The organism is Exiguobacterium sp. Leaf196 (genome assembly GCF_001423965.1).
GTDB lineage: Bacteria > Bacillota > Bacilli > Exiguobacteriales > Exiguobacteriaceae > Exiguobacterium_A.
Genome location: NZ_LMPV01000008.1, coordinates 57,672 through 222,914, shown reverse-complemented (window position 1 = coordinate 222,914; position 165,243 = coordinate 57,672). Strand labels below are relative to the sequence as shown.

The 165,243-nt window shown below is 45.3% G+C and carries 161 protein-coding genes, 3 tRNA genes, 1 rRNA gene, 3 pseudogenes, 1 riboswitch and 1 other annotated feature (1 of these 170 cut by a window edge); of the genes and pseudogenes, 70 read left to right on the top strand and 98 right to left on the bottom strand.

The window, feature by feature from the left end:
* Both ASG02_RS11875 and ASG02_RS11870 read right to left on the bottom strand, forming a co-directional pair.
* Positions 1-229: ribosomal RNA gene (locus ASG02_RS11875) — 16S ribosomal RNA — on the bottom strand; the annotation flags it as partial.
* Between the two features lie 313 nt (positions 230-542).
* Entirely contained in the window at positions 543-1,412 is an 870-nt protein-coding gene (locus tag ASG02_RS11870) for a nucleotidyltransferase-like protein (RefSeq protein ID WP_035412741.1), read from the bottom strand.
* Between the two features lie 114 nt (positions 1,413-1,526).
* Here ASG02_RS11870 and ASG02_RS11865 point away from each other — a divergent pair, with 114 nt between their 5' ends.
* On the top strand, positions 1,527-1,889 hold the full coding sequence (locus tag ASG02_RS11865) for a DUF2614 family zinc ribbon-containing protein (RefSeq protein WP_029340912.1): 363 nt from the start codon (positions 1,527-1,529) through the stop codon (positions 1,887-1,889).
* A 15-nt stretch (positions 1,890-1,904) separates the two neighbouring features.
* Here ASG02_RS11865 and perR read toward each other — a convergent pair whose 3' ends face one another.
* Entirely contained in the window at positions 1,905-2,327 is a 423-nt protein-coding gene (gene perR / locus ASG02_RS11860) for a peroxide-responsive transcriptional repressor PerR (protein ID WP_369792039.1), read from the bottom strand.
* Between the two features lie 175 nt (positions 2,328-2,502).
* On the opposite strand from perR, the gene ASG02_RS11855 reads away from it, so the two are divergent.
* Positions 2,503-3,801 carry a glutamate-1-semialdehyde 2,1-aminomutase gene (locus ASG02_RS11855; RefSeq protein WP_056063679.1) on the top strand — a complete coding sequence of 433 codons (1,299 nt, stop codon included), beginning with the start codon at positions 2,503-2,505 and terminating at the stop codon, positions 3,799-3,801.
* Positions 3,802-3,849: 48 nt separating this feature from the next.
* Here the strand turns inward: ASG02_RS11855 and ASG02_RS11850 are convergent, their stop codons facing one another.
* The 4 genes from ASG02_RS11850 to mutY all read right to left on the bottom strand — a co-directional run bounded on the left by ASG02_RS11850 (position 3,850) and on the right by mutY (position 7,774).
* Entirely contained in the window at positions 3,850-5,583 is a 1,734-nt protein-coding gene (locus ASG02_RS11850; protein ID WP_035412790.1) for an ABC transporter ATP-binding protein, read from the bottom strand.
* 90 nt (positions 5,584-5,673) lie between these two features.
* Entirely contained in the window at positions 5,674-6,216 is a 543-nt protein-coding gene (locus ASG02_RS11845) for a DUF402 domain-containing protein (protein WP_023467311.1), read from the bottom strand.
* 116 nt (positions 6,217-6,332) lie between these two features.
* Positions 6,333-6,758 carry a hypothetical protein gene (locus ASG02_RS11840; protein ID WP_035412732.1) on the bottom strand — a complete coding sequence of 142 codons (426 nt, stop codon included), beginning with the start codon at positions 6,756-6,758 and terminating at the stop codon, positions 6,333-6,335.
* The gene (gene mutY / locus ASG02_RS11835; RefSeq protein ID WP_056063677.1) at positions 6,758-7,774 is read right to left on the bottom strand and encodes an A/G-specific adenine glycosylase; all 1,017 of its coding nucleotides are present in this window, start codon (positions 7,772-7,774) and stop codon (positions 6,758-6,760) included. The genes ASG02_RS11840 and mutY overlap by 1 nt, the downstream gene beginning before the upstream one ends.
* A 103-nt stretch (positions 7,775-7,877) precedes the next feature.
* Here mutY and ASG02_RS11830 point away from each other — a divergent pair, with 103 nt between their 5' ends.
* Positions 7,878-8,861: a metal-dependent hydrolase gene (locus ASG02_RS11830; protein ID WP_056063674.1), complete on the top strand. Its 984-nt coding sequence runs from the start codon at positions 7,878-7,880 to the stop codon at positions 8,859-8,861.
* Positions 8,862-8,906: 45 nt separating this feature from the next.
* Here ASG02_RS11830 and ASG02_RS11825 read toward each other — a convergent pair whose 3' ends face one another.
* The 5 genes from ASG02_RS11825 to ASG02_RS11805 form a co-directional block, all read right to left on the bottom strand.
* Positions 8,907-9,179 carry a YfhJ family protein gene (locus ASG02_RS11825; protein WP_056063671.1) on the bottom strand — a complete coding sequence of 91 codons (273 nt, stop codon included), beginning with the start codon at positions 9,177-9,179 and terminating at the stop codon, positions 8,907-8,909.
* Positions 9,176-9,496 carry a DUF1811 family protein gene (locus tag ASG02_RS11820; protein ID WP_056063669.1) on the bottom strand — a complete coding sequence of 107 codons (321 nt, stop codon included), beginning with the start codon at positions 9,494-9,496 and terminating at the stop codon, positions 9,176-9,178. The genes ASG02_RS11825 and ASG02_RS11820 overlap by 4 nt, the downstream gene beginning before the upstream one ends.
* 60 nt (positions 9,497-9,556) lie before the next feature.
* On the bottom strand, positions 9,557-11,617 hold the full coding sequence (locus ASG02_RS11815) for an ABC transporter ATP-binding protein (protein ID WP_056063666.1): 2,061 nt from the start codon (positions 11,615-11,617) through the stop codon (positions 9,557-9,559).
* 14 nt (positions 11,618-11,631) lie between these two features.
* Positions 11,632-13,359: an ABC transporter ATP-binding protein gene (locus ASG02_RS11810; RefSeq protein ID WP_056063665.1), complete on the bottom strand. Its 1,728-nt coding sequence runs from the start codon at positions 13,357-13,359 to the stop codon at positions 11,632-11,634.
* A 321-nt stretch (positions 13,360-13,680) separates the two neighbouring features.
* Positions 13,681-14,496 carry a RecX family transcriptional regulator gene (locus ASG02_RS11805; RefSeq protein ID WP_056063661.1) on the bottom strand — a complete coding sequence of 272 codons (816 nt, stop codon included), beginning with the start codon at positions 14,494-14,496 and terminating at the stop codon, positions 13,681-13,683.
* A gap of 133 nt (positions 14,497-14,629) precedes the next feature.
* On the opposite strand from ASG02_RS11805, the gene ASG02_RS11800 reads away from it, so the two are divergent.
* The 7 genes from ASG02_RS11800 (at position 14,630) to ASG02_RS11770 (ending at position 21,163) form a co-directional block, all read left to right on the top strand.
* Entirely contained in the window at positions 14,630-15,538 is a 909-nt protein-coding gene (locus ASG02_RS11800) for a TIGR01777 family oxidoreductase (protein ID WP_056063658.1), read from the top strand.
* Positions 15,539-15,556: 18 nt separating this feature from the next.
* Entirely contained in the window at positions 15,557-16,696 is a 1,140-nt protein-coding gene (locus ASG02_RS11795) for an amidohydrolase (RefSeq protein WP_035412712.1), read from the top strand.
* A gap of 230 nt (positions 16,697-16,926) precedes the next feature.
* Positions 16,927-17,487: a GNAT family N-acetyltransferase gene (locus ASG02_RS11790; protein ID WP_023467300.1), complete on the top strand. Its 561-nt coding sequence runs from the start codon at positions 16,927-16,929 to the stop codon at positions 17,485-17,487.
* A gap of 127 nt (positions 17,488-17,614) precedes the next feature.
* Positions 17,615-18,298, top strand: a complete 684-nt coding sequence (locus tag ASG02_RS11785; protein ID WP_023467299.1) for a response regulator transcription factor — start codon at positions 17,615-17,617, stop codon at positions 18,296-18,298.
* Positions 18,295-19,689, top strand: a complete 1,395-nt coding sequence (locus ASG02_RS11780; RefSeq protein WP_056063655.1) for a cell wall metabolism sensor histidine kinase WalK — start codon at positions 18,295-18,297, stop codon at positions 19,687-19,689. Before ASG02_RS11785 ends, ASG02_RS11780 begins: the two co-directional genes overlap by 4 nt.
* Positions 19,689-20,252 carry a TVP38/TMEM64 family protein gene (locus tag ASG02_RS11775; RefSeq protein ID WP_056063653.1) on the top strand — a complete coding sequence of 188 codons (564 nt, stop codon included), beginning with the start codon at positions 19,689-19,691 and terminating at the stop codon, positions 20,250-20,252. The genes ASG02_RS11780 and ASG02_RS11775 overlap by 1 nt, the downstream gene beginning before the upstream one ends.
* 32 nt (positions 20,253-20,284) lie before the next feature.
* On the top strand, positions 20,285-21,163 hold the full coding sequence (locus tag ASG02_RS11770) for an aldo/keto reductase (RefSeq protein WP_056063650.1): 879 nt from the start codon (positions 20,285-20,287) through the stop codon (positions 21,161-21,163).
* 69 nt (positions 21,164-21,232) lie between these two features.
* Here the strand turns inward: ASG02_RS11770 and rlmD are convergent, their stop codons facing one another.
* Positions 21,233-22,618, bottom strand: coding sequence for a 23S rRNA (uracil(1939)-C(5))-methyltransferase RlmD (gene rlmD, locus ASG02_RS11765; RefSeq protein ID WP_056063648.1), 1,386 nt, complete (start codon positions 22,616-22,618; stop codon positions 21,233-21,235).
* Positions 22,619-22,658: 40 nt separating this feature from the next.
* Entirely contained in the window at positions 22,659-22,871 is a 213-nt protein-coding gene (locus ASG02_RS11760) for an SE1561 family protein (protein ID WP_023467294.1), read from the bottom strand.
* Positions 22,872-22,955: 84 nt separating this feature from the next.
* Here ASG02_RS11760 and yfkAB point away from each other — a divergent pair, with 84 nt between their 5' ends.
* The 3 genes and pseudogenes from yfkAB to ASG02_RS11745 form a co-directional block, all read left to right on the top strand.
* Positions 22,956-24,068 carry a radical SAM/CxCxxxxC motif protein YfkAB gene (yfkAB, locus tag ASG02_RS11755; protein ID WP_056063645.1) on the top strand — a complete coding sequence of 371 codons (1,113 nt, stop codon included), beginning with the start codon at positions 22,956-22,958 and terminating at the stop codon, positions 24,066-24,068.
* 87 nt (positions 24,069-24,155) lie between these two features.
* Positions 24,156-24,338 (top strand): hypothetical protein, encoded by a 183-nt coding sequence (locus tag ASG02_RS11750; protein WP_023467292.1) that lies wholly within the window; start codon positions 24,156-24,158, stop codon positions 24,336-24,338.
* 71 nt (positions 24,339-24,409) lie between these two features.
* Positions 24,410-25,561: pseudogene (locus tag ASG02_RS11745) on the top strand (MFS transporter); the annotation flags it as partial.
* Positions 25,562-25,602: 41 nt separating this feature from the next.
* Here ASG02_RS11745 and ASG02_RS11740 read toward each other — a convergent pair.
* Both ASG02_RS11740 and ASG02_RS11735 read right to left on the bottom strand, forming a co-directional pair.
* Positions 25,603-25,890, bottom strand: a complete 288-nt coding sequence (locus ASG02_RS11740; protein WP_023467290.1) for a hypothetical protein — start codon at positions 25,888-25,890, stop codon at positions 25,603-25,605.
* Positions 25,891-26,052: 162 nt separating this feature from the next.
* Positions 26,053-26,982 carry a DMT family transporter gene (locus ASG02_RS11735; protein WP_056063639.1) on the bottom strand — a complete coding sequence of 310 codons (930 nt, stop codon included), beginning with the start codon at positions 26,980-26,982 and terminating at the stop codon, positions 26,053-26,055.
* Between the two features lie 188 nt (positions 26,983-27,170).
* Here ASG02_RS11735 and ASG02_RS11730 point away from each other — a divergent pair, with 188 nt between their 5' ends.
* Positions 27,171-29,117, top strand: coding sequence for a heavy metal translocating P-type ATPase (locus tag ASG02_RS11730; protein WP_369814212.1), 1,947 nt, complete (start codon positions 27,171-27,173; stop codon positions 29,115-29,117).
* 53 nt (positions 29,118-29,170) lie between these two features.
* Here ASG02_RS11730 and ASG02_RS11725 read toward each other — a convergent pair whose 3' ends face one another.
* The 4 genes from ASG02_RS11725 to ASG02_RS11710 all read right to left on the bottom strand — a co-directional run bounded on the left by ASG02_RS11725 (position 29,171) and on the right by ASG02_RS11710 (position 32,603).
* Positions 29,171-30,079: a YihY/virulence factor BrkB family protein gene (locus ASG02_RS11725; protein WP_035412690.1), complete on the bottom strand. Its 909-nt coding sequence runs from the start codon at positions 30,077-30,079 to the stop codon at positions 29,171-29,173.
* Between the two features lie 86 nt (positions 30,080-30,165).
* Positions 30,166-30,594, bottom strand: a complete 429-nt coding sequence (locus tag ASG02_RS11720; RefSeq protein ID WP_056063633.1) for an NUDIX domain-containing protein — start codon at positions 30,592-30,594, stop codon at positions 30,166-30,168.
* 25 nt (positions 30,595-30,619) lie between these two features.
* The gene (locus tag ASG02_RS11715) at positions 30,620-31,531 is read right to left on the bottom strand and encodes a PfkB family carbohydrate kinase (RefSeq protein WP_035412684.1); all 912 of its coding nucleotides are present in this window, start codon (positions 31,529-31,531) and stop codon (positions 30,620-30,622) included.
* Positions 31,532-31,709: 178 nt separating this feature from the next.
* The gene (locus ASG02_RS11710) at positions 31,710-32,603 is read right to left on the bottom strand and encodes a 1,4-dihydroxy-2-naphthoate polyprenyltransferase (protein WP_056063630.1); all 894 of its coding nucleotides are present in this window, start codon (positions 32,601-32,603) and stop codon (positions 31,710-31,712) included.
* 159 nt (positions 32,604-32,762) lie between these two features.
* Here ASG02_RS11710 and ASG02_RS11705 point away from each other — a divergent pair, with 159 nt between their 5' ends.
* The 6 genes from ASG02_RS11705 (at position 32,763) to menC (ending at position 39,909) form a co-directional block, all read left to right on the top strand.
* The gene (locus tag ASG02_RS11705) at positions 32,763-34,148 is read left to right on the top strand and encodes an isochorismate synthase MenF (RefSeq protein ID WP_035412678.1); all 1,386 of its coding nucleotides are present in this window, start codon (positions 32,763-32,765) and stop codon (positions 34,146-34,148) included.
* Complete coding sequence (menD, locus tag ASG02_RS11700) at positions 34,138-35,781, top strand: 2-succinyl-5-enolpyruvyl-6-hydroxy-3-cyclohexene-1-carboxylic-acid synthase (protein ID WP_056063627.1); 1,644 nt, start codon at positions 34,138-34,140, stop codon at positions 35,779-35,781. Before ASG02_RS11705 ends, menD begins: the two co-directional genes overlap by 11 nt.
* Positions 35,778-36,554, top strand: coding sequence for a 2-succinyl-6-hydroxy-2,4-cyclohexadiene-1-carboxylate synthase (menH, locus tag ASG02_RS11695; RefSeq protein ID WP_056063624.1), 777 nt, complete (start codon positions 35,778-35,780; stop codon positions 36,552-36,554). Before menD ends, menH begins: the two co-directional genes overlap by 4 nt.
* Positions 36,555-36,572: 18 nt before the next feature.
* The gene (gene menB / locus ASG02_RS11690) at positions 36,573-37,397 is read left to right on the top strand and encodes a 1,4-dihydroxy-2-naphthoyl-CoA synthase (RefSeq protein ID WP_023469886.1); all 825 of its coding nucleotides are present in this window, start codon (positions 36,573-36,575) and stop codon (positions 37,395-37,397) included.
* A 62-nt stretch (positions 37,398-37,459) separates the two neighbouring features.
* Positions 37,460-38,842: an o-succinylbenzoate--CoA ligase gene (gene menE / locus ASG02_RS11685; RefSeq protein WP_369814211.1), complete on the top strand. Its 1,383-nt coding sequence runs from the start codon at positions 37,460-37,462 to the stop codon at positions 38,840-38,842.
* The gene (menC, locus tag ASG02_RS11680; RefSeq protein ID WP_056063618.1) at positions 38,839-39,909 is read left to right on the top strand and encodes an o-succinylbenzoate synthase; all 1,071 of its coding nucleotides are present in this window, start codon (positions 38,839-38,841) and stop codon (positions 39,907-39,909) included. The genes menE and menC overlap by 4 nt, the downstream gene beginning before the upstream one ends.
* A 76-nt stretch (positions 39,910-39,985) precedes the next feature.
* Here menC and map read toward each other — a convergent pair whose 3' ends face one another.
* The 5 genes from map to ASG02_RS11655 all read right to left on the bottom strand — a co-directional run bounded on the left by map (position 39,986) and on the right by ASG02_RS11655 (position 45,143).
* Positions 39,986-40,747 (bottom strand): type I methionyl aminopeptidase, encoded by a 762-nt coding sequence (map, locus tag ASG02_RS11675; protein ID WP_023467279.1) that lies wholly within the window; start codon positions 40,745-40,747, stop codon positions 39,986-39,988.
* A gap of 13 nt (positions 40,748-40,760) precedes the next feature.
* Positions 40,761-41,951 (bottom strand): EAL-associated domain-containing protein, encoded by a 1,191-nt coding sequence (locus ASG02_RS11670; protein WP_056063615.1) that lies wholly within the window; start codon positions 41,949-41,951, stop codon positions 40,761-40,763.
* A 72-nt stretch (positions 41,952-42,023) separates the two neighbouring features.
* Positions 42,024-42,290, bottom strand: a complete 267-nt coding sequence (locus tag ASG02_RS11665; RefSeq protein WP_035412663.1) for a hypothetical protein — start codon at positions 42,288-42,290, stop codon at positions 42,024-42,026.
* A 106-nt stretch (positions 42,291-42,396) separates the two neighbouring features.
* Entirely contained in the window at positions 42,397-43,956 is a 1,560-nt protein-coding gene (locus ASG02_RS11660; protein WP_035412660.1) for a DEAD/DEAH box helicase, read from the bottom strand.
* Positions 43,957-44,288: 332 nt separating this feature from the next.
* On the bottom strand, positions 44,289-45,143 hold the full coding sequence (locus ASG02_RS11655) for a S1 RNA-binding domain-containing protein (protein ID WP_035412657.1): 855 nt from the start codon (positions 45,141-45,143) through the stop codon (positions 44,289-44,291).
* Positions 45,144-45,376: 233 nt separating this feature from the next.
* On the opposite strand from ASG02_RS11655, the gene ASG02_RS15725 reads away from it, so the two are divergent.
* The 7 genes from ASG02_RS15725 to ASG02_RS11625 all read left to right on the top strand — a co-directional run bounded on the left by ASG02_RS15725 (position 45,377) and on the right by ASG02_RS11625 (position 52,762).
* Entirely contained in the window at positions 45,377-45,544 is a 168-nt protein-coding gene (locus ASG02_RS15725) for a hypothetical protein (RefSeq protein ID WP_023467274.1), read from the top strand.
* A 125-nt stretch (positions 45,545-45,669) separates the two neighbouring features.
* Positions 45,670-45,975 (top strand): hypothetical protein, encoded by a 306-nt coding sequence (locus ASG02_RS11650; RefSeq protein WP_035412654.1) that lies wholly within the window; start codon positions 45,670-45,672, stop codon positions 45,973-45,975.
* A 38-nt stretch (positions 45,976-46,013) separates the two neighbouring features.
* A complete protein-coding gene (locus tag ASG02_RS11645; RefSeq protein WP_023467272.1) occupies positions 46,014-46,271 on the top strand; it encodes a hypothetical protein in 258 nt (85 codons plus the stop codon).
* 78 nt (positions 46,272-46,349) lie between these two features.
* Positions 46,350-47,048, top strand: a complete 699-nt coding sequence (locus ASG02_RS11640) for a 1-acyl-sn-glycerol-3-phosphate acyltransferase (RefSeq protein ID WP_035412648.1) — start codon at positions 46,350-46,352, stop codon at positions 47,046-47,048.
* Between the two features lies 1 nt (position 47,049).
* Complete coding sequence (locus ASG02_RS11635) at positions 47,050-48,951, top strand: ABC-F family ATP-binding cassette domain-containing protein (RefSeq protein ID WP_056063612.1); 1,902 nt, start codon at positions 47,050-47,052, stop codon at positions 48,949-48,951.
* A 180-nt stretch (positions 48,952-49,131) separates the two neighbouring features.
* Positions 49,132-50,964 carry a GGDEF domain-containing protein gene (locus tag ASG02_RS11630; RefSeq protein ID WP_235514034.1) on the top strand — a complete coding sequence of 611 codons (1,833 nt, stop codon included), beginning with the start codon at positions 49,132-49,134 and terminating at the stop codon, positions 50,962-50,964.
* Between the two features lie 10 nt (positions 50,965-50,974).
* Positions 50,975-52,762, top strand: coding sequence for a GGDEF domain-containing protein (locus tag ASG02_RS11625; RefSeq protein ID WP_056063607.1), 1,788 nt, complete (start codon positions 50,975-50,977; stop codon positions 52,760-52,762).
* A 54-nt stretch (positions 52,763-52,816) separates the two neighbouring features.
* Here the strand turns inward: ASG02_RS11625 and ASG02_RS11620 are convergent, their stop codons facing one another.
* The 3 genes from ASG02_RS11620 to ASG02_RS11610 are packed head-to-tail and all read right to left on the bottom strand — an operon-like array spanning position 52,817 to position 55,087.
* Entirely contained in the window at positions 52,817-53,461 is a 645-nt protein-coding gene (locus ASG02_RS11620; protein WP_035412639.1) for a hypothetical protein, read from the bottom strand.
* The gene (locus tag ASG02_RS11615; RefSeq protein ID WP_035412637.1) at positions 53,458-54,630 is read right to left on the bottom strand and encodes a DEAD/DEAH box helicase; all 1,173 of its coding nucleotides are present in this window, start codon (positions 54,628-54,630) and stop codon (positions 53,458-53,460) included. The genes ASG02_RS11620 and ASG02_RS11615 overlap by 4 nt, the downstream gene beginning before the upstream one ends.
* 28 nt (positions 54,631-54,658) lie before the next feature.
* Positions 54,659-55,087: a hypothetical protein gene (locus ASG02_RS11610; protein WP_056063604.1), complete on the bottom strand. Its 429-nt coding sequence runs from the start codon at positions 55,085-55,087 to the stop codon at positions 54,659-54,661.
* A gap of 339 nt (positions 55,088-55,426) precedes the next feature.
* On the opposite strand from ASG02_RS11610, the gene pflB reads away from it, so the two are divergent.
* From pflB to abc-f, 3 genes are all read left to right on the top strand, one after another.
* Positions 55,427-57,676 carry a formate C-acetyltransferase gene (gene pflB, locus ASG02_RS11605; RefSeq protein ID WP_056063601.1) on the top strand — a complete coding sequence of 750 codons (2,250 nt, stop codon included), beginning with the start codon at positions 55,427-55,429 and terminating at the stop codon, positions 57,674-57,676.
* Positions 57,677-57,710: 34 nt separating this feature from the next.
* A complete protein-coding gene (gene pflA, locus ASG02_RS11600; RefSeq protein ID WP_056063597.1) occupies positions 57,711-58,430 on the top strand; it encodes a pyruvate formate-lyase-activating protein in 720 nt (239 codons plus the stop codon).
* A 274-nt stretch (positions 58,431-58,704) separates the two neighbouring features.
* Complete coding sequence (gene abc-f, locus ASG02_RS11595; protein WP_056063594.1) at positions 58,705-60,405, top strand: ribosomal protection-like ABC-F family protein; 1,701 nt, start codon at positions 58,705-58,707, stop codon at positions 60,403-60,405.
* Positions 60,406-60,477: 72 nt separating this feature from the next.
* On the opposite strand, the gene rsgA is transcribed toward abc-f, so the two are convergent.
* Positions 60,478-61,527 (bottom strand): ribosome small subunit-dependent GTPase A, encoded by a 1,050-nt coding sequence (gene rsgA / locus ASG02_RS11590; protein ID WP_056063591.1) that lies wholly within the window; start codon positions 61,525-61,527, stop codon positions 60,478-60,480.
* Positions 61,528-61,800: 273 nt separating this feature from the next.
* Between rsgA and ASG02_RS11585 the strand changes: the two genes are divergently transcribed.
* The 5 genes from ASG02_RS11585 to ASG02_RS11565 are packed head-to-tail and all read left to right on the top strand — an operon-like array spanning position 61,801 to position 65,273.
* The gene (locus ASG02_RS11585; protein WP_023467260.1) at positions 61,801-62,178 is read left to right on the top strand and encodes a hypothetical protein; all 378 of its coding nucleotides are present in this window, start codon (positions 61,801-61,803) and stop codon (positions 62,176-62,178) included.
* A 50-nt stretch (positions 62,179-62,228) separates the two neighbouring features.
* On the top strand, positions 62,229-62,846 hold the full coding sequence (locus ASG02_RS11580; protein ID WP_023467259.1) for a hypothetical protein: 618 nt from the start codon (positions 62,229-62,231) through the stop codon (positions 62,844-62,846).
* Positions 62,847-62,905: 59 nt separating this feature from the next.
* On the top strand, positions 62,906-63,625 hold the full coding sequence (gene liaF, locus ASG02_RS11575) for a cell wall-active antibiotics response protein LiaF (protein ID WP_029340864.1): 720 nt from the start codon (positions 62,906-62,908) through the stop codon (positions 63,623-63,625).
* On the top strand, positions 63,622-64,647 hold the full coding sequence (locus ASG02_RS11570; protein WP_056063588.1) for a sensor histidine kinase: 1,026 nt from the start codon (positions 63,622-63,624) through the stop codon (positions 64,645-64,647). Before liaF ends, ASG02_RS11570 begins: the two co-directional genes overlap by 4 nt.
* The gene (locus tag ASG02_RS11565; RefSeq protein WP_056063585.1) at positions 64,644-65,273 is read left to right on the top strand and encodes a response regulator transcription factor; all 630 of its coding nucleotides are present in this window, start codon (positions 64,644-64,646) and stop codon (positions 65,271-65,273) included. Before ASG02_RS11570 ends, ASG02_RS11565 begins: the two co-directional genes overlap by 4 nt.
* Before the next feature lie 100 nt (positions 65,274-65,373).
* Here ASG02_RS11565 and ASG02_RS11560 read toward each other — a convergent pair whose 3' ends face one another.
* The 11 genes from ASG02_RS11560 to ASG02_RS11515 all read right to left on the bottom strand — a co-directional run bounded on the left by ASG02_RS11560 (position 65,374) and on the right by ASG02_RS11515 (position 76,291).
* Complete coding sequence (locus ASG02_RS11560) at positions 65,374-67,065, bottom strand: b(o/a)3-type cytochrome-c oxidase subunit 1 (RefSeq protein WP_056063582.1); 1,692 nt, start codon at positions 67,063-67,065, stop codon at positions 65,374-65,376.
* Between the two features lies 1 nt (position 67,066).
* Positions 67,067-67,537 carry a cytochrome c oxidase subunit II gene (locus tag ASG02_RS11555; protein ID WP_035412613.1) on the bottom strand — a complete coding sequence of 157 codons (471 nt, stop codon included), beginning with the start codon at positions 67,535-67,537 and terminating at the stop codon, positions 67,067-67,069.
* A 12-nt stretch (positions 67,538-67,549) separates the two neighbouring features.
* The gene (locus ASG02_RS15615; protein WP_155960209.1) at positions 67,550-67,663 is read right to left on the bottom strand and encodes a cytochrome C oxidase subunit II; all 114 of its coding nucleotides are present in this window, start codon (positions 67,661-67,663) and stop codon (positions 67,550-67,552) included.
* Positions 67,664-67,895: 232 nt separating this feature from the next.
* Positions 67,896-68,603: a Crp/Fnr family transcriptional regulator gene (locus tag ASG02_RS11550; protein ID WP_056063687.1), complete on the bottom strand. Its 708-nt coding sequence runs from the start codon at positions 68,601-68,603 to the stop codon at positions 67,896-67,898.
* Between the two features lie 163 nt (positions 68,604-68,766).
* Positions 68,767-69,921 (bottom strand): CDP-glycerol glycerophosphotransferase family protein, encoded by a 1,155-nt coding sequence (locus ASG02_RS11545; protein WP_056063580.1) that lies wholly within the window; start codon positions 69,919-69,921, stop codon positions 68,767-68,769.
* 52 nt (positions 69,922-69,973) lie between these two features.
* The gene (gene tagD / locus ASG02_RS11540) at positions 69,974-70,363 is read right to left on the bottom strand and encodes a glycerol-3-phosphate cytidylyltransferase (RefSeq protein ID WP_035412608.1); all 390 of its coding nucleotides are present in this window, start codon (positions 70,361-70,363) and stop codon (positions 69,974-69,976) included.
* Positions 70,364-70,379: 16 nt separating this feature from the next.
* Complete coding sequence (locus tag ASG02_RS11535; RefSeq protein WP_056063684.1) at positions 70,380-71,549, bottom strand: CDP-glycerol glycerophosphotransferase family protein; 1,170 nt, start codon at positions 71,547-71,549, stop codon at positions 70,380-70,382.
* 62 nt (positions 71,550-71,611) lie between these two features.
* Complete coding sequence (locus ASG02_RS11530) at positions 71,612-72,994, bottom strand: aldehyde dehydrogenase (RefSeq protein ID WP_056063576.1); 1,383 nt, start codon at positions 72,992-72,994, stop codon at positions 71,612-71,614.
* Between the two features lie 100 nt (positions 72,995-73,094).
* Positions 73,095-73,802: a purine-nucleoside phosphorylase gene (gene deoD, locus ASG02_RS11525; RefSeq protein ID WP_056063570.1), complete on the bottom strand. Its 708-nt coding sequence runs from the start codon at positions 73,800-73,802 to the stop codon at positions 73,095-73,097.
* A gap of 24 nt (positions 73,803-73,826) precedes the next feature.
* Complete coding sequence (locus ASG02_RS11520; RefSeq protein WP_035412600.1) at positions 73,827-74,531, bottom strand: helix-turn-helix domain-containing protein; 705 nt, start codon at positions 74,529-74,531, stop codon at positions 73,827-73,829.
* Positions 74,528-76,291, bottom strand: a complete 1,764-nt coding sequence (locus tag ASG02_RS11515) for a sensor histidine kinase (RefSeq protein WP_035412597.1) — start codon at positions 76,289-76,291, stop codon at positions 74,528-74,530. Before ASG02_RS11515 ends, ASG02_RS11520 begins: the two co-directional genes overlap by 4 nt.
* 197 nt (positions 76,292-76,488) lie before the next feature.
* Here ASG02_RS11515 and ASG02_RS11510 point away from each other — a divergent pair, with 197 nt between their 5' ends.
* Positions 76,489-77,778, top strand: coding sequence for an NCS2 family permease (locus ASG02_RS11510; protein ID WP_056063567.1), 1,290 nt, complete (start codon positions 76,489-76,491; stop codon positions 77,776-77,778).
* Between the two features lie 59 nt (positions 77,779-77,837).
* Here ASG02_RS11510 and ASG02_RS11505 read toward each other — a convergent pair whose 3' ends face one another.
* Positions 77,838-79,118, bottom strand: coding sequence for an ABC transporter substrate-binding protein (locus ASG02_RS11505; protein ID WP_056063563.1), 1,281 nt, complete (start codon positions 79,116-79,118; stop codon positions 77,838-77,840).
* A gap of 190 nt (positions 79,119-79,308) precedes the next feature.
* On the opposite strand from ASG02_RS11505, the gene ASG02_RS11500 reads away from it, so the two are divergent.
* Positions 79,309-80,769 (top strand): potassium/proton antiporter, encoded by a 1,461-nt coding sequence (locus tag ASG02_RS11500; RefSeq protein ID WP_056063560.1) that lies wholly within the window; start codon positions 79,309-79,311, stop codon positions 80,767-80,769.
* Between the two features lie 154 nt (positions 80,770-80,923).
* Here the strand turns inward: ASG02_RS11500 and ASG02_RS11495 are convergent, their stop codons facing one another.
* From ASG02_RS11495 to ASG02_RS11475, 5 genes are all read right to left on the bottom strand, one after another.
* The gene (locus ASG02_RS11495) at positions 80,924-81,559 is read right to left on the bottom strand and encodes a DedA family protein (RefSeq protein ID WP_056063558.1); all 636 of its coding nucleotides are present in this window, start codon (positions 81,557-81,559) and stop codon (positions 80,924-80,926) included.
* Positions 81,560-81,575: 16 nt separating this feature from the next.
* On the bottom strand, positions 81,576-81,797 hold the full coding sequence (locus ASG02_RS11490) for a hypothetical protein (RefSeq protein WP_035412585.1): 222 nt from the start codon (positions 81,795-81,797) through the stop codon (positions 81,576-81,578).
* Between the two features lie 173 nt (positions 81,798-81,970).
* Positions 81,971-82,945 carry an aspartate--ammonia ligase gene (gene asnA / locus ASG02_RS11485; protein ID WP_035412582.1) on the bottom strand — a complete coding sequence of 325 codons (975 nt, stop codon included), beginning with the start codon at positions 82,943-82,945 and terminating at the stop codon, positions 81,971-81,973.
* Between the two features lie 66 nt (positions 82,946-83,011).
* Positions 83,012-83,259 (bottom strand) — a binding site (T-box leader).
* A gap of 144 nt (positions 83,260-83,403) precedes the next feature.
* Complete coding sequence (locus tag ASG02_RS11480; RefSeq protein ID WP_035412579.1) at positions 83,404-84,291, bottom strand: carbohydrate ABC transporter permease; 888 nt, start codon at positions 84,289-84,291, stop codon at positions 83,404-83,406.
* Entirely contained in the window at positions 84,288-85,175 is an 888-nt protein-coding gene (locus ASG02_RS11475; RefSeq protein WP_052019165.1) for a carbohydrate ABC transporter permease, read from the bottom strand. The genes ASG02_RS11480 and ASG02_RS11475 overlap by 4 nt, the downstream gene beginning before the upstream one ends.
* A gap of 166 nt (positions 85,176-85,341) precedes the next feature.
* Between ASG02_RS11475 and ASG02_RS11470 the strand changes: the two genes are divergently transcribed.
* Together ASG02_RS11470 and ASG02_RS11465 are read left to right on the top strand one after the other, a co-directional pair.
* On the top strand, positions 85,342-87,021 hold the full coding sequence (locus ASG02_RS11470; RefSeq protein WP_035412576.1) for a formate--tetrahydrofolate ligase: 1,680 nt from the start codon (positions 85,342-85,344) through the stop codon (positions 87,019-87,021).
* Between the two features lie 16 nt (positions 87,022-87,037).
* Complete coding sequence (locus ASG02_RS11465; RefSeq protein ID WP_235514033.1) at positions 87,038-87,994, top strand: alpha/beta fold hydrolase; 957 nt, start codon at positions 87,038-87,040, stop codon at positions 87,992-87,994.
* A 71-nt stretch (positions 87,995-88,065) separates the two neighbouring features.
* Here ASG02_RS11465 and ASG02_RS11460 read toward each other — a convergent pair whose 3' ends face one another.
* Positions 88,066-88,485: a hypothetical protein gene (locus ASG02_RS11460; protein ID WP_023467229.1), complete on the bottom strand. Its 420-nt coding sequence runs from the start codon at positions 88,483-88,485 to the stop codon at positions 88,066-88,068.
* Positions 88,482-89,027, bottom strand: a complete 546-nt coding sequence (locus ASG02_RS11455; protein WP_231496925.1) for a hypothetical protein — start codon at positions 89,025-89,027, stop codon at positions 88,482-88,484. The genes ASG02_RS11460 and ASG02_RS11455 overlap by 4 nt, the downstream gene beginning before the upstream one ends.
* A 169-nt stretch (positions 89,028-89,196) precedes the next feature.
* Between ASG02_RS11455 and ASG02_RS11450 the strand changes: the two genes are divergently transcribed.
* Together ASG02_RS11450 and ASG02_RS11445 are read left to right on the top strand one after the other, a co-directional pair.
* Positions 89,197-89,270 (top strand) — tRNA-Gly (locus ASG02_RS11450).
* 152 nt (positions 89,271-89,422) lie between these two features.
* Positions 89,423-90,232 carry an MBL fold metallo-hydrolase gene (locus tag ASG02_RS11445; protein ID WP_056063552.1) on the top strand — a complete coding sequence of 270 codons (810 nt, stop codon included), beginning with the start codon at positions 89,423-89,425 and terminating at the stop codon, positions 90,230-90,232.
* Between the two features lie 53 nt (positions 90,233-90,285).
* Here ASG02_RS11445 and argF read toward each other — a convergent pair whose 3' ends face one another.
* From argF to argC, 7 genes are read right to left on the bottom strand one after another with little or no spacing between them, the layout of a single operon-like run.
* Positions 90,286-91,215: an ornithine carbamoyltransferase gene (gene argF / locus ASG02_RS11440; protein WP_056063549.1), complete on the bottom strand. Its 930-nt coding sequence runs from the start codon at positions 91,213-91,215 to the stop codon at positions 90,286-90,288.
* Positions 91,212-94,244 (bottom strand): carbamoyl-phosphate synthase (glutamine-hydrolyzing) large subunit, encoded by a 3,033-nt coding sequence (carB, locus tag ASG02_RS11435; RefSeq protein ID WP_056063546.1) that lies wholly within the window; start codon positions 94,242-94,244, stop codon positions 91,212-91,214. The genes argF and carB overlap by 4 nt, the downstream gene beginning before the upstream one ends.
* Positions 94,234-95,292: a carbamoyl phosphate synthase small subunit gene (locus ASG02_RS11430; protein ID WP_056063544.1), complete on the bottom strand. Its 1,059-nt coding sequence runs from the start codon at positions 95,290-95,292 to the stop codon at positions 94,234-94,236. Before ASG02_RS11430 ends, carB begins: the two co-directional genes overlap by 11 nt.
* A complete protein-coding gene (locus ASG02_RS11425; RefSeq protein WP_056063541.1) occupies positions 95,289-96,434 on the bottom strand; it encodes an acetylornithine transaminase in 1,146 nt (381 codons plus the stop codon). Before ASG02_RS11425 ends, ASG02_RS11430 begins: the two co-directional genes overlap by 4 nt.
* Positions 96,400-97,173, bottom strand: a complete 774-nt coding sequence (gene argB / locus ASG02_RS11420; RefSeq protein WP_056063537.1) for an acetylglutamate kinase — start codon at positions 97,171-97,173, stop codon at positions 96,400-96,402. The genes ASG02_RS11425 and argB overlap by 35 nt, the downstream gene beginning before the upstream one ends.
* Positions 97,170-98,387 carry a bifunctional glutamate N-acetyltransferase/amino-acid acetyltransferase ArgJ gene (gene argJ, locus ASG02_RS11415; protein ID WP_035412548.1) on the bottom strand — a complete coding sequence of 406 codons (1,218 nt, stop codon included), beginning with the start codon at positions 98,385-98,387 and terminating at the stop codon, positions 97,170-97,172. The genes argB and argJ overlap by 4 nt, the downstream gene beginning before the upstream one ends.
* A 30-nt stretch (positions 98,388-98,417) precedes the next feature.
* Positions 98,418-99,449 (bottom strand): N-acetyl-gamma-glutamyl-phosphate reductase, encoded by a 1,032-nt coding sequence (argC, locus tag ASG02_RS11410; RefSeq protein WP_035412545.1) that lies wholly within the window; start codon positions 99,447-99,449, stop codon positions 98,418-98,420.
* 507 nt (positions 99,450-99,956) lie between these two features.
* Between argC and nhaC the strand changes: the two genes are divergently transcribed.
* Together nhaC and ASG02_RS11400 are read left to right on the top strand one after the other, a co-directional pair.
* Positions 99,957-101,333 (top strand): Na+/H+ antiporter NhaC, encoded by a 1,377-nt coding sequence (gene nhaC, locus ASG02_RS11405; protein WP_035412543.1) that lies wholly within the window; start codon positions 99,957-99,959, stop codon positions 101,331-101,333.
* A gap of 257 nt (positions 101,334-101,590) precedes the next feature.
* Positions 101,591-101,800 carry a DUF3006 domain-containing protein gene (locus tag ASG02_RS11400; RefSeq protein WP_023467214.1) on the top strand — a complete coding sequence of 70 codons (210 nt, stop codon included), beginning with the start codon at positions 101,591-101,593 and terminating at the stop codon, positions 101,798-101,800.
* A gap of 90 nt (positions 101,801-101,890) precedes the next feature.
* On the opposite strand, the gene ASG02_RS11395 is transcribed toward ASG02_RS11400, so the two are convergent.
* From ASG02_RS11395 to nfsA, 5 genes are all read right to left on the bottom strand, one after another.
* Complete coding sequence (locus tag ASG02_RS11395; protein ID WP_035412539.1) at positions 101,891-102,343, bottom strand: hypothetical protein; 453 nt, start codon at positions 102,341-102,343, stop codon at positions 101,891-101,893.
* 2 nt (positions 102,344-102,345) lie between these two features.
* Entirely contained in the window at positions 102,346-102,882 is a 537-nt protein-coding gene (locus ASG02_RS11390) for a TlpA disulfide reductase family protein (RefSeq protein WP_231496927.1), read from the bottom strand.
* 150 nt (positions 102,883-103,032) lie between these two features.
* A complete protein-coding gene (locus tag ASG02_RS11385; protein WP_035412533.1) occupies positions 103,033-103,743 on the bottom strand; it encodes an NAD(P)H-binding protein in 711 nt (236 codons plus the stop codon).
* A gap of 156 nt (positions 103,744-103,899) precedes the next feature.
* Positions 103,900-105,105, bottom strand: coding sequence for an LCP family protein (locus ASG02_RS11380; protein WP_056063534.1), 1,206 nt, complete (start codon positions 105,103-105,105; stop codon positions 103,900-103,902).
* A 15-nt stretch (positions 105,106-105,120) separates the two neighbouring features.
* Positions 105,121-105,867, bottom strand: coding sequence for an oxygen-insensitive NADPH nitroreductase (gene nfsA / locus ASG02_RS11375; RefSeq protein ID WP_035412527.1), 747 nt, complete (start codon positions 105,865-105,867; stop codon positions 105,121-105,123).
* Between the two features lie 143 nt (positions 105,868-106,010).
* Here nfsA and ASG02_RS11370 point away from each other — a divergent pair, with 143 nt between their 5' ends.
* On the top strand, positions 106,011-106,922 hold the full coding sequence (locus tag ASG02_RS11370) for a hypothetical protein (RefSeq protein ID WP_035412525.1): 912 nt from the start codon (positions 106,011-106,013) through the stop codon (positions 106,920-106,922).
* A 99-nt stretch (positions 106,923-107,021) separates the two neighbouring features.
* Here the strand turns inward: ASG02_RS11370 and ASG02_RS11365 are convergent, their stop codons facing one another.
* Positions 107,022-107,285, bottom strand: coding sequence for a hypothetical protein (locus ASG02_RS11365; protein WP_035412522.1), 264 nt, complete (start codon positions 107,283-107,285; stop codon positions 107,022-107,024).
* A gap of 149 nt (positions 107,286-107,434) precedes the next feature.
* On the opposite strand from ASG02_RS11365, the gene ASG02_RS11360 reads away from it, so the two are divergent.
* On the top strand, positions 107,435-108,265 hold the full coding sequence (locus ASG02_RS11360) for a GNAT family N-acetyltransferase (protein WP_369814214.1): 831 nt from the start codon (positions 107,435-107,437) through the stop codon (positions 108,263-108,265).
* Here ASG02_RS11360 and ASG02_RS11355 read toward each other — a convergent pair.
* The 4 genes from ASG02_RS11355 to ASG02_RS11340 all read right to left on the bottom strand — a co-directional run bounded on the left by ASG02_RS11355 (position 108,254) and on the right by ASG02_RS11340 (position 110,707).
* Positions 108,254-109,189 carry a hypothetical protein gene (locus ASG02_RS11355; RefSeq protein ID WP_056063527.1) on the bottom strand — a complete coding sequence of 312 codons (936 nt, stop codon included), beginning with the start codon at positions 109,187-109,189 and terminating at the stop codon, positions 108,254-108,256. The genes ASG02_RS11360 and ASG02_RS11355 overlap by 12 nt on opposite strands.
* 113 nt (positions 109,190-109,302) lie before the next feature.
* Positions 109,303-109,662, bottom strand: coding sequence for a hypothetical protein (locus tag ASG02_RS11350; protein ID WP_035412515.1), 360 nt, complete (start codon positions 109,660-109,662; stop codon positions 109,303-109,305).
* A 29-nt stretch (positions 109,663-109,691) separates the two neighbouring features.
* The gene (locus tag ASG02_RS11345; protein ID WP_052019161.1) at positions 109,692-110,177 is read right to left on the bottom strand and encodes a GNAT family N-acetyltransferase; all 486 of its coding nucleotides are present in this window, start codon (positions 110,175-110,177) and stop codon (positions 109,692-109,694) included.
* Between the two features lie 14 nt (positions 110,178-110,191).
* Positions 110,192-110,707 carry a GNAT family N-acetyltransferase gene (locus tag ASG02_RS11340; RefSeq protein ID WP_035412512.1) on the bottom strand — a complete coding sequence of 172 codons (516 nt, stop codon included), beginning with the start codon at positions 110,705-110,707 and terminating at the stop codon, positions 110,192-110,194.
* 245 nt (positions 110,708-110,952) lie between these two features.
* Between ASG02_RS11340 and murB the strand changes: the two genes are divergently transcribed.
* The gene (gene murB / locus ASG02_RS11335) at positions 110,953-111,867 is read left to right on the top strand and encodes a UDP-N-acetylmuramate dehydrogenase (RefSeq protein WP_035412510.1); all 915 of its coding nucleotides are present in this window, start codon (positions 110,953-110,955) and stop codon (positions 111,865-111,867) included.
* A gap of 55 nt (positions 111,868-111,922) precedes the next feature.
* Here the strand turns inward: murB and ASG02_RS11330 are convergent, their stop codons facing one another.
* Positions 111,923-113,146, bottom strand: coding sequence for an aminopeptidase (locus ASG02_RS11330; RefSeq protein WP_035412507.1), 1,224 nt, complete (start codon positions 113,144-113,146; stop codon positions 111,923-111,925).
* Positions 113,147-113,244: 98 nt separating this feature from the next.
* On the opposite strand from ASG02_RS11330, the gene ASG02_RS11325 reads away from it, so the two are divergent.
* Entirely contained in the window at positions 113,245-113,664 is a 420-nt protein-coding gene (locus tag ASG02_RS11325) for a YkvA family protein (protein ID WP_035412504.1), read from the top strand.
* Positions 113,665-113,699: 35 nt separating this feature from the next.
* On the opposite strand, the gene ASG02_RS11320 is transcribed toward ASG02_RS11325, so the two are convergent.
* Together ASG02_RS11320 and ASG02_RS11315 are read right to left on the bottom strand one after the other, a co-directional pair.
* Complete coding sequence (locus ASG02_RS11320; RefSeq protein WP_056063524.1) at positions 113,700-114,536, bottom strand: formate/nitrite transporter family protein; 837 nt, start codon at positions 114,534-114,536, stop codon at positions 113,700-113,702.
* A gap of 183 nt (positions 114,537-114,719) precedes the next feature.
* Positions 114,720-115,322: a hypothetical protein gene (locus tag ASG02_RS11315; RefSeq protein ID WP_056063522.1), complete on the bottom strand. Its 603-nt coding sequence runs from the start codon at positions 115,320-115,322 to the stop codon at positions 114,720-114,722.
* A 136-nt stretch (positions 115,323-115,458) separates the two neighbouring features.
* Between ASG02_RS11315 and ASG02_RS11310 the strand changes: the two genes are divergently transcribed.
* Both ASG02_RS11310 and ASG02_RS11305 read left to right on the top strand, forming a co-directional pair.
* Positions 115,459-116,325 carry a YitT family protein gene (locus ASG02_RS11310; RefSeq protein ID WP_035412496.1) on the top strand — a complete coding sequence of 289 codons (867 nt, stop codon included), beginning with the start codon at positions 115,459-115,461 and terminating at the stop codon, positions 116,323-116,325.
* A gap of 201 nt (positions 116,326-116,526) precedes the next feature.
* The gene (locus ASG02_RS11305) at positions 116,527-117,165 is read left to right on the top strand and encodes a hypothetical protein (RefSeq protein WP_035412493.1); all 639 of its coding nucleotides are present in this window, start codon (positions 116,527-116,529) and stop codon (positions 117,163-117,165) included.
* A 44-nt stretch (positions 117,166-117,209) separates the two neighbouring features.
* Here ASG02_RS11305 and ASG02_RS11300 read toward each other — a convergent pair whose 3' ends face one another.
* The 7 genes from ASG02_RS11300 to ASG02_RS11270 all read right to left on the bottom strand — a co-directional run bounded on the left by ASG02_RS11300 (position 117,210) and on the right by ASG02_RS11270 (position 123,517).
* Positions 117,210-117,578: a metalloregulator ArsR/SmtB family transcription factor gene (locus ASG02_RS11300; RefSeq protein ID WP_035412491.1), complete on the bottom strand. Its 369-nt coding sequence runs from the start codon at positions 117,576-117,578 to the stop codon at positions 117,210-117,212.
* A gap of 58 nt (positions 117,579-117,636) precedes the next feature.
* A complete protein-coding gene (locus ASG02_RS11295) occupies positions 117,637-117,978 on the bottom strand; it encodes a hypothetical protein (protein ID WP_235514032.1) in 342 nt (113 codons plus the stop codon).
* A 113-nt stretch (positions 117,979-118,091) separates the two neighbouring features.
* A complete protein-coding gene (gene thiE, locus ASG02_RS11290) occupies positions 118,092-118,730 on the bottom strand; it encodes a thiamine phosphate synthase (RefSeq protein ID WP_035412485.1) in 639 nt (212 codons plus the stop codon).
* Entirely contained in the window at positions 118,720-119,487 is a 768-nt protein-coding gene (gene thiM / locus ASG02_RS11285; RefSeq protein ID WP_035412483.1) for a hydroxyethylthiazole kinase, read from the bottom strand. The genes thiE and thiM overlap by 11 nt, the downstream gene beginning before the upstream one ends.
* Positions 119,468-120,271 (bottom strand): bifunctional hydroxymethylpyrimidine kinase/phosphomethylpyrimidine kinase, encoded by an 804-nt coding sequence (gene thiD / locus ASG02_RS11280; protein WP_056063516.1) that lies wholly within the window; start codon positions 120,269-120,271, stop codon positions 119,468-119,470. Before thiD ends, thiM begins: the two co-directional genes overlap by 20 nt.
* A 115-nt stretch (positions 120,272-120,386) precedes the next feature.
* Positions 120,387-120,497, bottom strand: a riboswitch (TPP riboswitch).
* Positions 120,498-120,561: 64 nt separating this feature from the next.
* Positions 120,562-121,839 carry a murein hydrolase activator EnvC gene (locus tag ASG02_RS11275; RefSeq protein WP_056063514.1) on the bottom strand — a complete coding sequence of 426 codons (1,278 nt, stop codon included), beginning with the start codon at positions 121,837-121,839 and terminating at the stop codon, positions 120,562-120,564.
* A 202-nt stretch (positions 121,840-122,041) separates the two neighbouring features.
* Entirely contained in the window at positions 122,042-123,517 is a 1,476-nt protein-coding gene (locus ASG02_RS11270; protein ID WP_056063512.1) for a murein hydrolase activator EnvC, read from the bottom strand.
* Between the two features lie 264 nt (positions 123,518-123,781).
* Between ASG02_RS11270 and mce the strand changes: the two genes are divergently transcribed.
* Entirely contained in the window at positions 123,782-124,192 is a 411-nt protein-coding gene (mce, locus tag ASG02_RS11265; protein WP_035412473.1) for a methylmalonyl-CoA epimerase, read from the top strand.
* A gap of 47 nt (positions 124,193-124,239) precedes the next feature.
* On the opposite strand, the gene ASG02_RS11260 is transcribed toward mce, so the two are convergent.
* The 5 genes from ASG02_RS11260 to ASG02_RS11245 form a co-directional block, all read right to left on the bottom strand.
* Positions 124,240-124,752, bottom strand: a complete 513-nt coding sequence (locus ASG02_RS11260) for a type 1 glutamine amidotransferase domain-containing protein (RefSeq protein WP_035412470.1) — start codon at positions 124,750-124,752, stop codon at positions 124,240-124,242.
* Positions 124,753-124,779: 27 nt separating this feature from the next.
* Positions 124,780-124,953: a hypothetical protein gene (locus ASG02_RS15720; RefSeq protein ID WP_197026247.1), complete on the bottom strand. Its 174-nt coding sequence runs from the start codon at positions 124,951-124,953 to the stop codon at positions 124,780-124,782.
* Positions 124,954-124,979: 26 nt separating this feature from the next.
* Positions 124,980-125,414, bottom strand: coding sequence for an organic hydroperoxide resistance protein (locus ASG02_RS11255; protein ID WP_035412467.1), 435 nt, complete (start codon positions 125,412-125,414; stop codon positions 124,980-124,982).
* 176 nt (positions 125,415-125,590) lie between these two features.
* Positions 125,591-126,928, bottom strand: a complete 1,338-nt coding sequence (locus tag ASG02_RS11250; protein ID WP_056063508.1) for a hemolysin family protein — start codon at positions 126,926-126,928, stop codon at positions 125,591-125,593.
* 192 nt (positions 126,929-127,120) lie between these two features.
* Positions 127,121-127,609 (bottom strand): DUF456 domain-containing protein, encoded by a 489-nt coding sequence (locus ASG02_RS11245; protein WP_231496923.1) that lies wholly within the window; start codon positions 127,607-127,609, stop codon positions 127,121-127,123.
* Positions 127,610-127,882: 273 nt separating this feature from the next.
* Between ASG02_RS11245 and ASG02_RS11240 the strand changes: the two genes are divergently transcribed.
* Together ASG02_RS11240 and ASG02_RS11235 are read left to right on the top strand one after the other, a co-directional pair.
* A complete protein-coding gene (locus ASG02_RS11240; RefSeq protein WP_081780441.1) occupies positions 127,883-129,367 on the top strand; it encodes an aldehyde dehydrogenase family protein in 1,485 nt (494 codons plus the stop codon).
* A gap of 60 nt (positions 129,368-129,427) precedes the next feature.
* Entirely contained in the window at positions 129,428-129,817 is a 390-nt protein-coding gene (locus ASG02_RS11235; RefSeq protein ID WP_056063504.1) for a tautomerase family protein, read from the top strand.
* A 112-nt stretch (positions 129,818-129,929) separates the two neighbouring features.
* Here the strand turns inward: ASG02_RS11235 and yidD are convergent, their stop codons facing one another.
* Positions 129,930-130,214 carry a membrane protein insertion efficiency factor YidD gene (gene yidD, locus ASG02_RS11230; RefSeq protein ID WP_035412458.1) on the bottom strand — a complete coding sequence of 95 codons (285 nt, stop codon included), beginning with the start codon at positions 130,212-130,214 and terminating at the stop codon, positions 129,930-129,932.
* Between the two features lie 104 nt (positions 130,215-130,318).
* On the opposite strand from yidD, the gene ASG02_RS11225 reads away from it, so the two are divergent.
* The 3 genes from ASG02_RS11225 (at position 130,319) to ASG02_RS11215 (ending at position 134,293) form a co-directional block, all read left to right on the top strand.
* Positions 130,319-131,284: a quinone oxidoreductase gene (locus ASG02_RS11225; RefSeq protein ID WP_035412456.1), complete on the top strand. Its 966-nt coding sequence runs from the start codon at positions 130,319-130,321 to the stop codon at positions 131,282-131,284.
* Positions 131,285-131,433: 149 nt separating this feature from the next.
* Entirely contained in the window at positions 131,434-133,752 is a 2,319-nt protein-coding gene (locus tag ASG02_RS11220; protein ID WP_056063501.1) for a YhgE/Pip domain-containing protein, read from the top strand.
* A complete protein-coding gene (locus ASG02_RS11215) occupies positions 133,739-134,293 on the top strand; it encodes a TetR/AcrR family transcriptional regulator (RefSeq protein ID WP_035412451.1) in 555 nt (184 codons plus the stop codon). Before ASG02_RS11220 ends, ASG02_RS11215 begins: the two co-directional genes overlap by 14 nt.
* 65 nt (positions 134,294-134,358) lie before the next feature.
* On the opposite strand, the gene ASG02_RS15950 is transcribed toward ASG02_RS11215, so the two are convergent.
* From ASG02_RS15950 to ASG02_RS15940, 3 genes and pseudogenes are all read right to left on the bottom strand, one after another.
* Positions 134,359-134,748 (bottom strand): DDE-type integrase/transposase/recombinase, encoded by a 390-nt coding sequence (locus tag ASG02_RS15950; protein WP_369814213.1) that lies wholly within the window; start codon positions 134,746-134,748, stop codon positions 134,359-134,361.
* A gap of 180 nt (positions 134,749-134,928) precedes the next feature.
* A pseudogene (locus ASG02_RS15945) lies at positions 134,929-135,084 on the bottom strand (transposase); the annotation flags it as partial.
* A 119-nt stretch (positions 135,085-135,203) separates the two neighbouring features.
* Positions 135,204-135,473: pseudogene (locus ASG02_RS15940) on the bottom strand (transposase); the annotation flags it as partial.
* A 576-nt stretch (positions 135,474-136,049) separates the two neighbouring features.
* Between ASG02_RS15940 and ASG02_RS11195 the strand changes: the two are divergent.
* Positions 136,050-136,328: a hypothetical protein gene (locus tag ASG02_RS11195; protein WP_056063494.1), complete on the top strand. Its 279-nt coding sequence runs from the start codon at positions 136,050-136,052 to the stop codon at positions 136,326-136,328.
* A 36-nt stretch (positions 136,329-136,364) separates the two neighbouring features.
* Here ASG02_RS11195 and ASG02_RS11190 read toward each other — a convergent pair whose 3' ends face one another.
* Positions 136,365-137,099, bottom strand: a complete 735-nt coding sequence (locus ASG02_RS11190) for a metallophosphoesterase (RefSeq protein ID WP_056063491.1) — start codon at positions 137,097-137,099, stop codon at positions 136,365-136,367.
* A 362-nt stretch (positions 137,100-137,461) separates the two neighbouring features.
* Between ASG02_RS11190 and ASG02_RS11185 the strand changes: the two genes are divergently transcribed.
* Positions 137,462-138,484 (top strand): PTS transporter subunit IIC, encoded by a 1,023-nt coding sequence (locus ASG02_RS11185; protein WP_035412440.1) that lies wholly within the window; start codon positions 137,462-137,464, stop codon positions 138,482-138,484.
* 97 nt (positions 138,485-138,581) lie between these two features.
* On the opposite strand, the gene ASG02_RS11180 is transcribed toward ASG02_RS11185, so the two are convergent.
* Positions 138,582-138,654 (bottom strand) — tRNA-Val (locus ASG02_RS11180).
* A 184-nt stretch (positions 138,655-138,838) separates the two neighbouring features.
* Here ASG02_RS11180 and ASG02_RS11175 point away from each other — a divergent pair.
* Positions 138,839-141,979, top strand: a complete 3,141-nt coding sequence (locus tag ASG02_RS11175; RefSeq protein WP_056063489.1) for an efflux RND transporter permease subunit — start codon at positions 138,839-138,841, stop codon at positions 141,977-141,979.
* Between the two features lie 200 nt (positions 141,980-142,179).
* Here the strand turns inward: ASG02_RS11175 and ASG02_RS11170 are convergent, their stop codons facing one another.
* Positions 142,180-143,007: a D-alanyl-D-alanine carboxypeptidase family protein gene (locus ASG02_RS11170; protein ID WP_035412436.1), complete on the bottom strand. Its 828-nt coding sequence runs from the start codon at positions 143,005-143,007 to the stop codon at positions 142,180-142,182.
* A 213-nt stretch (positions 143,008-143,220) separates the two neighbouring features.
* Here ASG02_RS11170 and ASG02_RS11165 point away from each other — a divergent pair, with 213 nt between their 5' ends.
* Positions 143,221-143,766, top strand: coding sequence for an isoprenylcysteine carboxylmethyltransferase family protein (locus ASG02_RS11165; RefSeq protein WP_035412434.1), 546 nt, complete (start codon positions 143,221-143,223; stop codon positions 143,764-143,766).
* 17 nt (positions 143,767-143,783) lie between these two features.
* Complete coding sequence (locus ASG02_RS11160) at positions 143,784-145,271, top strand: NAD(P)/FAD-dependent oxidoreductase (protein ID WP_035412432.1); 1,488 nt, start codon at positions 143,784-143,786, stop codon at positions 145,269-145,271.
* A 59-nt stretch (positions 145,272-145,330) separates the two neighbouring features.
* Here the strand turns inward: ASG02_RS11160 and ASG02_RS11155 are convergent, their stop codons facing one another.
* Genes ASG02_RS11155 through ASG02_RS11145 form a run of 3 tightly spaced genes read right to left on the bottom strand, consistent with a single transcriptional unit; the run spans position 145,331 to position 147,914 of the window.
* Entirely contained in the window at positions 145,331-145,897 is a 567-nt protein-coding gene (locus tag ASG02_RS11155; protein ID WP_035412430.1) for a histidine phosphatase family protein, read from the bottom strand.
* An 18-nt stretch (positions 145,898-145,915) separates the two neighbouring features.
* Entirely contained in the window at positions 145,916-146,563 is a 648-nt protein-coding gene (locus tag ASG02_RS11150; RefSeq protein WP_035412428.1) for a response regulator transcription factor, read from the bottom strand.
* A 1-nt stretch (position 146,564) separates the two neighbouring features.
* Positions 146,565-147,914, bottom strand: coding sequence for a cell wall metabolism sensor histidine kinase WalK (locus ASG02_RS11145; RefSeq protein ID WP_056063486.1), 1,350 nt, complete (start codon positions 147,912-147,914; stop codon positions 146,565-146,567).
* 149 nt (positions 147,915-148,063) lie between these two features.
* On the opposite strand from ASG02_RS11145, the gene ASG02_RS11140 reads away from it, so the two are divergent.
* Positions 148,064-148,615, top strand: coding sequence for a YdhK family protein (locus ASG02_RS11140; protein ID WP_035412424.1), 552 nt, complete (start codon positions 148,064-148,066; stop codon positions 148,613-148,615).
* A 45-nt stretch (positions 148,616-148,660) separates the two neighbouring features.
* Here ASG02_RS11140 and ASG02_RS11135 read toward each other — a convergent pair.
* A tRNA-Val gene (locus ASG02_RS11135) sits at positions 148,661-148,733 on the bottom strand.
* A gap of 139 nt (positions 148,734-148,872) precedes the next feature.
* Entirely contained in the window at positions 148,873-149,499 is a 627-nt protein-coding gene (locus ASG02_RS11130) for a nitroreductase family protein (protein ID WP_056063483.1), read from the bottom strand.
* Positions 149,500-149,683: 184 nt separating this feature from the next.
* Here ASG02_RS11130 and yhfH point away from each other — a divergent pair, with 184 nt between their 5' ends.
* From yhfH to ASG02_RS11115, 4 genes are all read left to right on the top strand, one after another.
* The gene (gene yhfH / locus ASG02_RS15440) at positions 149,684-149,830 is read left to right on the top strand and encodes a protein YhfH (RefSeq protein ID WP_064505459.1); all 147 of its coding nucleotides are present in this window, start codon (positions 149,684-149,686) and stop codon (positions 149,828-149,830) included.
* A 191-nt stretch (positions 149,831-150,021) separates the two neighbouring features.
* Positions 150,022-150,867 carry a polysaccharide deacetylase family protein gene (locus tag ASG02_RS11125; protein ID WP_035412419.1) on the top strand — a complete coding sequence of 282 codons (846 nt, stop codon included), beginning with the start codon at positions 150,022-150,024 and terminating at the stop codon, positions 150,865-150,867.
* Positions 150,868-150,882: 15 nt separating this feature from the next.
* Complete coding sequence (locus tag ASG02_RS11120) at positions 150,883-151,524, top strand: YkyA family protein (protein ID WP_052019158.1); 642 nt, start codon at positions 150,883-150,885, stop codon at positions 151,522-151,524.
* 100 nt (positions 151,525-151,624) lie between these two features.
* Complete coding sequence (locus ASG02_RS11115) at positions 151,625-152,527, top strand: DMT family transporter (RefSeq protein ID WP_035412417.1); 903 nt, start codon at positions 151,625-151,627, stop codon at positions 152,525-152,527.
* Between the two features lie 20 nt (positions 152,528-152,547).
* Here the strand turns inward: ASG02_RS11115 and nagE are convergent, their stop codons facing one another.
* The 3 genes from nagE to ASG02_RS11100 all read right to left on the bottom strand — a co-directional run bounded on the left by nagE (position 152,548) and on the right by ASG02_RS11100 (position 155,833).
* A complete protein-coding gene (gene nagE / locus ASG02_RS11110; protein WP_035412415.1) occupies positions 152,548-154,056 on the bottom strand; it encodes an N-acetylglucosamine-specific PTS transporter subunit IIBC in 1,509 nt (502 codons plus the stop codon).
* A 222-nt stretch (positions 154,057-154,278) separates the two neighbouring features.
* Entirely contained in the window at positions 154,279-154,476 is a 198-nt protein-coding gene (locus tag ASG02_RS11105; protein ID WP_035412412.1) for a CsbD family protein, read from the bottom strand.
* A gap of 154 nt (positions 154,477-154,630) precedes the next feature.
* Positions 154,631-155,833, bottom strand: a complete 1,203-nt coding sequence (locus tag ASG02_RS11100; RefSeq protein WP_023467138.1) for an ornithine--oxo-acid transaminase — start codon at positions 155,831-155,833, stop codon at positions 154,631-154,633.
* A gap of 186 nt (positions 155,834-156,019) precedes the next feature.
* On the opposite strand from ASG02_RS11100, the gene ASG02_RS11095 reads away from it, so the two are divergent.
* Complete coding sequence (locus ASG02_RS11095; RefSeq protein WP_056063480.1) at positions 156,020-158,047, top strand: EAL domain-containing protein; 2,028 nt, start codon at positions 156,020-156,022, stop codon at positions 158,045-158,047.
* Between the two features lie 57 nt (positions 158,048-158,104).
* Here the strand turns inward: ASG02_RS11095 and ASG02_RS11090 are convergent, their stop codons facing one another.
* Positions 158,105-159,502 (bottom strand): basic amino acid/polyamine antiporter, encoded by a 1,398-nt coding sequence (locus tag ASG02_RS11090; RefSeq protein ID WP_200934383.1) that lies wholly within the window; start codon positions 159,500-159,502, stop codon positions 158,105-158,107.
* A 111-nt stretch (positions 159,503-159,613) separates the two neighbouring features.
* Here ASG02_RS11090 and ASG02_RS11085 point away from each other — a divergent pair, with 111 nt between their 5' ends.
* Complete coding sequence (locus ASG02_RS11085) at positions 159,614-160,297, top strand: MgtC/SapB family protein (RefSeq protein ID WP_035412404.1); 684 nt, start codon at positions 159,614-159,616, stop codon at positions 160,295-160,297.
* Between the two features lie 109 nt (positions 160,298-160,406).
* Entirely contained in the window at positions 160,407-162,041 is a 1,635-nt protein-coding gene (locus tag ASG02_RS11080; RefSeq protein ID WP_056063473.1) for an ABC transporter substrate-binding protein, read from the top strand.
* A gap of 131 nt (positions 162,042-162,172) precedes the next feature.
* Here ASG02_RS11080 and ASG02_RS11075 read toward each other — a convergent pair whose 3' ends face one another.
* Both ASG02_RS11075 and ade read right to left on the bottom strand, forming a co-directional pair.
* Complete coding sequence (locus tag ASG02_RS11075; RefSeq protein WP_035412398.1) at positions 162,173-162,430, bottom strand: hypothetical protein; 258 nt, start codon at positions 162,428-162,430, stop codon at positions 162,173-162,175.
* Between the two features lie 263 nt (positions 162,431-162,693).
* Complete coding sequence (ade, locus tag ASG02_RS11070) at positions 162,694-164,427, bottom strand: adenine deaminase (protein WP_056063470.1); 1,734 nt, start codon at positions 164,425-164,427, stop codon at positions 162,694-162,696.
* Positions 164,428-164,552: 125 nt separating this feature from the next.
* On the opposite strand from ade, the gene ASG02_RS11065 reads away from it, so the two are divergent.
* Together ASG02_RS11065 and ASG02_RS11060 are read left to right on the top strand one after the other, a co-directional pair.
* Complete coding sequence (locus ASG02_RS11065; protein WP_047395039.1) at positions 164,553-165,092, top strand: gamma carbonic anhydrase family protein; 540 nt, start codon at positions 164,553-164,555, stop codon at positions 165,090-165,092.
* Positions 165,093-165,204: 112 nt separating this feature from the next.
* Positions 165,205-165,243, top strand: partial view of a hypothetical protein gene (locus ASG02_RS11060; protein ID WP_035412391.1) — the 5' end (the start) only. The gene runs 147 nt beyond the window's last position; the window shows 39 of its 186 coding nt (coding positions 1-39); it begins with the start codon at positions 165,205-165,207; the stop codon falls past the right edge of the window.

Here is a 165,243-nt window from a genome sequence, read left to right as displayed (position 1 = left end):
AGCGCCTTTCATCAGCGGACCATGCGGTCCGTTGAACTATCCGGTATTAGCTCCGATTTCTCGGAGTTATCCCAATCCTTGAGGCAGGTTCCTTACGTGTTACTCACCCGTCCGCCGCTCATTCCACTGCCTTCCCTCCGAAGAGTTCCGTCAGYTTCCTGCGCTCGACTTGCATGTATTAGGCACGCCGCCAGCGTTCGTCCTGAGCCAGGATCAAACTCTCCATACACGATTGACGAAGCTTGCGCTTCATTCGTTTTTGTATTCCGTAGAATACGATTTTTGCCTCATCGTTCAGTTTTCAAAGTTCGTCGTGTCGTTTTCAGCGACTTTAATAAGATATCACGGAATAACTTAAGCGTCAATCCTTTTTTGAAATCTTTTTTCTTTCCTGTCACCATCCAGCGCGTGTTGCCCTGTCGACATGTATTAATATACTATCTCGGTATAATACCGTCAATAGTTTTTTTAAAAAAACTTTTAAAATCTTTTTTTCTTCTATATATAGCAAAAACAATTCTAAGAAAAAGTAAAGCCGATCGTCATACGACCGGCTCATACGTCACGAGTTCGACTCCCGCCCCTTTAGTCGTTTGATATGAGATACGAATCAAACCTTTTCGCATGAAGAAATCGATTAAGCTGCTCAAATCCACTTTAACTTCTTGCAATCGTTCTTCTTCCATCAATTCATACATCGTCCAAGGATCCGTCCGTTCACGCATAATTTCGAATAAATAGCGTCCTCCCGATAAAACCTTGGACTGCAAAAGGTGCTCAAGCCCAATCAAAGCAAGATGAATACGTTGATCTAGTGTCTCTTCACTCATCAATAATTGCTCGTATAGTTTATAGACATCCGGGTCATCGAGTCGCGCCTGTTCCCAAACGACCGTTTCAGGATGTTTTCCTTTTTCGAGGACGGATAACCGTGCCAGGTGATGCAACGCATGATGGACATGTGTATAGGCATCATAATGATGTCCGCGACTAAACAAGTTTCTTCCATCTTGGAAACGACGCAACAATTTAGCAAAGGAAATCGTCATCTGTAAATGTCGTTCCTCATCAGGAAAATCGAGTAGTTGTCTTTTTAAGTCAACTAAGTAATCGTTTCGTTCGAATACGATCGTCCCTTCAGCAATCCAATGAATTGCTCGTCGATTAGCGTTCAATAAAATCCAACGCGATAACACATCCTCGTGTACAAGATGTAAAGATACTTTCAACGTATTCAATCGGTAATGTTTAATCGTCCATTCGACTTCCGGATCTCTTGTGATGACAACAAGAAGTGTATCAAATTGATCTGTCAGAGAATCCCGTGGTTGTCGTTTTTCGACCGCAATGATTCCTTGAGTTTCACGATAAGCCGCGTATTCCGAATAAATCGTTCGTGTTGCTTGTTCCATTTACTTCTCACCCTTCTATACGAACTCGTCGTTACCATTTTCGACAAAAAAACAAGCTTTCCTTCTTCAGGCAATCCCGCATCTTATGCTAGACTGACAACAGGGGGAATTCACTTGAAAAAACAACGTAAAAATAAAATAAACCGCGCGCGAAACTTAGCAATGTTTCTCGTATTCGGCGGTATGCTCGTCATGTACGGCGGTCTATTACTCAAACAATTCGAGATCATCATGGTCTTACTCATGCTTCTCGGTTTCGTTATGGTTCTCGCCAGTACGGCACTCTACTTCTTGATTGGTCTAACATCAACGAAGGCAGCTGTCGTTACTTGTCCGAATTGCGGAAAAGAGACAAAAGTCCTTGGTCGCGTTGACTTATGTATGCATTGTGACGAACCACTGACGATGGATCCTTCTCTCGAAGGAAAAGAATTTGACGAAAAGTACAATAAACACAATAAACGAGCTCCCCGCTAAGGGCAGCTCGTTTTTTTATTGGACATTCGATTGACAGTCCGGGCAAGTTCCGTACACTTCTAATCGGTGACGATCGACTTTAAAGCCTGTTAAGTGCGCCGCAACCGTTTCGACATCATCGAGCACAGGATAGTTGAAGTCAACGATCTTTCCGCAATTTTCACAGATCATGTGGTAATGGCGTGTCGTAACGAAGTCGAAGCGACTTGAAGCGTCTCCGTAATTCATTTCCTCAACGATTCCTTTTTCTCGAAACACGCGTAAGTTATTATATACAGTCGCCACACTCATATTTGGAAATCGATGTTCGAGTGCACGATAAATCTCATCCGCTGTCGGATGTGTGTGTCCCGTCGTCAGATATTCTAAAATCGCGTGACGTTGTGGTGTCATTCGAACGCCTGATTCCCGAAGTGACTTCACGGCGTCATCCAGCATTTCGTTAGCCACGTCCATCCCCTCATTTCTATCTTTCATTGACTATCAGATTATAATCTTTATAATTAGTCTACCTACAAAAAGTCATTCCGTCAACGGCTCTGCACCGGATTTGACGTCCATGATACAATCATATCGTGATATTTTTCACGAATCATCGATTGGAGGAATCCTCATGTCTACCCACACTACTCGCCCTACTTCAGAGGCGTTATATGAAATCGCACAAGAGTGTATCGTTGGTGGCGTCAACAGCCCATCCCGTTCATTCAAAGCCGTCGGCGGCGGTGCACCTGTCTATATGGAAAGCGGAAAAGGTGCTTACTTTTATGATGTCGATGGCAATCGCTACATTGATTACTTAGCGGCCTACGGTCCGATCATCACAGGACACGGTCACCCCCACATTACGGAAGCGATCACACACGCTGCCCAGAACGGTCTTCTTTATGGCACGCCCCACCGTCTAGAAATCGACTTTGCACATAAACTACAAAAAGCGATTCCTTCGCTTGAAAAAGTACGTTTTACGAACTCCGGAACGGAAGCCGTCATGACGACGATTCGCGTCGCACGAGCATATACAGGTCGTGAGCTTGTCGTGAAGTTCAGTGGCTGTTACCACGGTCACTCGGATTTGATGCTGATCGCAGCAGGAAGTGGTCCAGCGACACTTGGTTCTCCCGATTCAGCAGGTGTCACGAAAGCGACGGCAAAAGAAGTCATCACGACACCGTTCAATGATATTGAATCGTACCGTCAAATCATGGAACAATGGGGCGATCAAGTCGCTTGTGTACTCGTTGAACCGATCGTCGGAAACTTCGGTATCGTCGAACCGCAACCTGGATTCCTTGCTGCAGTCAACGAAATTACGCATGCTCACGATGCACTTGTTATTTACGATGAAGTCATCACTGCATTCCGTTTCACGTACGGCAGTGCACAAGAGTTACTCGATATCCGCCCCGATATGACGGCGCTCGGCAAAATCATCGGTGGTGGTTTACCGATTGGTGCTTATGGCGGTCGCAAGGAAATCATGGAACACGTCGCGCCACTCGGTCCGGCTTATCAAGCGGGAACGATGGCAGGTAACCCAGCATCCATGGCTGCCGGTATCGCTTGTCTTGAATTACTTGAGCAGCCTGGTGTCTATGAAAAACTTGATCACCTCGGTGCCTTACTCGAACAAGGTGTACTGGAAGCAGCAAAACGTCATGACGTCACGATTACGATCAACCGTCTAAAAGGTGCCATGACGGTCTACTTCACGGATGAAACAGTCATCGATTACGATGGTGCAGAACGTGCAGATAGCGAGATGTTCGGACGTTTCTTCAAATTGATGCTAGAAGAAGGCGTCAACCTCGCTCCTTCGAAATACGAAGCGTGGTTCCTGACGACGGAACATACGGAAGCCGACATCAAGGAGACGATCGCAGCAGTCAATCGTGCCTTTGCTCGACTTTAAGTCTCTTCACTAAAAAAGCAGCGCCCTCGCAAGGGGCGCTGTTTTTTGTTATTCGACGAGTTCCAGATTTTGAATGGCATACAGTTCAAAATAAGCGCCTCGTTTTTGCATGAGAACTTCGTGTGTGCCAATTTCCGTAATCTGACCATTTTCAATGACGACGATCTTATCGGCATCGGTAATCGTTGATAAACGGTGCGCGACAGTAAACGTTGTCCGCCCTTTTGCAAGACGCGCTAACGAATCTTGAATCATCGCTTCGCTCTCTAAATCGAGCGCACTCGTCGCCTCATCCAAGATTAGAATCGGCGGATTCTTCAAGAAGACCCGCGCAATCGCAAGACGTTGTTTTTGACCACCCGATAACTTGACGCCTCGTTCACCGACCGGCGTATGATAACCGTTCGGTAATCGTTCGATGAATTCGTGGGCATTCGCTGCTTTTGCTGCTGCGATGACTTCCTCGTCCGTCGCGTCCGGATTCCCCATCTTGATGTTCATTTGGACCGACTCACTAAATAGAATCGATTCCTGCATGACCATCCCGATCTGATCGCGAAGACCTCGCAACTTCAAGTCACGAATATCAACACCGTCAAGCGTGATCCGACCGGCAGACACATCATAAAAACGCGGAATCAAACTGACGAGCGTTGATTTCCCGCCACCTGACATCCCGACGAAAGCAATCCGTTCGCCTGCCTGAACGTCAAGCGTCAAGCGATCGATCGCCAGCTCGCCGCCTTCTTCATAAGCGAAACTGATGTTTTCAAATTGAACGTTTCCGCGGACATCTTTCGGTTCACGCGCATTCGGTTTTTCCGTAATGTCGTACGGCTCATCTAAAAACTCGAACATCCGGTCCATCGAGGCAATCGACTGTGTCAACGTCGTTGAGGAGTTGACGAGACGACCGAGCGGTGCATACAGACGGTCGATATAACCAATGAACGCGACCATCGTCCCGAGTGTCACTTGATTGTTCAAGACGAAGAACGCCGCCGTTCCGAAGATCAGGATTGGTGCGAAGTCCGTAATCGTCGATACGACGACGTATGTCCGCGCATTCCAGTTCGTTTGACGAAGCGCTGCTTTTAAGAACCCATCATTTTGATGTTTGAACGCTTTGTTCTCGTGTGGTTCCAGTGCAAAACTACGGATAACCGCCATGCCGTTGACCCGCTCCGTCAAATGACCTTGTAGCTCCGCAAGTGCTGCCGAGCGTTCCCGTGTCAATCCACGTAAGCGACCGTAAAAGAACTTAACGGCGAGGGCGTAGAAGGGTAAAGGAATGATGGCGATAAGCGTCAACTTCGGATCAATCGTCCACATGATGGCAATGGCAATAAAAATCGTGATCATATCAAGCCATAGATTCATTAATCCTGTGACGACGAAGTCTTTCGTCTGCTCGACATCATTGATGATCCGCGAAATGACTTCTCCGGTTTTCGTATTCGAATAAAAACGAAGCGACAATTTCTGAACATGATCAAACAATCGGTTCCGTACGTCAAATAGAATCTTCGACGCTGACCATTGTGCGAGATATTGGCGAACGTATTCAAGCGGCGGCTTGACGATCAAGAAGATGAAGACACCTGCTCCGATCAAATATGCCAATTGCTTACTTTTTTCAGCCATCGGCATCGTGTTCCCAGTTAGGATATGGTCGATGATGTACTTATACAACAATGGAAGTCCGAGTGGGATCGAGAACTTGATGATCCCGACGAAGACCGTCAAGAGGATCTGTTTTTGATACGGCTTGACGAACGCCATATACCGACGAATCGAGCCTTGTTTCTTACGTTTTGCTTGTGTTGCCACATGTTTCACTTCCTTCAACTAAAAAAAGACGATGGCGAACCATCATCTCCGATATCTTGTTTCATATTCACGATACCACATATCCACAAAAGCCGGGTTAAATGGACCCTTGCGACTACGAATCCACTGGATCAGGATTTGGACATTGTCTTTCAAAATACGATCGATCGCCTTCGGATAATTCATCTCGCGGCGATGTTTCTCATATTCGTCCTCATCGAGGATCATGTAGGACATATCCGGATATACTTTGATATCTAAATCATAATCAATGTACTTGACTGCTCGATCTTTCTCATCGAACGTAGAAGGGGATCCGAGGTTACAGTAGTAATAAATGCCATCCTCCCGAATCATGCAAATGACATTGAACCAGAGTTCTGTTGAAAAATAACAGATTGCAGGCTCTCGCGTTCGCCACTGACGACCATCCGATTCACTGACCATGATGCGATCATTGAACCCAATCAATTCTTCTTCCGTCGATTTCAGCACGAGCGTTTCTTCCCAAACTCTGTGTAAGCTCCCGTTATGTTTGAAACTTTGAATCTCAATCTTGCTACTTTCTTTTGGGAATCGACTCATGTGCTACTCCTTTCTAAAGCGTTTTTCTTCCATTCTGTTATACTCTCGTGCTTATTATACCCATTTTCAGAACACATGAAAAACGAAAGGGTATTTTTTCAGAAAAATGACGGAATTCAGCCTTGAAAGTGATTCAAAATCGCATTTTTTCGCTGTTTGAACATCGGTTTCAAGATGAATGCTTCAATGACGAAGGCTGGTAAGAAGGAGGCATACGTCACTTCATCCATGAAATAGACGCCAGATTCACGTTCTTCGACTCGGTGCACGTGGCACCAGGCACGAAACGGATACGGCACTTTTGTACCAACATCGACGAAGACATATTCTTCTACGAAAGGAATCCAAGACGTCCACGAGACAAATAGTGGTGAAACTCCGACACGTAGACGAATCGTATTCCCGGCTCGCGTCCGTGTATCACCCGACGTCTTCACTTGCGGAAATACCGTCAATCGACTCAATGCCTTGGCATCACTTAAAAAATCCCACGCTTGCTTCTTTGATGTATCGACACGCGTCTCAAATCGAAAAGTATGCATTAAATCTCCCCCTTTAATAGTCGATCAATCTTCATTTGGGCGACAGATATCGGATGCGTCGCATACGTTTCCTGATCAACTAGTATCGTCTGGTCCGGCTGTTCCGTCACGCGATAGACAGCAATCTCCCAAATCCGGTGTGAGAAGATGTGTCGAACATGTCCGATAAGCGTTCCGTCACGCTCTTCTTCTGCTTCTCGAAGTGGGTATTGCCACATGCCAGCAAGCAAACCGGTCTCCGCCCGTTGTTCAATTGCGATTTTTCCGTCTGCTTCATAAACAAGAGCATCATATGGAATAATTTGCGTCTTTCCTTTCTTCGTCTTCACAGGCAATTCTTCCTGTGCATTTCGGTCATATGCGAAACAAACGTCTTGAACAGGACAGAGTCCACACATTGGTGACTTCGGCGTACAGACCATCGCGCCAAGTTCCATCAACCCCTGATTGAAGCTTGACGGATCAGCTGGATCAATCAATTGACGCACGGCCGCTTCAAACAATTTTCGCGTCTTCGGTGCAGCGATATCTTCATAAATTCCAAGTACACGCGATAGGACGCGCATCACGTTCCCGTCCACTGCCGGTTCTGCTTGCCCATAAGCAATCGATAGAACTGCTCCTGTCGTATACGGACCGACACCCTTCAGTTGACTGAACAATTCCTTCTCATCGGGCACGATTCCATCATATTTTTCAACAACTTCCTGAACCGCGATTTGAAGATTCTTGACACGGGAATAGTACCCTAAGCCTTCCCAATGCTTCAGGACTTCACTTTGATCCGCCGCTGCTAAATCATGCGGTGTCGGAAAACGTTTCGTGAAGCGCTCATAATACGGAATAACTGTGTCGACGCGCGTTTGTTGGAGCATGATTTCACTAATCCAGATATGGTAAGGATTTTTGGTTTTTCGCCATGGGAGATCTCGCTGTTCACGAAGGAACCAGGCAATTAGTTCTGTGGTAAATTGTGTTTTGTTAAAGTTTGTGAAATATTCTTGAACGACAGTCAAAAGGTTACCTCTTTTCTCTTGGATACGATATATTAATTAAAAATTACTCGGCAGAACCACGATGGATTCACCATCACGATTTTATAGAAGGAGCGAATTCGCATTGGATACTGGTACGCATATCGGCATGGGACTTTGTCTCGCCGCCATCTCGACGCTACACCCTGACGTCGCAGCGAGCACGACGATGTTTGCTGCCGTGACGACGACGGCGCTCGTCGGCTCACACGCCCCGGACTTCGACACTGTCTTCAAGTTTAAAGGAAACAGCGCCTATTTGCGCCAACACCGCGGAAAATCACACGGATTGATCGCCTTACTCGCCTGGCCGTTATTACTTTCGATCGTCATCGGCACGTTATTCGGTGTACCTCCGACTTCATTATGGCTGATGGCACAGATCGCTGTCGCTCTTCATGTCTTCGTCGATCTGTTTAACGCTTACGGAACACAAGCCTTACACCCGTTCAAAAAATCCTGGATTGGTTGGGGTGTCATCAACACATTTGATCCGTATCTGTTCACGATGTATTATGCCGCGTTCGGGATTTGGTTATTGACGAAAGCGACGATCGTCATCTTCCCGATTTTGATTGCCATCGTCATCATTTACTACGCTGTTCAATTCAAGTTGCGAAATGACGCGCTTGCGACCGCAGCGCGCTATTATCGCGGCGCACACAAGCTTTTCATCTCACCTGGCATGAAATGGGATGAGTGGCATGTCGCAGCACGTTTACGCGATGAGTATTCTGTCGTTAAGATCAACAGTGGAACCGTCATCGAATGCGGAAACTTCCGAATCAAGGACGAACCGCATGGTGACGCCTTGTATGAAATTGTTAAACAAAACGCGGACTTGCAAGCATTTCTTGAGTTCTCGAAGATTCATACGTATACGGTCTCACGAAAAGATGGCATTGTCGAATACCGCTTCACCAACCTGCGTTATTTCACGAAGGAAGTCTATCCATTCGTTGCCGTCGTCAGAATCGACGCTGCTACACAAGAAATCGTCAGCTCCTATACCGGCTGGGTGTTCAGCGAACGGACTTTGCAGAAAAAACTGTTCATCCCTGCTTTATAAAGACAAAGCTCCGCGCAACGGAAATCCCGATGTGCGGAGCTTTTTTCATTCGACGTTTCGACCTGTCATCAAATGTTTGAATTTTTCGTTCGTCGTATTAAACCGGTGTAACATCGCCCCATGCTGTTTAATCTGTTGCTCGACGAAATGAACCGCAACGGCTTCACCTTGATACTTCTCACCTGCGCGCGCAAGTGTTGCTTCGAAATCTTCCCATAAGACTTCGACCCATGTTAATGCCTCGTCGGGCGTCAGTACGTCGTTTACTTGTAATAATTCTTCAGCCAGTTGCTTTAGTGCTTGTTCTCGATTCGTCATGCCTGCTCCCCCTCTCCTGTGAATAATGCGAGCGGAATCGCGACTTCTTGAGCAGTTCCTTCAAAATGTCCCCAGCCCATGACGCCATTGACGAAGTGTAACTCAAATCGCGCCTCTTCTCCTTCAATTCGGTAAAAGGCTCCCCGTTCGAATCGTTTCGGATCGATCAAATAACTTTTCGCAATGGCGATTTTTCGCGTTACGACCTCCACTTCACTGACATTCCCGTGTTGCTCCGCTTTTCGTTTTTGTTCACTTAATTTCGTGATCAACATCTCAAGCTCGTATTTCGATAATTGACTCATCCGTGTCTCCATTACAAAAACTCCCCCTCTTCGTTTTTCAGTATAAACGAAAAGGAGGAGAAACTGGATGGATTAGCTTGATTTCAATTCTAGATTCCGCTTACTTTGTAACGCATACATTTTCGCATAAATCCCGGACATCGCGAGGAGTACATCATGTGGTCCTCGCTCGACGATCTGACCATGATCGAGAACAAGAATTTCATCAGCATCCTTGATCGTCGATAAACGGTGGGCGATGATGAAAGTCGTCCGTCCTTTCGTCAACGTCAATAAAGCATCCTGAATGACCGCTTCGGTTTCCGAGTCAACACTCGCTGTTGCTTCGTCAAGAACTAGGATCGCAGGGTCGAACGCCAGTGCACGAGCAAAGCTGATCAACTGTCGTTCACCCGCTGATAACGTAGCACCTTTTTCGATGACCGGTTCATCGAGTCCGTTTGGTAAACGATTAATGAATCGATCCGCGCCGACGGCTTCGATCGCTTGTCGTACCCGTTCTTCGGAAATATCAGGATTACCGAGTGTGATGTTCGACCGAATCGTTCCCGTAAAGAGGAACGGATCCTGTAAGACGATGCCCATATGTTCACGGACCGCTTGTTTCGGTAAAGTCGTCACGTCCTGTCCATCAATCAATAACTGCCCTTTTGAAGGATCATAGAAACGCATCAGTAGGTTCATGATGGAGCTTTTCCCGCTACCCGTGTGACCGACGAGGGCGATCGTCGCCCCCGGTGCTGCGTCGATTTGAATCTCACGCAATACGGGATTCCCCGCCTCATAACTGAATTCGACGTCTTTGAAGGACACCGCACCTTTAAACCGAGGCACGCGACCTTGTTCGACCGCTTCTCCCTTTTCGTCGAGCAACTGGAACATCCGGTCCGCTGAGACGAGTGCTTGTTGCAGTGGCGATAGCTGATTCATGATTTGAGTGACCGGTTCGAACAAGCGGGACACGTAATCGATGTACGCATATAAAATCCCGAGCGATAAAAACGATCCGTTCATCAGACTTTTCCCACCGACGATCCAAATCAATAGGGCGAGCGTCAGGTTTTTCAAAAAGTAGGATAAGTTGTGTGACATCAAGGCATCAAGTCGTAACAACTTTGCCCGTGTCTGATAGTTTTCTTCGTTCTTTTGTTCGAATTCGGCAAGGACTTCCTTCTCACGTGCATATGCCTGAATGATTGGCATCGTCTGGATGTTCTCATTCAGTTGACCATTCATGTCGGCAACGAGTGAGCGGACCTTGAAGTTATTCTTCGTCGCGAGTTTCTGGAACAGTTGGATCCAGAAATAGACGATCGGAATGATGATCAGCGAAACAAGTCCTAATCGATAATCGAGGAAGAACATCGCGACGAGAATTCCCGCCATCGTGATGATCCCCGAGAAGACCCGGGCGAGCACACCGAGATAAAGATCGCGAATCGTCTCCGTATCATTCGTGACTCGACTAACGATTTTCCCGATTGGCGTCTGATCGAAATAACGGACCGGTAACCGTTGCAGATGCGTAAAGACATCAAGACGCATCCGTTTAATGATTTTATGGGCAGAGCGTTGGAGCAAAATTTGTTGAATCCAGTTCAAACCAGCTGCTGCAAGCAGCAAAATGACGTAGATCAACGATAACCAGCCAATCGCTTTTAAGTCCTTTGAATAAAAATCATAGACCTGCCCTTGTGTCAGCTTTTGAATACCGTCATACGTGTATACATCGTTTCCACGCGTGACCGTCAGCGTATTCCCACTAATTTTCCGTTCTCCTCCACTGACGACTTGTTTCGGTACGAACAAGTATCCCTTAGCCGTTTGGACGATCGAGACGGATCGAACGATTTCACTTTTAGATACGTCTTGTGCTTTGGCGAACTGACGACCGTCATACGTGACCGCACCGTCCGCTTTAACTTCAACCCAGTCCTTTTCAATCGCAACGATATGTTCATCAATGATGACTTTGGCGATATACGGACCTGTCAATTCCGCTCCGACTGCTAATACGAGTAGAAACAATCCTAAGAAAATTGCTTTTTTCTCATGCATCGCATAGCGGATTAACGAACGGATCGTCGTCTTCCGACGTGTCGGATCGAGTTGATATAATTCCAATTCATTCATGCAGAGGCACCTCCTTACATTTCTTCACTTTGTCGCTCGAATTGTTGAGCGTACCAGCCATTTTGTGCCATCAGGCTGTCATGTGTTCCTCGTTCAGAAATCATTCCGTCTTGTAAGACGATGATTTCATCCGCATGTGCCACTGCCGATAAACGATGGGCAACAATCAATGTCGTCGATTGGTGGCGATTCGATCGAATCGAATCAATGATATGTGATTCCGTTTTCGCGTCTACCGCTGATAGTGAATCATCAAGCAATAGCAATTCTGGTTTTTTTAACATCGCCCGCGCGATCGACAGACGTTGCTTTTGACCTCCTGATAACGTGACACCACGTTCTCCGACCATCGTCTCAAGTCCTTGTTCAAGCGTCTCGATATCTTTTTCGAACGATGCGAGACGAATCGCTTCCTGCAATTCTTCTTCTGTCGCTTCACCTGCACCAAACAAAATGTTATCCCGAACAGATTTTGAAAATAGTAAATGTTCTTGTGACACATAGCCCGTCCAACCGCGAACCGTCTCTAGCGCAATATCTTCATACGGTACGCCGTTGACTGTCAGCATATCCCGTCCAATCGGATACTCACGTAAGAGTTGACGCAAGAACGTCGTTTTCCCGGATCCCGTTGGTCCGACGATCCCGATCGTCGTTCCTTGTTCGATCAAAATATTCAAATCTCGTAAGACTGGATGGGCTGTCTCTGGATACGTAAACGTCAAATCGTTCATCTCGATTCGCTCGGGATGTTCGACGTGTTTCCGCGGTGTCGAAGCAATCAACGGTTTGACTCGCATCGTTGCTTCTAAGCGATCAAGACTTGCTGTTCCGCGCTGGATGACATTGATCAATTCACCAAAGGCGTACATCGGCCAGATCAGCATCCCGAGATAGATGTTAAAGGCGACCAATTGTCCGAGCGTGATGTCGTTCGTAAAGACGAGATATGTCCCGAACGATAAGCCGATCAAGTAACTAAACCCGACGAGCAACTTGATGATCGGTTCAAATAAGACATCGATTTTTGCGACATGCATGTTTTTCTCAAAAACATCCGTCGTGACATCGTCGAACCGTTTAACGTCGACTGGTTCTTGGACGAACGAGCGAATGACACGCAGTCCGGAAATCGACTCGACGACCTGATCATTCATCGTTCCGAACGAATCCTGGGCCGTGATGAAACGCCCGTGAATCTGACTTCCGAGCTTATTCATCGCGTAGGCGAGAAGCGGCATCGGTAACAAGGCAGCAAGCGTCAGCTTCCAATCGATCGCGACACCCATGACAACAAGCGTGATCGCTGTCATGTTCAACGAGTCGACAAGCGTCAAGACACCAAATCCGGCTGTCCGCTCGACCGCCTTTAAGTCGTTCGTCGCGAGCGCCATCAAGTCTCCCGTCCGATTCTTTTGATAGAATGTCGGCGTCAGTTTTAATAAGTGCGTAAAGAAACGGCTCCGCAGCGTCCGTTCTAATAAAAAGGCCGTTCCGAATAATTTCGCTAACCATTGATACGTCAAGAGGAAGGAAACGATAGAAATGGCTGTTAATCCGATGACATACTGCAAAAGTGTCGTCCGGTCCATCGACCCTGATCGTAAACCGTCGATGACCTTACCGATCAGCCACGGTGGCGTTAAATCGATGAAGCCGGTGATGATTAACAAGACGACTGCTACGAGGTACGATGATTTGTGTTCTTTAAGAAACCAACTCAATTGCTTAAATAAACGCATGAGGGTCCCCCCTTTACTGTAAAATGAAGTACTTTTTCCGAGCACGCAAAAAGGCATACGGATTTCCGGATGCAGTCCGAGAATCCGTATGCCTTGAAATGGGCATGATCCATTCTTGTTCGTCTGCGCGCTCGGGAGACGAATCCCCTTGCTCGCACATGAAATGAATTACTTATACGTGCTCAAGAGTCTCCGTCGTATTCAGCTGTTGGATATGAGTGAAACCAATTGGCTTTTTCATAGGACGGTTCCTCCTTTTCTTAGTCTGTGCGTAGAATAGCACAATTGTCGGATAATTGTCAATTTTTCGTCTTGCTTTTATTATTCCACCTCTTCTTCTTTGACTTGTTCAAGGACTTGAGCCGCTAGTCCGTATGGAAATCCTTTTCGGACGAGCGCTTGCTTCACTTTCTGTTCGCGTTCGAACGGTTCAAGTTGCCGGTATTTCGGATAATACTTGCGTGCTTGATAAAGGGCCGCTTGTTCTTCTTCGTCCCCTTCTTCAGCTCGGAACACCTCTTCGATACCCGCCTTGATCAAGTCGGACGAGAAACCGCGTTGCATGAGTGTCATCTGTAGCTTTTGCGTCAGTTCCCGCACGGAACGCCGTTGCAGCTCTTTTTGCTTTTGCCGCAAAAACTTCAGGACTTTTTCGTATTCTTCTTCATCCGTAAACGTCACGATCGCTTCATCAATCGCTATCTTCGGTATCTTCAATGCCTCAAGGTCGCGGCGAATCCGTCCAGGTCCTTGTGGTGTCGTCGCTTTTTTCGTTGCCGTATAAGCAAGTGCGAACTGTTGATCATCTAGATAGCGTTGCTCTGTCAATCGCTCGATTGCATGTTTGATCGCATGCTCCGGTGTCTCTTTCTCTGTTAAATACGCGACGACTTCACTCGTCGCCCGCATGCGGTACGATAAATGATTCAATGAGAGACGATATGCTTTCTGCTGTTCTTCAGCCGTCAATACTTCCTTGACGAAGTCATCATCGAGTTCTTTATCGCGTTGCAGATTGTATTTGATTAAAATATCGACGTCTACGGCAAAGGCATACTCTTCTTTGCCATCACGCTCGACATAGATATTAAATCGTTCGCTGTTCTTTTTCTGTGTCGAGATCCGTTTGATCTTCATTACATTCCCTCCTCTAACCTGACTCGGTAGTTCTACGATATCATGAACAGGCAGGTCTATGTTTGAGTGAAACCATGGAACGGGAACAAATGGAAAGAAGCTACTTTTACTTATTTCAGGGAGGATGAATTACATGAACATTGCGATTACCGGTGGAACCGGTATGATTGGTCAAGCCTTGACGAAGCGTTTATTAGAGCAAGGACATCACATATTTATCTTGACGCGTCATCCGAAAGCGAACGATGCGCATGTCACATATATCAAGTGGATGACAGAAGACGCAAAACCGGAACAGCACTTAGAGGGCGTCGATGCATTCATTCATCTGGCTGGTGCTTCGATCAACGACGGACGTTGGACGGATGAACGTAAACGCGTCATTCTCGACAGCCGCGCCAGTACAACGAAGGAGCTCGTGCGAATCGTTGAAGCACTCGATCAAAAACCAAATGTCGTTTTGTCTGCTTCTGCGGTTGGCATTTACGGACAAGATCGGCATCAAACCTTCTCTGAAGATCAATCCCTTCCACCGACCGCTGACTTCTTAAGTCATGTCTGTGTTGCGTGGGAAGATCTTGCTCGTCCGATTGCTGACGCTGGCATTCGACTCGTCCATCCACGAATCGGTGTCGTCTTGACGAAAGCCGGTGGCGCTTATCCGTTAATGCGTCTGCCTTATGTTTTGTTTGGTGGTGGGACGATGGGCGACGGTAAACAGTGGGTCTCCTGGGTCCATATCGATGATTTAGTCGATTTATTCCTATTCGCGCTTGAAACTCCGACAGTCGAAGGACCGCTGAACATCACTGCGCCTCACCCGGAGACGATGCGCCGTTTCGGACAGACGATCGGAAAAGTCTTACATCGCCCACACTGGCTCCCGGCACCACGCTTCGCATTAGAACTCGCACTCGGTGAAAAGAGTACGATTGTACTAGAAGGAGCTCGTGTCGTCCCGAAAAAAGCGCTCGAAAACGGATACAAGTTTCGGTATGCTGAACTAAAGGATGCATTACGAGCAATCGAGCATTCAAACTAGTACAAGGGTGGACGATACTTGGATATCTTAATTCGAAATGCACATATCTATCCGATTACTTCGGACAGTTTTTACGGGGACATCCGCATTCGTGATGGGAAAATCATTGAAATCGGTGAATTACTGGATCATTTAGAAGACGATCAAGTCATTGAAGCAGAAGGTCACTTTTTATTGCCCGGTTTCATCGATGCCCATACACATCTCGGATTATATGACGAAGGTACCGGAACCGTCGGAAATGATGCGAATGAGACGATTTTCGCGATGACTCCTCATCTGCGTGCCATTGATGGCGTTTATCCGCTGGATGAAGGCTTTAAGGAAGCTGTCGAACACGGAATCACGACCGTTCAAGTCATGCCGGGTAGCATGAACATCATCGGTGGCGTCACGAGTGTCATCAAAACGCACGGACGATTCATCGATGATATGATTCTTCGAAAGTATGCGGGTCTGAAGGTGGCGCTCGGTGAAAACCCGAAGCGTGTCCATAGTGCTGGTCGTGCCGGTGAACTGACACGGATGGGCATCATGGGGATGTTGCGCGAAGCCTTTCTTGAAGTTCGAACGCAACCGGTTTCCGAAACCTTCGCCCATCAAATGATCAAACGGGTCCTCGATCACAAGATGCCGCTTCGTGTACATGCACATCGAGCAGATGATATCCTTTCCGCCATTCGTTTCGCGGAAGAGTTTGATCTTGATTTACGCATCGAACATTGCACGGAAGGTCATCTCGTCGCAAAAGAGATGGAACAATTACCGATCGAAAAAGTGACGGTTGGACCAACCTTTACGCGAAAGTCTAAAATCGAACTGAAGAATAAGACATGGGAAACGTACCGGATTCTTCACGAACATGGTCTTGAAATTTCGATTACGACCGATCATCCATACACGCCTGTCCAATACTTGAACCTCTGTGCTGGTCTTGCCGCACGAGAAGGTCTACCGGTCGATGTCGCCTTACGCGCGATCACGATTCATCCAGCCCGTTCGCTCGGTGTGGACGATCGTGTCGGATCGATCGAGGTCGGAAAAGACGCGGATCTCGTCTTGTGGAGTCACTTCCCACTCGACTATTTAGCGAAGCCGCTCATGACGATGATTGATGGAAAAATCATTTTTGAACACGCTCAACTGAACTTGACTTAATCCCACCCCCGCCAGGTGTTTTTTGCACCTTTCGGGGGTTTTAGACGCTTACGGAAAACATCTTGTTTTTGTATCTTTTTTCACAAAAATTATTTTCTTGCAATTTTAAAAAAAGAAGGTAATATTATCTTATCCGACAACTGAAGAAGGCATACCATGCGCGGTTCAAACGAGTCAGACAGGTAGCTTTCGACAATCATTCTTGCGGTCCTAAAAGGAGGAATGGAAGTATGCTCAAGCAACGGGAGCTGAGCGACTGCGCTGATTTGTTCGAACTGATGCAGCATCAAGACGTATATCCGTACGTCCGCCAAAAAACACGGTACTTTGATGAATTTCTGTTTACTACAAAGCAGGCAATCGAAGAGGAAGAACGTGGTGAAATCGTATCACGTACCATCCTAGATGAATTCGATCAACCGATTGGTACGATTAGTTTACTCGATATCGAAGGACAATATGGGTTTCTCGGTACATGGTTAGGTAAACCGTATCATGGTAAAGGATACAATCATTTAGCGAAAGAAGCCTTCTTCTCTGAGCTGTTCTTCGAGCTCGGATATGAGAGTGTCTTCATGAAAATTCGCAAAAGCAATATTCGGTCACAAAAAGCAGCTGAAAAATTGCCGTATGCGTTCTGTGCGGATGAGTTGCGCCCTGCGCTTCTTGAGCAATTGAATGCTGGCGAAACACAGTTCACGCTGTATGAAGTCTCAAAATCTAGTTTCCACATGTACATTCATGGTCGGGAACTCGAAACACTATACGATCACCAACAACTCGAAGCATGAGGGCCTTGTCTCTCATGCTTTTTTGTGTCCACGCATGCGTTTCTAAAGTTTGAAATGGTATGATAAATAAGAAAACTCATCTTTATGGAAGAAACCTTTTCTTCTACAGGAAATGGAGCGAAGACTAATGCCAGAATCGTTTAACATTCTCGTAGTAGATGACGAAGCACAAATGCGTGACCTTCTCGTCTCGAATCTCGAAAAAGAACACTACACGACGATGACAGCTTCTAACGGACAAGAAGCCATCCATCTCATTCAACAAAATACATTCCATCTCGTTCTACTCGATGTCATGATGCCGGAAATGGACGGCTTGACAGCCTGTATGCGCATCCGTGAGTTCTCAAATGTTCCGATCATCATGCTGACGGCACGTTCGGACGAACTCGACCGCATCCACGGTCTGAAAATCGGAGCTGATGACTATATTACAAAACCATTCAGCCCCCGAGAACTACTTGCTCGTATCGAAGCGACTCTTCGTCGTTCTCACCGCTTTACAGTTGATCAATCGGCTACTTTAACGCTCGGTATGCTTGAACTCGACACTGAAAGTCGGAGTGTCCATGTCAATGGCAAACCGGTCAGTCTGACGCGCAAGGAATTTGATTTGCTGCATCTGTTCGCTCAAAACAATGATAAGGTCTTTTCTCGCGAACAGTTACTCGATCAAATTTGGGGTGCGGATTATATCGGGAACTTACGGACGGTCGATACGCATATCAAAACACTTCGTTTAAAGCTCGGGGAAGCTGGTGGCTCGATTCAAACCGTCTGGGGCATCGGTTATAAATTCGAGGAAGTATGATTAAGCGCTATACGATCCGGCGCCGGATTTGGATCACGATTTGGTTCACGAGCGTTTTTTCTGCCATTCTGTTCGTCCTGCTGACGTTTTATCTCTACGACCGGTTCTATCTTCAGACGCAAGAAGATATCTTATTGAACCGAGGGGAAAAGCTAATCAACATTTACAAGTCCGAAGGCTTATCTGGTGCTTTTTACGATGGGATGACTTATACGAATGAATTGACGGAATCGAAAGTCTTCTTCATCGATTTTCTGAAGAAAAATCCGGCAGGACTCCGTTTTTTGACGAATGCGGACATCGAACAGCTTCGTAATGGCGAGACGGTCGTCTCGAGCCGGACCCATCCGATAGAAGGAACGGACATTCTAATGACTGGATTTCCGATCATCGAAAACAATCGACTGGTCGGTACATTGATTTTATATCTAGAACTCGGTCAAATCAGTGAACCATTCCGCCCACTCCGCCTGATGATCTTCTTCATGATCGGACTGATCGTCTTGAATCTCGTCATCTTCGGACGACAAATCATCGATACGATCATCCGTCCGTTGATCGACATGAAGCGCGCCTCGACTGTTTATGCACAAGGTGACTTTGATTACCGGATTCCGATTCAATCGGACGATGAAATCGGAGAACTCGCAGAAACATTGAACAAGATGGCGGAATCGCTCGGTGAGGTCGACGAGCAGCGGAAGGAGTTCCTCGCAAACGTCAGTCATGAATTGCGGACACCTCTCTCCTACATTCGTGGCTATACGGAGATGATGCAGGATGATTCGCTCGAGGAAGAAAAGCGTGCGCAGTATTACCAAATCATTGAGCGGGAAACGGAGCGTCTGCAACGTCTCGTCAATGATCTGCTCGATCTCGCTCAACTTGAACGCGATTCCTATCCGATGTCGAAACAACCACTTGTCTTCAGTCAAGTACTTGAAGATGTCATTTACCGGATGGAACCGATCGCCCAGTCAAAAGGAGTCACGTTCGTGATGAATCTCGATCCGGATCAAATTGTCTTAGGCGATACAGACCGTCTCGAGCAAGTCTTCGGCAATTTACTCGATAACGCTTTACGATACACACCGCCCGGCAAACAGATCTTCTTATCGACTGAAACGATCGGCGATCGGACGCATTGTCTTATCCGGGACGAAGGAGAAGGCATTCCGGAAGAACATCTCGATCGACTGACGAAACGTTTTTATCGCGTCGATAAATCACGGACGCGGAAAGATGGCGGAACCGGTCTTGGTCTTGCGATCACAAAACACATCATCGATCGTCATGATGGGACGATTCGGTTCGACTCCGTTCTTGGAGAAGGAACGACCGTCCACATCGAGTTACCGCTTCTTCCGGATGAAGAGGATGAATTCGAATAATGGAACAACATGTCATCCAAACCTTTGAACTCTTCGGACCGTTCGCTCCGTTCGTTAGTGTCTTGGTTGGCGTCGTCATCAGTGTTCTTGGTGTCCTACCGAGTACGTTCGTCACCGCTGCGAATCTTGTCTATTTCGGGCTATGGACGGGCACATTGCTCTCCTTCACTGGTGAAGTCCTAGGTGCGGTTTGTGCGTTTCTACTTTACCGGAAAGGACTACGATATGCCCTTCGTCGCCCGCTTCCAGATCGAGTCAATCGTTTGCAACAAAAGCTCCAAACACAACAAGGACATGAAGCTTTTTGGACGATCATTTTGTTACGGCTGTTACCATTTGTCCCGTCAGGCATCGTCAACATTGTCAGTGCTGCTAGTGGTATTTCCATCTTACTCTTCCTAACTGCGAGTACGATTGGAAAAATTCCAGCGATGTTAGTCGAAGTGCTCGCTGTCCATCAATTCATGCAATTCTCGTCCATCGTCCAATGGTCGATTGCAGGCGTGGCACTCGTTGGTTATCTGATCTATCGTAATCGCCAAAAACGAGCATCATCGATATAAAACTACAGGTTGTCTGAAAGGAAGTATCGTTCATGGAGTTAAGACGTTTTGGAACATCCGATCTATTTGTGTCCCCGCTTGGGTTCGGAGCCGGTCACATCGGTGCAGAACAGATGACGGGCCGCGAAGCAATCTATTTGCTCGAACAAGCACGTGATCTTGGCATCAATCTGATCGATACAGCACGCGGCTATGGCTTATCGGAGCAACGCGTCGGACAATTTCTAAAGAATCGTCGGCACGACGTCATTTTGTCGACGAAAGTCGGCTATGATGTTCCCGGTACACAGGATTGGACGTTTGAAGCGGTTCAAGGTGGCATCGATCAAGCCTTACAGACGATGCAAACGAATCATCTCGACATCGTACACTTACATTCTTGTAGTCGAGAAATCCTCGCTCAAAGTGACGTCATCGAAGCGCTTGAACAAGCAAAACAAGCTGGGAAAGTCCGAGTCATCGCTTATTCTGGTGACCGAGAAGATTTGCAGTATGCCATCGAAACGAAACGCTTCGATAGTTTCCAGACATCCTTCAATCTGTTTGATCAACGCGTCGATCAAGTCTTACCTACACTTTTGAATCACGGGGTCATCGCCAAACGTCCAATCGGTAATGCACCGTGGCGCTTCACGGATCGTCCGGTCGGACAATATGTTGAACCATACTGGGAGCGAGCGCAACAACTGGCTTATCCACTCGAGGAATCTAGCTGGCTTGAGACCGCGTTACGTTTTACAGTTTTCGAACCTGGAATCACGACGGCCATCATCGGAACGTCTCGACCAGAACACCTCGCTTTGAACCAGCAATTGATTGAACGTGGTCCACTCCCAGCTGACCGCGTCAGTCAATTGAAGGAACGTTTTTCCGAATGTGATGCCACGTTCGATTATGTTTCGCAAACGTAAGTGAGCAGTCACAGAAAAAAAGCCCGTATGTTCACTCGTTCAAGGAGTGCATACGGGCTTATTTCGCGCTTAGAACTTTTTCTTTTTCTTCTTTTCGAGCACGACGATCGCTTCAACGTGCGCCGTTTGTGGGAACATATCATACGGTTGAATGTACGATACCTTATATCCCGCTTTCATCAAATGATCGCAATCACGTGCAAGCGTCTGCGGGTTACACGAGACATAGATGATTTTTTTCGCCTTAGACGAAATCATTGCGTTCAATAACTGCGTATCACAACCTGAACGGGGGGGATCGACGATGAAGACGTCTGGAATCCAGCCTTCCTTCACCCAACGTGGAATCCATGCTTCTGCCTTACCGACGACATAATGCGCATGGTCAAAGCCATATTGCTTCATATGCGCATTCGCATCTTCAACTGCTTCTTCGATGATTTCCATACCACGGACTTCTTTTGCACCCTTAGCAATCCAAAGTCCGATTGAACCGACACCTGCGTAAGCATCAACGACACGTTCTTCGCCTGTCAAAGCAGCAGCACGGGCAATTTCCTCATACATCCGTTCTGCCTGTTCCGGGTTCAACTGGAAGAAGGCGCGTGGCGACAGTTGATACGTGAACTCGCCCATCTCTTCTTCAATCCGTTCGACACCGCGCAAGACTTCCGTCTCTTCTCCAAAAACACGTGACGTCAACTTATCATTGATGTTCAGCGCGACCGAGACGACACCTGGAATGTCCATGATATCGCGCGACAAACCCTCTAGATCACGGAAGCCGTCTTTAAAGGCAACGAGCACGACTTGAATTTCACCCGTTTTGATTCCTGTCCGGACGACGATATGGCGCATGACACCGTCTTGTTTTGCTGCATGGTAAACAGGTACTTTATAATCGTTGAGTAATTTCGTGACAGCTTGGTTGACACGAAGCGTATCCTTATTTTGGACGACACAATCATCGATTGCGACCAGACGATTCGAATTCGCAGAATAGAGACCACTAACGATTTCATTGCCTTGTTTCCCGACGACGAATTGTGATTTATTGCGGTAACCCCACTCCTTCGAACCAATCGTCGGACGGATATCGGCCTTTTCGACATTCAATTTCGTTGATTTTAAGAACGCATTGCGAAGCATCTCTTCCTTATAACGCAATTGCCCATCGTAACTCATATGTTGTAATTGACAGCCACCACAGACACTATAGACTGGGCAAAGTGGTGTCACGCGGTCTGGTGAACGATCGTCACGCTTTAAGATCTTTGCATTCGCATAGTTCGCATGGATTTCCGTGATCTCGATTTGCGCCGTCTCACCTACAAGCAATCCTGGGATGAAGACGATTTGTCGCTCGAGCGTCGCGATCCCTTCACCGTTGATGCCCATCCGTAGACAAGTGACCGAACGGACCTCACCTGTCTGTAATTTGATTTTTGTTGCCATTGATTTCATCCTTTCTCTTTACGCAAATGAAAAAGCGGTCTCAATCTACCGCTTTTTTCGTTTCTTCTTGTTCTTTCATATCCTTCGCATACCGAACGACTTTCGCCTTGAGTTGATCTAGTGATACGATCAGTCGTTCCAAATCTTCGATATCTGATGATTCATCGAGTGAATCGATTGTATGACAGAGAAGCTGCATTCTTGATTTTAGCACATTCATTTGACCAAGTTTATCAGTTCTTGCTTTTCCCATTATTCAGACTTCCTTTCTTCCGCTGGATTCCGACGTTATTTTAGCATACGATACGAAGTGGAGCACTAAAAAGGAGGAGTATCTATGTCACATTCATCACCCATCACGATCGCGAACGATCCGTGGGAAGCTTATCGCGACATTGAACAATACGGCACGGTCCGTTTGACGAACATTGAAGTCACGACGACAAAACTGTGTAACATGCGCTGCGAACATTGTGCCGTCGGTTACATGTTATCCAGTAGCGAGTCACCTGAAATCCCTGTCGAACTGCTTATTCAACGTCTGGATGAAATCGAACACCTACGCGCCTTTTCCATTACAGGCGGCGAACCGATGCTTTCAATGAAGTCCGTCAAGGAGTACGTCGTCCCTTTACTTAAGTATGCCCACGAACGTGGCGCTAAAACCCAAATCAACTCAAATTTAACACTTCCATTATCTCGTTATGAATTAATTATCCCTTATCTCGATGTCTTGCATATCTCACATAACTGGGGAACAGCCGATGATTTCATCGATGGTGGCTTTGCGATGATGGAGCGAAAACCGTCACGTGAAGCACGAACGAAACTATTTGAAACGATGAAAGAGAATGCTCGTGTCTTGAATGCACGTGGTGTCATCGTGTCTGCCGAAACGATGATCAATAAACGGACGTTGCCACATCTTGAAGCGATCCATAAAGAAATCGTCGATATGGGCTGTGTCCGTCACGAAGTGCATCCAATGTACCCAGCTGACTTCGCGTCGATGATCGAAGCCGCTAGCTTATCCGAAATTCGCAATGGAATCCATCGTTTGCTTGACGTCCGGGATCCGAACGTCTGGATGTTGTTCGGAACACTCCCCTTCTATGCTTGTTCAATGGAGGAGGCAGATTTAGAACTGCATCGTCGCTTGCGTCAGGAGAAAAACGTATCGGTCCGAAATGACCCAGATGGTCGTTCCCGTCTCAACGTCAACATCTTCGACGGTGAAATCATCGTAACCGATTTCGGTGACGAACTCGCTTCGCTCGGTACGATTCACGAGACATCTTTCAATGATGCGTATGCTCAGTGGCAAGAGACAGAACTGAATAAAAGCTTGTCATGTCACTGTCCTGCGGTACAGTGCCTTGGACCGAACGCACTTGTGAAGAACGCATATTACCCTGAGATTGATTTCACAAAACAATCGAGTCGGCTTTAAGAATGAAAAATAGGTTTTGAACGATGGCGTCCCGGGAAAAATGTCACAAAGTAGACACATTCTGTTTTTTAAAAAGGGGTGACCGGGATGGAATGGCTCGTAGGTATTGTCGCAATCATCGGTACGTTCAGTATGGTCTTGTTCGTCATGATGGTTGGTATTCGTGCTTCACACAGTATCGAACATGATGAAGTGTTCGATCAGACAGATTGGGATGAACATCTGCTGCACATGCCGCGTCCGACACGTTTTGAACAAGAAAATAAATGAAGCACGCCCCAGTCTCCCGTTTTAGAGACTGGGGCGTGTTATGCTAAAAGAAAAAAGAAAGGTCGTCGTTACTTGTGTCACGCCGTTTTGCTCTCATTTTATCAATCGTCTTCATTTCCGGTTTCACCCAAGGATTGCTGATTCCATTGCTATCCATTTTACTTGAACGCCAAGGGACACCCGCCTTCATCAACGGTCTCAGTGCTGCCGTTCTATACATTGGTGTCATCGTCGCTGCCCCGCTCATGGAAGGTCCACTGCGACGACGTGGTTATATTCCCGTCATTTCGTTCGGACTCGCTCTTGTTGCAGTGGCGGTCTTCTTGTTCCCACTCCTTCCGAGTGTCATTGCTTGGATGATCTTACGATTTCTCGTCGGATTCGGTGATCAGACGTTACACTATGGATCACAGGTTTGGGTGACGTCCATTACCCCAAATGAACGGTTAGGGCGAACGATGTCGTTATACGGGATGGCATTCGGTCTCGGTTTTGCCTTAGGTCCTCTTGCTGCACCGCTCGTCGATGTGATCGATTGGTTACCGTTCGTGTTAACAGGGACTTTAACTGTCATCGTTCTAATTTTACTATTCCGTATACCGAACGAAAAACCATCGTCCGTCATGCCAGAGGAACTACAAAGTGCTGCTTCACGGTATCGACTCGTCCTATCGACTGCTTGGTTTACATTACTTCCTGGTTTTACATACGGTTTTCTCGAAGCCACACTGAATGCCAGTTTTCCCGTTTTTGCGACGCGTAACGGATATGGTTTATCCGAGACAAGTACCTTAATCACGACATTTGTCGTCAGCTCATTGATCATGCAGCTACCACTCGGGCGACTTGCCGATCACTTCGGAAAACGTCGGACGTTAGTCACTGTACTGTCGATTGGTTCCATCGCTTTTCTCACTGCTTGCTTCGTCTTCGAACGTTACGGTTGGTTGTTCGCGATTTTTGCCGTCAGTGGGATGGCACTCGGCTCGACCTATTCGCTCGGTGTTGCCTATATGACAGAACAGTTACCACGTCATCTTTTACCAACCGGTAACTTACTTGCAGGGATTGCCTTCAGTCTTGGTTCGATTCTCGGACCGATCGCTGGTAGTCTGTTCGTTACACTTCCTTCCATGCTGTATTTCAGTTTATTTGTTCTTGTCTTAACGACGCTTGCGCTTCTACTGCGGTATGCAAAACGTCACGAGACACCCGAAATCTAAAAAAAACGGATCTTGCGCCATCAATGCGCAAGATCCGTTTTTTATTTTACGATTCCTTCTTGTCGAAAACTCCGCCAGAGCTTATCGTCGATTGCATACGGTTGCTCCTTTGCACGCTTCAGCTCTTCTGTCTCGAGCAACACGACGACCTCTCGACCGTTGATTGACCACACTGAATCGTAACCTCTCTCCGCCTCGATGATCTCCACATCGACATCTCCGTGGGTTTCCTTTAACTGCTGACTGACGCACGTCACGACGAACCGAGCAAACTCATCACGTGGACGACGAGTGGCAATGATCTTTCGAACGATCTCATTCCGTTCCATTCGTTTTCATCTCCTTCCGTTTTATAGTCGCACTAGCCTTTCAGACAAGGCCGAATCGGTCTTTTGATGACCGTACAGAAAAAAGCCGAACAGGTCGGCTTGAGCAACGAACGATTGGAGTTACATTAATTGAAACTATTTTTACACGATTCTGAATCTTCGTCAACCTCGCTTTTGAAACCACACTGGTAAGTATGTCGAGACTAAGATACCTCCGATGACGAAGAGTAAACCGAGCAACGCTTGAGGTGGAATCGTCTCACCCAGAATCAAAGCAGATAAACTGACACCATAGATTGGTACGAAGAACATAAACAACGATACTTTACTGACTGGATTATATTTCATCAGTAGATTCCAAAGCGTAAATCCAGTCGCGGATAAAAAAGCAAGATACACAAGCATCCAGGCACTCGTAGTCGAAAAAGTAAACGGTGCAACGTGACCATCGAGAACGACGCCCGCGATGAAGAGACCGATTGATCCAATGACCATCGCCCATCCTGTCATCGGTGCCACCGGATAACGTGCTGAGTATTCTTTCGCGATCAAGTTACCGAATGCTCCGGAAACCATTGCCGCAATCAATAATCCTTCTCCAAGACCGAATGAGACACCTTGCCCACCTTGCGGCCAGTTGGCCAAGATGACACCTGTAAACCCAAGGAATAAGGCAAGTCCTTTGAATCGATTCAATCGATCGTCCTCGTACCGGAAATGAGCCAGTAACATTTGGAAGAACGAAGTCGAGCCGGCAATGATTGATCCTTGCACACCGGTTGATAAAGAGAGACCAATATAGAAAAAGACATACTGCAAGAACGTCAAAAAGAAACCAAGACGGCTATAGGCATAGGTCCGATTCTTCAGTGTAATCGTTTGTTTAAAGACGAATACACTGACGACAAGTAGCAACACCCCTGCTAAAAAGAAGCGATAGCTCGCAAACAATAGTTGCTCCCCGTATTCAGAAGACGTGATCTGTAATAATTCATAACTTTTCTTAATGAAGGGAAACGCACTTCCCCACAAAAAGGTCGTCAATAATGCAAAGACGACGAGACCAATCCGATGGGTTAAAATTTTTTGCATCTTTCTGGTTCCTTTCCTGTTCCTTTTCACTGAAGCATGGTATAGTAATTCTACAGATAATAATAATTATAATCTAGAGACAATGAAACTCATTATCAATCAGTTAAACTCATTGATATATCACATTCTCATTCTCTTTCTATAATGATTTCATTTCTCATTTACATTTTGAAAGGAGTTTTAATATGATGACTTCCACTACTACCGATGTTCAACAGCGTTCCGTATTCCGTCATGCTTGGGATGAGCATCACGAATTGATTCTAGCATTGTTTAGCGGAATATTGATTTTAGTTGCTTATGGACTCGAAAAATTCAATACGGCGTCTGCCGTTTATGTCACGTTGTACTTATCAGCATATGTGATTGGAGGATATGCGAAAGCAAAGGAAGGCTTGACGGAGACGTATCAAGAAAAAACGTTGAACGTCGAATTGTTGATGATTTTAGCTGCCATCGGTGCCGCTGCCATCGGCTACTGGATGGAAGGTGCGATCCTTATCTTCATCTTCGCGTTATCCGGTGCTCTTGAAACCTATACGATGAATAAAAATGAACGGGCGTTACAAAGTTTAATGTCCTTACAGCCAGAGGAAGCAACGCGTCTGAATGCAAACGGACAACTTGAAGTCGTTGGAATCGAGCAACTAGTAATCGGTAACCTCGTCTATGTTCGTCCCGGGGAACGCATTCCGGTCGATGGTGTCATCGTTCGTGGTCAAGCAGCAATCGAAGAAGCATCGATTACAGGCGAATCGATTCCTGTTGAAAAACAAACGGGCGATACCATCTATAACTCGACCGTCAACATGAATGGCGTCTTGACGATTGAAATGACGAAAGCCGCTGATGAATCATTGTTCCAAAAAATCATTCATATGGTCCAAAACGCACAAAGTGAGCAGTCTCCCTCTGCTCAGTTCATCGAACGATTTGAAAGTCGTTATGTCAAAATCGTCCTCCTCGTCGTTGCCCTGATGATGGTCCTTCCTCATTACGTCGTCGGCTGGACATTCGAGACAAGCATTTATCGGGCGATGATTTTACTCGTTGTTGCTTCGCCTTGTGCGCTTGTCGCGTCGATTACCCCTGCTGCCTTGTCCGCAATCGCCGCATCTGCGAAAAATGGCGTTCTCTTCAAAGGTGGAGCACATATCGAGACACTCGGACAAGTCGACACGATCGTCTTCGATAAAACAGGGACTCTGACAACAGGTAAACCCGTCGTTACTGAAAGTCGGTACGCGGAAGGTATCGATATCCGAGCCGTCGAACAAGCGGTTGCTTCCATTGAAGCCCAGTCGAATCACCCGCTCGCACAAGCGATCGTTGATCACTTAAAAACCGATGTTCGCGAACCGTCAACGTTCAAAGATGTGACGGGATACGGGATTGAAGCAACTGTCGATGGCGTCACGTATCGCATTGGCAAGCGAGCATTCCACGAAGGTCTAGACGATCCATTCGTCACGATTGAACAGTCACTGAAAGAACAAGGGCATACAATCGTTTATGTCAGCAATGGATCACAAATCGTAGCACTTTATGCATTACGTGATACGATTCGTCCGGAAGCTAAAACAGCAATCGCTGCTTTAAACGATCTCGGCATCGCGACGATCATGTTGACAGGTGATAATCCGGTCACGGCAGCAGCCATCTCGCGTGAAGCGGGTTTAACGGACTTCGTCGCTGAATGCTTACCGGAAGATAAAGTGCGCTATATTAAGCAATACCAAACAGAAGGTCGGACCGTTGCGATGGTCGGTGATGGTATCAATGATGCTCCGGCGCTCGCACTGGCACATGTCGGGATTGCAATGGGTGAAGGAACGGATGCTGCGCTTGAGACTGCTGACGTTGTCTTGATGAAAAACGATTTAGGTCGTCTTGCCTACGCCGTGCATAAAGCCCGGAAGATGAACCGGATCGTCAAACAAAACATCACGCTTGCGATCGGTGTCATCCTTCTATTGATCGCATCCAACTTGTCACAGTTCCTAATCATGCCGTTCGCTGTCGTCGGACACGAAGGATCGACGATTCTTGTCATCCTGAATGGCTTACGTCTTCTTCAACAGGATGCTTTACCAATTCTCCCACAGCGTGTATCCGAAAAACGATTAGCCGCTTAATCATTAAAAAAAACGTCTGACTGCCGCATGGCAATCAGACGTTTTTCGTCTCTTCATCCGAACGTATTCGTCGGAATCGAATCGAGTTCTGCTTGTTCCTTCAAGCGCTTTTCTTCCATCTTCTTCGGATCCGCTTTTTTCATGAATCGTTCCCATGACGCGTTCAATTCAGAACCAAGTAAGATGATCAATCCTGTGAAATAAAGCCATAATAACAAGATAACGACACTACCGAGTGAACCGTACGTCTGATTGTAGTTTGAGAAGTTCGAGACGTAGAATCCAAATCCGACCGATAGTAATTGCCAGACGATGACACCAAAGACGGCTCCTGGGATCGCTTCCTTAAAGGTAATCGGGCGCTTTGGTGCGACGCGGTAAAAGATCGACAGTATACCAATCAATAGAATCGTTGAAACGACGTAACGCAAGACCGTTAATAAGATTTTTTGCCCCATATCGATCGGGAGAACGAAATTCGCAAGATACGTGATGATTGGACCACCAAGAACGTTCAAGACAATCAATAATAACATCCCGATTCCGAGAACAATCGTGAGTAGTAAAGCAATCCCGCGTGCTGCGACAAAACCACGTGGCGAGAAATCACCATAGGCATGGTTCGCTGTCGTGATCAAGCGATCGACACCTTTTGAAGCGGACCAGATGGCAAGAATCGCACCAATCGATAACAATCCCCCCTGCGGATCCTTGATGGCTTGAAAAATCGTATCCGTGAATGTATTGACGGCTCCACCCGGTGCTAAGTCCCGGATTTGCGACTCAAGTGTCTGACGATCAATATCAAAGAACGACAAGACGGAAATGACGAAAATGATACCTGGGAAAATGGATAAAAACCAGTAATAGGCGAGTGTTCCTGCATAATCCGTAATGTTGTGATCGGACATTCGCTGCTTTAAGTTCAAGGCAAGCCCTTTAGGATCGCGTGAATGCGCCATCGTCATCTCTCCTTCATGAAAAAGAGGCAGTCAAAGACCACCTCATTGTTTTAATATACTTTTCCCATTTTATTTCAACTAAAACCTCATTCGTTTTCAGAAAGAATCAATTTATAGAACGGTTCTGTCATTTCTGCCAATTGTTTGGCAAGAGACGGTGGACGAATCGGCAATGACGGCAACTCGGATCGTTTAATCCAGACTGGTGTATAACCAGACCCTTCCTCTTCGAATTCTTCACCCATACCTGTTCCAAAGCGACCGCCAATTGCTTTCGCCCAAAAATAAGGGTTATCGAATCCGTTAAAACGGACGATGGCAGCAATGCCATTCAACTCCACGTCGACACCAAGTTCTTCATGTGCTTCACGAATCGCTGTCTCTTCTAGTGATTCTCCATCATCTTTTCCACCGCCTGGAAAGACATAATACGTTTCGTTCGGTTTTTCCCGTCGAATCAACGCAATTTCATCCTGTTCATTTCGTAAAATGATCGCACTTCGTTGAATCGGCATGACGCCACCCCTTTTCAAAATTAATTCATTGAATGGCATCCAGCATTTCTGGAACCAATCCGTTTTCTGTCGAAGCGATGACTTCTGCCGCGATTTTCATGCCAAGCTTCAATGCCTCTTCTGCTGGTTTTTCTTTTGTCAATTCAGATAAGACAGCAGAGAAGAAGGAATCGCCTGCTCCCGTTGAGTCGACGACTTTTACTTTTTTCGTTCCAACATGACCTGACGTCGCCGTACGACGATCGACGTAGACCGCCCCTAGTTCACTCATCGTCACGACCGTGAATGGAGCACCTTTTTTCGCTAGCTCATTTGCTACATGAATCGCATCTTCTACCGTCACGATTGACAGATCAGACAAAATTTCTGCTTCTTCGCGACTGCAAATGAATCCAGTGAATCCTTGTAACAGATGACGATTCCGTTCAATGACGCTCAAGTGACCACAAACACCAAACAATGGCAACTCCATTTTGCGACATAGATGAATCAAACGTTCCAAGACTGTAACAGACAAATCAAGATCGATGGCAACGGCATCGACTCCATCGAGCGCATAGATTGATTGACGTAAAATCGCCTCTTCGAGCAACTTCGCATCCGGTTGTTTCGAGATTGAGGTTTGCAAGTCACCTTCGTTATCCATGACCGCTAGCCACATACCCATTCCATGATCTTCTAACATTTCGACATGATCCACATTCGCACCGTAAGATTTCAGCTCATCGAGCACTCCCACGCCAATCTGATCATTCGTAACCGTCGAGATAAAGCGAACTTCATTCCCGAGGACGGCTAAGTTTTGTGCTACGTTGCGTCCTGTTCCTCCATTCGAAAACGTGATGTCTCCTACGTTTTTCGCATCCTTGTGCAAAGGAGCGAACGAAGTTCCTTTTATGTCGACGAATACTTTTCCGATTACCGCGATTTTATTCATTCCAGTTCCACCTCTAACCATATTTCCTGATTCCCGATCCTTGAATTGATCTTTCAGGCACATTGCTTCAATTATAGTAAAATTTTAAATCAGTGACAACCGAAGCACTTTTTTTCTAACTGTTCGCTATCTTCTCATAAAAAAACAGCAAGCGAATCGCCTGCTGCTTTGTTTGAATTTAGATGTTCGCAATCACGAGACTGATTGCGAGTAATAATCCGAAAATCGTATTTACTTTGCCAGTCTGCGCCATACCAGGCATCAGTTGTTCTGGTGGCAAGTCCTCCCAGAAGAGACGGACCGTTTTAATCATGAGCGGAATACTTAACAACGCAAGTAAGGCAAACCAAGAGACTTCGAATGCCAGTACAGCAATGATGAGTGACAGGACAGCTGCCGCAAAAAATCCGATCAAAACGTACACGGCACGGCGATGCCCTACAAGACAGGCAATCGTTTTTCGTCCGTTGACCTTGTCATTATCCAAGTCCCGAATGTTATTTGCAAGCAGGATTGAACCGATCAAGATGGCAACAGGTATCGAAATCGCAATGGCTTCCGTTGGTACATAACCAATTTGCAAGTAGGCGGAGATCGCAATGATGATATATCCCATGAAAAAGCCAGCAACCACTTCCCCAAACGGTGTATACGCGATCGGTAGTGGTCCTCCGGTGTAAATATATCCGACGAACATCGAAATGAGTCCTACGACAAGCAACCACCACGAAGTCTCGATGCATAGATACACACCGAGTAGCGCGGAAATGCCATACAACGTAAGTGCAAATGCAAGAATCGTACCTGGCTTGAATCCATCACGTACGATTGATCCACCGATTCCGACCGATTCCTCTGTATCTAAACCACGTTTGTAATCGTAGTATTCATTGAACAGATTCGTTGCGATTTGAATCAACATCGATGCGATTAACATCGCTACGAACAAATCCAAGCGTATCGATTCCACACGTGGTGCGACAACTGCCGTACCGACGACGACCGGAACAAAACTTGCTGTCAGTGTATGCGGCCGTGTCATTCGCCAATAGACAGCGATTGATTTATTCATATAATAACCCCTTTCCTGTCTAAGTGTAGCGGGTTTCGTTTTTTGATGTCAATGTTCAATCCAAGATAGCTTATTCCTTCTTTTTTGTCCGCAAAAAGTTTACACTTAGAATAAGTGAAACATATCACAGTATCTACAGACTAGGGGGCAATGAGCGGTATGGCTTACGCTCAACAAGAGCTAAAACAGTGTATCGAACAGGCCGTCAGTCAGGCGAATGCCTCACAACGACCTATACTTGCTTCGTATTCATGGGAAATCGAAGCAACTGACATGCGTTCTCTCGAACAGGGTATCGAGGAACGATTTTATTTCGCGACACCTGATCGCTCGATGCGGGCCATTGGGTTTGGTATCGTACAACAACTTCAGGCTTCAGGAACGGATCGTTTTTTACGAATTCAATCGCAATGGACAAATGTGAATCGCGACCATGTAGGTCATGATTTGTTTGCGTTCAGCGGATTCTCTTTCACTGAACTTAACCAACCGGATTATCGCTGGTCTTCCTTTGGAGACGCTTCGATGACGATTCCGAAGTTTTTATTCTTAGAGCAAGATGGTAAGACACGCGTGACGATCTTTGCCCGTGTTGAACCGATGGATCAAGTCGATTCAATCTTAAATCAGCTCGCACTTGATTTCGCCAAAGTTAATCAACCGCAAACACCGACTTCGACAGGCGTCACGCGTTTACGTCTATCTCGGGATGGAAATGAAGCCTTTGAAGCCTCGTTTCAACAAGCGATGCATTACTTGGAGACAACACTTGAAAAAATCGTTTTGGCGCGGGAAGTCGTCTACGAACTGGACCGCCCACTTGATGTAGCCGCCGTCGTTGCTGAACTCGAAGATACGCAGCCCGGTAGCTATGTCTTCTGCTTCCAGCCGAATCCGGAAGAGGCCTTTATCGGAGCCACACCGGAACGACTCGTCCAAAAACGTGGACGTCGCCTTGAGACAGCAGCCGTCGCCGGTTCTGCACCGCGCCACGCGACGGATGAGATGGATGAGGCACTCGGTCAATCGTTATTACAAGATCAAAAGAACCGAATGGAGCACGGGATTGTCGCTGATTCGATCGAACGGACGTTATCTGCTTTTTCAGAGCAACTGGATTGTCCGGATACCCCGATTCTCTTAAAAAATCGTCATATCCAACATCTCTATACACCGATCACAGCGCGTTTAAAAGCAGATGTCACGTTATTCCAACTGATTGAGAAACTTCATCCGACACCTGCACTTGGTGGCGAGCCAAAGCAATTAGCGGTCGATGCGATCCAAGAGATTGAAACGTTCGAACGGGGTTGGTACGGTTCACCCGTCGGTTGGATGAACGGACAGGATGATGGGGAATTCATTGTTGCCATTCGCTCTGGATTATTTACGGAACGGGCTGTCATTCTTTATGCCGGTTGCGGTCTTGTTGAAGGTTCTCATTTCGACAGCGAGCTAGCAGAGACGGAAACTAAACTATCACCGATGTTACAAGCTCTTTCACACATTGGTTCGATTGAAAAGGATGATATTTATGTTGACTAAGTGGATGCACACGTTAATTGATACGCTCGTTGCGTCTGGTGTCCGGGACTTCGTCATCAGTCCCGGTTCCCGCTCGACACCACTTGCTATTGCAGCTTTTCTGCATCCGTCTAGCCGTACCCACGTCCTTGTTGACGAACGGTCGGCTAGTTTTTTTGCTTTAGGTTTAACACGGACGGAAGAGCGTGTTCGTCCCGTTGCGCTAATTTGTACAAGCGGTACCGCTGCGACGAACTATTATTCAGCAGTAACCGAAGCTAATATTTTTGAACTTCCATTGATCGTTTTGACTGCCGATCGACCTCATGAATTACGTAATGTCGGGGCACCTCAAGCCATCGATCAGGTCGGACTATACGGCAAGCAGGTTCGTCATGCATTTGATCTTCCCTTAGCGGAAGAAGCGAGTCTTCCTTACGTCGCTCATGTCGCACAACGTGCAACCCTGCTCTCCCTGACGGAACCGGCGGGACCAGTTCAAATCAACGTTCCATTACGTGAACCACTCGTGCCTGAACTCGATCTTTTACGAACAGGTCGTTCTGTCGGCGTTTTACCTGAACCGACATCGGGAGTAAATAACGCCTTAGCGATCGTGCTTCAGAAAGAGCGCCTTCTTTTTGTACTTGGACCACAACTTGCTGCCGCGGACAGTCAGATTGTCATCTCGTATGCAAAACAAGCAGGGATTCCGGTCTTAGCAGATCCACTCAGTCAAGGGCGGCAATCGCATGATGATCACGTCTTTGCCTACTACGATACATGGCTAAAACATCCGTCCACCGCTCAGCACGTCCGACCGGATCGAATCATTCGTTTCGGCGCCATGCCGACGTCAAAACCTTATCTGCTTTGGTCTCGGGATATTCCGACGACAGTCGTTGGTCATCCAGGGAATTGGCGCGATCCCCAACTCCATTCGGATTTCGTGATTGGTCACGCGCGACAACTCGAACATCATGAGCCCGTTCCGCATGACCCTACGTACCTCAATCTGTTACAACAGGCAGAGCGACGCGTCACCGATGCCTTTACGACGATCGATCAAGAGGAGATGACGGAGTATAACGTCGTCCGCGCGTTAACGACGTTACAAGAAGGAAGCCTATTCGTTTCGAACAGTATGCCAATCCGAGATATTGATACGTTCTTGCCTACAGGAACACCCCTTCGTCTACTCGCGAACCGTGGAGCAAATGGGATTGACGGCATCCTCTCGAGTGCTCTCGGGGCAACGTTTGATGCCAAACACCGCTATTTACTCGTTGGTGACCTGGCATTCATTCATGATATCAACGGGCTGATGACAGCGCGCACGCTTCCGTTAACGATCATTCTCGTCAACAATGCGGGTGGCGGCATCTTTAGCTTCTTACCGCAACAGCAACTCGAGCAAGCGGTGTTCGAGCCACTATTCGGTACACCGCAGCATCTCGACTTCGCCTCCCTCGCCTCCGGCTACGGTGTGACCTATCAGGCGATTGATTCGATTGCTGCGTTACGTCAAGCACTTGCGGAAGAGACGAATGTCACTCGGATACTTGAAGTCAAGACAACACGAATCGAAAACGTACAGATGCATCGTTCGATTTGGGACGTGACGAATCAAGCGTTAGCCGAGGTATTCCGATGATTTTACGCGGTCATCCCTATCATGTGAAAATCGAGGGAGCTGGTCCACCGCTCTTATTACTCCACGGTTTTACAGGCTCCCTCTCGACGTGGGACATGCTAAGTGAGCATTTATCGACTCACTTCACCGTCTACCGCCTCGATTTGATGGGACATGGAGAAACGATACCAGCGTCTAATCAACGAATGCGTTTGACACAACAAGTCAAGGATCTTGAGGTGCTGCTCGCTACACGATCCGAGCCATGGATTGTCCTCGGTTATTCGATGGGCGGACGAATCGCCTTAATGTTGAGCGTCGTCTCTGAGCAAATCGCTCGAACAATCGCTGTTAGTACAACACCAGGTATCAAGACGGCAGTGGAGCGAAAAGTACGTCGTGCATCCGATCGTATGTTAGCGGAGCGACTCGAAAAGGATGGACTCGAAGCTTTCATTGATCATTGGGAGACACTTGGATTATTTAAACCTCAAGCGCTTCTCAAAGAACAACAACGCACGCGACTGCGTCAGGAGCGTATGTCTCAAACGGTTGAAGGTCTGAGTGCTTCGCTTCGAGCACAAGGTACAGGAAGCATGCCCTCTCTTTGGTCATGCCTTCCGAAAGAGATTGATTGGATCGTCGGGGAAGAGGATGAAAAATTCCGCACCATCGCCTTACGAGCGGCATCACCTGAAAAAATTCACGTGATTTTGCATGCTTCGCATGCCCCACATATCGACCAACCGCAAAAGTTTGTTACAATGGTAAAGAATCTACTTATTCATCACTAACATATTGGGGGAATTCAAATGAAATACGCTCCGGAATGGGTATCAGCCCGTAGCTATGAAGACATCAAATATGAACAATGGAACGGGATCGCAAAAATCACGATCAACCGTCCAGAAGTTCGCAATGCGTTCCGACCACACACGGTCCATGAACTCATCGACGCATTTTCACGTGCACGTGACGATCAAAACGTCGGCGTCATCATCTTAACAGGTGAAGGCGATCTCGCATTCTGCTCTGGTGGAGACCAAAAGGTACGCGGACATGGTGGATATGTCGGCGACGATGAAATCCCACGTTTAAACGTCCTTGATCTTCAACGTTTGATTCGTGTCATCCCGAAACCAGTCATCGCTATGGTCGCAGGTTATGCGATTGGTGGCGGACACGTCCTTCACCTCGTGTGTGACTTGACGATCGCTGCAGACAACGCCCGCTTCGGACAAACAGGTCCAAAAGTCGGTTCATTCGATGCTGGATATGGCTCTGGTTACCTCGCACGCGTCGTTGGACACAAGAAAGCGCGTGAAATCTGGTACCTCTGCCGTCAATATGACGCACAGCAAGCACTTGATATGGGACTCGTCAACACGGTCGTTCCACTCGCGGATCTCGAGCAAGAAACGATTCAATGGTGTGCTGAAATTCTTCAACATTCACCAACGGCTCTTCGTTTCCTCAAAGCGGCATTCAACGCCGATTCAGATGGTCTCGCAGGGATTCAGCAACTCGCAGGAGATGCAACATTACTGTACTACACGACTGACGAAGCAAAAGAAGGACGCGATGCGTTCAAAGAAAAACGCAATCCTGACTTCGGACAGTTTCCGCGTTTCCCATAATGAAAAAAAGGTTCAATCGTCTTATGACATTGAACCTTTTTCGTATATTCATCAAAAAGGAAGTGACTATTTTGTATCCTTGGATCTATACACGGGCAAAAGAGCAACCGGATGACATCGCGCTCATTACGGAAACGGAGCGTTGGACGTGGTCTGAACTATATGCACGCGCGCATCGTTTGGCGAGTACGTGGGCGACGATCGTGACACGCGGAGACCGGATTGCTCTTTACGGTCCATCCAGTGCACAGTATATCGTCGCTCTTCACGCTGCTCAATTGCTTGAATTAACCGTCGTCCCGATCAACACTCGACTAACTCAAACGGAAGTGCTGCGCCAATTCAAACAGGCAGATGTGCGGCTCGTCGTAACAGACCGGATACTCGATACAGCGATTCCGTGTCGAGCTTTTTCTTATGAAAAAGAAGTGCCCGATCTGTTAATACGCCATATGCCTAAACAATACGTCCAATCAATGCTCTTTACGAGTGGTACGACCGGACATCCGAAAGCTGTGGAACAAACGATGTTGAATCATTTCTCGAGTGCGACGAATGCCGCTCGTCATATCGGATCACTGCCAGAGGATCGTTTTTTGATTGTCACACCACTGTTTCATATGAGTGGGTTAGCCGTCGTCTATCGAGCGGTCATCTATGGAGTACCGATCATTCTCGAGCCACATTTTTCACCAGAACGCGCCTTACACTGGATTACGACGGAAAAAATTACACATGTCTCACTCGTCTCAGTCATGCTTGATCGGTTGCTCGACGCCGGACTACGTCGTCACGCGCTTCGCGTCGTACTGACAGGGGGTGGTCCTGTTCCATTACCGATTCTGACGCGTGCACTCGACCGCAATATTCCCGTCATGCAGACATATGGGATGACGGAAACAGCTTCTCAAATCGCGACTCTTCTGCCTGAGGATGCCTTACGAAAAATCGGATCAGCTGGACAAGCCATTTATCCGACGCAAATCCGCATCACGCGCCACCAAGAAATCGAAGTCAAAGGACCGACAATCATGAAAGGCTATTTTCATGATGAAGAGAAAACGGCAGACGCCTTTACAGCAGACGGTTTTTTCAAGACTGGTGACTTAGGACGTTTGGACGCCGATGGATACCTATATGTCCTCGATCGTCGAAGTGATCTCATCATCTCAGGTGGGGAAAATATTTACCCGGCTGAGGTCGAATCAGCACTTCTCTCGATCGATGGGATTCAAGAAGCAGGTGTCGTCGGACGATTTGATGCTAAATGGGGACAAGTTCCGGTTGCCTTCATCGTTAGTTCACTCGATGAAGCCATCATCCGAACGGAAATCAGTCAATTGCTCGCCAAATATAAATGTCCGGTTGATTACATCTATCATAGCGTTTTGCCACGCAATGCGAACGGTAAACTATTGCGGAAACAACTGAAGGAGTCATTATGAGCATCACCCTCCGGTCTGCCGAATTGTTCGATGTACCGCTCGTCTTTCGTCGTCCGATGCAAACAGCACTCTCGACGTTAACGATACGCAGGACGACGATTTTGCGCCTGACCGATTCGGAAGGACGAATGGGTTACGGGGAAGGAGTCGCGTTTGATACACCGTGGTATACGTCCGAAACACAACATTCTTTGCAAGGAATCGCTTCACTGCTGTACCAGTTACTTGACCAACCGCTCCATCATCCAGCAGATGTCACGTACCGCTTCCGCATCGTGCAAGGCAATCCGATGGCAAAAGCGATGTTTGAAGGAGCGATTTATGAATTATTCGCAGCAGCTGCCGGACAATCGCTCGCTACGTATCTCGGAGGTGATGAATCATCCCTCGTACCTTGCGGGAAAGCACTCGGACGGGCTTCTGCAGCGCAGACCGTCGAAGCCGTCGGACAAGCGATCGCCTCCGGATATGGACGGATCAAGCTGAAGCTCGCTCCGACGGATACCGTCGTTCTTGAGCAAGTACGTGCCGCTTTCCCTGATGCGCCCTTGATGTTTGACGCTAACGGCAGCTTCACAGAAGCAGACTTTCCTTTATTACAGCATTGGGATTCATTCGGTCTCGTTATGATGGAACAACCTCTCGTAGCGTCGGATTGGTCCGGACATCAACGTCTCGCTAAACTCTTGCAGACACCGATTTGTCTAGATGAATCCATCGTCGCTCCAGCGGATGCCGATTTGATGAAGACGCTTCACGCTGGTCAGATTCTGAATATCAAGCCGGCACGTGTCGGTGGGCTGACGAACGCTTTGTCCCTTCGAACAAAAGCGCCCTACTGGCTCGGAGGGATGTTTGAGAGCGGCATCGGACGTCGTCAGACCCTTGCTTTCGCGACACTTCCAGGGCTCGCTTATCCGATCGATATGGCAAGTACTGCGGATTATTTTGAAGAAGATTTGCTCGAGACCCCGTATCATGTCGAACACGGACACATTCGCTATTTTGCTCCAGCCGTATCCGAGTCCCAATTAAACAAATTGGCAACCTCCCGGATCTCTTTGTAACAAGAACACCACGACAAAAAAGAGGCAATGGATTGACTTCCATTGCCTCTTTTTGTGTTTTATTATGCGAACTTTTTTAGAACGATTCTTTGCCTTCGACTTTCGTCAAAATCTCATACCCGTCCTTTAAGACGACGACAGTGTGCTCAAACTGTGAGACAAGGCTCCGATTTGGTGTGTATAACGTCCAGCCATCCCGCTCATCTTCGATACAGAACTCGTCTCCTGTTGAAATGAACGTCTCGACAGCAATGACTTGCCCTTCCTTCAGCAGATCGTTTTCTTCACGATTGAAGTAGTTCGAGATGGATTCCGGCTCACCATGAAGTGTCTTCCCGAGACCATGCCCCGCTAAGTTACGGATGACGGTGAAACCACTCTTACGCGTTTCAGCATAGATCGCTTTTCCGATCTGATTGACCTTCGTTCCGGCTTTGACCTTCTCGAGTCCTTTTTCAAGCGCCGTCAATGATACTTCAACGAGTCGGACATCTTCCGGACGTTTTGCTTCTCCTGCGATGACTGTTTTCCCCGTATCCGAATAGTAGCCATTCTTCACAGCTGAGACATCGACATTAACAATATCGCCTTCTTGAATGACATATTTACCGGGAATACCGTGTGCTGCGATATCGTTGACACTGATACATGTCGCTCCCGGAAAATCATACATGACGATCGGGGCAGATTCTGCTCCCTGCTCCTTCAGAATACGTGCTCCGATGTCATCAAGTTCCTTTGTCGTGATTCCTGGTTTGACGGCATCCGCCATCTCGTCGCGCGCCATCGCGACGATGCGTCCAATTTCTCGTAATGCTTCATAATCATAATCTAACACTTTCATTTCCTCCTCATTCACTCAATCGTTCTTGATATAGATAATCTGCGGAGATATCCGCAAATAAGAACATGCCATTGCTGAGCGGCATACTAAACGTCCGCGTTTGTTCACTCGAGCTGAAGTCGACGTACCGTTCCGACAGATATCCGCTATGCCGTCTCTCCATTGCTACCGTCGTCCGGATAAAGTAAGGACGAAAACTCCAGTTGTATCCCTTGTAGAAGGAATACAGTTTCCACTCGCCACTCTTTTTACTGACATTCGAAGACTGTTGGAAGCCATTCGCGTCCGTGATGTAAAACCGGATGAATTCCGGCTCCATCTTCCGGGCGAGCATTAGCAGCCATTGATCGAGATCTTGCTCCGACTTCAAGGACTGACAATACTCATTAAATCGGACTGTCCAGTCTTGCTCCAGTTGGAACAGGCGATTCATCTGTTCCCGATCATATTTATAGAACATCGGGACTTCATGGATCAAGACCTCCATTCCAGGACAAGTCATGACCCATTCCGGCGCAGCCTCTCCTAAAAGATTCCCCATGTAATAGCGTCCACCATGCTGCCACGCATATCGAAGTTGACCAAGATGACTGATGTTTTTATACAAAAGTGGCGCTCCAAGCTGATCACAAAGGTGCTCCATCGTCTGTAAGAGATGCGGATACGATGCTGAGACGGTCTTTTTCTCAATCATTGAAGATAGATCGACGATTAACATATCCGGCGACATCGAAAAGACGCGTTCGAGACTCGTTGCTTCCGCGCGATCCAGCGCTACCTTCAGTCCAGAATTCTGATAGTAAGCGACGATCCGGCCCAGACGATCAAAATCATCGACTTGAACATCCGTCAAAGTAACATACATCCGTTCTTTTGGAAACGACGAGTCGACCGTACGTAAAACATGCAAGAAATCTTCCCCACCGTTCTCAAACAACCAAGCCGGACGACAACGGATCAGGATGAACGCTTGTGTATCGGAGGGTACTTTTTGGAATGCTTGACGGACGACATGTCCCATGACTTCGAGCTGATACTCGATCGGAACATCATCTTCCTGAAAAAATGGTTTTAACGGTTCTCCACGAAAATGGGACTGGATTTCATACCCTTCCACCTTAAAAGGGGCAGCGCCTACGATCGGTTGAAACCACGCCTCTATCTCTTCGGGATGAACGATGACATCTAATGCGTCCATTCTATTCCCCCCTTGTACTCTTGTTCTATCTTAACAAAAAAGGAGCCTCTCTGTAACGAGAGAGCCCCTGTTTTACGATAACGTCGTATCTTTCCGCATAGCGATATACAAATACACACCGAATGTCGCCGTCAAGTAGATGATACTCAGGACACCGTATTGAATCCCAACAGCTCCGCCCTTACCAATGGCCAGCACAAGAAAGATGATGCCACCAAATAATAAGGTCGCTAACGGAATATAACGAAAATGTCCTTTTGTCGTCCGCTCACAAATCTTTTTCGTCGCGACGATCAGTGCAACGAGACAGACGGATGCTGCTACATAAATGGTATACACGAATGATTCAGCCCTCTCCCTATCGTTCATGGCTCATTTTATCATGACCGCTTAGATAAATCATAAAAAAGAACCGACTTGTCTGTGACAAATCGGTTCGAATCGTTTACTTTTCAAAACGTGGTTTGCGTCCACCACGGTTACGATCGCTTTCGCTACGGTTGCTACGTCCAGCATAACCGCCTTCACGACGATCTGATGAAGAAGATGAACGACCACCTTCACGACGATCGCCACCACGCGGGTTGTTTCCACGGTATCCGCCACTGCGGTTGCCGCTTCCACTTCCACCTTTGTTTCCGTAAGGACGACGGTTTCCACCACCGTTGCTACCGAAACGTTTCACGCGGATTGGTTCGATTGAAGAGATTTGGACTGGTGTTGCATCCGGCTCTTTCGTCAATCCTTTAAGTGCTGCTGAAAGAAGTTCCACTGCTTCGTACTCTTCTAAGAGTTCTTGTGCAAGTGTCGTATATTCTTTTGAGTCTTTTGCTTCAACACGTTTAATGAGTTCTTGTGCAGCAAGCTTCAAGTTGCCTTCTAAGATTTCATCAAGCGTTGGTGCATGACGACGTGACATTTTTTTGTTCGTGACACGTTCGATTGTTTTAATTTGACCGAATTCACGTGGTGTAACAAATGTGACAGCCGATCCTGTTTTACCAGCACGACCTGTACGACCGATCCGGTGAACGTAGCTTTCTGGATCTTGTGGGACGTCGAAGTTGTAGACGTGTGTGACACCAGAGATGTCAAGACCACGTGCTGCAACGTCTGTCGCTACGAGGATATCGATCGTTCCTTTTTTGAAACGACGGATGACTTGGTCACGTTTCGCTTGTGTTAAGTCACCATGTAAACCGTCAGCTGTGTATCCGCGTTGGATCAAGCCTTCTGTCATCTCGTCAACACGTTTTTTCGTACGACCGAAGATGATTGAAAGTTCTGGAGAATCCGTGTCGATCAAACGGCAAAGAACGTCGAATTTTTGGCTTTCTTTCAATTCGATGAATGACTGGTCGATGTTTTCAACTGTCATTTCTTTTGCTTTGACTTTGATGTGCGTCGGAGTCGTCATGAAACGATCTGCGATTTTACGAATTTGTGGTGGCATCGTTGCTGAGAACAAGAGTGTTTGACGTGTTTCAGGAAGTGCACCGAGGATTTTCTCGATATCTTCGACGAATCCCATGTTCAACATCTCATCTGCCTCGTCAAGGATGACCGTTTGAACGTGATCGAGGTTCAACGTCTTACGGTTCATGTGGTCCATCAAACGTCCTGGTGTCGCAACGACGATTTGTGGATTTTTGCGAAGTGCACGGATTTGACGATCGATTTGCTGACCGCCGTAAACAGGAAGTGCATGAACGCGTTTTACTTCACCGATCCGGTTCAATTCTTCAGCTACTTGGATTGCAAGCTCACGTGTCGGAGCAAGGATCAACGCTTGGATGTTGCGTGATTTTGCGTCAAGACGCTCGATTGTTGGGATACCGAATGCTGCAGTTTTACCAGTACCTGTTTGTGCTTGACCAATTAAGTCAACGCCGCTGAGTCCGACTGGAATTGTTTCTGCTTGGATTGGTGTTGCTTCTTCAAAGCCCATTTTTAGGACACCTTTGATAAGTGCCTCACTAAGATTTAATTCACGAAATGTTGTCAATGCTAAATACTCTCCTTTGTCATATGAAAAGCGTCTGCCACTAAACAGACGCTACCGTAACGAATACAATCGACTACCTATTATAACAGAATCTATCCCATAAAGATAGAGTGGTTTCTCTCATAATAATGTTTAGGGAAGTCACCATCATAATCGTTGCCATAAGGGCGAGGGAAAGGCGAAGTGCCCGGACCGTGCGATGAACGTCATCGCGTGCCCCCACTAGTGATGGGGTATATTCAGTAAATGGTCGCCGGTAATCAAACCAGCCGCAACCACCAAAATGATGAATTCCTTACTATCTATTCGAAACGCAGGCTTACTCGGTTTGATTATTGCGTCAACCGAATACCCGTTTCATTTTTTTCTATTTTTTTATCTTTCAACAGGCGACCGAGCGCTCGTTTGAATGCTGCCTTACTGAGACCGAATACTTCATCGATCTTCTCGGGAGCTGTCTTATCACCATACGGCATCTGACCATCATGTTCAAGTAGATGGTTCAGAATCAACTCCGCGTCTGTATCAATGGCTTCAAAGGCACGTGGTCGTGCTGAAAGTAATACTGTACCATCTGGTTTTACATTTGTCACTCGTAATTTCAAGACTTCTCCAAGACGCGGCCAACGTTCCATCTCGCGTTCATGCAAGAATCCGATTGACTGATCGTTGACCCAGACATTGACGCCTGGTTCGCGTTGTGAGAAGACGAGACCTTCGACGTCCATGTTGTTCCATTCTTCTGGAGCTGGCTTCGCTCGTAAGTTGAAGTAAGCATATGGTGCAGGGTCTCCGAGTAAACGAAGCTTTTGATCATGTTTTAGACGAATGAAAAGTTGATCGCCTTCTTCCGGCCAGAACATCCGACGTTGCGGCAAATCGTCAAGTGAGACAAGAACATCTTTTTGAATCCCGATATTCGCGAACACTCCTGTGTTATAGCGTGTCCCATTGATCGTCGTCTTGACGTAGTCTTCAAATGAAGCTTCTGGAATCGTCATCGATGATGCCAAACGTCCTTCATTATCTTGATACAAGAAGACTTCTACTTCATCATCAAGAGCTACTTTTTGTGTCTGTTCATTGTTATGCAACAACACATCTTCATTTCCATCTGTCAAAAACACTCCGAACTCTGCTTCACGTTCTACTTTTAATGTGACAACCTGTCCTGCGCGTAATCCCATTTCGGGTCATCTCCTCTCTCTATTTGAATTGGTTCAAGTTCATTCTTACCATCCTGCTGTTCTTTCCCTACCATACTATACTCTTTTTCTGTTCACCTCTGAAATCGACCCCACGATGACAGTTGTGACATATTTGTGAACGAAACACATTTGCGTGATTTTTTTGAAAAAAAGATATATGATTAAATAACAGGAAAAAGAAGGTTTAGTTTAGGTAAATATGGGGGATAAAAATGTTTCATAATATTCAATCGCGTTCGTTCGCTCGACGCTTCACGAAAACATTGGTTTTTGCATTTTTTGCTTTCCTTGCTACGATTGGAATCGTTTTTGCAGAAGGATCAAACAGTACAGATATGACTCCGAAGACACCAGCGCTTCAGCAAATCGATCGCCCTTAAAATCTACACCTTCCGTGTGGATTTTTTTATTTTTTCCGGACATTTACAGGACGATAAAGGAAAATCAAGTTCAACCTCGAATTAGATGAACACACCTATATTTTAATTTTGAGGAGGAAACGGACGTGCTCTTCTACTTATTCACGACGATTGCGGGTCTCATCACTACATACTTAAGTTTTGTTACCGGTTATTATACAAGTTCGATTGGTGTTTTCGTCTTTACGTTAGCGATTTGCCTATCGTTATCATCGATTCGACAGTTACTCCGTACGTCCTATCTGACTTACATTGAATACATTCAATACCGTCGCGTCAAAAAACAGTACGAACGCATGAAAAAACGAGAACAGTCTTATCAAATTGCCTATCCTAATCGAGATTCGAGTACACCACTTGCATTCTCTGGGACAGACCAGCATGATAAATAAAGAACACGATTTCATCACCTAGGAGGAACAGATTCATTATGAACGAAATCCCTTTATCAAACGGTTGGACACTCCGCTACTCACCTGTCATCGATTTATGGTTGAAGGAAGATGGCGTACTGCTCGTAGATCACGAAGATAAGGTCCGCTTGACTCTCATCTTGGATGAAGAGACGATGGAAATCAAACAGATCGACAACACGAACGCTACGTTCTCCGTTGATCCGACGACACGTCGCCTCACTTTCGAACTTGGAGAAAGCGAAGAGGAATCTGAGCCTCGTTACTGGGAATAATCATGGAGACCGGGTGCGACACCTGGTCTTTTTTTGTACAATAACATCAGCAATGAAAAAAGGAGTTGTCACTTTACCATGATCCGTACTGTCATTTGGTTCATTTATTTTGGACTTGTCTTACCCTGTACCTTACCGTTTTTACCAACCGCAAAACGTCGAACGCATCTCGCGCGCTATGCATTCGTTCAGCGTGTAGCGAGCGCCTGGGCGAACTCTCTCCTCCGACTCGCTGGCGTTCGTGTCCATGTGACGGGGCATGAACATATCCCGGCAAATGAACCTGTCGTGTTCATCTCGAATCACCAAGGAAACTTCGATGTTCCGATTCTACTTGGAAAAATTGATAAACCAAAAGCATTCATCTCAAAAATCGAAGTGAATAAAATTCCAATCGTTAATGTCTGGATGAATCTGATGGGGTGTGTCATGATTGACCGAAAAGACCGACGCCAATCACTAAAAGCGATCCGCTCTGGTGTCGACACGATCAAGGACGGACAATCAATGATCATCTTCCCAGAAGGAACACGTTCAAAAGGCGGACCGATGGCGGAATTCAAAGCAGGAAGTTTTACCCTTGCGACATCAAGTGGCGCACGCGTCGTACCAGTCGCGATTTCAGGTAGTTATCGTGTCATGGAGGAAACGGGTAAGATCCGTCCGGCTACAGTCGAAGTCACGATTTTGCCGTCGATTGACCCGAGCACGATGACACAGAAAGAACTCGTCCAGACGGTCGAACATCAAATCAAACAGATTGTAGAAGGTGTCTAATATGTTAATGAAAGTAGAAAATCTCAAAAAAGAATTTGCCGATAAAATTGTCTTTGAAGATGTCACGTTTTCTGTCTCTCCTGGTGACCGGATCGGTATCATTGGCGTCAACGGTACCGGTAAATCGACCCTCCTGCACATTCTAGCAGGCAAAGAAACAGCAGATGCTGGTACGATCCATCATCCAAATGATTATCGGATCCGTTTGCTATCGCAAACGACCGATTATCCGGAAGATCGGACTGTCATGGAAGTACTCCTTTCGGGTGACACACCAACGATCAACGCGTTGCGCCACTACGAAACGGCACGACTAGCGCTCGAACAGGATTCGACAAGTGAGACGTTACTCAACCGCTTCATCACAGCGCAAACCGAGGTTGATGCCGCGCAAGCGTGGGACACGGAATCGCGTTTAAAAATGATCTTAAACAAACTCGGCATCCTCGACTTGAACGCGTTGATCGGCTCTCTTTCCGGAGGACAACGTAAGCGCGTCGGACTCGCTGAAGCCTTACTCGATGAAGCCGATCTCCTCCTGCTTGATGAGCCGACGAACGAACTTGATGCCGAGACGATCAGCTGGCTTGAGACTCAAATCAAGGAATACCGTGGTGCGATTCTACTAATCACTCATGATCGCTATTTCTTGAATCGTGTCACGAATCATATGATGGAGATCGCAAATGGAACAGCTTATTTCTATGTCGGAAACTATGAATCGTTTCTTGAAAAACGTGCCGAACGTCGTGAACGGACGGCTTCTATGGAGGAAAAACGTCAAAACATCCTCCGTCGCGAACTCGCTTGGTTGCGTCGCGGAGCAAAAGCACGGACGACGAAACAAAAAGCCCGGATCCAGCGCGTGGATGCTTTACAAGACCTTTCGTATGAGGAAGAAGAAGCGACACTTGAAGTACAGGTCGGTTCGACCCGCCTCGGCAAGAAAGTCATTGAAGCATATGACGTCTCGCACCGATTTGGTGAACGGACACTTTTTGAATCGTTTGACGCTCTGATCGGACGCAAAGAGCGGTATGGCATCGTTGGTCGAAACGGTAGTGGAAAATCGACACTTCTTTCAATCCTCGCGAAACGCTTAGAGCCAACAACGGGTGAGATCATTCACGGCGAAACGGTGAAGATTGGTTTTTACGGTCAATTCGCCGAATTTACGCATCCCGAACGCCGCGTCATCGATGAGGTCGAACGGATCGCAAAAGTCATTACGACACTCGCCGGTGAGGAGATCACAGCAAGTCAGATGCTCGAACAATTTCTCTTTAAACCGGAAGCACAATATAAACAAATCGGCAAGCTTTCTGGTGGCGAAAAGCGACGTCTGAAATTGTTAACGATTTTGATGGAAGAACCGAACGTCCTCTTCCTTGATGAGCCGACGAACGACTTGGATACCGAGACCTTATCCGTACTAGAAGATTATTTAGAATCATTCCCAGGTACTGTCATCACAGTCAGTCATGATCGCTACTTCCTCGACCGGGTCGTCGATCGCCTGATTGCATTTGAAGATGGAAACATCATTTTTTATTACGGACAATATACAGACTATCTTGAGCAAATGGCAGCACCCGTTCCCTCAATCGTCGTTGAAAAAACGGCAGAGGTTGCTACAGCACCAAAAACAGAGACGCCAAAGAAACTAAGTTATCAGGAACAACAAGATTGGGCTATCATTGAGCAACAAATTGAAGAGAGTGAAGTTGAACTAGAGCAATTAGAGGCTGATCTCGCTTCAGCAGGAAGTGATCTCGGAAAGGTCAATGAATTGTATCAAGCCATCGAAAAGACCAAAGCGACGCTTGACGAGCGAATGGAATATTGGACATATCTTTCTGAAAAAATCGAGGCATTTGAAAACCATCGCCAATCTCATCAATAAATCCGATAAGCGGAGTTCTTCACTTAGAAGAGTTCCGCTTTTTTTATGAAATAGAAAACATCTCTTACTTTTATTTTTAATTATGAAAATAAATGTGAATTCATATTAGATATCGGGTAATGTTATAGCATATTTCGTTTTGGAGGAAGGCTTGCGAAAGGAGGAGTTCTAGTGAAACGGATGGTTCAAAACATCTACCCTATCGTCGCATTCTACTTAGTCATTACTTACATACTGCTCTGGCTATTGCCACAAGACCTTTCGTTACAACTCTCGGCACTTATTAGTTTAAGCGGTTCTTTCATGATTTTCTTATTTAGTCGATCGACGGCTTTCAAACAACCTTCCCTTCCGTACAAGTGGTTATCCATCGCTTTCTTCTCTTATTTTTTAGGCGATTTCCTGAATATGATTGGACGTTTCTTTCAATGGAACGATGTCAATTTGAACGTCTTGCTGGATTTACCTTATACGATTCATTTGACAATGATGGTCCTTTTCTTTTTCCGACAATTAGATTTGACATTATTCAAAAAACAAAAGTTATTGATTCTTGATTCCTTGACTTTATTCGCTGTTTCAATGATTGCTGGATATATCGCTATTTTCCGCTTTGTTCCCTCTTATACGCGAACGACACTCGAGCAAATCAGTTGGACATTTTATGCCTTTTTGACAATTTTGTTGACGCTTTTCTTTTTTTTACTCTATGCGTCTGGGTTAAGACGGAACGTATCACGATCAGGATTTATCTTTCTTGTCCTCGGAACATTCATTCTCGGCATGACAAACTTCGTGTTTTATACCTTGTTATTAAACGGTGAACCGCAAATATCGGGTCTATTGCTTCCGCTATATCCACTTAGCGGTCTGTTCCTCATCGCCTTTCTGAACACACGTACACTTCCCATGAGTCGTGAGGAGCAAGCAAATCTCATTCGAGTCGAGACACTTACGCGTTCACTGTTGGTTTACATCTTATTATCTGCGCTGATTCTTTATATTACGTTTTATCCTGTCTCTCGAACCTTCTTCTTGTTGTCTATTGGTATTACGTTTTTATTATTTTTAACACGGCAGCTTTTTTCATACCGGGAAAATCTTCGGTTGTTACAGGAAACAACGGCATTACAAACGAATCTAGAAGACATCGTTCATCAAAAAACAGAGTTGCTACAGTTGCGTGAAAAAGAACTGACGTCACTTTTTTTGTCTTATCCAGAAATCGTTTTTGAAATCGATGACATGTATCAAATTCGATCCGTCAATCCAGCCGCTGCAGAAGCAGGATGGAATGATTTACCGCTCGGACCGAGTCAACGCCGTCAACTTGATCGGCTCATCCCGTTGCTTCAACAAAAGCAGTCGACCTATCCTGCTCACCTCCTACATGTACCTGCTACGGAGGAACATCCAGAAACCTTTTTGAATACGACAATCATCGATATCCCACATCAGCAACGCTATTTCGTCGTCTTAGCGGATGTCACAGAAGACTATCAACAGGAAGTATGGCTAGAACGTATGGGATACCATGACTCACTCACTCGTTTACCAAACCGGCGTTACTTCGAGGAGCAACTCTATCTAACTCTGCCAACGCTAGATTATGGCTCCTTATTATTCATAGATTTGGACGGATTCAAACAAATCAATGACACCTATGGACATGATGTCGGTGATTTACTGCTACAAGAAACAGCAACGCGTCTTCAATCAATGACGACGCCAACTGATCTCGTCGCACGCCTTGGTGGAGATGAATTCTTGATCTTCATTCAGGCATCTGCCTCGGAAACTCGACAGTTTGCCGAACACGTTCTCGAAATCCTAAATTATCCATTCTATATCAACACGTATATGCTTCATATCACACCATCTATCGGAATTTCCTTATACCCTGAAGACGGTAAGAGTTCAGAACAGTTATTGATTCGGGCAGACGAAGCCATGTACCAGATCAAGAAGAACGAGAAAAATAACTATATGTTCGCTGTCCACATCAAACGTTAGGAGGGATCCCGTGCTTAAATCAAACTACTTCATCCGTTGGTTCCCTGCCATGCTCGTAATCTCTTTTATTCTAATGATCCTTACTACATGGACTCCTTCCATCTCTAATGGGATTGTCGAACAGGTACTTCAGTATGTATCACTTGGGTTGATCGCTTACTTCATTCTTACGGCTTATCGTAAGGAACAAATATTAGTCGTACCCAGACGAAATTTCTGGCTGATTGCTTTAGGATCACTGGTTTTATCCTATATCGGTTCCATTTTTGAGACGTTACGTTTTGTCTATTCAGACTTTCCAATTCCATCTATTTATAGCCTGATTTTATTTTCAATATCCCATTACGTATTCTTATACGCGATTTTTTACCGAATCATCACAAAACGAACACTCGGACAACATGTACTTGCTTTCGTTGATGCCGCGATTATCGTCATTTTCATTGGACTTGTCGCATTCCATGTCCTCAATGAACTGACGAACCCTGGGCTTCAGACTGTTCCTTATGCCATCATCGTCATTACGAACACATCACTCGGTTTGTTCGTTTTTTTCTATTTTACGTTCATCCAAGAAACACATTGGGTATCACGGATGGCCTTATTTCTATTATTCTTATCCATTTTCATTCGTGGTATCTATGAAGTCTCTAGTGTCTACTTCCCTGATTTTTCAGCGAATTATCTGGTGTTCTTCCCGATATTGATTCGTTTGGCGCAAAGCGCAGCTATTCTATGGCATGTTGATCATATTGAAGAAGGAACTGCTCGAACGACGGTCATTCCCCGTTCGTGGCTTCCTTTACTGGCCATCCCTTTGTTCATCCACTACATGGTGGAACAAGAAGGTGGAAAACTCGACATCTTTATCATCTTATTCCTACTAATCGTTCGACAAATCTTGATTGCCCGTCAACATGGGTTGATTGTCGCACAATTACACGAACGAAATGAACAACTCGCTTCACGCATTGAACATCGAAAACAACAAATCCAAGATAGTGAACAACAGGTCATTCCACTCTTCCTCGGTCATCCTGATCCGATGATTCGACTCGATCAGTCCGGCACTGCGCTGTACGCGAATTTAGCTGCCCAACGTCTGTTTCATTTGCCAGATATGACGATTGAACATGTTCCTCGTACGATGCGTCATTTGTTAGAAATGCTCGAAACGAACGTTGATGAGTATGAGGATGAACAAAGTCGACGCTATGAAATCATTGATATTCCGATTCAAATTGCCGCTACCTCGATGGGACGATTCACGATTTTACATGATGTCACGGAAAGCAAAATTCGTCAAAAGAGAATCGAATACCATGCCTATCATGATGCTTTGACTAATATCGGAAACCGTCGTTCCTTAGAACGAGATTTCTCAAATCGACTCTCCGATAAGAATTATCTTGCCTTAGTCGATTTAGATGGATTTAAGCAAGTCAATGATACGTATGGTCACGAGGCAGGAGATTATGTATTAATTGAAGTTGCGAAGCGATTGAGCGAACATACAAGTTCTTCGGAATCCGTGTATCGCCTCGGTGGAGATGAATTCGCGATCCTTTTACAAGCCGATGATGAACTCTCCTTACGCCGAAAATGTAAATCCTTTTTACAATTTTTAAGACGTCCCTATGTCTACAAAGGACAATCTTTATTCGTTTCCGCAAGCATCGGAGTGACAGCGTGTCATGAGGCCGATCTTGAAACATGTTTAAAGCAAGCCGATCTTGCCATGTATCGCGTGAAACATCGGGATAAGAATGATGTCGCTTTATATCGAGCGGACCCATGAAAAAAACCTAGGACATATGACTTTTTGTAGTCAACGTGTCCTAGGTTTTTTGAGTTATTCTTCTGGTCTTGGTGCAATGTTACCTTCTTCGATATCGAGGAGCAAGTCGATTAATTCCGCACAAAACTCTGGATATTGACGAAGTAACGCGTCTTCTCCCACTTCATCCACGAAGTCCGTCAACAAAGCGAGGACTTCTGGTACTAATGCGCGCGCTACCTTCATGTAGGCAATCGCAAAGCGCCACTTCCCAGAAATATAGAGCAGTTTCCCAATCAACAGATCCCCCGGTTCGACTTCGATCTCAGCCAAATCCGTTTGATACGTCTGTTTCGACATTAAATCAACAACACCATCTGCATCGACTTGAAACAGCGAAGGCATCGGGTCAGCTAATCCACGCAAGGCGCGATAGAGACTAGGTGATAGCTCGTCTTTTATCTGCTCGAGAAAACGACCGTGCGGTGTTTTTCCTTGATCATCCGTTTCATAGAAGATCGCCCAGTCAACGAATAAGTCCCGGAACAATTCAGCATCTTTTAAATACCAACGTCCTTCTGTCGCAATCTCTTCAATGAAAGCGACCCAGTCCGTACTGCGTGCTGTTGCTGCTTCCTGATACATTTTCTTCAAGGCTGCATTCATTTCCGCTTCAGAAACCGTCGTCGGAAATGGAATTACTTTTCGATCGTTCTTCATTTCGATCGCCCTTTCCGGTGAGGAGTAGCCGGTCGCTTAATCGTCTGAGGAGCTGTGAATTCACGTTTCGGAATGACTTCTCCGCGGTAAATTTCCATTGGCTCCATCTCGACGCCCATTTGCTTTGCAAGTGTTTTTAAGTGTTTTAAATCTTGATCCGTGACAAGTGCAAGTACCATCCCGTTTGCGTTTCCGCGTCCCGTCCGACCTGAACGGTGTACGAAATCGTCAAGCGACTCCGGTAAATCGTAATGGACGACGTGTGTGACCGCTTCGATATCAAGCCCACGCGCCGCAAGACCTGTCGTGACGAGTAAAGGAAACTCTCCCTTTTTATAAGAACGCAAGGTCTCCATCCGCTCTCGTTTTCCTTTTTCAGCATCTAAAATCCGGTATTTCAGTGAGAATTTACTCAACTCGCCATTCAATGGTCCAAGGAATGAGCGATTGTTGATGAATGTCAGCACTTTTGATCCTTGCATGTTCGCCAGACGACGTAACAATTCCGGTTTCTGACGACGTGAAGTCTCCAAATAACCGAATGTCACTTGTGTGCTGACGGCACGCTCAACACGAATCGTCTCAGGATCATTCGCAAGCGTCCGTCCCCATTCTGCTGTCCGTTCCGGCAATGTCGCTGAGACAAATGCCAGTTGTCGATCGCGTAGCGCACTATTTGCGATTCGCGTCGCCGAGTCACTCATGCCACTTTCATAAATTTGATCCGCTTCATCTAAAACGATCAATTTCACCTTATGCATCTTCAGCTTCTTCGAATCAATCAACTCGACGAGACGTCCCGGTGTTCCGACGATGATTTGCGGCTTTTTCTTCAATCGTTCATATTGTCGCTTTAATTCAACACCACCAATGAATGCACCGGATTTGATACCACTTCCTTGAGCAAATAATTGAATGACTTGATGAATTTGCATGACGAGTTCCCGTGTTGGTGCCGTGATGACGACTTGCACGTGTGGCTCTTCCACTTCAATCTTTTCTAAAGCTGGAATGACATAAGCAAGCGTCTTCCCTGTTCCTGTCGGCGCTTCAGCTAGGACATCTTTTCCTTCGCGCAACAACGGAATCGCTTGTTCTTGAACAGGCATCAACTCTGTAAAGCGCGCCCGTTCCCATGCTTCCTGTAAAAATGGTTTTGTAAAGTTCATAACGATTTCTCCTACTCTCTTAATTCCATCATGCCGTTACGTATTCGACATGATCTCCTGATGCATCACGGTATCCCCGTAATGTCTGTGTATATTCATTTCCTGCGTCGAGCAATCGGATGTGGAACCGGACTTCTCCTTCACCAGCTTCTTCCTCTAAAATCTCGAAGCCTTGGATGACACGATCCTGTAATTCTGCAGCGAGTGCCGGATACACGGCAAGACTGGCATACGTCGCTTTTACGTCCACGGGACGGCGAACAAGCGCAATCCAGTACGATTCATCATAGCCGATAAAGTCTTCATAATCAAAATCATCTTCAAACCGAATCCAGAATCCATCACCTTCAAATTCTGTGATCATCCCAGTTCGCGTCGAACCTTCCGATCCGATTTTCAGTGAGACCCAGTCTCCCGACTGATAATCTCCTTGTTGTGTTAATGACACATACTCCATTTGGCACACCTCCACGTTCTATATTCCCTTTTTCATTGTCAACGATACGTCGTAAAAACACAAGATACCGTAACGTGACATTCCTCACAGTTTCAACTGTGCTAGTGGATCTTTTTCAAATCAGCTCATACAGTTTCGTGAAAATCTTGATTTACCAGGCTTCACCTGTTTTTTAATCTTCACTCTTTCATAAGTACAGAAATAAAGAAAGCCCGTCATATCAACGTTTGGTCACTTGTTAAAATATTCACATGAACGTAAAGGGAATCTCCTTCTCCTTTTGTTACACTATTCACATAAGGAACTGATCATTAGCTCAATTTTAAAGGAGTGGTATCCATGTTATTAGAAAAAACGAGTTCCTGGGCAAACTTTACGTCTGGCGAATGGATCAAGACAATCGATGTTGCAGATTTCATTCGACTCAATCGCACGGAATATACAGGAGATGATCACTTTTTAGTCGGTCCGACGCAAGCGACGGAACGGCTCTGGCAACAAATTCTACAGCTGACAAATGAAGAACGACAACGTGGTGGTGTGTATGCCGTCGATGCCAAGACACCATCAACGATTCTCTCGCATGATGCAGGGTATCTTGATCCCTCTCTTGAAAAAATCGTCGGCTTACAGACGGATGAACCGTTCAAACGTTCAATTCATCCGAACGGCGGGATTCGGATGGTGAATGATGCCTTAGCTGCGTATGGTTTTGAAGCAGACGAGACCGTCACGAAAACCTTCAGCGAGTACCGAAAGACACATAACCAGGGCGTTTTCGATGCCTATACCCCAGAGATGCGTGCCGCACGTAAAGCCGGTATCATCACAGGATTACCGGACGCCTATGGACGCGGACGGATCATCGGCGACTATCGTCGCGTCGCCTTGTACGGAACGGCACGCTTGATAGAAGAACGTAAGCAGGATTTAAAGGCACGTGGTGGATTCTTATCTGAATCAATGATTCGTGATCGCGAAGAGATGAATGAACAGTTGCGTGCATTAACGGAACTGACCGAGCTTGGAACTCGCTATGGTTTCGATCTCTCCCGCCCTGCAGAAACAGCACAAGAAGCATTCCAGTGGGTCTATCTTGCTTATCTTGCTGCGATCAAAGAACAAAATGGGGCAGCCATGTCACTTGGTCGCGTCTCGACGTTCCTCGATATTTATGTCGAACGTGATCTTGCGACTGGTCGCTTGACGGAAGAGACAGCACAAGAGCTCGTCGATCATTTTGTCATGAAACTTCGGATCGTCAAATTCTTACGGACACCAGACTACAACGATCTCTTCTCAGGTGATCCGACGTGGGTAACGGAATCAATCGGTGGAATGAGTGAAGATGGACGATCAAACGTCACGAAAAGTTCATTCCGCTTCTTACACACGCTCTCGACACTCGGTCCGGCACCGGAACCGAATCTAACCGTTCTCTGGTCTACTCAGCTTCCACGCGGATTCAAGGAATTTTGCGCGAAGATGTCGATCGTTTCAAGCTCGATTCAGTATGAGAACGATGATTTGATGTTACCGGTTTATGGAGATGATTACGGCATCGCTTGTTGTGTCTCCGCGATGCGGATCGGGAAACAGATGCAGTTCTTCGGTGCTCGAGCAAACCTGGCAAAAGCATTACTCTATACGATCAATGGCGGAATGGACGAGAAGCTCAAAATCCAAGTCGCCCCAGCTACACCATTGATGCTCGATGAAGTACTCGATTACGAGACGGTCATGGCGGCTTATGATCGTCAACTCGATTGGCTCGCGGAACTGTACGTCAACACACTGAATGTCATCCACTACATGCATGATAAGTACAGCTACGAACGGATTGAAATGGCTTTACATGATCCGGAAATCTTACGGACGATGGCATGCGGTATCGCTGGTTTATCAGTCGTCGCTGATAGTCTATCCGCCATCCGTTATGCGACAGTTCGTCCAATCCGAGATGCGGATGGGGTTGCAGTTGATTTCAAGATCGAAGGCGAGTTTCCAAAGTTCGGGAATAACGATGAACGGGTCGATCAGATGGCGGTTGATCTCGTGACGCTGTTCATGGAGAAAATCCGTAAACATCCAACGTATCGCAATGCGCTCCCGACACAGTCTGTCCTGACGATCACTTCAAACGTTGTCTACGGTAAAAAGACAGGAAATACACCCGACGGACGCCGTGCGGGTGAACCATTCGCACCGGGTGCTAACCCGATGCATGGACGTGATACCCGTGGTGCTGTCGCCGCCTTGACGTCTGTCGGAAAATTACCATATGAACATGCGCTCGATGGTATCTCCTACACGTTCTCGATCGTGCCAAAAGCACTTGGTAAGGATGAAGCCACACGTATTCGAAATACGGTCGGATTACTTGACGGATATATGGGCGGTACGACTTCAAAAGGACATCATTTGAATGTCAACGTCTTTGACCGTGAGACGTTACTTGATGCCATGGAGCATCCGGAACAATATCCGCAGTTAACGATTCGGGTATCCGGTTATGCCGTCAACTTCATTAAACTGACGCGTGAACAACAGATTGATGTCATCAATCGTACGTTCCACGGTTCTCTCTAAAATGATGTGTAGTATGTGAAAGGAAGTGAGCAGGATGACCTATGGTATGATCCATTCCGTTGAATCATGTGGAACAGTCGATGGTCCTGGCATTCGATTCATCGTCTTTACGCAAGGGTGTCCACTACGGTGTCAATACTGTCATAACGTGGATACATGGGAGTTCGGTTGCGGACGGCGTGTCTCAGCAGACGAAGTAGTAAAAGAAGCGATCAGCTATCGATCCTTTTTCGAAGCAACGGGTGGCGGAATCACCTTCTCTGGAGGTGAACCGCTCGCTCAGCCAGAATTCTTGGAGGCTGCTTTAACAGAGGCAAAACGCCATGGACTGCACACGGTCATCGATACCGCGGGATCCGTCGTCCCGAAAAACATCGACGCGATCCTCGATGCGACGGATCTGGTTCTGCTCGATATCAAGCATATCGACGATGCTGCTTGTCGCGTCTTGACTGGACGGAGTAACGCCAATACACTCGCCTTTGCAAAACGCCTAGCCGAGCGAAACATTCCCGTCTGGATTCGCCACGTCCTAGTTCCAGGTATCACGATGTCGGAACATTTCCTCCGTCAGACCGGCGAGTTCATCCGGACGCTCGGAAACGTCGAGCGCGTCGAGGTACTGCCGTATCATCAACTTGGAGTCTATAAGTGGGAAAACCTTGGTCTTGCTTATCCGTTAACTGATGTGCTTCCCCCTTCACGAGAAGAAACGGATGCTGCGCAAACCCTACTTGAATCGTACTTGTGTTAACGTTTCCAATTTGTTACAATGACATCATAGATTATGAACAGGAGGTACAACACCGAAATGAAGCAATCACTCGTACACGTCGCTTGATGAATGAAATCATCTCTTTCGCAATGCAGTTGCGGATGTCTGACGCTACGAGTCTACTCTTTTTCGGTGTGACCATCCTCTGGTCATCGCCTTCTTTGAGTTACACTCCGGCACACCATCCGCTCGCTTCGGATGGTGTGTTTTTCATTTCATCTTATCGGAAATGAACACTAAAGGAGCTGCTTTTATGCCTACTGAAACACTTACGATCCAACACCTATCAATGGATTACGACGAACGACGTCTTTTCTCGGACGTCTCCTTTCATATTCATACTGGCGAACACGTCGCTTTGATTGGTCCGAACGGCATCGGAAAAACGACATTGTTACACTTAATCACTGACCAACTTCAGCCGACTGACGGTTCGATCAAGCGTCATTTCAAAAAACTCGGTCTACTATCACAACACTTTGTGGCGGGCGATCACACCGTTCTTGATGTCGTCGAACGAGCGGATGAGGTTCGTTATCAACTTCGCGCTAATGCCATGAATGGTGACTTGACGATTTATCAACAAGCAATCGATCAGGACGCCTTCTCGCTGGAAGCAGATGCAGCACGCGTCTTAAAAGAAGTCAAATTAGAGGAAGCACTCTGGACACACAAAGCATCCAGTTTAAGCGGTGGTGAACAGACGCGCCTCCAACTTGCCTGTCTGCTTCTATCACGACCTGATTTCATCATTCTCGATGAACCGACGAATCATCTGGATCAAGAGACACTCGAGTGGCTCACGGAATGGGTCAACATGTCACGGACCTCGATTCTCTATGTCTCACACGAACGATTCTTCATCGACGCAACGGCTGATGCCGTCATTGAATTATCCGAATCAGGGGCAACGCGATACAGCGGAAACTATCAGTCCTATAAAGAACAAAAGGAACATCAAGCTCTGTCGCAACAACGAGCGTACGAAAAACAAGAACGCACCCGTAAAGAGCTGACACGCATAATTCAAGGATACCGGCAATGGCATCAAAAAGCCTCGAATCAAGCGAGTGAACGCGATCCGTATGCGAAAAAGAAGGCTGCTAAACATGCGACGAAGGTCAAGGCAAAAGAGCAGCAACTCGAGCGTCTACTCGAGGATCGTGTACAAAAACCACAAGTTGCACCGACTGTTCACGTCGCATTCGAACATGAAGCGATTCGTGCGAAACGACTGATTTCGTTCGAACGTGTCTCATTCATGCATGAGACGAAACCGATCCTAAACGACGTTTCGTTTACGGTAGAACGTGGTGACCGAATTGCTGTCATCGGACCGAATGGAAGCGGGAAAACGACCTTACTGCGTCTCATCGAGGGCGAATATGCTCCTCATCAAGGGAACGTAATCCGTCATCCTCGATTGAAGACCGGCTATTTTTCACAAGCCCTCTCCCACTTACCGACATCCGGTACGTTGTTAGAGGCGTTACTTGAGTACGGCACGATGAGTGAAACGGACGCCCGGACGTTGCTCGCCTGCTTTTTATTCCGTCGCGATGATGTTTACCGGTCGATTTCCGACGCCAGTATGGGTGAGAAATGTCGGATCGCTTTCTTACGTCTGTATTTTTCTGGTGCTCACTTGCTTATTCTCGATGAACCAACGAACTATTTGGACCTTGCGACTCGTGAACAAATCGAAGCCGCCCTCGATGTTTTCCCTGGTGAGCTCCTCTTCGTCTCTCACGATCGTTATTTTACCGATCGGCTGTCGAATCGGACGTTTGATTTAACGACTGGATTCAACGATCATCCGGTCGGAACGGCCACGGTACGAAACGCGCGCCGAAGTGACCCTGAAGCGATTCAATCCGATCTACATCGTCTTGATGCTTTGACGGGTAACGTGCCGTTCAATACAGAAACAAATGAATCACTTTCAAAAGAATAACGAGAAAAAAGCATCTGCATAGAAAAAGAGACTCCTTTTTCCGTTGCAGATGCTTTTCATATATCAATCGTATTATCGCTTTTGATACTTCACTTTCGTATGCGCTTGGGCCTGCTTGTGGATTTTTTTCCACTTTTCTTTCTCCGCCGCCTGCAACGCCACGTTTTGCTTGCGTTCCGCATAGGCGATTTCTCGTTTTAGCTTGACGAAGCTGTTCCAGCGCTCAGCAGTTAGTGTGCCATCTTCTAAAGCTATCCGAACGGCACATCCCGGTTCCTTATCATGTTCACAGTCTCGGAAACGACAGTTTTCAGCAAGCTCCTCAATATCGGAAAACGTCGACGATAAACCGTCACTGCCATCCCATAAGGCCAATTCTCGCATCCCCGGTGTATCAACAAGCAATAGACCGTTCGCCAGTCGTTTCAGTTCGCGATGTGTCGTCGTGTGACGTCCACGTTCATCGTCTTCCCGTACGCCACCCGTCTCCATTAACTGTTCTCCAGCTAAAGCATTGACGAGCGTCGACTTCCCAACGCCGGACGATCCGACTAACACGATCGTTTGCTTGACTTGTAACTGGGCACGTAGTTCCTCTAATCCGTCACCCGTCAAAGAATCAACGGCAAGGATTGGTGTTCCGAACGCAATCGCTTCGACAGCCTGTATTTCCGTTTCAATCGACGGCATCAAACTTTTTTTCGTCAGGACGATGATTGGTATCACCCCTGCATCCCAAGCAACCGTTAAATAACGTTCCAGTCGACGGACGTTGAAGTCATGTCCAAAAGCCATGACGAGCAAGGCAACGTCGACATTCGCGCAGATAATTTGTTCCTCGGTCTCCGTCCCTGCCGCTTTTCGGGAAAATTGAGACGACCGTGGCAAGACCCGTTCGATTCGTCCTTTGCCTGGCTCTCGCTCTGTTTGAATGATCCAGTCTCCAACCGCTGGCAATTCAGCTTTCGTTCCTGATTGAAAACGCAGCTTACCAGACAGTTCGCTAAGTGATTCTCCTGTGTCCGTCATGACACGATAATGCGTTTGGTAGACGGCCGTGATTCGTCCCAGTTGTTCTGTTCCTGTCGTTTCGTAGACAGGTGGTGTACCCCATTCGTTCAAATGGTTTCCTCCTCTGATTTAAGGGAGGGAAACCCCTCCCTGGTTTTCGACACATGTTACTTTTTTAGCGTTGATTGTTGCACTCATCAACATCACTCCTCTCGATTCGATTCCTTTATAGAATATCATATCAATCAATGTTTCTGGTAGCGCTTCCCTCAAAGTCAGACCTTCTCTCCGCCTTAAGCCCGAGAGCAAATACGGTCCAAAGAGCGTCGTACGAACAGAAGGACTTCCGTATTATAAAGGTATCAACACAAGGGAGGCTTCCTCATGAAGCAATCGAAAGGAAAACAATTGGTGATGATTCTTGCCGGACTCGCATTACTCGCCGTTGTCATCGGAACATTACCACATATGATCGGACTTGGTTTAGGGGCATTACTTGCGTTCTATTCGATCAGTAAGTTCATGCAATCGAACAAATGGCCAGCGAAACTCGGTTTCGGATTTCTAGCAGCCATCGGAATCGGACTTGCCCTCTCAAACATCTGGGCAGTCATCGGAATCGCAGCAGCCATCGCATTGTACGTCGGTTACATGCGTATGAAACTACAGCGTGTCAATGTTCAAGATCTCTTTAACCGCCGCCGTACGTCAACAACACATTTTGAAGCTGACTGGAAAGACTTAGACGAAAAACGATTCTAAATTTAAAGATAATACCCATACTGTTTACCACTTTCAAGGAGGAATTTTTCATGAAAAACGTGTTTGATCAACTCAATGATTTTGCGACACAAATGATGACAGAAGTCAAAAAAGCCGCTGAACAGGGCGAAGTACCTGCTAAAAAGCTCGTTCGTCATATTCGATCTACAGAAGCTGATTTAAAAGAGATTGATCGACTACTTGAGCGTCAACGGACATTATTGCTGGAACTGACTCAAAAGCAGGAAGAAGCGAAGGATTTAGCCGATAAACGCTTCAAACAAGTTGAAATCGCAAATGAAGCCGGTGAACAGCAACTCGCCGAACGTGCTGCCATCGAATCGAAACATTACGGAGAGCAATACCGGTTCTTCGAAGAACTCGTCGCTGAAACGAAACGTGAGTTAAATGAGCTTGAACGTGAAGCCCTCGAATTGAAGTTGAAGCTCGAAGACCTACAGAACAAACGGTACGAATGGATGATGCGCGAAAACGTTTCGAACTTAAAAAACAAGATGAACCAGGTGCTAGATCGCGAACCAAATGCTACTATAAAAGAAGAAGCACATCCGTTCACGGCGGAAGAACCTGAAGCAAAACAACCAGCCGTTGATGAAGATGATATCGATGCGCGTATCGCTGAACTCGAACGCCGCATTCACCAATAAGCAGTTCATGACGAAGGAGGCGTATGCCTCCCTTTGTCATGTTAGAAAGGAGATTGATCGTGCGACGATTAAGTACGAAACAACTGGTCGGTTACGTATCGATCCTGTTCGCCCTTGGTCTATTCTATGACCTATTATCCGGTGCAGGAAATGTATTGTTCGGTGTCTTATTCCCTTTCCTGCTGTATTACGTCGGGATTCATTTCCGGCGGCGCAATCATGAAAAACTAGCGATCCTCTTTTATATCGTCGGTACGATCATTCTTGCTGGCGTCGTCCTCAGTTCGGCTGCCATCGGTTTTGTCATTGCCGGAATTTTGCTCTATCTTGGGATCATTCTTGTGACACGGCATTCTGTCCGTGAATTTTTGTTTTCACGGATTGCCCCCCATCAATATGAAGAGGAAGGCATCAAGATTCAACCAGCTTACTCCTTCTCGACCCAGGCCGATGCACCGTATGTCTTACAGGACTTAAGTGAACAGTTCATCGTCAAGGATTTAGAAATCGATTTGACGCATGCCTATGTCCCGGAAGGTGAAACATTGATCGTCGTCAGTGGCGTCGTCGGGGACGTCCGGATTCTTTTACCGTCCGGTTATGATTATACGCTCGACACGTCGATCGGCTTCGGAAGCGTCAAGACGGACATCCGCCGTATTCCGACCTTCTTCAATCGACGCATTCAATTCCGAGCACCAGAATATGGTGAAGCGACGCGGAAGGTTCGTATTCATGTCATGCTCGGTATTGGCAACGTGGAGGTGTCTTCGATATGAAGCGTGATCAATTTCCGCTTGGTGTCATCGCTCTGCAAGTCATGACGGGCTTCTTGACAGCCGTCATGACGACGTTGTTATTCTTAAGTACACGCCAAGTCGATTGGCATGTTCTCTTCGTCCGTCAGCAAGACTTTCCTGTCCTTTTACTCGTCATCGGACTCTCATTACTACTGCCGCTTGCTATCGGTAGCATGCATTATTTTTTCTTGCGTCGTGACTTCAAGCGTGTCACGACTGCCATTATCGAACTGGAGCAAGGAAAAGATGTCACAATTGTTCCCGGTCCCTATTTTCATACGTTGACACGCCTGTCACGAATTGGAAAACGTATTGACGAGCAAGTCGAGACCGTTCAAAAGATCAGCACGCGTCCGCAGCACGTCGAACAGGTACGGATTCAAGCTGTCACCGAAGAACGCAAGCGACTCGCACGTGATTTACACGACTCCGTTTCACAACAACTTTATGCCATCTCGATGATGACAACAGCAGCCAAACAGACGATTTTGTCTCAACCTGAAGCTGCTGCCAAACAAATCGAAATGGTCGAGACGATGGCACAAACGGCACAGTCTGAAATGCGTTCGCTCTTACTTCAACTTCGCCCCGTCGAACTCGAAGGGATGACGTTACAACAAGGACTTTCTCAACTGCTCGAAGAATTATCTAGAAAGCAGTCCACACAATTGAGTTGGAAGTTAGAAGAGATGTCACTCCCACGACAAATCGAAAACGAGTTGTTCCGGATCGTTCAAGAAGGATTAACGAATGCCTTACGTCACGCGAAAGCGTCCCATATGGATATTGAGCTCCGAGAATTCAACGAAACAATTATCCTGAGCATGAATGATGATGGTGTTGGATTTGTTGTGGATGAAAAAAAACTTGCCTCTTATGGCATCAATTCGATGCGAGAACGAACGGCTGAGATGGGTGGAACGATTCGTCTCGTCAGTGTTCCTGGACAAGGAACCCAAATCGAAGTAAAACTTAGAAAAGATCGGATGGTGCAAGTATGATACGCGTATTATTAGTAGATGACCACGAGATGGTCCGGGCCGGTGTGTCTGCTTTCCTTTCCACACAACCAGACATCGAGGTCGTCGCTGAAGCTTCGGATGGTCAAGTGGGAGCCTTGCTAGCGCTCGAACACCGACCGGATGTTATCTTGATGGATTTAGTGATGGAGCCAGTTGATGGCGTCGAAGGAACCCGGTTGATCCGCAAAGACTGGCCGGAAGCAAAAATTCTCGTCGTGACGAGTTTTCTTGATGACGAGAAAGTCTATCCTGTCATTGAAGCGGGTGCGATGAGTTACGTTTTAAAGACAGCTAGCGCCTTTGACATCGCAGAAGCGATTCGCAAGACAGCAAACGGTCAATCCGTCATGGCAGCACAAGTGACCGGTAAAATGATGGAACGTCTTCGTCGTCCTACGACACACTTACATGATGATTTAACGGAACGTGAGCAGGAAGTTCTTCAATTGATGGCTCGTGGTATGGCGAACCAAGAGATTGCGGACGAATTATTCATTTCCTTAAAAACCGTCAAAACACATGTCTCGAACATCTTATCAAAACTAGATGTCGTAGACCGTACACAAGCTGTCGTCTATGCCTTCAAGCATAATCTCGTCAAATAAGATTTAGCCCTTCATTACTTATTCTTTTAAGCGCATGCCAAAAACCCCGAATCGTCTCTTAGTCAGAGACCGTTCGGGGTTTTGATGTTGTACGAAACGATTACCAAAGCTTCCATCCCGGAGCGCCTGGAGGGGCGTTTTCAATCATATGCCAAATCGGTACTGTGTACGCAAACGCAATCAAAGCGAACGTTACAAAAATCCATAGCTTCCAATTTTCAAAGAAGAGTGGCGTTGCCATCGCCTCTTCTTCCGTTTCAGCAATCGGAAATTCTTCCGTTCCTTTTGGTGTACGAAATGCAAGTTGGAACATCGCATACAAGAACAATAGAATCGAGATGAATAAAATCGTCCCACCAATTGCCATGGCGACATGATATGGAATCCAGTCAGCGACGATCGAATCTTTGAAGTAGGCGGCAGGACCCGTCCGTCGTGGATTACCGAGTAGACCTGAGATATGCATTGCTGTCGACATGAAGAGCATTCCGATCGTCCAGGCAACCGTTTGAATAAGCCCAAGACGATTCATTGCCGCTGTTAACGTTCGACCACGTAAGAGCGGGACAAGCCAGTAAGCCGTTCCAAAGAACGTCAATGCCACAGCGGCACCGACCGTGATATGAAAGTGTCCTGTGACCCATAACGTATTGTGAACGATGATGTTTAGTTGATGGGATGCGTTGATGACACCACCTGCACCTGCAGGAATGAAGAACAACATCCCGATGAACGGTGCAAGAAAACGTACATCGCGATACGGCATTTTTTTCACCCAACCAAATACCCCGGTCGCCCCTTTCCGACGACCCGCCAACTCAAAAGTCGCAAACATCGAGAAGGCTGTCATCAATGATGGAATGATGACGAGGAACGTTAAGACGACTTGGACATACTTCCAAAAAGCAGAAATCCCCGGCTCTAACAATTGATGGTGAAAACCAACCGGGAACGAAAAGAGGAGGAACAATAAAAATGACATACGTGCTAACGCGTCAGAAAAAACCTTTCCACCAACGATTTTCGGGATGACTGTATACCAGACGATGTAGGCAGGTAACAACCAGAAATAGACGAGTGGATGACCAAAGTACCAAAATAGCGTCCGGGATAGCTCGATTCCGACCTTATCCGTCCAACCAAGGGATAAGGGAAGGAGCTGAAAGAGAATCGTCGCTGCTACTCCGAGTGTCGCAACCACCCATAATAAGGCAGTCATAATACTCATGTATGCTTGAAGTGGTGGATGAACGCCAGGGTGTTCCCGTTTATAATCAGCATACATACGGAACATGGCACCAGAAGCAATCCACGTTCCGACGACGAAGATGACGAGTCCAATATAAAATACTGGATGTGCCTTGAGTGGTGCATAGAATGTATAGAGGACGGAAGCTTCTCCTGCAAGTACCATCCATGTGACGAGGATGACACCAAGGATCATGAACCAGAATCCAACCCACCCGAGACGTCGAGGAAAGTCTTCGAAACGTCCAAAGGATTGACCTAAAAATGAAAACAGTAATCCAAATATGAATAATGTCGTAAAGACGATCGCAAGCATTAACCCGTGGGCAGTGAGAAGCTCATAGTAGCCGACTCCAGCAATTTCTGGAATGACACCTGTCCGCACCATCGTTTGCAACAATCCACATAAACCACCAATCAATAAGGCAACGAGTGAAAAACTAACATGTGCGAAAGCGAGCTTCGCTTCCTTAATTCCGATGACGGTAGCAGGCAGACCACGCTCCATCTCGAACTGTCTTAATTTTTTTGAAATGGCATTCATCTTATTCCACCACCTTGATTTTGGTTGCCATCATATGATGACCCGATCCACAGTATTCATTACAGACGACCAAATACTCGCCAGCTTCCTTGAATGTATATTCAATGGAATTGATATGACCAGGAACGACCATCATATTGACATTCGTCTTGACAATTTCAAAGCCATGGACGACATCTTTTGATGTCACCAAAAAATCAACCGTTGCCCCTTTGGGAATGACCATATCTTTTGGTGTGAATTGGAACGCTTGTGCGACGATGATCGCTTCGTATCGGTCGTCATCGATTTTTTTTAGTCCTGGCTTGTCGAATGGTTTCGTTTGATCAACTTTCGTCGGATCAATCAATGTTGCATCGGATGGCGGTTGATTTCCGGATGCAAAAGCGGATACGCCTATGATGGTTAAAAAGACGCCAAGCATCACTGCTCCAAAAATCAGCCAGATTTTTTCTAGACGATGAATATGCATTGTGACTCCCCCTTACCGTGATAAGAATAATAGAAAGATTGAGCTCCACATCCCAATGATGATACCTGCTACGATCAGGACGGCAATAAATGTTCCTTTGAGGTTTGATTCTGATTTTTGGTCCATGGTGATTACTCCTCTCCTGCTTTGAACTTGTCTTTATTGTAAGAATTCAGCAAGTTCGGAAACTGTGATATATATCACTTCAAATGTGAAGAATCCGCACTTTTCTTTCTAAAAACACACAAAAAGTTCACATCTGAACAAGAGAAGGAGGCACGACTCATCTACAAAAAAAACAATCCATACATGAGACAGAAAATTCTGCTTCACGTTTGAATTGTTTGTACACTATCTATTAAATTCGACAAACACCTGCTGGGCATCCTTCACAATGACACAGATCACGCAGATATTGTGCATCATGAATGATGATTTCTTTTGGCGTCATCGAAATGACACCTTCTTTTTTCCACTGGGAGAACATCCGATTGACCGTTTCACGCGGTGCGCCAATCAATTGACCAAACTCCCCATCGGATGGACGTTTTGCAAGACGGTAGGTTTCTCCTACTTGTTCCCCTTCCATCGCGATGAGACGAAGTAACGTCGAAGCTAACGCACCCGGTTTTCCGAACAATAGCAAGTCGCGCAATTTAGTCTCCGTCTGTTTCCGCATCAATGCTTGCCACCGCATGATTTCAAGCGCAAAAGTACCATCCTTTCTCATGAGTTCCTCTAATTTTTCTTTTGAGAGGAAACCGATGATACTATCCTCCATCGTCTCGATACTGTATGAACTCGGAAAAGCTTCTCCTACATCAAATTCACCAAATAGATCCCCTTTGAAATATAAGAACATGAGTAATGGACTGCCTTTTTTCGTCAACTTCGATAGTTTGACGCCTCCTTGTTTCACATAAAACAACTTGTCGTTCATTTCCCCTTCCCAACAGACGATGGAATCCTTTTTGAACGTCGTTTCCGTCATGAAGCTCTCTAGTAACGTTCTTGTCTCAGGTGATAAGATGAATGTATTCGCTTCAGTCGTTCCACAAGTCAGCATATCCATTTCTCCTCTCCTTTTCTTCTGCTCTTAGTATAGAACATCACAGTTCAAAAGAATGGATTTTCAAAAGATTGTCAAAATTTGTTCAATGTTTCACATTATTTTTGAAAAAGTATCTGACGACCGCTTTCTAAAACTAAAGCAATCGTCAGATATAGTATTACATACCTGTTCCGTAATAATGATGAACGATTCGTTCAACTGCTTGACCTGGTGGGTGATCATACCAACTTGTTTGGAATTCTTGCATGTGCTGACGGCACTCTTCAAGTATCGCGTCAGACACGATCCACTCCATCAATTGCGCAATCTGCTCCGTCTGTCGCACCGGTAATGGTTTTGGATACTGATCGACAAGTCCTGGTAGTTGTCGATATGTATCGATGTCCGGTGTGTATAAGAACGTTGGAACCTCAAGAAGACAGCTTTCAAATGGAATCGACGAATAGTCGGTCACCAGAACATCCGTGATGAGCAAATAATCATTTATCTGATACGTGTCATCCACAAGATGTATATGGGCGGAACGATAGGTCGAAAGCGCTCGAATCGTCGGATGTAACTTAACAAGAATCGTCCAGCCTGTTTTAGCCAGTTGTTCAAATTGTTGAATCGTGTGATCTTCCGTTCCTTTATATTCGCGGTAAGTCGGGGCATACAATAGAATCCGGCGGTCGGGTTTTACATAACGTTCTTTTAAATCAAGCGCCCGATGTTCCCGCTGAACCTCATCATACCAATAATCCGTCCGCGGCATGCCGAACGGTTTAAAATGAGATCGTTTTAAATCATGCGGTGCCATGAATTGTGTCGCACAACGCATCCCCGGCACGATGAAATCACCATATTCCTGATAGACACGTCGGAACCGATTTCGTATCCGTTCCGATACGAACAGGCTTTTCGAAGAAGTTAGTCCAAACTGCTTTAACGTTCCGCCGGCATGCCATAGCTGGATACGTCGTGTTCCACGTCGCGTTTTAGCAACACTGAATTCCGCAACATAATTATCGACGAAAACCGTCCGGGAGGTCGCAAGTAAATATGCGAGTCTGACGAACCGTAATCGACGAAAGCGAAGCATTCGGTCTGACTTCCATAAATCCGGCTGCTTCATGAAATGGTGATCATATACAAGATACCGTTTCTCATTTGGCAATTCCTGCGCCAAGCGATCATTAACAGGTTTTGCGTTATCCCCGTATGTCATCCAAAATAAAGTGACGGGGCGAAGCGGTAACAACCGAAAGACACCATAACAAATACGAAACAACAATAAATAGACCCATACGATTCCTTCTCTAACCACTTTCATCCTGCCCTTCTACGAAGAAAGACCGCACGTCGTCGTGTGGTCTCCTCTTCAATCACTTCGAAGCTAATTCCGTTTTAATCTGACTCGTAGAAATACCCTCAGTTCGGCTAAGGTAAACGACTTCACAATGCTCTTTTAAGAAATCGAACTCGCCTTTCCAATCATCACCCATGACGAAGAGGTCGACGTTATGCTTCTTCACATCTTCTACTTTTTGATCCCAGCTGTTTTCCGGAATGACTTCATCCACATAACGGATGGCTTCAAGAATCATCTTTCGATTCTCGAAATTATGGTAGGACTGCTTATGTTTCAAACGATTGAATTCGTCCGTTGAAATCGCAACGATAAGATAGTCTCCCATCGCTTTTGCGCGTTTTAAGATGTTGATGTGACCCCAGTGTAATAAATCAAATGTTCCGTACGTAATAACCTTCTTCATGATTCTGCTCTCCCTTTTATCCGTGAATTCTCTTTATAATCGTCTTCATCGCCCGTTCTGAAGCCTGTCCATCATCCCATTGACAATACGTCTCTTGGAACGCTCGAAATGCTGACGCATACCGTGTGTGCCAATCATCTAACTGGTTCAGCTCTTCAAACAGTGCTGTTTCAGTCGACAACAATGGTCCCGGTGCCTCCTGCTCAAAATCGAAGTAAAATCCACGCAACTGATCTCGATAATGTTCTAAATCATACGTATAGAATAAAATCGGACGAGATAAGTGCGCAAAATCAAACATGACAGAAGAATAATCCGTGATCAAGGCGTCCGACGCCAGATAGAGCTCCGCGATATCCGGGTAGTCCGATGTATTTCGAACGGATGGATAAACAGTGACGTCGAGACGACTTCCGACTAAATAGTGCATTCGGACAAGCAGAACGTATTCATCCCCAAATCGCTTTTCAAATTCATTTAGCGAAAAAGGTAGCTCAAATGAATATTTCCCTTGACCTTCGAATGCATTATCTCGCCAAGTTGGTGCATACAACAAGACTTTTTTTGAATGATCAATATCATAGTGGCGATATACTGCTTCTTTGATTTTAGCATGTCGCGCCTCTTGATAAAATATATCATTTCGAGGATACCCAATTTCTAGCATCTCACCTTCAAATGCAAATGCCCGTCTAAATATTGAACTGGAATAGGTATTGGGTGAAACTAAGCTAGACCATTTTGCTGCTTCCTGCTTAAATCCTTGTTTATATCGTTCGGTTGTCGTATTCGCCATTTGGACATCATCCATATCAAGCGCTAGTTTCTTGAGCGGTGTGCCATGCCAAGTTTGGAGATAAAACGTTTTTTCCGGTTTGATCAACCAACCCGGTAACCGACTGTTTGATACCCAGACCCGTGACGTCGCAAGTAAATAAATCCAGCGGAACGTCAACCGATCTACTGTCTTGACATTTGGTGGAAATGCAACACCACGTTGCTTGCTGAAAATCAACTCACACTCCGGATGCATCGCGCGCATCAATTCGTAAATGGCACGCGGACTGTCACTATATTGTTTTCCGAGAAAACTCTCGAAAAGAATTCGCTTACGTTTTTGTGGCAACCATGTAAAGACTCTCATGACGGTACGAAGACCGCGTTCAATCAAGCCTGTTCGTTTCATCCACTGTTTTACTTGATCTTTCAAGTGAAGAGCTCCTTCTTAAGTCAATTAATCACAGCTCATCATAACAAAAAGCGCATCCATTTGGAATTGCTATTTGTTCGCATGTAGCGGAACGGTAAATCAAATGCCGTCGTATTTTTGACGATTCCTTTCCGATGACTGAACGTCTCGAAACTATATTTGCCATGATATCCACCCATTCCACTCGCTCCGACTCCACCAAATGGTAAGTGGTGCTGTGCGACATGCATCAATGTGTCATTGACGCATCCACCACCAAACGAAATTCGCTCAAGGACGCGATGCTCGACGGCTTTATTTTCAGTAAACAGATAAAGTGCAAGTGGTTTATCGCGATCGTTGACGAATGTGATGACTTCTTCGATTTCACGGTATGTCAACACTGGTAGGATCGGTCCGAAGATTTCGTCTTGCATCAATGGGGCATCCGTTACTACACCAGTCATGACGGTCGGCGCCATCTTGCGTGTTTCCGGATCCACTTGTCCACCGAATTCGATCGTTCCTTGCGTTAAATAATTGCTTAAACGATTCAAATGATCGTCCGATACGATTTTAACGTATGAAGAGACGCCTACGCCGTTTCCGTACTGTTTGAAGGCTTCTTCTTCTATCAGTTGTAAGAAGCGTTCTTTGACGTCTTCATGAATCAATACATAATCCGGAGCGATACATGTCTGTCCCGCATTCAACCATTTTCCCCATGCGATCCGCTTCGCTGCTAGACGAAGGTCTGCATCCTTGTGCACGATCGTCGGAGATTTTCCACCTAGTTCAAGCGTGACAGGCGTCAGGTGCTTCGCCGCAGCCTGATGTACGATTTTTCCGACGCGTGTGGAACCCGTAAAGAAGATATAGTCAAAACGCTCGTTTAATAAGGCACTGCTGACTTCAGCATCCCCTTCTATGACGATTCCGAATCGTTCATGGAATGCCGTTTCAAAGACTTCTCGTAATACGCGAGAGACATTCGGTGTCAACTCGGATGGTTTAAGGACGACCGTATTCCCGGCTGCAATCGCACCAATGACAGGAGCAAGTGCGAGCTGGAAGGGATAGTTCCATGGTGCAATCACAAGCACATTGCCATAAGGTTCGTATTGGATTTCACTTTTCGACCCGATATGCAGAAGCGGTGTTGCGACACGTTTTGGTCTTGCCAGTCGACGGAGTTGTCTCTCCATCCGTTGAATCTCTCCGTAAACGAATCCGATTTCCGTCGTGAACGCATCATGCTGTCCTTTATTGAGATCTTGTTTTAATGCCTCATAAATCGCCGCTTCATGTGTTTCGATTGCTTGGCGTAAGAACGTTAACATACTTAAGCGGAAGGCTAGACTGCGTGTTGCCCCTGTCCGGAAAAAGTGCCGTTGTAATTGCAAGCGTTCTGAAAGAACTGTCTCTGTCATCGTTGTTTCCATCCGAGAATCTCTCCTTTAACTGGTCTATAACACTGCCTTCATCTTACCATATCTCTTTTTCGATATGAAAAAAGACGGAGAGGATTCTCCGTCTTGCTCTTTATAATTGAATCGCTGTCTCGAGCGCGACTTTCATCATGTCGTTGAATGTCGTTTGACGCTCTTCCGATGTCGTTTCTTCCCCTGTCAACAGATGATCCGAAATCGTCAAAATCGTCAATGCATTTACCTTATGTTTCGCAGCGAGCGTATACAGTCCTGCTGCTTCCATCTCGATTGCGAGGCATCCGAAATCTGCCCATTTTTTGAAATGATGAAAATCATCTTGATAGAACTGATCCGTCGTGAAGATTTGACCGACTTTTGCATCGATGCCTTGTTCTTTTGCGGCTGTATAGGCTTTATGCAACAGATCAAAAGACGCTGTCGGTGCGTAGTCTAATCCGTTAAAACGAGCGCGGTTTTGTGCCATGTCATGTGAAGCACTCATTGCGATAACGACATCGCGGACTTTAACGTCTGGAGTAATGCCACCAGCAGTACCGACACGAATCAAGTTTTTCGTACCATACGACTGAACGAGTTCGTTCGCATAGATTGACATCGATGGTACACCCATACCTGTTCCTTGAACAGAAACTTTTTTACCCTTATAAGTACCTGTAAAACCATACATTCCTCGAACTTCATTGTAGAGAACAACATCCTCTAAAAACGTCTCGGCGATGTATTTAGCCCGTAACGGATCTCCTGGAAGTAAGACCGTTTCGGCGATTTGTCCTTCAGCTGCGTTAATGTGTACACTCATGTACGATTCCTCCTCGATAGTCGTTTAAATCGACAACAATTCACGAAACTCGTTCGGTGTGACACCGAATTGTTTTTTGAACACTTTCCGAAAATACTTATCGTCCTGATATCCGACTTCAAGCGCAATTTCATAAATACGCGCTTCCGTCTCGCTCAACAATTCCTTCGCCCGATTCAAACGAATTGTTTGAATGTAATCAGATAAGTTAACAGAAAAACGCTGTTTGAAGCGTCGTGATATATACTCTCGGCTCAAGTAAAACCGTTCGCTCATGAATTGTAGTGTCAATTCTTCCGCATAATGCGTTTCGATGTATTTTGCGATTTGATCAATCGCTTCCCCTGATTCCACTACCGGATGGATACATTCCATCGCGCGGGACAAGGCATCATTGAGTACATCTGGATCAACTGGCTTCAATAAATAATCAAAGGATTGATGCAAAATGGCACGCCGCATATACGTATAATCATCATACCCTGTCAGCACGATCGTGACGACCTTTGGATGATGATTTTTTGTCCATTCCAGTAACGTTAATCCGTCCAGTCCAGGCATTTCGACGTCGGTCAGCATTAAATCGATCGTTCCGGTATCCAGTAAACGTTTTGCCTCTTCCCCATGTTCCGCCTCGTATAGGTTTGAAACACGCCATCTGTCCCATTCTCCGAGCAGTTTGACCGCTTCTCGTACATGTCGTTCATCATCTACGATCAATACGTTCATGCCAAATCCCCCTTTTCATATGGAATCCGAATCACGATTTTGAATCCTCCCTCCGTCACTGGAGAAGAGAGGGTCATACTTGCTTCCTCCCCGTAAAATATCAAGAGACGTTCGTAGATATTGTGGAGACCGATCCCGCTCGTCTCGAGATCCTCTGGACTACGATGCATACGCATTTTTCGATCAATTTCTTCAAGTCGTCCTGTTTCAAGGACGGCACCGCTATTCTCGATTTGAATGATGAGACGTCCACCATCCGTCCGTACTTTGTAGGCAAGATAGTTTTCTGTCGCCGCTAATTGTTGACGGAAGCCGTGTTTGAAATAGTTTTCAGCAAACGGTTGTAAGATCATCTTTGGTACTTCAATGTCATTGAGGTGCCAAGGGACGTCGACGATATAACGGAATCGCTCAGGAAAACGTTGCTGTTGCAGACGGATGTATGCTTGAAGATGATCGACTTCTTGTTTTAACGTTACGATCGTTTGTTCATTGTTCATCGAGTAACGCATCATTTGCGATAATCCGGTGATGGAGCGGTACGCGATCTTCCGGTCCCCTTGTAACGTCGTCGTTCCGATCGATTGCAAGGCGTTGAATAAAAAGTGAGGATTGAGTTGAGATTGTAAGGCTCGAAGCTCATTCGTCCGATTTTCGAGCGCCAATCGATATTCCCGTTTAATCAAACGATCGATCCGTTGAATCATGCGTTGGAACTGACGATTGAGTAATCCAATCTCGTCATTCGTCGTGGCAACGAACGGTGCCGATAAATCACCCTGTTCGACTCGCCAGACGTTTGCCGTCAACTGTTTAATCGGTTTCGTGATTTGCATGGCAACCAGACTCGCGGCAATAATCATGACGATAAGAGAAGCGAGACCAATCAGTACGAGAATCAATGCCGTCTCGTTTGCCCCTTGGATGACGGATGCATAAGGAATCCGTTTGATCAGTGTCAACGGGATTCCGTTCGTCATCGTTTTCGAGTAGACGATGAACGATTTTCCGACACGTAGACTTCCGCTCTGTCCAGTGAATTGGTCGGTAGGTAGGTCCATCTTTGCTCCAGTCTGTGCCAGAACACGTTGATCGGTCATCAGCCACAGCGACTCATCCGGATCATTCTCGAACAATTTTAATTGCTGTTCAAATACCCGAACCGGAATATCGACTGAGAGGAACCCAAGCGGCTCATCCGTCTCGACACGATCAATCCGATAACGAAAACTGACGACTTGTTTCTCATCGAGAATCATCGTATGCACATTGTACGGTTCGATCGGGTGAGCTCCGTCAATCAACCAACTGTTTTTTTGTTTCATTAATCGAAAATAATCCGTTTCTTGCATCCAATCAAATGTTCCTCGACTCGTCGTTTTCATATTGTAGACCGAATACTCTGAATAGCCATTCAAGATGACGAAATGTAACTGTTCAATATCCTGTCGGGATAAAAATAGACCTAACATCGCCCGCGAGACGACTCCATCGGATTCGTCTAGTTCCTGATCCGCTCCGACACGCATGATGTTCATCAACGAGCGATTCGCATATAAACTCGTTGATAGACGTCGAATATCCTCTATATAATGAGTCACCTGTGTATTTCCCCGAGTCAACACGTTCAGGCTAGAATGTTCTGCCTGTTCGATGTTCTGGTGTCGTACATAAAGATAGGAAATCGAAGTCGCGAGGGCTGTCGGAATTAAGATCGCTAAGACAACGAGACGAATCAAACGTGTCCGGATACTTTTCATAAAAGGCGCCCCCATCCTTTTTCTTGTAATCAATCGTATCATAACCTTGAATTCGCTTACATCATTTCCTGATATTCTCTTTCAGGATTGCAATAATAAATTATTTTTTCTTTCGACTTGATTCCGAATGAATTTTACTATAATATCATCAATGTTCGTCTTTTAATCAATTTGTTATGAAGGTGGTTCTTTTATCCATGTTTAAACTTGCCGCACACCAAACAACCGTAAAACGTGAAATTCAAGCCGGATTTGTAACGTTTATTACGATGGCATACATTTTGCTCGTCAATCCGACGATTTTAGCAGATGCCGGTATCCCTCAAGCCCAAGCTTTTTCTGCGACGATCATCGCTACATTGATCGGTACACTTTTAATGGGGTTCTATGCGAATCTACCGATCGCAGTCGCACCCGGAATGGGACTCAACGCGTACTTCACATATACACTTGTCGTCGGTGAAAAAATTCCATATCAAACAGCACTTTCAGTCGTGTTCGTCGCTGGTGTCATCTTCTTATTGTTGTCACTCTCGCCGATCCGTACGAAACTGATCGAAATCATTCCGATGACCTTAAAGCTTGCCATCACGGGTGGAATCGGTCTCTTCATCGCTTCACTTGGTCTCAAGATGTCAGGAATTCTCATTGGTAGTGAAGATACACTGGTCACGATTGGTGCCTTGACGTCACCAGAAGCGCTGATCACACTCATCGGGTTATTAGTTGCTGCGATCTTGACGATCAAACGGGTACCAGGAGCTATCCTTTACGCCATGATCCTTTCTGGTGTGATCGCATTTTTGACAGGTGAATTAAAGTTCTCAGATTCCTTCGTCGCGTTACCAACGTTTCCGGAAGGATTGATCATCACTAATCCGTTCAACGCCATTCAGGACGTATTTCAGTACGGGCTATTCAGCGGCGTCCTCTCCTTCGTGCTCGTAACGATGTTTGACACGACAGGTACGATGGTCGCTGTCGGTGAACAAGCTGGATTGATTGAAGAAGATGGATCATTGAAAAATAGTGAACGCGCACTATTATCTGATTCGACTGCGATGGTTGCCGGTTCCTTGTTCGGAACAAGTCCAACAACTGCTTATGTAGAATCTGCAGCAGGTGTTGCTGCGGGTGGTCGGACTGGACTCACGTCCGTGACGGTCGGGATACTCTTCGCATTATCTGCCATCTTTGGACCGTTCGTTCAATCGATTTCAAGTGTTCCCGCGATTACCGCACCCGCGTTGATTCTAGTCGGTGCCTTTATGATTCAAAACATCAAACAGATTCCATGGGATGATTTCAGTGAAGCTTTCACAGCTTTCCTTGTCATCTTGATCATGCCGTTATCCGGTAGCATCGCAACCGGTATCGCATTCGGCTTCATCGTTTATCCGATCATGAAAGCCATCCAAAAAGAGCGCGTCCATCCACTCATCTATGTATTTGCGCTTCTCTTCTTCATCCAATTATTTTTCCTATAATAAAAAACATGCCTGTTCCGTCAGTTGATCGGAACAGGCATGTTTTTTTGAATCACTTCTTATTTCTTCATTTTGTCCCATGTTTTCGTGAAATCTTGTAGCATCTCGTCAGCTGTTTTTTGCTTACCGACGTATGCCTGCATGATCGCACCAAACTCGTTTACTGCACCATCCGGATACTTGAACCAGTTCCATGAGATCGTTTTATCAGCTTTCGAGTACGCTTGGATATCATCCGCAAGCGGTCCTAAATCTTTTGCTTCGATTGATTTGAAGGCCGGAATAAACTTGAATTTGTTGACCATGTAGTCTTTTCCTGTATCAGATGTCGCCATCCACTCGAGGAATTTTTTCGCTTCTGCTTTATTCTTCGAGTTTTTATTGACGACCCAGTTATTTGGTACGCCAACAGGGAGACGATCCATTTTTTCTTTATCGTCATTGATTGGCATCGGGATGAAGCCCATATTGATATCCGGATTCACATCTGTGATCAATTGCTGTGCCCAGTTCCCTTGTTGAATCATCGCTGTCTTACCTTCAGCGAACTGAGAAACTTGTGTGTTGTAATCCGTCGTTAACGGATTTTTATTCCCGTACTTAATCGTCAAATCAAACAGATTCATGAATTCCTTGAACTGTTTGTTATCTTCGAATTTAGCTTTTCCAGCATTCAAGTCCGCGATGAACTGATCTGGATCATCCTGCTGTGCGACCGGAATGTTCATTAGGTGGTTTCCAAGAATCCACCACTCTCCATATCCGATCGAAAACGGCGTCACACCATCTGCTTTCAACTTTTTAGATGCATCCGTTAATTCCGTTAATGTTTTTGGAAGCTCTGTGATGCCTGCTTTTTTGAAGATATCTTTGTTGTAGATGAAGCCGTATCCTTCAAGGTTCATCGGCATGCCGTATAACTTTCCATCAATCGTCATCGGCTCTTTTGATAGGTCCGTTAGATCACCGACCCATTTTTCGTCTGACAAATCTTCTAATTTATCCTGCCATGTTTTTGCTTCCGTAAAGCCACCGTTGTTAAAGACATCCGGTTCATTCCCAGAGGCAAACTGCGACTTCAAGGCAGCACCATAATCCGATCCACCACCAACTGTTTGTACGACGACTTTCGTCCCCGTCTCCTTCTCATACGCTTTTGCCATTTTTTCCATGTCTTTTGCGATTTCAGCCTTGAATTGGAATACGTTGAGCGTCTTACCATCTTTTGAACCACTATCTTTCGAGTCATCGCTATTCAATGTACCGCCACCACATGCTGCCAAAGCGACGACCATCGCCGTTGTGACGACAGGTAATGCTGCCCATCTTCTTTTACGCATTCGGATTCCCTCCCTGATTTCGTTTCATTTACGTGCTACACCTTCACAATAAATGAAAACGTTTGCAATGAAGAGAGAGAAAGTTGTCCGGTGTGGTGGAAAATATTGAACAATCGTTATCCGAGTCTTTTCATCGGGATTGTTGTATCATGAAACTAGAAGATTCTTTATTGAATAGGAGCTTGATGCCATGTCCTTACAATTCACGATTTTATTGATTGGTATACTATTGTTCGCCGCTGTGTGGACGACGAAGTTATCAAGTCGTCTGAATATTCCTGCTCTATTGATTTTTATCGCTCTTGGTATGATTGCCGGAAGTGATATTACGGGTTTCATTCGCTTTGACGATGCGGAACTTGCCCAGCTTCTTGGAACTGTCGCTCTGATCATCATTCTGTTTGAAGGTGGTCTGCAAACAGCGTGGAAAGAAGTGCGACACGAGCTCGCACCTTCGCTTTCTCTTGCAACGTTCGGAGTCTTCATTGCTACTTCCATCGTTGCAGTTGCCTCCCATTACATTCTTGGCTTCAGTTGGGCGAATGCCTTTTTACTTGGCGCAATCGTAGGATCGACGGATGCTGCTGCCATCTTTTCTGTCTTAAGTGGACAACCGATCCGACGTAAGGTAGGGTCAACACTCGAAGTTGAATCTGGAACGAATGACCCCATGGCTGTCTTTTTGACCGTCTTATTCCTTGAATTCGTGACGAATCCTGAAGAAGCATCACTCTTGATGGGACTCAGTTCACTCGTTTGGGAAATGTCGATGGGGCTTTTAATCGGTCTATTCATTGGATGGACAGCTTCAACCTTGATCAATCGGATTGACTTATCTTCCTCGAGCTTTTATCCGATTTTACTCATGTCGTTTGCTTTCTTGTCTTTCGGGTTAGCTGATACATTTCATGCTAGTGGATTTCTCGCCGTTTATGTGACAGCAATCTATATCAGTAATCATGAACTCGTCTACCGTCAGACGCTCGTCCGCTTTACGATGAGTATGGCACACCTAGCTCAAATCGGAATGTTCATTGTTCTCGGGTTGCTCGTCTTCCCGAAACAATTGCTCGATATCCGGGTTATCCTGTCTTCCGTTGCCCTTGCGTTGATTTTGATTTTCATTGCTCGACCGCTGTCCGTTTGGATTAGCTTATTGCCGTTTCGTTATTCGTGGCAAGAGAAGGTCTTTATTTCTTTTGCTGGTCTAAAAGGAGCGGTACCGATCATTCTTGCGACATACCCACTCGTTGCCGACATCGAGAATGCATCGATGATTTTCAATATCGTGTTCTTTACAGTTCTACTATCGACACTGATTCAAGGGAGTATGTTGACATTCCTTTCCGAACGGTTACGTCTCAACGAGACACAGACTTCTGCTATCCATACGGTCATTGAGTTCATGTCGATCGGTAAACCGAACGCAGAAATCATTGAATTGACGTTACCGATGTCCCATCCGTTCATCGGAACGACGATATCAGAAATCGATCTACCGCAAGAGTTTTTGATTACCGCCATCATTCGCGATGATCATATCATTACTCCCCGTGGCGACACTGCTCTTGAAGGCAATGATCAACTGTTACTGCTGACGCCTAAACATCGTATTAAGTCGCTGAAGCGATTCTTGTTTCCTCCTGCTTGAATCCCGGGCTTACTCAAAAAAAAGAAGGACTCGTCTTTTCACGCCCTTTCCTGTAGGTGTCGCGTGTGACGAGTCCTTTTTTTATGAGATAAGGATGGCAGATCATCATTCTGCCACCCTTATCTTTGTAGAGACTGACTTTTTGTCGACCCCTTCATTTATTCTGTTGCTTCGTTTTTACGTCTTGCGTCTGTCCGTGTTGTTTCGCTTTAGAGCGACGATACAGGATGTACCCGCCGAGGATTACGACGATTCCGCCTAAAATCCACCATAACTCCTGCTCTAGCCCTTTAAGCATTGACTCCGCTCGCTTTACTCCGAATCGCTCCCCGACCCAGATGTAAAAGAAAGAGACCGGAAATAATCCAATACTTGAAGCGAGTAGATAGCGCTTGAATGAAAGACCAAACAGACCACAGGGAATCGAGACGACTGAACGAACGACAGGGAAGAATCGTCCAAATAACGCGGACCATGTTCCATACTTTCCGACGATTCGCTCACCCTGCTCAATTTCTTTTTCTTTGATCAGTAACCATTTTCCGTATCGTACAAGGATTGGACGACCTGCGTAACGCCCTAAGAGATAAAAGACTGTCGCCCCCATCAAACTCCCTAGAAAGCCGACGAGAACAGCAATTGTCCAACTGACTGTTCCGTTCGATACATATAAACCGAGTAGCGGTAATCCGACTTCTGCTGGAATCAATTCTGTTCCAAGACCAATGATCATGATTCCTAAAAACAGCCAGAGATTGGATTCTCCGGCCGAAAATAACCATTCCAACATACGAGTAACCCTCCGTTCATCCTCTCGCTGGACGGAGGAGATAATAAATGATGACGACTAGAGTTGTCCAGACACCTGTGAAAATTCCGATGACCCCGACAATGAAAAAGCCGAGTGCAACGATTGAGCCTGTCCGTTTATAATCCCGCCACATTGTTCGTAAACCTTTAATGTTGAACCAAAGAAACGCAATGAACAAAATGGGGATGAGTATTCCGACGATTAATAGAGAAGACATGCTTTCACCTCTTTCTTATTTATTGTTATCCCCATTCTATCAAGAATTGACACGCTTTTCCTCCGCCTGAGGTCTTATGACCTTTAAAAAAAGAGCACACTTCCGAATGGAAGTGTGCTCTTCGTTACTTAAAATATCATTCCTTTGACGCTTTCTACTATATATAATATATGTTAGAGCAAGTGAATACCTTCAGCTTGAAGACTTTTACGAGTCTCTTCCGACCAGACAGAAGCTTGGACTTCGCCGATATGACGTTTCTTCAATAAGAACATCGCCATACGTGATTGACCAATCCCTCCACCCATCGTTAACGGCAGACGCTCTTCGAGCACACCTTGATGGAACGGGAAAGCCAATTTATCCTCTTCTTGAGCGATGGACGTCTGTTTTAATAGCGCTTCACGGTCAACACGAATTCCCATTGAAGACAATTCAAATGCTCCGATTTCTGGGTGATGTACTAAGATGTCACCGTTGAGTGTCCAATCGTCGTAATCTGCCGCTCGACCATCATGCTTCTCTCCCGAAGCAAGCGCGCCACCAATCTGCATCAAGAAAACAGCACCGTATGCCTTCGTGACCTCTGTTTCACGTTCTTTTGTTGAAAGCGTTGGATAGGCATCCTCTAGTTCCTGTGTTGTCATGAAATGAATCGTTTCCGGTAAGATCGCTGAAATGCCATACTCTGCTTCCACTTCTTGCTCGACTTGACGAATCGTTGCATAAATCGCTTGTACCGTTTCTTTTAGATAGGCACTCGTCCGTTGTTCTTTCGTAATGACCCGTTCCCAATCCCACTGGTCGACGTGGATGGAATGTGTCGCATCAAGTATCTCATCACGACGAATCGCATGCATCAATGTGTATAATCCTTCTCCAGCTTCGAATCCGTATGTGTGAAGCGCTTGACGTTTCCATTTCGCAAGGGATTGGACGATTTCAAGATCTGTCGTGTGATCTAGTGCATCAAAGCGGATGATGCGCTCTACGCCGTTGAGATGGTCGTTGACGCCGAGTGTGCTCTCTACGAACAATGGTGCTTCAACACGTGTTAATCCGAGTGTCGTCGAAAAGCGTTCCTCAAAGCGTTTCTTTACGAGTGTGATTGCTTCCTGTGTGTGTTTCATCGATACGAGTGTTGTCATGGTGATGTTCCTCCTCAATTGTGTTTTGAAAAAGAAGCCATAAAAAAGAGCCCTTCTTTCCCAAGAATATGGGACGAAAGACTCGGTTCCGCGGTACCACCCATGTTAGCAACGATGTTGCTCACTCAAAAGACGAATCACTTCATCTTCGGCCATATGATAACGGACAGGCAACTCCGGCTACGCCTACTGACATTCGGGTTCGGGTAGCGACTCCGGGAGGTTCTTCGCATCTTGCTTCCGACTGGGCTCTCACCATCCCCAGCTCGCTATACGGTCGTACAAGGTGTTACTCTTCCCTTCAACGTCGTTGTTACAATTGAATTGAGAACATCGTACAACAGGTCGCAAGTATTTGAAAAGCCTTTTTTTCAAAAAAAATAAAAGTTATCAGATTAATCTGATGCATGAAACATAAAAAAAGCGTTCTCCTAGAATCGAGAACGCGCTTACAAAAATTATTTGATTGATCCACTTGTAATCCCTTGAATGATCTGTTTTTGCAGGGCGAAGAAGAATAGCAACAACGGAATGATCCCAAGCACGAGTCCGGCAAGAGCCAAGTCCCATTGTTTTGTATACTGTCCGAAGAAGTAAAACGTCGCGAGAGGAATCGTCCGTAAATCGACATCTCGTAACATGAGCGAGGGTAATAAGAAATCGTTCCAAATCCACAGCGTGTTCAAGATGATGATCGTCACTGTAATCGGCTTGAGCAATGGGAAGACGATGCGCCAGAACACACCCCATTGTGAACAACCATCAATGATTGCTGCCTCCTCGATTTCTTCAGGAATCGACTTCATGAAACCATGATACAGGAAGATCGATAGTCCAGAACCAAAACCAAGGTACATCAAAATCAGTCCCCAATAACTATTCTGTAATCCAAGATCCCCAGACAGTTTCGATAAAGGAATCATGATTGATTGGAATGGAATGATCATCGCGGCAACGAACAAGAAGAAGATGATCGTCGACAAACGTGTTTTCGTACGGACAAGCTTCCAGGCTGCCATCGAACAAAAGATGATGATGACCGCATTAGCACCGACTGTAATGATGACGGAGTTTAAAAAGACTTTTCCGAAGTTCATGGCTTCCCATGCTTCTGAATAGTTGGAAGTCATCCATTCCTTTGGTAGACCCGATGTGTTCGTAAAGATATCTCCCTGCGTCTTGAATGAATTCGAGACGACGTAATAAAACGGAATCATATACAGAAGCCCCATCAATAAGGCTGCTAGTTCGACCGTTCCAAGACGGAGTGAATAACGACCTCTCGCCTTTTTAGAGCGCTTTGGTTTCTCCTCTTGCGGAGTAGGTAACGGTTGTGCCGTACTCATGCTTCCACCTCCCGTTTTTTCGTCAGATAGACTTGAGTGACTGTAATCGCCGCAACAACAACGAAGAAGATGATTGCTTTCGCTGAACCGAGTCCAAGATTATTATTCGTAAACGATTCCTTGTAAATGTTTAAAGCAAGCATTTCGGTCGATTTGAAGGGTCCACCATTCGTTAGTGACAAGTTCGTATCGAATAACTTGAAGGACCACGAAATCGTTAAGAACAGACAAATCGTGACGGACGGCATAATCAGTGGCAACGTAATGTTCCGTAACGTCGATAGACGATTGGCACCATCGATTTTTGCTGCTTCAATCAGCTCTTGAGGAACGTTTTGTAGAGCCGCGATATAGATGACCATGATGTAACCGCCACCTTGCCAAATTGAAACGATGACGATACCCCAGAACCCTGTTCGGGCATCTCCTAACCATGGAAGTTCAAATATGCTCCACCCTGTCAATTCACCGATTGATGCAAAGCCTTTGACATAGATGAACTGCCAGACGAATCCGAGAATCAATCCACCGATTAAGTTCGGCATAAAGAATATTGTCCGTAAGAAATTACGTGTGCGAATATTTTGTGTCAATAAGAACGCCAAGATGAAACCGACGACATTCGTTAAGACGACGGCGACGACCGTATATTTCGTCGTCAACCAAAATGACTGCTGAAACTGCTCGTCACTCGTAAAGAGACGGACATAGTTATCAAAGCCGATCCAATTTAATTCTCCTGTTACACCATTCCAGTCCGTGAACGAATACATGACGCCATTGAAAAACGGTACAAGCACGATCACTGCGAATACAAGAAAGACCGGTCCGACGAAGAGCCAAAAATCAAGACCGCGTTTCCACTTCTTTTGTCCAGATGTCATTGTTTCATCCCTCCTCCACTCTACAGTACGTCTTTCACTTACACTTGAACACGTCACCATTTGACCCATTGGGTGGAAAATATTGAACGTTTTCTTTTGGCGCGTTCACACTAGATAGGCTACTATTAGAAAAAAGAGAGATCCAATCAAAGAGGGAGTCGATACCATGGAAAAGACCATTCGTTCTGACTTAGAAATCGCACAACAAACTGTCTTACGCCCGATTCGAGAAATCGCGGATCGGATTGGTTTGCAAGAAGAAGATTTTGATACGTACGGAAAGTATAAAGCGAAGTTGACAGACGGGCTGCTGAACCGGTTGGCAACGAAATCTGACGGCAAACTGATTCTTGTCACTGCTATCAATCCAACGGCTGCCGGTGAAGGGAAATCAACCGTCACTGTCGGACTCGGACAAGCACTACACCGAGCAAACCATAAGACGATGATTTGTTTACGGGAACCCTCACTTGGTCCGACGATGGGATTAAAAGGTGGTGCGTGTGGTGGTGGCTATAGCCAAGTCCTGCCGATGGAGGAGATCAATCTCCATTTCACAGGTGATATGCATGCGATCACATCTGCTCATAATACAATCAGTGCCTTGCTCGACAATCACCTGCATCAAGGCAACATTCTTGGCATTGATCCACGCCGTATCGTCTGGAAACGTGTGCTTGATTTAAACGACCGTGCCTTGCGCCAAGTTACGATTGGTCTCGGCGGTCCTGCACATGGCGTTCCGCGTCAAGATGGCTTCGATATCACGGTCGCTTCCGAAATCATGGCTGTCCTCTGTCTATCAGACTCTATCACGGATCTCGAACGACGCCTGAGCCGCATTGTCGTTGCGTATACGTACGATCAACAGCCGGTTACGGTCAAGGATATTCAAGCATCAGGAGCTGCAACGTTACTTCTAAAAGATGCGTTCCGCCCAAACCTCGTTCAGACCGTCGAAGGAACACCGGCATTGATTCATGGCGGACCGTTCGCGAACATCGCGCACGGCTGCAACTCTTTGATTGCTACACAAACCGCGTTGAAGTTAAGTGACTACGTTGTCACAGAAGCAGGATTCGGCGCTGACTTAGGAGCTGAGAAATTCTTCAATATCAAATCTCGGATTGGCAAACTCCATCCGGATGCCGTCGTCATCGTCGCTACGGTTCGTGCCTTGAAGATGCATGGTGGTGTAGACAGAACACAACTCAGCGAAGAAAACCTCGCTGCCTTAACGGATGGTCTTGCTTTACTTGAAAAACACGTTGAGACGATGAACTTGTTCGGTGTTCCTGCCGTCGTTGCCTTGAACCGTTTCTTTACCGATACGGAAGCCGAGCGGAACATGATTTTGACATGGTGCCAGGAACGAAATATTCGTGTGGCGGAAAGCGAAGTCTTCAGTAAAGGCGGTGCCGGCGGTGAAGCACTCGTCGCGGAAGTCATGCAAGCACTTGAGGAACCAAGCCAGTTCCGTCCACTGTACCCTGACGAGTTGCCGCTTCGTCAAAAGATCGAACGTATCGCAAAACGTGTCTATGGCGCAGCCGACGTTCATTTTGAAGACAAAGCCCTCCGCGAACTCGAACGGTGTACGGAGATGGGATTGAATCATTTACCGATTTGTATGGCAAAAACGCCATTTTCTTTAACCGATGACCCCGCTCGGTATGGTCGTGTCGAAGACTTCACGATTACAGTTCGTGAAATCCGACCATCGATTGGTGCAGGATTCATCGTTGCATTGACTGGGAATGTATTAACGATGCCGGGATTACCCGCGGTTCCTGCTGCCTTCCATATGGGCGTTTCGGAAGACGGACAGGTATTCGGACTTTCTTAATGAGAGGATGAGTTACATGACGATTGATCATTCACACTGGATAGCCTCTGACGGCTATACTACGACATTGCATAGCCTCGAAGCACATGATTCGAAAGGAGTCGTGATCGTCTTTCACGGGATGATGGAGCATGGCGCACGGTATGAGGAATTCGCAGAATTCCTCTATGCTCATCATTACCACACGATCATCGCAGATTTGCGCTGTTTCGGAACTCAAGCTGCACAGCGCGGGACACTCGGTCATCTTGAACCGAATCAAGGTTTTAATCAATTGATGCAGGACGCAGAAGAACTCGTCTCTGACATCAAAGAACGTTACCCGACGTTACCAGTATTCATTTTCGGTCACAGTTTTGGTTCGTTGATCGCTCGCCGGATTGGTCAAACACTCGGTCACACGGTAGCAGGAATCATCGCGAGCGGCCCTCCGACGAGCACAGGTTTACTCGGTAACATCAGCGAAAAGCTCGTCGAACGCCAAATCAATCAGCTTTCTTCTACACATCTTGCTGAACGTTTCGGACAACTGGTCTTCGGACGCTATAATCTACGTTTCTTCCCGGCACTATCGAAAAATGCCTGGCTCTCTTCGGATCCACAATCCGTCATGCGCTATGATGAAGATCCGTTATCCGGTCAAACGGTCACACTCGGGTTCTTCCATGAACTCTTGCACGCAACGAAACTCGTCAACGCACTTGCCTCCATCTATCAGCATCCGCGTCACTTACCACTGTTGCTCATTGCGGGTGGCGATGACCCGGTCGCATTTGACGGAAAAGGCGTCCATCATCTGTTCGATATGTATAACCGTGTTCGTGTCGATGCCGTACAGCTGACGATTTATAAAGGGTTACGCCACGAGCTCTTCCATGAGTTCGAACGTATCCGCGTTTTCGCAGATATCGCGAGCTGGTTGAATAAACAAGTCAACCCTGCAGCTACACGCTCATCTTCTCGTTCTTCTTAAGTCATATCGATCGATACAAAAAGGCAGCAGATCCAAGGATCTGCTGCCTTTTGAACAATCTATTGTGTACTTCATTGAATCCAAGTTAGTGAAGAAATCATCGCTTCGATTTCCTCGATTTCAAGCGTCTCGCGTTCTGCGGAGTATGTCAATAGGACTAGCCGTTCCCCGTCTGAATACGCATAGATGCGTAAGAAGATATCTTCTTCTTTCCCGTCTACTGCTAGCAATGCTTCTTTTGTTGAATTACGGCGGACTTCAAGTGCTCCCGTTAGTTCGATGCCGAACTCTTCTACCAACAGATTGATTTCTTGTTCTGCCGCTTCATACGGTGTCAGTTCTTCTGAATCGGACTCATAAATGGATAATTGTAGCGTGCCCATTGCATTTTCGTCTGTTGAATAAAAACTGACGTATGTTTCTTCTTCTTGATATTCAAATACCTTTGGATATTCTAGCGTGATCCAATGATCGACTGTGTACTGTTTCATTTGAATTCCTCCATTCGTTGTATCTCTTCAAAGCGAATACCCGTCACAGCCATACGCTCGAATTGTCGAGCGAGTTGAGCAGAGACGAACATGCGATGTGTTCGCTCATCTCGCATAAGATGATGCGGACATATCGAATCGCTGATTCGTCGCTCTGTCAAAAAATAGACGCGCCGTCTCGGAATCGGACGGAATACATCCGTCGTATGTAAATGTTCGATCCGACTGACAGATAAGAGATTGAGAAGATAGTACGGAACCACTCCGTCCTTCGTCTCAAGATGTACCTTGAGACATTGTACAGAAAAGGGCGCATATGCTGCAATGACTCGCTGCACACGTTCCGAGACGAGCGGCAGATCGAATGTGTTCGGAAGGACATCCGGTAGCAAATCCGCATCTTGATTGATGGAAAAAGCAAGTACACCTACGTTATGGAACCACTCTCCTATCAATAAGCGATGACGATCGAATTGGTGATGACAAATTGCTTCCCATCCTTTTCCCATCGGCTGTTCGCTCCAAACTCTTACTTCATTCACCAGACACTCTCTCCTCTACCCAACTTTACCCATATTACAAATCAAGATTACCAGTGTAAACGATTAACTAGTATTATTGTACACTGAATCTCAAAAGAAATTGCCTTTTTTCATAAAAGTTATGGAAATGCTCTCTTTGCTATGCTACTATATTTCATGTAGCCAATACGCGGGTGTAGTTTAATGGTAAAACCTCAGCCTTCCAAGCTGATGACGAGAGTTCGATTCTCTTCACCCGCTCCAATTATGACATAACATAGGTCTAGGACCATTTCCCTCTAGAGGGCAGGCGACTCGCGGCGTGCGAGTCGTCTTTTTTATTGGTTCTGCTGATGATTCCAACGAATTTATGGGTATACAACGATATAGATAGAGATTCGTAAAGGAGGATTCGTATGATTCAGATGAAAATGCCTGGCGTGACGATTTATCAAAGTACACTTATGAAAACGACCTCAACATTGATCGAGACGCCTGATTGTCTGATTGTCGTCGATCCTGGCTGGCTTCCTGATGAGATTGCAACGATTCGTCGAGACGTTGAAATCGTGCGTCGTGAACGACCATTATATGTCGTCTATACGCATGCTCATTTTGATCATATTTTAGGTGCTTACGCCTTTACGGATGCCATCGTCATCGCTTCTAAACCGTTCATCGATGTCGATCGACAAGAAGCGCTCAAAGCCGTTCAAGACTTTAACGATGAATTTTACATCGACTCCCCCGTGCTATTTCCAGATGTGACGCATGTGATCCATGAGTCTGAAACGATTTTGACGATTGGACAGACGAAGCTGATCTTCTTTATGACGCCCGGTCATGAAGCGACTCACCTTTCCTTCATCGTTATGCCACTTCACTTGTTAGTCTGCGGTGATTATGCTTCCGATGTTGAAATCCCTTTGATTGAACACGATTCCTCTGAATATTTGACGACACTCGAACTACTCGAGTCGTTCATTTATGAATATGAAGTCAAACTCTTGATTCCCGGACACGGTCACATTTGCGATGTCCGAACAGAGATGATTGAACGACTTCATCAGAGCTATGATTATATCCTCGCGCTCCGTGCCGGAAAAGAATCTGACTGGGCACCATCCTGGCAAACGACTCCGTTCATGAAACGTCTGCACGAAAAAAATAAGCGACTAGTCAAACAAGAACACGAGGAACGATTAGCACGGCGTCACTACGATTAACTTTCATCAACCAAAAGACTCGGTCGCTAAATCGGCGACCGAGTCTTTTATGATTATCCAAGTAATGTGACGAGTAACGCTTTTTGTGCGTGGAGACGATTCTCGGCTTGATCGAAGATGACAGATTGCTTGCCATCGATGACGTCTGCCGTGACTTCCTCCCCACGGTGTGCCGGCAGGCAGTGCAAGAAAATGGCTTCATCATTCGCTTGATTCATGATATCGTCATTGACCTGATATCCTTCAAATGCTTGCAGACGCATCGTCGCTTCTTCCTCTTGCCCCATGCTTGCGAAGACATCCGTATACACGACATCCGCACCACTCGCTGCTTCCTTAGGGTCCGTCATGACGATGATATTTCCACCGGTTTCTTTCGCGATGGCTTGTGCCTCATGAACGACTTGTGGATCAGGAGCATAGGCTGCTGGCGCACAAATCCGGACTTCCATTCCACTGAGCGCTCCACCAATCATTAGCGAATGCGCCATATTGTTCCCGTCCCCGATATATGTCAAAATCTTTCCAGCCCGGGTTCCGAATGTCTCTTCGATCGTCAGCAAGTCAGCAAGGACTTGGCACGGATGATGCAAATCCGTCAGTCCGTTAATGATTGGAATCGTGCCATGTGCCGCAAGTGTATCGACGATCTCATGACCGAACGTCCGGATCATGAGGGCATCGACGTAACGGCTCATGACTTGAATCGTATCAGAAAGCGGCTCCCCCCGACCGATTTGCATATCTGCTCCACTCAGTACGATTGGATGCCCGCCGAGTTCGACAACACCCACTTCAAATGATAGGCGTGTCCGCGTCGATGCCTTTTCAAACAATAAGGCAACTTTTTTATGGCTTAATACGTTTTGGTAAACGCTTGGTTGATGCTTGATATCTTTCGCGAGTGCCAATAGCTCCGTCAATGCTTCCGGCGTCAGTTCCGCCATCGTCAAGAAATGTTGCAGTTGTTGCATCGTCTTCATTTTACTTCCTCCTTGATCGGCTCTGTCCATGTATGAAGTGGCTTAATAGCATAAGAGGACTTTTCTACCGCTTGTAGATGATACTGTGCTAGTTCAGGTTCTGTCAGAACTTGTACTCCGGCAGCAAGCGCTGCTTCGCGACTCGTTTTTTCTTCTGTCACGTGTGAATAGAAAATCGCACATTGTGCCCAGTCGATCGTTTCATCTAACGCTACACCTGTTCCGAATGCCTCGGTATCTGCTCCAGCAACGATGATGTCTCTTGCGGTCAAATGTCGTTTCGTCGTCTCGTCGAAAATGAAACGCTCCAGTGCCAGTCCGTCTGTCGTCCATTGCAACGTTTCACCTGTCGAACGCATGACAGGGCCTGTTTTCGGATCGACTCCTTGTAGTTTCAGCGTTGAAAAAACAGGGGTCTTGACGGCATGGAAATTAAGTTTCGTCTGTTCTGTTGGTAGTGCGGCCGCTTGACCGACAGCAGCTTGGACTGCCCACTGCAAGATTGGTTGACCCGTTACTTTGGCGACGATCGGTAACGTGCGGGAGGCACGCGGATTGATTTCTAGCACGTAGACCTGATCGTCATGCAAGACGAATTGGATATTGTACGCTCCTTTATAATCCATCCGTTGCCCGATCATCTGTGCAATTCGTTCTACTTCGCTCTGAACGGTAGCGCTGAGCGATACAGGTGGTAGAATCATCGTCGAATCTCCAGAGTGAACTCCTGCCCGTTCCAATTGCTCCATCAAAATCGGAACGTACGTCGTTGTTCCGTCCGTAATGCAATCGACTTCGATTTCCTTTCCTTGGAGGTAGGCATCCACGAGGACAGGGAATGCTAATTCGGAAACGATCGTCTCTAATTGCTCTTGATCGTGGATGATATGCATCCCCTTACCTCCGATGACATAGGAAGGACGAATCATGACCGGGTAACCAATCGTTGTTGCGACTTCTATCATTTGTTCGTGTGTCGCCACTTCTTGTCCTGGAATACGATCGATCCCGATGTCATCTAAAAATTGATAGAACCGCTCACGGTCTTCCATTTGATCGATGACAGCTGCCGTCGTTCCAAGAAGATGATAACCGGCTGTCTCTAAACCTGATGCAAGCGCAATCCCCGTTTGTCCTCCGAACTGGACTAATACATCTTGGCAATCCTCTGCTTCTAGGACATGCATGACGTCTTCGAGTGTCAGCGGCTCGACATATAGGCGATCTGCGACTTCGAAGTCGGTCGAGACGGTCTCCGGATTATTGTTGATCATGATCGTTTCATAACCGGATGCTTGTAGTGCACGTACCGCGTGAACGGAACAATAATCAAATTCGATTCCTTGACCGATCCGAATGGGTCCCGCACCGATGACAGCGACTTTCTTTTTCGTCGATGTAGTGACTTCCGTTTGACCACTCCAGTTTCCGTAGAAGTAAGGAGTTGCACTCTTGAACTCTCCTGCACATGTATCAATCATATGATAGACAGGAAGGATGCCTTTCTCTTTACGTAAGTGCTCGATGTCTACAGCACCGACACCCGTCAGAAAGGCAATTTGTTCGTCCGTGAAGCCCATCATTTTTGTCTGTTTTAAAGAACTTTCATTCGATAAATCAATTTTTCGTTGCTGATCGACGAGGCGCTGGAGTACTTTGACGAATAAAGCTTGTACTTTCGTCTGTTCGACGAGTTCTTCGACGGTCGTTTCCTGACGATCTAGTAGTGCTAACATCGCGAGCAGACGACGGTCCGTCGGCACTTTTATTTCTTTCCACAATACGCCAGCCTCCGCTGTTTTCATCCATGTCGGATAAAGAGGCGATTGCTCGACTCCTGCACCACGCCACGCCTTTTGTAACGCTTCTTCCAGCGTCTTCCCCATCGCCATACTCTCACCGGTCGCCTTCATTTGTGTACCAAGTGTCCGGTTACTGTCAGTAAATAGATCGAACGGGAAACAAGGCACTTTTGCCGTGATATAATCCATCGTCGGTTCGAAGCTCGCCATCGTCTCCTTCGTGACAGGATTGATACAGTCGTCGAGTCGCTCACCGAGTGCAAGACGCGTCGCTAATTTCGCAATCGGGTACCCCGTCGCTTTGGAAGCAAGTGCTGAAGAGCGACTGACACGCGGATTGACTTCAATGACGAAGTAGCGTTCTTCCGTCGGGTGGATCGCAAACTGGATGTTGCATCCACCGATGACACCGAGGTGCGACACGATTTTACGCGCTTCCGTCCGCAATTGCTGATTCATTCGATCCGAAATCGATTGAATCGGTGCAAAGACGACAGAGTCTCCGGTATGGACACCGACGGGATCAATGTTTTCCATGTTACAGACGATGATCGTCGTATCTGCACTGTCACGCATGACTTCATATTCGACTTCTTTATAACCAGCAATACTCACTTCAACCAAACACTGTGAAATCGGACTTGCTTGTAAGCCGTTTTGCGCTAGCAGACGTGCTTCGTCCTTTGTCAGCGCAATTCCACCGCCCGTTCCCCCGAGTGTAAAGGCTGGTCGGATGACGAGTGGGACACCATGTACTGCCATGAATTCTTCAAGCTCTGCTAACGATTCGATCGTTTGACTTTCCGGGAGCGGTTGCGCGAGCTCGATCATCTTTTGTTTGAATCGTTCGCGATCTTCTCCGTCTCGGATCGTCTCAAGCGATGTCCCTAGGAGTTCGACACCGTATCGCTCAAGTACTCCTGCTTCTTCGAGTGACATTGCAAGATTGAGTGCCGTTTGTCCGCCGACCGTCGCTAGGAGATGGGACGGTCGATCTTGTTTGATGATAGCTGTTGCTTTTTCAAGAGTCATCGCCTCAATGTAGACATGATCTGCCGTGCTCGGATCCGTCATGATAGTAGCCGGATTCGAATTCATTAAGATGACCTCGCATCCCGCTTCTCGAAGCGCCTGACAGGCTTGTGTGCCGGAATAATCAAATTCTGCTGCTTGTCCGATGACGATCGGACCCGAACCGATGACGAGTACTTTCTGTTTATCCCACATATGCTACCTCCTGATGTAATACGGTATTTACGAATTGATCGAAGACGACCATCGCCTCTGTCGGTCCTGGACTCGCTTCTGGGTGAAACTGGACTGTCATGATCGGTAAAGCCGGATGAATCAATCCTTCAACGGATCCATCATTGATATGTTCATACGCAAGTTCCATCTCAGACGCTTCGATGCTTTTAACATCAACGGCATAACCATGATTTTGAGACGTCATGAATACTTGTCCGGATGCTAGATGACGTACAGGATGATTCGCTCCTCGGTGTCCATGATGTTGTTTTAATAAGGTACAACCGAACGCATGAGCGAGAACTTGGTGTCCCATACAAATACCAAGTGTCGGATAGCTCGTCGCCAGTTCACGGATTCCTGAAAGGAATGGATCTAGTTGCGTCGGATCACCAGGTCCATTGGAAAACAGCAGACCGTCTGGTGCCAGTGCTTGAATCCGTTCCGGTGTCGTATCGTATGGCACGACCGTCACACGCATATGCCGTTCAAGCAAAGCATCGATCATCGATTGTTTCACACCGTAATCGATACAGACGACATGACCCTCTTCGACTTCCGGAACGTATTCAACGTTTGAAGTCGTCGACACAGAAGCGATGTATGCTGCGTCTACTGACTCCGGTACTGTCATATTCTCCTGCATCATGTCTCCAAATTGGTCGCCCTCTGTCCGTAATAGATGTACAAGGGAACGCGTATCTACTCCCGACAAGATCGGAATATTCGCTTCGCCTAGCCAGCTTGCGAGTGATGTTCCTTGCCCATCCTCAGCCAAAGTTTGAACGATGACACCAGCGACTTGAATCTGGTTGCTTTCTGACGCCTCCGCTTGAATACCGTATTGACCGATCAACGGATATGTGAAGACAAGAATTTGCCCCTGATAAGATGGATCTGTTAAGACTTCCTGATATCCTGTCATCCCAGTAAAAAAGACGACTTCTCCTTTGACTGGAACTGTTCCTTGCCACGAACCGGTAAACGTCGTTCCGTTCGCAAGCGTTAGTTTTCCGGATTGTTTCATACGATGACCTCCTGTTGACAAACGAGTTGTATTTTTTCGATAGCTTGCGTGAGCTCTTGTTCCGTCACGAACAACGATGGCAACAAGCGAATGACATGAGGACCAGCCGAAACGACAAGAAGACCATTCTCACGTAAGGCGTCAATCAGCGGTGCAACAGGCATCGTACATTCAATACCAATCATCAAGCCACGTCCACGAATAGAACTCACGATCGACTTGGGTAATTTTTTTTCTAATTGTTGACGTAAATATTCACCTTTTTCTTGAATGTCTGCCATGACAGTGTCACTTAACAAGAGGTCAAGTGTTGCTTCTGCAGCTGTCATCGCGAGTGGATTTCCACCAAATGTCGAACCATGCGATCCGGGCGTGAATACTTCTGCTGCCTCTTCCGTTGCGAGTAGCGCACCAACCGCGAGTCCACTTCCAAGTCCTTTCGCAAGGGTGATGATATCCGGTACGAGTGGTGTCTGCTCAAATGCAAAACGTGAACCCGTCCGACCAATTCCGGTTTGCACTTCATCGACGATGATTTTGACATCGTATTGCTGCGCCTTCTTCATCAACGCTTCTAGCCACGCATCGTCAGCGACGACGACCCCACCTTCTCCTTGAATGATTTCGAGCCATACAGCAGCAGTTTGATCCGTAATTGCTGATAGGCTTTCCATCTCGTTAAACGGTAGATGTTTGAATCCATTCACCATCTCCCCGTATCCCGCTTTGATTTTTTCCTGTCCTGTTGCGCCCATCATCGCAAATGTCCGACCATGGAAAGATTGTTTAAACGTGACAACTTCTGTTTTCCCTGTCCATTTTCGAACGAGTTTGTACGCCGCCTCGTTTGCTTCAGCACCACTGTTACAAAAGAAAGCATGACTGAGATGACTGTCTTCCGTCAGTCGCTCGGCGACCCGCTCTTGTGCCGCGATTTGAAACAGATTCGACGTATGCCAAATTCGATTCAACTGTTCCTCTAGCCGTTGCTGAACATAAGGATGACGGTGCCCTGTGTTGCATACAGCGATTCCCATGATGAAATCAAGATACGTCTTTCCTGTCGCATCTTCTACGATCGATCCTTGTCCTTTGACCAATTCCACATCAGTACGTTGATAAGTGGGAAGTAGTGCACTCATGTAATTCCTCCTTGATTCGTGTCCCTGCAGCTAACGCATTTTTTCCCGATCGAATGACGACCTCTGAAATACCATGCTGAGTGGCCTGCATCATCGCTTCGACCTTCGGAATCATTCCCCCGTAAATTTCTCCCGACGCGATCGCAGCTTCGATAGCTGCAGACGTGATTTCTGATTGATAGTCACCGTTTACTTTTACACCTTCGACATCCGTCAACAATTCAAATCGGTCGACGGACCAAGCCTTCGCGACAGCAATGGCACACGCATCCCCGTTACTGTTCAACACACCTTGTTCCCCTGTGACAAGGGATGTGACGACCGGCACATAACCATTCGTACTCAACACTGTGAACAATCGTGGATGAATGTGCGTAATTTGACCAACTGCCCCGAGTCCTTTGACTTTTTTACCATGGACGCTCGCACCGTCTAACCCGCTCATCCCGACCGCTGGAATTCCTGCCTGATTCAATTGCTGGACGATCCCGGATTGGACTTCCCCTGCTAAGATCCGTCGCGCCCCGAGTAACACACCATCCGTCGTCACACGGACACCATCTCGAAACACGGGTTTGATTCCCTCTTGTTCACAGTAACTCGATAGAAGTGGGCCACCCCCATGGACGATCAATAGTTCGTTACCGGTTTCGACCCACGCTTTCCATTCCTCGAAATACTGCGCATCCAATTGCTCCCATACACTACCACCCAGTTTGATAACTTTTCGTTTCGTCATGTCCGGTAACTCGCATTGATTTTGACGTAATCGTACGTCAGGTCACAACCATAGGCGTGTCCTTGTCCTACTCCATCATTCAAATTGATATGAATTCGGACGTCTTGTTGCGCAAGGTCCTGCGATGCGATTGTTTCATCAAATAAAATAGGCATGCTCTGTTGTAACACCCACTGCGAACCAATTTTAATATCAACGTTTGATACATCAAGCGGCTCCTTGATACTTCCGACAGCAGCGATGATTCGTCCCCAGTTCGCATCTTCCCCAAAGATTGCTGTTTTGACGAGAGACGATCCGACGACTTGTTTAGCGACCATCCGCGCTACTTCATCGGTTTGTGTTCCCTTTACCGTCACTTCGATTAACTTCGTCGCACCTTCCCCGTCCCGCGCAATTTGTTTCGCTAAATCTTGACAAACCGTTTCGATGGCCTGTTCGAATGCGAATGCTTCGTCCGTACCTTCAACGATCGGCGCTCCCCCTGCAGCTCCACTCGCTAAAATCATGACCATGTCATTTGTCGAACTGTCTCCATCTACGGTAATGCAGTTAAACGTCCGATGAATCGTCCGGCGCAATAGTGTCTGTAAGACATCCGGTTCAATCGTTGCATCGGTCGTCAAGAACCCAAGCATCGTCGCCATGTTCGGATGAATCATCCCTGATCCTTTCGCTACACCACATACTGAAATTTGGACATCCCCTTGCATGTATTGTTGACCAGCTGATTTCGTACCGGTATCGGTTGTCAGGATCGCATGGGCGAAATCACTCGCGGCATCCTTGTCATTTGTAGGAATCAGCTGTGGAATACCTGCCAGTAACGTATCAATGGCTAACGGTTGACCGATGATCCCAGTCGAAGCGATGACAACTTGTTCAGGAGCGATCCCGAAATGTGTCGCTAACGCTTGTTGTGATGTATACGCATGTGATAGACCAAGTTCTCCCGTACAGGCATTCGCGTTCCCGCTGTTGACGAGGACGGCATGAATGCGTCCTTGTGACGCCTGAATCGCTTGCTTCGTCACAGTAATCGGTGCTGCTTGCACCTGATTCGTCGTATAGACAGCTGCGGCACTTGCTCCTTCCTCACACCAAATCAAACCAAGATCCTTTCGCTTTCGCTTTAGCCCCACGTGTACCCCTGATGCTTGAAATCCCTTCGGTGTCGTGATCGTCAATGGGGTCTCTACTTGTACTTGCCACACAGGCGTTCCTCCTCTTTCGTCTCCAAGTGTTTAAATAAAGATCGGTTGTTGGGTCAAACCAGACATTTCATCAAATCCTGCTAGAATGTTGGCATTTTGAACGGCCTGTCCGGCAGCACCTTTTTGCATATTATCGATGACCGAAACGATGGTAACGCGCCCTGTCCGTTCATCCTTATAGACGGTCAAATCACAGTGGTTGCTACCCACGACGGACTTAATCTCCGGATCGCTGTGTTGTACACGTATAAACGGTTCCGTTGCATACTGTTCCGTCAACCAGGATCGCCATTCTGCTTCTGATTGATCAAGGAACGGCTGGACCGTCATGATCGCCATGATGCCTCGATTGATCGGTAATAATTGCGTCGAGAACGTGATCGGATACGATGAACCGGTCCATTCCAAAAGTGCCTGTTCAATTTCTGGAATATGTTGGTGTTGATTTACTTTATATAAACGAACGTTTTCACTGGAATGGACATGATGAGTCTGTGTTGTCAACGTCTTTCCTGCTCCCGTTAGACCAGAAGATGCTTGGATGATGATTTGAGAGGGATCGATTTTTTTCTCTTTTACGAATGGTGCTAGTCCAAGAAGGACCGCTGTCGCATAACAACCGGGATTCGCAATCCATCTGCTCGTTTTGATTGCTTGACGATTCCATTCCGATAAACCATACGTCGCTTTTTGTTGTAACTGGGCATCAATTGGTTCCTTATCATACCAAGCTTCATACGATTCAGACGGTAGTCGTAAATCACCACTTAAATCGATAACGTAACCGGACCAATTTTGAAGTTGTTCTAAGTATTGTTTCGAGACTCCACTCGGTGTCGCTAAGAACACTATGTCTGTCTCTGTTTCCGTTAAATGTTCTACGGAAAAGGAAGATAATAATGAATACGTTTTTTTATTCATGAATGGGAATAACTCATTCATCGATTGTCCTGCCATCGAATCACTCATCAAACAAACGATTTCAAATGAAGGATGTGCTTCTAATAGCCTTAATAGCTCAATTCCGGTGTATCCTGTTACTCCGATGATGGTACATTTCATAACTGTACGCTCCCCTTCAAAGAATGTTATACCGATTTAAACATATGTATATTTATACTGTCAATTGAATTTTTATTAGTTTTTATGCAAAAAAGAAGCGTTGAAGTGATTGTCTTCTATAAGACAGCCCCTTCAACACTTCTTTTATATTCACTCATTTAACGCTTTTCAGCACGTTGTGCTACGAGATGATCGATCCCAAATACGCCTGCACCCATGATCGCAACGACTACTACAAAAATCATTGTAAACATATGTATCCTCCTCATCGTTCACAAAAATGTCATCTGATACTTCCTATTGTGCAAGATTTAAAGAAAAAAGGAAAGCGTTTACGACAAAAAATCGTCACATTTATACTCTTTTCTAATTCATTGGCGAATCTCTTATAGTTGACGCCAACGTTATTATTCGTTAAGATTACGTTTGTTCATTGCTTTCATGCATAAAAGCGTGTTAGCAACAGAGGACTATCATCTATCCATATTCTTTTAAGGAGGTGGAAGCATGCGCATGTCATTCCGTGAATCCGCAGCTATCCTAGGAATCAGCATCATCATCTTATTGTCCGCGTTATTCGGTGCTAAAGCCGAACCGCATCTTGCCATCTTATCCAGTCTTATTTTCGTCTCAGGATATGCTGTTTATCGTGGATTTAAGTTCGAAGACGTTGAACATCATATGATTCAAGGTATTCGGGAAGCGATTAAACCAATCTTAATCATGTTACTCGTCGGCATAACGATCGCAGTCTGGATGATGAGTGGCGCAGTGCCGACCCTTCTTCATTTTGGTTTATCCACTCTTTCGGCGACTTGGTTCGCACCGAGCGCCCTTCTCATTGCGATGGTCGTTTCGACCTTTACAGGCAGTTCATTTACGACGATCGGTACGGTTGGTGTTGCCTTAATGGGAATCGCAATCGCGTTAGGTGTCAATCCCGCACTTGCAGCAGGTGCTATCATCAGTGGCGCATGTTTTGGAGATAAGATGTCACCTTTGTCAGATACGACGAACTTTGCACCGGGAATCGTCAACGTTACCGTATTTGATCATATTCGTTTCATGATGGGAACGACGATTCCTGCCATCACGATCACATTTATTTTGTTCTTCATCTTTGGACGTAGCAGTGGCACGGTCGATTCACCTGCTGTTCAAACGACACAAGAGGAATTAGCCCGCTTGTTCCATCTATCACCATGGACGCTACTTTCTCCTTTACTTGTCATGGTTCTAGCATTGCGTAAGATGCCGGTCATCCCGACACTTGTAGCTGGTGTCTTAAGTGGTCTATTGTTAACAGGTCTCGTTCAAGGAAATTGGGACGTTTCAAATTGGATGGCCGTCATTCAAAACGGTTTAAAACTAGAATCTTCTAGTAAAACCGTCGCAGCAATCATCAGTAAGGGTGGCTTGCAATCAATGATGTGGTCCGTTTCCCTCGTCATGCTCGCACTCGCTTTCGGTGGTGTTTTACGCGGCATCGGTGTCATCGATGTCATCATTGAACGGACCGTTTCACGACTCAAACGCGATGGAAGTATCATCTCTGCTGTTGCCTTATCTTCCATCGGTGTCAACGTGATGGCTGGAGAACAGTACTTGTCGATTTTATTGCCAGGACAAGCATTTAAACGGGTTTTTGAAGAACGTCAGATTGATCCACGTTTCCTTTCTCGTTCACTAGAAGATGGAGGAACACTCGTCAATCCACTCATTCCGTGGGGAGTTTCCGGAGCATTCTTCGCTTCAACACTAGGTGTTCCGGTAACGGAATACATCCCGTTCGCATTCTTTTTACTTCTTTCACCATTGTTTACGTTCTTACTTGCTTTTCTTCGTCCGACTAAAGTCGAAACGAAACAGTCCCTCGCTTCTTAAGTCTATTTCATATTAGAGGTCCGATATGACATATCGGATCTTTTTTTCTGCCACTATCGCTTTTATTTCCAGTTAATTACGTCCGAATTACGACGAAAACGGCTTGGAATCACGTTTTTTTAAAGAATTATGTGTAAAGATGAAACGAACTGGGAATATACCAAACATAAGAATAAAAATTACAGAGAATGATAGAGAAAGAGTACGTTCCTGTTCGATCGAGGAACGACTTCGATGTAATTGTGGGAGGAGTTAATATGATCAAACGTGGTACGCTGGAGCGACTTGATGGTAAATATGCCGTTCTACTGTGGGAAAATGGTTCAAGCTTCATTCCACGACGTTATTTACCACCTGAAGCAAGATTAGGCGATACAATTATTTTTGACGGTACGACTTATACGTTAGATGTCAGCAATTCATCACCCTCTTCCTTTCAAACGTTTTCGTTTCGGCAAATGGGCTGATGATCGATAAAAAGCCATTCGGTATCATGCATCGACTATAGAGAAAAATTTCTCTCATCAGTCCTTCATGAAACGAATGGCTTTTTCGCTTTAACGACGAACATATAGGGAATGGTGACTACACGACGGACAAGGGTACTGATGGACATCAGATATTTCGATTCGTTCTAATATTGTTTGATCGTTTGGACACACATACTGTGGCTGTACGACATCCAATTGCAAAAATAAAGCACACCAAAATCGATTTGAAAACTGGTGACATGTTGGACAATGATATAAGTCTAATTGGTACGGTACCCAATCATCCGCTACTTCTGCTTGATGTAGCTGATAGTATTGGATTAAACGAAAACGATTCCAGTCGTCCACATACGTCCGCTGTAAGACCGGTTCATGCATCGACGGTACGAACCAAAGCGGCAGACCTGTCATGAACGCTTCAACTCCTTGCGTCAAGACAGCAGGAAACGTCGGCCACCCATCTAGTTGACCGAGTTGAAATGTTTGTTGAAAGGAGCAGTTGTCGCATAGGAGTTCCATTGTCATCCTCCTGTTCGTTTCACCATCTCTTTTAACATCTGTTCCGTCACAGGACCGACATGTTTTGCAAGAATCGTTCCTTTACGATCTAATACATAGGTTGCGGGCATTGCTACGAGACGATAGGCGTCTTCTGAATTTCCTGTTCGATCATACAACACGGAATATTCAACAGGTGTCTGCTTCAGAAAATCGGCAACATCTGAAACACGCCGCTCCGATGTCGTGACGTTGATGCCATAAACAGGTATATTCGTATGTCGTGCAAAGGCATTTAGTTCTGGAATTTCTTGTTTGCAAGGTGGACACCACGTCGCCCAAAAATTAATAACAAAGACATCATGATTAATTTCGTCTAGATCGATTGTTTTTCCTTCTTGACGCAAGGATAGATTCGGGGCTTTCATCCCTACCTCTAGACCACCTTGTGATGCTTGTTTTTGTTGTTGTTCTACTTTCTTTTGCTTCGCATCGTATGTTTGATAACCTTGATAGGCAATGCCGATGATAGCGATCGCTAGGATCAGATAGATCAACATTTTTTTCACATCTAATCCCCTCCTTCTTCGTTAAGTGTAGCAGACTTCCTCTTTTCGACCGTCTTCTTTTATCAACAAAAAAGCGAACTCTTCTGTTTTGTAAACAGAAAAGAGTTCGCCTCATTTTATTTAGATACGCTCTTTAAATGATTAGTTAAAACGTGGTAATTGTTTTTTGACTTGACGGTTATCTTTGACGCTACCGACTGCCTCGGTTCCGCCTAAGGCCTCATTCAAGGATGTCTTCCCTTCCTTGACTTCTAGACGTCGATTGAATACTGACCGATTATCAACGGAAGCAACGAGAATCGATGCGACATCTGTTTCCGAAATCGTTGCATCCTTTGTATCTTTCAAATCTTCATCTGCCTCAATCAAACCGCGCCCTTCACCAGTCGTGATGGCAACGGGACAAATGATCGTATACGTCAAACCGCTATGTTCAATCTGCTCTTCAGCCGCATTCTTAGCAGCATAGAACGGATAGACATCCTTTTTAAATTGCTCAGGTCGATCTGCACCGTACGCACTTAATAGTACGAAATGACGTACACGCGCTTTTTTAGCTGCATCGATCGTTTTTAAGGCAACTGTCCGATCCAGCAGTTCAATTTCCGTTGCTTCGCCGTCTACTCCTGCGGTCGCCGCACAAATGACTGCATCCTGTCCTGCGACTCCATGTTCAATGACTTTTTCGAGTTCTGTTTCAATATCGACGTAATGTGCCTTGACACCGAGTTTTTCGAATCGTTCCACCAGATGTTCGTGACGAACGATGACCGTGACCTGATGACCCTTGGCAAGCGATTTGACGACGCGCGCTCCAATCGTACCGGATGCACCTACAACTAGTACTTTCATATGGGGGGTCCCTCCTCGATAAGTTAGTCACCTTCGTGGAATGTCATGATGTCATGTCCAAAAATCGTTACTTTCGGAGATGACCTAACACGATCCACCAAAGGAGCAACGTACATCAATTTATACCCGCAATGACCGGAAGGAAACCCCTCCCCTTTAGTTCTTCAAGGTACCATAAAACGTCGTATCGAGACGATCACGTAGTTCTTGCAGTGCCTTCTCATTCGGTAAGTCATAGAAAATACCATTCAATCGCTGACTGACGGCTTCAATTTCATAGTGTTTCCGTTCTGACATCAAGGCGATCGATAAACCTGCTGTTGCCATCTCACGAACACTTAAATCGAGGTTCATCTCTTCTTTCATATACGTGTGCGCTGCCGGAATTTTCGACCATCCAGTTGGCTTCAACAAGTCCGTCGCGACGGCTTGGATGACTTCCGACTGACGATTGGCGCGTGCCCCGTCATTGTCCGTTTTACGGTGTCTCGAATAGGCAAGTGCCATTGCACCATCCATATGGTATTCCTTTCCTTTCTGGAATGAATACTGATTTGCTTTCCCACTTGCATCCTGCTCGGAGAACGTTCCTGTCGATACAAGATCGATTCCGCCGATTTGATCAACTAATCCGATGAAACTATCGAAGGAGATGACGATCTTTCCATCGATGTCTTCATCGAGTAGACCAGAAACGGCATCTTGTGTACATTCTTCTCCACCGAAGGCAAAAGCATGTGTGATTTTATCTTTCTTTCCATTCTCACAGGAAATCGGTGTATACGTGTCCCGAGGAATCGATGTCAACTGAATCGTTCGAGAAAGTGGAATGAATTGCATAACCGACAGGGAGTCTGAACGTGACCCGCGTAACGATTCTCCAGGTCGTGCGTCACTACCGATCAACAAAAACGTGAAGGGTTGTGAGGCAAAAAGAACGAATGCGATGAGCAACAGCAAAAACAATCCAAGAAGCTTTCGTTTAAAACGACGTTTTTTCTTGATTTTTTTAGGATAGGCTTCTTTTGAAGATACGTCAGGTTTTTTTTGCACGGATTGCTCTGATCGCCCAGTCTTTCTCGAACGTCTCGAGCGTTCTTGATTAGAAAACAATCGCGAGCCTGCGCTCCCGATCATCTGTACGACCTGTTTCAGTACGCTGTTTTTAGAACGACGCGATGTACTTTTTGGGTCCCGTCGTTGCTCTTCAACATATCGATGGTACGTTTCTGTTCCCTGCTGTCCCTTAAGTGGTTCATGAGCAATCGACTCTTCCGACGAAAATGCCTCTTCTTTTGCTTGCTCTTCTAGTTCTAAGCGTCGTCGCTCCAAGCGGGAGCGCTGTGGTTGATGTTCTGCCATTCAGATACCTCCGTATCAATCTTTTGCGATTTGTTTCTCTTTCAAGAATTCGCGGAGATACGTCCGTTTCGGTTCGTGCATCGAGGCAGCCATCTGTTTGACCCACCCTTCTGTCCGTTGACCACCGGTCCGTTCTCCGTAATACGATGACGTCGACTCTTCGTATTGTGCCAGTAAGTCACGCATCGTATCGTCATCAGTATACGTATTCCGGTGGAAGACCGCATCCATCGGAAGGCGGGGTTTTTTACCAGGTTGCTGATCCGGAAGACCAACTGCGACTCCGAATAATGGTACGACGTGATCAGGAAGTTGTAAGAGCTCGCTGACACGACGGGCATCATTACGCAGTGAACCGATATAGACTGTTCCATATCCGAGCGACTCGGCAGCTACGACTAAATTTTGAGCAGCGAGTCCCGCATCAACAGCCCCCACAACAAGTGCTTCTGTCGTCTCGATCGTCCGACTTACATCCCCCCCTGCTAGTTCTGCTGCTAACATGTGTTTGTGGTAATCCATACAAAATACAAAGAAATAACTATTTTCTGCCACGTATTGTTGACCACTTGCAACGTCGACTAGTTGTCGTTTCAATTCTTCATCTTCGACACCGATAATCGCATAGGCTTGCTGATAAGAAGATGTCGATGCAGCCTGCGCTGCTTTAACAAGTGTCTCGATTGTCTTTTCGTCTAATTGATGTTGTTTAAATTTCCGGACTGACCGGTGGTTGAGTAAATGTTGAATGGTTTCATTCATGAGTAATTGTCCCCTTCTGTAATAGTCTTCTTATTTAAGATAGTCGTCTCTGACTAAAAAGCGCAAATGAAGAGGTTCGGTTTATGAAAAAAGCGGGAAATGAATAGTGTTGTACTGTGCTTTTTTGGCGAAGGAGGTCGATCATGAGAATACGGAAACTACGTCTTTTATTGGAACAGTATGGCGATACGACCCTTCGCGATATCATCGTCGAAATCTATCGTCAACTTCCGAGACAAGTCATCGAAGAGAAAGAGTTTGACGCCATGTTGACACAGTTCGTGAAGTATAAGGATTTGCAAAAAGAACAGGAACAACCGACCGTCGAACAAACCATCGCACAGACAGATCGGTTCATCCAATTGGCATACGACTTACAGTACCTTGAGCCAAACCCAATCGTACCGCTTCGCGAACAAAAGAATTGGTATATTACCGCAAAACGTTTGCTGAAGCATTTACGCCATTATGCACATCGCAAAAATGGAACCCAGATTGCCTTTGAGGAGTTTTTCTTTCTTCTTTCGTCAGCTGCCGGAGAAGAACCTTTATTTTTAAGTAACGATCCTTTTCGACTATTAAAAGTCTCACAAGTCGATTTTTTTCAAGAATTAGTCGGTTATTATAAAAATGATAGTCATGGCATCGAGTGGATGGAACGCGCGCTCTATACTGCCTTGAAAGTTCCAATGGACGTTGATACCGAACGCAGTGATCTTTTACTTGCCGTACTTGCCCACTGTGAGACAGCAGAACACCAAGAAGCCTATATCAATTGCTTGAACGTGCATGCAAAAAAACTACAGTCACATGTCCGAATCGATGCAGATGCTTTATCCACTTATCAAGAAATTCGCTTTGCAGAGTTGCATGCCCTGATTTCACTACGAGCCTTAGAACGAGCGGAGACAATGCTGTTCACAGAATATATTCCTTACTTTTCGCATCGTTCGACTCCTTTTCGTTATTATCTCGACCTCCTCGAGCGCGCTGGACTAGAACAAGAGCATGATCGTATAGAGCGCGTCGGACGTAAAAAACGTATTCATTTTTAAGGATCCTTCTCTTCCTAACCACTCATACTATACAAAAAAGCAAGTGACGGACAGCGTCACTTGCTTTTTTGTATTCTCGTGGCTCAGAGCAGATTCATCTCAATCAGAAGCATTAACGATTCCAAGTCCAACCGTTGCCAGTAAAGCAATACAGGCAAATAAAAATGCCATATCGTTTGGTGAATCGAATCCTTCATAAATTGGTTCTTTTCGATCAACGATGATATGGTCTTCCGTTCCATAATTACCATACGTCGTCGAACTACTCACGCCCGGTTCATCGTAATCACGTGCTTCTACTGTCAATGTATCCGCACTGATTAGAAATCCTGATAACCCAATGATGATCCAAAAATACTTCATGATATTTTTGCCTCGATTCTTTCTTATCTTCAGGAATCCATCTACTTTTTATTTGAAACAAAAGATATAAATACCTTTTATTTCCTGTAAAATAAAAGTGAGATGCAACCATCTTCACTTTCTTAAAGGAGGAATTTAATTTGCCTATCGTGTATTACGGTCAATTGTCTCATGTTCAAAGACGACACGTCCATCAACTTCTACATTCTCATCAACAGCCGTATGATGTTTCATTTTTTCAGCCTCTTGAAGAGTGTCAATGGATTTACCTCGAGTCTGGTCAGATCCAGGCGACACTTGGCTATCATGTCGTACATGATGTCGTTCGTTTAACGAACGGAGCTTTTCATGATATTCAAGCCTTCCGTCGTCTCGCCATTTCATTACACACACATGCCCTTCGGCAAGGGTGTCGACAAATTCACGTACAAGTTTCTCCACCACATGACCTTTCTGTAACCTCGATTTGGAAAGAGCTTGGCTACAGTTTATATGCCGAACAATTTCGTTTGATCGGATTATCAGACGGACAACCTGCCACATTGCGTTTGAAAGCTGTTCATGAACGCAATCAAGATACGTATCTGGCTCTTCGTAACGATGCCCTCAAAGGATCCACCCACTTCTTCCCTCACAGTGTTGCTGATTTAGAAAAGTTAATCAGACGAAAAGCTGTTCCTTATTTAGTCTATGATAAGCAATTGATCGTTGGTACACTCTTATTTCAAAAACTCGGTCCGAACATTCGTCTTCTTGAAATCACCTGTCTACCTGGGCTGAGACGTCAAGGCTACGGAAGTCGCATACTCCATACGTTTCAGGAAAAACTACGACGTTCGAACATTCAAACGTTTGAAGTCTTTTTTCTTTCAACACAGCAAGACGTATTACGACTATATCGTCCCACGATGTTTTGCGATATCCAGTTAACCTCTTATTGGCATACATTTAGTACAGATCATCCCCCGTTAATCGTTTAACCGATCGACGACCTCTCTGTATTCAGGTAACACATACTCCGCATCCATTTTTCTAAAATCAACGTGCCCCACGTTACGAAGCACCAGACCCATCCCGAATAACTGTTCGATATAGACGTCTCCCATTGTCATAGCAAGTCCAGGGTGATGGTTATGGAAAGCAAGCAAGGCATCCTTACAGATTTCAGATGCAACAGGCTCTTGCATCACACGTTTTAATAAAGATGGAAAGAGCGTCGTTTGCCGTCCAATCAACGCATAGAATGGAAAGTAATGTTTCGCATAAACGAACGTCGGAAGATAGGCATTTGCCTCAATTGTTTTGAACAACAACGGTGAAGTCGGACGCTGTAATCGTTCTGCTAGCCCAACGGTCGCTTTGCATTCGCTCAGCTGATCCAGCACTCGAATCGTCAATTCTTCTTCGATATCAAGTAATAAGACGAGATCAAGCAGATTTAATTCATGCGTCTCCATGAATTGATCACTGCGTTGAAGATGCATTGTGTAGGTAACGTCCAATTTTGTAGCGACAAGTGTCCATAGCTCTGGATGACGCGCCGCATAAAGACCTACAGGAAAGTGAAGCGGCTGCCGGACGATGGAGCGATGACCCTCAAGTGTGTAGACTTGATTGACGTCAAGACCGTGCGCTAATAGCATCTCGAGTAACTGCTGACGATTTTGACACGCGACAAGCGTTTGGAACAGACGATCGATTTCGCTGAACGGTTGTTTCATCTCCAGTGCTAGTTCTAAATGAGCAGGTGAATCCTGCTCTAGCGATCGTTTAATGAATTGTAAGGCACGTTGTTCCGCATCGTTCAGTTGAGCAACGTGCGTCCGAAACATCTCAACGTCAAGTTCCCGAAAGGCTTGCAACGCCGGAGCAATTGATTGATTTTTCGTAAAGGGTTTCCACATAATTCCCTCGACCTCCTCATTCCAGTATCTCTTCGTAGTGTACGCAATATCCGATCGTCTTAAAAGCAAAAAATGGAGGATCTTCCGTTGTTTCCGGAAAATCCTCCATTTTTTTATTTTTCCCCGACTTTTAGATGAGCATTTCGAAAGACGTCATCGTGCTTCCCTGTCTTTTCAACACTTGTTCCGACAGATCCATAATATTCGATTTCATCCTTTGGTTGGATGAATTCGTATGTGATGGCAGGCTCGCCACGAAGGCGGACGTGTATGATTTGCCGATGCTGTAAAGAAAAGGAGGCATGCACTTCAAGAAAGGAGGAAGCCGATAAATCATGTTGTCGCTCTAAAATCGTCATCAATTCTTGCTCAGAATCACGGTAATTCCCTTGCAATTGAGCATACGAAATACCGACTCCTAAAGAGAGGATACCGATTAAACTAAGCGCGCAAATGACCAGCACTTTCTTCATGACTGATCCACCTCCGAGAAAAGTTCATTCTACTTATTCATCGGTTTATCCTTCGACGACGTGAAGTCTTTTTTAGAATCCTTTGCGTAAAACTGCATATCTACATGTGGAATATCATCCTCTAAATAAGGTTCGGATACAGTTTCGAAACCAAATGACCCGTAAAACCCTTCTAAGTGCGCTTGCGCTTGTAAGTAGATCGTAGCTTTTTCCTGCAAATAATCCATCGCTTTCTCCATCATTTGTTTTGCCAATCCAACTGATCGGTGAGTACGATGAACGGCAACCCGGCCAATCGCTAATCCTTTTGTCGGATGGTTGTATATCCGAAGACATCCAACGATTTGACCGCTTTCGTTACGTACGATCAGGTGTGTGGCTTGTTGATCTTGATCATCTAGTTCCGGATATGCACACTCCTGCTCAACGACGAAAATATCCATTCGTAATTTCAACAATGCATATAACGTATCGGGTGTCATGTGATGAAAAGACTCAAATGCGAATGCGTACATAAAAACTCTCCTCTTTAGTTACGACAAAGTCGTGATAATTGTCCAGCATAGATCGTGACCGGAATGTCTTTAAAAATCGTATCTTTTTCCCAGTTCAGACCGTTTGCGCGAGCGACATTTTGAGAAGAACGATTATCGGGATGAATGATCGAGATGATTCGATCATGCCCTCGATTAAACGCTTCCATCATTAGACGTTTCGCTGCTTCACGACCATAACCGACTTTCCAGTGCTTCGGTTCGAGCCAATAACCGACTTCTAATTCTTCTTTTCCATCCACTTCCTGCATCAATAATCCAGCGAAACCGATTGGTTCATTCGTTTCTTTTTTGAATAACAGCAAAAAACCAGTTTGTCGTTCATCCGAGTATCGTTCCAATTGTCGATCGAACCATTCTCGTGCCTCATCTTCACTCAGAGCAACGCCACCATTGATATAGCGCATGACTTGCTCATTTTGAACAAGTGACTTGTAAAAGCTGAAATCCGCTTCTTCGAATGGTCGCATCCATAATCGTTCACTTTCCATCCTCATCGCCTCCTTCTATATGTTTCTTTTCCCGAGTTCTTTTCCCTTCATTCCTCTTCCCTATTATTCTACCTGTGCGATGTTTTTCATTACTAATCGATGACATTCACTCTCTAGTGCTTGCAATTCCCGGCATAAGTCGGTATTTTGGGAACAGTATGTTGAACAACGACTGCACAATTAATGTTAAAATATATTTTGAGCGCATAAGCGCTGGATAGGAATTTATGAAAAGGACTGAGACCATGATGACTGAACAAGTAATGACAGGGCTATATGAAGGCATTTCAAAAGAATCTGTACTGATCAATGAACCTTTAAAATATCATACGTATACAAAAATGGGAGGAATCGCTGATCTCTTCATCATCCCAACGTCTTATGAAGAAACGGCTTTTGTCGTAAGATATGCTTACGAACGAGGCATCCCTTTGACATTGCTCGGGAACGGATCGAATCTCGTCGTACGTGATGGCGGTATTCGCGGTATCGTTCTTTCGTTTGAAAAGTTAACCGACATTTCGGTCGAAGGACATGAACTCGTCGCTCAAAGTGGCGCAGCAATCATCGAGGCGTCTCGTGTTGCGTATGCGCATCAACTGAGTGGTCTTGAATTCGCTTGCGGGATTCCGGGAACGATTGGTGGCGCGTTGATCATGAATGCGGGCGCCTACGGTGGAGAAGTCAAAGATTGCCTTCATAGCGCCACTGTTTTGACACGACAAGGGGATCTGTTGAACATTTCGCATGATGAACTCGAACTGGGATACCGGACGAGTTGTTTCTCAAAGAAAGAATACATCATTCTCGAAGGACGATTTGCTTTGACGGAGGGTGATCCAGCATTGATCAAGGAAGTCATGGATGATCTAACGCATAAACGAGAAACAAAGCAGCCTCTCGAATATCCTTCTTGTGGTAGTGTCTTCAAACGTCCAGAAGGCTATTTTGCGGGTAAATTGATTCAAGATAGTGAACTCCAAGGAACACGCATCGGTGGTGCTGAAGTATCAAAGAAACACGCCGGTTTTATCGTCAACGTCGAAAACGCATCAGCATCTGACTACATTGCACTCATTCGCCATGTACAAGAAACCGTCCAAGAAAAATTCGGTATTTTACTTGAGACAGAAGTAAAAATCATTGGGGAAGAAGTATGATAATAATCTAATCAGAAAAGGTGAGCCCAGTATTCGGACTCACCTTTTTATTCGTTTAGATCGACCAGTTTCCGTCACGCATGACTGATTCACGCGTCCCGTCTGCAAGTTCTCCCTCAATTGATAGATCCGCGGATCCAATCATGAAGTCGACATGCGTCATCGAGTCGTTCGCACCTTGTGCTTCTAGTTCTTCCGCTGAAAGACTGGGACCATTTTCAAGACACGTCGAGTACGCACGACCAATCGCTAAGTGGCACGAAGCATTCTCATCAAACAACGTATTGTAGAATAAAATACCTGAATCAGAAATCGGAGAACGATGTGGTACGAGCGCGACTTCTCCGAGATACCGGGCACCTTCATCGAGTGAAATTAAATCATCCAATGCTTCTTGCCCCTGTTTCGCTTCCGCTTTGACGATTTTTCCGTCCTCGAACCAAAGAGTAAATTCATCAATCAAGTTACCACTGTAGCTGAGTGGTTTCGTACTCGAGACATGACCGTTAACACCTGTCTTCTTCGGTAATGTGAACACTTCTTCAGTCGGCAGATTCGCGATAAAATCAACACCATCTGCATTCGGACCACCGCCACCTAACCAAACGTGACGTTCTGGTAATTCAATTGATAACTCTGTTCCTGGCGCTGTATAATGCAATGTTTTGTATTTCTTCTCTGTCAGGAATTTCGCTTTTGAACGCAGATTATGATCATGATCCGCCCATGCAGCAACCGGATCCGCTTGATCAGCACGTGTTGCCTTCAAAATAGCTGCCCACAGTTCCTCAATCGGTTCCTCTGCATCAGGGAATACTTTCTTCGCCCAGCTTTCAGAAGGTGCTGCTACGACACACCAGCTGACATTGTCACTCATGACGAACTTTCGCCAATTGGCGAGAGCAATACCAGCTGCTTTATTCGCACGCGCGATTCGACTTGAATCAACACCATTTAATAAATCTGGATCTTCGCTGACGACCGATAAGAATGCTGTTTTTTCTTCTGCAAGCTGATCGTAACGTGCTTTTAACCAATCCGGGAATGTATCAAACGAGTCTTCTGGTGCATCAAAATAACGGATTTTCGTCATCTCATCATCTGACCATTGTACATATACTTGCGTAGCACCTACTTCATATGCTACACGTGTGATTTCGCGAACAAGTGGTAAGTTCTCGATTCCCGCTCGCACCTCAAGTTGTTGTCCTGGCTGTAGATTGATCCCGGTACGCACTGCTAAAGACGCGTACTGTTGTAATTCTGCTTGTGTCGGCATTATGTAATCCCCTTTCTTGTATCTTTATTTTCACGAAATAGTTGCAATTTTGCAAGAAATAAGGCGAAACTAGAAAGAGAAGAGAAGGAGGCATCATCATGGAATTCACACCCGGAGATTTTAAATCAGCTTATACGTATTTTCACCGACAGGCACTCGATCTCGTCGGTGATGAAAAAGCACAACAAGAATTGTTGATTCGAGCAGAAATCGGACTCGCACATCTGACACAAGATATCGCGTCTACGGAAAGTTCTGATATCGAACGCGAGGCAGAACTCGTCCTTTATTTCCAATTAAAACAACTACTCGAAATGCTTCGTGCCCTCTATCAGAAAAAATTCGAGATGCATGCGGAGCAAGAACAATTATTGCTAACGGCAGTTCTGTACTTTACGTCTCCTGTTGACGCCTTACCGGACGATAACGTCCTCGGACTCTTTGATGACGCACAAATCGTCGAGACGATTTACGAAGAACTCGCCGCAGATGTTGATCGCTTTCAACATATGGAATGAATGAAAAAGCAGCTGTCGCGACAGCTGCTTTTTCATTATGCATTTTGTTTAGAAGCGATATGAACCGGTGCCGTAGATTGACGTGATTCATCTATTTCTAGTTTTTCTTTATTCAACCACGTATAAATCATTCCCATGAAGACTGCTCCACCGATGATATTCCCAGCTAAAGCCGGTAAAAGATTGTGCATGGCTCCTGCAAACGTAATCGTATCCGGATGTGGCACGATTAATGCGATAGAGAACAATGCCATATTTGCGATGACATGATCAAATCCTGATGCGAAGAAGACTGCGACAAGTACCATCATCATCATGATTTGCGCTAACTCATTCTTCATGTTCTTCGGAATGAAAATTGCTAAACAGACCATCCAGTTACAGAAGATTGCCCGAGTAAAGATTTCCCACGTCGAATGATGAATTTTTGTTTCCGATACAGCAAACAACCAATTGTTCATTCCAAGTTCCTGTAAGATACCTGTTTGAGAGAAGAGTAGTGCGAATGCTAATCCTCCAAGACCATTTCCGATCAGACAAACCAGCCAGACCTTCATCGTATCCATATTCGTTGTATAGCCGCGCATCGTTGCCGTCGTGAAGTACATCGTATTCCCTGTAAACAGTTCTGCACCGCCATAAACGATCAAGACGAGTGCCACTCCGAACGTCAATCCACCGACAAGTGTCGCGACAGGTGATTCTGCCATATACAGCCCATTAATTGCTTTTAAGGTAAAAATGATTGCAAATCCAATGAATATCCCCGCTAACATGGCACGAACTAAGTATTCGAGAGGACGCAGTTGTAGCATACGTGTCGACTTGATTGCTTTATTCCGTAATCCTTCTAATGCTTCTACCTCGTTCATTGTAGAAACCTCTCTTTCTTTTGTTCAACACTTCACAATGTTTATTCATTTATTATGATACTTCCATCTTAAGAGATGTTCAAGTCTTGAATCGACCTGTTTTATCGTTTTCATAAAAGAACGAGATGTAAACGATATCATTGTGTCGAGATTGTGAAAAATGCCTTTTCTTGCTTTATACAATTAATTAGTTTGAATCGAAAATCCTGATGCGAAACGCTCGAAAAAGGTTTGTCGTCTGGAGGCATCAAGCACATATCCATCGATGACGACACGATTAAAACGTCCAGACGATGACGTAGCGCGTTCGATGTCAGATGGTGTATAGATGTCGAACGCGCTACGATCTATCTTAAAATCAGCTTTCGAATAGGGATCGGTATAGTGAATTTCAAGATTGGTCAAGTCAGGAATCGTCGAAAATAAAACGAGCGTATGATGCATAAGTACTTTTGATAAGCGAGCGTTCAAGAAATCCTGATTCACTTGTAATGTACCAGTATCGGTCCCGATCCAAGCACGCCGCTCTTTGCCTGTGACGTCATAAGCGAGACGTAACGACTCTCCTTCGATATCTATCTGTTTTAATTCTGATGAAAACGGGAGTTGTTCAGCTAATTGGCGAACAGCTACCGTATTCATCATGGAAGCACCGACTTGTCTCGCTACGAGATCACCATCATGCCAAATAGATCGTTGGTTTTCTTCGTCTGGTTGTTGAAAAAGACGAATCCCCACCAATACGCCTAAACAAATACAGCCTATAATCAAGAATGTTTTCTTCATTTTCATCACCTTCCTAAAAAAACTTACCCTTTTTCATCTTTTTTCATAAGAAGGGTTGAAATTTTATGCATATGGGCGTACCCTTGCAGGCAGATACTCACAGAAGGAGGAGCATGAGGTCACTCATCATAATGCCATGACTACAACACACCCACAGAAAAAGAGAGTTGAAAAAATCAGTTTTTTAATCATAGGTACGTTGCTGTATTCCCTGTACATCAGCTTACTACTATCTCCAAATGATATCGGATCAGGTGGTATCATGGGGATCACGCTTGTCATTCAAGAGCTTTTCCACACTCCAATCGGATTAACCCAATTGCTCTTAAACATTCCCCTTTTCCTTTTAGGTTTCCGTTTCTTACGAAAGCGATTCATGTTCTTATCTGGCATCATTGTCGTTGCCTCTTCTTTTTTAATCGACTGGATTCCGACTCAGATCGTTCCCGAGTCGTTGAATGATCCGCTTGTTGCCTCCATCTTTGCCGGTCTAGTCTCTGGTCTTGCAATGGCATTGATTTTCTTTGGTGGCGCATCGACAGGTGGACTCGATATTCTTGGAAAGTTTTTCTTTGCTCGTTTTCATAATTGGCCACTTCCTCGCATATTTCTGATGCAAGATCTCGTCATCTATATCTTGGTATGGTGGGTCTTCGATTTGAAACACGTTATGTATGCTCTTATCATGAGCTTCGTTCGCGCCAAAGCTCTTCAAACGGTTTACAGTTTTTATTCCGCTTCTAAGCAATGTATCATTATTTGCGAAAAGGCGGATGAAATAAATGAAGTCATTACAAAAGAACTTGGTCGTGGTGTGACGATCCTTGATGCACGGGGAGGATACTCCAACCGAACGAAGAAAATGGTCTATGTCGTCGTTCAAAATAATGAAATCGTCCGTTTGCAAGAAATCGTTTCTTCTGTCGAACCTAACGCGTTCGTTACGTTCTCAGAAATCCATACTGTTTTTGGGAATTATAAGGAACATTCGTATTCGTTTTAAACTCAAGCGCAGCCTAGCTGTGCTTTTTCTATTTCGTTTACTTTAAAACAGCTTCTCGTATTGCACCAGCTTTCCTGCTTTTTTATTAGGAATACTGATTTTTTTACTTTCTTCTCCCTATTCAAAAAATGGACAGGCTTCACTTTTTTTGCGATAGTAGTTAAGCTTATGACATGTCTATTTATTTAAAGGAATGATTGCATGCACTCACTTTGGCGTCAGCGTATTCTGCTGATCCTTTTGATCAGTTTATTCGCTTCTATCCCAATCATTTACGCCCTATCCGGTTATCGGACGATTGCAACGATAACAGAGCAAATGAAGGATCATGACATACCGTTAATCAATCAAGTGGACCAGTTGGTTGAACATAACCGAGATCGTGCCAATGCGGTGCGTGGTCTTTTATTGTATGAAGATAGTCGTTATCTCGAACAGTATTACTTTTCTACTTCTAAAATTCATGATTTACGAAACAGTCTAAATCAATCGTCGACCACGCCAGGAGCAATCAAGGATTTACTACGTCGCAATAATGTCTGGGAGTCCGAGATTGAACGAGTATTCGTCGTCTATGAGCGTCAGAGTCCAACGGCAGCAAAGCGCCTTGCCAAACAAACGACGCAAACGACACAAACGATTCTCGAGGACTTATCTCGTGTGAAAGATGATTTGTATAAGACACTTCAAGCAAAATTACAACAATCAGATACTTTAGTCGCTACATATAAATGGATGTGTCTCAGTCTCTCTATTCTGTCCTTTTTATTAATTAGTGCGACGATCTTTTTTTCCCACCGGTTCGCACCTAACAAGTCAGACGAATCGTCCTTAGAGTAAACGAAAAGCGCAGCCAAAGCTGCGCTTTTCGTTTACTCTAAAAATTATTCAGATACTGCTTTTCCCTCTTGTACATGCTCCATCGCCATATGAACAAGCGACGACACATGATGGTCATCTAAAGAATAATACACGACTTTTCCATCTTTACGAAACTTGACGAGCCCTTGTTTCAACAGGGAGCGAAGATGATGAGATGCTGTCGCAATCGAGCAGTCGACAGAAGCAGAGACGTCACAAACGCACAATTCCTCTTCGATCGTCAACGCATAAACGATTCGTAGTCGTGTCGCATCTGAAAGGATCTTAAATAATTTTCCGATTTCAAGCGTCGGAATCGTATCAACGACTTGTCCAATCTCAGACGCACGCTGTTCATCAATAGCAATCGTTTCACAACGGGGAATGTCCATGTCCGTCACCTCGTTTCTATTTCTATATTGCACCATGAGAAACAGGACATTTGCAAGTTCAGCGCATCCGCCTACGAATGAGCCAAAATACAAACCATCCCCCTACGTAATCACCGATATCCCAAACGATTCGATTTTGATCGACCGCACGTACACCGATATCGATGATCTTCGTACTCTCCAATCGATTCCTATAACGCTTACGTAATCGAGCAGGAATCGGGAGACGAAGCAGTATTCGATAATAGATGTCTAAGTGGGTGTGTCCCCAAATTTCTGTAGCGATCGAACTTGTCTTGATATACAACGGACGTTTGTAGCGTCTTTCATACTTTTCCTTCAGCAAGAGAGCCATTTCATAAGATACACGATTAGGACGCGGAAATAAAATTTTCCCCAAATGGTAGATCCCCCGATTATCCACGCGAATGATTTGTGGTTCCAATCGATACCGGATCCAATAGCCCCGAAAACGGATCGTCTGCCATTTCAATACAATCACCTCTGAACGGATTATACCCTGTTCTGAAGAGATTGATGCCATTCCCATACAGCATCTGTCATATGTTGTGCAGCACGTCGTCGATCTTCTTTAGCAAAAATTTCCGAGATGACCGCATATCCTTCTAATGGGATAGGAAGAGAAGCGACATTCGTTGCCGTAATTCCACCAATGCCGATTAAAGGTAAGCGCACGGCTTCGCGAATCGCTTGAAGCATCGTGTGTGACATCGAGTCGGCGTCTGCTTTCGATGACGTCGCAAATAGAGAACCTACACCTAAATAAGATGCTCCATCTCGTTCTGCTTCAATCGCTTGCGCGACGGTTGCTACCGATACGCCGATCACAGTGTTCGGTAAGAGACGTCGCGCTGCGGTTAGAGGAATATCTTCTTGTCCGATATGCAAACCAGCTCCGACAAGTAACGCAATATCAATTCGGTCATTGATAATCAAAGGAACATCATGACGATCCGTCAATCTCTTTAACCGGACTGCCTGTTCGAAGAATTCCTTTCCCTGCGCTGTTTTTTCCCGTAATTGTATAATCGTTGCACCACCTAAAATCGCTTCTTCAACGACCGTTTCGATTGCAACTCCCGGATGATATCGACGATCTGTCACCGCATAAATGGAATAATCAATTGACATGTTCTACCACCTCCATCAAATCTTGCTCCGTCATCAGACTGATTGCATTGAACAACTCTCGTTTGAAATTACCTAGACCTTTTTCTGATGCTGCCTGTTCTCCTGCTTTTCCCATGATAAATGTTCCGTGGACTGCTGCCTCAAACGCAGAATATCCTGCACCAAGAAAACTCGCAATCAAAGAAGCTGTCATACACCCCGTACCTGTGACGTCTCCGAGACGCGGCGTACCTACTTGTAGTTCCACTTCGCGCATGCCGTCCGTGATGTAGTCGATTGGACCTGTGACGACAATGACGGACTTTTGTTTACGAGCGAATGCACGAATGATTTCTCGATCCATGATCTCATCACTAGCAGCATCGACTCCTTTTGTTCGTCCATTCTCCCCAAGCAATGTCTTGATTTCTGAAGCATTTCCTTTAACGACCGTACATCCGAGTCTACTCAATTCTTTTGAAAAGGACGTACGCAATGATGTAGCTCCCGCTCCAACTGGATCAAGGATGATCGGAACGTTCAAGCGTCTCGCTTCGCTTGCGGCGAGTCGTTGAGCTGCTTGCATGTCTGCATCAATTGTTCCAATGTTCAAGACAAGAGCTTGCGCAAGTCGAACCATCTCTTCCACTTCGCGAATATCCTCCGCCATGACTGGAGATGCGCCAACGGCGAGTGTGACATTGGCGCAATCATTGATCGTGACTGTGTTCGTCAAATGATGAATGAGTGGTTTGTGTTTAAGAATGGTCGTAAACATGTGTATCCCTCCAAAGTGAATGAAAATGATGTGTCGGTCCAATCCCTTGTCCGAGAGCAAATCCATGACGAATCGCCTCTGTAACATACTTCTTGGCCTGACGTACACTGTCCGGTAAAGCTTCTCCAAGTGCCATCCGTGCCGCAATCGCTGCAGATAAGGTACAGCCTGTTCCATGAGTATGTTGATTATCTAACCGATCTGATGTGAAACGGTATTCCTCTTGCCCGTCCCATAATAAATCCGTGGCAGCTCCCGGTAGATGTCCACCTTTTAGCAAGACGGCTCCAGTCTTCATAGCCAACTGATGCATCGCCAGTCGCATCTCCTCTAGATTAGTAACTGACTGCCCTGTTAAGCGCTCTGCTTCCGGTAAATTTGGTGTGACGAGTGTCGCAAGTGGCAGTAACTCCGCGATTAGTGCTTCCTCTGCCTCCGTCCGCAATAGGGCATGCCCGCCTTTTGCGACCATGACAGGGTCTAGTATGATCGGAACTGTCTGTTTGCGAAGATGTGTTGCAATGACGTGAATCGTTTGTGCATTCGAGACCATACCGATTTTGATAGCATCCACACGAATATCTGAAAAGATTGAAGCTAATTGGGCATCAACGATTTCCGATGATAACTCTTCTACTGCTTGAACGCCCAGTGTATTTTGAGCCGTTACCGCCGTCAAAACACTCATCCCATAAACGCCCAATGCCGAAAATGTCTTTAAATCTGCCTGAATTCCAGCTCCACCACCGGAGTCAGATCCCGCAATCGTCAATACATGTTTCATATTTTTCTCACCTTTCCATCGAGCAATGTAAGGGAGTTGTTACCGACAAAAAAAGCGTCGACCGCTGTAAAAAAGCAGTCGACGCTATACGAAATCGTTATCCAACCATTTCGGTATCCGTTCGGCTCAACTTTCCTACGCTGGTATTATCCAGTTCAGGTAATAGGGTCGAAAACAGATTGGTTTTCCTCTCAGCCGGATTCCTCCAGCTCCCCTAGTTGCTCAAGTATTCATTTCGCCTTAACTGTAGCATAGCGGCAAGAAAAAAACGAGCCGAAGCTCGTTTTGAATTATAGGTATGCTAATGGATTAACTGCATTCAGAGGAGAAGAGGCACTGTACTGATAGCCTCCGACATGTAGTTCGAAATGCAAGTGTGGTCCTGTTGAATTCCCAGTACTACCAAGTGTTCCAACTTGCTGACCTTGAGAAACTGTTTGTCCTGCATGAACAGATAATGAACTCATATGAGCGTAGACTGTCGTATAGACTTTCCCGTCAAGGAAGTGAGTAATCATGACGTGATTTCCATAAGGCCCACCACCTGAAGCTGTAATGACCGTTCCAGCTGCTGCTGCGACGATTGGTGAGCCGACCGAACCACTGAAATCGACACCATTATGGAACGTATAGCCGTTCGCACCGCTTGCTGGTCCAAACCCTTGTGATACGCCACCAGAAGATGGACGAACGAATTTCCCACCGCTCGAAACAACGGGTGGGGCAACTGAAGTAGGTGATTCTGAACTCTTACCTGCTTGTTTTGCTGCTTGAGCATTCGCTTTAGCGGCTTTTTCAGCTGCTGCTTTCTCGGCTGCTGCTCTTTCAGCCGCTACTTTAGCTGCTGCTTTCGCTGCCGCAATCGCACGTTCTTGAGCTTCAAGTGTGGTTTGTAGTTCTTTCGCGTCTAGAAGTTCTGTCGTAAACTTCGTCTTACCTTTTCGTAATTTTTTAAGCGTAGCACTGCGTTCTTTCATTTGAACTTTCAACGCTTTTTTTTGTTCGATTAATGTTTTCTTCTCTTCAACCTGCTCCGCCTTTTTTTCAACGAGCGCTTGTTTTGCTTCCGCTAGCTTTTGTTGGGTTGCGATGTAATCCGAAATCATTTTATCATCTTGCTCCGCGATTTTTTTCCCTGCCATGACACGACTAAATAAATCACCTAAATCCTTCGATCCAAAAATGACTTCTTCCCATTTGATTGAGTTTCCATCGTTTTCTTGGAAGACACGTAGACGATCACCGAGTAGTTCTTCTTGTTTTTTCAACATCTCTTCGTAGCGAACGATGTCCGCTTTTAATTCATCGATTCGCAAATTCAATTTCTCGATTTGTTTATTTTTTTCGGAAATCTGAAAAATCTTTTCGTTGATCGCTGCATCGATTCGATTGATTTGACGTTGTTCTTTCGAAATTTTCGACTCTTGTTTTTTAATTGCTTTTTCTAATTTACGTTGTTCTGCGGCATTTTCAGCCTTTTTTTCTTTGATCGTTGCTGCTGCAATTGGTTGTGTTCCTGTTATAAGTAATGCTCCTAAAACAATGGTAGAAATTAGTTTTTTTAGCATATATCGTTTTCCTCACTTATGTTTTTCATATTTTATTATAGTATTCAAGTTTCTCTCATATCTGAAATAGATTATAGCACCCTAATCGTTTCAAAAAAATTTCATTTACATTTCAAATGAAAACGTTTTTTTGTAATATAATCATTTATTTTTTGAAAATCGCAAAAAAAGAACCGCTGCATAAGCAACGATTCTTTACTGTTTAAAACATCGTCATTGGGTTCACTGAGCTAGCTGGACCAGTTGCACTATAGCTGTATCCACCGACGTGGATTTCAAAGTGTAAGTGTGGACCAGTTGAATTCCCAGTACTTCCACGTAAACCGATTTGTTCACCTTGACTGACGCGTTGACCTGCGTGAGCATTGAGTGCGCTCATATGAGCATACAATGTTGTGTACGTTTTACCGTTTAATTGGTGAGCAATCATGATGTGGTTTCCGTAAGGACCACCACCTGATGCTGTAATGACTGTTCCTGTTGCAGCTGCAACGATTGGAGTTCCAACCGGACCACCAAAGTCGATCCCGTTATGGAACGTATAACCGTTTTCTCCACCTGCTGAGCCATAGCCTTGCGTGACAGCCCCAACCGTTGGATGGATGAACAGACCACCGGATGATGGTGACGGTTTAGGTGTCGCAGGTGCTGACGGTGTTGGCGCAGCTGGTGCTGGCGCAGCTGGTGCTGGCGCAGCTGGTGCTGGCGCAGGTGTAGATGCTTTTGGAGTCGATTGTTTCGTCGAACCAGAAGGTTTCGCGGCTTGCGACGCTTTCTCTTGTGCTGCCTGCTGAGCCGCTGCTTCTTTAGCTGCTTGTTGCTCAGCTTCTTTTTGAGCCGCTGCTTGAGCTGCTTCAGCTTCTGCTCGCGCTTTTGCTTCACGTGCTGCTTGAGCTTGACGCTCTTTTTCGATACGTGCTTCACGTTCACGTGCTGCCTTTTCAGCTGCAATCGCTTTTTCTTGAGCAATCAGAATTTGCTGGACTTCTTTTGCATCCATCAATTGTGTTTCAAATTTCTCTTTTTTCTTACGTAATTCTTTTAAGCGTTTGTTTCGCTCTTTTAATTGCGATTCAAGTTCTGCTTGTTGGCGTTTCAATTCTTGCTTTTCAACAACCAATTGTGCTTTCTTGTCTTTCACTTCTTGTTGTGCATCCGCTAATTGCTTTTGCGTATTTTGATAATCCGTGATCATTTTATCATCTTGCTTTGAAATCGATTTTCCGGCCATGACACGGCTAACGAGGTCACCGACGTTTTTTGCCCCAAAAATGACTTCTTCCCATTTAATCGAGTTCCCGTCATTTTCTTGCATGACACGAAGACGATCCCCAAGTAGTTTTTCTTGGCGTTTTAATTTCGCTTTATACTTTTCGATTTCCTTTCCAAGTTGAGCGATTTCTCGTTCCGTCGCCTTAATTTGACGATCTTTCGTTTCGACAGCAAAGATCTTTTCATTCAAGGCTTCGTCTAATCGATTGACTTCTTGTTGCGTCTTAGAAATTTTTTGACCCTCCTGATTAACGGAAGACTCTAAGTTTTTTTGTTTTTTAGCATTGTCTTGTTGCTGTTGTTCGTTTTTAGCTTTCTGTTCACTTAAATCGTCAGCTGCTGCAAAATGAGGTGCTGATGAAAGAACTAGTGCGGAAACGATGAGCGACGCGAACGTTTTTTTCATGTAGTATTCCCTCTTTTTCTCTAGTAGTATGTCGATGAATTATATGGAATAACAGTTACGTTAAAATTAAATTCTATAATAGTTTTTCTTATTTATAGGAACGTTTTTGATTATAGCATTCATTCCTCTTCCATAATATTTCAGTGATATTTCATTTTAAATAAATTGTTCCTCTTCTATGTAATAGAAAATGATGGAAAACAGCTTCCCATTGCAACTTTGATTCATTTTTGGGAAACTGAAGCGAATGGAGGGAAACATCAGATGAAACTAGATCATACCGGCATCGCCGTTCGCGATATGCAAGAAGCAATCTCATTTTATACAAAAGTACTTGGTGGAACATTAACAAAAGAGTACTCAAACCCCGCACCTGGTGTCGCTTCCAACATCGCCGTCATCGAGTTCGATGATGCGCATATCGAGCTGTTGACACCAACTAGCCAGGATAGTCCAATCGCTCGTTTTTTAAAACAACGTGGAAAAGGAGTCCATCACATTGCCTACCGTGTTGATGATTTAGATCAAGCAATCGCCGAAGCAAAACAACAAGGCTTAACATTTTTAGAAGATACGTATCGAACGACGCCGTTTGGACGACGACTGATTTATATGAACCCTCGTCATTCACATGGGGTTATCACGGAACTCTGTGATTATCCAGAGAACTCATAAAAAAATCAGCACTGCGACAACGCAGTGCTGATTTTTGTTTTATACGATTAGCCGAGTTTTGCAACGATTTCTCGATTGAATGCAGGAATGTCATCCGGTTGTCGACTTGAGATAAAATTATCATCAACGACGACTTCTTCGTCCGCGAAATCTACTCCAGCATTTTCTAGGTCGATGCGAATTGATTTATAACCTGTCATTTTTCTTCCTTTAACGATTTTGGCGTTAATCATCAACTGAGGTCCATGACAGATCGAGAAGATCGGTTTTTTTGACATATCGAATTCTTCGACGAATGAGACGAAACGCTCATCTTCGCGTAGTAAATCTGGTGAAAATCCACCTGGTATCAAAAGGGCATCATAGTCTGCCGCCGATGTCTCATCAATTGAGAGATCAACGGTTACTTTTGCATCTTCCTGTTTACCAACAAGCTCTGCACCTTTTTTGGCACCAATGACAGTAATGTCGTGCCCCGCTTCTTTTAACGCATCAACCGGTCCAGTGAATTCTACATCTTCAAAATGATCGGCGAGTACGACTGCTACTTTTTTAGACATGTGATTCATCTCCCAAGTTATTTGAATTTAAATCGGATCTTCTCCGCGATCTCGTGGAGAAACCGGATCATCTGGCATCTCGTTTTTCCCTTTTAGGATTTCCTTCTGCTGCTCCTCTGTCAGTTTCCGTTCTTTATCAGACAGACGATCCCGTTCATCTTCCAATTTTTCATTTGGACGATCGGTTTCTTTTGGTGCCATCGAAAACCCTCCTTAAGGATGTATTCTTATAACGAATCGACGACTTTAACAGAAAGGTCAACATCGATGTTGCCACGAGTCGCTTTTGAATACGGGCAGAAATTGTGTGTCTTCTCAAGTAGTTCTTCTGCTTCTTCTTGCGATACCCCAACGACTTCGACGACGAGTTTCGCCGCAATTTTCACACCGTTATCCGCTTCGTCCTGTAAGAGGCTGACTTCTGAATTCGTCCGCGTCTCGACTCGTTTTTTCGCTTGGCGCGCCATCAAATTGTAGGCACCATCAAAACAAGCGGCATATCCTGCTGCGAATAACTGTTCCGGGTTTGATGTCGGAATGTCTTCTTTGCCTTTTGTTCCAGGCATGACTAAATCAAGATTAATGACGTTATCATCTGAAGCGACTTTCCCGTCGCGACCACCGACTGCAGATGCGCGTGAAGTAAGAATGACGTTTGACATGATAGAAAACCCCTTTTCCTGTTGAATTAAAAAAAGACTTTTTTGCCACATAAACAGTAATACCCGTCGCTGGCGGAGATAAACACAAGGAGTGTTCAATCCCTTTACCCTGCCATTCTTTCAATAACGAAAAAAGACGATGAACTTAATGTCCATCGTCTTTTGATTTTGCTATTTTATCCGATATCCTCTGTTGCAACTTCTTCTTGATCAGGCAATTGAAGATAAATCGACTTCACTTGGTGGTTATCGACTTCCATGACCTTGATCGTATACGCTTGATAGCGGAATTCTTGACCACTTGATACTTCTGTATCCTGTGCCATGACCCAACCACCAATCGTATCAATATCTTCTTCTTCAATACCTAGGTTAAAGCGTTCATTTAAGTCATCAATTAAGACACGACCTGAAATCCGGTATAATCGCTCATGAATCTGTTCGATATCCGCTTTCTCATCTTTATCGAATTCGTCTCGGATTTCTCCGACGATTTCCTCCAATATGTCTTCCATCGTGATGACACCAGCTGTCCCTCCGTATTCATCAATGACGAGTGCCATTGGCGTCCGTTCCACCTGCATCTTCAGCATCGCGTCTTGAAGCGGTGAATACTCGGATACGATCGGCAAGTTATGGATGTAATAACTTAATGCTTTCCCTTTGTTCGCCATATGGTCCGTAAATAATTGTTTTGCATTGATGAAGCCAAGGATTTTATCCTTATCTCCTTCTTCCGCTACCGGATAACGTGTGAACTGATACTCTTCAACGAGACGAATAATGTCCTCCATCGATGCATCGTTCGAAATCGTGATTAAATCTGTCCGCGGTAACATGATGTCTTTCGCGATCCGCTCATCGAACGAGAAGATATTTTGCATGTAGGAAAGTTCGGTCTGGTTGATTTCTCCACTCTTGTAACTCTGCGTCATGATGATTTTAATTTCTTCTTCCGAGTGAACTTCTTCGTGACCAGCAGGTTCAACACCAAACAAACGAAGAATGACCCGGGCTGAACCGTTCAATGTCCAAATGAAAGGTTTCATGACCTTACCGAACCAATAAAGCGGTGGTGCGAGTAACATCGTGATGGCTTCCGTCTTTTGAATAGCCAAGGACTTAGGAGCTAGTTCTCCAAGCACGACATGAAGAAACGTTACAATTGAGAATGCAAGGACGAACGAAATGATCGTCGAAACGGAGTTTGGGATGTCGATTTCTTCGAACAACATACTGAGAATCGCACCTACCGTCGATTCTCCTAACCACCCGAGACCAAGCGCTGTCACGGTAATTCCAAGTTGACAGGCTGATAAATAATAATCCAAATTCTCAAGCAGCCTTTTCGCTACTTTCGCAGTCTTGCTTCCTTCTGTAATCAACTGATCGATTCGAGACATTCGCATTTTGACGACCGAAAATTCGGCGGCAACAAAAAAAGCGGTTAAAATGATGAGTAGTGCAATGACGAGTAGTCGAATAATGATCGTCGTCGTGTCGAATGTCTCCATTGAGTGTGTACTGTCCAATCGTTTCCCCGAAGAAAGGGGATTCACCTCCATTAATATAAAGCCAGATGCAAAGGCATCTGGTCGTTTACAGCAAAAAGAAGCTTTATTCTTTCAAAGCTTCCTTACTTTTTCATATTCATACTATAACGGAACTTTTGCAAAATGTGTACTTGAAGACACGATTTCAATCGGTCAGACCACGTATAGGATGAAGATTACAATCATGAGCAACATCGCGATTCCCTTTAACAACGCGCTTGATAAGATACCGAGAACCGTACCGATCCCTACTGAAACGGCTGTTTGCCATGTTTTTTTACTAATGATTTTTTCCGTCAAGATGGCAAAGACGAACGGGAAAATCAATAGTCCGATTCCTGGTAAAATAAACGGTCCAGCAATCAATCCCACTGTCGTCGCGATTTTAGCCGCTTGAGATCCTCCCCGTCGATCAACAGTGTAGGCGCTGACGAGATAATCCAGTGTGAACAAGAGAATGATGAAAATCGCTTGAATCACCCAAAAACTAATTGATAATTCAGAGAAACCGAATCCGAATCCATAAATCAAAAAGCCTACTACTAAAATCGGCGCACTTGGGATGATCGGATATACGAGTCCTGCAAAAGCGACGAGAAAACACACGACGATTAGACTCCATAATAAAATTGTCACTTCCATCCCTCCCTTCTTCTAAAGTTCTTGCTTTTATTACGAACGTGAAGAGGCAAAGGTTTCATCAAGCGCTTGTTTCAATCGTCCTTCTAAAAAAGAACGATCCCACTCATTTTTATAGCATTATATTGGTTAAATTCCTGGTTTAAAGTTCTTTAAAACCCGCTTGACTGACTGATTTTGAGCAATATGTTTGGTAGAAGTGTATGGATGTGTTTTACTTCTTTTCATAACGTGAATAACTTAATTGTTATAATAACGAATGGAGGATGAAATGAGATGGCTCAACAAAACGAAGCTACATTGCATACGGATTTTACGAAGATTTATATTGACGGTCAGTGGCGCACAGGCGCAAGTGACAGCAACATGACGAACACAAATCCATTCACTGGAGAAGAGCTCTTTACGATCTCTGCCGCGAACCAACAAGATTTAGATGATGCGTATGAAGCGGCTCAAGTTGCTCAAAAAGACTGGGCGAAAGTTCCTGCCTTAAAACGCCAAGGTCTCATCGAAAACTTCCTGAAGGTGTTGTACGAAGAAAAAGAGACTATCATCGATTGGCTAATCAAAGAGTCAGGAAGTACACGTATTAAAGCGGAAGGTGAATTCCTCGCCTCAGTCTTGATCGTAAAAGAAGCTGCTACCTTCCCATTACGGATGCACGGTGAAATTCGTCCATCGGTCGTACCAGGCAAAGAAAACCGAATCTATCGTAAAGCACTTGGCGTCATCGGTGTCATCAGTCCATGGAACTTCCCGTTCCACTTAGCTGTGCGGTCAATCGCTACTGCTATCGCTATTGGGAATGCAGTCGTCGTTAAACCGGCAACAGACACACCTGTCTCAGGCGGTTTAATTTTCGCTAGCCTGTTTGAAAAAGCTGGATTACCAAAAGGTGTTTTAAATGTTATCGTCGGTCGTGGTTCAGAAATCGGTGACGCCATCGTCGAACACCCTGTTCCACGCTTGATTTCCTTTACAGGATCAACTGAAGTCGGTCGCCACATCGGAGAACTTGCCGGTAAACACCTGAAGAAAACAGCGCTTGAACTTGGCGGAAACAACGTCTTCGTCGTACTTGATGATGCTGATCTCGATCGTGCGGTTGAATCTGCTGTCTACAGCAAGTTCTATCATCAAGGTCAAATCTGTATGTCGACGAACCGAATTCTTGTCGCTTCTTCGATTCATGATGAGTTCGTCGAAAAATACGTTGCTCGTGTGAAAGAATTACAGTATGGTGATCCATCACATGACCGGACACAAGTCGGACCACTCATCAATCAATCACAAGTCGAACGCATCCTTGAAGATCTTGAAAAAACAAAAGCTGCCGGTGCAACCGTTCGTGTAGGTGGAGAAGCAAAAGACAACGTCATTGCGCCAACTGTCGTCACAGGCGTCACGAACGATATGCCGCTTGCTAAAAATGAAATCTTTGGACCAGTTGCAGTCATCATCCCATTCGATACAGATGAAGAGGCACTTGAAATCGCAAACTCTCTTCCATACGGATTGAGTGGTGCAGTGCACGGTTCATCTATTGAACGTGCGACCGCTTTTGCACTGGAAGTCGAGACAGGTATGATTCACATCAACGACCAATCGGTCAACGATGAGCCACATATGCCATTTGGTGGTGAAAAAGATTCAGGACTTGGTCGCTTTAACGGTGAATGGGTACTTGAAGAATTCTCAACTGTACAATGGTTGTCCGTCATGCATGATCGCCGCCAATACAAACCATTCTTTGAATAAATAATCGAGAGCAGGGAACTCTTCCCTGCTCTACATACTTAAAAAAGGAGCTGAACGGTTATGCCATTATTACGATTCGACGTCATTGAAGGACGTTCTGAAGAAGAGTTGAACGTGTTACTCAACACTGCACATGACGCGATGGTCGAAGCATTCGACGTGCCGGAACGTGATCGGTATCAAATCGTGCATACACACAAAGCTCACGAAATGGTCATTCAAGATACAGGTCTTGGTTTTAAGCGGAGTAAAGATATCGTCCTTATCAGTGTGACAAGTAAAACGCGGACGAAAGAGAAGAAGCAACGTCTCTATCAATTGCTCGCTGAACGATTAGAAGCAAATTGTGGACTTGCTCCGACTGATTTAATGGTTTCAATCGTCGAAAATGATGCGGCGGACTGGAGTTTCGGTCTCGGTGAAGCACAGTTTTTAACAGGTAAACTATGAGCGTTCAACAAATGAAACAATTAAAGGGGGGGGTGTGTTACCGATGATTTCCGGTAACACACCCCCCCTTTTTCTTCATTCATTAAACTATTAACATAAATCCTAACATGACTTATTCCACAGTGACTTCGACCTTCTCACGGGGATTTTCGCGCTGTAACGGCGCTTTCCAACTAAACTGATCAGGTTCTGGAACGAAATCGAGACCTCCTGGATGAAACGGTTGGCAACGGAGCAAACGGCGTGTCGTCAAATAACTCCCTTTTACTGCACCATGACGTTCAATTGCCTCCATCCCGTAATGGGAACACGTCGGATAGAATCGACATGTGGCTGGTTTCATGGGAGAAATGACTTTTTGATAAAAGCGAATGCCTCCCATTAAGACACGTTTCATAACGTCCCTTCTTTCTTCTTTTTTTCTAGTGTAACGCATCTGTCCATCATTTTCAGATGTTCTGCTTTATACTATAAGCAGATTTAAAAGAAGGATGTGTTGAGATGAAGGCATTAACATTCCACGAATTCGGAGGTTCTGATGTATTACGCTTCGAAGACGTGCCAACGCCAACAATCAGCGAACAGGAAGTTCTGATTGAAATGAAAGCGATCGGTCTGAATTTTGCAGATATTTATCGTCGAAAAGGAAACTATCATTTAGAAGGACAGCCTCCCTATATTTTAGGTTACGAAGGAGCAGGAGTCATCACCGCAATCGGTGCAGCCGTTTCAACGTTCCATGTAGGTCAACGGATTGCTTTTGCGGACGTTCCGCTTGCGAACGCTGAGTACGTGGCGGCACCCGTTGATAAATTGATTCCGCTTCCTGACGGTATCTCATACGAAACAGCAGCTTCTGTCTTATTACAAGGATTGACGGCACATTATTTGACTCGCGACAGTTATCACGTTCAACCAGGAGATACCGTCTTAGTTCACGCTGCTGCCGGTGGCGTGGGGCAATTACTGACACAACTCATTCGTTTACTTGGTGCAACTCCGATTGGCTTAACTTCTTCTCCCGATAAGGCACAGATCGCAAAAACTGCCGGTTGTGAGTCTGTCTATTTGTACTCAGAGAACTGGGTCGAGCAAGTGCTTACACAAACTTCTGGTAGAGGGGTCGATGTCGTTTATGAGTCTATCGGTTCTACGCTAATGGACAGTTTCCATGTAACGAAAGTACATGGGACCGTCGTCTTCTATGGTATGGCAGGCGGTGATCCCGCACCTGTCGATCCACGTTTTTTAATGGATACGTCCAAAACATTAACAGGTGGCGACCTTTGGAATGTGTTAACGTCTTCTGAGGAACGCATCCGCAGATCGGGTGAGCTGTTTGATTGGATTTTATCTAGTCACCTTAACCTGTCCTCTCCGACAATTTTTGCTTTATCTGATGGAAAAGCAGCGCATGACTTTTTAGAAAGCCGACGTAGTACAGGAAAGTTACTGTTAATTCCTTAATCATTTTCTAGAGACGACTCTCCGTGAGTCGTTTTTTTGTGTGAAATTGGAATTATCGATTGATTTTTTATAATGAAGAGAGTAAAGTAAATCTCATCAAAACCTAAAACTCAAATTAGTTTTGAGTTTTAGAAAGGGGATTTGTATTTATGTTTCGCTCAGAATGGAAGAAATTGAAGAGTCCGATGATGATCGTCGTTATTCTCGCCCTCATCCTCGTACCGTTTCTTTACAACTCCATCTTCTTATCTGCATTCTGGGACCCGTACGGTCGTACAGAAGATATTAAGGTTGCTATCGTCAACGAAGATCAGGCGACAAAGTTTAAAGGAGAGAAAGTCGACATCGGGGATCAATTCGTCGATAAACTCAAAAAAAATGATGATTTTGATTGGCAGTTCTTGTCTCAGGATAAGGCAGAGAAAGAATTGCGTGACGGAAAAGTCTACATGACAGTTGTCATTCCAAAGAATTTTTCTAAAAATGCAACGACACTACTCGATGATCACCCGAAGAAGATTGAGTTAGAATATTACTTGAATCCAGCGAAAAACTACTCGGGAACACAAATTTCGAGTACTGCCGCAAAACAGTTAAACGAAAAAATCCGAAAATCCGTTACGAAACAATATAGTAGTGCTATATTCGGTGCGTTAAAGAAAATCGCAAACGGAATGGAAAAAGCGTCGGACGGTTCCTCTAAACTCGAGGACGGTAACCATAAAACAGCGGATGGCGCTAGAACACTAGCAACAAATCTTGGAAAACTCGCAGATGGCAGTCTGACACTGTCCGAAAAACTCGGGGAAGCGAATCAAGGTTCGAAAAAACTGAGTGATGGTGTCACGACACTCGACGAAAAGACCACCCTCTTCGCTCAAAAAACGGGTGAGCTATCTTCTGGATTGAACACACTCGATGAAAACGGTGGCAATTTACAGGCAGGTGCCGCGCAACTTCAAGAAGGCGCAACAAAACTCAGCGGTGGCTCAACACAGGTACGCCAAGGGGCAGAACAACTGGCTGCGGGTACTGCTCAGCTTAATGAAAAAATTCCTCAGTTGACGAACGGATTAAATCAACTGGATGAAAAAGCACAAGCTGCGAATGCCTTTTTAACACAACTCAATCAAGATGCTGAACAGGCGAAACAGGACTTACGGGCCCGTCGCCAAGCACTTGAGGCAAACGTCGCTCAACTAAAAGAAGTTATTTCTGCTTCTGAACAGTTATCAGATGAAGAAAAACAAACATTACTCGGTTCTATTGGTTCATTAGAAGAAAATATTCAAAGTCTTGCTGCCCAAGAAGGTGCAATTGATCAGAGTCTTGCTCAAGCAACAAATGCAACGAAGAAAATCGGTCAACTCGCCGCAGGTGGTCAGCAAGTCCAGTCTGCTGTATCGCAACTAAACGCTGGACAATTGAAGCTCGTCGATGGTGCGAAACAAGTCGAGTCTGGCGCACAACAATTAGCTAGTGGACAACAGACGTTCAATGAAAAACTCGGTCAGTATACTGCGGGTGTGCATAAAGCCGCAACAGGCGGTGCCCAACTAGCTGACGGCGCGAACCAACTGTCAGATGGTACACATCAACTTCAAGCTGGGGCTAGCGCGTTGAATAACGGATTAGGACAATTGGCATCTGGTTCTTCTACGATTACAGATGGTATCGGCAAAACGACCGAGGGTGCTTCAAAAATCGCGGATGCCAACACGAAACTTGAAGATGGAGCTAAAACACTGAAGGATGAGCTCAGCAAAGGAGCTAAAGACGCGACGGTCAAGCCGACAAAAGAGCGGGATAATATGCTAGCAGAACCCGTCGTCTTAAAAGAACATGACTATTCGACTGTCAACAATTACGGTTCTGGTTTATCAGCTTATATCCTTAGTATTGCCTTGTTCGCAGGTGCCTTGATGTTCTCTTCGGTCTATCAGATTCGTCCCGAACATGGTGAGAGTCTGACATGGCGCTTCCTCGTCGGTAAATTATCACTTATCTTACCGATTGGCGCATTACAAGGTGTCGCAGCGGCCACAGCAATCGTCTATGTGCTGGATGCTGATGTCGCGAGTGTCCCTGCGCTGTATGGATTCGCTGCCTTGACAGGTATGACGTTCATTACCATTCTGTTCACGCTCGCGATGCTACTCGGTCGCGTCGGACAGTTCCTTGCCTTCTTACTACTCCTTCTTCAAATCGGTGGTAGTGGTGGAACGTTCCCTGTCGAAATGACGCCAGGGTTCTTCCAAGCGATTCACGCTTTCTTACCGATGACATATTCGGTCGGTGGATTCCGCGAAGCGCTTGGACTCGGTGTGACGGATGCCCTCGTATCCAATAGTCAAGTCCTTGCGACCATATTAGTCGTCGCATTAATCATCAGCTTCGTTGGAGGGCTCGGAGCCAAACGGATTCTACTCTCAACGAAAGCGAGACGAAAACAACATGACACAGTCTGATAAAGAAACTTTGATACTCGACTCAGCAATGGCTTGCTTTTCAGAACTCGGTTATAAGGGAACGACGATCGAGCGTGTCGCCCGACGCGCTCATGTCGGAAAACCAACCGTCTATCAATTGTTCGAAAGTAAACTCAATCTGTTTGAATCACTCGTAACACGTGTGTTGCAAGAGATGAAAGAAGAAGCAGAACGCGCTTACGTCGAACAGGCGACCGTAGAAGAAAATAAACAAGCAATGATCGACGCCATCGTCTATCATCAGCAACAACACTTATTCATTCTTCAAATCATCGAAGAAACACGCAACTTAAAATTACAAGAGATGCAGGAATTACGGATGCGGATTGAACGACATGTCGTCGAATATATCAAGACATTACTTGAGACTCGTCTTGGTCAAGACGATCGCGACATACCGGTCGATGTCACGGCCTTCCTGATCTTTCGAACGTATATCGCGTTGATCGCCGAATGGCCATCGATTGCGCGTCCACTTGAACTCGATACGATTCGACGTGCCATGTTGCGCGTTCTGTGAATAAAAAACCGCTGATCAATGGATTGGGCTAACCTAAAATTTTGAGACAATATAAAACACCTTGATTAGGCTGCCAGTACACCGTATCTTTTCGGTGTCAGGTAGCCTAATTTTTCTTGGATTCGTTCTTCGTTATAGTAGTTTAAGTAATTAATAACGCGTTCAGAGACCTCATGGTCTCTTAGCGAGTTAAATTTGACGTACTGGAACTCCTCGGACTTTAAATTAGAGTGGAACGATTCAATAACTGCGTTGTCCCAACAGTTTCCTCTACGAGACATTCTACTTATTAGGTGATTGCTCTTAACGAATTTTTGAAAGGCATATGACGTATAGACACTGCCTTGGTCCGAATGAAGGATGACCCCTTCGGGATAGTTTCGGTTCTCAAGCGCTATCTTCAACGTATCGATCACAAGAGGCGTTTGTTGATGCTCGTATAACTTGTAGGCGATGATTCAGAAGTGGGTGACGGATATCACTTATATTTAATACGGCAGCACGACGAAATATCTTTCAACTATCATGGACTTATTCAATAACGAAATCGGTTTACTTGCTGTGAGGTCGCGCTTGATGAGATCCGGTGCCGTTACGATGCGCTCACCTTGAGACTTCCATCTTCGTTTCGGCTTGATCCGGCATTGGAGATGGTGTTTTCGCATGATTTTCTGCACGGTATTCCGATTGGCTTTCAACTGATAAATTTGCTGTAATAATGCCTTTATTTTTCGATGTCCATTCCGATACTTCGTCTGCTTACTTAGTCCAATGATGGCTTTTTCGAGCACCGAGGGTGCTTTCACAGATTCTTTAATCCAACGGTAATAGTTTGCTCTCGGTACATTCAAAACGCTAAGAATAGCGGTGATTGTATACTTTCCCCGAAGAAACTCTACAATTTTTATGACTACTTCTTTCTCAACTCTCTTTCGATCTCCATGTACTTTTTTAAGATTTCGTTTTCCATCTTCAGATGAGACATTTGTCGTTCTCTCTTATCATCCTCACTTGCAGAATCTGGACCATGTCCATAGGTATATTGTTTTCCAATCGGCTGATCAAATCGATAATGTTCGTTAGCACGATACCATCTCATCCATGTTTTAATTTGAGATTCATTTTTGATTCCGTACTTCTCCATAATCTCTTTCGTCGTTAACTTACCACTCAGCTTATCTTTTACTACTGCCCATTTCGCTTCACTTCACTTCACTTCACTTCACTTCACTTGAATATACGTTTTTGCCCATGCAAAAACACCTCCGATGTTAGTACTTTTTAAAAGTGTACCACTCCGAAGGTGTTTTATATTGTCTCAAAATTTTAGGTTAGCCCAATGGATCGGCGTTTTTTTATTATTCAATTCTTTTTCTAAATCACGTGTCGCTTGGCTGGATAAGACTGTTTTTTCATCCATTTCCCAAAGCGTGTTCTCGGCTTTAGCAGAACATGTGCCACATAATGCTTCCACTCGTAAGCAAGCAACATGACGATCAATCCGTTGCAAAAGAATAGCAAAATGGACCAACTGAATGGTTGTGCGATGATCTATCCACTTATTCCGATCAGTAATACAAGCATGATTAAAGTATCTGGAAACAGAAAAAAACGGCGATATACATTTGACATGAATGTCCTCTCCTTTTCCTTCATTACAGCGTTTAGTCGTACGTTCATCGATTCGTCACGTTTTTTCCTGCAAGACATATAGTCATCTTTGCTCCTTCCCTTATACTAAAAAAGGAATGGAGTGATGATCGTTTTGAGTTTATCGACCGGAATCATCTTTGTATTACTCGCTTATACACTTATGTCGCTTTACGACATGTGGCAGGTTTACCGGACAACGAGCAAGCTCTGGATATTTGTTTTATTTCTTGCAACACTGATCAGTCTTGTTCTTGCCTTTTTCGTAGCCCCTGTCCTTGCACTATTCTTCTACTGGTCACGTCACTCGTTGAAACGAAATATCGGCATCCTGTTACTGATTATCGTCTGTCTCGTCTCAATCATGACGAAACTGTCTGCTTGATCGACTTCCTTCATGAACTATTCATGAAGGTTTTTTTCATGATCTATTACCGAAGAAGAGACGACGCATCAATTCACGTTCCGGCATTTCTGTTGCATTGAGTACATTTAGAAATGGTCGATCATCATATGGAATCGTCAGAATCTCCGAACGTATTTGTCCTTTTTCTAAAGTGAGGATTGCTACTGGGGCAAGAGCTGTTTCCTGACACCCGACCGCTCCAGGGTTGATGTACAGCGTTTGATCCGTCTCAACTTGTTGTGCTGGATGGTGGTGACCAAAGCCAATGATTCGCGCCTCATTTCCGGAAAAAAGGACGGGTAAGTTTTCTTTCGTTCCATCCACTGCTGGCTTTAAGGGCTCCTCACCGATTTTTTTCGTCTGATCGGCATAGGCATAGTGTGTCAGATACATCATTTGTTCCTGATGGGTGACATTCAATACACGCGGTAAACGCTCCAAATAACTCTGATTCTCCTGCGTCAATGAATCTGCAATCCATTGGTGATGCTCTTTCGCATGTTGGTAACTAGCGGGATAGACATCCCCATGAATCAAAGCAAGGACGCATTCATCATGGTTTCCTGAAATCGTCTGAATATCAGGTCGCTGCCTTAACAAATTGATGACCTCATTATGTTCAGGTCCGATACCGACGAGATCACCGAGGCAATATATAGCATCGATGTCTGAAGACTGATCGAGATAGGACAACACGGCACGCAATGCTGAAGCATTCCCGTGAATATCTGCAAAAATCATTACTTTCATGTAAACGCCTCCATTGTTAGTACATTAGGATTTCCCGATGATAGCGTGAATTCCTATTAGATTTAGAGAAAAAATAAATTGTCAGAAAATATTGATTATTGATCAGAAGCATGTTAGGCTTAGAAAAATTCACAGAGAGGGGCACGATTGAATGATTCCGACGCAACAGCCATTTAACCAAGCCGGACGACTGATTATTCTATGCATGAGGGACTGAAAACTTTTCCGATGATGAAACGGAAATGATTTTTGGGCCCTCCTTTCGATGCATCGAATGAGGCGCCCGCACAGAATGAGTGGCGCCTATCCCAAAAATGGATAGGCTTTTTTCATGGCAAAAAATAGAGATAGATAGAGAGAGGATGACAACGTTGAAAGAATATGCGATGGATCGAATGGTAAAAGTATCAGCTGGAATGGCGAATGCCGTTCTTGTAACACTCGGTGTCGGACTCCTGATTGAGACGCTCGGCAATTTTTTACATATCCAAATGCTACTGACGATTGGCGGCGTCGCAAAAGTACTGCTTGCTCCTGCACTCGGTGCCGGTATCGCCTTTCAGCTCGGAGGAAACACACTTGTCCTGTTCAGCGCGATGATCGCAGCGACGATTGGTGGTGCTGCGCTTCAATCGACTGCTTCTGGACTCGTTCTTGCCCCCGGTCAGCCAATCAGTGCATTACTCGCAGCTGCGGTCGCTGTATATGTCGGAAAACGCATGACTGGAAAAACGAAATTTGACATGATGGTCATCCCGATGAGTGCTGTGCTTGCCGGTGGTATCACTGGTATCGGTGCTGCTGCCGTAACGACACCACTCCTTACAAAATTCAGCGCTATGATCACCGCTTCAGTCGAATCGTCTCCTATTGCTACATCTCTTGTCATTGCACTCATCTTTAGTGTCTTATTGATGTCTCCCGCTTCGTCCGCTGCACTCGCTATCGCTTTGCAGCTTGATCCTGTAGCAAGTGCCGCTGCACTCATTGGCTGTTCCGCTCAATTCGTTGGCTTCACATTGATGGCATATCGTCAGACGGATCCCGGTGGTTTGATTGCTTCTTTCTTTGTCACACCTAAAGTACAATTCCCGAATATCGTTAAAAATCCACGTCTTGTCGTTGCACCGTTTCTCGCAGCGATGATTTCAGCTCCTGTAGCGACGCTTCTTCTCTCTTTGAAAGTACCATATGAACTCGCTGGACTCGGTTTAAATTCGATGATTGCGCCACTCAATATCTTCGTCAACCAAGGTCCTCAGGCGTTCCTTATCTTCTTCTTGACTGGTGTCGTTTTACCTGGCGTCTTGACACTCGTCTTCTATCGATTGACGACTGTCGCAGGCTGGACGAAGCGTGGCGATCTTCATCTCGAAATCCAATAAAATAATATCTCTACCTTCCAACTATTCCTGATTGATTTCGGGAATAGTTTTTTTAATGCAAAAAAAATCGTTCCTTCGAAAAGGAACGATTTCGGTATGATTCTGACTGGGCTCGAACCAGCGACCTCTACCCTGTCAAGGTAGCGCTCTCCCAGCTGAGCTACAGAATCATGCTGTGTTGTTACTGGGTATATTTTTATTATAGCAGCATATCGAAAGGTGTAAAGCCTTTTTAACAAAAAAAATTATCTTTTTTCAAAAAGATCTTTTTGAATAAAACAGTTTTAAAGTTGCGGGTTCTATGAGTGTCCTCTACTATGTAAATAAGCACATATAAACGAAAGGAGTGTTCATATGAACTTTTTAACCCGATTCAGTTTAAAGAATTCGGTGGCTGTTTTCATCATCGCCATTCTTTTAGTTTTAGGAGGCGTCTATTCTTTCTCGAAATTAAAAGTCGATCAGTTCCCAGAAATCGAATTTCCTCAAATCTCTGTTGAAGCAGTATATCCTGGTGCTTCGCCCGACGATGTCGATAAACAAGTCGTCTCGAAGCTTGAAACTGCCTTGAAAGGAATCGAAGGAGCTACTAAGCTGACAAGCTCTTCTTATGAAAGCATCGGTATCTTAAACATCGAATTCCCGTTCGATACTGATATGGATAAAGTCGAACAACAGATTGATGCTGCAATCCAAAATGCGAATCTACCAGAGGAAGCAACAACGAAATTAAATCGTCTGTCCTTTGGATCGTTCCCAATCTATAATATCTCTTTCTTTAGTAAGGATGGTAAAGACATCGAAAAAATCCTCAAGGACGATATCGAACCTGAACTTAATAAGATTCCAGGAATCAATAGCGTTTCCGTTGGTGGCTACAAAGATGATCTCGTTCAAATCACCGTCGATAATCAGAAAGCAACAGAAGCAGGACTCTCGCTCTCAAGTATCAAGGAACAAATCAACGGAAAGTATGTCTCGTTCCCATCTGGTCAGCTATCAGAAAACGATTCAAAAATACCGATTCGCGTTGAGGAAAAACTAGAAAATCTAGATAAACTAAAAAATCTACAATTGACACCCGTTGCAGGTGCGACTAGTTCAGCTAGTAGCGATCAAACAGGTGGTTCATCTGCTGGCGGTCCACCACAAGGTGCAACACAAGGACCACCAAGTACAACAGGTGGAGCAGCTACAGATCAGGCGTCTGAACCTGCAGAACCGATTCGTCTAGAAGATATTGCAAAAATCGAAGCAGTCTCGCAACAAAGCGAAAAAACACGTTACGATTTAAAAGATTCCTTATCGATGGCAATCACGAAAAAACAAGATGCCAATACGGTCGAAATCGCAGATGAAGTCACGAAGATCCTTAATAAATATGACGATCAAGTCGACTATACGATTGGGATCGATTCAGCGAAGGATATCGAGGAATCCGTCGCGACACTCGTCAAAGAAGGATTACTTGGTGCCCTCTTTGCCTCTCTCGCTGTACTCTTGTTCTTACGAAATATTCGCGCAACGATTATTGCCATCGTCTCGATTCCTTTATCGTTACTCATTGCTGCTATCTTCTTGAACTGGCAAGATATTTCTCTGAACATCATGACACTTGGCGGGATGGCCGTTGCGGTCGGTCGTGTCGTTGATGATAGTATCGTCGTTATCGAGAACATCTTCCGGCGTGTTCGAAAATCCGAATCCGGTATGACGGATGAGATCATCGAACAATCGACAAAAGAGATTTTAAAAGCAATCACGTCATCGACGCTAACGACCGTCGTCGTCTTCCTGCCAATCGGATTCGTCGGTGGAATCACTGGTAAGTTCTTCTTACCGTTTGCTTTGACAATTATTTTCTCATTACTTGCTTCACTACTCGTTGCGATCACGATCGTACCGATTCTTGCGAAATTTGCCTTTAAGAAGGTTCCAGCAGAAGAAAAAGAAGGTGCTCTTCAACGGTGGTATGGCAAGCTGATTGAAAAGTCACTCTCGCATAAGGCGACGATCTTAATTGTATCGTTCATTCTTCTCGGCGGTTCTCTAGCGATCGTTCCACGTCTCGGCTTTACGTTCATTCCGAACGAAGCCTCAAAGACACTAACGGCATCGCTTGAACTTCCGGCTGCCACATCGCTCGAGAAAACGAGCGACGTCTCATTTGAGATGGAAAAGATGTTTGATAAAGAACAAGCAATCGCTGACGTCACGACGTCTGTCGGAGCACGAGACTTTACGACAGGCTTACGTCTCGATAATAAAGCAAGTTATTTCTTGAACCTGAAGGACGGCGCGAACGTTGAGAAAACGATCAAATCACTTGAGACACAGATGGAGGACATCGCTCAAGAGGAAAACGTCAATGTCAAAATCAGCGTAGCTGAATTATCAACAGGTGGTCCTCCGTCGAACAACAACGTCGATGTCGACCTGTTCTCGAACGATCTCGAAGCGCTTCAAAAAGCTGCGAAATTAGTCGAGGATAATATGTCCAAAAATAGTGATTTAAAATATATCACAAACAACTTCAGCGAAAAACAAAAGCAATTCCTCGTTGAAATCGATCCTGAAAAAGCAAGTGATCGTGGACTATCCGGCTTCCAGATCCTCGGGACCGTCAATGATCAAACGAAGCCTGTTACTGTTGGCACGTTGAATCTTGATAATAAAGATCAAGATGTACAATTGTCTTATGAAAAAGGACTCGTTTCGAAGAAAGATCTCGAAGACGTCCAACTGTTCTCAGCAAACGGTCCTGTTGCTCTAAAAGATGTCGCGACCGTCAAAGAAGTTGAGACCTTCACATCAATTCAGAAGCTCGACGGAAAAGTATATGCTCGCGTTTCCGGACAAGTTAAAGGAGACGACGTACAAAACGTTTCTAATGCTGTAAAAACAGAGGTCGAAAAAATTAATTTACCAGACGGTGTCTCGTTGACAAGTGGTGGTGGGAATGATGATACAGTCGAAATCTTCCAGTCCCTCGGAATCGCGATTGTCGTTGCAATCGGGCTTGTTTACCTGACGATGCTGATTACGTTCGGAAAAGCACGAATTCCGTTCATCATCTTGTCTTCACTGATTTTTGTTCCAATCGGTTCACTCGTCACGCTCTTCTTTGCAAATGAACCATTATCGGTCAGTGTCATGATCGGCTTCTTGATGTTAATTGGTATCGTCACCACGAATGCCATCGTTCTCGTCGACCGTATTGGTCAAAACGTTGGTCGTGGTATGCCAATTCGCGAATCATTGATTGAAGCGGGTAAAACACGATTGCGTCCAATCCTGATGACCGCATTCGCAACGATCATGGCATTGGTACCACTCGCATTAACAACTTCTTCAGGGACATTGATCTCAAAAGGTCTCGCCCTAACAGTTATTGGGGGGTTAACGACATCTACGTTGTTAACACTCATCATTGTTCCAGTCGTCTATGAACTGTTCTTCTTCAAAAAAGCGAAAAAAGAACGAACAACCAATTAAGTGAACATCAAAAAAGCCCATCGCTTGGATTGCGATGGGCTTTTTATAGTGTGAGGCTTATGATTCCAACGGTTCATCCGTCTGCTCCAATGTACCGTCATGTTCAGCTACCAATCAGCATGCCGGTCATTGTCAAACAGTCCATCTCTTTCATTCAAGACGAATAATAGATGAATCCAACACCCTCTATTTATCATGTTTTAAGATGTCGAAGTCTTTACTGGTTTCCAAGGAGCAAGATGAAAATACTCTTCCATTGTCAACCCACTGAGTTTCAGGCGAGCAGCAAGCGTCGCCCCTACATAACGGTAGTGCCAGCTTTCATACGTATAACCTGTCCACGATTCTTTACCAGATGGATAACGAAGATGGAAACCATACCGGTGCGCATTCGCGAACAGCCATTTCGCCTCTTTCGTCTTCGCAAAACTGAACATCGCGTATTTAGAAGAATCTGCTCCCCCTATATCAAAAGCGAGTCCTGTCTGATGTTCGCTTTTTCCTGGCTCCGCACTATAAGTACTCGCTTTTTCATATCCATCTCGCGCGACATATTTATCAAACAATGCCTTTTGGTAAGCGTACGAACGGTATGTACTAAATGCGACCAGCGTAATCCCCTCTTTTTTTGCTGCCAAGCGCATTTTCTCAAAAGCTGCACGCGCTTGCTGATTCTCTCCAAGAGCGTACGTCGAACGGAGTGCTAAGTTCTTATTCGCGATGAGTGTCTTGCCAATACGTTTCCCACCGATTTGTTCATCCGTTAACAGATATTTCGTACTCGCATAGCCAATCTTCGTTCCGTACTGTATTTTGGACCACGTACCGATTTTTGATAGTTCTGTTACATAAATCCCTGTCGGAATGACTGCAATACTCGGTTGCTCGACTGATGTCCCTTGACGTAAATGAAGGGATGTCTTGGCTTGACGATAAGAAGAAGTCGCCGCCTCAGCTTCTGATATATAAGTCGACGTACAGGCTACCGTCAATGCCAATGTCGTGATGAGTGTCTTGATGTATTTCATGAATCGTGTATCTCCTTTATGCATGAGGATCTGCATCCATGTTTTAGATTAGAATACCATTATTTTTTTCAAACAGGGTTCATTCGGAATGCTTGTCATGAAAATGAAGTATTTCTGAAGTTTTCTAAATGTAGCTTAAGGGTGAATTGCAATGGGTAAATAACGTTGAATGCGCTTTCGAAACAAGTTCTGAAACAGAAAGGAGGAGCGTACGTGACATTGTGGGAATGGATCTTCAGCATTGGTAGCGTCTGTTGGATCAGTGAAATGATTCGTTTTCGGAATCGATCCGATTCCCGGTCGGGCGCCGCAGAACAAGTAAGTTTTTATTTGATTTTCCTTGTCTTGAGTGGAACGATCGTCTGCTCTTTCCTCTTTGCGGACGAAAGTGTTTCTCCCTGGTTGCGCATCACTTCCTGCCTGCTGTTGTGGAGTGGAGTCGCTTTACGCCTTTGGGGAATTCTCCACTTAAAACAACAATTCACTCGTCACGTCGTCGTCGCAGCTGATGACAAGCTTGTCAGTAGTGGTCCTTATCGTTTCTTGCGCCATCCATTGTACAGTGGATTATTGTTGATCACGATCAGCTTTCCTCTGTTCACGGGACAAATGGTCCTATTCGCTTTCGCTGGAGTGCTCATGTTCTTTTTCCTACTCTATCGAATCCGGATCGAGGAAGCGATGTTGACAAAAGGTTTCGGACCTGCCTATACGATGTGGGCTGCAAAACGAAAACGTTTGATTCCATTCATCTATTAAAAGGAGAAGTGATCCATTTGAAGAAACGTGCAATCGTCATTGGAGCTGGTCTTGCCGGTATGTCTGCTGCCATTCGTTTAGCTGGAGATGGTTACGCAGTCACGATGCTTGAAAAAAATGCAAACGTCGGTGGGAAACTAAATCAGCGCAGCGGGAAAGGATTTACTTTTGATACTGGTCCATCGATTTTAACGATGCCTTGGGTACTCGAACAACTCTTCTCAAGTGTTCATCGTAACTTAGATGATTACTTAGAAATCGAACGCATTGAACCGCAATGGCGTACTTTTTTTGAAGATGGAACAAAAATCGACGTCAAAGGTGACTTACCTGGAATGCTTGAAGAAGTCGAGCAAATTTCGTCACGAGCGGATTTCGTCGAATTGTTCCGGTACTCAAAACAAATGTATGACTTATGTCTCGACAGCTTTTATAAATACAGTCTCGAAGATTTAAAGGACTTAAAAAAATACCATACGATGTCTGATTTATTAAAGATGGACCCGATGAACACCGTCGCGACCGGAACAAAAAAACACCTCAATAATCCGTATCTCGAACAGCTGTTCAACTACATGGTCATGTATGTCGGTTCCAACCCTTATCAAGCGCCAGCCGTCTTCAATCAAATGATTTATGTACAGATGGGGCTTGGCATCTATTATGTTAAAGGCGGGATGTATCAAATCGCGCGTGCTATGAAACGATTGCTTGACGAGCTCCGCGTCACGGTGCATCTCAACTCACCGGTTGAACAAATCGTCCTTGAAAATAAAAAAGCAGTTGGTGTCCTTTCGAATGGTACGTTCCATGCAGCCGACATCGTCGTCTCAAATCTTGAGGTCATCCCGACTTACGAACGAATCGTACCTGAGAAAAAAGCCCGGAAGCAGGCAAAAAAATTACAGGCATCGTTTGCTCCCTCTGTTTCTGGACTCGTATTATTACTTGGTGTGAACCGTGAGTATAGTGGACTAGCACATCACAACTTCTTTTTCTCAGAAAATCCAGAGCGCGAATTCGCTCAAATGTTCAAAGAAGGAACGCCTCCTGAGGATCCGACGATTTATGTCGGGGTCTCGTCGAAATCTGATGCTTCGCAAGCGCCCGATGGAAAAGATAATCTGTTCGTCTTGACGCATGTCCCTCCTCTAACACTCCAAAAAGGTGAGGTCGACTGGGATGCTTATCGTGAAGTTGTTCTTGATAAACTCGAACGAATGGGACTTTACGGTCTTCGGGAATCAATCGAGTTTGAATATCGCTTCACCCCAGAAGATCTGAAGGACTTATATGGTCCAAACGGTGGATCGATTTATGGTGTCGCAGCTGATCGGAAGAAAAATGGTGGATTCAAGATTCCATCGAAGAGCGAGTTATACGAAGGACTTTATTTCGTTGGTGGTTCTACACACCCAGGCGGCGGTGTGCCAATGGTCACCTTATCCGGTCAATTAACAGCTGATTTGATCCGAAAACATGAAGGTGCTATTCCTACGCCTTAAGATTTCTTTGATTACAAAAGAGACGGAAACTGATTTACTCATCAGTTCCGCCTCTTTTTTTACTTTACATTCGTCAAAAGTGGTACGACGTGAATATCTACCTCTCCTCCTGATTTCACTTCCAACCGGCACACGGCTGGCATCGGTAAGGATTTCCAAAATGTATAATCAAATGTCGGATCGAATGTTTCGAGAAGTAACATCATGATGTTTCCATGTGTTCCAAGAACAACTATTTCGTCGGAATGCTTCTCCACCAGTTCATCGATGAATTGCCGAATGCGTTGCGCTGCTTCTTTGTTCGTTTCGCCCCCGAATGGATTATCGTTCGGATGTTGCCATACATACATAACCGCCTCCTGAAAACCGTCAAGCTCTCCAGGTGCTAGTAATCGCTCTCTTAGTTCTTCTACCTCAATAATTGGTTGTCGACGTGCCTCCGCGAGCGGTGCAACCGTCTCGATCGCCCGCTGATACGGACTACTATAGAATCTGTCGATTGGAATTTCTTGAAACGTTTCAAGTAAACGTCTTGCATCTGCCTGTCCTTTATCGGAAAGTGGACGTCTCCGTTCATCCGGTGAGTATGTCGAATGTGCGTGCCGTACGAAATAGAGTGTCGTCATGTTTGAATCTCCTTCTTACTAGTGTATCCAGCGGTATCCGATTCCGCGAACCGTTTCCAGATGCTGTTCGATTGGAAAACCGCAAACACGTAGTTTTTCTCTTAAATGTCTGATATGCGAGTCGATTGTCCGCTCGTCTACAGACGCTTCCGCTCCCCATAACATCGTCGTCAGCTGATTCCGCGTCCAAACACGTCGTGGAGAATCTAAAAATACACCTAACAATTCAAACTCCGTCTTCGTTAACGAAATCGTTTGTTGGAGGTAACAACAACGATAGCCTTCCCGGTCATAGGATAGACCAGCATGCCGCTGCTGTAATAAAACTTCCATTCGTCCGATCAGTTCTCCTTCTTGAATCGGCTTTGATATGTAATCATTCGCCCCTACTTCCCGTGTCCGAATGATGTCTTCCCGCTGATTCCGTGCCGTAACCATCAATATCGGGATGTTAGTGTGTTTTCGAATGAGACGACAACATGTCCATCCGTCCATATCTGGCATCATGACATCCATTAAAATAAGATCAAATACGTTCTGACAGCAGAGCTCAAGAGCTTGTTGCGCAGAATCCACAAGCTGACACGTGTACCCATACGGCTGAATATACAGTTTTAACAGTTCAAGCATTCTCGGTTCATCATCTACAATCAATACATGCGGCATTTTATTTCTCCCTCCACTGCAGTGTCACTTGTGTTCCATGTCCAAGTTGACTCTTGATGTTCAATTCAGCTCCATGTGTCTGCGCAATTGCTTCAACGATGGAGAGTCCGATTCCAGTTCCTCCATGTTTTCGAGAACGCGATGTTTCCGTTCGGTAGAGCCGTTTCGTTACATGAGGTAAAGAGTCTGCAGCAATCCCTTCTCCTGTATCTTCGATTTGAATGAAAGCCCCTACTGCGTTGACACCATAACGAACGATGATTGTTCCCGACGTCGTATGTCGACGTGCATTTTCAATGATATTTACAATCATCTGACGGAGTTGCTGAACGTCACCCATCACTTGTAATGGCTCACCTTCTATCTCAAAAGAAATATTTTCTTGTTCGATGTCTAGACGCATCAATCGTATCACTTGATGAATCAAGTCTTCGACATCGACAGGTTTTCGTTCCATCATAAAAGCATTGGCATCAATTCGTGCTAGCCAAAATAGTTGTTCAATCCATTCATTCATTTGCTGACTTTCTTCTCGAATGATCGTGATGTAGCGTCGTTGTTCATCCGGTGTCAATGTTTGGCGTTTGAGAATATCCGCATATCCCTTTATATATGTCAATGGTGTTCGTAGTTCATGAGATACGCTTGCTAAAAATTCGGATCGTTCCCGATTTAAAAAATCGAGATCCTGTTTTAACTGCTGAATCGAACGCGCCAATTGTCCCAGTTCGTCTTTTCGATCAATTGGCAACTCTCCACTTTCCCCATCCAATAGACGCGCCGTCGCTTTTTCCATCTGAATCAACGGACGAGAAATGATTCGGGTCGTCCAAATGCTTGCAGCACCTGCCAATAAAAGTGCAAGCAGACCAACTTGGAAAAACTGCTGTTTCAACGGATCAAGTACGTGATCTACGATTTCTTTAGAAGCGAACATGAATACATGACCACGATGTTCCCCGTTAATGGTGATGGGACTGTCCGTCATTAAAAAGTCACGCATCGTCACGATTTTTCCTTGTTGACGGTAATCAAAATCCGTATGCTCTAACATGCTCTTCATCTCATTCGACAAAGGTCGTGACGCTTCAAGTTGTTTTCCATCTGCATCAGTGATCACCACAGTAAACGATGAATCTGCTTCCATCATGCTGACATGGCGCATCGTCGTTTGGTCATAGGAATCGACAAGGACATCACGGTGTGTATTTCCTCGGTTCAGTAAACCGTCTACTACTTCCTGCGTTCGTGTTTGAGACAACTGATAATACAATGTCCCGAACAACACACTGCCACAAATTAAAAATGCCGCAAGCACGATTCCTCCAACTGAGTATGAAATACGACGCATGACGATTCCTCCTTTTTCTCTCCACTTTTAGTATAGCTAAAAAAAAACGCGATCGATGCAGACAAACGAAACTGTCACCTCATCTGCACACGATTTGCACATACGCTGGGTATAGTAAAGAAGACTAATGACTTCAGGAGGGTTTTAATATGAAAAAATCATTGACGTTAACTGTACTTGCTCTTAGTTCTACGCTTTGGCTCGGTGCATGTGGATCCGCTAATAACGATGGAAGTAATAGTGACTCACACGACATGTCACATGGAGATATGATGCATTCGAGTGACGGAAAGGTACCGTCTGGTTTAAAGAAAGCTAGTGATCCGACTTATCCGAGAGGCAGTAATGTCACTTTGACGACGAATCATATGGACGGAATGAACGGAGCAAAAGCAACGATTGCCGGTGCTTATGATACTGTCGTCTATGCGATCAGTTATAAACCGACTACTGGTGGAAAGATGGTGAAAAATCACAAATGGGTCATTCAGGAAGAACTTGATCCAGTTCCAACTAAGCCACTGCAAGTTGGTGATGAAACGACTGTCAAGGCAGATCATATGAAAGGTATGGATGGAGCTAAAGCGACGATTGATGAAGTAAAAGAAACGACTGTCTACATGGTGAACTATGAACCAACGGACGGTGGAGAGATGGTGAAAAATCATAAATGGGTCACCGAGGATGAGATAAAGAAATAATAAAAAAACCCGCTTTTCCTATAAAGGAGAAGCGGGCTTTCGGTATGATTCTGACTGGGCTCGAACCAGCGACCTCTACCCTGTCAAGGTAGCGCTCTCCCAGCTGAGCTACAGAATCATGTTTGCAGTACGTAATGTACTTGCTAGGACATGTATTAATATATCAAGAAACTAAAAGGCTGACAAGTCTTTTTCCGAAAAAAAATAAAAAAATTAAAATGGAGGAATTGCCCCCCGCTTCCTCCATTTTGAATGACTTACAGGAAGGTTGATACTCGATCGATCGGTAAACGGAGTGCTGGACGTTTTTTTGCATTTTCGACCGCTTTACCGACAGCAATTAACATGACCGGTACATACCGTGACTCGGTAATAAACGTTTCCGTAAAACGTTGATGATCAAATCCACCCATTGCGAGTGTTGATAATCCACGCGCTTCTGCCGCAAGCATCAATTGCATCGCAGCAAGACTCGCATTCGACATTGCCGCGTCGCGACCATACGCTTCACTTTGATAAGCGCCTTCTACTTGTTCTTTAATCGAATCGAACAATTCTTCTGTCATACCACCCGCTTCTACTGCCGGACCATAAACCGGATTGTAGTTTCGATTGGCTTGAACATCCCCTAGAATCGCAATGATTGCTGAAGCCGAAGTGATAGCCGGCTGATTGTATGCGATCGGTGCAAGCTGTTGCTTCGCTTCTTCTGAATGGAAGACCGTGAAATGCCAGTGTTGCAAATTCCAAGCACTCGGCGCCGCTGTCGTCCATTCTAATAGTTCTTCCACTTCCTGTTTTGAAAGTTTGAACGTTTCGTCGTAATGACGAACGGAACGTCTTTCTGTTAAGACACGCATTGTATCAAGTGTTGCCTGTGTCATGTGTAAATCCCCCTTATTATTATCAGATTACTTAGATATCGTAGCATGTCTCTTTTTTATTGTCCTCTATCAATACTTCAAACGAATTTACTGTTATAAAACAATAGTTGACATTAAACTTCTGTACTAATACAATAAAAACAAGAAAAAGACCATTGCGTTTATTTTGAAGGAGGAAAAACACATGGAACAACCCCTTTACCAAGAAGCATCTGCTGCATTCTATCGTGAGCTTCCCGTCAAGACGTGTGCCCATTGCGGAAAAGAGATGGATGAACAATGTGAATCCTATCAAACGGAATGCGATGAGTGTGCTGTAACAGAACACTAATAACACATGAAACAATCACTTATTCAGTGGTTGTTTTTTTGTTTTTATATACTCTATTTCTAATTAAGTTGATATTTTTAGAAAAATCGATCTCCCGTCATCTTTTTGTCATCTATTTGTTACAAAAGAAACAATTAAAATGTTACATTATCTGTATATGATATTTTTGACACAAGGAGCGACAGACAACGATGGATCCATTTACCTCAAGCCACGCTAGCGAACTCGGTCCACGACCGCGGACAAAAAAAAGAAAGTTCTTCCCTCGATTTTTCTTACTTCTTATACTCGTTTTTCTTGGAGTCGGAGGGTATATTGCTTATCGATACGTCTTCACACCTGAACAACAGTCAATCACTACCGGTAAGTCCATTACCAAAGTTCCTGTCGTCAACATGGAGAAAGCACGCGTCGAAAAATGGAATGGTGTGACAAAAAAAGTCGCTTATTTAACCTTTGAAGACGGACCATCCGCATTAACATCAGAGTTACTTCGAACATTAGATCACCTTCATACTCGCGCTACTTTCTTTTATCTCGGATCACAGGTAGATGTTTTTCCAAAAGAAGTTAAAGCTGCTGCGAAAGCCGGACATTACATCGGCTTACACGGTGAAACACACGATTACGATACATTGTACAAAAAAGGACAGTACGTCTCAGAAATGAAAAGTGTTCAGAAAAAAATTTATGATTTAACAAAACTGACACCACATTTGACACGACCACCTTACGGATCTGATCCTGGCATTACGAAAAAGATGGCATCTGCCATCCACGCTGCAGACTTCCGAGTATGGGACTGGTCGATCGATTCAATGGACTGGTATTACAAAGATAGTGCAAAAGAAGTGGCTAATACGGTCATTCGGCGAGCAGAGCGTCCATTTGAAATCATTCTCTTGCATGAACAACCACAAGCTATCAAGGCCCTTCCGGCCATTGTTGCCGGACTTCAGAAAAAGGGCTATCAGTTCGCGATTTATGATGAAGATTTCCATATTCCGTACAACTTCGTGCAATACTCGAATTTATAAGGAGTTACTATCTAGATGAAAAAATCATTCGTAGCAGTACTGTTCCTGTCGAGCTTCGGACTCGCTGCCTGCTCCAACGATTCACCAGCCTCTCTTCATGAACAGCTAGAGCAACAAGTCAAAGGTGAAGAAAAGGCATTCATGCTAGCTGATCAACGTGCTCGTAAGGACGAAATTTCAGTTAATACGTACCAAGCCGTTCTTGATGCAGGTGCTGAAGAAATCAAACGCTCTCAAAATGAACGGGAGGAACTAGAAGCCTTAAATGACGAACGGCTTTCTTTATTGAAACAAGAAGAAACGTTACGTAAGGAAACGTACGCTGAACTTGATCTTGAAGAATTGAAGGATGCTGTAAACAAACTTGATGGTAAAGCAAAAACGGAAGGAACTGCCTTAGTGGCAATCATCAAGGAACGCCAGCAGACGTTTCAAACGTTCTCTAAAACGTATCGACAAGCGATGGACGCTGAAAAGAAAGTGCTTTCACGCTTGACTAAAAAACCGGATTTCGTTAAGATTGATGAGTCAACAGCGGATTTAAATCGTTTAACACGGAAAGCTACCGCGTCATTAAAGAAGTGGAACACGCTGACCGTTCAGTACAACCAAACGAAAACCCGGCTGTATCGTTTGCTCGACACATCAACTCAATAAATCACACAGGTTGCAACCAAACCCTGTCCAAAAAACCTGGACAAGGCCCCGTTGCAACCTTTTTTGTGTGGTTTTTACTAAAAATGGAGGGAAATTATTCATGCATCGCTCAAAAGCAACCTTATTCGTTCTCATTGGCGCTATCAGTTATGGTGTCCTCTCAACGATCGTCAAACTCGCTTATGCAGCTGGATTTAACTCAGCAGCCGTTTCTGGGAGTCAATTTTTCTTCGGTTGGCTGATGATTTTCAGTCTTGCCTTATTTACGAAAAATCTTCGTCTCGATCTTAAGACAGCTGGTCTTCTCATGTTGATCGGTATCTCTAGTGGTACAACTGGTTATCTGTACTATCAAAGTCTTCAGACCGTATCGGCATCCGTTGCAATCATTCTCTTATTCCAATTCACTTGGATTGGTGTCATCATCGATGCGCTCGCATTCAGACGTTTACCATCTCGCGCGCATTTCCTGTCTGCGATTCTGTTGATTGGCGGAGCCATTCTTGCGAGTGCCGCTTACTCGAGTCCACTTGACTTCCGTGGAACATTATTCGGTCTTGGAGCGGCTGTCAGCTTCTCAATTTTCTTACTCGCTAGTGGACGCATCGCCAATCATTTACCCGTCATCAAGAAGAGTTTTTACATGATGACAGGTGGTCTTGCTTTCGTCATGACGATGTATCCACCGACGACGTTCTTATCCTCTGCGAACTTCGAAAATGGACTTCTGTTATACGCGATTCCGCTTGGTCTGTTCGCGTTAATTTTACCACCGCTCTTATTTGCTGCGGGCGCGCCTCACCTCTCCCCAGCAAGCGTTTCTTTGCTTGGAGCAGCTGAACTACCGACAGCGGTCATCTGTTCCGTGTTAATTTTAGGTGAACATCTGATGAGCTCTCAATGGATTGGGATCGTCATCATCTTGATTGGAATCTTTTATCCGATCTATCGCTCGAGCAAAACAGCACCTGTTGCGAACGTACAGCAAAACGACCTTTCCTGAGCTCAGGAAAGGTCGTTTTTTTACTTCTGTCGCTTCATCGCATCTGCAACGAATTCGACATCTGTGCCTATGATGATTTGAACACTAGTCGCCCCCATCTTCATGACACCTTTTGCTCCAGCCGCTTTAATCGCCGCTTCATCAATGATGCTTGGATCCTTGACTTGAAGACGTAAACGTGTCGCACAGTTGTCAATCGACGTGACATTTTCTGTTCCTTTCAATCCAGCAAAAATTTGAGCTGCTTGTTGTTCATATTTATCGTCTGAGTCCGTCAAAACGACTCCCGTGTCTGTAACGAGCGATTCATCTTCACGACCTGGTGTCTTCAGATCAAATTTTGTGATCATGAAGTAGAACAGGAAGTAGTAGACGACCGCGAACGCGAGACCAACCGGGATGATCAACAATGGTTTTTTCGCAATCCCGAAGTTCAAGGCGTAATCAATGAAACCAGCCGAGAAGGAGAAGCCATGTAAAATACCGAGTAAGTTAACGATGGCCATCGATAGACCCGTTAGTACAGCATGGATGACGTATAAAACAGGTGACAAGAACATGAACGAGAACTCGATTGGTTCCGTAATTCCTGTCAGGAAGGATGTCAGTCCAAGACCAATCATCGCTCCAGCAACGGCTTTTCGATTTTCCTTACGCGCAGCCATGACGATGGCAAAGGCTGCAGCTGGCAAGGCAAACATCATGATCGGGAAGAAGCCAGCTTGATAAATCCCCGCTGTTGGATCTCCAGCGAAGAAACGCGCAATATCCCCGTTCGCTACCGTACCATCTGCTTTTTCGTATGAACCGAAAACAAACCAAAAAATATTATTTAAAACATGGTGCAAGCCGACAGGAATCAGGAGACGGTTAAAGAATCCAAACAAAGCAGCGCCTCCTGCGCCAAGACCGACCATCCATTCACCGGCACCGTTGATACCTTGCTCGATGAACGGCCAAACATAACCAAAGATGAAAGCAAGTACGAGCATGACAGCTGAGGTAATGATTGGAACAAAACGACGGCCTCCGAAGAATGCCAACCAATCCGGTAACTTAATATTGTAGAAGCGATTGTATAGAAGACCGGCAACGATACCCGCAATGATCCCACCGAATACTGCCATATTGACGGTTGAACCGAGCGTCGCCTGGTTCGCAATCGAACCAAGTGTCGCGCCATCGACCTTGGTCGAGGAATCATTGACGATCGCCGCAATCGCATCATATTTTGCTTGAATCTGTGCACTGGAATAATCCTTGTTCATCGAGTCGACGCCATTTTTTAAGACAAGATACCCGATGGCTCCGGCAAGACCCGCTGCCCCACTCGCATCAATCGATAGACCGATTGCGACACCAATGGCAAATATCAATGGAAGGTTATCAAAAATTGCCCCTCCTGCTGCTACCATCAATGGAATATCTAGCATATCCGCCGAACCTAATCGAAGTACGATTCCGGCAGCTGGTAATACTGCGATTGGTAACATCAAAGCCTTACCAATTCGTTGTAGAAACTGCAACATCCCTTTCACCCTTTCCTGAATAAAACGATAATGACAGAACAATGTAAACGCTTTTACGTTTTTAATTATTCCATATAAATATCTAAATGACTAGACCTTTATACAAATTATTCACTATCTTTTTTATTAGTATAAAAATTCATTATAGCAAACACTAAAAACCGGACTAGAGTAATCCTCCAGTCCGGTTTTTCTATTTAATTCCCATTAATTCCCACGGTCTTAACGACGAGTTGTATCTTCAAAATTTTGTTGAACGTTTCCTACGGTTTTCTTGGCGTCACCTTTTAATTGATCTTTTTTACCTTCGCGCTCTGTCGATTTATCTCCTGTTGCTTTACCGAGTGCTTCTTTTGCTTTACCCGCTACTTTATCAACAAGACCATCTGCTTTTTTATTGAGACCACTGTCATTTGACATAACCATTACCCCCATTTAAAAAGTTTTTTTTGCGATAGTTGTATGTTCCCGTATGACTGAATTTCAAACATTTCCTGTATCCATACCGACACTCATCCAAACAAAAATAACAGTGAACATCTTGTTCACTGTTATTCGATTTGAATGTATTCATTTACTGGGCGACGGAAACGCCTAACACTTGTTCAATCCGTTCGAACGCCCAATCCAACTCTTCTTTTGTGATGACAAGCGGTGGTGCAAAGCGAATGACTGTCTCGTGTGTTTCTTTACAGAGTAAGCCTTTCTCTTTCAACGCTTCGCAATATGGTCGAGCTGCTTCTGTTAGTTCAACACCAATGAACAATCCACGACCACGTACTTCTTTGATCATCGGGTTGTTAATTTGTTTTAATTTTTCCATGAAGTACGTACCGAGTTCGAGTGAACGTTCCGGTAACTTTTCGTCTTCTAATACTTCAAGTGAAGCAATCGATACGGCACAAGCGAGTGGATTACCACCGAACGTCGAGCCGTGTGAACCTGGATTGAAGACAGAAAGGACATCTTTATTCGCGGCAACACATGAGATTGGGAATACCCCACCACCCAGTGCTTTCCCAAGAATGTACATGTCTGGTGTTACCTCGTCCCAATCAGAAGCAAACCATTTACCGGAACGACCAAGTCCAGATTGAATCTCATCCGATACGAGCAAAACATTCTGCGCACGACAAACTTCTTGTGCATCTTTTAGGAAGCCATCATACGGAATTAAAATTCCTGCTTCGCCTTGAATCGGCTCCAAGATGAATGCCGCTGTATTTTCAGTGATTGCCTGTTTTAGTGCCTCCAGATCGCCATATGGAATCGTCTTGATTCCAGGAAGAAGCGGTCCAAATCCTCGTTGATATTCTGCCTCCGTCGACATGGAGACGGCTGTCATCGTTCGACCGTGAAAGTTTCCTTCACAAACGATGATTTCAGCATCACCTGGGATTTGTTTCACTTCATATGCCCAGCGTCGTGCTGCTTTCACTGCTGTCTCGACAGCTTCCGCACCTGTATTCATCGGTAATACCATGTCTTTACCCGTCAATTGTGCTACTTTTTCATAGAAAAAGCCCAGTTGATCATTGTGGAAGGCACGTGACGTCAAAGTGATCTTATCCGCCTGTCGTTTTAGAGCTTCGATGATTTTCGGATGACGATGTCCTTGGTTGACGGCTGAGTAAGCACTCAACATATCCATATAACGACGTCCTTCCGGATCCGTGACGAAGACACCTTCTGCTTCTGAAATGACGATCGGGAGTGGATGGTAGTTATGTGCTCCGAACTGTTCTGTCTGTTGAATGATTTTCTCTGTTTGATTCATCGAGATTCCCCCTTATAGCTCTTTAGAAAACGCTTTCAAAATCATTATAGCAGATTTTCTTGTGTAATCTTCATCTAAAAAATGTATAACCTAGAGGATTGGGATGCGTAAGAATTGAATATATTGGGAAAAGACAAGACAAGTGAACCGTCATCTCTTTTCATCATAAAGGAGCGTGCGCACGTAATGGATCGTTCGACCATTGATTCCTACGAAGTCGTCATTCAAGAGTTTCCACTACCGTCTTTCATCTTAAATATCGATTTGACCATTCGTTCCTGGAACGAGTTAGCAGAACAGCATTGGGGATGGACACAACAGGAAATCGTCGGCCAAATCGTTCCTTTACTTGACCAGGAAGATATGGCATTCAGCCATCAGATTTGGCATTCCTTTCTGGAACGCCGTCAATCGGTCCAATTGCCGAATGCCTCCTTATTCCATAAGTCTGGTACTCCCATGACCTCAACATTGCTACTGTCTCCTCTACTTGATGAAGTAGGCAATGCCATTGCTGCTTTCGTTTGCTGTATTCCGTCTGCTCAACAACCGATTACAACAAAACCATTATTTCAAGGTTTGATGGATTTACGTCAGGCGTTCGATCAAATCGCCAGTGTCGCTGTATTTGACGCGCGTGGTGCAATTACGTATATAAACGACCAACTTATGGATGTAACAGGTTACTGTCCTGAAATGCTTATTGGTCAGCCATGGTCCGTAATTCTCGATCAAACTAGTACGACTGTCTCAGAAATCCGAACACAACTCCGTGAACGCAAAGCATGGTCTGGTCGTCTTAGTCTCATTTCACACACGGGTGAACGAAAACATCTTCAAGCGACATTGATTCCGATTTATGATGCAAACGGCGTGCGTTTTCAGCATCTGTTCATCGGTAACGACATTACGGAAACAACTGTGCTTGAAGAAGAACTTGATTTTTTAGTGCATCACCATGAGATGACGCATTTATTGAATAAACGTGGATTTTTACGCGAAGGGGAAGCATTGTTCCAGTCTGCTGCATCACATGAACCCATTGCACTCATTTTGTTCGATATCGATCGTTTCAAAGTCATAAACGATTCGTTTGGAACACATGTCGGGGATCAACTCCTTCAAGCAATGGCAACACGGCTTTTGCAACATGCGACGGGTGTCCTTGCTTTTCATCCGACGAGTGATTTATTCGGTGTCCTATTACCTGCACCCTCGAGTAATCTACTCTTTCAATATGCTCGAAAATTACAACAAGCGTTACAACGTCCTTATTACATTAACGGTCATTCACTCATCGTTTCTTGCACATTCGGTATCACCGTCTATCCGTCTGAAGCGAAAACACTTGAAGATTTATACCGCCGCTCTGAAACTGCTCTCTATGCGGGAAAATCAATTGGTACGGGAACGATTCAGTACTTAACACACGAGATGGACACACAATTCACACGTAAAATCCAACTCGAACGTTCTCTCTTCACGGCACTCGAAGATCAGTCGCTCTACCTTGCTTATCAACCGATCATCGAGCTTCAATCACAAGCCGTCAAAGGATTCGAAGCGTTATTACGCTGGAATCATACGGCGCTCGGAAATATTCCACCGGATGAGTTCATCCCACTCGCCGAAGAGGCTTCTCTAATCACACCAATCAACAACTGGGTCATCATCGAAGCATGTGAACAGCTCGCGAAGTGGCAACAAACGATTGACCCTGAATTGACGATGGCGATCAACATTTCACCGCACCAATTCCAAAGTGACTCCTTTATTCGAACGTTGCAACATGTCGTAACGGAGCGACTCGTTTCGCCATCTTCCGTCACGCTCGAGATGACAGAGAATATTGCTATCTTACAGACACAACGAACCGTCGAACGCATGCACCTCATTAAGTCACTCGGTTTCCGCTTATCGATTGATGATTTTGGAACCGGCTACTCTTCTTTACAGTATCTCAGCGCGTTTCCAATTGATGAATTAAAAATCGATAAAGTGTTCATTGATGGACTAGCAAAGAACGATCATGCTTTGCTGGATTCTATCATTCAACTGGGTCGCAATCTAGAGTTGAACCTCGTCGCTGAGGGTGTCGAGACAGAACATGCCTTGACTTACTTGAAAACGACAGATTGCCAGTACATGCAAGGGTTCATTTTCTCTGAACCACTGTCCGTACAGGATGTCGAAAACAGATTCTTAACCCCTTAATAAAAAAAGAAGTCACGGTGATTTTTATCCACCGTGACTTCTTTTGCATATCGTTTCTTACAATTGAATTTCTCCTACGACCATTCCGTAAACAGCCACTCCGGCTAAGACAACAAGAATCATGCTAGCAATCCACTCGTAGCGTGACATGCCTGTCCGTTGCTGTTCTCGTTCCGCTAACGCATATGCTAAAATGCCTGGCGCATAAACTAATGCCGCAATGACGATGTACCAAACGCCTGACGCATAGACGAGCCAAATAGAGTACGCGGATGCGATGACCGAGAAGAGTAACATTTTTCGATTCCGCTCTTCCCGCGAAGTCCGGATGCTGTACAAGGCTGATAACAGATACGGTAAGAGCGCACAAATCCCTGCAATACTTGATAGAACGAGATACGTCTGTGCAGAGAATAGCGCAATCCCAGCAACAATTTGTGTGGCGACCTGTGTAATCAGTAGTGCTCCGACTGGTGCCCCTTTTCGATTCGTCTTAGCGAATGCTTTCGGGAACGCACCATCTTTCGCAACCAAATATGAAATCTCTGATGCTAAAATCGTCCATCCAAGAAGCGCTCCGGATAGAGAGATGATTAAACCAATCATGATGATCGTCGCGCCGACTGGTCCGATTGCTGCCTCTAATACATACGCCATCGTCGGTTCCTTTAATCCAGCCAGTCTTTCTTGACTAAGGACGCCAAGTGATAAGACAGAAATTAAGATATAGATGACTAAAACACCAACGAGTCCTGTTACCGTCGCTTTTCCGACATCACTTCGATTTTTAGCACGACTCGATAAAACGACTGCCCCTTCAATTCCAACGAACGCCCAAAGCGTGACGAGCATCGTTCCTTTTACTTGATCGAAGATTGAACCGAGTTCTGTCCCATCTCCCCAGATGTCTAAATTGAACGTTTTGATATTAAAGGCGATCCCAACCAATAGAATGAAAATCAAGATTGGAACGAGCTTTGCAATCGTTGTAATCAGATTGACGAGGGTCGCTTCCTTGATCCCGCTTGAGACAAGCCAGAATAATCCCCAAATGACTACCATACTCATCAAGAGAAGGAATATCCGATTCTCTGCCGCGAAAATCGGGAAGAAATAACTAATCGCATTGAAGACGAGTGTGATGTTCGCAACCGTTCCAATCCATGCAGATACCCAGTATCCCCAAGCACTGTTGAAACCGACGAAACGTCCGAACCCTTCACGTGCATAGGCATAAATACCACCTTCAAGTTCGGGTTTACTGTTTGCAAGGTGCTGGAAGACGAGCGCGAGCATGATCATTCCAATTCCTGTAATACTCCAGCCGATGAGAATAGGTCCTGCACTTGCACTTTGGGCCATTGCACCGGGAAGGTTAAAGGCACCTCCACCGACCATCGAACCGATAACCATTGCTGCGAGAGCAAAGAAGCCGATTTTTTGTTGATTCATGATGAGACACTTCCTTTTTCCGTATATCTATTACATCTTACGTATATTCATTCGAAAGACACAAAAGTCATTATAACAAATCACCTTTTAAAGTAAAGAAAGGATTTGAGACGAATGAACTGGATTCATGTATTTCAGCTCGAGGATCTCTTTAAACTCCTGTTGGCTGCTGCCCTTGGAATTTTCATGGGATTCGAGCGTGAAATAAAAAATAAACCGGTCGGTATACGCACTAGCCTCGTAATTACCCTCATCAGCTGTCTTTTAACCATCGTATCCATCAAATCCGTTTCACTCTATCACGATATGGCGACGAATGTTCAAATGGATCCGATGCGCCTTGTCGCACAAATCATTGCCGGTATCGGCTTCATTGGTGCTGGTGTCATTTTGCGTCGTCCTCACGATATCGTCAGTGGATTGACGACGGCCGCCATTATATGGAGTTCAAGTGGAATTGGAATTGCTGTCGGTGCAGGATTTATATGGGAATCGGTTTTTCTTGTTTTATTTTTGTTCTTCTTATTAGAGGGATTGACTCGAGGAATGCGCCGCATTAATAACAGTCGATTCGAAGCGAACGTCCTTGTCGCACACTTGCTCCTTCCTGCTGATCTGGACCCATCTGAAATCATCTTCGCTCTTGAACGAAAAGGTGTTCATATTACGAATATGCGCATGCGAGGAGATCCGGTTCGGTTGACATTACGAATGTATTCTCCGCATAAACTGACCATATTCCTACTTTATGACTATTTAAAATCACTCGGAATTAAGGATATAGACCTTGATCAGTGAGAATTATCTGAAAATTTATGTTGCATTTTTAATCACTTTCACTTAAATTAACAATATGTTCACATTTTTCTGAAATATTTAACTCTAACTCTCGGGGGGTCATCGTTCCATGAATAAAACATCGAAAATTGCGTTTGCTGGACTATCTAGCATCGCACTACTTGCTGTCGCTGCATGCGGGCAAGGAAATGATGAAAACACAAGCGGATCTGATTCAAAAAACAAGAAAAAGGAAGTCACGCTCGTTTCGACGACAGATGTACCTCAGCTTGATCCGACGAAAACGACGGACTCGACTTCCATCATTGTTACGAACAACGTCTTTGAAGGACTTTATCGACTCGATGGTGATAACAAGCCGACACCTGGAATCGCAGAAAGTGTCGAAGTGTCAAAAGATAAAAAGACCTATACGTTTAAATTACGTAAAGATGCGAAGTGGTCGGATGGATCAGCCGTCACAGCAGATGATTTCATCTATGCTTGGAAGCGTGCACTTGATCCAAAGACAGCAGCAGAATACGCATACATTTTACAGGACTTGAAAAATGCCAATAAAATTATGGCAGGCAAAGCTGAACTCGATGAACTCGGTGTCAAGAAAATCGATGATCAGACACTTGAAGTACAACTCGAAGCTCCAGCACCTTACTTCCTTGGTTTGACGAGTTTTCCGACTTACTTACCATTAAAGCAATCATTCGTTGAAGATAAAGGCGATAAGTTCGCGACAAGTGTGGACACTATGGTCTTCAACGGACCTTTTGTCCTCGATAAGTGGCAAGCGAACGCGGGTTGGACATATAAGAAAAACCCGGATTACTGGGATAAAGCAAACGTCAAGATGGATCAGATCAACGTTAAAGTCGTTAAGGAAATCTCGACTGGCGTCAACCTCTTTGAAGCAAAAGAAGTCGACTTCGCACCGATTACATCTGAATTCGTCTCACAATATGAAAAATCAGAGGATTACAAGACACGTCCAGATGCTCGGATCAACTTCCTCCGCTTTAACCAAAAGAATAAAGCATTGAAAAACAAGAACATTCGAAAAGCGCTCGCACTTGGTTTTGAGAAACAAGGGATTACGGACGTCATCCTAAACGATGGATCAAAACCAGCAAACTTCATCGTTGCGAAAGATTTCACGTTCACACCCGATGGTGAGGATTTCCGAGTGAAATATCCGGATCTTCAAAGCTATGATGCTGATGCAGCGAAAAAAGCTTGGGATGCTGGATTGAAGGAACTTGGTGTCAAAACAGTCGAACTCAGCATGCTCTCACGGGATGAAGATGCATTCAAGAAAGTCTCTGAATACTTAAAAGGTGATCTAGAGAAACATCTTCCTGGTTTGACGATCAATATCAAACAACAACCGTTCAAGAACTTCCTCGACCTCGAATCGAAGGGCGATTATGATATCTCTGCAGCTGGATGGGGACCTGACTACCAGGATCCAATGACATTCCTCGATATGTGGTTGACAGGCGGAAGCTTCAACCGGATGGAATACTCGAACAAAAAATTCGATGATCTCATCAAAGGGGCAAAACAACAAGCAGATGAAGCGAAACGTTGGTCTGATATGCAAGAAGCTGAAAAAATCTTGCTAACCGATGACTACGCGATCGCGCCGATCTATCAAAAAGGTGAAGCGTACTTGCAACGGACAAACATTGATAAATTATACCGTCACCCATTCGGTGCCGATATGAGCTTTAAATGGATGGAAATCAAGTAAACGAGGACCTGACGCACACATCGAATTCTTTAATCAACAAGTAGTGGACCTCGTCCGCTACTTGTTTTTGATTTCCTGAAGATATCCCTAAAAACAACAAAGACCCCTTCTGACGGAGCCATCGGGGGTCTTTACTGTGCGATTTGTTTATAAAAAGCGATTTCTTCATCTTGTCCTTCTTCCACTGCTCGGAAGAATTCAGCAAAATAGGCGTACAAAACGGTGCGTTCTTCATACGTCGGTCTGGCTTGACGAATAACGGAGAATGCAAGGTTTCGCAATTGACGTTTCGTTCGCCGATGTGTCGGAAGTGCATAAAATTGACGCGTGAATGAACGATAGACGTCCGCAATCAAGACTTCATGTCCTTCAAAATATGATTTATCCATAAATATAGTCCCCTTTCCACTTTAGTGATTCTATTCTTTTCTACGACTCTTTTAAATAAAGAGTTTCAAAGAAAGTGAGGTTTCTCACAAATGATATAGACTTTACTATAACAAGCTTTCCAAAATGATTCAACATCCAAACTATTAAGTTTCATTAAGAATATTTAGACCTTTTGTAAAGTATCTTTCTTTGATTTTAGATCATCTATTTCTAATAAAAAACGGTCTGAGTCCCGGAAAGAGACTCAGACTCGCGATGGACTTTAGTTTGCTTGTACTGAAATATGCTGGAAGTGTTTCACATCGAATAAACCACTGTCGGTCAACTTCAATTCCGGAATGACCGGTAAGCAAAGGAACGACATCGTCAAATAAGGATTAAAGGACCGATCCGCTTCTAATACATCAAGTGCATCGTTTAATGCTTCGAGTGTATCCCCGACTTCTTGGAAAGGACGATTCGTCATCAGCCCAGCGATTTCGAGCGGTAACTCTGCAAGCACGTCTTGCCCATTAACAGCAATGACACCCCCACCCGCTTGAACAAGACGTTCTGCAGCGAGTTGCATCTCTTCGTCTGATGCCCCAACGATGACGAGATTATGTGAATCATGAGCAACGGTCGCAGCAATCGCTCCACGCTTCATCTTAAATCCTTTGACGATCCCAACTGCTGAGAACGATGTCCCGTGATGACGCTCAATGACAGCAATTTTTAAGAGATCCTCCTCTGGCACAGGAACGAAATGCCCTTCTTGAAGTGGAACGTCGAGAATTAAGTGCTCGGTGACGATGCTTTTCGGAATGACTCCGATGACATGCGCACGTGCTGATTCGAGTGGAAGGGCGAATACTTCTGGTGTGATCGGTTTTGTATTCAAGGTTCCACGTAATGACTCCGGCACATGAGCACGGCGAACGGGTCGAATCGTTTTCCCTGCTCGTGCGACACAATTCCCTTGAATATAAACCTCATCAATCACGACGTTATCGGCATCCGATAACAAGACGAAGTCCGCCCGACGTCCTGGTACGATGGCTCCCCGATCGTCTAGACGATACGCGTTCGTCGCGTGCAACGATGCCATCGCATATGCTGTTTCGCGTTTAATCCCATGACGAATCGCATAGCGAATATTATAATCAATCGTACCTTCACGTAATGTATCGTCTAAATGTTTATCATCCGTACAGAAGAGAAATCTGCTGGCATTACTCTCTGTCACGGCATCGAGTACTTCCTTCAAATTTCGAGCTGCTGATCCTTCCCGTACTTCGACATACAGACCACGACGTGCTCGCGCAATCGCATCTTCCTTACTGACGGATTCATGATCCGTCCGAATTCCGGCGACACCATATATGTTGATTTCGCGTGGCCCGAGTCCTGCAGCATGTCCATCGACGAGTTTCCCTGCATCTTCAATCTGTTTGATTTTTTGTAACATGTCGCGATCGGCTCGTTCGACAGCCGGATAATCCATGACTTCCCCTAAACCATGGACACCCGGATGAGTGACAAATGGCGCAAGTGCCGTTGCGTCAAGTGATGCCCCCGCATGTTCAAACGAAGTCGCCGGGACACAGCTCGGTAACATCATGCGCACGTCAAGGGCGAGACCTTCTGCATCGTCTAGCATAAAGGACAGACCTTCTGCTCCTTTGACGTTCGCGATCTCATGTGGATCCGCGATGATCGTCGTGACGCCTAGTGGTAGAATCGCCTGTTCATACTCACTTGGTGGTACCATCGATGATTCAATATGAACATGAGCGTCAATAAAACTTGGAGCGATAAATAGATTCGTTCCCGGACGATTCTCGACTCCCTCATATCCCTCTCCGACAGCAGCAATAAAGCCTGAATCAATCGCTACATCTGCCGTATACGTCTCACGTGTCATGACATCGATGACTGAAATGTTTTGATAGACGACAGCTGCTTTCTCTTTTTTTGCAGCAATCGCGATCAATCGTTCACGTACTGTTTGTTCCATCCTGTCTCCTCCTGGTGTAAGCGTATTTTCACTATCTTACAATTAGTTTGGAAGCTGTTGCAATTTATTTTTTGTAACGTCAAGATGAAAGAGTATGGATTTAATTCCTGAGGGGGGAAAAACGCATGAAATATCGTGTCGGTTCACTTATTCCAAACATCGATCCATCCGTTTATTTAGCGGATGGATCAAAGGTCATCGGAGAGGTCACGATCGGAAAAGACTCATCCGTCTGGTTCAATACGGTCATCCGGGGAGATGAAGGTCCGATCCAAATCGGAGAACGCGTCAACATTCAAGATGGTTCGATGATTCATCAGTATGAAGGGTTTCCGACTATCATTGAAGATGAAGTCACGATTGGTCATATGGCAATGATTCATGGAGGTATCATTCGAAAAGGAGCGTTGATTGGAATGTCGGCAACGATCCTTGATGAAGCTGAAATTGGAGAAGGTGCATTCGTTGCTGCCGGAAGTCTTGTTCCGCCAAAAATGAAGGTGCCTGCAGGAACAATGGTTATGGGGGTTCCTGCAAAAATCGTCCGCGATATCAGCGACCACGATCGATTCATCATGGAACGGACAGTCCGAAAATATGTGAAACGAGGGCAGCAATATGCCGATAGTTGTGAAGCCATTACAGAGGATTTGACAAGTTTGTGAGAACGTTTACAAAGTTCACAGGTTCTTAATACCTCCCCTCTTCCGTCTTTACAATTCTTTCGTACACTAGAGGTGCAAGAGATGAATCAAGACACAGAGAGGGGATTTTTATATGATTCCAGTATATGAAGAACGTATTATGTCTGATTTA

Excerpts from the sequence above, each read along its gene's own strand:
- ASG02_RS11870 (WP_035412741.1), bottom strand. The coding sequence starts at position 1,412 with ATGGAACAAGCAACACGAACGATTTATTCGGAATACGCGGCTTATCGT.
- perR (WP_369792039.1), bottom strand. The coding sequence starts at position 2,327 with ATGCTGGATGACGCCGTGAAGTCACTTCGGGAATCAGGCGTTCGAATG.
- ASG02_RS11855 (WP_056063679.1), top strand. The coding sequence starts at position 2,503 with ATGTCTACCCACACTACTCGCCCTACTTCAGAGGCGTTATATGAAATC.
- ASG02_RS11850 (WP_035412790.1), bottom strand. The coding sequence starts at position 5,583 with ATGGCGTTCGTCAAGCCGTATCAAAAACAGATCCTCTTGACGGTCTTC.
- ASG02_RS11845 (WP_023467311.1), bottom strand. The coding sequence starts at position 6,216 with ATGAGTCGATTCCCAAAAGAAAGTAGCAAGATTGAGATTCAAAGTTTC.
- ASG02_RS11840 (WP_035412732.1), bottom strand. The coding sequence starts at position 6,758 with ATGCATACTTTTCGATTTGAGACGCGTGTCGATACATCAAAGAAGCAA.
- ASG02_RS11825 (WP_056063671.1), bottom strand. The coding sequence starts at position 9,179 with ATGACGAATCGAGAACAAGCACTAAAGCAACTGGCTGAAGAATTATTA.
- ASG02_RS11820 (WP_056063669.1), bottom strand. The coding sequence starts at position 9,496 with ATGGAGACACGGATGAGTCAATTATCGAAATACGAGCTTGAGATGTTG.
- ASG02_RS11815 (WP_056063666.1), bottom strand. The coding sequence starts at position 11,617 with ATGAATGAATTGGAATTATATCAACTCGATCCGACACGTCGGAAGACG.
- ASG02_RS11810 (WP_056063665.1), bottom strand. The coding sequence starts at position 13,359 with ATGCGTTTATTTAAGCAATTGAGTTGGTTTCTTAAAGAACACAAATCA.
- ASG02_RS11805 (WP_056063661.1), bottom strand. The coding sequence starts at position 14,496 with ATGAAGATCAAACGGATCTCGACACAGAAAAAGAACAGCGAACGATTT.
- ASG02_RS11800 (WP_056063658.1), top strand. The coding sequence starts at position 14,630 with ATGAACATTGCGATTACCGGTGGAACCGGTATGATTGGTCAAGCCTTG.
- ASG02_RS11790 (WP_023467300.1), top strand. The coding sequence starts at position 16,927 with ATGCTCAAGCAACGGGAGCTGAGCGACTGCGCTGATTTGTTCGAACTG.
- ASG02_RS11785 (WP_023467299.1), top strand. The coding sequence starts at position 17,615 with ATGCCAGAATCGTTTAACATTCTCGTAGTAGATGACGAAGCACAAATG.
- ASG02_RS11780 (WP_056063655.1), top strand. The coding sequence starts at position 18,295 with ATGATTAAGCGCTATACGATCCGGCGCCGGATTTGGATCACGATTTGG.
- ASG02_RS11775 (WP_056063653.1), top strand. The coding sequence starts at position 19,689 with ATGGAACAACATGTCATCCAAACCTTTGAACTCTTCGGACCGTTCGCT.
- ASG02_RS11770 (WP_056063650.1), top strand. The coding sequence starts at position 20,285 with ATGGAGTTAAGACGTTTTGGAACATCCGATCTATTTGTGTCCCCGCTT.
- rlmD (WP_056063648.1), bottom strand. The coding sequence starts at position 22,618 with ATGGCAACAAAAATCAAATTACAGACAGGTGAGGTCCGTTCGGTCACT.
- ASG02_RS11760 (WP_023467294.1), bottom strand. The coding sequence starts at position 22,871 with ATGGGAAAAGCAAGAACTGATAAACTTGGTCAAATGAATGTGCTAAAA.
- yfkAB (WP_056063645.1), top strand. The coding sequence starts at position 22,956 with ATGTCACATTCATCACCCATCACGATCGCGAACGATCCGTGGGAAGCT.
- ASG02_RS11750 (WP_023467292.1), top strand. The coding sequence starts at position 24,156 with ATGGAATGGCTCGTAGGTATTGTCGCAATCATCGGTACGTTCAGTATG.
- ASG02_RS11740 (WP_023467290.1), bottom strand. The coding sequence starts at position 25,890 with ATGGAACGGAATGAGATCGTTCGAAAGATCATTGCCACTCGTCGTCCA.
- ASG02_RS11735 (WP_056063639.1), bottom strand. The coding sequence starts at position 26,982 with ATGCAAAAAATTTTAACCCATCGGATTGGTCTCGTCGTCTTTGCATTA.
- ASG02_RS11730 (WP_369814212.1), top strand. The coding sequence starts at position 27,171 with ATGACTTCCACTACTACCGATGTTCAACAGCGTTCCGTATTCCGTCAT.
- ASG02_RS11725 (WP_035412690.1), bottom strand. The coding sequence starts at position 30,079 with ATGGCGCATTCACGCGATCCTAAAGGGCTTGCCTTGAACTTAAAGCAG.
- ASG02_RS11720 (WP_056063633.1), bottom strand. The coding sequence starts at position 30,594 with ATGCCGATTCAACGAAGTGCGATCATTTTACGAAATGAACAGGATGAA.
- ASG02_RS11715 (WP_035412684.1), bottom strand. The coding sequence starts at position 31,531 with ATGAATAAAATCGCGGTAATCGGAAAAGTATTCGTCGACATAAAAGGA.
- ASG02_RS11710 (WP_056063630.1), bottom strand. The coding sequence starts at position 32,603 with ATGAATAAATCAATCGCTGTCTATTGGCGAATGACACGGCCGCATACA.
- ASG02_RS11705 (WP_035412678.1), top strand. The coding sequence starts at position 32,763 with ATGGCTTACGCTCAACAAGAGCTAAAACAGTGTATCGAACAGGCCGTC.
- menD (WP_056063627.1), top strand. The coding sequence starts at position 34,138 with ATGTTGACTAAGTGGATGCACACGTTAATTGATACGCTCGTTGCGTCT.
- menH (WP_056063624.1), top strand. The coding sequence starts at position 35,778 with ATGATTTTACGCGGTCATCCCTATCATGTGAAAATCGAGGGAGCTGGT.
- menB (WP_023469886.1), top strand. The coding sequence starts at position 36,573 with ATGAAATACGCTCCGGAATGGGTATCAGCCCGTAGCTATGAAGACATC.
- menC (WP_056063618.1), top strand. The coding sequence starts at position 38,839 with ATGAGCATCACCCTCCGGTCTGCCGAATTGTTCGATGTACCGCTCGTC.
- ASG02_RS11670 (WP_056063615.1), bottom strand. The coding sequence starts at position 41,951 with ATGGACGCATTAGATGTCATCGTTCATCCCGAAGAGATAGAGGCGTGG.
- ASG02_RS11655 (WP_035412657.1), bottom strand. The coding sequence starts at position 45,143 with ATGGGATTACGCGCAGGACAGGTTGTCACATTAAAAGTAGAACGTGAA.
- ASG02_RS15725 (WP_023467274.1), top strand. The coding sequence starts at position 45,377 with ATGTTTCATAATATTCAATCGCGTTCGTTCGCTCGACGCTTCACGAAA.
- ASG02_RS11645 (WP_023467272.1), top strand. The coding sequence starts at position 46,014 with ATGAACGAAATCCCTTTATCAAACGGTTGGACACTCCGCTACTCACCT.
- ASG02_RS11640 (WP_035412648.1), top strand. The coding sequence starts at position 46,350 with ATGATCCGTACTGTCATTTGGTTCATTTATTTTGGACTTGTCTTACCC.
- ASG02_RS11635 (WP_056063612.1), top strand. The coding sequence starts at position 47,050 with ATGTTAATGAAAGTAGAAAATCTCAAAAAAGAATTTGCCGATAAAATT.
- ASG02_RS11630 (WP_235514034.1), top strand. The coding sequence starts at position 49,132 with ATGGTTCAAAACATCTACCCTATCGTCGCATTCTACTTAGTCATTACT.
- ASG02_RS11620 (WP_035412639.1), bottom strand. The coding sequence starts at position 53,461 with ATGAAGAACGATCGAAAAGTAATTCCATTTCCGACGACGGTTTCTGAA.
- ASG02_RS11615 (WP_035412637.1), bottom strand. The coding sequence starts at position 54,630 with ATGAACTTTACAAAACCATTTTTACAGGAAGCATGGGAACGGGCGCGC.
- ASG02_RS11610 (WP_056063604.1), bottom strand. The coding sequence starts at position 55,087 with ATGGAGTATGTGTCATTAACACAACAAGGAGATTATCAGTCGGGAGAC.
- pflB (WP_056063601.1), top strand. The coding sequence starts at position 55,427 with ATGTTATTAGAAAAAACGAGTTCCTGGGCAAACTTTACGTCTGGCGAA.
- pflA (WP_056063597.1), top strand. The coding sequence starts at position 57,711 with ATGACCTATGGTATGATCCATTCCGTTGAATCATGTGGAACAGTCGAT.
- abc-f (WP_056063594.1), top strand. The coding sequence starts at position 58,705 with ATGCCTACTGAAACACTTACGATCCAACACCTATCAATGGATTACGAC.
- ASG02_RS11585 (WP_023467260.1), top strand. The coding sequence starts at position 61,801 with ATGAAGCAATCGAAAGGAAAACAATTGGTGATGATTCTTGCCGGACTC.
- ASG02_RS11580 (WP_023467259.1), top strand. The coding sequence starts at position 62,229 with ATGAAAAACGTGTTTGATCAACTCAATGATTTTGCGACACAAATGATG.
- ASG02_RS11570 (WP_056063588.1), top strand. The coding sequence starts at position 63,622 with ATGAAGCGTGATCAATTTCCGCTTGGTGTCATCGCTCTGCAAGTCATG.
- ASG02_RS11565 (WP_056063585.1), top strand. The coding sequence starts at position 64,644 with ATGATACGCGTATTATTAGTAGATGACCACGAGATGGTCCGGGCCGGT.
- ASG02_RS11560 (WP_056063582.1), bottom strand. The coding sequence starts at position 67,065 with ATGAATGCCATTTCAAAAAAATTAAGACAGTTCGAGATGGAGCGTGGT.
- ASG02_RS11555 (WP_035412613.1), bottom strand. The coding sequence starts at position 67,537 with ATGCATATTCATCGTCTAGAAAAAATCTGGCTGATTTTTGGAGCAGTG.
- ASG02_RS15615 (WP_155960209.1), bottom strand. The coding sequence starts at position 67,663 with ATGGACCAAAAATCAGAATCAAACCTCAAAGGAACATTTATTGCCGTC.
- ASG02_RS11550 (WP_056063687.1), bottom strand. The coding sequence starts at position 68,603 with ATGCTGACTTGTGGAACGACTGAAGCGAATACATTCATCTTATCACCT.
- ASG02_RS11545 (WP_056063580.1), bottom strand. The coding sequence starts at position 69,921 with ATGAAAGTGGTTAGAGAAGGAATCGTATGGGTCTATTTATTGTTGTTT.
- tagD (WP_035412608.1), bottom strand. The coding sequence starts at position 70,363 with ATGAAGAAGGTTATTACGTACGGAACATTTGATTTATTACACTGGGGT.
- ASG02_RS11535 (WP_056063684.1), bottom strand. The coding sequence starts at position 71,549 with ATGAAACGAACAGGCTTGATTGAACGCGGTCTTCGTACCGTCATGAGA.
- ASG02_RS11530 (WP_056063576.1), bottom strand. The coding sequence starts at position 72,994 with ATGGAAACAACGATGACAGAGACAGTTCTTTCAGAACGCTTGCAATTA.
- deoD (WP_056063570.1), bottom strand. The coding sequence starts at position 73,802 with ATGAGTGTACACATTAACGCAGCTGAAGGACAAATCGCCGAAACGGTC.
- ASG02_RS11520 (WP_035412600.1), bottom strand. The coding sequence starts at position 74,531 with ATGAACGTATTGATCGTAGATGATGAACGACATGTACGAGAAGCGGTC.
- ASG02_RS11515 (WP_035412597.1), bottom strand. The coding sequence starts at position 76,291 with ATGAAAAGTATCCGGACACGTTTGATTCGTCTCGTTGTCTTAGCGATC.
- ASG02_RS11510 (WP_056063567.1), top strand. The coding sequence starts at position 76,489 with ATGTTTAAACTTGCCGCACACCAAACAACCGTAAAACGTGAAATTCAA.
- ASG02_RS11505 (WP_056063563.1), bottom strand. The coding sequence starts at position 79,118 with ATGCGTAAAAGAAGATGGGCAGCATTACCTGTCGTCACAACGGCGATG.
- ASG02_RS11500 (WP_056063560.1), top strand. The coding sequence starts at position 79,309 with ATGTCCTTACAATTCACGATTTTATTGATTGGTATACTATTGTTCGCC.
- ASG02_RS11495 (WP_056063558.1), bottom strand. The coding sequence starts at position 81,559 with ATGTTGGAATGGTTATTTTCGGCCGGAGAATCCAATCTCTGGCTGTTT.
- ASG02_RS11490 (WP_035412585.1), bottom strand. The coding sequence starts at position 81,797 with ATGTCTTCTCTATTAATCGTCGGAATACTCATCCCCATTTTGTTCATT.
- asnA (WP_035412582.1), bottom strand. The coding sequence starts at position 82,945 with ATGACAACACTCGTATCGATGAAACACACACAGGAAGCAATCACACTC.
- ASG02_RS11480 (WP_035412579.1), bottom strand. The coding sequence starts at position 84,291 with ATGAGTACGGCACAACCGTTACCTACTCCGCAAGAGGAGAAACCAAAG.
- ASG02_RS11475 (WP_052019165.1), bottom strand. The coding sequence starts at position 85,175 with ATGACATCTGGACAAAAGAAGTGGAAACGCGGTCTTGATTTTTGGCTC.
- ASG02_RS11470 (WP_035412576.1), top strand. The coding sequence starts at position 85,342 with ATGGAAAAGACCATTCGTTCTGACTTAGAAATCGCACAACAAACTGTC.
- ASG02_RS11465 (WP_235514033.1), top strand. The coding sequence starts at position 87,038 with ATGACGATTGATCATTCACACTGGATAGCCTCTGACGGCTATACTACG.
- ASG02_RS11460 (WP_023467229.1), bottom strand. The coding sequence starts at position 88,485 with ATGAAACAGTACACAGTCGATCATTGGATCACGCTAGAATATCCAAAG.
- ASG02_RS11445 (WP_056063552.1), top strand. The coding sequence starts at position 89,423 with ATGATTCAGATGAAAATGCCTGGCGTGACGATTTATCAAAGTACACTT.
- argF (WP_056063549.1), bottom strand. The coding sequence starts at position 91,215 with ATGAAGACGATGCAACAACTGCAACATTTCTTGACGATGGCGGAACTG.
- carB (WP_056063546.1), bottom strand. The coding sequence starts at position 94,244 with ATGTGGGATAAACAGAAAGTACTCGTCATCGGTTCGGGTCCGATCGTC.
- ASG02_RS11430 (WP_056063544.1), bottom strand. The coding sequence starts at position 95,292 with ATGAAACAATCCGGAAAACTAACGCTTGCGAACGGAACGACGTTTACC.
- ASG02_RS11425 (WP_056063541.1), bottom strand. The coding sequence starts at position 96,434 with ATGAGTGCACTACTTCCCACTTATCAACGTACTGATGTGGAATTGGTC.
- argB (WP_056063537.1), bottom strand. The coding sequence starts at position 97,173 with ATGACGAAACGAAAAGTTATCAAACTGGGTGGTAGTGTATGGGAGCAA.
- argC (WP_035412545.1), bottom strand. The coding sequence starts at position 99,449 with ATGAAATGTACCATCATCGGAGTAACAGGATACACCGGAATTGAGCTA.
- nhaC (WP_035412543.1), top strand. The coding sequence starts at position 99,957 with ATGCGCATGTCATTCCGTGAATCCGCAGCTATCCTAGGAATCAGCATC.
- ASG02_RS11400 (WP_023467214.1), top strand. The coding sequence starts at position 101,591 with ATGATCAAACGTGGTACGCTGGAGCGACTTGATGGTAAATATGCCGTT.
- ASG02_RS11395 (WP_035412539.1), bottom strand. The coding sequence starts at position 102,343 with ATGGAACTCCTATGCGACAACTGCTCCTTTCAACAAACATTTCAACTC.
- ASG02_RS11390 (WP_231496927.1), bottom strand. The coding sequence starts at position 102,882 with ATGTTGATCTATCTGATCCTAGCGATCGCTATCATCGGCATTGCCTAT.
- ASG02_RS11385 (WP_035412533.1), bottom strand. The coding sequence starts at position 103,743 with ATGAAAGTACTAGTTGTAGGTGCATCCGGTACGATTGGAGCGCGCGTC.
- ASG02_RS11380 (WP_056063534.1), bottom strand. The coding sequence starts at position 105,105 with ATGGCAGAACATCAACCACAGCGCTCCCGCTTGGAGCGACGACGCTTA.
- nfsA (WP_035412527.1), bottom strand. The coding sequence starts at position 105,867 with ATGAATGAAACCATTCAACATTTACTCAACCACCGGTCAGTCCGGAAA.
- ASG02_RS11370 (WP_035412525.1), top strand. The coding sequence starts at position 106,011 with ATGAGAATACGGAAACTACGTCTTTTATTGGAACAGTATGGCGATACG.
- ASG02_RS11365 (WP_035412522.1), bottom strand. The coding sequence starts at position 107,285 with ATGAAGTATTTTTGGATCATCATTGGGTTATCAGGATTTCTAATCAGT.
- ASG02_RS11355 (WP_056063527.1), bottom strand. The coding sequence starts at position 109,189 with ATGTGGAAACCCTTTACGAAAAATCAATCAATTGCTCCGGCGTTGCAA.
- ASG02_RS11350 (WP_035412515.1), bottom strand. The coding sequence starts at position 109,662 with ATGAAGAAAGTGCTGGTCATTTGCGCGCTTAGTTTAATCGGTATCCTC.
- ASG02_RS11345 (WP_052019161.1), bottom strand. The coding sequence starts at position 110,177 with ATGTACGCATTCGCATTTGAGTCTTTTCATCACATGACACCCGATACG.
- ASG02_RS11340 (WP_035412512.1), bottom strand. The coding sequence starts at position 110,707 with ATGGAAAGTGAACGATTATGGATGCGACCATTCGAAGAAGCGGATTTC.
- murB (WP_035412510.1), top strand. The coding sequence starts at position 110,953 with ATGATGACTGAACAAGTAATGACAGGGCTATATGAAGGCATTTCAAAA.
- ASG02_RS11330 (WP_035412507.1), bottom strand. The coding sequence starts at position 113,146 with ATGCCGACACAAGCAGAATTACAACAGTACGCGTCTTTAGCAGTGCGT.
- ASG02_RS11325 (WP_035412504.1), top strand. The coding sequence starts at position 113,245 with ATGGAATTCACACCCGGAGATTTTAAATCAGCTTATACGTATTTTCAC.
- ASG02_RS11320 (WP_056063524.1), bottom strand. The coding sequence starts at position 114,536 with ATGAACGAGGTAGAAGCATTAGAAGGATTACGGAATAAAGCAATCAAG.
- ASG02_RS11315 (WP_056063522.1), bottom strand. The coding sequence starts at position 115,322 with ATGAAGAAAACATTCTTGATTATAGGCTGTATTTGTTTAGGCGTATTG.
- ASG02_RS11310 (WP_035412496.1), top strand. The coding sequence starts at position 115,459 with ATGACTACAACACACCCACAGAAAAAGAGAGTTGAAAAAATCAGTTTT.
- ASG02_RS11305 (WP_035412493.1), top strand. The coding sequence starts at position 116,527 with ATGCACTCACTTTGGCGTCAGCGTATTCTGCTGATCCTTTTGATCAGT.
- ASG02_RS11300 (WP_035412491.1), bottom strand. The coding sequence starts at position 117,578 with ATGGACATTCCCCGTTGTGAAACGATTGCTATTGATGAACAGCGTGCG.
- thiE (WP_035412485.1), bottom strand. The coding sequence starts at position 118,730 with ATGTCAATTGATTATTCCATTTATGCGGTGACAGATCGTCGATATCAT.
- thiM (WP_035412483.1), bottom strand. The coding sequence starts at position 119,487 with ATGTTTACGACCATTCTTAAACACAAACCACTCATTCATCATTTGACG.
- thiD (WP_056063516.1), bottom strand. The coding sequence starts at position 120,271 with ATGAAACATGTATTGACGATTGCGGGATCTGACTCCGGTGGTGGAGCT.
- ASG02_RS11275 (WP_056063514.1), bottom strand. The coding sequence starts at position 121,839 with ATGCTAAAAAAACTAATTTCTACCATTGTTTTAGGAGCATTACTTATA.
- ASG02_RS11270 (WP_056063512.1), bottom strand. The coding sequence starts at position 123,517 with ATGAAAAAAACGTTCGCGTCGCTCATCGTTTCCGCACTAGTTCTTTCA.
- mce (WP_035412473.1), top strand. The coding sequence starts at position 123,782 with ATGAAACTAGATCATACCGGCATCGCCGTTCGCGATATGCAAGAAGCA.
- ASG02_RS11260 (WP_035412470.1), bottom strand. The coding sequence starts at position 124,752 with ATGTCTAAAAAAGTAGCAGTCGTACTCGCCGATCATTTTGAAGATGTA.
- ASG02_RS15720 (WP_197026247.1), bottom strand. The coding sequence starts at position 124,953 with ATGGCACCAAAAGAAACCGATCGTCCAAATGAAAAATTGGAAGATGAA.
- ASG02_RS11255 (WP_035412467.1), bottom strand. The coding sequence starts at position 125,414 with ATGTCAAACGTCATTCTTACTTCACGCGCATCTGCAGTCGGTGGTCGC.
- ASG02_RS11250 (WP_056063508.1), bottom strand. The coding sequence starts at position 126,928 with ATGGAGACATTCGACACGACGACGATCATTATTCGACTACTCGTCATT.
- ASG02_RS11245 (WP_231496923.1), bottom strand. The coding sequence starts at position 127,609 with ATGGAAGTGACAATTTTATTATGGAGTCTAATCGTCGTGTGTTTTCTC.
- ASG02_RS11240 (WP_081780441.1), top strand. The coding sequence starts at position 127,883 with ATGGCTCAACAAAACGAAGCTACATTGCATACGGATTTTACGAAGATT.
- ASG02_RS11235 (WP_056063504.1), top strand. The coding sequence starts at position 129,428 with ATGCCATTATTACGATTCGACGTCATTGAAGGACGTTCTGAAGAAGAG.
- yidD (WP_035412458.1), bottom strand. The coding sequence starts at position 130,214 with ATGAAACGTGTCTTAATGGGAGGCATTCGCTTTTATCAAAAAGTCATT.
- ASG02_RS11225 (WP_035412456.1), top strand. The coding sequence starts at position 130,319 with ATGAAGGCATTAACATTCCACGAATTCGGAGGTTCTGATGTATTACGC.
- ASG02_RS11220 (WP_056063501.1), top strand. The coding sequence starts at position 131,434 with ATGTTTCGCTCAGAATGGAAGAAATTGAAGAGTCCGATGATGATCGTC.
- ASG02_RS11215 (WP_035412451.1), top strand. The coding sequence starts at position 133,739 with ATGACACAGTCTGATAAAGAAACTTTGATACTCGACTCAGCAATGGCT.
- ASG02_RS11195 (WP_056063494.1), top strand. The coding sequence starts at position 136,050 with ATGATCGTTTTGAGTTTATCGACCGGAATCATCTTTGTATTACTCGCT.
- ASG02_RS11190 (WP_056063491.1), bottom strand. The coding sequence starts at position 137,099 with ATGAAAGTAATGATTTTTGCAGATATTCACGGGAATGCTTCAGCATTG.
- ASG02_RS11185 (WP_035412440.1), top strand. The coding sequence starts at position 137,462 with ATGACAACGTTGAAAGAATATGCGATGGATCGAATGGTAAAAGTATCA.
- ASG02_RS11175 (WP_056063489.1), top strand. The coding sequence starts at position 138,839 with ATGAACTTTTTAACCCGATTCAGTTTAAAGAATTCGGTGGCTGTTTTC.
- ASG02_RS11170 (WP_035412436.1), bottom strand. The coding sequence starts at position 143,007 with ATGAAATACATCAAGACACTCATCACGACATTGGCATTGACGGTAGCC.
- ASG02_RS11155 (WP_035412430.1), bottom strand. The coding sequence starts at position 145,897 with ATGACGACACTCTATTTCGTACGGCACGCACATTCGACATACTCACCG.
- ASG02_RS11150 (WP_035412428.1), bottom strand. The coding sequence starts at position 146,563 with ATGCCGCATGTATTGATTGTAGATGATGAACCGAGAATGCTTGAACTG.
- ASG02_RS11145 (WP_056063486.1), bottom strand. The coding sequence starts at position 147,914 with ATGCGTCGTATTTCATACTCAGTTGGAGGAATCGTGCTTGCGGCATTT.
- ASG02_RS11140 (WP_035412424.1), top strand. The coding sequence starts at position 148,064 with ATGAAAAAATCATTGACGTTAACTGTACTTGCTCTTAGTTCTACGCTT.
- ASG02_RS11130 (WP_056063483.1), bottom strand. The coding sequence starts at position 149,499 with ATGACACAGGCAACACTTGATACAATGCGTGTCTTAACAGAAAGACGT.
- yhfH (WP_064505459.1), top strand. The coding sequence starts at position 149,684 with ATGGAACAACCCCTTTACCAAGAAGCATCTGCTGCATTCTATCGTGAG.
- ASG02_RS11125 (WP_035412419.1), top strand. The coding sequence starts at position 150,022 with ATGGATCCATTTACCTCAAGCCACGCTAGCGAACTCGGTCCACGACCG.
- ASG02_RS11120 (WP_052019158.1), top strand. The coding sequence starts at position 150,883 with ATGAAAAAATCATTCGTAGCAGTACTGTTCCTGTCGAGCTTCGGACTC.
- ASG02_RS11115 (WP_035412417.1), top strand. The coding sequence starts at position 151,625 with ATGCATCGCTCAAAAGCAACCTTATTCGTTCTCATTGGCGCTATCAGT.
- nagE (WP_035412415.1), bottom strand. The coding sequence starts at position 154,056 with ATGTTGCAGTTTCTACAACGAATTGGTAAGGCTTTGATGTTACCAATC.
- ASG02_RS11105 (WP_035412412.1), bottom strand. The coding sequence starts at position 154,476 with ATGTCAAATGACAGTGGTCTCAATAAAAAAGCAGATGGTCTTGTTGAT.
- ASG02_RS11100 (WP_023467138.1), bottom strand. The coding sequence starts at position 155,833 with ATGAATCAAACAGAGAAAATCATTCAACAGACAGAACAGTTCGGAGCA.
- ASG02_RS11095 (WP_056063480.1), top strand. The coding sequence starts at position 156,020 with ATGGATCGTTCGACCATTGATTCCTACGAAGTCGTCATTCAAGAGTTT.
- ASG02_RS11085 (WP_035412404.1), top strand. The coding sequence starts at position 159,614 with ATGAACTGGATTCATGTATTTCAGCTCGAGGATCTCTTTAAACTCCTG.
- ASG02_RS11080 (WP_056063473.1), top strand. The coding sequence starts at position 160,407 with ATGAATAAAACATCGAAAATTGCGTTTGCTGGACTATCTAGCATCGCA.
- ASG02_RS11075 (WP_035412398.1), bottom strand. The coding sequence starts at position 162,430 with ATGGATAAATCATATTTTGAAGGACATGAAGTCTTGATTGCGGACGTC.
- ade (WP_056063470.1), bottom strand. The coding sequence starts at position 164,427 with ATGGAACAAACAGTACGTGAACGATTGATCGCGATTGCTGCAAAAAAA.
- ASG02_RS11065 (WP_047395039.1), top strand. The coding sequence starts at position 164,553 with ATGAAATATCGTGTCGGTTCACTTATTCCAAACATCGATCCATCCGTT.